The 230686-nt window shown below is 50.6% G+C and carries 221 protein-coding genes and 3 tRNA genes (2 of these 224 only partly in view); 112 read left to right on the forward strand and 112 right to left on the reverse strand.

Annotation, left to right across the window (positions count from 1 at the left end; all coding sequences use genetic code 11):
• From uvrA to DFER_RS19225, 3 genes are all read right to left on the reverse strand, one after another.
• Positions 1-910, reverse strand: partial view of an excinuclease ABC subunit UvrA gene (gene uvrA, locus DFER_RS19215; RefSeq protein ID WP_015813310.1) — the start only. Its footprint begins 1997 nt before the window's first position; the window shows 910 of its 2907 coding nt (coding positions 1-910); it begins with the start codon at positions 908-910; its stop codon lies off the left edge, out of view.
• 75 nt (positions 911-985) lie between these two features.
• A complete protein-coding gene (locus DFER_RS19220) occupies positions 986-1780 on the reverse strand; it encodes a cysteine hydrolase family protein (RefSeq protein WP_015813311.1) in 795 nt (264 codons plus the stop codon).
• A 14-nt stretch (positions 1781-1794) separates the two neighbouring features.
• Positions 1795-2346, reverse strand: coding sequence for a hypothetical protein (locus tag DFER_RS19225; protein ID WP_015813312.1), 552 nt, complete (start codon positions 2344-2346; stop codon positions 1795-1797).
• A gap of 101 nt (positions 2347-2447) precedes the next feature.
• On the opposite strand from DFER_RS19225, the gene DFER_RS19230 reads away from it, so the two are divergent.
• The 4 genes from DFER_RS19230 (at position 2448) to DFER_RS19245 (ending at position 6894) form a co-directional block, all read left to right on the forward strand.
• Complete coding sequence (locus DFER_RS19230) at positions 2448-3749, forward strand: glycosyltransferase family protein (protein WP_015813313.1); 1302 nt, start codon at positions 2448-2450, stop codon at positions 3747-3749.
• A gap of 72 nt (positions 3750-3821) precedes the next feature.
• The gene (locus DFER_RS19235) at positions 3822-4799 is read left to right on the forward strand and encodes a glycosyltransferase family 2 protein (protein ID WP_015813314.1); all 978 of its coding nucleotides are present in this window, start codon (positions 3822-3824) and stop codon (positions 4797-4799) included.
• A gap of 19 nt (positions 4800-4818) precedes the next feature.
• Positions 4819-5571: a DUF5672 family protein gene (locus tag DFER_RS19240; RefSeq protein ID WP_015813315.1), complete on the forward strand. Its 753-nt coding sequence runs from the start codon at positions 4819-4821 to the stop codon at positions 5569-5571.
• Between the two features lie 84 nt (positions 5572-5655).
• On the forward strand, positions 5656-6894 hold the full coding sequence (locus DFER_RS19245) for an OmpA family protein (protein WP_015813316.1): 1239 nt from the start codon (positions 5656-5658) through the stop codon (positions 6892-6894).
• 59 nt (positions 6895-6953) lie between these two features.
• Here DFER_RS19245 and tpiA read toward each other — a convergent pair whose 3' ends face one another.
• A complete protein-coding gene (gene tpiA / locus DFER_RS19250) occupies positions 6954-7715 on the reverse strand; it encodes a triose-phosphate isomerase (protein ID WP_015813317.1) in 762 nt (253 codons plus the stop codon).
• A 303-nt stretch (positions 7716-8018) separates the two neighbouring features.
• On the opposite strand from tpiA, the gene DFER_RS19255 reads away from it, so the two are divergent.
• From DFER_RS19255 to DFER_RS19275, 5 genes are all read left to right on the forward strand, one after another.
• A complete protein-coding gene (locus DFER_RS19255) occupies positions 8019-9287 on the forward strand; it encodes an aspartyl protease family protein (protein ID WP_015813318.1) in 1269 nt (422 codons plus the stop codon).
• Between the two features lie 29 nt (positions 9288-9316).
• Positions 9317-9973, forward strand: a complete 657-nt coding sequence (mnmC2, locus tag DFER_RS19260) for a tRNA (5-methylaminomethyl-2-thiouridine)(34)-methyltransferase MnmC2 (protein WP_041735312.1) — start codon at positions 9317-9319, stop codon at positions 9971-9973.
• A gap of 23 nt (positions 9974-9996) precedes the next feature.
• Positions 9997-10581, forward strand: a complete 585-nt coding sequence (lpcA, locus tag DFER_RS19265) for a D-sedoheptulose 7-phosphate isomerase (RefSeq protein WP_015813320.1) — start codon at positions 9997-9999, stop codon at positions 10579-10581.
• Between the two features lie 59 nt (positions 10582-10640).
• Positions 10641-11084: an NUDIX domain-containing protein gene (locus tag DFER_RS19270; RefSeq protein ID WP_015813321.1), complete on the forward strand. Its 444-nt coding sequence runs from the start codon at positions 10641-10643 to the stop codon at positions 11082-11084.
• A gap of 89 nt (positions 11085-11173) precedes the next feature.
• Complete coding sequence (locus tag DFER_RS19275) at positions 11174-14959, forward strand: DEAD/DEAH box helicase (protein ID WP_015813322.1); 3786 nt, start codon at positions 11174-11176, stop codon at positions 14957-14959.
• Positions 14960-14999: 40 nt separating this feature from the next.
• Here DFER_RS19275 and DFER_RS19280 read toward each other — a convergent pair whose 3' ends face one another.
• The 6 genes from DFER_RS19280 to DFER_RS19305 all read right to left on the reverse strand — a co-directional run bounded on the left by DFER_RS19280 (position 15000) and on the right by DFER_RS19305 (position 22871).
• On the reverse strand, positions 15000-15284 hold the full coding sequence (locus DFER_RS19280; RefSeq protein ID WP_015813323.1) for a hypothetical protein: 285 nt from the start codon (positions 15282-15284) through the stop codon (positions 15000-15002).
• A 152-nt stretch (positions 15285-15436) separates the two neighbouring features.
• Entirely contained in the window at positions 15437-15820 is a 384-nt protein-coding gene (locus DFER_RS19285; protein ID WP_015813324.1) for a RidA family protein, read from the reverse strand.
• Between the two features lie 45 nt (positions 15821-15865).
• A complete protein-coding gene (recQ, locus tag DFER_RS19290) occupies positions 15866-18019 on the reverse strand; it encodes a DNA helicase RecQ (protein WP_015813325.1) in 2154 nt (717 codons plus the stop codon).
• A gap of 59 nt (positions 18020-18078) precedes the next feature.
• Positions 18079-20184: a ComEA family DNA-binding protein gene (locus DFER_RS19295; protein WP_143828768.1), complete on the reverse strand. Its 2106-nt coding sequence runs from the start codon at positions 20182-20184 to the stop codon at positions 18079-18081.
• 36 nt (positions 20185-20220) lie between these two features.
• On the reverse strand, positions 20221-21084 hold the full coding sequence (nadC, locus tag DFER_RS19300) for a carboxylating nicotinate-nucleotide diphosphorylase (protein WP_015813327.1): 864 nt from the start codon (positions 21082-21084) through the stop codon (positions 20221-20223).
• A gap of 17 nt (positions 21085-21101) precedes the next feature.
• Positions 21102-22871, reverse strand: a complete 1770-nt coding sequence (locus DFER_RS19305) for a capsule assembly Wzi family protein (RefSeq protein ID WP_015813328.1) — start codon at positions 22869-22871, stop codon at positions 21102-21104.
• Between the two features lie 126 nt (positions 22872-22997).
• On the opposite strand from DFER_RS19305, the gene upp reads away from it, so the two are divergent.
• On the forward strand, positions 22998-23642 hold the full coding sequence (upp, locus tag DFER_RS19310) for a uracil phosphoribosyltransferase (protein ID WP_015813329.1): 645 nt from the start codon (positions 22998-23000) through the stop codon (positions 23640-23642).
• 11 nt (positions 23643-23653) lie between these two features.
• Here upp and DFER_RS19315 read toward each other — a convergent pair whose 3' ends face one another.
• Positions 23654-26737: a carboxypeptidase-like regulatory domain-containing protein gene (locus tag DFER_RS19315; protein WP_015813330.1), complete on the reverse strand. Its 3084-nt coding sequence runs from the start codon at positions 26735-26737 to the stop codon at positions 23654-23656.
• Between the two features lie 290 nt (positions 26738-27027).
• On the opposite strand from DFER_RS19315, the gene DFER_RS19320 reads away from it, so the two are divergent.
• The 3 genes from DFER_RS19320 (at position 27028) to DFER_RS30935 (ending at position 28715) form a co-directional block, all read left to right on the forward strand.
• Entirely contained in the window at positions 27028-28095 is a 1068-nt protein-coding gene (locus DFER_RS19320; protein ID WP_015813331.1) for a mannose-1-phosphate guanylyltransferase, read from the forward strand.
• 109 nt (positions 28096-28204) lie between these two features.
• On the forward strand, positions 28205-28483 hold the full coding sequence (locus DFER_RS29940; RefSeq protein ID WP_143828769.1) for a hypothetical protein: 279 nt from the start codon (positions 28205-28207) through the stop codon (positions 28481-28483).
• Positions 28422-28715 (forward strand): type II toxin-antitoxin system RelE/ParE family toxin, encoded by a 294-nt coding sequence (locus tag DFER_RS30935; RefSeq protein WP_187293395.1) that lies wholly within the window; start codon positions 28422-28424, stop codon positions 28713-28715. Before DFER_RS29940 ends, DFER_RS30935 begins: the two co-directional genes overlap by 62 nt.
• A 3-nt stretch (positions 28716-28718) precedes the next feature.
• Here DFER_RS30935 and recF read toward each other — a convergent pair whose 3' ends face one another.
• Entirely contained in the window at positions 28719-29816 is a 1098-nt protein-coding gene (recF, locus tag DFER_RS19330) for a DNA replication/repair protein RecF (RefSeq protein ID WP_015813334.1), read from the reverse strand.
• A gap of 124 nt (positions 29817-29940) precedes the next feature.
• Here recF and pdhA point away from each other — a divergent pair, with 124 nt between their 5' ends.
• Complete coding sequence (gene pdhA, locus DFER_RS19335; protein WP_015813335.1) at positions 29941-30972, forward strand: pyruvate dehydrogenase (acetyl-transferring) E1 component subunit alpha; 1032 nt, start codon at positions 29941-29943, stop codon at positions 30970-30972.
• Positions 30973-31110: 138 nt separating this feature from the next.
• Entirely contained in the window at positions 31111-31995 is an 885-nt protein-coding gene (tatC, locus tag DFER_RS19340) for a twin-arginine translocase subunit TatC (RefSeq protein ID WP_015813336.1), read from the forward strand.
• A gap of 13 nt (positions 31996-32008) precedes the next feature.
• Here tatC and DFER_RS19345 read toward each other — a convergent pair whose 3' ends face one another.
• The 5 genes from DFER_RS19345 to DFER_RS19365 all read right to left on the reverse strand — a co-directional run bounded on the left by DFER_RS19345 (position 32009) and on the right by DFER_RS19365 (position 36660).
• Positions 32009-33103 carry an aminotransferase class I/II-fold pyridoxal phosphate-dependent enzyme gene (locus DFER_RS19345; protein WP_015813337.1) on the reverse strand — a complete coding sequence of 365 codons (1095 nt, stop codon included), beginning with the start codon at positions 33101-33103 and terminating at the stop codon, positions 32009-32011.
• A complete protein-coding gene (locus DFER_RS19350; RefSeq protein ID WP_015813338.1) occupies positions 33100-34128 on the reverse strand; it encodes a dipeptide epimerase in 1029 nt (342 codons plus the stop codon). Before DFER_RS19350 ends, DFER_RS19345 begins: the two co-directional genes overlap by 4 nt.
• Before the next feature lie 29 nt (positions 34129-34157).
• Positions 34158-35033, reverse strand: a complete 876-nt coding sequence (locus DFER_RS19355; RefSeq protein ID WP_015813339.1) for an NAD kinase — start codon at positions 35031-35033, stop codon at positions 34158-34160.
• 92 nt (positions 35034-35125) lie between these two features.
• Positions 35126-35797 carry a CBS domain-containing protein gene (locus DFER_RS19360; RefSeq protein WP_015813340.1) on the reverse strand — a complete coding sequence of 224 codons (672 nt, stop codon included), beginning with the start codon at positions 35795-35797 and terminating at the stop codon, positions 35126-35128.
• A gap of 89 nt (positions 35798-35886) precedes the next feature.
• Entirely contained in the window at positions 35887-36660 is a 774-nt protein-coding gene (locus tag DFER_RS19365; protein ID WP_015813341.1) for an alpha/beta fold hydrolase, read from the reverse strand.
• Between the two features lie 407 nt (positions 36661-37067).
• On the opposite strand from DFER_RS19365, the gene DFER_RS19370 reads away from it, so the two are divergent.
• On the forward strand, positions 37068-37973 hold the full coding sequence (locus DFER_RS19370) for an alpha/beta hydrolase (RefSeq protein ID WP_015813342.1): 906 nt from the start codon (positions 37068-37070) through the stop codon (positions 37971-37973).
• On the opposite strand, the gene DFER_RS19375 is transcribed toward DFER_RS19370, so the two are convergent.
• The 6 genes from DFER_RS19375 to DFER_RS19400 all read right to left on the reverse strand — a co-directional run bounded on the left by DFER_RS19375 (position 37974) and on the right by DFER_RS19400 (position 45380).
• On the reverse strand, positions 37974-39119 hold the full coding sequence (locus DFER_RS19375; RefSeq protein ID WP_015813343.1) for a polysaccharide biosynthesis protein: 1146 nt from the start codon (positions 39117-39119) through the stop codon (positions 37974-37976).
• 115 nt (positions 39120-39234) lie between these two features.
• A complete protein-coding gene (locus DFER_RS19380; protein WP_015813344.1) occupies positions 39235-40629 on the reverse strand; it encodes an NADH-quinone oxidoreductase subunit N in 1395 nt (464 codons plus the stop codon).
• A 9-nt stretch (positions 40630-40638) separates the two neighbouring features.
• Complete coding sequence (locus DFER_RS19385; RefSeq protein ID WP_015813345.1) at positions 40639-42087, reverse strand: complex I subunit 4 family protein; 1449 nt, start codon at positions 42085-42087, stop codon at positions 40639-40641.
• 54 nt (positions 42088-42141) lie between these two features.
• Positions 42142-44061 carry an NADH-quinone oxidoreductase subunit L gene (nuoL, locus tag DFER_RS19390; protein ID WP_015813346.1) on the reverse strand — a complete coding sequence of 640 codons (1920 nt, stop codon included), beginning with the start codon at positions 44059-44061 and terminating at the stop codon, positions 42142-42144.
• A gap of 53 nt (positions 44062-44114) precedes the next feature.
• Entirely contained in the window at positions 44115-44468 is a 354-nt protein-coding gene (gene nuoK, locus DFER_RS19395; protein ID WP_015813347.1) for an NADH-quinone oxidoreductase subunit NuoK, read from the reverse strand.
• Between the two features lie 102 nt (positions 44469-44570).
• The gene (locus DFER_RS19400; RefSeq protein WP_015813348.1) at positions 44571-45380 is read right to left on the reverse strand and encodes a 3'-5' exonuclease; all 810 of its coding nucleotides are present in this window, start codon (positions 45378-45380) and stop codon (positions 44571-44573) included.
• A gap of 401 nt (positions 45381-45781) precedes the next feature.
• Here DFER_RS19400 and DFER_RS19405 point away from each other — a divergent pair, with 401 nt between their 5' ends.
• Complete coding sequence (locus tag DFER_RS19405) at positions 45782-46351, forward strand: hypothetical protein (RefSeq protein ID WP_015813349.1); 570 nt, start codon at positions 45782-45784, stop codon at positions 46349-46351.
• A gap of 117 nt (positions 46352-46468) precedes the next feature.
• On the opposite strand, the gene glpK is transcribed toward DFER_RS19405, so the two are convergent.
• Positions 46469-47968 (reverse strand): glycerol kinase GlpK, encoded by a 1500-nt coding sequence (gene glpK, locus DFER_RS19410; protein WP_015813350.1) that lies wholly within the window; start codon positions 47966-47968, stop codon positions 46469-46471.
• A 157-nt stretch (positions 47969-48125) separates the two neighbouring features.
• On the opposite strand from glpK, the gene pbpC reads away from it, so the two are divergent.
• Complete coding sequence (gene pbpC, locus DFER_RS19415) at positions 48126-50426, forward strand: penicillin-binding protein 1C (protein ID WP_015813351.1); 2301 nt, start codon at positions 48126-48128, stop codon at positions 50424-50426.
• Here pbpC and DFER_RS19420 read toward each other — a convergent pair whose 3' ends face one another.
• Genes DFER_RS19420 through DFER_RS19435 form a run of 4 tightly spaced genes read right to left on the reverse strand, consistent with a single transcriptional unit; the run spans position 50427 to position 53865 of the window.
• Positions 50427-51461, reverse strand: coding sequence for a M28 family peptidase (locus DFER_RS19420; RefSeq protein ID WP_015813352.1), 1035 nt, complete (start codon positions 51459-51461; stop codon positions 50427-50429).
• Complete coding sequence (locus tag DFER_RS19425) at positions 51445-51951, reverse strand: DUF192 domain-containing protein (protein ID WP_015813353.1); 507 nt, start codon at positions 51949-51951, stop codon at positions 51445-51447. The genes DFER_RS19420 and DFER_RS19425 overlap by 17 nt, the downstream gene beginning before the upstream one ends.
• Positions 51952-51953: 2 nt before the next feature.
• Positions 51954-53456: a cysteine--tRNA ligase gene (gene cysS / locus DFER_RS19430; protein WP_015813354.1), complete on the reverse strand. Its 1503-nt coding sequence runs from the start codon at positions 53454-53456 to the stop codon at positions 51954-51956.
• A complete protein-coding gene (locus tag DFER_RS19435) occupies positions 53428-53865 on the reverse strand; it encodes a DUF5618 family protein (protein WP_015813355.1) in 438 nt (145 codons plus the stop codon). The genes cysS and DFER_RS19435 overlap by 29 nt, the downstream gene beginning before the upstream one ends.
• 184 nt (positions 53866-54049) lie before the next feature.
• On the opposite strand from DFER_RS19435, the gene DFER_RS19440 reads away from it, so the two are divergent.
• Both DFER_RS19440 and DFER_RS19445 read left to right on the forward strand, forming a co-directional pair.
• On the forward strand, positions 54050-54967 hold the full coding sequence (locus DFER_RS19440) for a PfkB family carbohydrate kinase (protein WP_015813356.1): 918 nt from the start codon (positions 54050-54052) through the stop codon (positions 54965-54967).
• Between the two features lie 129 nt (positions 54968-55096).
• Positions 55097-55909, forward strand: a complete 813-nt coding sequence (locus DFER_RS19445; RefSeq protein WP_015813357.1) for a glycerophosphodiester phosphodiesterase family protein — start codon at positions 55097-55099, stop codon at positions 55907-55909.
• On the opposite strand, the gene DFER_RS19450 is transcribed toward DFER_RS19445, so the two are convergent.
• From DFER_RS19450 to kdsA, 4 genes are read right to left on the reverse strand one after another with little or no spacing between them, the layout of a single operon-like run.
• Entirely contained in the window at positions 55900-56445 is a 546-nt protein-coding gene (locus DFER_RS19450) for a DNA-3-methyladenine glycosylase I (protein ID WP_015813358.1), read from the reverse strand. The two genes, DFER_RS19445 and DFER_RS19450, sit on opposite strands and share 10 nt — an antisense overlap.
• Before the next feature lie 31 nt (positions 56446-56476).
• Positions 56477-56935, reverse strand: a complete 459-nt coding sequence (locus DFER_RS19455) for a GyrI-like domain-containing protein (protein WP_015813359.1) — start codon at positions 56933-56935, stop codon at positions 56477-56479.
• A gap of 60 nt (positions 56936-56995) precedes the next feature.
• A complete protein-coding gene (locus DFER_RS19460; protein WP_229206050.1) occupies positions 56996-57673 on the reverse strand; it encodes a phosphatase PAP2 family protein in 678 nt (225 codons plus the stop codon).
• 11 nt (positions 57674-57684) lie between these two features.
• Positions 57685-58497, reverse strand: a complete 813-nt coding sequence (kdsA, locus tag DFER_RS19465; protein ID WP_015813361.1) for a 3-deoxy-8-phosphooctulonate synthase — start codon at positions 58495-58497, stop codon at positions 57685-57687.
• A gap of 232 nt (positions 58498-58729) precedes the next feature.
• Here kdsA and DFER_RS19470 point away from each other — a divergent pair, with 232 nt between their 5' ends.
• The 5 genes from DFER_RS19470 (at position 58730) to DFER_RS19490 (ending at position 63421) form a co-directional block, all read left to right on the forward strand.
• A complete protein-coding gene (locus DFER_RS19470; RefSeq protein WP_015813362.1) occupies positions 58730-58966 on the forward strand; it encodes an acyl carrier protein in 237 nt (78 codons plus the stop codon).
• A 43-nt stretch (positions 58967-59009) separates the two neighbouring features.
• Positions 59010-60263, forward strand: a complete 1254-nt coding sequence (gene fabF, locus DFER_RS19475; RefSeq protein ID WP_015813363.1) for a beta-ketoacyl-ACP synthase II — start codon at positions 59010-59012, stop codon at positions 60261-60263.
• Between the two features lie 14 nt (positions 60264-60277).
• The gene (rnc, locus tag DFER_RS19480; protein WP_015813364.1) at positions 60278-61024 is read left to right on the forward strand and encodes a ribonuclease III; all 747 of its coding nucleotides are present in this window, start codon (positions 60278-60280) and stop codon (positions 61022-61024) included.
• A 237-nt stretch (positions 61025-61261) separates the two neighbouring features.
• Positions 61262-61690 carry an Hsp20/alpha crystallin family protein gene (locus DFER_RS19485; RefSeq protein WP_015813365.1) on the forward strand — a complete coding sequence of 143 codons (429 nt, stop codon included), beginning with the start codon at positions 61262-61264 and terminating at the stop codon, positions 61688-61690.
• A 204-nt stretch (positions 61691-61894) separates the two neighbouring features.
• Positions 61895-63421 carry a Do family serine endopeptidase gene (locus DFER_RS19490; RefSeq protein WP_015813366.1) on the forward strand — a complete coding sequence of 509 codons (1527 nt, stop codon included), beginning with the start codon at positions 61895-61897 and terminating at the stop codon, positions 63419-63421.
• 75 nt (positions 63422-63496) lie between these two features.
• On the opposite strand, the gene DFER_RS19495 is transcribed toward DFER_RS19490, so the two are convergent.
• On the reverse strand, positions 63497-65164 hold the full coding sequence (locus DFER_RS19495) for a pseudouridine synthase (RefSeq protein WP_015813367.1): 1668 nt from the start codon (positions 65162-65164) through the stop codon (positions 63497-63499).
• 303 nt (positions 65165-65467) lie between these two features.
• On the opposite strand from DFER_RS19495, the gene DFER_RS19500 reads away from it, so the two are divergent.
• From DFER_RS19500 to DFER_RS19515, 4 genes are all read left to right on the forward strand, one after another.
• Positions 65468-67417 (forward strand): acetoacetate--CoA ligase, encoded by a 1950-nt coding sequence (locus DFER_RS19500; RefSeq protein ID WP_015813368.1) that lies wholly within the window; start codon positions 65468-65470, stop codon positions 67415-67417.
• Positions 67418-67542: 125 nt separating this feature from the next.
• The gene (locus DFER_RS19505) at positions 67543-69246 is read left to right on the forward strand and encodes a S41 family peptidase (protein ID WP_015813369.1); all 1704 of its coding nucleotides are present in this window, start codon (positions 67543-67545) and stop codon (positions 69244-69246) included.
• Positions 69247-69268: 22 nt separating this feature from the next.
• Positions 69269-70021 (forward strand): SDR family NAD(P)-dependent oxidoreductase, encoded by a 753-nt coding sequence (locus tag DFER_RS19510; protein WP_015813370.1) that lies wholly within the window; start codon positions 69269-69271, stop codon positions 70019-70021.
• A gap of 108 nt (positions 70022-70129) precedes the next feature.
• Complete coding sequence (locus tag DFER_RS19515; RefSeq protein ID WP_015813371.1) at positions 70130-71386, forward strand: MFS transporter; 1257 nt, start codon at positions 70130-70132, stop codon at positions 71384-71386.
• Here the strand turns inward: DFER_RS19515 and DFER_RS19520 are convergent.
• From DFER_RS19520 to DFER_RS19530, 3 genes are all read right to left on the reverse strand, one after another.
• Positions 71380-72054, reverse strand: coding sequence for a peptidoglycan DD-metalloendopeptidase family protein (locus DFER_RS19520; protein ID WP_015813372.1), 675 nt, complete (start codon positions 72052-72054; stop codon positions 71380-71382). The genes DFER_RS19515 and DFER_RS19520 overlap by 7 nt on opposite strands.
• A gap of 62 nt (positions 72055-72116) precedes the next feature.
• Positions 72117-74687, reverse strand: coding sequence for a zinc-dependent metalloprotease (locus tag DFER_RS19525; protein ID WP_229206051.1), 2571 nt, complete (start codon positions 74685-74687; stop codon positions 72117-72119).
• 63 nt (positions 74688-74750) lie between these two features.
• Positions 74751-75686 carry a Ppx/GppA phosphatase family protein gene (locus tag DFER_RS19530; RefSeq protein WP_015813374.1) on the reverse strand — a complete coding sequence of 312 codons (936 nt, stop codon included), beginning with the start codon at positions 75684-75686 and terminating at the stop codon, positions 74751-74753.
• 157 nt (positions 75687-75843) lie between these two features.
• Here DFER_RS19530 and rpsU point away from each other — a divergent pair, with 157 nt between their 5' ends.
• The 3 genes from rpsU to DFER_RS19545 all read left to right on the forward strand — a co-directional run bounded on the left by rpsU (position 75844) and on the right by DFER_RS19545 (position 79666).
• Positions 75844-76038: a 30S ribosomal protein S21 gene (rpsU, locus tag DFER_RS19535; RefSeq protein ID WP_015813375.1), complete on the forward strand. Its 195-nt coding sequence runs from the start codon at positions 75844-75846 to the stop codon at positions 76036-76038.
• 106 nt (positions 76039-76144) lie between these two features.
• A complete protein-coding gene (locus tag DFER_RS19540; protein ID WP_015813376.1) occupies positions 76145-77017 on the forward strand; it encodes a phage lytic cycle repressor MrpR family protein in 873 nt (290 codons plus the stop codon).
• A 66-nt stretch (positions 77018-77083) separates the two neighbouring features.
• A complete protein-coding gene (locus DFER_RS19545) occupies positions 77084-79666 on the forward strand; it encodes a phosphoenolpyruvate carboxylase (RefSeq protein WP_015813377.1) in 2583 nt (860 codons plus the stop codon).
• A gap of 84 nt (positions 79667-79750) precedes the next feature.
• Here the strand turns inward: DFER_RS19545 and DFER_RS19550 are convergent, their stop codons facing one another.
• The 3 genes from DFER_RS19550 to DFER_RS19560 are packed head-to-tail and all read right to left on the reverse strand — an operon-like array spanning position 79751 to position 82676.
• Positions 79751-81193: a lipopolysaccharide biosynthesis protein gene (locus DFER_RS19550; RefSeq protein WP_015813378.1), complete on the reverse strand. Its 1443-nt coding sequence runs from the start codon at positions 81191-81193 to the stop codon at positions 79751-79753.
• 24 nt (positions 81194-81217) lie between these two features.
• On the reverse strand, positions 81218-81751 hold the full coding sequence (locus tag DFER_RS19555; protein ID WP_015813379.1) for a cupin domain-containing protein: 534 nt from the start codon (positions 81749-81751) through the stop codon (positions 81218-81220).
• A 16-nt stretch (positions 81752-81767) separates the two neighbouring features.
• A complete protein-coding gene (locus DFER_RS19560) occupies positions 81768-82676 on the reverse strand; it encodes a glycosyltransferase family 2 protein (protein WP_015813380.1) in 909 nt (302 codons plus the stop codon).
• Positions 82677-82832: 156 nt separating this feature from the next.
• On the opposite strand from DFER_RS19560, the gene DFER_RS19565 reads away from it, so the two are divergent.
• The 3 genes from DFER_RS19565 (at position 82833) to DFER_RS19575 (ending at position 84719) form a co-directional block, all read left to right on the forward strand.
• Positions 82833-83267, forward strand: coding sequence for a MarR family winged helix-turn-helix transcriptional regulator (locus DFER_RS19565; protein WP_015813381.1), 435 nt, complete (start codon positions 82833-82835; stop codon positions 83265-83267).
• 226 nt (positions 83268-83493) lie between these two features.
• Positions 83494-84225 (forward strand): SIMPL domain-containing protein, encoded by a 732-nt coding sequence (locus DFER_RS19570; RefSeq protein ID WP_015813382.1) that lies wholly within the window; start codon positions 83494-83496, stop codon positions 84223-84225.
• Between the two features lie 161 nt (positions 84226-84386).
• Complete coding sequence (locus tag DFER_RS19575; protein WP_015813383.1) at positions 84387-84719, forward strand: YtxH domain-containing protein; 333 nt, start codon at positions 84387-84389, stop codon at positions 84717-84719.
• Between the two features lie 53 nt (positions 84720-84772).
• Here the strand turns inward: DFER_RS19575 and nudK are convergent, their stop codons facing one another.
• Positions 84773-85360 carry a GDP-mannose pyrophosphatase NudK gene (gene nudK, locus DFER_RS19580; protein ID WP_015813384.1) on the reverse strand — a complete coding sequence of 196 codons (588 nt, stop codon included), beginning with the start codon at positions 85358-85360 and terminating at the stop codon, positions 84773-84775.
• Positions 85361-85494: 134 nt separating this feature from the next.
• On the opposite strand from nudK, the gene DFER_RS19585 reads away from it, so the two are divergent.
• Positions 85495-86001 carry a cupin domain-containing protein gene (locus DFER_RS19585; RefSeq protein ID WP_015813385.1) on the forward strand — a complete coding sequence of 169 codons (507 nt, stop codon included), beginning with the start codon at positions 85495-85497 and terminating at the stop codon, positions 85999-86001.
• 15 nt (positions 86002-86016) lie between these two features.
• On the opposite strand, the gene ggt is transcribed toward DFER_RS19585, so the two are convergent.
• Positions 86017-87783 (reverse strand): gamma-glutamyltransferase, encoded by a 1767-nt coding sequence (gene ggt / locus DFER_RS19590; RefSeq protein WP_015813386.1) that lies wholly within the window; start codon positions 87781-87783, stop codon positions 86017-86019.
• Positions 87784-87906: 123 nt separating this feature from the next.
• Here ggt and DFER_RS19595 point away from each other — a divergent pair, with 123 nt between their 5' ends.
• Both DFER_RS19595 and DFER_RS19600 read left to right on the forward strand, forming a co-directional pair.
• A complete protein-coding gene (locus DFER_RS19595) occupies positions 87907-89151 on the forward strand; it encodes an ABC transporter permease (protein ID WP_015813387.1) in 1245 nt (414 codons plus the stop codon).
• Positions 89152-89214: 63 nt separating this feature from the next.
• Positions 89215-89655 carry a DUF8785 domain-containing protein gene (locus DFER_RS19600; protein WP_015813388.1) on the forward strand — a complete coding sequence of 147 codons (441 nt, stop codon included), beginning with the start codon at positions 89215-89217 and terminating at the stop codon, positions 89653-89655.
• A gap of 13 nt (positions 89656-89668) precedes the next feature.
• Here the strand turns inward: DFER_RS19600 and DFER_RS19605 are convergent, their stop codons facing one another.
• Positions 89669-90001 carry a translation initiation factor gene (locus tag DFER_RS19605; RefSeq protein ID WP_015813389.1) on the reverse strand — a complete coding sequence of 111 codons (333 nt, stop codon included), beginning with the start codon at positions 89999-90001 and terminating at the stop codon, positions 89669-89671.
• A gap of 21 nt (positions 90002-90022) precedes the next feature.
• Positions 90023-90898 carry a diacylglycerol/lipid kinase family protein gene (locus DFER_RS19610; protein ID WP_015813390.1) on the reverse strand — a complete coding sequence of 292 codons (876 nt, stop codon included), beginning with the start codon at positions 90896-90898 and terminating at the stop codon, positions 90023-90025.
• A gap of 225 nt (positions 90899-91123) precedes the next feature.
• On the opposite strand from DFER_RS19610, the gene DFER_RS19615 reads away from it, so the two are divergent.
• Positions 91124-91558 (forward strand): YybH family protein, encoded by a 435-nt coding sequence (locus tag DFER_RS19615; protein WP_015813392.1) that lies wholly within the window; start codon positions 91124-91126, stop codon positions 91556-91558.
• A gap of 54 nt (positions 91559-91612) precedes the next feature.
• Here the strand turns inward: DFER_RS19615 and DFER_RS19620 are convergent, their stop codons facing one another.
• Positions 91613-92089 (reverse strand): lipocalin-like domain-containing protein, encoded by a 477-nt coding sequence (locus DFER_RS19620; RefSeq protein WP_015813393.1) that lies wholly within the window; start codon positions 92087-92089, stop codon positions 91613-91615.
• 100 nt (positions 92090-92189) lie between these two features.
• Positions 92190-93203 carry a methylmalonyl Co-A mutase-associated GTPase MeaB gene (meaB, locus tag DFER_RS19625; RefSeq protein WP_015813394.1) on the reverse strand — a complete coding sequence of 338 codons (1014 nt, stop codon included), beginning with the start codon at positions 93201-93203 and terminating at the stop codon, positions 92190-92192.
• Positions 93204-93335: 132 nt separating this feature from the next.
• Here meaB and DFER_RS19630 point away from each other — a divergent pair, with 132 nt between their 5' ends.
• Complete coding sequence (locus tag DFER_RS19630; RefSeq protein ID WP_015813395.1) at positions 93336-95336, forward strand: M1 family metallopeptidase; 2001 nt, start codon at positions 93336-93338, stop codon at positions 95334-95336.
• Between the two features lie 74 nt (positions 95337-95410).
• On the opposite strand, the gene DFER_RS19635 is transcribed toward DFER_RS19630, so the two are convergent.
• The 5 genes from DFER_RS19635 to yihA all read right to left on the reverse strand — a co-directional run bounded on the left by DFER_RS19635 (position 95411) and on the right by yihA (position 99572).
• Positions 95411-96355, reverse strand: coding sequence for a 3-oxoacyl-ACP synthase III family protein (locus DFER_RS19635; protein ID WP_015813396.1), 945 nt, complete (start codon positions 96353-96355; stop codon positions 95411-95413).
• A gap of 139 nt (positions 96356-96494) precedes the next feature.
• Positions 96495-97598, reverse strand: a complete 1104-nt coding sequence (locus DFER_RS19640) for a glycosyltransferase (protein ID WP_015813397.1) — start codon at positions 97596-97598, stop codon at positions 96495-96497.
• Positions 97595-98254, reverse strand: a complete 660-nt coding sequence (gene deoC / locus DFER_RS19645; protein WP_015813398.1) for a deoxyribose-phosphate aldolase — start codon at positions 98252-98254, stop codon at positions 97595-97597. The genes DFER_RS19640 and deoC overlap by 4 nt, the downstream gene beginning before the upstream one ends.
• Positions 98255-98331: 77 nt before the next feature.
• Positions 98332-98865: a DUF5606 family protein gene (locus DFER_RS19650; protein WP_015813399.1), complete on the reverse strand. Its 534-nt coding sequence runs from the start codon at positions 98863-98865 to the stop codon at positions 98332-98334.
• Positions 98866-98963: 98 nt separating this feature from the next.
• Complete coding sequence (yihA, locus tag DFER_RS19655; RefSeq protein ID WP_015813400.1) at positions 98964-99572, reverse strand: ribosome biogenesis GTP-binding protein YihA/YsxC; 609 nt, start codon at positions 99570-99572, stop codon at positions 98964-98966.
• A gap of 153 nt (positions 99573-99725) precedes the next feature.
• On the opposite strand from yihA, the gene DFER_RS19660 reads away from it, so the two are divergent.
• Positions 99726-100202 (forward strand): thioredoxin family protein, encoded by a 477-nt coding sequence (locus tag DFER_RS19660; RefSeq protein WP_143828770.1) that lies wholly within the window; start codon positions 99726-99728, stop codon positions 100200-100202.
• A 71-nt stretch (positions 100203-100273) separates the two neighbouring features.
• Here the strand turns inward: DFER_RS19660 and gmd are convergent, their stop codons facing one another.
• Complete coding sequence (gmd, locus tag DFER_RS19665; protein WP_015813402.1) at positions 100274-101386, reverse strand: GDP-mannose 4,6-dehydratase; 1113 nt, start codon at positions 101384-101386, stop codon at positions 100274-100276.
• Between the two features lie 75 nt (positions 101387-101461).
• A complete protein-coding gene (locus DFER_RS19670; RefSeq protein ID WP_229206052.1) occupies positions 101462-101950 on the reverse strand; it encodes an SPOR domain-containing protein in 489 nt (162 codons plus the stop codon).
• A 189-nt stretch (positions 101951-102139) separates the two neighbouring features.
• Between DFER_RS19670 and murB the strand changes: the two genes are divergently transcribed.
• From murB to DFER_RS19685, 3 genes are all read left to right on the forward strand, one after another.
• A complete protein-coding gene (gene murB / locus DFER_RS19675; RefSeq protein WP_015813404.1) occupies positions 102140-103156 on the forward strand; it encodes a UDP-N-acetylmuramate dehydrogenase in 1017 nt (338 codons plus the stop codon).
• 7 nt (positions 103157-103163) lie between these two features.
• Positions 103164-104396 carry a hypothetical protein gene (locus DFER_RS19680; protein WP_015813405.1) on the forward strand — a complete coding sequence of 411 codons (1233 nt, stop codon included), beginning with the start codon at positions 103164-103166 and terminating at the stop codon, positions 104394-104396.
• Positions 104397-104478: 82 nt separating this feature from the next.
• A complete protein-coding gene (locus DFER_RS19685; protein ID WP_229206053.1) occupies positions 104479-106476 on the forward strand; it encodes a T9SS type A sorting domain-containing protein in 1998 nt (665 codons plus the stop codon).
• A 45-nt stretch (positions 106477-106521) separates the two neighbouring features.
• Here DFER_RS19685 and DFER_RS19690 read toward each other — a convergent pair whose 3' ends face one another.
• The 3 genes from DFER_RS19690 to DFER_RS19700 form a co-directional block, all read right to left on the reverse strand.
• Complete coding sequence (locus DFER_RS19690; RefSeq protein WP_015813407.1) at positions 106522-107232, reverse strand: glycosyltransferase family 2 protein; 711 nt, start codon at positions 107230-107232, stop codon at positions 106522-106524.
• 60 nt (positions 107233-107292) lie between these two features.
• A complete protein-coding gene (locus tag DFER_RS19695) occupies positions 107293-108201 on the reverse strand; it encodes an ROK family protein (RefSeq protein WP_015813408.1) in 909 nt (302 codons plus the stop codon).
• A gap of 74 nt (positions 108202-108275) precedes the next feature.
• The gene (locus tag DFER_RS19700) at positions 108276-108986 is read right to left on the reverse strand and encodes an SDR family oxidoreductase (RefSeq protein WP_015813409.1); all 711 of its coding nucleotides are present in this window, start codon (positions 108984-108986) and stop codon (positions 108276-108278) included.
• A gap of 62 nt (positions 108987-109048) precedes the next feature.
• Between DFER_RS19700 and DFER_RS19705 the strand changes: the two genes are divergently transcribed.
• Positions 109049-109777 (forward strand): MlaE family ABC transporter permease, encoded by a 729-nt coding sequence (locus tag DFER_RS19705; RefSeq protein ID WP_015813410.1) that lies wholly within the window; start codon positions 109049-109051, stop codon positions 109775-109777.
• Between the two features lie 42 nt (positions 109778-109819).
• Positions 109820-110566 (forward strand): ABC transporter ATP-binding protein, encoded by a 747-nt coding sequence (locus DFER_RS19710; RefSeq protein WP_015813411.1) that lies wholly within the window; start codon positions 109820-109822, stop codon positions 110564-110566.
• Between the two features lie 6 nt (positions 110567-110572).
• On the opposite strand, the gene DFER_RS19715 is transcribed toward DFER_RS19710, so the two are convergent.
• The 6 genes from DFER_RS19715 to DFER_RS19740 form a co-directional block, all read right to left on the reverse strand.
• Positions 110573-112075 (reverse strand): lipopolysaccharide biosynthesis protein, encoded by a 1503-nt coding sequence (locus DFER_RS19715; protein WP_015813412.1) that lies wholly within the window; start codon positions 112073-112075, stop codon positions 110573-110575.
• A gap of 97 nt (positions 112076-112172) precedes the next feature.
• Positions 112173-112778: a TetR/AcrR family transcriptional regulator gene (locus tag DFER_RS19720; protein ID WP_015813413.1), complete on the reverse strand. Its 606-nt coding sequence runs from the start codon at positions 112776-112778 to the stop codon at positions 112173-112175.
• 249 nt (positions 112779-113027) lie between these two features.
• Positions 113028-113098: transfer RNA gene (locus DFER_RS19725), tRNA-Gln, on the reverse strand.
• Between the two features lie 66 nt (positions 113099-113164).
• On the reverse strand, positions 113165-114043 hold the full coding sequence (gene fabD, locus DFER_RS19730; protein ID WP_015813414.1) for an ACP S-malonyltransferase: 879 nt from the start codon (positions 114041-114043) through the stop codon (positions 113165-113167).
• 119 nt (positions 114044-114162) lie between these two features.
• Entirely contained in the window at positions 114163-117015 is a 2853-nt protein-coding gene (locus tag DFER_RS19735) for a T9SS type B sorting domain-containing protein (protein ID WP_015813415.1), read from the reverse strand.
• A 286-nt stretch (positions 117016-117301) separates the two neighbouring features.
• Positions 117302-120208 (reverse strand): T9SS C-terminal target domain-containing protein, encoded by a 2907-nt coding sequence (locus DFER_RS19740; RefSeq protein WP_015813416.1) that lies wholly within the window; start codon positions 120206-120208, stop codon positions 117302-117304.
• 341 nt (positions 120209-120549) lie between these two features.
• Between DFER_RS19740 and DFER_RS19745 the strand changes: the two genes are divergently transcribed.
• From DFER_RS19745 to DFER_RS19760, 4 genes are all read left to right on the forward strand, one after another.
• Positions 120550-121170 (forward strand): succinate dehydrogenase cytochrome b subunit, encoded by a 621-nt coding sequence (locus DFER_RS19745; RefSeq protein WP_229206054.1) that lies wholly within the window; start codon positions 120550-120552, stop codon positions 121168-121170.
• Between the two features lie 46 nt (positions 121171-121216).
• Positions 121217-123205, forward strand: a complete 1989-nt coding sequence (locus DFER_RS19750) for a fumarate reductase/succinate dehydrogenase flavoprotein subunit (protein ID WP_015813418.1) — start codon at positions 121217-121219, stop codon at positions 123203-123205.
• A gap of 75 nt (positions 123206-123280) precedes the next feature.
• Positions 123281-124033, forward strand: a complete 753-nt coding sequence (locus tag DFER_RS19755; protein WP_015813419.1) for a succinate dehydrogenase/fumarate reductase iron-sulfur subunit — start codon at positions 123281-123283, stop codon at positions 124031-124033.
• Between the two features lie 121 nt (positions 124034-124154).
• Positions 124155-124733, forward strand: a complete 579-nt coding sequence (locus tag DFER_RS19760; RefSeq protein ID WP_015813420.1) for a Uma2 family endonuclease — start codon at positions 124155-124157, stop codon at positions 124731-124733.
• Between the two features lie 77 nt (positions 124734-124810).
• On the opposite strand, the gene DFER_RS19765 is transcribed toward DFER_RS19760, so the two are convergent.
• The 4 genes from DFER_RS19765 to DFER_RS19780 form a co-directional block, all read right to left on the reverse strand.
• Positions 124811-125431, reverse strand: a complete 621-nt coding sequence (locus DFER_RS19765) for an OmpH/Skp family outer membrane protein (protein WP_015813421.1) — start codon at positions 125429-125431, stop codon at positions 124811-124813.
• Between the two features lie 146 nt (positions 125432-125577).
• Complete coding sequence (locus tag DFER_RS19770; protein ID WP_015813422.1) at positions 125578-125943, reverse strand: hypothetical protein; 366 nt, start codon at positions 125941-125943, stop codon at positions 125578-125580.
• Between the two features lie 10 nt (positions 125944-125953).
• Positions 125954-128410: a penicillin acylase family protein gene (locus DFER_RS19775; protein ID WP_015813423.1), complete on the reverse strand. Its 2457-nt coding sequence runs from the start codon at positions 128408-128410 to the stop codon at positions 125954-125956.
• A gap of 37 nt (positions 128411-128447) precedes the next feature.
• A complete protein-coding gene (locus DFER_RS19780; protein WP_015813424.1) occupies positions 128448-129179 on the reverse strand; it encodes a copper homeostasis protein CutC in 732 nt (243 codons plus the stop codon).
• A gap of 138 nt (positions 129180-129317) precedes the next feature.
• On the opposite strand from DFER_RS19780, the gene DFER_RS19785 reads away from it, so the two are divergent.
• The 4 genes from DFER_RS19785 (at position 129318) to DFER_RS19800 (ending at position 131218) form a co-directional block, all read left to right on the forward strand.
• Positions 129318-129614 (forward strand): type II toxin-antitoxin system HigB family toxin, encoded by a 297-nt coding sequence (locus DFER_RS19785; protein WP_015813425.1) that lies wholly within the window; start codon positions 129318-129320, stop codon positions 129612-129614.
• Between the two features lie 4 nt (positions 129615-129618).
• Positions 129619-129996 carry a helix-turn-helix domain-containing protein gene (locus tag DFER_RS19790; protein WP_015813426.1) on the forward strand — a complete coding sequence of 126 codons (378 nt, stop codon included), beginning with the start codon at positions 129619-129621 and terminating at the stop codon, positions 129994-129996.
• Between the two features lie 158 nt (positions 129997-130154).
• Positions 130155-130376 carry a DUF2795 domain-containing protein gene (locus tag DFER_RS19795; protein WP_013927448.1) on the forward strand — a complete coding sequence of 74 codons (222 nt, stop codon included), beginning with the start codon at positions 130155-130157 and terminating at the stop codon, positions 130374-130376.
• 188 nt (positions 130377-130564) lie between these two features.
• Positions 130565-131218, forward strand: coding sequence for an AlbA family DNA-binding domain-containing protein (locus DFER_RS19800; protein WP_015813427.1), 654 nt, complete (start codon positions 130565-130567; stop codon positions 131216-131218).
• 6 nt (positions 131219-131224) lie between these two features.
• Here the strand turns inward: DFER_RS19800 and crcB are convergent, their stop codons facing one another.
• The 3 genes from crcB to DFER_RS19815 all read right to left on the reverse strand — a co-directional run bounded on the left by crcB (position 131225) and on the right by DFER_RS19815 (position 133222).
• Positions 131225-131608, reverse strand: coding sequence for a fluoride efflux transporter CrcB (crcB, locus tag DFER_RS19805; RefSeq protein ID WP_015813428.1), 384 nt, complete (start codon positions 131606-131608; stop codon positions 131225-131227).
• A gap of 27 nt (positions 131609-131635) precedes the next feature.
• Positions 131636-131998 (reverse strand): DUF3127 domain-containing protein, encoded by a 363-nt coding sequence (locus DFER_RS19810; protein ID WP_015813429.1) that lies wholly within the window; start codon positions 131996-131998, stop codon positions 131636-131638.
• Positions 131999-132076: 78 nt separating this feature from the next.
• The gene (locus tag DFER_RS19815; RefSeq protein WP_015813430.1) at positions 132077-133222 is read right to left on the reverse strand and encodes a cystathionine gamma-synthase; all 1146 of its coding nucleotides are present in this window, start codon (positions 133220-133222) and stop codon (positions 132077-132079) included.
• Between the two features lie 98 nt (positions 133223-133320).
• On the opposite strand from DFER_RS19815, the gene DFER_RS19820 reads away from it, so the two are divergent.
• From DFER_RS19820 to DFER_RS19840, 5 genes are all read left to right on the forward strand, one after another.
• Positions 133321-134007 (forward strand): VTT domain-containing protein, encoded by a 687-nt coding sequence (locus DFER_RS19820; RefSeq protein WP_229206055.1) that lies wholly within the window; start codon positions 133321-133323, stop codon positions 134005-134007.
• 126 nt (positions 134008-134133) lie between these two features.
• Positions 134134-135717: a sodium:solute symporter family protein gene (locus DFER_RS19825; protein ID WP_015813432.1), complete on the forward strand. Its 1584-nt coding sequence runs from the start codon at positions 134134-134136 to the stop codon at positions 135715-135717.
• Between the two features lie 66 nt (positions 135718-135783).
• A complete protein-coding gene (locus DFER_RS19830; protein ID WP_015813433.1) occupies positions 135784-136764 on the forward strand; it encodes a dihydrodipicolinate synthase family protein in 981 nt (326 codons plus the stop codon).
• Positions 136765-136818: 54 nt separating this feature from the next.
• Positions 136819-137118 carry an RNA polymerase sigma factor gene (locus DFER_RS19835; protein ID WP_229206056.1) on the forward strand — a complete coding sequence of 100 codons (300 nt, stop codon included), beginning with the start codon at positions 136819-136821 and terminating at the stop codon, positions 137116-137118.
• Between the two features lie 150 nt (positions 137119-137268).
• Complete coding sequence (locus tag DFER_RS19840; RefSeq protein ID WP_015813435.1) at positions 137269-138144, forward strand: AraC family transcriptional regulator; 876 nt, start codon at positions 137269-137271, stop codon at positions 138142-138144.
• Here the strand turns inward: DFER_RS19840 and DFER_RS19845 are convergent, their stop codons facing one another.
• The 6 genes from DFER_RS19845 to prfB all read right to left on the reverse strand — a co-directional run bounded on the left by DFER_RS19845 (position 138145) and on the right by prfB (position 142417).
• Positions 138145-138579, reverse strand: a complete 435-nt coding sequence (locus tag DFER_RS19845) for a DoxX family protein (protein ID WP_015813436.1) — start codon at positions 138577-138579, stop codon at positions 138145-138147.
• 93 nt (positions 138580-138672) lie between these two features.
• Positions 138673-139968 (reverse strand): MFS transporter, encoded by a 1296-nt coding sequence (locus DFER_RS19850; RefSeq protein ID WP_015813437.1) that lies wholly within the window; start codon positions 139966-139968, stop codon positions 138673-138675.
• 24 nt (positions 139969-139992) lie between these two features.
• Complete coding sequence (locus DFER_RS19855; RefSeq protein ID WP_015813438.1) at positions 139993-140787, reverse strand: alpha/beta fold hydrolase; 795 nt, start codon at positions 140785-140787, stop codon at positions 139993-139995.
• Complete coding sequence (locus tag DFER_RS30940; RefSeq protein WP_015813439.1) at positions 140780-141043, reverse strand: type II toxin-antitoxin system RelE family toxin; 264 nt, start codon at positions 141041-141043, stop codon at positions 140780-140782. The genes DFER_RS19855 and DFER_RS30940 overlap by 8 nt, the downstream gene beginning before the upstream one ends.
• Positions 141036-141227 (reverse strand): hypothetical protein, encoded by a 192-nt coding sequence (locus DFER_RS19860; RefSeq protein ID WP_015813440.1) that lies wholly within the window; start codon positions 141225-141227, stop codon positions 141036-141038. Before DFER_RS19860 ends, DFER_RS30940 begins: the two co-directional genes overlap by 8 nt.
• Before the next feature lie 115 nt (positions 141228-141342).
• Positions 141343-142417, reverse strand: a protein-coding gene (prfB, locus tag DFER_RS19865; RefSeq protein WP_015813441.1) for a peptide chain release factor 2 whose coding sequence is annotated in 2 segments (ribosomal slippage) — positions 141343-142356 and positions 142358-142417 — 1074 coding nt in all. Because the reading frame shifts where the segments join, the coding sequence is not laid out codon by codon here.
• Positions 142418-142630: 213 nt separating this feature from the next.
• On the opposite strand from prfB, the gene lpdA reads away from it, so the two are divergent.
• Together lpdA and DFER_RS19875 are read left to right on the forward strand one after the other, a co-directional pair.
• Positions 142631-144028, forward strand: a complete 1398-nt coding sequence (lpdA, locus tag DFER_RS19870) for a dihydrolipoyl dehydrogenase (protein WP_015813442.1) — start codon at positions 142631-142633, stop codon at positions 144026-144028.
• Between the two features lie 258 nt (positions 144029-144286).
• The gene (locus DFER_RS19875; protein ID WP_015813443.1) at positions 144287-144769 is read left to right on the forward strand and encodes a nucleotidyltransferase; all 483 of its coding nucleotides are present in this window, start codon (positions 144287-144289) and stop codon (positions 144767-144769) included.
• On the opposite strand, the gene DFER_RS19880 is transcribed toward DFER_RS19875, so the two are convergent.
• Both DFER_RS19880 and DFER_RS19885 read right to left on the reverse strand, forming a co-directional pair.
• Positions 144770-145765, reverse strand: a complete 996-nt coding sequence (locus tag DFER_RS19880; RefSeq protein WP_015813444.1) for a polysaccharide deacetylase family protein — start codon at positions 145763-145765, stop codon at positions 144770-144772.
• Positions 145766-145852: 87 nt separating this feature from the next.
• Positions 145853-147553, reverse strand: a complete 1701-nt coding sequence (locus DFER_RS19885; RefSeq protein WP_187293397.1) for a DUF4153 domain-containing protein — start codon at positions 147551-147553, stop codon at positions 145853-145855.
• Positions 147554-147729: 176 nt separating this feature from the next.
• Here DFER_RS19885 and DFER_RS19890 point away from each other — a divergent pair, with 176 nt between their 5' ends.
• A complete protein-coding gene (locus tag DFER_RS19890; protein WP_015813446.1) occupies positions 147730-148707 on the forward strand; it encodes a DUF6268 family outer membrane beta-barrel protein in 978 nt (325 codons plus the stop codon).
• Between the two features lie 36 nt (positions 148708-148743).
• Here DFER_RS19890 and DFER_RS19895 read toward each other — a convergent pair whose 3' ends face one another.
• From DFER_RS19895 to DFER_RS19905, 3 genes are read right to left on the reverse strand one after another with little or no spacing between them, the layout of a single operon-like run.
• Positions 148744-149721 carry a bifunctional heptose 7-phosphate kinase/heptose 1-phosphate adenyltransferase gene (locus DFER_RS19895; RefSeq protein WP_015813447.1) on the reverse strand — a complete coding sequence of 326 codons (978 nt, stop codon included), beginning with the start codon at positions 149719-149721 and terminating at the stop codon, positions 148744-148746.
• A gap of 41 nt (positions 149722-149762) precedes the next feature.
• The gene (locus DFER_RS19900; RefSeq protein ID WP_015813448.1) at positions 149763-150191 is read right to left on the reverse strand and encodes a GNAT family N-acetyltransferase; all 429 of its coding nucleotides are present in this window, start codon (positions 150189-150191) and stop codon (positions 149763-149765) included.
• Positions 150188-151444, reverse strand: coding sequence for a bifunctional 3,4-dihydroxy-2-butanone-4-phosphate synthase/GTP cyclohydrolase II (locus DFER_RS19905; protein WP_015813449.1), 1257 nt, complete (start codon positions 151442-151444; stop codon positions 150188-150190). The genes DFER_RS19900 and DFER_RS19905 overlap by 4 nt, the downstream gene beginning before the upstream one ends.
• Positions 151445-151624: 180 nt before the next feature.
• On the opposite strand from DFER_RS19905, the gene DFER_RS19910 reads away from it, so the two are divergent.
• The 4 genes from DFER_RS19910 to DFER_RS19925 all read left to right on the forward strand — a co-directional run bounded on the left by DFER_RS19910 (position 151625) and on the right by DFER_RS19925 (position 157161).
• The gene (locus DFER_RS19910) at positions 151625-153601 is read left to right on the forward strand and encodes a T9SS type B sorting domain-containing protein (protein ID WP_015813450.1); all 1977 of its coding nucleotides are present in this window, start codon (positions 151625-151627) and stop codon (positions 153599-153601) included.
• Between the two features lie 452 nt (positions 153602-154053).
• On the forward strand, positions 154054-155718 hold the full coding sequence (locus DFER_RS19915) for a T9SS type B sorting domain-containing protein (RefSeq protein WP_229206057.1): 1665 nt from the start codon (positions 154054-154056) through the stop codon (positions 155716-155718).
• Between the two features lie 55 nt (positions 155719-155773).
• Positions 155774-156121, forward strand: a complete 348-nt coding sequence (locus DFER_RS19920; protein WP_015813452.1) for a YbaB/EbfC family nucleoid-associated protein — start codon at positions 155774-155776, stop codon at positions 156119-156121.
• A gap of 11 nt (positions 156122-156132) precedes the next feature.
• Positions 156133-157161: a glycosyltransferase family 2 protein gene (locus tag DFER_RS19925; RefSeq protein WP_015813453.1), complete on the forward strand. Its 1029-nt coding sequence runs from the start codon at positions 156133-156135 to the stop codon at positions 157159-157161.
• Here DFER_RS19925 and DFER_RS19930 read toward each other — a convergent pair.
• Positions 157142-157363 (reverse strand): PspC domain-containing protein, encoded by a 222-nt coding sequence (locus tag DFER_RS19930; protein ID WP_015813454.1) that lies wholly within the window; start codon positions 157361-157363, stop codon positions 157142-157144. The two genes, DFER_RS19925 and DFER_RS19930, sit on opposite strands and share 20 nt — an antisense overlap.
• A 352-nt stretch (positions 157364-157715) precedes the next feature.
• Between DFER_RS19930 and DFER_RS19935 the strand changes: the two genes are divergently transcribed.
• Positions 157716-157910, forward strand: a complete 195-nt coding sequence (locus DFER_RS19935) for a cold-shock protein (RefSeq protein WP_015813455.1) — start codon at positions 157716-157718, stop codon at positions 157908-157910.
• Between the two features lie 65 nt (positions 157911-157975).
• Here DFER_RS19935 and lysS read toward each other — a convergent pair whose 3' ends face one another.
• Positions 157976-159691 carry a lysine--tRNA ligase gene (gene lysS / locus DFER_RS19940; RefSeq protein ID WP_015813456.1) on the reverse strand — a complete coding sequence of 572 codons (1716 nt, stop codon included), beginning with the start codon at positions 159689-159691 and terminating at the stop codon, positions 157976-157978.
• 211 nt (positions 159692-159902) lie between these two features.
• Between lysS and DFER_RS19945 the strand changes: the two genes are divergently transcribed.
• The gene (locus tag DFER_RS19945) at positions 159903-162401 is read left to right on the forward strand and encodes an AsmA-like C-terminal region-containing protein (protein ID WP_015813457.1); all 2499 of its coding nucleotides are present in this window, start codon (positions 159903-159905) and stop codon (positions 162399-162401) included.
• A 3-nt stretch (positions 162402-162404) separates the two neighbouring features.
• Here DFER_RS19945 and DFER_RS19950 read toward each other — a convergent pair whose 3' ends face one another.
• Together DFER_RS19950 and DFER_RS19955 are read right to left on the reverse strand one after the other, a co-directional pair.
• The gene (locus DFER_RS19950) at positions 162405-163115 is read right to left on the reverse strand and encodes a response regulator transcription factor (RefSeq protein WP_015813458.1); all 711 of its coding nucleotides are present in this window, start codon (positions 163113-163115) and stop codon (positions 162405-162407) included.
• An 87-nt stretch (positions 163116-163202) separates the two neighbouring features.
• On the reverse strand, positions 163203-163859 hold the full coding sequence (locus DFER_RS19955; protein ID WP_229206058.1) for a hypothetical protein: 657 nt from the start codon (positions 163857-163859) through the stop codon (positions 163203-163205).
• A gap of 151 nt (positions 163860-164010) precedes the next feature.
• Here DFER_RS19955 and DFER_RS19960 point away from each other — a divergent pair, with 151 nt between their 5' ends.
• Positions 164011-165228, forward strand: coding sequence for an AI-2E family transporter (locus tag DFER_RS19960; protein ID WP_229206059.1), 1218 nt, complete (start codon positions 164011-164013; stop codon positions 165226-165228).
• A gap of 9 nt (positions 165229-165237) precedes the next feature.
• Here the strand turns inward: DFER_RS19960 and DFER_RS19965 are convergent, their stop codons facing one another.
• The 4 genes from DFER_RS19965 to DFER_RS19980 form a co-directional block, all read right to left on the reverse strand.
• Positions 165238-165720 (reverse strand): gliding motility lipoprotein GldH, encoded by a 483-nt coding sequence (locus DFER_RS19965; protein WP_015813461.1) that lies wholly within the window; start codon positions 165718-165720, stop codon positions 165238-165240.
• A gap of 48 nt (positions 165721-165768) precedes the next feature.
• Positions 165769-166269 carry a hypothetical protein gene (locus DFER_RS19970; protein WP_015813462.1) on the reverse strand — a complete coding sequence of 167 codons (501 nt, stop codon included), beginning with the start codon at positions 166267-166269 and terminating at the stop codon, positions 165769-165771.
• A gap of 92 nt (positions 166270-166361) precedes the next feature.
• A complete protein-coding gene (locus DFER_RS19975; RefSeq protein WP_015813463.1) occupies positions 166362-167159 on the reverse strand; it encodes a (Fe-S)-binding protein in 798 nt (265 codons plus the stop codon).
• 11 nt (positions 167160-167170) lie between these two features.
• Positions 167171-168514, reverse strand: coding sequence for a 4Fe-4S dicluster domain-containing protein (locus DFER_RS19980; RefSeq protein ID WP_015813464.1), 1344 nt, complete (start codon positions 168512-168514; stop codon positions 167171-167173).
• Positions 168515-168739: 225 nt separating this feature from the next.
• On the opposite strand from DFER_RS19980, the gene DFER_RS19985 reads away from it, so the two are divergent.
• Positions 168740-168812: transfer RNA gene (locus DFER_RS19985), tRNA-Phe, on the forward strand.
• A 99-nt stretch (positions 168813-168911) separates the two neighbouring features.
• On the opposite strand, the gene DFER_RS19990 is transcribed toward DFER_RS19985, so the two are convergent.
• The 5 genes from DFER_RS19990 to DFER_RS20010 all read right to left on the reverse strand — a co-directional run bounded on the left by DFER_RS19990 (position 168912) and on the right by DFER_RS20010 (position 174525).
• The gene (locus DFER_RS19990) at positions 168912-170057 is read right to left on the reverse strand and encodes a glycosyltransferase family 4 protein (protein WP_015813465.1); all 1146 of its coding nucleotides are present in this window, start codon (positions 170055-170057) and stop codon (positions 168912-168914) included.
• 14 nt (positions 170058-170071) lie between these two features.
• On the reverse strand, positions 170072-171523 hold the full coding sequence (locus DFER_RS19995) for a lipopolysaccharide biosynthesis protein (RefSeq protein WP_015813466.1): 1452 nt from the start codon (positions 171521-171523) through the stop codon (positions 170072-170074).
• Between the two features lie 3 nt (positions 171524-171526).
• Positions 171527-172633, reverse strand: a complete 1107-nt coding sequence (locus DFER_RS20000) for a glycosyltransferase (protein ID WP_015813467.1) — start codon at positions 172631-172633, stop codon at positions 171527-171529.
• Positions 172634-173135: 502 nt separating this feature from the next.
• Complete coding sequence (locus DFER_RS20005) at positions 173136-173720, reverse strand: hypothetical protein (protein ID WP_015813468.1); 585 nt, start codon at positions 173718-173720, stop codon at positions 173136-173138.
• Between the two features lie 22 nt (positions 173721-173742).
• The gene (locus tag DFER_RS20010; protein WP_015813469.1) at positions 173743-174525 is read right to left on the reverse strand and encodes a hypothetical protein; all 783 of its coding nucleotides are present in this window, start codon (positions 174523-174525) and stop codon (positions 173743-173745) included.
• Between the two features lie 157 nt (positions 174526-174682).
• Between DFER_RS20010 and ubiE the strand changes: the two genes are divergently transcribed.
• From ubiE to DFER_RS29295, 10 genes are all read left to right on the forward strand, one after another.
• Entirely contained in the window at positions 174683-175405 is a 723-nt protein-coding gene (gene ubiE / locus DFER_RS20015) for a bifunctional demethylmenaquinone methyltransferase/2-methoxy-6-polyprenyl-1,4-benzoquinol methylase UbiE (RefSeq protein ID WP_015813470.1), read from the forward strand.
• On the forward strand, positions 175354-176088 hold the full coding sequence (gene porT, locus DFER_RS20020; protein WP_050774709.1) for a type IX secretion/gliding motility protein PorT/SprT: 735 nt from the start codon (positions 175354-175356) through the stop codon (positions 176086-176088). The genes ubiE and porT overlap by 52 nt, the downstream gene beginning before the upstream one ends.
• Positions 176089-176211: 123 nt before the next feature.
• Positions 176212-176286: transfer RNA gene (locus tag DFER_RS20025), tRNA-Val, on the forward strand.
• Between the two features lie 166 nt (positions 176287-176452).
• Entirely contained in the window at positions 176453-176803 is a 351-nt protein-coding gene (locus DFER_RS20030) for an ISAon1 family transposase N-terminal region protein (RefSeq protein ID WP_041735337.1), read from the forward strand.
• The gene (locus DFER_RS20035) at positions 176799-177782 is read left to right on the forward strand and encodes an ISAon1 family transposase (protein WP_041735339.1); all 984 of its coding nucleotides are present in this window, start codon (positions 176799-176801) and stop codon (positions 177780-177782) included. The genes DFER_RS20030 and DFER_RS20035 overlap by 5 nt, the downstream gene beginning before the upstream one ends.
• Before the next feature lie 69 nt (positions 177783-177851).
• Positions 177852-178214: an ISAon1 family transposase N-terminal region protein gene (locus DFER_RS20040; protein WP_015813474.1), complete on the forward strand. Its 363-nt coding sequence runs from the start codon at positions 177852-177854 to the stop codon at positions 178212-178214.
• Between the two features lie 43 nt (positions 178215-178257).
• The gene (locus tag DFER_RS30945; protein ID WP_374754546.1) at positions 178258-178590 is read left to right on the forward strand and encodes a transposase; all 333 of its coding nucleotides are present in this window, start codon (positions 178258-178260) and stop codon (positions 178588-178590) included.
• Positions 178580-179194: an ISAon1 family transposase gene (locus DFER_RS20045; RefSeq protein WP_374754547.1), complete on the forward strand. Its 615-nt coding sequence runs from the start codon at positions 178580-178582 to the stop codon at positions 179192-179194. The genes DFER_RS30945 and DFER_RS20045 overlap by 11 nt, the downstream gene beginning before the upstream one ends.
• Positions 179195-179556: 362 nt before the next feature.
• Positions 179557-180222 (forward strand): ankyrin repeat domain-containing protein, encoded by a 666-nt coding sequence (locus tag DFER_RS20055; RefSeq protein WP_015813476.1) that lies wholly within the window; start codon positions 179557-179559, stop codon positions 180220-180222.
• A gap of 171 nt (positions 180223-180393) precedes the next feature.
• The gene (locus DFER_RS29295; RefSeq protein WP_015813477.1) at positions 180394-181524 is read left to right on the forward strand and encodes a TlpA family protein disulfide reductase; all 1131 of its coding nucleotides are present in this window, start codon (positions 180394-180396) and stop codon (positions 181522-181524) included.
• Positions 181525-181533: 9 nt separating this feature from the next.
• On the opposite strand, the gene DFER_RS20065 is transcribed toward DFER_RS29295, so the two are convergent.
• The gene (locus DFER_RS20065) at positions 181534-182691 is read right to left on the reverse strand and encodes a Gfo/Idh/MocA family protein (RefSeq protein ID WP_015813478.1); all 1158 of its coding nucleotides are present in this window, start codon (positions 182689-182691) and stop codon (positions 181534-181536) included.
• Between the two features lie 123 nt (positions 182692-182814).
• Between DFER_RS20065 and DFER_RS20070 the strand changes: the two genes are divergently transcribed.
• From DFER_RS20070 to DFER_RS20105, 8 genes are all read left to right on the forward strand, one after another.
• A complete protein-coding gene (locus DFER_RS20070; protein ID WP_015813479.1) occupies positions 182815-184914 on the forward strand; it encodes a bi-domain-containing oxidoreductase in 2100 nt (699 codons plus the stop codon).
• Positions 184915-184916: 2 nt separating this feature from the next.
• The gene (locus DFER_RS20075; RefSeq protein ID WP_229206060.1) at positions 184917-186803 is read left to right on the forward strand and encodes an alginate lyase family protein; all 1887 of its coding nucleotides are present in this window, start codon (positions 184917-184919) and stop codon (positions 186801-186803) included.
• Between the two features lie 28 nt (positions 186804-186831).
• On the forward strand, positions 186832-188118 hold the full coding sequence (locus tag DFER_RS20080; RefSeq protein WP_229206061.1) for a glycosyltransferase family 4 protein: 1287 nt from the start codon (positions 186832-186834) through the stop codon (positions 188116-188118).
• A gap of 50 nt (positions 188119-188168) precedes the next feature.
• A complete protein-coding gene (locus DFER_RS20085; protein ID WP_015813482.1) occupies positions 188169-188789 on the forward strand; it encodes a thioredoxin family protein in 621 nt (206 codons plus the stop codon).
• A gap of 62 nt (positions 188790-188851) precedes the next feature.
• Entirely contained in the window at positions 188852-190393 is a 1542-nt protein-coding gene (locus DFER_RS20090; RefSeq protein WP_015813483.1) for a 4Fe-4S binding protein, read from the forward strand.
• Between the two features lie 6 nt (positions 190394-190399).
• Entirely contained in the window at positions 190400-190921 is a 522-nt protein-coding gene (locus DFER_RS20095) for an NADH-quinone oxidoreductase subunit J family protein (protein ID WP_015813484.1), read from the forward strand.
• The gene (nuoK, locus tag DFER_RS20100; RefSeq protein ID WP_015813485.1) at positions 190918-191229 is read left to right on the forward strand and encodes an NADH-quinone oxidoreductase subunit NuoK; all 312 of its coding nucleotides are present in this window, start codon (positions 190918-190920) and stop codon (positions 191227-191229) included. The genes DFER_RS20095 and nuoK (DFER_RS20100) overlap by 4 nt, the downstream gene beginning before the upstream one ends.
• Before the next feature lie 49 nt (positions 191230-191278).
• Positions 191279-191725, forward strand: a complete 447-nt coding sequence (locus tag DFER_RS20105) for a DMT family transporter (RefSeq protein WP_015813486.1) — start codon at positions 191279-191281, stop codon at positions 191723-191725.
• Between the two features lie 54 nt (positions 191726-191779).
• On the opposite strand, the gene DFER_RS20110 is transcribed toward DFER_RS20105, so the two are convergent.
• From DFER_RS20110 to DFER_RS20120, 3 genes are all read right to left on the reverse strand, one after another.
• Positions 191780-192277: a DUF6265 family protein gene (locus DFER_RS20110; RefSeq protein WP_015813487.1), complete on the reverse strand. Its 498-nt coding sequence runs from the start codon at positions 192275-192277 to the stop codon at positions 191780-191782.
• Between the two features lie 43 nt (positions 192278-192320).
• Positions 192321-193451, reverse strand: a complete 1131-nt coding sequence (locus DFER_RS20115; protein WP_015813488.1) for an ATP-binding protein — start codon at positions 193449-193451, stop codon at positions 192321-192323.
• 133 nt (positions 193452-193584) lie between these two features.
• A complete protein-coding gene (locus DFER_RS20120; RefSeq protein ID WP_015813489.1) occupies positions 193585-195477 on the reverse strand; it encodes an amidophosphoribosyltransferase in 1893 nt (630 codons plus the stop codon).
• Positions 195478-195694: 217 nt separating this feature from the next.
• On the opposite strand from DFER_RS20120, the gene recO reads away from it, so the two are divergent.
• Together recO and DFER_RS20130 are read left to right on the forward strand one after the other, a co-directional pair.
• The gene (gene recO, locus DFER_RS20125; protein WP_015813490.1) at positions 195695-196390 is read left to right on the forward strand and encodes a DNA repair protein RecO; all 696 of its coding nucleotides are present in this window, start codon (positions 195695-195697) and stop codon (positions 196388-196390) included.
• Between the two features lie 69 nt (positions 196391-196459).
• Positions 196460-197176 (forward strand): DUF4488 domain-containing protein, encoded by a 717-nt coding sequence (locus DFER_RS20130; protein ID WP_041736546.1) that lies wholly within the window; start codon positions 196460-196462, stop codon positions 197174-197176.
• A 1-nt stretch (position 197177) separates the two neighbouring features.
• Here DFER_RS20130 and DFER_RS20135 read toward each other — a convergent pair whose 3' ends face one another.
• Positions 197178-197585 carry a hypothetical protein gene (locus tag DFER_RS20135; protein ID WP_015813492.1) on the reverse strand — a complete coding sequence of 136 codons (408 nt, stop codon included), beginning with the start codon at positions 197583-197585 and terminating at the stop codon, positions 197178-197180.
• Positions 197586-197896: 311 nt separating this feature from the next.
• Here DFER_RS20135 and DFER_RS30595 point away from each other — a divergent pair, with 311 nt between their 5' ends.
• Together DFER_RS30595 and DFER_RS30190 are read left to right on the forward strand one after the other, a co-directional pair.
• Positions 197897-198217: a heavy-metal-associated domain-containing protein gene (locus tag DFER_RS30595; RefSeq protein WP_229206062.1), complete on the forward strand. Its 321-nt coding sequence runs from the start codon at positions 197897-197899 to the stop codon at positions 198215-198217.
• 107 nt (positions 198218-198324) lie between these two features.
• Complete coding sequence (locus DFER_RS30190) at positions 198325-198480, forward strand: hypothetical protein (protein ID WP_015813494.1); 156 nt, start codon at positions 198325-198327, stop codon at positions 198478-198480.
• A gap of 101 nt (positions 198481-198581) precedes the next feature.
• Here DFER_RS30190 and lptB read toward each other — a convergent pair whose 3' ends face one another.
• Positions 198582-199313, reverse strand: a complete 732-nt coding sequence (gene lptB / locus DFER_RS20145; RefSeq protein WP_015813495.1) for an LPS export ABC transporter ATP-binding protein — start codon at positions 199311-199313, stop codon at positions 198582-198584.
• A gap of 19 nt (positions 199314-199332) precedes the next feature.
• Positions 199333-201045, reverse strand: a complete 1713-nt coding sequence (recJ, locus tag DFER_RS20150; RefSeq protein WP_015813496.1) for a single-stranded-DNA-specific exonuclease RecJ — start codon at positions 201043-201045, stop codon at positions 199333-199335.
• A gap of 118 nt (positions 201046-201163) precedes the next feature.
• Here recJ and ruvX point away from each other — a divergent pair, with 118 nt between their 5' ends.
• Genes ruvX through DFER_RS20165 form a run of 3 tightly spaced genes read left to right on the forward strand, consistent with a single transcriptional unit; the run spans position 201164 to position 203026 of the window.
• Positions 201164-201577, forward strand: coding sequence for a Holliday junction resolvase RuvX (ruvX, locus tag DFER_RS20155; protein WP_015813497.1), 414 nt, complete (start codon positions 201164-201166; stop codon positions 201575-201577).
• A gap of 48 nt (positions 201578-201625) precedes the next feature.
• A complete protein-coding gene (gene def / locus DFER_RS20160; RefSeq protein WP_015813498.1) occupies positions 201626-202210 on the forward strand; it encodes a peptide deformylase in 585 nt (194 codons plus the stop codon).
• A gap of 24 nt (positions 202211-202234) precedes the next feature.
• Complete coding sequence (locus tag DFER_RS20165; RefSeq protein WP_015813499.1) at positions 202235-203026, forward strand: amidohydrolase; 792 nt, start codon at positions 202235-202237, stop codon at positions 203024-203026.
• A 24-nt stretch (positions 203027-203050) separates the two neighbouring features.
• Here the strand turns inward: DFER_RS20165 and gatC are convergent, their stop codons facing one another.
• Entirely contained in the window at positions 203051-203338 is a 288-nt protein-coding gene (gene gatC, locus DFER_RS20170) for an Asp-tRNA(Asn)/Glu-tRNA(Gln) amidotransferase subunit GatC (protein WP_015813500.1), read from the reverse strand.
• A 628-nt stretch (positions 203339-203966) separates the two neighbouring features.
• Here gatC and DFER_RS20175 point away from each other — a divergent pair.
• From DFER_RS20175 to DFER_RS20205, 6 genes are all read left to right on the forward strand, one after another.
• Complete coding sequence (locus DFER_RS20175) at positions 203967-204806, forward strand: MotA/TolQ/ExbB proton channel family protein (RefSeq protein ID WP_015813501.1); 840 nt, start codon at positions 203967-203969, stop codon at positions 204804-204806.
• 61 nt (positions 204807-204867) lie between these two features.
• On the forward strand, positions 204868-205482 hold the full coding sequence (locus tag DFER_RS20180) for an ExbD/TolR family protein (RefSeq protein ID WP_015813502.1): 615 nt from the start codon (positions 204868-204870) through the stop codon (positions 205480-205482).
• Positions 205483-205507: 25 nt separating this feature from the next.
• Complete coding sequence (locus DFER_RS20185) at positions 205508-206089, forward strand: ExbD/TolR family protein (RefSeq protein ID WP_015813503.1); 582 nt, start codon at positions 205508-205510, stop codon at positions 206087-206089.
• A 26-nt stretch (positions 206090-206115) separates the two neighbouring features.
• Complete coding sequence (locus DFER_RS20190; protein WP_015813504.1) at positions 206116-206940, forward strand: energy transducer TonB; 825 nt, start codon at positions 206116-206118, stop codon at positions 206938-206940.
• A 218-nt stretch (positions 206941-207158) separates the two neighbouring features.
• Complete coding sequence (locus DFER_RS20200; protein ID WP_015813506.1) at positions 207159-208106, forward strand: substrate-binding domain-containing protein; 948 nt, start codon at positions 207159-207161, stop codon at positions 208104-208106.
• 210 nt (positions 208107-208316) lie between these two features.
• Positions 208317-209945, forward strand: a complete 1629-nt coding sequence (locus tag DFER_RS20205; protein ID WP_229206063.1) for a tetratricopeptide repeat protein — start codon at positions 208317-208319, stop codon at positions 209943-209945.
• A 92-nt stretch (positions 209946-210037) separates the two neighbouring features.
• Here the strand turns inward: DFER_RS20205 and DFER_RS30950 are convergent, their stop codons facing one another.
• Positions 210038-210244 (reverse strand): hypothetical protein, encoded by a 207-nt coding sequence (locus DFER_RS30950; RefSeq protein WP_015813508.1) that lies wholly within the window; start codon positions 210242-210244, stop codon positions 210038-210040.
• Between the two features lie 133 nt (positions 210245-210377).
• On the opposite strand from DFER_RS30950, the gene DFER_RS20215 reads away from it, so the two are divergent.
• On the forward strand, positions 210378-211745 hold the full coding sequence (locus DFER_RS20215) for a BatD family protein (protein ID WP_229206064.1): 1368 nt from the start codon (positions 210378-210380) through the stop codon (positions 211743-211745).
• Positions 211746-211750: 5 nt separating this feature from the next.
• A complete protein-coding gene (gene aroC / locus DFER_RS20220; protein WP_015813510.1) occupies positions 211751-212830 on the forward strand; it encodes a chorismate synthase in 1080 nt (359 codons plus the stop codon).
• Position 212831: 1 nt separating this feature from the next.
• Here the strand turns inward: aroC and DFER_RS29945 are convergent, their stop codons facing one another.
• The 3 genes from DFER_RS29945 to DFER_RS20230 all read right to left on the reverse strand — a co-directional run bounded on the left by DFER_RS29945 (position 212832) and on the right by DFER_RS20230 (position 215537).
• A complete protein-coding gene (locus tag DFER_RS29945) occupies positions 212832-213026 on the reverse strand; it encodes a hypothetical protein (protein ID WP_143828772.1) in 195 nt (64 codons plus the stop codon).
• Between the two features lie 132 nt (positions 213027-213158).
• Positions 213159-214502 carry a Gfo/Idh/MocA family protein gene (locus DFER_RS20225; protein WP_015813512.1) on the reverse strand — a complete coding sequence of 448 codons (1344 nt, stop codon included), beginning with the start codon at positions 214500-214502 and terminating at the stop codon, positions 213159-213161.
• Between the two features lie 24 nt (positions 214503-214526).
• Positions 214527-215537, reverse strand: coding sequence for a formylglycine-generating enzyme family protein (locus tag DFER_RS20230; protein WP_015813513.1), 1011 nt, complete (start codon positions 215535-215537; stop codon positions 214527-214529).
• A 111-nt stretch (positions 215538-215648) separates the two neighbouring features.
• Here DFER_RS20230 and DFER_RS20235 point away from each other — a divergent pair, with 111 nt between their 5' ends.
• Together DFER_RS20235 and DFER_RS20240 are read left to right on the forward strand one after the other, a co-directional pair.
• Complete coding sequence (locus DFER_RS20235) at positions 215649-217541, forward strand: ABC-F family ATP-binding cassette domain-containing protein (RefSeq protein WP_015813514.1); 1893 nt, start codon at positions 215649-215651, stop codon at positions 217539-217541.
• 64 nt (positions 217542-217605) lie between these two features.
• Complete coding sequence (locus DFER_RS20240) at positions 217606-218238, forward strand: DedA family protein (RefSeq protein ID WP_041736548.1); 633 nt, start codon at positions 217606-217608, stop codon at positions 218236-218238.
• Between the two features lie 3 nt (positions 218239-218241).
• Here the strand turns inward: DFER_RS20240 and DFER_RS20245 are convergent, their stop codons facing one another.
• The gene (locus DFER_RS20245; RefSeq protein WP_015813516.1) at positions 218242-218571 is read right to left on the reverse strand and encodes a helix-turn-helix domain-containing protein; all 330 of its coding nucleotides are present in this window, start codon (positions 218569-218571) and stop codon (positions 218242-218244) included.
• A 206-nt stretch (positions 218572-218777) separates the two neighbouring features.
• On the opposite strand from DFER_RS20245, the gene DFER_RS20255 reads away from it, so the two are divergent.
• The 3 genes from DFER_RS20255 to DFER_RS20265 all read left to right on the forward strand — a co-directional run bounded on the left by DFER_RS20255 (position 218778) and on the right by DFER_RS20265 (position 220282).
• Positions 218778-219188, forward strand: coding sequence for a hypothetical protein (locus DFER_RS20255; protein ID WP_041735346.1), 411 nt, complete (start codon positions 218778-218780; stop codon positions 219186-219188).
• 147 nt (positions 219189-219335) lie between these two features.
• Positions 219336-219695: a hypothetical protein gene (locus tag DFER_RS20260; RefSeq protein WP_041735348.1), complete on the forward strand. Its 360-nt coding sequence runs from the start codon at positions 219336-219338 to the stop codon at positions 219693-219695.
• A 23-nt stretch (positions 219696-219718) separates the two neighbouring features.
• Positions 219719-220282 carry a hypothetical protein gene (locus DFER_RS20265; protein WP_015813518.1) on the forward strand — a complete coding sequence of 188 codons (564 nt, stop codon included), beginning with the start codon at positions 219719-219721 and terminating at the stop codon, positions 220280-220282.
• Here DFER_RS20265 and DFER_RS20270 read toward each other — a convergent pair.
• Positions 220243-220770 carry a gamma carbonic anhydrase family protein gene (locus DFER_RS20270; protein WP_015813519.1) on the reverse strand — a complete coding sequence of 176 codons (528 nt, stop codon included), beginning with the start codon at positions 220768-220770 and terminating at the stop codon, positions 220243-220245. The genes DFER_RS20265 and DFER_RS20270 overlap by 40 nt on opposite strands.
• A 91-nt stretch (positions 220771-220861) precedes the next feature.
• Here DFER_RS20270 and DFER_RS20275 point away from each other — a divergent pair, with 91 nt between their 5' ends.
• A complete protein-coding gene (locus DFER_RS20275) occupies positions 220862-221422 on the forward strand; it encodes a YqgE/AlgH family protein (protein WP_015813520.1) in 561 nt (186 codons plus the stop codon).
• Positions 221423-221425: 3 nt separating this feature from the next.
• On the opposite strand, the gene DFER_RS20280 is transcribed toward DFER_RS20275, so the two are convergent.
• Positions 221426-221647 carry a hypothetical protein gene (locus DFER_RS20280; RefSeq protein WP_229206065.1) on the reverse strand — a complete coding sequence of 74 codons (222 nt, stop codon included), beginning with the start codon at positions 221645-221647 and terminating at the stop codon, positions 221426-221428.
• A gap of 171 nt (positions 221648-221818) precedes the next feature.
• Here DFER_RS20280 and DFER_RS20285 point away from each other — a divergent pair, with 171 nt between their 5' ends.
• From DFER_RS20285 to gcvP, 3 genes are all read left to right on the forward strand, one after another.
• Positions 221819-223075: a metallophosphoesterase gene (locus DFER_RS20285; RefSeq protein WP_015813522.1), complete on the forward strand. Its 1257-nt coding sequence runs from the start codon at positions 221819-221821 to the stop codon at positions 223073-223075.
• Between the two features lie 90 nt (positions 223076-223165).
• A complete protein-coding gene (locus DFER_RS20290; protein WP_015813523.1) occupies positions 223166-223381 on the forward strand; it encodes a hypothetical protein in 216 nt (71 codons plus the stop codon).
• A 131-nt stretch (positions 223382-223512) separates the two neighbouring features.
• Positions 223513-226410 carry an aminomethyl-transferring glycine dehydrogenase gene (gene gcvP / locus DFER_RS20295; RefSeq protein WP_015813524.1) on the forward strand — a complete coding sequence of 966 codons (2898 nt, stop codon included), beginning with the start codon at positions 223513-223515 and terminating at the stop codon, positions 226408-226410.
• A gap of 90 nt (positions 226411-226500) precedes the next feature.
• Here gcvP and DFER_RS20300 read toward each other — a convergent pair whose 3' ends face one another.
• The 5 genes in view from DFER_RS20300 to nuoF are tightly spaced (at most 42 nt apart) and all read right to left on the reverse strand, a layout consistent with a single transcriptional unit that may run on beyond the window.
• Positions 226501-227019 (reverse strand): NADH-quinone oxidoreductase subunit J family protein, encoded by a 519-nt coding sequence (locus DFER_RS20300; RefSeq protein WP_015813525.1) that lies wholly within the window; start codon positions 227017-227019, stop codon positions 226501-226503.
• Positions 227020-227052: 33 nt separating this feature from the next.
• Positions 227053-227646 (reverse strand): NuoI/complex I 23 kDa subunit family protein, encoded by a 594-nt coding sequence (locus tag DFER_RS20305; protein WP_015813526.1) that lies wholly within the window; start codon positions 227644-227646, stop codon positions 227053-227055.
• A gap of 18 nt (positions 227647-227664) precedes the next feature.
• Complete coding sequence (gene nuoH / locus DFER_RS20310) at positions 227665-228744, reverse strand: NADH-quinone oxidoreductase subunit NuoH (RefSeq protein ID WP_015813527.1); 1080 nt, start codon at positions 228742-228744, stop codon at positions 227665-227667.
• 42 nt (positions 228745-228786) lie between these two features.
• Complete coding sequence (locus DFER_RS20315) at positions 228787-229902, reverse strand: NADH-quinone oxidoreductase subunit G (RefSeq protein WP_015813528.1); 1116 nt, start codon at positions 229900-229902, stop codon at positions 228787-228789.
• A 30-nt stretch (positions 229903-229932) separates the two neighbouring features.
• Positions 229933-230686: the 3' portion of an NADH-quinone oxidoreductase subunit NuoF gene (gene nuoF, locus DFER_RS20320; RefSeq protein WP_015813529.1), read on the reverse strand. Its footprint extends 587 nt past the window's final position; only the last 754 of its 1341 coding nucleotides appear in the window; the start codon falls outside the window, past its right edge; the stop codon is at positions 229933-229935.

The following is a 230686-nucleotide window of genomic DNA, read 5'->3' on the forward strand; positions in this document are numbered from 1 at the left end:
CAAATCCTTCGCACCTTTTGCAGGCGCCGAATGGATTGTTAAAGCTGAAAAGGTTCACGGTCGGTTCTTCGAACGTAATGCCGTCGAGCTCGAACTTATCGGAAAAAACCCTTTTTTCACCGCCTACAATATGCACTGTACACGTGCCTTCACCTTCAAAAAACGCGGTTTGCACGGAGTCGGAGAGGCGGTATTGCGTGTCTTCGTCGTCGTGGCGGATCGCGGCGCGATCGATGAGGATAAAAACCCGGTTCCCGGCTTGCGGAAACTGGTCCGGATTTTCGAGAATGTCTTCTATCGACACTACCTCATCGTTGAGCACAATGCGGTTGTAGCCTTTGGATAGCAGAATGGTGAGCTCCTCGATCTGCGAGCGGCCGTCGCGGATGAGCAGCGGCGCGAGAATCATCACACGCGTGCCCTCATCGTGCGCAAGCATGTAATTCACCACGTCGGTCACCGAATCTTTCCGCACGATTTCGCCGGAAACGGGCGAATAGGTATGCCCAATCCGCGCGAAAAGCAGTTTAAGATAATCGTAAATCTCAGTGGATGTGCCCACGGTAGACCTTGGATTACGGGTATTGACCTTCTGCTCAATGGCAATAGCCGGTGAAATGCCCTTGATATACTCCACTTCGGGCTTTTCCATCCGCCCCAGAAATTGCCTGGCGTAGCTGCTGAGGCTTTCCACGTACATGCGCTGGCCCTCCGCGAAAAGCGTGTCGAAAGCCAGTGAGGACTTGCCGGAACCGGAGAGGCCCGTAATGACGACCAGCTTGTTGCGCGGGATCGCCACATCAATGTTTTTCAGATTGTTAACTCGGGCACCTTTGATCAGGATGTATTGTCTCGGATCCAGTTCATCGAACTGATCGGCCTCGATCCGGGGCACAGCTAGTTGCATCATAGCAGGGGTTATCGAATGATATTGATATTAGTTTGAATGATGATGTGATACTGTTATAACCAAAAGCACCGGCGTTTAGTTTTCTTTAAAAACCTGGCCGGATTTCAAAAATTTCATGCCGCTCCGGGCTGCTTCTTCGAAAATGGGATCGGCGTAGTGATCGAAATTCGGAACGTCCGACATGCAGTCCGTCAATGCAACCGCCTTAGCGGCTAATGCCGGGGCATATTTCACGATTTGCCTGATGCTCGTAGCCACACAATGCGAGCGCGCTTCGCCTGCTATGAGCACCTGGTCGAACTGGCTGAGCTCATTCAGAAAGTGCTCGTCGAGCCGGGTTTCAGGCGCATTTTCTACGGGGACCTGCGCTTTGAAGACACCGAAATGCTCCGTCAGCGGGTTAATACCTTTGGCGACAGTCCGGTAATCGCGGCGCGTGCGGTGCGTCCAGGCGAGCACGGCGCGCATAATGGTATCGTCCAGTGCCGCGCCCGGCGAGCCGATCAGGCAATGCTCCGGCCAGATGAAATGCTGGAATTCACCCTCTGCTTCCAGGGTTTGGAGGTATTTCAAAACATATTCGGCATGGTACCGGGGCACCCATTTGCCTGCTTCCACTGATTTTGCAGATATTAATGTGAACGGCGCGACGGTGTTGCCATTCTGATCTTCCCAGAATAGGGGGTGGGCGATGTCGAGGACCTTATGCGTGTCGAGCGTCAGGAAAATCGCGTCGATGCGGTCGCCTTCCAGCGCTATCAGGTTGGCAATGCGCTCCACGTCCTTTTCCGCGCCGGGCACGAACAGGGTGCCATTCGGATTGCAGAAATCGTATTGCGCGTCGATGATCAGCAGGGCGGTCTTTTTCATGGGTGTTGGTGTGATTAGAATTCCAGTTCGTGCGGCAGCTCCATTTGCCTCGCGTACATTTTGGAGCAAAGGCTGAAAACAAGGGCCAGCATCCGGTTCGTGTCCTTGATATAATCTACCCGGTAGTCTTCGTCGAGCTTGCCCAGGCCGTTGAGGATGGTCTGCGCCTTTTTGGCAATGTATAATGCACAGGTATCGGCGCGCGACGAGTAGGTTCGGAGAATGTCGGAGTAGCTTTCCAGAAATGTATTTAACAGGAAGATATTCAGCTCAATACCGCCTGTTTTATCCTTGGTGACTTTTACATGATAGGCAATGTCGGCACTGAGGGAGCGCATGTCCGTCAGCACCCAGCCCGGCGTGTTCTGGTTGTACCGCGATGTCCGCACGATCCGGCCCATCAGTTCCTCGCGCCGCTCCGGAATGGTGGAGCTGTCCTCGATGAGTTCGAAATGGAGGCGGTCGCTGAGGGTTTTATCTTTGGTGATCAGCCGGAGAAGCAATTTGTCTTTTTCTTTGGCAGGCATTTGGATAATCGCCTTTTTGAGCTGTTCTGGTAACGCCATTCGGGTGCTTTTAATAACTTTTAGTTTATTTCCCGGCATTAACCAACTAACTTTATAGCTCAGCAAACGACCGGGAAGCTTTTTCGACAAAAATATCAGATATGCCTAAATATCTCTCAATCAGTTTGAGCGTCGCCATTTTTTTGGCATTTGGGTATGTCCTTTTTCAAAACGCGTTGAATGCTCCTTCGTTCGACGATTACGATACCACCGTCAATTTCATCCGCCGTTTCTTTTTTGAGCATTTTGATTTGCAAACGCGTCTGAAAGTGCTGCTGAGCCGCCAGAACGAGCACCGGATTTTTCTTTCCAAAAGCCTCGCTGCGACATATTACCGCACATTCGGCGAGCTGAATTTCCGAAGCCTGGTGCTGATCCAGAACATTTTTCTTGTTGCTTTTTTCGCATTGCTGTTGGTGGTAATGTATTCGAAAAAGAGGCTGTCGCCCGTGATGGCGCTCTGGGCTGCGGTGTTCATTTTCAGCCTCGCATTCTGGCAGGATACCTTTTATTATTGGGGAGGAATTCAGCATTATACGGTTTTTTTCTTCTCTTTTTCAGCACTTTACCTGCTCGATCGCGCACAACGTATAATGTCTTCGTCATTTTTTCTGGCATTTTTAGCGGGCGGGTTAGCTGTGTTGTCGTTCGGTAACGGGTTTATAGCGCTGCTGCTGGGTTGTTTTATATTATTTGCACAACAAAAAAGGCAAATGCTGGCTGTGTGGGCATTGTGGACGGCTGCATTGGTGGCATTCTCGTTCCTGCCGCGGCCCGATAGTGCGCCTGCACCCGGCGAGCCCTTCCATTTCGACTGGATGCTGCGCTTGTTGCTCACCTTCGCGGGGAGTTTCGTGTATATTAATCCGTCGTCGGGCCAGCATTTGAACATTCTCCTCTGTATGGCGGTTGGTTTTGCGGTGCTGGCATTCTGGGGCTGGCTGCTGCTGAAAGGCTATGCATTGAAGGAGCCGCTGCTTTATGCATTGCTTTCGCTGCCGTTGCTCACTGGCATTATTATCGCTATTTCCAGGTTTGAGTCAAAAGCGGCGGGCGGTATAGCGCCGCGTTACATGTTTTTCACGGGATCCATCCCGGTGATCCTGGTGTTGATATTGCTCGATTTGAAAATCCTCAAAACCGCCCACCTGGGCCGGCTGGCAGCGGCAGGCGTGCTCTTGTGGGGCGCGGTTTTTTATCATAACCTGCGGGATTTGCATCAAATGAATGATGAAATAACAGTTACCTTACGGCAATGGGAAAATGATCGAAATACACCATTGATTTATTATAAGGATTCGCGGGAGTACTCCGAAATACTCGGATGGGCCGTAGCCCGAAAAGTGGTAAGTATTCCTGAAAAGTCACGCAACAACGCAACCGATGAAACCACGCGAAATTGAAAAGCCCGTTTGGGTAACGGGTACATTAAGTGTTACTTTGCGGCATTTTGTAATTAAATACAGATACACATTATGATTTCAGTAGCTATGTGTACTTACAACGGGGCAAAGTACCTGCCCGAACAGTTGAAGAGCATTGCTGATCAGACGGTTTCGGTGGACGAATTGGTGGTTTGCGACGACAGATCCAAGGACAACACGATTGAAATCATAAAATCTTTCGCGGCCACCAGCAAGTTTCCCGTGCGCATTCATGTGAACGAGGAGAACCTGGGCTCGACCAGGAATTTTGAGAAATGCCTTTCGCTTTGCGAGGGCGACATCATTTTCCTGAGCGACCAGGACGATCGCTGGCGCCGGGACAAAGTGCAGAAGCAACTCGCGTTCCTGAATGCCCGCAAGGATGTGGATGCGGTTTTCAGCGACGCAGAGATGATTAACGACGATTCGGAGCCGACCGGGCGGACAATCTGGGAGGAAATCGAGTTCGATCATGTGCGGCAGGGAATATGGAAAAGCGGCCGGCCGCACGAAATCCTTTTCAACGGGTTTGTCGTGACGGGCGCCACGCTGGCCATCCGCAAATCATGCCTGGAACGCCTCATGCCCTTCCCGACGCACGTTCAGGATCTCATCCACGACGCCTGGATAGCCGTGGTGCTGAGCCTTGAAAACAAAATCGAATTCATTCCCGAAACGCTCATTTCCTACCGTATCCATTCCAGCCAGCAAGTTGGTTTCGGCAATAAGGTCGAGAAAGTGCAGCTCGCCGACCGCTTCAAACGCGACCGGAAGTTGAAGCTCATCCCGCTGGAAGAGAAGGCGCGCAAACTGCACGAAATGTACCTGCTTCTGCGCGCGCTTCCGTTCGTGCCGCGCGAAAAGCTCGTAAAGCTGTATTTGTCGCAAAAGCATTTTTACACCCGCGCAGCCCTGCCCGAAAGCCGTTTCAAGCGGCTTACACCGGTGCTTAGCCAGGTGATCCGGGGCTATTACCGGTTCAGCAGCAAGGATTGGTGGTTGCCCGCGGTAGGGGATTTATTGGAATAAAAACTGGATTTTGAATACAATGGCGGACAACAAGTCGCTCGTAGCGGTGGTGATACCCATTTACCAGGCGTCCCTCACGGGCGCCGAGCGGGCGTCGCTGCAACAATGTATGAAAGTACTGGGCCATTACCCGGTGATCATCGCTAAGCCCGAGAGCCTGGATCTTTCCGCATTGCGGCAGGAATATCCGGCACTTACATTTCAATCGTTTGGGAACCAATATTTTACCGGGGTGGATGCCTATAACCGGCTGATGGTTTCCATTGATTTCTACAAAACTTTTACTGCCTACGAATACATCCTCATTTACCAGCTCGACGCATTCGTATTCCGGGACGAGCTCCGGGAATGGTGCGCGAAAGGCTACGACTACATCGGCGCACCATCGCTCCACCAGCCTGAGTATGACATTCTTCGCGCCGAGAAAGCCCTCGATTTCGCCAACGCCCTGTCCACGCAGCGGGTGGTGTTGAACGGTGGCCTCTCTTTGCGCAAAATCCCTTCGTTTTTGCGCTATCTCAGGATTTACAACATGTTTTATCCCGCCTGGGTGGGCAACGAGGATATGCTTTTCTGCCAGGAAGCCACACGGCTGAAACCGATGAAGCTCTTCATGAAACTGCCCGAATGGCCCGAAGCGCTCCGCTTTTCATTTGAAAAAAGTCCGGCAGCGAGCTACGAGCTCACCGACCACCATTTGCCCTTTGCCTGCCATGCCTGGGAGCGCTACGACCCTGCTTTTTGGACGCCCTTTATCGCTGTAAAGCAGTGAGTTTATGGGTTTAACAATTTTTAACAAACTATCATCTGTTTTCAGACGTTCTTGCTGATATTTAGGTCAAACCCCAATATCATCATGAATTTGAAATTGCTTTCGGCCAGTTTTGGAGCCATTTTGCTATCTATCCATACCAGCTTCGGGCAAGTCACTGAAAACCCCAAAGTAGAAGAGTCGTCGGCGCCTTATGTGAAAATCAAGAAGGTGGAGCTGACGGACAACAACACCATTATCCACCTTCAATTTATCGACGAAAAGCCACAGCGGCCGCAATTCCGTTCGCAGCCAAGGCAGTTCCCGATCCCCGATTCCCGCATTCCGCCATTGCAGCAGCAAAGCCAGAGCCAGATCTGGCTCGACCCCGAAACCCGGCTTTACAAACCAGGGGAAATTGATAAAAAATTCAAGTTCATCCGGGCGGAAAATATTACTACGACCACCAGAATGAAGGTTGCAAACGGCGATACGGTCGATTTCGTAGCCTATTTCGAACGACTTACGCCCGGTATTGAAGAGTTCGATTTTTATGAGGGAAGGAGTTCAGGCGGTAATCAATCGTGGAATTTCTATGGAATTCACATCAAAAACCCTTTGAAAAAAGAGCCGGCAAAAGCGGCGAAACCCGCTGCTAAAACCCCGGAACCTGTGAAAAAGCCGGCTGCGAAACCACTGGCAAAAGCGCCAGAAAAGCCGGCAGTGGCTAAAAAGGATGCTGAAATGGCCGTTTTGAAGGGCACGGTTTACAACGCGAAAACGAAAGCGCCGATCGGCGCACAGATTTCCTACACCGAGGGCGGCGACACGTTGCAGATCAGATCGTCGTCCGGGAAGTACAGCGTGGGCGTGGCCGGCAACGAAAAGTACAAATTCCGCGTCCATGCGCGTGGCTTTTACGGAACCTCGTTTAACCTCACGCCGGCCGATTCTACCGACAAATCCTTTGCTCAGGACATCTATTTGACGCCGCTCAGCACGGGCGAAACAATTCTGCTTCCGAATATCTACTTCGAAACATCCAAATACACCCTGCTTCCGGAATCGTATGAAGAACTGAACCGGCTGGTGGACGTGATGAGTGATAGCCCGACCGTGAAAATCCGCGTGGAAGGCCATACCGACAATGTGGGTGATTTCGACAAAAACCTCGAACTCTCACGCCAGCGCGCGGAATCGGTGAAAAACTATCTCGTAGAAAAAGGGATTGAAGGGAGCCGCATTGAAGCGAAAGGCTACGGCGGCACGCGCCCGATCACGAAAGGCAGCGAAGAAGAACGCAAAAAGAACCGCCGGGTGGAGTTTGTGATCACGGACATGTAATGGCGTTAATGTCATCCTTCGACCGCCCGGCGGCCGAAGGATGATTTGCGTGACATTACCTACCGCGCCTTAATAATATTTGTAAACTCCCTCGATTTCAACGAAGCGCCGCCAACCAGGCCGCCGTCGATATCCGGTGCTGCAAACAGCTCGGGTGCACTGGCGGCTGTAACGCTTCCGCCGTAAAGGATCGAAATTTCATCCGCTACTTCCGCACCGTATTTCGAAGCGATGTGCGCGCGCAATGCCGCGTGCATTTCCTGCGCCTGCTCAGCCGACGCCGTAAGTCCCGTACCGATGGCCCAGATCGGCTCGTAAGCGATCACCACCGATTTCAGTTGCTCTTCCGAAAGGTGGAAAAGGCTTTCGGTGATCTGGTTTTTCACAAATCCGATATAATCTTCATTCTGGCGCTGTTCGAGCGACTCACCGCAGCAGAAAATCGGCGAAACGTTGAAAGAAAGCGCCGTATTCACTTTTTCGGCAAGCAATGCATTCGTTTCGTTGAAATACTGGCGGCGCTCGCTGTGGCCGATCAGCACATATTCCACACCGATCGATTGCAGCATCTGAGCAGAAATCTCACCGGTGAATGCACCCGAAACTTTATCCGAGCAATTTTGAGCTGCCACGGCGAAGTTGGGCTCCGTCTCGATATATTTTTTAATGGTAGTAAGGTAAATAGCAGGGGGGCAAAGGATGATTTTTGCATCGTTACGGACCTCATCTTTGGCCATGTTCACGAGTTCGGAAGTGAGCGCAACTGCTTCATCCAGAACCTTATTCATCTTCCAATTGCCGGCAACAATTTTTTTTCGCATGAGAAAATTTTTATTATGGGAAAAAGTCATTTTACGCAACAAAAGTACCATATTTTCCTCATTTACATGATTATATATATGTGATCAAAAAAATGTCGGAAAATTTGCACATACCGGGATTTTTTTGTGTTTTATTAATGTAAAATGATTTAATTTTACTTAAATGGCCAAATGGGCCGGATTCGACAATCAACGTACACCGAGAACTATAAATCAACTGACTAAGTCATTTATAATCAGCGTGTTTTTAGTAATGTTATTACGCGGAACTTGACACATAGCATTTAAAGAAAGGAGGCCACGATGAAAACGTCTAAGTGGTTCATAGCAGCGATCATACTTTTTACCCACACCCTGACATTCGCCTATTCCAGCGACATTCCGCCTGTTTCTGAGGAAAAGTACGGCTACTTTTTAGATAAAAATCACAAAACGGCACGCATCCCGTTCGAGCTGCATTCCAACCTGATATTGATTTACGCCAAGATCAACGACAACGATTCCCTGCGTTTTATCCTCGATACGGGCGTCAGTTCCATTATCATTACCGATCCCCACGCCCTCAAAGCCGACAAGCTGCGTTTAACCCGCAAAGTTAACCTCACCGGCGCAGGCGAAGGCGCATCCATATCCGCACACGTCGCGATCGACAACCGGTTTTCGATGGGCCGCCTCCGGGCCAACCATCAGAACATCGTGATCCTTGAAGACGATTTCCTGCGGCTTTCCGAGTACGTGGGCGTGCCGGTGCACGGCATTTTTGGCTATGAAATCTTTAACAACTTCGTGGTCACCATTGATTTCGCGAAGAAGGAAATACTGCTCATGCGGCCCGACCGGTACCGCTATAAAACCAGCAAAGGCGACAAACATAAAATCGTGATCGAGGATACAAAGCCGTTTACCGATGCCGTAACGCTGTTCGCCGACGGCCGCGAGCATCCGATCCGCGTGCTGATCGACACCGGTGCCGGCCATGCGCTGCTGCTCAATAACTCTCCGAAAGAAACCTTCCGCCTGCCCGAAAAAGTGATCCGGGCGCAATTGGGTCGTGGTTTGAATGGCGTGATCAACGGTAACCTTGGCCGGGTGGACAAAATGCGGCTTGGCAGGTTTGAGCTTAATAACGTGGTAGCATCGTTTCCCGACAGCATCGCATTCGGCTCCAAGCTGCGGGCGGGTGCCGAGCGGCAGGGGAACATCGGTTGCGAATTGCTGCGCCGTTTCAAGGTTACATTCAATTACCAGGAGCGATACATGGTGCTGAAACCGATCAAAAGCCGCCTGCGCGAGAAATTCGAACACGATATGAGCGGAATGGAGATCCGCGCGGAAGGCCAGGATTTGCGGTCCTACATTGTTAACCACATTATTGACGACTCGCCGGCCGCACGTGCCGGCCTGATGGAAGGCGACCAGCTGCTGTTTATCGACGACCACTCCGCCTCCGATCTCAATGTGAGTGAAATATATAAGCTCATGCAGCGCGGCGACGGCAAGAATATCGACCTGCTCGTGAAACGCAAAGGCGATATTTTCTTTACGCAGATCACACTGCGCAGGATGATTTAGTACTTTTGGCCAAACTAATAACCGGCCATTTGGAACGCTTCATCATTACCGAAGACGGCTCGCATTCGTTGTTCAGCGCGCAGTTCAATCAGCAATACCACTCGTTGCAGGGTGCTCTGAATGAATCGGAGCATATTTATATCAATCTTGGTCTGAGGCCGGTCCTGGAAAATGCTTCCGGGCCGGTTTCTGTTTTTGAAATGGGTTTCGGCACGGGTTTGAACGCATTCCTCGCCTGGAAACTGGCCGATCAGCTTCAAAAGCCGGTTTTCTACACTTCCGTGGAAGCATATCCCGTTTCTGCACTGGAAGCATCGCAGCTCAACTATGAGGAAGCGACCGGCGAGAGCGGCTTTATGCAGCTGCACAGCGCGCCGTGGGGTAAGGAGACGGCCATTTCGCCATTTTTTACCCTTCGAAAAGACAACACGACGTTGCAGGATTTTACTGCGGAACGGCTTTTTGACGTCGTCTTCTACGACGCGTTCGACCCGCGGGCCCAGCCCGAGCTCTGGACCGGAGAAATTTTCACGAAAATAGCAGCCCAAACGCGGCACGAAGGCGTATTAGTAACATATTCGTCCAAAGGCATCGTTAAAAGGGCATTGGCCGCCGGCGGTTTCAAAGTCGAGCGGCACAAAGGCCCGGGCCGGAAAACACACGTGCTCAAAGCGATCAAAATCTGACATTCATTCGCATTAACACCAACATGAATTACCAAAGCATTATTAGCCAGGAACTGAAAGAAGCACAAACGGTCCTCGACAACTTCCTGAGCGATCCCGAACAGATCGAAAAGATCGAAAAAGCTGCCGGGCTCATGGCCGACGCCATTATCCATAACGGCAAAATCCTGTCGTGCGGCAACGGCGGCTCGCATTGCGACGCCATGCATTTCGCCGAGGAACTCACCGGCCGCTACCGCGACAACCGCCGCGCATTGCCGGCCATCGCCATTTCCGATGTGAGCCATCTGAGCTGCGTAAGCAACGATTTCGGGTATGAATATGTGTTTTCAAGATATATCGAAGCATTGGGCCAGCCCGGCGACGTGCTGCTCGGACTGAGCACAAGCGGCAATTCGGCCAACATCATCCGCGCCGCGGAAGCCGCGAAAGCCAAAGGCATGAAAATCATCATCCTATCGGGCAAGGACGGCGGCAAGCTGGCAGGTGTGGCCGACGTCGAGATACGGGTCCCGCATTTCGGTTACGCCGACCGCATCCAGGAGATCCACATCAAGGTCATCCATATTTTCATGCTGCTCATCGAAAAAATGGTGCTGCGCGACTAAGAGTTATGGACGGAAGTTTGTTTATTGGGAAATAGTATAACCACTATTTAAGCACACATATGAACGTCCGTCCATCCGCTATCCTTCTCGACAACGACAAAATCCTCACCCTGCGCTACCAGTATGGCGAAAAGGAAGTATTCGCACTTCCCGGCGGAAATCCCGACCCGGGCGAGTCGCTTTCCGATGCATTGGCACGGGAGCTGATGGAAGAACTCGGCGTGGAAGTAGCAGTGGGGAAAATGGTGTCCTGCGGCGAGGTAATCTGGCAGGAATTGCAGAAAGAAACGCTGCACATGATATTTAATGCAAATATCACAAAGGGCATCCCCGCGCTCGACCCGGCGCATACTACCGCGCTGGAAATCGTATGGTTACCCATTTCGGAACTACCGTCCAGGCATTTGTATCCCAATGTCGGCCCGCAGATCGCCGCATTCTGCATGGATTCTCTGCATTCGGGGCACATCGGCGTGATCGACCAGCCTTATCTGCGCTCCTAAATCGCGCGCCGGCGGCCAATACTTCTTTGTTCGTTTCTATAAGACAGAAACATACCGTACTTTTGCGTTTTTAATAGGCAGCAGGGTAAATGGAAAACGAAAAGAAGGAGAAATTATCCAACTTCTTAATAAGACGGGCGGAGCGGGATGTATTGTCAAGAGGGCGTTCCATTTATAGCAGTGGCGGCTTAAAGGTTTCCAAACTCGATTATAATGGCCCCGGTAATGCCGAGTTCAAGGTCAAAAGCGACTACTCGATCCAGTATTACCAGATTTTCATCCGCGATTTTCTCACACCGCAGATCACCACCGAATGTTCTTGTCCGGACAAAGCCGGGCTGTGCAAACACCGCGTGGCCGCCATTTTGTACATTCTCGACAAAATGCCGACCATCAAGCAGGTGGTGCACGAAATGGCCAGCACGACCATCGAATTGCACGAGCTTCGCGAAATGCAGCTCCGCAGCATGGTGCTCGAAGAAACCTGGCAAAACCGCGCCAATGTAGGACCGGTAGAGATCGTATCCGCTCGCGAGGGCGAGGCCGAATGCGAGGTGACCGACAAGGGTCAGACATTTATGACCACCTTCCGGCGCGTGAAAGGAACAAGGCAGATCCAGACCTCCTGTACCTGTAACCAGAAACTCTGGGTGCCGCTTTGCGAACACAAGCTGGCCGCATTGCTGAAACTCCGCGAAGAGCTGGGCGAAAAGGCATTTGAGGTAATGCGCGACCTGACCGTAGAGAAAACCAACCTGCTGGCCGAATACGGCTATTCGCTCGAAGATCCTTATAAAGATAAATTCGAATTCCGGCTCGATGAGGACGGAGGCCTGCACCTGATCAAGCTCGATCCGGCGATTCAGAAAGTGGGCGCTTACCAGGATTGGCAATCGTTGCGTGAGCGCATATTGCCCGTGCAGGAGTCGTCGTTTGCGGTAACGCTGACCGACAACGGCCAGGACGACGAGGACCGCGTTTCCATTTTTGTGTTTTGGCCAAAAGGCAAAAATCATTTGCTGGATATCGGCTTCGGTGTTTTTTCGGTCAAATTCAGTTCTAAATCAGAGAAGGTAACGAACATCCGCAACATTGCGGGCGGTTCGAGCCATTACTATAATGCGGATGAGATTCCCGTGCTGACGGAAGCCGACGCACGCCTGGTGCGCATGGCGAAGCATTGGGAAGAAGGTTTGCAGAAATTCATCCGCAAGCAAGGCTGGGCGTATAATGCATACCTGCATTTCGACGACGTGGAAGCCGAGCAACGCTACGAAGCCCGCAATTACGTAGGCAAGCAGCTAACCCGCGTTTTCAACGATCTCGACGGCGACCGCCTTTTCCTCGCCGACGGCGATTACGTGACCAGCAACCACCAGCTCACACAGCTGGAACTGCACCGCGAGCCGGTGAAGCTGTTTTTTGTGCTCACGGAAGACAAAGAGTTTATCACGCTGAACCCCTATGTGGAGATCAAACCCGGCACACCGCTGGAATTGCAGAAGGTGGTCACGCTTGATAGTTTCTGGCTGGGGCTTTATAACGAGAAGACATTATTCCGCTGGGCGGGTCTCAGCGAGGCCGAAATGGTCGCTTACCTGGGCCAGAACGGATTCAAAATAAGGGTTAAGAAGGACTATGGAGACGATTTTCTCAAAAACTGGATCATCCCGGTTTCCGAAAAATTCGATGTGATATTCCAGACCCGGCACGAGATACAAACTTCACCGCTGGCATTCCAAAAGCCCAAATTTTACCTGAAAGAGGACGAGGCCAACCTGCTCATTGTGCCTTCCTACATTTACCTTGAACAAAACGGTAAAGAGGAGGAACTGGAACTGCTCCACGACCAGCGCCGCACTAAAACCGGCTTCGACAACAACCAGATCACCATGCTGGAACGCGACGTTCAGGCGGAAAATGCGGTTTGGGAATGGACGAAGGCGCTGCATCCGGAATTTGCGCATCAAACCGGCCAGCCGTTTTTCTATGTGCCGTTCGAGCAGGTGATGAAGAATGGATGGTTATTCAATTTCGTGGACGCCGCCAAGAAGAAACACTACGAGATTTTCGGGTTCAAAGACCTGAAAAAGATGAAGTTCAACCCGAACCGCGGACAGGTGAAGGTGCACACCTCGTCGGGGATCGACTGGTTCGATATGAAGATCGAGATCACTTTCGGGGATCAGACGGTATCGCTGGCCGATGCGAAAAAGGCATTACTTAAGAAGCAGAATTACATTCAGTTGCAGGATGGCTCGCTGGGCGTGCTGCCCGACGAGTGGATAGCCAAGCTGGAACCGCTCATGCAGTTTGGCCGCGTGCAGGACGACCAGATACATTTGTCCAAAATCCATTTCTCGCTGATCGACGAGCTGGTTTCAGAGGTGGACAATGAGGAGGTTTTCCGTGAACTTTGGGAGAAAAAGCAGAAGCTGCTCAATTTTAAGCAAATCCCTTCCGTCCCGCTTCCGCAAAACATCGAAGCGACGCTCCGGCAATACCAGGAGGAAGGTTACAAATGGCTGCATTTCCTCGACGAATTCCAATGGGGCGGTTGCCTGGCGGATGATATGGGTTTGGGCAAAACCCTGCAAATGCTCACCTTCCTGCAAAACCAGAAAAACCTGAATGCGGGATATACGAACCTTGTCGTAGTTCCTACCACGCTGATTTTCAACTGGCAGGCAGAGGCGGCCAAATTTACGCCCGATTTGAAGTTATACGTTCACCGTGGGATGGCACGCCGGAAAGACATTGATTTTTTCCGCGAGTACGACATCATTCTTACCACCTACGGCACCATGCGCAGCGATGTGGAGCTGTTGCGCCAGTTTGATTTCAACTATATTATACTCGATGAAGCGCAGGCCATTAAAAACCCCGATTCGCTTACATCGAAAGCCTCGCGCCTCCTCCGCGCGCGCAACCGCCTTACCATGACGGGTACGCCGGTGGAGAACAATACATTTGATCTGTACTCCCAATTCGAGTTCCTGAACCCGGGCATGCTCGGCCACGCCGACTTCTTCCGTACGGAATACGCGACGCCGATCGATAAGTACCAGGACAAGGAAAAGGCGGCCGAACTCCGCAAGCTGGTATATCCATTCATGCTGAAACGCACGAAAGAGGAGGTAGCGACCGACTTGCCGGATAAAACCGAGACCATCCTGTTTTGCGAAATGGGCAATAAGCAACGGAAGGTGTACGACACTTTCCGCGAGCGCTACCGCCAGGAAATCGCCGAGAAACTCGCCACCGAAGGGCTTAACAAGAGCAGTTTCCTCATCCTGGAAGCACTTTTGAAACTCCGCCAGATTTGCGATTCACCGTCGATTTTGTCGGGAGACGAGGACTTTGGCAATGAATCGGCGAAGCTGGAAGAGATCACGCGCGAGATCGAAGAGAATGCATCTAATCATAAAATATTGATATTCAGCCAATTTCTGGGAATGCTCGACCTGATTCGCAAGCATTTGGAAAAAATGAATATCCCTTACGAATACCTGGACGGCCAAACTGTGGACCGCGCCGGCCGTGTGAACCGTTTCCAAAACGACGATACTTGCCGGGTGTTCCTGATGAGCCTCAAAGCGGGCGGAGTAGGGCTTAACCTCACCGAAGCGGACTACGTTTACCTTGTGGACCCGTGGTGGAACCCGGCCGTTGAGCGTCAGGCGATTGACCGCACGCACCGCATCGGACAAACGCGGAAGGTATTTGCCTATAAAATGATTTGCAAGGATACGATTGAAGAGAAAATTCTGCTTTTGCAGCAGCGCAAGCAGGACTTGGCGGAAGATTTGGTAGGCGGCGAATCCGGCTTTATCAAAAAACTCAGCCAGGAAGATATAATGGGACTTTTCAGCTGATGTCCGCTTTGAGCTGAATTACCGGCCTGCGTTGTTCAGGTCAGTAGTTCAGCATTTTGCTGTTGGCCGAAATTTGAAGTAAACGCTGGTTTGCAAGCCGCGAAGATGTGGTGTCGGCCGAAACAAATTCGAATGTTTGGGAATCCGTCAATAGTTCGTCGGAATAGGGTGTTTCGGAAATAGTACCACTTTTTGCGCTCATGGGCGATGAGCTGTACGTTTTTTCCACACTTCCCTGAGTGGCCGTTCCGTATCTGGCTTCTTTTTGTAATATGCACAAGGCCAGTAAAAATGAGGCAATTAGTAGCGTAATTCCATTTTTCATGTCAGGAGATGTCTATTGTTTAGGGTTCCAATTCAGACAACATCTCCACAAAGAGCAAAATCCGCGCCAAAAGGTTGGAAGGAAGGGCAATGTGATGACAAAAAAAGCCTGTTTCCGTCGGGAAGCAGGCTTTTTTCCACTATTTCAATGCGTTACTGAACGATTGCCGTGAACTCGATTTCTACCAGGTAATCGGGCGACACCAGCTTGCTGATCTCGTAAATGCCCGTTGTGGGCTTAATATCGCGGAAATACGCACCATGTGCACGGGCGATGTCGTCGAAACAGTTAATGTCCGTCGTAAAAATCCGGGTACGGACAACATCGGCCAGGCTTGCGCCGGCGTCTTGCAGCACTTTTTCAATGCGCTCGATAATGTTGTTGGTCTGTGCGAAGGCATCATCGGCCTTCACCTTATCGCCATCCACAATAGCAACCGTTCCGGCCACTTCCACGATATTTCCGATCCGCACCGCCCGGCAATAGCACATTTTGTCTTCCCACGGCGACCCTGAGAGTATATTTTGTCTTGACATGTTGTTGGTTAAGTATTTAAAAAGCGTAAATATAATCAGGTGCGGCTAGTTTTGTCGCTCCTCTTCCCAAATCGCCAGCGCCAGCCGGAGTTGGCCGTAATCGTACCGTTCGTTCAGCAGTTCGAACAATGGTTTCAGCGGATCGTTTTTGCCGGCCCGGATTTCCTGCGCGGCGGTAATGATGGCGGTGTAGGCTGCGGGTTCGATGAGCGATTTCAGGTTAATGGCGTGGCCGTCCTCTTTCAGCTTGACCAAATGCGAGATGATCGTGACGGGGTTCAGGTTCCGTTTCTCTGCGATTACTTTTACGGAGTAACCTTCATTATAAAGGTCCAGCGTTTCAACGAAGGTCATTCCCTTCATCACGCGCGTGCCGGGAGCATTGTTCTCTCGCGCGAAATCAAGGATTTCATTGATGAAAGCTTCTCCATACCGCCGAAATTTCTCCGCTCCGACGCCAGAAACTGCCTTCATTTGCGCCTCTGAAACCGGCTTTTTCTGCGCCATTTCCGACAATGAAGCGTCACTGAAGACCACGTAAGGCGGCACGCCGAGAGCATCGGCCAACTTCTTGCGGAGCTGCCGGAGGCGTTCAAAAAGCGCGTCGCGGATGATTTCCTGCTTGGGTTTTTCCTTCGGTACCAGCTCTTCTTCCTTGGCCTTCCGTTCGCTGAGCGGAATGAATTTGACGAGCTCGATCTGCCGCTCGCCTTTCAGAACCTGCCAGCTCACCGGGTTCAGTTTAAATGAATGCGCTTCGTCGTAAGCAATGTCCATCACGCCGGAATTGAGCATTTGGCCCAGGTATTCCGACCATTCATCGGTCCGCAGCTCGTGCCCGACGCCGAAAGTAGGAAGCCTTTCGTAGCCGTGTTGAATAATGTTGCGGTTGCGGCTGCCGCGGAGAATGTCGATGAGCATCCCCATCGCCACCTTCTGTTCGGTGCGGGCGATGCCGGAAAGTGCTTTTTGGGCAATAATGGTTGCGTCGAAGCGCGTACGCGGGTTGCGGCATACGTCGCAGTTGCCGCAGTCGTGGTCGACGGGCTCGTTGAAATAGCTCAAAAGGATGCGACGACGGCAGATATCGGCCTCGGCATATTGTTTCATACGGTTCAGTTTGGCATGAAGCAACTCCTTTTGCTCGGCCGATTGATCCGAATTATTGATCATATCCTGCCGGGTGATTATATCGAGATAGCTGTAAAACAGCACCGTGTCCGCGCTGGCACCGTCGCGTCCCGCCCGACCGATTTCCTGGTAAAAGCTCTCGACATTCGAGGGTAGGTTGTAATGGATCACCCAGCGCACATTGGATTTATCGATCCCCATTCCGAATGCGATCGTGGCGACGATGATCTGGATATCGTCCCTCAAAAAATTCTCCTGCACCTGCGAGCGCTTGTCGCCGGGCATGCCCGCGTGGTAGTACGCAACCCGAAAGCCGGCTTTTTGCAAGCTGGCCGCCACGGTTTCGGTGCCCTTTCGACTGAGGCAATAGATAATGCCCGGCTGGCCTTCGTGTTTGTTCACGAAGCGCTGGATTTGCTCGATACGCTTCCGCCCGGGCAGTACATTCAGGCTCAGGTTCGGCCTGTCGAAGCTGGAAATGAAGGTTTCGGCGTGTTCGATATTGAGCTGTTTGAGGATATCGCGGCGCGTCACGCGGTCGGCGGTGGCGGTGAGCGCCACGATCGGGACGTCGGGGAAGCGCAGTTTCAGCAGGTTCAGCTGACGGTATTCCGGCCGGAAATCGTGACCCCACGAGGAAATACAGTGTGATTCGTCGATCGCGAACAGGGTTACGTTCCATTCGCGGAGGAGGTCGAAGGTATTTCCTGCAAAAAGCCTTTCAGGCGCGATGTATAGCAATTTCAATTCACCCAGCCTGATTTGCCACATGATTTGGTCCTGCTCGGCGCCGGAAATTGTGGAATTCAGGAACGCTGCGTTAATGCCGTTTCCACGCAATGCTTCCACCTGATCTTTCATAAGGGCGATCAGCGGTGATATCACGATGGTGAGACCGTCGCGGAGCACGGCAGGGATCTGAAAACACACGGATTTACCGCCGCCTGTGGGCATCAGCACCATGCAGTCGCGGTTGGCCATGATGGTGTCGATAATTTCGGACTGCTGCGGGCGAAAGGAGTCGTATCCGAAATATTTTTTTAATGCTTCAAGTTTGTTGGTTGACATGCTATACTGATTAATGCTATTACTTCAAAAATTCCCTTTCGCGCTGCAAAAATAGGGGTTCAAAACTGATACATCACCTGCATTTTTGCTTCGCTGCGTTTGTTGCCTTCAATTTCGTTGAGTCCCGAGCTGATCTTCTCAATGTCAGAATACCGCGTTTGCGACCATCGGAGCCATATTTTAAGCTGTTTTGAAACCGTGTACCGCAGCATTACATAATGCCTTGTGCCGGTGTTATAATAGGCCGGAATCGAGAATGCATAGAGCATATCTTTCTCGTACACATATTGCCGGCTGTCGTAATCGTCGGTTTTGAAAAAGGCCACACGTCCGCTGATTTCCACTTTGGACAAATGCCAGGTAACATCCTGCACAACCGTAAATCCATTCGAACCAGCCGTACGCTCATTTTTAAGCCCGCCGTATTGGAGTCTAGTCCGGAATGCGCATTGAAGCGGAACTTCATAATTGATATTAAACATCGCCGTCCGTTTGATAGACCAAACCAGCGTCGGCTCACCGCTCTCTGCCGAAGGATCATTCACCTGCTTATGCTTTTCGTGAAAAAGCACATAGGCATTCAGCCGCCTGGAAGGCTTCCAGAGCCAATGCAGGAAGTAATCATAGCCGACAGACGGTCTATCGACCTGGTATTTCAGCCACGGAAACCGGAAATAATCGAAGTAAGCGCTCCATTGCCATTTCCGCGAAGGGGACCAGCGAATGCCCGCGTAAGCACCGCGTTCATTGATAGGGCGGGTGGCTTCGCTGATGGGGTTGCCGTAAAATGTGTGAAAGTTGCGGGCATAATGCCTGACCATCACCGAAACGTCGAGTTTCCTGCCAATGCTGGCGATAAGACCGCCGATCGCACCGGTGCCGCCGCTTTTGGAAATGGCACTTTCTGCGAAAAAGTGAATGTTCTGCCAGCGGTAGTCGCCGTGGAGGCCTGCTACCAAATTTTGTTTACCCGAAAATTCGTAGCGGTTGTAAGCCAGATCGCGCTTTTGGATAAATGAATTATAGCCGGTACGCAGCATTGTCAGCCCGATCTGCCCTCTGTGCGAAGCGAACCTGTGCATGAAATGCAGGCCCGCATTCTGTTCGCGAAGGGCATTGTGTTTCTCAATTTCCGAAGGCGTGCGGTGGTAGCCCGTAATGGGTAGCGAAGTGGTGACGGTGGAATGATTGCTGTCGGCGTCCTGCGTTGCGTCGCGTTTGGTTTTGGAGATGAAAATGGTGAGATCGGTGCGGGAAGTAATGCTGAATGCAGCTGCCATGCCGCGGAAAAAGTTGGCTTCGGTGGCGGAAGTGTAAGCTTTCAGGCCGGTGGTGCTTCGGTAAACAGTTCGGATCACTTCGGAGCCTTTGCCCAACGAAAACCCTGCGCCGGTGATCATTCCCTGCCCGGCCTGCATTTGGAAATCACCGATGATCAGGTTTTTAAGCCTTCCCCGGTTCATGATCTGGGCGTGAAATGAAGTGTAGTCAATACCGAAAACCTGCCTCTGCGCATTCCAATCCCATACTTCTTCACCGGAATCTTTTTCCAATGTAATGCCAAAACTATACGCACCGCTCCGCGCATTGCGGTAGCGCAGATATCCGTTGAAAGGCGGCCCCTGATAACGCGTCACGGCATTCGAGCTCGAATCCAGCGGTGCAAAACCCTTCTGCCGCTCCATGAGTTTACCCGAACGAAACATCAGGAAATGCTGACCCGGATTTTTAAGCGCATCCTGAATGGAAACCGCTTTGGTACTGACCGTTACAAATGGCAAAAGCCTGCGAATGGTGTAAATGTCGAACCCGGCAATGGCTTGGAGTTCGTAAAGTGAAAGCAATGCACCCGCCTTTTCCCGATAGTCAAAAAATGCCCGGATTTGTTCTTCGCTTAAAATAAAAGTAGTGGCCAAATCGTCCGGCGTGGCTGTATTCAGGTCGAGTGGGCTGGCATATAGCTGCAAAAGTGCTTCGAACAGCTCTTCCGAATCGTCGGGAGGAATGGGGAAGAGCTCGGCAATGAAGGTGTTGATGTCGATTTCGCCGCGCGGCGGATTTTGGCCCAGCGAAACAGCTGGTAGGTAAATGCAGAGCAATGCAGTTGCCCACAGGAAATATCCGAACGGAAACCCTTGAAGATCAAAAGCGTATGTTGTTTTCATCGATCTCAGCATACGCTTTTGATATGAATGAAAAGGTTAGAAGGCTTTCAGACTTAAATCCAGACTTCGCGCCTGATGCGTGAGCGCACCGCTGGAAATTCCATCCACACCGGTTTCGGCCACTGCGCGTAATGTTTTTTCGGTAATGTTGCCCGAAGCCTCCGTCTCGTACCGCCCGCCGATCCGCTTCACCGCTTCGCGCAGGTCGTCGAGATTGAAATTATCGAGCATAATAATGTCAACCTGCCCCACGCGCAGCACCTCGTCCACCTCGGCAAGGTTCCGCGTTTCGACTTCGATTTTGAGCTTCCGGCCGGTTTCTTTCAGGTACTTGTTGGCCCCGGTAATGGCCGCTTCGATGCCGCCGGCGTAATCCACGTGGTTGTCCTTCAACATGATCATGTCGTAGAGGCCCATCCGGTGGTTCACCGCGCCGCCGATTTTCACGGCCAGTTTTTCAAACAGCCTGAAATTCGGGGTCGTTTTGCGTGTATCGAGCAGTTTTACAGGCAAATCCTTGATCAGGTCCGACATTTGCCGTGCATAAGTGGCGATACCGCTCATGCGCTGCATAATGTTCAGCACCAGCCGTTCGGCTTTCAGGATCAGCCGCGCACTTCCTTCTACCGTAAAAACAATGTCTCCTGTTGATACGACGGCGCCGTCAAAAAGTAACACATCAATTTTCGGAAGGGGATGATTATAATATTTTGCGGTCTCATCGAAGATGATCTGCGCCACTTCCACACCCGCGAGCACACCGCCCTGCTTCACCAGGAGCTTGGCGCGCTTGGTAGCGTTTTCGGGCACGCTTGCGAGCGATGAATGGTCTCCGTCACCGATATCTTCCAGCAATGCGAGCCTGAGAAGATTCCGGAGTTCGTGGGGGTCAGTTTCCATTTTAGTAGAAATTAAAATCAGTAGGTTTGCTGCCGGTACGCCATATTGTAGCGGATGGCAATCGAAAAAATGTTGGAGTTGGTGGCCACCTTCGCGTCCTGTGACGTCACTTTCCGAATCAGGTAGCGGCCGTCCAGGAACAAATTGTGGGCCAGTGAATACGACAATCGCAAATCGGTAAACAAGGTCGTCGCTTTAATGCCCTGGCCGATCTTCTGGTTCAGCTCACTTTCTCCTTCACGGTCCACATGCCGGGTTTCGTAGCTCTTCAAAATGTCGCCTCCGTAGTTCATCAAAGGCTTGTCCGACGGATCTTTACCCTGCATGGCCGACATGACGGTGCCGTAAATCGACAGCCTCGGCGTGGCTTTGTAGCGGATAATCCCTAAATATTCCCGGAAGTTGGCCCCGAGCGGATGTGCAAGCGCCTGCCCGTAATGCATGTAATTGCGCCCGCCGTCCTTGTGCGAGTACGTGTAGGGGCGCACGACGTTGTATTCGGCCTGCAAGTCGAGGTTGGGTACGCCAAATGCGTCCACATATTTGGCGCCGAGCTGGAAGCTGTATTTGTTGGTCCAGGAGCCGCTGCCGTTGAAAAGGTATTTGGTCAGAAACTCGTCGAGGACGAATTGGCTGTAAATGGAAGCAGTTTTGCCCACCAGCCAGCGGAAGTCGAAACCAAGCAATGCATTGTCCTGGCTGCCGATGTAGGATTCGACGTAACGGTAGAAGATAATGGGATTGAGGTAGTTGAGGTCGTAGCCGCCGCCTACCGAGTCGCGGTTAAACACTTCCGCTTCGAATACGCCGACATTGATTTTGTCGGTCAGGTTCACGCTCAAATGGTGGATCGCAGCGAATTTCTTTTTCCTCAAAAATTCCGAAAATGCATCCTCGCCGCCATCTATCATGCTGGTCCAGAGGTTGGTATAATGAAACCGGCCCAGCTGTGTATCCACGCGCAGAAACAGGTAAGGACTGCTGTTGTCCGAAAGCACCAGCGAACGGTAACCGCTGCCGAAAGTATTGTAATCGTGCCCGAATTTGACATTAATGGCTTTCAATGGCCGGAAAGTAATGTAGCCGCGGGCCGAAAGGAAGTCGTTGCCGTGGTTGCGTGTCGCTTTGGCCAGCCCTTCGCCGGGGAAGCTGTATTTGGGGGCGAATGCATTGACGTACCTGGGAAAACGTCCCTGGTTGTCCGATACAAAAGTGTAAAAACCCAGCTTTTCGTTGATCATCCCCCGGATCTCCACGCCCCGGCCGGTAAACCACAGCGATTGATGCGACGTGGTGTCGTAGCTGTTGTCTCTTCCGATGAAATTGGTGGTGGTAAAATTGAAATGCAGGTCGAAATCTTTGTTGTGGATGCTGTAAAGGTCGGCCGGGTGGTGGAAAAACTTCCGTTTCTGTCCCGGCGGAGGCGATTTAAACCAGCCGAGTCGGGCAAGCCGGTTGTATTTGGCCGAATCGGTCGAGATCATTCCCTTGGTCCATTCCCAGCTGTCTTCGCGCAGGTAATCGATCGTTTCCCAGTCGCGGTCGGTCAGGTCCGTGGTACCTTCTTTCAAAATGGAATCGGTGAGCGCCACCACGGCTTTGCGTTCGAATGGCTTGGCATTGTAGTGAAAACCTTCGGAAAATTTGCCCCTTTTGATTTCCAGACGATCAATGAGATGATAATAGTCGTCATTGAGCGGAACGAATGAACTTTGCGCGTGTACGTATGCTGAGGATACCAGTGTTAAAAACAGTATTTTAAAATGCCGGATAATTCCCTGATACATAGGCAACAAAAATCTTCTGACACGGCAATATGAGCTCTTGCACGTAATTTTTAGAAATGGTCTTCCAAATTACGTCAATGAATTTGTATTATCTTGCATGGAGTAGTCTAAAAAACTGTCGCTCCCATGTTTTTACTTTCCCAGAAACCTTCCATAGCGGATCATTACCTGGCCGAATTACGTGATGTGAATTGTCAGACAGACCGGATGCGGTTTCGGCGGAATATGGAAAGGGTGGGTGAGCTGCTGGCTTACGAATTGTCCAAAACGCTCACCTTCAAAACGGAGAAAGTAGAAACGCCGCTCGGTACGGCACCGTGCCGCTCGATGCTGCAACCCATTGTGCTCGCTACGATCCTGCGCGCCGGGTTACCATTTCACCAGGGTTTCCTGAACATTTTTGACAAAGCCGATAATGCATTCATCGGTGCCTACCGCGGGCACCACATCAATGCCGAGGAGGAATTTACGGTGGAAATGGACTACATTACCAGCCCCGATCTTACCGGAAAAATCCTGGTCATGATCGACCCGATGCTCGCGACCGGCCGGTCGATGGAAAAGGTTTACCATGCATTGCTGCGCTTCGGCATTCCTTCGCAAACACATATAGCCTCCGTTATCGCCAGTCCGGAGGGCGTGCAATACCTGCAAAGCCGCATTCCGCAATGCCGCCTCTGGCTCGGGGCGGTGGACCAGAAGCTGAACGAACAATACTACATTGTACCAGGCCTTGGCGACGCCGGCGACCTGGCTTTCGGCGAGAAATAGCTTCGCGCTTTTCAGTTCAGCAATTCATCGAACATAATAGACACGTAATAGGTGCTGCCCACATTCGGGCTGGCATACGACTGGAAGTACGATTTCCCGAACAGGTTTGTCCCGCCCAGCTTGACGATTGATTTGATTGCCTGAATTTTCCGGCTCACCTGCGCATCCAGATTACTGATCGCCGGCACCCGCGTGTTCGAAAATATCGGAACATCCGTGGTGGTAGGCACCACAAAGCTCGATTCCCACAAAAAGGCCTGCTGATAGCGATAAACCACGTTGAAGCCCCAGTTATTGGCACTCGTAATGCGCCGGCCGAGGCTTACATTGTACCGGTATTTGGGTGTGTTAAACTGTGAATACTGCACTTCGGGCGACGGCGTGAAGTCTTTCAGCTCATTGTTCGCCACATTGCCGCCGATGTTGAATCCTTTGGGTAATACGTAGTTTAATCCGACAGCGAAACCGCGCGTGGTGATGGTTTCGGTCGTGTTCACCGTCCGCGCAAATCCCTGATAACTACCCACTCCAATACCCGATTCGAGCGGCAAACCCGGTGCTGCCGCAGCGGTAGGGACCACGATCACCGTTCCGCCGATCAGGTTTTTGTATTTACTGATGTAATAGTAGGCGTCGATAAACAGCCCTTTCGCAATAATGCCCTTGTAACCGATCTCGTAGGTGGCTATGCGCTCGGGTTTGAGTTTAACAGGTTGGTATTTAGGCAATTCTCCCAACGCATAGGCTTTGGCCAGGTCCGGCACGAGGGCGGGCACTTCCTTCGCCAGAATGCCGGGGAGCTGCGCAGCCAGCACGCCAGGAAGCGCCTGGTTCACGCCTGCTGCGATGGCGGCTTGTATCGCCGCTGGGTCATTCGGGATGGTGCCTGCGGCTACGCCCTGGGTTACCTGGGCAGTTACCGCGGTGGTCACCTGTTGGGTAATGGCCGTGGTTGCCTGCTGGGTCACCACCACCGTCGCATATTGCTGGGCGCTCTGCACGACCGATGGGTTGCTGTTTACGACGGCCATTACCGCCGCTTCGGAGAGGTTTTGACGGAGGATGCCGCTGGAAAGGTTGTAGCGGGAATCAAACTCGGGCAGGCCGCCAACGAGCGTTCCCGAAGGCGTTCGGAGGTCGATGTACTGGTTCTGCGTGGTTGGGATGCGGAAACCGGTTTGGTAGGAAAGGCGGATATTATGCTCTCCGAATGTGGTAACCGCCGACACCCGGGGCGTAAACTGTCCGTCGAAATTCTCGTTTTTATCGTAGCGGATCGAGCCGGTCAATTTCAAATGATCGGAGAGCAGGTTTTTGCCTGCCTGCACAAATGCGCCCCATTCCTGGATCGGGATGGTCCCATCGCGGCCTTCCTTAGTATCGGCAAACAAAGTGCCGGCAGAGCGGAGCGTGTAAAGACGATAGTTGGCGCCCGCGATCAGTTCTAGGAAGCGGACCTGATTTTTGAAATTATAAAAACCTTCGGCGTGGTACATGTTCGTTTTATCGGCAAAACCGCCTCCGCCATTCACAATCGGCATGTTCCGGTATTTGTCGAGCAGCTGGGTGAATGCTGCGCTGCCCGGTTGAGGCATACCCTGATCGGCAGTTTGCCGGGCGAGCACGTGTGCGTCCGCCTCCGCGGCACCCGCGCCGCGCGCCTGCACGAATGCACCCACATATTGCCCGAACCACGTGTTATTCGGCTTGATCTCACCGAGCATGGACACCGCGGCGAGGCCCGAAAGGTACGATTTCCCCGAGCGCTCCTGGGTCGTGTAGGCCCTCACCGTGAAATTGTCGCCCCGGAGTTCTAGTTTGGCCTGCGTGAGGTTGAAATCGCGCAGGGAATAGCGGCCGGTGCCGGTGTAAACGGTTGTTCCGTAACCATAATTAACCTGCGCGATGGCTTCCACCTTCTCGTTGAAGCGGTAATGCAGGGCTGCATTGGCCTTGAAACTTTTGGTATCGTAGTCCACAAGATCTTTCTCGCGGAAACCCGTCCGGCTCACGAATGTGTTTGGCACCAGATTTACAGCCGCCTGTGGGATCTGGCCTGCCGCTGCGAGTGTTTTGGCTACTGCGTTGATATTCGTCTGGATTTCATCTCCGTAAACGTTCGTTCCGTCATAGTCCAGGTCGGTGCCTTTTCCACGGTCCGGGTCTGCATTGCCGCCTACATTGAGGTTGGCATAATTGGTGGCTTCCCAATCCTTGGCCTGGATGTACGAGAGGTTTACCTTGAATGCGAACTTGTTATTGAATGCCTTCGCATAACGGATTGTTGCCTCGCCAAATGGCGTGGTCGCTTTCGAGCGGTTCTTTTCGTGCATGATCCCGCCTTTCAGGTTGGCGCTCAGTCCCTGGTACAGGAACGGGCTTTTGCTGTTCATCAGCACGAGGCCATTTACCGCATTCGGGCCATATAATGCCGATGCAGCGCCGGGGAGCACTTCCACGCTCTCGACGTCGAGCTCAGAAATGCCTATGATGTTATCGAGCGGGAAATTCAGCCCGGGTGCCTGGTTGTCCATGCCGTCGATCATTTGCACGGTACGCGGGTTACCCGTGGCGCCGAAGCCGCGCGTGTTGATGGATTTGAACAAAACACCCTGCGTCGTCATGTCGATGCCTTTAAGATTAGCCAATGCATCGTAAAAATTAGTGGCAGGGGTGTCGCGGATGCCGCGGATATCGAGCCTTTCGACCGCCACGGGCGATTTCATCACACTTTCCTCCACGCGGGACGCCGAAATCACGATTTCCTTGCCAAGTACCGGCTGCTCTACCATTTTAATTTCGAGGTCGGATATGCTGGCCGTCACCGCAATCTCCTGCGTTTGGAAACCAACTGAACTTACAATAATGGAAAATGGTGGATTTGAAGTGGTGGTCAATGCAAATTCGCCCTTTGTATCGGTGATCGTGCCGGTCACCTTGCCTTGTATACGAATGCTCACGCCCGCGAGCGGCTCCTGCGTGATGGATTCGGTAATCCTGCCTGTTAAACTAATCTGTGCAAAAGAATGTTGGCAAAACAACAATGTCAGGACCAAAAGGAGCGGGGTCCCAGAGGATGCATAAGTCGTTTTCATGGTTCTTAATGGGCTGATGTCTGTAACAAGTTACTAAGAATTTCATCTTGTTGTCATTATGTCCTATTTTTTCTTTGGGTATTTATAAAACTGATTTTCAGGTCCTGTGAGATGTATACAATGGCTGGCATATAAACGAATTTGCTGGCCGCGCGGATGATCGCTCAGAGTGCCACGAACTAATTTTCGGCCACTTTTCGGGGCAGTCTGCTAAGCATACTGACTCTTTATCATTAGTTTTGAGGGATTTTATTTAACGTTATCAAAAAAACTTACCTTACACAACACAGATGCAGGATACTTATGTGATTATCATGGCAGGCGGTGTAGGCACCCGCTTCTGGCCTTTCAGCCGGACGGACTTCCCGAAACAGTTCCATGATGTGCTCGGCACCGGCCGGTCACTTTTGCAGCAGACTGTCGACAGGTTCGAAGGCGTTTGCCCGATTGAAAATATTTATATCGTAACCAGCCAAGAATACAAGGAGCTGATTAAACAGCAGATTCCCGAGCTGACCGACGACCAGATACTCCTCGAACCGCACCGCCGGAACACCGCGCCCTGCATTGCTTATGCATGCTACAAAATCGCCGCGCGTAACCCGAACGCCAACGTGGTGGTGGCCCCCGCGGACCATATTATTTTGAAGGAGGAAGTCTTCCGCGATACCATCAGGGTCGCATTGGGCGCAACCCGCAACGAGGATATCCTCGTGACGCTCGGCATCCAGCCGACCCGTCCCGACACCGGTTACGGCTACATCCAGTACATTCCCGACAAGCTGACGGTCAAAAAGGTGAAGTCATTCACCGAAAAGCCGCACCTCGAACTTGCCTTGCAATTCCTTGACAGCGGTGATTTCGTGTGGAACGCCGGGATTTTCGTGTGGAATATCAATGCATTCAAGAAAGCACTGACGTCCTTCCAGCCCGACATCGCCGAGATTTTCCAGGGCGGAAACGAGCACTATTACCTCGATTCGGAAGATGCATTCGTTCAGCGGGCTTACCAGCATTGCGGCAGCATTTCGATCGACAATGGTATCATGGAAAAGGCTGAAAACGTGCACGTTGTGCTGGCGAGCTTCGGATGGTCGGACCTCGGCACGTGGAAATCCATGTACGAAGTATCGGAAAAAGACGCCAACCTGAATGTAACGGACGGCAACCTGATCCTGCACAACACCACGAACTCGATCATCAAAACGCCCAAAGACAAGCTGGTGGTGGTCAATGGCCTCGACGGTTTCATCGTAGCCGAGTTCGACGGCGTGCTCCTGATCTGCAAAAAAGACGACGAACAAAAAGTGAAGGAGTTCGTGGCGGAAGCCAAGGAACTCGACCCTAAATATGTTTGATACGGTGGATGGTTAATCCCAGCCGTTCGGAAAGCCAGGTCGTTTCGTCCTGGCTTTTGTGTTTTTAATTTGTAAATTCACAGTAAGGTACAGGTCAATCGAACAGCTCATGTCTAGTCGCGAAGAAATAACAGCAGAGTTAATGCAGCTTGTGAACGAGGTCAGTGACGATCGCTTGCATGACCTGCTACTTACCATCCGCGCATTTGCCGAGCAGGAGGCATATGCAGGGGTTGATACGCATTCTCCTGAATTTTTAGAAAAACTCAACGAATCTCTACGCTCTGCCGAAACAGGTCCTCTTTTCTCTAATGAAGAGGTATTTAATGAAATCAGGCGTGGTTTACGAGATAAAATGGAGTCCGCTCGCAAAGAAAGATTACACTGACATAATAAGTTATCTTTATGATGTCGGCGGTGATCGAAGTGCCGAAAAGTTTACGGATAGTCTTCAAGCCAGCTTGGAAAGGTTGGAGCGTTACCCCTACATCGGCACGGCAGACGAAATTATCCCTTCGATGCGGAAACTGCTACTTTACAAGCGGTACCGCTTGGCCTACACGGTGTTTGAAAATACTGTCCTGGTTATGAATATCACGCATTCCTCGCAGCGTCGCTAGCAGCTATCCTTTCAACACCTTCTCAATCTCAAAAAACCTTACATCCGCCTTCACATGCTCCAAAATCCGCTGCGAGCGCTCCGGCCGGGCATCGGTGATGAAAACCTGCGCTAAAAATCCCGTATCAATCAGCTCGATCAGTTTGTGAATGCGCCGGTCGTCAAGCTTGTCGAAGATATCGTCCAGCAGTAGGATGGGCGTTTTGCCTTTTTCTTCTTTTAATAGTTCGAATTGCGCGAGTTTCAGGGCGATCAGAAAGGACTTTTGCTGGCCTTGTGAGCCGAATTTTTTAAGCGTAACCCCGTCTATTTCGAAAACGTACTCATCCTTGTGAATGCCTTTGCCTGTGCGTTGCGCGTGGAGGTCGCGGCTGCGGTTGCGGCGGAATTCGGCGGGGAAGTCCGGGCTGACGACTTCGCTTTCGTAGATCACGTCCACTTTTTCGTGACCGCTGCTGAGGAATTCGTAAAATTTATAGAATAGCGGGACGAATTTTTCCATGAATGCCGCCCGGTGCTGGTGAATGCGCTGCGAAAGGACAATCAGGGGCTCGTTGTACGTTTCGAGCAGGTCTTCGTCGAGGTGATTGCGTTCGGCGAAAAATTTGAGAAGGCCGTTTCGCTGGGTTAATATCTTGTTGTACTGCAAAAAATCGGTCAGGTAACCGGGCACGGCCTGGCCCAGCACGCCGTCGAAAAAGCGGCGGCGTTCTTCGCTGCCCTCGCGGATGAGATCGGTATCGTCCGGGGCAATGAGGACAACAGGAAAAAGGCCGATATGGTCGCTGAGGCGGTCATAATGCTTTTTATCGGCCATAAACACCTTGCGCTGGCCGCGTTGTAGGCTGCATGTGATCTGAATGTGCTTACCGTGTTCGTTGAAAACGCCGTCAAGCAGGAAAAAATCGTTGATATGGCGGATGCCCAGCGCGTCCTGGTTATGGAATGCGCTTTTGGTAAGGGTCAGAAAATAGATCGCGTCGAGCAGGTTGGTCTTGCCGCTGCCGTTCTCGCCCACAATACAGTTCACATGTTCTCCAAAAACAAAGGCCTTCTCCTCATAGCTTTTAAAGTATGTAAGACGGAGCTTTTCTAGCCACATGAACTTCTTTGTTATTTAGTTTATGCTTATTTTCGCACATCATTGCGTGAGTACGGCAAAACAGACTCTGTTCATACCATAACTTTAAGACAAAGTTCTGTCTTTATAAACGAGAACCAAATACATGGCCACCGTTACTGAGAAAAAGAAAGCATCAGCCCCCAAAAAGTTACAGCATCCGAAGGAGCAATACATGTTCTGGTTCGAGAATATGCTTTTACAACGCCGTTTTGAAGAAAAATCGGGCCAGTTGTACGGTCAGCAGAAGATTCGTGGTTTTTGTCACCTCTACATCGGCCAGGAAGCCTGCTCTTCCGGCGCGGTGAGTGCCTTGAAAAAGGGCGACAAGTACATTACCGCTTATCGTGACCACGGTATTCCTCTCGCATTGGGCACCAGCCCGAACGCGATCATGGCTGAGCTTTACGGCAAAAAAACCGGTACTACCAAAGGTAAGGGCGGTTCCATGCACATTTTTGATAAAGAAGTAGGGTTCATCGGAGGCCACGGTATCGTGGGCGGCCAGATTCCCCTTGGCGCTGGTATCGCATTCGCCGAAAAATATAACAAAACCGATAACCTGTGTATCTGCTACTTCGGTGACGGAGCGATCCGCCAAGGTTCATTCCACGAAACGCTGAATATGGCGATGAGCTGGAAACTGCCCGTGATCTTCGTGGTCGAAAACAACGGTTATGCAATGGGTACTTCCGTAGCGCGTACTTCGAACGTGACGGAGCTTTACACATTGGGAGAAGCTTACGACATTCCTTCCGAGCCGGTTGACGGTATGAGCGTGGAGGCAATCCACGAAGCGGTTTCCCGCGCTGCCGAACGTGCACGCAAAGGCGAAGGACCTACTTTCCTCGAATTCCGTACGTATCGTTACCGCGGGCACTCGATGTCCGATCCGCAGAAATACCGTTCGAAAGAGGAGGTTGAAGAATACAAACACCGCGATCCGATCGAGCAGATCCGCGCGGTGATCCTTGAAAACAAGCTGGCTACGGAAGAGGAGCTGGATAACATCGATAAAAAAGTAAAAGAAATCGTTGCGGAATCCGTGCAGTTCGCCGAGGAATCGGAATGGCCGGACCCGAAAGAAGCTTACACGGATGTGTACGTGGAGAACGATTATCCTTTTGTAATGGATTAATTTGATCCAGAACGCATGAATAAAAAACCCGTCGGATCACTTCGACGGGTTTTTTAAGTAATTTCAACTTTTCGTAAACAGGGAATGATCCTGTTTTTCAGTTTCCACGTAGATTGAGTTCTAGTAATAAATTAAAATATGTCCCTGGACCAGGATTTTGAAAGAGAAGACGATGAAGACGGCGATGGCAAGGAAATGTCGTTTATCTCGCATCTCGAGGAATTAAGATGGCATGTGATCCGCGCTGGCGCTTCTATTCTGATATTCGCCATTATTGCGTTCATTTATATTCAGGAAATCTACCATTACGTGATCGTCGCGCCCTCGCGGCCCGATTTCTGGACTTACCGGATGCTTTGCAAGCTGTCGGAGATTACCGGGTATGAGGATTTGTGCGTGAAGGCATTGAATTTCAAAATGCAGTTCATCGGGATGGGGGATGCCTTTACGATGAGTATGACGTCGTCGGTCATCACCGGCTTGCTCTTCGCATTCCCGTATGCATTCTGGGAAATATGGCGTTTTATAGAGCCCGGACTGAAACCTTCCGAAAAAAGATCGGCGCGTGGAGCGGTATTTTATGTAACATCGTTATTCTTCTCGGGCGTACTTTTCGGCTATTATATCGTCTCGCCGCTCGCGATCAACTTTCTTGCCAACTACACTCTGGACCCGTCCATTATCAATGAATTCAGCGTGGCGTCGTACATTTCACTGGTCGCAACCCTGACCCTCGCTTGCGGTGTGGCTTTCCAGTTGCCAATCGTCGTATTTGTTTTGTCTAAAATCGGCATTCTTACGCCAGCTTTTATGCGTGAATACCGCAAGCATTCAATGATCGTTATCCTTATCGTGGCCGCGATCATCACGCCTTCGCCCGACATTTACAGCCAGATTCTCGTCGCAATTCCTTTGTTCCTGCTTTATGAGATCAGCATCATGGTGTCGGCAAAAGTGGAACGTGAAAAGCTGCGTGAAGAAACGCGCCTTGCTAAACTGGGCGGAACGTTAACCGAAGACTGATTCAATTAAAATATCAGGCAAAAAACTGCTTACAGACCTCGGCCAGCCGGTCGAGGTCTTCTTTTTGATGCAGGCTGCTGATCGCAATGCGGGTAACCGGGGTGTCGGTCGGCGAAGGGTAGGAGAAGCAGGAAGCCATAATGCCGTTGTTCAACAGGTGGTCGAACAACGCGGCATTCAACGAGCAGAAAACAGGGTAGTCCGGAACCGTCTGGAACGGTAAAATGCCATTCATTTTCGCATTGAAATAACGAACCTTCTCCATCAGAGTAGCCCGCGCGGCCGCATATTTATTTTGCTCTAAAAGCATTTTCAATGCGTAGGCATAGGCAGGCGCCGGCGGCGACGCGCCCGCGAACCATGGCGATTTCCGCAACGATTCAATCACATTTTCCGAACCCCAAACGGCCCCGGCGGGAATGCCCAGTGCCTTGTTGAGGGAGGACACAAAGATCGTTTGTTGTAAAAGTTGCGGGTTAATGCGTTCTGCCACGCCATTTCCACCAGCACCTACAATGCCTAGTGAGTGCGATTCGTCCACCAGCAACCATACATTGGCTTGTTGGGGAATGGTATTGAAAAGCGAAAAATCAAATGCCTTCACCATCGGAGATCCCACGGCATTCGTGCAGATGATATGTGCCGTATTCGGTTCAGCAGCATTGATCTTGCTGACCGTTTTTGTTGCCCAATCACTCCATTCGCCATTGTTTCGGTCAAATGCATTTCCCCATAATGCAGGATGTACACCCGGTGCGTAGTGGTAAGCAATCTGAGCAGTTTTCCCTGCCTGCTGAACGATGTTTTCAATCTCCTTCATCAGCAACTGTCCTGCCCACATCCCGCACGAAACGATCAATGCCGAATCACTTTGCAGGAAAACAGCCAGTTGCCGTTCCGCATTTTCATAAATATCGAGTCGCAGACTATTATTTCTGGAGCTACCGTAGTGATTTCCGAAGCTTTCCGTAGCCACACTTAAATACCTACGAAGATCTTCGTCGTGGCCCATTCCAAGGTAATCGGTGCCGCTGAACCATAGAAATTGCGCCCCGTCGGTAGTTTCGACGATGCGGCCGGGAAGTTTGCTGGTGTGATAAGTGTTCACCGCGAAACGAATTCGGGTTTCAATGCAGCGCCGGTGCCGTTGCCTGTGGCATAAATTACCTTTCCAAAGTCGAAAGTTACGCCGGTGGCAGGATCGTTGCGGATCAGGAGCGAGCCGTCCATATCCACGTAGTCGAGCAGCGGGAGCAAATGTGCGATGGCTGAGATGCCTACGCTAGTCTCGGTCATGCAGCCTACCATCGTTTTCATGCCCAGCGACCTGGCTTCGGCGATCATCCGCAATGCCGCAGTGGGGCCACCGCATTTGGTGAGTTTGATGTTGATACCGTGAAACAAGCCCTGGCATTTGGCCACGTCCGCTTCGATAATGCAGCTTTCGTCGGCAATGACAGGCAATGCGCTCGCTTCAAACACTTTTTTCATGCCCGCGATGTCGTCGGCAGGCAATGGCTGCTCGATGAACTCGACACCTAATGCAGCCAGTTGGGGCGCAAGTTCGATGGTTTTTTCGGCCGTCCAGCCGCAGTTGGCATCCACGCGAAACAGCGCATCGGTATTTTTTCTTAATTCCGTAACAATGCGCAGGTCTTCGTCGGTTCCGAGTTTGATCTTGTAAATCGGCCAGGGAAGCTCCTGCATTTTGGCCACCATCTTTTCCACCGTGTCGATGCCGATCGTGAAGTTGGTCATCGGAATATGTTCCGGCGAGAGGCCCCATGCTTCGTAGAGTTTCAGGCCCCTTTTTTTGGCAAAATAATCCTGCGCAGCCTCGTCCAGGGCACATTGTGCAAATGGATGATCTTTAAGAAGCGGATGCGCAAGCGCCCAAAGCTCTTCCGCGGAGCCGTAACGGCCCTCTTCCACGATTTGCTTCACCCTGTCCAATGCGGCGATCATATTGTCGATCGTGACCCCATAATAGGGGTTGGAAGTGGCTTCGCCGAATCCTGCAAAGGTGCCGTCGTTCAGCTGTACGATCAGCGTTTGCTGCACGTCGCGCGAGTCGTGCGCGATGGTGAAGGTGTGTTTCAGTTGGAGGTCGAAAGTGTGGAAGGTAAGGCGCATAGGGTGTCGGAAATAGAGATTTCAGGGGCCTAATTTCGCATATCGAGGCCCCAGGATAGCTTGCTTCTCAGGGTATTCAGAAAACTGTCGTCTTTCATCTTGATGAGGCGCGCCCGGAAGCCTGCCTTACGCACCAGCAGCTGCGTGTTTTCATCCACAATGCGCGAACGCGCATCGAGCGACACGAGGAAGTTGCTGCTGCGGCTTTTCACTTCCAGGCGGATCACCGCAGTATCTTCCACCACCAGCGGTCGCACATTGAGGTTATGTGGGCTGATGGGCGTCACGATGAAGTTCTGCGAATGCGGCACAAGTACAGGCCCTCCGCAGCTCAATGAATAGCCCGTGGAGCCCGTGGGTGTGGAAATGATGAGGCCGTCGGCCCAGTAGGAATTCAGAAATTCGTCGTTCAGGTAAGTGTGGACGGTGATCATCGACGAAGTATCGGTTTTGGTGATCGTGAAGTCATTCAAACCGAAGTTCAGTCCGTCGAACAGGTCGATATTCGACTCTACCTCCACCAATGTGCGCTCGTCGATGCGAAACTGGCTGTTTTCGAGCGCGGCGATCATGTCGGTGATGCGTTCCGGCGAAACGGTCGCCAGGAAGCCCAGACGCCCCACATTGATCCCAATGGCCGGAATTTGCCGCTTGCCCACGTGCGAAATGGTTTCCAGCAGCGTGCCGTCGCCACCCATGCTCACGACCAGGCGCGCATCGCAGAGCTCTTCCGGTTTTTCGTAAACCTGTTCCGAATAATGCGAAATCCCGGCCTGATCCAGAAAAGTCCGGAACGACTTCGAAAGCTGAACCTCGACTTTTCGGCGCGACAGTTCATCGAACATGTTTTCAATGAAAGGTCTGGCGGACTCGTTAAAGTTGCGTCCGTGAATGGCGATTTTCATGAAGGAAAAATAAAACTTGTGGTATCATCCGAAAGATACGGGACAAATATGCCGATTCAAAAGCCGCAGGCACATTTGCCGACCGTCGGATGCTAGGTGGCGAGGTAGCGCAAAAGCATATCGAGGCGCTCCTGATCGAGGGTTTCGATGGGGTCGTTGGCATGTGCTTCTTCGACCTCATACCCGAACCGTTCCAATGTGGCGATAATGGGGGTAATGTGGGTCCGGTTGAGCTTCAAAGTCAGCCGGGCTTCGTTGGTAGGGTTGTAAATTTCGCCCGAAGAATAGTAACTGCTGAGTATTTTCACGCCATTCGATTCGATCAGCCGGCTGATTTCAGAGAGCGAATAGTCGCGTTCTTCTATTTTAAGGACAATCACGGCGCCTTTTTCCTGCACGCCCAGCTCGTTCACGAACCGCTCCACGAGGTCGTTCACCAGGATGCTTCCGGCAAATGTGCGGTCCTCATGCAGCACGGGAATGATCATGAGCCCGAACTGGTTTACCAGCCGGAGCAGCTCATAAGGATGCTGGTCTTCGGTGGCAAAAATGTCCTTATGCTGGATGATTACTTTGGAAAGGTGCTCCGAAATATCGGTAATGTCGAAGAGAATATCTTCGGACACAATGCCCTGGTAAACACCGGAGTCGGCGACGATCAGCTGCTTCACGCCAAACTCGTCCATCCAATCCAAAGCCGTACCCACCGAATCGCTCGGTTTCAGTACGGGAATCATTGGATTTATCAGAGTGGCTGCGAGCATGGGTCAGAACGTCATTTTTCGAAGCTATAAAAAAACAATATATAGATCAACTATCGTAACAAAAGAAATTTTCCCGCAATTCCCGGGTTTCAGGCCATGGGCACCGACACGTCTTTTTCGAGGAAGCTTTCCAGGATCACGTTGAACTCGTGCGGATGTTCCATCATCGGTGCATGGCAGCACTTATCGATAAAGTACAATTCAGAGTTGGCTATCAGGCGGTTAAATTCGTATCCGACATGCGGCGGCGTAATGGTGTCGTTCAGGCCCCACACGAGTAGCGTAGGCACGGTGATCTGATGCAGATCTTTGGCCAGATTATGACGCTGAGCCGATTTAGCGATTCCAACGATGCTCATGCATTTCGGAATGCTGGATGTGGTTTCGAACACCTCGTCGATCAGGTCTTTCGTCGCCACCTCCGGATCGTAGAAAGTATATGCTACGCGCTCCTTGATATAATCATAACTTCCGCGTTTCGGGAACGAGCCGCCCATTGAGTTTTCGAACAGGCCCGAGCTGCCCGTCAGGACCAGCCGCTGCACGTTCTCCTGGTTTTTCAGCGTGTATAGCAAGCCTATATGGCCACCCAGCGAGTTGCCGATAGCGGTAACGTTGGTTAGATTTTTAAATGAAACAAAGTCTTCCAGAAAGGCGAGCAGCGCTTCCAGGCCAGCCTCGCGCGGCGGAAGTTCATAAATCGGAAGAAGTGGAATAACGACCCGGTAACGACTTGAAAAATGGTCGATAATGCCATCCCAGTTACTCAATGCACCGAAAAGGCCATGCAAAAGCAGTAACGTCTCGCCCTTTCCCTCGTCGATAAATTTGAACCTGCCTTCTGCACGTACTGTATATTTCATTCTTTTTGTGGATTTAAGACCATTTATAACTTATCAAAGAAACTAGTGCATGATTAGGATACTCTACAAAACTAGTTATTTTTTTGATTGTACAATGGGACAAAGTAACAAACGCGGTCCGAATTTCTTGTAAATATTATATTAATATTATAAGAATTAGACAAATAACATAGAATGGTGCAATTCCGTTCGCTCTCCGCCCGGGTGCCCCGCGTACAGGCGGACAGGTAAATTTTCCGAAGCCGCGCCTTAACCTGATACCGGCCGGTTACACTAACGCCCGCCGCGGCGAATGCTTCTGTATGACCGCCGTCCCGGTATGTGTAACCGAAATTTAGCCAGAAATTAGTTTTAAAAGGTATTAGAAAAAAATTAAAACATACTCGCAATTGTTTGATTCTTCCCCCATGACAAAGCTATTCGTGATGCCGGTTGCGCTCCTGCTGATGCTGGCTGCACCGCTCTGTGCCCAGACGGAAATGCCGCTTTACCCCGGAAATATCCCCAATGCCACAGGTGCCGAGGACCAGGAAGCGAATAAAGACAATGTAGTCCGGAATGTTTCCAAGCCCACTCTTACGGCATTTTTGCCGCCAGCCGGCACTGCGAAAGGCCCCGCGGTGATCGTGTGCCCGGGCGGCGGCTATGGCGTGCTGGTGATCGAGCGCGAGGGATACCGGGTGGCGAAGGAGCTGAACAAGCAGGGCATTGCCGCATTCGTACTCAAATACCGGCTTCCGAGCGACCGTACCATGAAGGACAAGGCGCTGGGACCCTTACAGGACGCGCAGCAGGCCATTAAAACGGTCCGCGAGAAGGCCAGCGAATGGAACATCGATCCTGCCAAAATCGGAATTATGGGTTTCTCGGCCGGTGGCCATCTTGCTTCTACGGCTGGCACGCATTACGACAGCAGCTTCATCGACAATCCTCAAAAGACAAGCCTCCGCCCCGATTTCATGATCCTCGTTTATCCCGTGATCAGTTTTGAGGGCAAAATCGGCCACAAAGGCTCTGCGACTAACCTGCTCGGCGCTTCGGCCTCAGTCGAGCGCGCGCACTATTTTTCCAACGAAAAGCAGGTGACGGCCTCCACGCCGCCCGCTTACTTGACGCACGCCGGCGACGACGCGACGGTGCCGGTATCCAACAGCCTCCGCTTCTACGAGGCTTTGCAGGCGAAAGGCATTGCCGCCGACATGCACATTTACTCCCAGGGCCAGCATGGCTATCCGAAGACGCCATCGTTCGACGAGTGGTTTGGCCGGTGCCTGCATTGGATGCGCACAACGGGCTTTTTGCCGGGCAACTGATCAAACGGCCGGTGCCACGGCCTCGGATGCTTGGCGCAGCACATCAAGCCGTGCAAATGGCGAATTGGCGCTGATGTACTCGGGGATTGCCGATTTGAGAATGCTTACCATTCGTTCGGGCTCGCAGGATGTGAGCGCATTCTGCAATGCGGGCAGCCATTGCTGCATCCACGAGGCGGCGTCGCCGGAGAAGGCGGTGCTTTGGATTTTCCCCCTCGCGCAGGCCGGGCCGGAAGGCGGCTCTTCCGATAACTTTTCACCCGGTCGCAAGCCGGTAAAGCGGATTTGGATATCCGTCCCCGGCCCTAAGCCCGCAAGCTCGATCATCCGTTTGGCCATGTCGGCTACGCGCACAGGCTCACCCATGTCGAAGGAGAGAATTTCGTGGCCGTTACTGATCGCTGCGGCTGCCAGCACGAGCTGGCAGGCTTCGGTGACGGTCATCATGTACCGCTCGGCGTGCGGATGTGTGACGGTGATCGGTCCGCCTTCGCGGATTTGTTGTGCAAAACGGAGCAGAAACGAGCCATTGGAGCCCAGTACATTTCCAAAACGTGTGATGATGAACCGCGTCCGGTCGGGAAATCTGTTAGCCAGGTTTTGAAGGTATATTTCGGCAAAGCGTTTGGTGGCACCCATCACGCTGGCGGGCTTGATGGCTTTGTCGGTTGAAATGTAAACAAACTTGCCCACGCCATGCGATACTGCCAGGTCAGCCAGTATTTTGGTACCGAAAACATTCGTTTTGATCACCTCGTAAGGATGTCGCTCCATCAGTGGGACATGCTTGTAGGCAGCGGCGTGCAGCACGGTGTCGACCTTCGAATGCGCGAAAATGTCAGACATCCGCAGCGCATCGGTAATGCTGCCGATGCAGGTGTTAATGTCGGTTTGAGGATATTGTTCAGTCAGTAAAAGGTCGAGGTCGTGCAATGGGCTTTCTGCCTGATCCACGAGCACCAGCCTTGCGGGCGCACATGCGCAGACCTGCGCGGCAAGTTCGCTGCCGATCGTCCCGGCGGCGCCGGTGATGAGGACGGAGCGGCCTTTGATTTCCCGGATGATATTATCACGGTCGAGTACGATGGGGGAGCGGCCGAGGAGGTCTTCCGGCCTGAATGTGCAGGTGTGCGGTCTGGTTTGCATGGGATATCGTTTTAGAATAACTGATATCGTTGATACGCTCGCCGGATCATTTGGTCACAAAAAAAGAGCCGTAAAATGTACAGCTCTTTTCGTAAACCCATTAAGGAAAATGTATTTAGATAAGCCCCTCAAAAATACCGGGGGCCAGACCGAACAGGATCGTCAGGAATGTAGCGAGCACGAGAATGATCTGATAGAACGGTGCTACGCGGATTTTAACAGTGTCACCTTCCTTGAAATAGGATGAAATTATCACACGGAAATAGTAGTAGATACCCACTGTGGACATCAGCACCGCAAAAACAGCTATCCACATAATGCCACGCTCTGCCGCGCTCGTGAAAATGAAGAATTTACCCCAGAAACCGGCAGTAAGCGGAATCCCGGCCAATGAGAGCATCGAAACCGCCAGTACAAATGCCAGGAGCGGATTTTGCTTGGCAAGGCCATTAAATGCCTCGTAACGTTCATTGGGCTGGCCTTCGATGGTTTTTTCTTTCGAAACAAGCATGAGCACGCCGAATGCCGCGATGGTGGACAGCGAGTAGGCGAGTGAGTAGAAAATAATGGCGTTTTGCGTTGGCTTCGTCAGGGCTGTAAGCGCGATGAGCAGGTAACCGGCGTGTGAAATACCCGAGTAGGCGAGCATTCTTTTGAAACTGCCCTGGCTGGTAGCGCCAATGTTACCGACCAGCATGGTGAGCATCGCAATGACCGCGATGACGATCCACCAGAAGCCGTAAATCGCAAATGTGTGGTTCAGCAAGCGGAACAACGCAGCGAAGCCAGCGGTTTTCACGATCGTCGACATGAAAGTCGTGAAAATGGTAGGCGCGCCTTCATACACATCGGGCGTCCAGAAATGGAACGGCGCGGCCGAGACTTTGAACAGCATACCGATCAGCAGCAGCAGCAAGCCCGCGTAGAAGATGTAGGATTGAGATGCGATTGGCATATTAGATGCAAAGCCTTGTATCGCCATGAGCTTGAACGAGCCGGTAGCGCCGTAAAGCAGCGTTATTCCGAAAAGCATGAAACCGGTCGCGAATGCACCCATGAGCAGGTATTTCAATGCAGCTTCGTTCGAGCGCAGGTTGCGCTTGTTGCTTCCTGTGAGCACGTACATGGCTACTGAGAGTATCTCTACCCCGATGAAAAGCATGATCAGGTGATCGAAGCCGATCATCATAATAGCGCCTACGAGCGAAAAGAGCATCAGCCCGTAATATTCGGCCGGTTCGGCATCGGCATTATCCTGGAAACCACCCGAAATGGCCACGATCATAAATGCGGAAAGCAATACGATCCCGTTGAACGCGAGGGTAAGTTTATCCACCCGCAGCATGTCGTTGAAATAAAGGAGCGGTCCTTGTCCCCACTCAACAAAGTTGCTTACCAGCGCGAGGGCCAGGAAAAGCAGCGTAGATGGCAGGAGGACGTTTTTGGATTTCGAAAAGCCCAGGAAAAGCGTTATAACTCCAAAAACCGACAACAATATAATGGGATACATATTCTTAACTTAGTTATTGACCAGTTGCAACAGTTGGTTTACAGCAGGCTCAGTTATTTTCAGGAATGTGCTTGGGTAAATACCGATCCAGAATACCATCACGATCAGCGGCAGCAATACGGCGCGCTCGCTGGCAGTCAGGTCCTGGAAACCTTCCACCCATTTCGATTTCGGGCCGAACATGGATTTCTGGAACAAACGGAGCATATACACCGAACCCAGAATGATCGTCAGACCGGCCACTGCACCCAGCCAGCCTTTGTATGCGAATACGCTGGAGAGCAACAGGAATTCCCCTACGAAACCGTTGGTAAGAGGCAATGCAACGCTACCGAGCAGCAATATCATGAAGTACACGCTCAAATGCGGCGTGCTCTGGGTAATGCCCCCGAGCTGATCGAGATAGCGGGTTTTGGTTCTGGAATAAATAATGTCGACGATGAAGAACAGGCCGATTACGTTGATACCGTGTGCGAGCATCTGGATCAATGCGCCCTGCAAGCCGTTCAATGAAGACGAGAACACGCCGGCGGCCATCAGTCCCACGTGTGCGAAGGATGAATAGGCGATGAGCGTTTTCATATCGCTCTGCTGGATGGCGATGATGGAACCGTAGATGATACCGATCACCGAAAGGATCATCGCGAGGAAGCCCCATTGCTCCATGCCCAGCGGCACGATCGGCAACAGCAGGCGGATCAGCCCGTAAACCCCCATTTTAAGCATAATGCCCGATAGAAGCATCGTTGCAGGAGTGGGTGATTCGGTGTAAGTATCAGGCTGCCACGTATGGAACGGGAACAGCGGCATTTTAATCGCGAATGCAATAAAGAATGCCCAGAACAGCAGGCCCTGCGCGGCGGGGCTCAGTTGGAGCTGGTAAAATGCAGCAATTTCGGAGGAATGTTCGCCCGGCGTTTGGTAATAGAGGTAAACCAATGCCACGAACATGAACAAGCTTCCGAAAATCGTGTAGATGAAGAATTTGAAAGTGACTTTAATACGATTTTCTCCGCCCCAGATCGCCGACAGGAAGTACACCGGGATCAATGCAGCCTCGAAGAAAAGGTAAAAAAGGAATGCGTCGGTTGCCGTGAAAACGCCGATCAGCGCCGCTTCCATGAAGAGGATCAGCGAGTAGAATGATGCGGGGTTTTTGTAATCGTTCTTGAATGCGGAAAGGATGATCAGCGGCGTGAGGAAGGTCGTCAGGAGCACGAGCAACATGCTGATGCCGTCGATACCCGCTGCGAACGAAATGCCTCCGGAAGCAAGCCAGGCGTATTTGAAGCCAAACTGCGAGCCGGCCGCCGGGTCAAATTGCAGCCAGGTAAATATAGCCACGCCCAAAGAAGCGAGGCCGCCAACCAGCGCAAGCTGCTTCGCCATGCGTTCGCCGGCCAGGAGGGTGATCACGCCTGCCGCTATCGGTAATAGTATTAAAAGAAGAGTAAGCATATTTTCAAGTCGACAGTCCGAAACGAATGTGGAACGGATTTATGGATGATCGGATCAGAGTAACAGCTTCCAGAACAGGATGACCACAATGCCGATCACCATTGCGAACACATATTCGCCGGTGGAGCCGGTTTGGGTTTTCCTCAACAATTTCGCAAACAGGCCCACCAGCTTCACCACCGCATCGATGATAAGGTCGATCGCAAATTCGCCCGCGGCGTACAGGAAGTTGGAAAGCACTTTTACAGGTTTTACAAATACCGAGTCGTACAGCTCATCCACGTAGTATTTGTTGTAAATAACCCGCTGCAAGCCCGATTTTTCCTCCGTATCCGCTGCCGGCACCGCGCCTTTTTGCACATACATCACATAAGCCGCAATGGCCGAGATCAACGCCGCCGCCACCGAAATGGCCATCAGCATATATTCTTCGGAATGCGAAAGCGAAGTATGTGCAAATGCTGCCGGATTGGCGGTTTTGGCCAGGTCGTAAAGCGGCGCCATAAACTGCGCCAGCTGATGCGAACCGTGCAATGCTTCGGGAACGCCGATAAAACCACCTGCGGCCGAAAGAATGGCGAGGATGATCAGCGGAACGGTCATAGAAGCCGGTGATTCATGCAAATGGTGCTCTTGCTCATGCGTGCCGCGGAATGTACCGAAGAAAGTCAGGAACAATAGGCGGAACATGTAGAAGGAAGTCATAACTGAACCCAGCACACCAATTACCCAGAGGATTTTGTTGTGTTCAAAAACATGCGCAAGGATCTCATCTTTCGAGAAGAAACCTGCAAATGGCGGGATACCTGAAATCGCGATGGTGGCGATAAGGAATGTAAGGAATGTAACAGGCAATTTCTTGCGCAATCCACCCATTGAACGGATATCCTGCTCGTCGGACATGGCGTGGATAACGCTACCGGCGCCGAGGAAGAGCAATGCTTTGAAGAATGCGTGGGTGATCACATGGAACATCGACGCCGAGTAGGCCATCGCACCCAGACCCATGAACATATAACCCAGCTGGCTCACCGTAGAGTACGCGAGCACTTTCTTGATATCGTTTTGCAAGAGACCGATCGACGCGGCGAACAATGCGGTGGCGCCACCGATAATGCCTACGATTTCGAGCGTGGAAGGCGCGAGGGAATACAGCACGTTGGAGCGGATCACCATGTAAATACCCGCGGTAACCATCGTAGCGGCGTGGATCAGTGCGGATACAGGCGTAGGGCCGGCCATCGCGTCAGGAAGCCAGGTATACAAGGGAATCTGCGCCGATTTACCCATTGCTCCAACAAACAGGAATAATGTAATGGTGATAATCACCGGGTCACCCACCTGGAAGCCCGCAGCAGCCTTGCTGAAAACCTCCGTATATTCCACCGAACCGAATGTGGCGATGATCGTGAAGATCCCGAGCAGGAACCCAAGGTCACCCACACGGTTCATAATGAATGCCTTGCGGGCTGCATTGTTGTAGTTGGTGTTCTTGTTCCAGAAGCCGATGAGCAGGTAAGAACAAAGTCCCACACCTTCCCAGCCGATGAACATGATCACGTAGTTCGAGCCGAGCACCAGCAGGAGCATGAAAAACAAAAACAGGTTCAGGTAAGCGAAAAACTTGCCGAAACCTGAGTCGTGGTGCATGTAGCCAATCGAATAAATGTGGATCAGCGAGCCTACGCCGGTGATGATCATCAGCATGAGCAATGACAGCTGGTCGATCTGGAATGAGAACGGGATGTGGAGGTCGCCGACGGTGATCCAGTCGAAAAGCGGCAGGACGAACGGCTGGCTGCCGGCTGCAACGAATGCATTGAACGTCATGACGGACAATACGAAGCTGGCAACAACTGCCAACGTTCCGATAATGCCGACTGCGCCTTTGGGAATATTGGGAAATCCGATTCCGTTGATCAGAAAGCCAACGAGCGGCAGCAGCGGAATCAGGATGAGTAATGATGCGGACATGTCTATTTTTTAATCTTTAATCTCTTGATTATGTACCGGTTGCGTGCCGATAATTACCATTTCAGCTTGTTCAGGAACCCAACGTCCGTGTTTCTGGTGTTGCGGTAAATCATTACAATGATCGCAAGTCCCACGGCCACCTCGGCAGCGGCTACGGCCATGATGAAGAATACGAAAACCTGGGCTGACGGGTCGGACCGGTAAGAAGAGAATGCGATCAGCAGCAGGTTTGCGGCATTCAGCATCAATTCAATCGACATAAAAATGATGATCGCGTTCCTGCGGGTGAGCACGCCGATGATGCCGATCACAAAAAGCAGGGTTGCAAGAATTAGGTAACTTTGAAGTGGGATATGTTGAATAACCGCTGGTATGTTAACCTCTGGCATGGTAGGGTTTGGGATCATAGCAGGTTTACCTAATGGGATATCCGGTTAAAATAGTCAAAAATAGATTTCAGGCAAAAATAGACATAATTACTACTTACTCAAACCTGAGCCAAGATTATGTCAACGTTGGGTTAATCCCCTTAATTTAATCTCCGTCAATTTACGTTTGGTGTCGAGCGGGAACTCGCCTTTCATCATCCAGTCGAAGAATGAAGGCTCGTTTTTCAGGATGTCGGTCACGCGCTTTCCATTGTGTTTGCCAAAATTGAACACCTCTTCACCCTTGTCGTTATACACCATCCGGCCTGCGAAATCGACGATTCTGGACGCGGTAAGCTCATGCAGGACAGCAATGTCGTTCTTCACGGGCTCGGTCACCTTGCCATGCGAGTCGGTAATGGTAACGCCCTGATACTTTTCGATCTGGCCTTGCAGCACCTCGAATGTAGCGATCGTATCGGCCTCGGCGCTGTGTGCATTGTTGAGGGTTTTGCCGCAATAGAACTTGTAGGCGGCCGAAAGGTTACGCGGCTCCATCATGTGGTAAATGCGCTGGACGTCCACCATCCGGCGGTTTTTCACGTCAAAATCCACACCTACGCGCAGGAATTCCTCCACGAGCATTGGAATGTCGAAACGGTTGCTGTTGAAACCTGCCAGGTCGCATCCTTCGAGGAACGACGCCAGGTTTTTGGCAACGCTTTTAAAAGTGGGGGCGTCCTTTACATCCTCGTCGTAAATGCCGTGTATCAGGCTGCTTTCCAACGGGATAGGCATTTCGGGATTGATTCTCCGCGTGCGGATCTCGGTTTCGCCATTTACCAATGCCTTTACAACGGAAATCTCTACAATGCGGTCGCGGACGATATTGACTCCTGTTGTCTCAAGATCAAAAAAAGCAATGGGCTTTTTGAGATGGAGGGTATGCATGGGTTACTCTGGTTGATTTGGCACCGCGAAGTTAAGGTGAACGGCGTGATGGCACAAGGAATGGGCTTGTTTATAAAGATTATAAAAAAGAGGCAGGGGTGGTGAGGTGTTGTCGGGGGTAGTCAGGGGTAGTCAAGTGTGGTCAGACCAGGACAGGTATTATCAATGGCCACTGCAAAGCTCAAACTTCGTCCGTTAGTAAATTATGGTTGGTTTGCATGGATAGCAAGACTCTTCTCTTCTCCGAAATCACCGACTGCATTCAAAGAGTGGATGAAGCTAATATGTGTGCAGGGAGCTAGCTAATCCATGAATGCCGCTTGAAAAGTCAGTGCTAAGTCTTCTGAGGACATTAGTTAGGTTGCGAGGCAAACAGAGTTACTAATGTCTTAACAAACACTATGGAAAAGATACCGACGATTTATGAAAGGAATTGGTCCGGTGACAGAAAGGTGATAGATGTTCTTTCAGTCACGGATTTCGATTTTGATAATTCAGACGCGGCAGAAAAGTTAGACGGTACAAACGTTCGAATAACGGTAAGAAACGGTTATTTCGTGAGACTTGAAAAGCGTAGAAATCCTTCAAAGGAAGAAAAGATAAGAGGAATAAGCGAGCCTTGGTACATAGATGCCAACTTAGACGGTCCGGCTGACCAATATTTGTTCGAAGCAGCTAAAAACACGGATTTATCAGAAGTACCTGACGGGGAATGGAGCGCAGAGGCATTAGGGGAGAAAATACAAGGTAACCCCTTGCACCTTGAGGGCCATACATTGTTTATTTTTTCCCTGGAGTCTTGGAGAGAAAAAATACTATTTAAGGACGTGCCAACTAGTTTTTCCGAGCTTCGGACGTGGCTGGATCGTCAAAAGAGCATTGTTGGTAACGATTGCGGAATTGAAGGGATCGTTTGGCATGAAAGGCTAACAGGCCGGATGTGCAAGATAAAGCGAAAAGATTTTGGATGAGTAGAATATTACAATATTTTGGAATGGTACGCGCTGTCATCGCTTTGAGAGGAACATTTACAATATCAATATCTCCTATTACCGATGACAGCACTACACTGTATTTTATCTCAATAATTAGTCAATCCAATCATACGACTTGGTAACAGCCTTCTTCCAGCCTTTGTAGTATGCATTCCGCGTTTCCTCGGCCATATTAGGGTTCCAGGTGTGAGCAACGGCCCAGTTTTTCTTCAAATCATCGGTGCTTTTCCAATAGCCAACGGCCAGGCCCGCAGCGTAGGCGGCGCCGAGCGCGGTGGTTTCGGCTACGGCCGGTGAAACGACCTGGGTATCGAGAATATCCGATTGGAATTGCATTAGGAGCTGGTTATGCACCATACCGCCGTCGACACGTAGGCTGGCCAGTTCGATGCCGGAATCTTGTTCCATTGCTTTCACGACGTCCACCGTTTGGTAAGCCGTGGCTTCCAAAACTGCCCGGGCAATGTGCCCTTTGTTCACGTAGCGCGTAAGGCCTGCGATTACACCGCGGGCGTCGTTGCGCCAGTAGGGCGCGTACAAGCCTGAGAATGCTGGTACGAAATAGGCGCCGCCATTGTCTTCGACGGTTTGGGCGAGGGCTTCAATATCGCTGGCGTTCTGGATCAGGCCGAGGTTATCGCGCAGCCATTGCACCAGCGCGCCGGTGACGGCCACACTTCCTTCCAGCGCATATTGCACCGGCTGGTCGCCGAATTTGTAGGAAATGGTTGTCAGCAGGCCGTTTTCAGAGGTTTTCAGTTCGGTACCGGTGTTCATCACGAGGAAGCAGCCGGTTCCGTAGGTGTTTTTGGCCATGCCCGGTTCGAAGCAGGTTTGGCCTACCAATGCCGCATGCTGGTCGCCCAGGTCGCCGGCGACGGGCACGCCCGGCAGTACCTCGTGATCGGAATAACCATATATTTCGCTGCTGCTTTTGATGGCGGGCAGCATAATTTCGGGGATATTGTAGGCGGCCAGCATGGATTTGTCCCATTGCAATGTCCGCAGGTTCATCAGCTGCGTGCGGCTTGCATTGGTAACATCGGTTACGTGAATGCCGCCGTGCGTGCCGCCGGTAAGGTGCCAGATCAGGAAAGTATCGATGTTTCCGAAAATCGCTTCGCCTTTTTCAGCGTCTTCGCGGATGCCCTCTACGTTGTCCAGCAGCCATTTTAGTTTTAAACCACTAAAGTAAGTTGAAACAGGGAGGCCGGTAATGTCGCGGAATTGGTTGAGGCCGCCTTCCCGCTCGTATTTCGCGACGAGGTCGGTGGTGCGCGTGTCCTGCCACACCAATGCATTGTAGTAAGGCTTGCCGGTGCGCTTGTTCCATACCACCGTCGTTTCGCGCTGGTTGGTAATGCCCACGGCGGCGATGTCCTGCGCGTGCGCCGACACATTAATCCGCGCCAATGCGATCACTTCCAGGGTGTTTTTCCAGATTTCAGTGGGATTGTGCTCTACCCAGCCCGGCTGCGGGTAAATCTGTTCGTGCTCTTTTTGTCCTACCGAAACGATATTTCCCTGCTGGTTGAAAAGTATGCAGCGCGTGCTGGTAGTACCCTGGTCAATGGCGGCAATGTATTTGGACATAATGGTATTATGATTGATTTTATTTGTAGTAAAGCAAGTAAATAGGGAAAATTAACCGAGCAGGACAAACGGCCCGCCAATTTTATTGAACGGAACACATTTAAACCGCTGCCGGGCGTTGCCTATATTTACAAGACCGCTTAACAGACTATCCTCCATGAAGAAAAACCGGGTCAGAAAGGCATTGCTGGCATTAATTTGCCTCATAGCCCTTTTTTTCGCCCTCGACCTGGTATTTCCTTTCAAACCAAACATTCATTACGCCACCCAGATCACCGACCGCGAAGGCCGCGTTATTCATGCATTTCTGAGCAGGGAGGATAAATGGCGGCTCTATTCGAATGTGGATGAGATTACGCCGCTACTCCGCAAGACGCTGATTTATAAGGAAGACCAGTATTTTTACTATCATCCTGGTGTTAATCCGTTTGCCGTGGTGCGTGCGGCTGCAAGAAATGTTTTTTCAGGGAAACGAACGTCAGGGGCGTCCACGATTACCATGCAGGTCGTGCGGCTGATGGACCCGCGTCCGCGGACTTACCTGAACAAGTTCATCGAAATGTGGCACGCTGTTCAGCTGGAAATGCATTATTCCAAAGCGGAGATCCTGCAATTTTATATCAACCTTGTGCCTTATGGAGGTAATATCGAGGGCATCAAAGCGGCCTCGCTGCTCTATTTTGGAAAGGCACCGCAGTTGCTGAGCCTGGCGGAGATTACCGCGCTGACGATCGTGCCCAACCGTCCGTCGGGCCTCCGCCCGGGTACACGCAATGATGCGCTGCGCGAGGCGCGCAACAGCTGGCTGAAACGGTTTCAGGAGGATGGCCTGTTCGACACCCCGGTGATCCGGGATGCATTGGCAGAGCCGCTGAACATCCGCAGGCTGCAAACGCCGCGCCTGGCCCCGCATCTTTCGATCCGCCTCAAACAGCAGTTTCCCGACGAGCCCGTGATCCGCACCCATGTGAACATGCAGGCGCAAAGCCAGATCGAGGAACAGGTCAAAAATTATATCAACCGGCGGCAACTGATGAATATCCACAATGCCGCCGTGCTGGTCGTGAACAACGAAACCATGGAAGTGGAGGCTTACGTGGGCTCGGCCGATTTCAATAATCCGTTCGACGGCGGGCAGGTAGATGGCGTGAGGGCGGTGCGTTCGCCCGGCAGCACGCTGAAACCGCTATTGTACGCTGCCGCATTCGACGCAGGCATGATCACGCCGAAATCAGTTCTGAACGACGTGCCCGGCAATTTCAGCGGCTATGAGCCTGAAAATTTCGACAAGCATTTCAATGGCGCCGTCACGACAGAGTTTGCTTTGGCCAACTCGCTTAACATTCCCGCTGTGAAGGTTTTGAAGGAAATCGGGACACCCGCATTGATCGCCAAACTGCGTAAAGCGCGTTTCAAAACCGTGGATAAGCAAGCCAAAAACCTCGGCCTGTCGATGATTCTGGGAGGCTGCGGGGTTACCCTGGAAGAGCTGACGCGGCTGTTTGCCGCATTTGCCAATGAAGGGAAACTGCGGAACCTGCGCTTATCGGGCGCCGATGTTCAGGATAAAAACGGGACGACTTTTTTATCGGAGGAAGCCACTTTCCTCACCACGGGCATCCTCACGCAGATTACCCGGCCCGACCTGCCCACGAATTTTGATAATACCTATCATTTGCCGCGCATTGCGTGGAAAACCGGAACATCGTACGGTAAACGCGATGCGTGGAGCATCGGCTATAACCGCCGGTACACAGTGGGCGTTTGGGTGGGTAATTTTTCGGGGGAGGGCGTGCCGGAACTGAGCGGGGCCAATACGGCAACGCCACTGCTGTTTTCGATATTCAATGCGCTGGATTACAACTCGCCGAAGGGCTGGTACAAAACTCCGGCTAATATTTCAACCCGCAACGTTTGCCCCGTCAGCGGCGACATTCCGTCCGATTTCTGTGATCACCAGGTGCCCGACCAGTACATCTTGGGGGTGTCTGCCTATCATAAATGCCAGCATATGCGCTGGGTGTTTACGGATGCGAAAGGTAAAATGTCGTACTGCACCTATTGCCTCCCTGAAAGCGGGTTTGAGAAAAAGGCTTATCCCAACCTTGCGCCGGAGTTGATCGCGTTTTATGAAATGCAGAAGTTGCCTTATCCGAAGATTCCACCGCATAACCCGCTGTGTGAAAGGGTTTTTCACGAGGGCGCCCCGCTGATCGTCAGCCCGAACGACGGCAGCGAATACTACATTCGCAAGGATGAGCCGCAGCAGATCCAGCTCGCCTGCCAGGCCGCGAACGACGTCCAGGAGGTTTATTGGTATATCAATGATAAGTTATTCCAAAAGTCATCCCCGCAGGAAAGTATCTTCCTAACCCCGCCGCTGGGGCGTGTAAAGGTTTCGTGCAGCGACGATAAAGGGCGCAATGCGGACGTGTGGATTGTTGTGAAACGGATGTAATTACAACGGCTGGTCCTGCGCTTCCTGGTACAACACCTGAATGAGTGTCTGGCCGACGGCTTTCAGGGTTTTCGGATCAATGTTTTCCATGGTATCGTGTGATGTATGCCATTGATCGAAGAATGTTTTGCTGAGGTTATGCTGATTGGTGTGGATGATGTCGATCATCGGAATGCGTGCTACTTTGTTCACGGGCACGTGGTCGTCCGTGATGGCGCCGCCGGCTTCGTCGATGAAATAATTGCTGTAACCGAGGCGGCTGGCGGTTGTCCACACCTGCCGCACCACGTCACCTGCCATTTGCATGGAATAGCCTTCCTTGAAGAATGTCGCCCCTTTCGCGCCCACCATATCGAGCAGCACACCAAAATAAGCGGTGTAACCCGGGTTATGCTTGTTAGCAGCCCAATGCTTTGAGCCAAGGCAGAAGCCGCTGTATTCGATGCCGTTATCCCCGGAATCCGACGAGCCCCAGTCTTCCGCATCGAAGAAAATAATATCGACGCCGATGTCGGGTTTCTGGGCTTCTTTCGAAAGTACCCGCGCAACTTCCAATAGAACGCCTACGCCGCTCGCACCGTCGTTGGCGGCAAGAACCGGCTTGTTTTTGACCAGCGAATCCTGATCGGAGAACGGGCGCGAATCCCAGTGCGCAGCGAGTAATATGCGCTTGCTTGCTTTTGGGTTGAAGCTGCCGATGATGTTCCGGGCATTCAGTTTGGTACCGTCGTACGTTGTGGCGTTGAATGGTTGCTCGGTAGCTTCCCAGCCGTATTTTTTGAGCGTCGCAACCAGGTAATCGCCACAGGCTTTGTGCGGGGCGCTGTTGGGCACGCGCGCGCCGAAATCCACCTGTTTTTGTACAAATTGAAGGGCACTGTCGGCATTGAAGTCGGCACTTTTAACCAATGCGGCCGGTGCTTGCTCGGCGGTTTGTTCGGAACTGGTGTTGCTATTGCAGCCGTAAGCTCCGGCGATGATCGCAACTAGGATTGGTAATCTTTTGAAAAACAATCTATTAGAAAGAAATGGCATCTCCTGACTGAATATTGTTATTTTTTGTAAAACCAGCATTCACCTCCACCACGTACTGTACGATACCATTTGGCGGGATGCTTGCTTCTGAATAGGGCCGGGTGTTCTCTGCAATGGAAACGATCGTTTTGTCCGGGCCTACATATATAATGTCGAGCGGGATCGACGTGTTTTTCATCCAGAACGAATGCGTATCCGGCTGCTCGAAAATGAAGAGCATACCTACCGAATCGGGCAGGTAGGGCCGGAACATCAGGCCTTTATTTCGCTCCGCCTCGTTTTCCGCTATTTCGACATCGATTTTTTTATAAGTCTCACCCTTTCTGAGAAATGACACTTCGCCTTCCTTCACAAAAACGGGTGCGGGCCCTGCGGCCGGCGTTTCGGCGGTTTTATCTCCGCCGGAAAATGACCCGGCCAGGTAAGCGACGCCACCCAGCACGAATGCCGCCAAAAGTATGAATGCAAAAACCGACTGCCGCTTTTTCATGGTTATTCCTCGTAAGCCCAATCGATCCGGGTCTTGGTGTCACGGATCACCAGGCCCTGGTTTTTGAAATAAGAACGGATTTCGTCCACTTTTTCGTAGTTCTGCGAGAGTTTAAATTCGCGGTACAGTTTCAGCATTCCGTCCAGGATCGCGTGCCCTTCGGCGAGCTCTTCTTTCAAACCGAGCACATCCTCGAAGAAAATCACGAATTTTTCTTTCAGCGAAGTAAATACAGCCTCACCCAAAGCGACGGATTTAAGCTGACCTGTATTGAGCATGTTGATGTATTTCAACATGTTGAACAGGTTCGCGAATGCTACGGCGGTGTTCAGGTCGTCGTTCATGGCGTTGTAAAACCCGTCGATCGACTTTTCAATGTCGGCTTTTTTCGCGTCATCCGCATTTACGCCATCCTCATGCGTGTAGGTGAGCATTTTCGCGAGGCGCAGGCCGTTTGCTAGCTTTTTGTAGCCTTTTTGGGCGGCTTTCAATGCGTCGTTTGAAAAATCGAGTGTGCTGCGGTACTGGCTTTGGAGCATGAAAAAACGCACGGTCATCGGGCTGTACGCCTGTTCGAGCAACTCATGGTTGCCGGAAAACAGTTCGGCCGGAAGGAACGAGTTGCCGAGCGATTTCGACATTTTCTGTCCGTTGACGGTGAGCATGTTGGTATGCATCCAGTAGCGCACCGGTTCTTCGCCGGTGAGCGATTTGCCCTGCGCGATCTCGCATTCGTGGTGAGGGAATTTCAAGTCCATACCACCGCCATGAATGTCGAATTGTTTGCCTAAGTATTTGGCACTCATGCAAGTACATTCCAAATGCCAGCCGGGGAAGCCTTTGCCCCAGGGCGATTCCCATTGCATAATGTGCTCAGGACTGGCTTTTTTCCACAATGCAAAATCGAGCGGGTTGCGCTTTTCGGCCTGACCGTCGAGATCGCGGGTTTCGTTGAGGAGGTCCTCAATAATGCGCCCGGACAGCTTGCCGTATTCATTGCCGCCTGCCTGGTATTTGTTGATATCGAAATACACGGAGCCGTTGGACTCGTAAGCGACGCCTTTCTCGATCAGCGCCTCCACGGCTTCGATCTGTTCGATCAAATGTCCTGTTGCCGTTGGTTCGATGCTGGGGGAAAGGAGGTTGAAAACGGCTGTGACTTCATGAAAATCATTGGTATAGCGTTGCACGATCTCCATCGGTTCCAGCTTCTGGAGCTTGGCCATTTTCCCGATTTTGTCTTCCCCTTCGTCGCCGTCGCCTACCAGGTGGCCCACGTCGGTGATATTGCGGACGTAGCGCACTTTGTAACCGATGTGCGTCAGGTAGCGGAACAGGATATCGAAAGAGAGAAACGTGCGGATGTTGCCTAAATGCACATTGTTATAAACGGTCGGCCCGCACACATACATGCCGACATACGGAGGCGCAATGGGAACGAAAACATCCTTTTTACGGGTAAGCGTATTGAATATTTTAAGTGGCTGGAAAGTTTGTGCGGTCATTTATATGTACTTTCTTGATTACTGGTTTTTCTAATCTACGCTTTTGTATTTTTTCGATCCGGGTAATTAAGTGGTCGGCAGCTTTCAAACCCAGACTTACATATTTGGCACTCTGGCAGCCGTAATATCGCATTGCCGGATCAAGAACATAGTTTGCCAGAACAAATGTCCGAACCATTCGTTTATCGCACTTGTAAAGCGCATTTTGATAGACATCATCCGGCATTTCCGTTTGTCCCTTGACTCCGAGCAAGCCGTTAAGAGCTATTACCATGCCCTTATGCGCCACTCTTCCTGCCATTTTCACATATCTCCGATTATAGAACAGACGGTATTTTTTTAACGCTCTCTCTTCTAGAATCAGTTTCGCCTGATCCATGTGCATTCTTGCACGTTCGGTGGAATTCATAGGTGTATATAGTTGATTCTAATGCGATGTGACAAAAATAGCAAATAACCCAACATTGATTTGTAGGTCTGGGTGAGAATGAGCAGGCGGCGAGAGGCTATTCGGTCGTTTTGTTTATCTTCGCAGCGTTTTTGCGTTTAAAATCCAGTTTGAAACTAACTTAAAATCAATACAGTAATCACTTATGAGTTTACTTACCGTAGGATCTGTTGCATTCGATGCGCTCGAAACCCCGTTTGGAAAAACAGACAAAATTATCGGTGGTGCAGCCACTTACATCACACTAGCTGCTTCCTATTTTACCCAACAAAATAACCTCGTGGCAGTGGTAGGCGGTGATTTTCCGCAGGACATGATCGGTTTGCTCGAAGAACACGGCGTGGATACCAAGGGTTTGGAGATTGTGCAGGATGGCAAGACATTCTTCTGGTCGGGTAAGTACCATGAGGATATGAACACCCGCGACACGCTCATTACAGAGCTCAATGTCATGGAGCATTTCGACCCCATTATCCCCAATTCGTACCAGGGTACCGAGTACCTCATGCTCGGCAACACGGTTCCTGCAACCCAGAAACTGGTGATCGAGCGCCTGGCGAAACGCCCGAAGCTGATCATGCTCGATACCATGAACCTGTGGATGAACATCGCGCTGGACGATCTCAAATCGGTTTTGAAACTGGTGGACCTTCTCACCATCAACGACGAGGAAGCGCGCCTGCTTTCCGGCGAATATTCACTGCGCAAAGCTGCTAAGAAAATCATGGCAATGGGTCCTAAAACGCTCATCATCAAGAAGGGCGAACACGGCGCATTGCTGTTCCAGGACGACCGCATTTTCTTCGCGCCTGCATTGCCTTTGGAAGAAGTTTTCGATCCAACCGGCGCCGGTGATTCGTTTGCGGGCGGTTTTATCGGCTATCTGGCCGCTACCGACGATATTTCTTTCGAAAACATGAAGCGTGCGATTATCTACGGATCGGCCATGGCGTCGTTCTGCGTGGAGAAATTCGGTACCGAGCGCCTCGTGAACCTCTCGAAAGAAGAAATCAATGCCCGCGTACAGGAATTTGTGAAGCTGGCGAGCTTTGAGATACAATAAGTTTTAAAGTTTTGAGTAGATGAGTCTATGAGCTGAAATGCGTTTTTCACTTGTAGACTCTTTTTTTAGCGACATATTAGTCTTATTAAGCCCCAAAACGGTAACCCCACTGATAACCTGAAATTCGTGATGAAACTGTTGAACAAAAATCTCTGGATCGTAGTCTCGTTGACTTTTCCTGCGTTCGCTCAGGCGCAGCTTCATAACCACCCGGATTTACCGAAATCGAAGCACGAAACGGTCGTGATAGCGCATCGCGGCAACCATGTGAATGTGCCGGAAAACACATTGGCATCGACCCGGGAGGCCATCAACTGTGGAGCGGATTATGTGGAAGTGGATTTAAGGACAACCAAAGACGGTCATCTGATCGCCCTTCATGACGCGAAAGTCGATCGGACGACGAATGGTGCAGGTAAAGTTGCCGATATGAGCTGGGCAGAAGTGGCGGAATTGCAGGTTTTTAACCGAAACAAGAGAACCCACCGGATTCCCGAGTTTAAGGAGGTGCTGGCGCTGTGCAAGGGGAAAATTAACATTTACCTCGATTTCAAAGACGCCGATGTGGAAGAGACCTGGAAGCAAATCAAAGCGGCGGGAATGGAGCATCAAATCGTCATTTATATCAATAGCGAGGAGCAATATCATAAATGGAGGGAAGTTGCACCGCGTGTGCCGCTGATGGCAAGCCTGCCCAAGGAGGTTACCAATGAGGAGCAGTTGCGGAGTTTTATCAGCCGGATTTATGTGGATGTGCTGGATAATGTTACGACTCCTGAATTGGTGGAGGCCGCCCGCATCAAAAACGTATTCGTTTGGCTCGATGTACAAAATCCTGCCGAAGGTCCTGCATCATGGAACGAGGCATTGCGCAAAGGCGTGCATGGTCTGCAAACGGATAAGCCGGCTGACTTGGTTGCTTACATGCGTGATCATTTGTGAGCTTGCGTGACATTAGTAAGAGCAAAAACCGGGCAATCCGCATCGTGAGCGCCAGGCAAATAGCCTGTACTCATCAAAAACTCATTCACGATTTCTCCGCCGGTAAACTTAAAGGTCTTCTTAAAAAGCTTGATCCATTGTTCCTTGGTCAAAGGGTGATGCGCGTCGATCCAGCCTTTGAATGAGCCGTATTCCTGTTTCAATTCCAGAATTTTCTGCGCATTCACGATGGCTGCATTCACTTTCAGCCGGTTACGCACAATGCCCGGGTCGGCCAGCAGGCGTTCGCGGTCGGATTCGCCGTATGCGGCTACTTTTTCAATGGAGAAATTGTCGTAGGCCGACCGGAAACTGTACTGCTTCCGGAGCATTAATGTCCAGCTTAGTCCGGCCTGGTTGATTTCCAGCAACAGTCTCCCGAAAAGCTCGTCGTCGTCGTCGATCGGGAAGCCGTATTGGTGGTCGTGGTAATGTTTGTGGAGCAGGTAATCAGCCTGCTCCGACGGGTTGTTGTTGACGTAAGTGCAATATGACATCGCGTGATGAAGAAGTAGTATGTTAGTTTGGCTATTTCACAATACCGATCTGAACCTCGGTAATGTTGCGCTCCGGGTTTTCGAAATCCATATTCAGGTAAATTTCCCGGTTCTGGCCTGATGGCACGAGCTTTCGGGACATGATCTCGCCAAACAGCGAGCCATAAGTATTCGAGAGTCCATCCCAATTTCCATAAAGGTCCTCGCTGACGCATTCGAATGCTTCGAGCTGCTTCAACTGGTAGGGCGAATTGATCGTGTGTGTGGGTGGCGTAACGGGTAATGCAATGGTTAATGTAAAAACCGTATCCGCCTGGCCGTCCGCACCCTGGTAAATCCAATACACCGGGCCCGTGATTTCGAGGTCGTTTCGAACGGCATCCCGATACAATCTGCGGGCTTCTACACGTACATATTGAAGGATTTCCTTTAACGAAGTCCGCGTTTCAAAGCACAAAACGTGGATCGGCTGAATGGTTTTCGTTTGCATGGCTAACAGATGTTTCTACAAAGTTGGAAGCCCCGAATGACAACCCTATGTCAGCAGCATTTAATTTTTTTCGCTGTGTCGCCGTGCTTTTATCCTCCGCACCTGCTTTTGCATCCAGGGGTAGCTGATGTACACGAGCTTTGTGGCGCCTATGCCAATTCCCGCACCCATCAGCACATCCGCGAGCCAGTGGTGATTGCCGAGTACGCGCATGGTTCCTGCGGCCGTGGCCGTCCCGTAGCCGCCTATGCTATATAATATGCTGCGATGCCCGTACTCTTCGTGCAGGATCGTCGCATTGGCGAATGCCGTGGTGCTATGCCCCGATGGGAACGAGTGATTATCCTCGCCGTTCGGGCGCGGGTATTGTGAAATCCTTTTAAACCCCTGCGTTACGCCCTGCGCGATGATGTTGGAGAGCAATGCCAGGATCACCTGGTCGCCGAGCTTGTGGCGGCCCTTTACTCCGGCCGAGGCAAGTCCGAGGCTCACCACACCGGGCGCGTAGACGAGGTAATCGTCCACTTTGGTGCGGTAATCGGGATATCTGGAAGTGACGTGTTCCTGCAATTGCCGGCTGATCTTCCCCTGAACCACAAATGCAGCCAATCCGAGCGTCACCGGCGGTATTATATCTCCCGCTGTAACCTTCCAGAGTTTGACAGAATCTTCCTGCGCGAATGCGGCCTGCGGAAGAATTTGGAGCAAAAGAAAAAGGCATATCAGATATGCCTTCATGGTTTTTGGGATCATAAAATAGCTTCTCTCACACGTACGAGTCTTTCCAGTAGTCCTTCCAGCTGATCGAGCGGCAGCATATTGGCGCCGTCGGACTTGGCTTCGGAGGGATTGAAATGGGTTTCAATAAAAAGACCGTCCGCGCCCACTGCAATGGCGGCTTTGGCAATCGTTTCGATCAGTTTCGGTTTGCCGCCGGTTACGCCGGATGTTTGATTGGGCTGCTGCAATGAATGCGTGCAATCCATTACCACCGGCACGCCGAATGCAGCCATTTCCGGCAGGTTGCGATAATCCACCACCAGGTCGCCGTAGCCGAAGCTGTTACCGCGGTCGGTGAGGATTACCTGTGCGTCCGGATTTACCTCATTGATTTTTTCAGCGGCAAATTTCATTGATGCACCGGAAAGAAATTGCCCCTTTTTTACATTCACCGCCTTGCCCGTGCGTGCGGCGGCGGCCAGTAATTCGGTCTGGCGGCAGAGGAATGCAGGGATTTGGAGCACGTCCACATACTCCGCAGCCAACGCGGCCTCGTGCGATTCGTGGATGTCGGTTACAGTAGGAATGCCGAAAGTCTGACTTACTTCCTGCAAGATTTTCAGTGCTTTTTCATCGCCAATACCCGTAAATGAGTCGATTTTGGTGCGGTTGGCTTTGCGGTAGGAGCCTTTGAATATATAAGGAATGCGCAGGCGGTCGGTAACCGTAACGATATGTTCGGCGATCCGCAGGGCCATGTCCCGTCCTTCGATCGCACAGGGGCCGGCCATCAGGAAAAAGGAGGTCGAATCGGTATTTTTCAGCTTCGGTATCGAGATCATACGGGCGTTGGTATAGATATTGATAAATGTTTTGCGAATGTACGGCTATCTGTAATGTTCTGTTTACACGCCGCATATTTCTTGAAATACAGCCCTTCTAAAAGGCTGATTTCCTGCTTTTTTTTATTTTAAACAGGGATTGTGCAATAAAAAGGCCAGTTTAAAAAATTTTTGAAAAAGTGAACTGAAATATCTTTCTTTGTGGCGATTTTAACCAAAAAGTGATTATAAAATGTCAGCAATTGCAGAAAGAGTTAAGCAAATTATCGTCGAAAAACTCGGCGTTGAAGAGTCGGAGGTTACACCGGAAGCAAACTTCCAGAACGACTTGGGAGCGGACTCTCTAGACACCGTTGAATTGATTATGGAATTCGAAAAAGAATTCAATCTTTCTATCCCTGACGATCAGGCAGAGAACATCGGTACAGTTGGTCAGGCTGTTGCATATCTGGAAGAAAACGTGAAGTAATCTCGGTTTTTACCAGTACAATCTTCTATTCTGTCCCAATTTTATGAGTTTTAAGCGAGTTGTAATTACAGGAATGGGCGCTTTGACGCCCGTTGGCAATGATGTTCCTACCTTTTGGTCAAATCTGGTTGCAGGCGTAAGCGGTGCAGCCCCCATTACGCGGTTCGACGCTGAGAAGTTTCGTACCCGTTTTGCGTGTGAGGTAAAAGGCCTGGACGTTACGAATTACATCCCTCGGCAAGAAGCCCGTAAAATGGACCCCTTTACACAATACGCCGTCATCGCAGCAGATGAAGCGATGAAGGACGCCGGCTTTGACGCAGATACGCTTGATCTCGACAAAGCCGGTGTAATTTGGGGCTCCGGTATCGGTGGCCTCAAAACTTTCGAGGAAGAAGTGATGAACTATTCCGAGAACGGCAGAACTCCCCGCTTCAATCCCTTCTTTATCCCGAAAATGATCGTCGACAGCGCTTCGGGCGTACTGTCGATCCGCTATGGTTTCCGGGGTCCCAATTTTATCACGGTATCGGCCTGCGCTTCGGCGACCAACGCATTGATCGACGCATTCAACTATATCAAACTTGGTTTGATGAATGTGTGTATCTCCGGCGGTTCGGAAGCGGCAGTTACCATTGCCGGTGTGGGCGGTTTCAATGCATTAAAGGCATTGTCCGAAAGAAATGATTCGCCCGAAACCGCTTCAAGGCCTTATGACAAGGATCGCGACGGTTTTGTGCTCGGAGAAGGTGGCGCGGCCATTATTTTGGAAGAACTCGAACATGCGAAAGCACGCGGGGCCAAAATATATGCCGAAATGATCGGTGCCGGTATGTCGTCCGACGCCTATCACATCACGGCTCCGCACCCGGAAGGGCTCGGCGCTTATATTGTAATGAAGAATGCAGTCGAAAACGCAGGTATCAAGCCTGAGGACATCGATTACATCAACACCCACGGTACATCTACCCCGATCGGTGATCCGCAGGAGATCAAAGCCATAGAAAAATTCTTCGGCGAGCATGCATATGATCTGAATATCAGCTCAACGAAATCGATGACAGGGCATTTATTGGGAGGAGCAGGAGCGATTGAAGCTGCCGCCTGTATCATGGCGATCAAAGACCAGGTCGTGCCGCCTACCATTAACCACTTTACCGACGACCCGGAAATCAATCCGCGGTTGAAGCTTACATTCAACAAAGCTGAAAAACGTCGCGTAAATATCGCTTTGAGCAATACTTTCGGTTTCGGAGGTCATAATGCGTCAGTCGTTTTCAAGAAATACGAAGACTGATTAAATCTCTACCATTGGCAAAGCGAATTCTTATACCGATACTTTCCCTGTTCAGAAGTGGAACTGCCGAGGACAAAAAATTTAAGGAGTCGATTGCGCATGTTATAGGCGACAAGCCTTCCAATCTCGGCGTGTATCAGCTGGCTTTCCGGCACACTTCCGCTTCCCGTGAAACCGCTATCAAAGGTTTCAGGGAGTCGAACGAGCGCCTTGAATACCTGGGCGACGCGGTGCTGGGCATGGTGGTAGCAGAATTTCTTTTTACCAAATATCCTTACAAAGACGAGGGCTTCCTCACCGAAATCCGTTCACGGATTGTGAACCGCGAGTCGCTGAACCAGATTTCGCGTAAGCTGGGCCTCGATCGCCTGATCGAATACGACGGTAACCGCCGCGGCATGTCGCCCCGCTCATCCATGTACGGCGACGCGCTCGAAGCATTCGTCGGCGCTATTTACCTCGATAAGGGTTTCCGCTTCACTCGCACCTTCATTATAAGCAAGCTCATCACGCATTACGACCTGGATAGCATTATCCAGAATAATGTGAACTTCAAAAGCCTCATCATCGAATGGGCGCAGCGCGAGGGCAAAGAAATCCGTTTTGAAATCCTCGAAGAACGGGGCACCCGGCACCACCGCGAGTTCATTTCCCAGATCCTCGTGAACGACGAGCCATTCGCCATCGGCAATGGTTTCACGAAAAAGAAAGCCGAGCAATCCGCCTCGGAACAGGCTTGCGCCATTCTTGAATTGAAATAATAAATCTTACTGAGAATGTCCGCTCATTGGTTTCCCAATGGGCTTATGTCATTTTTGATGCGCTGCAAAGACCGAATCGGTCATTTTGTCGCTAACTTTTTTCATGAAACTACCAAATTCGGCCATTTTGTCTGGTAGTTTTTGCTTTTTCCGCCTCGGAACAGAAGTTGTTATATAGAGGACATAACCGCAAGGTTAGCAAAACTGAGAAAACTAAAAACATAAAACCTGATAACAATGAGCACATTAGTCAAACATTTCGCAGGTCCTTCTTATTTGAACGGATTTTTTGGTAAGGATCTTTTTAACGAGTACAACACCCCTGCATTTGCGGGCACCGTACCAGCTGTGAACGTGGTTGAAAACGAAGAAGGTTTCCGCATTGAAGTTGCGGCTCCGGGCCTTCAAAAATCTGATTTCAAGCTGAACCTCGAAAAAAATCAGCTTACCATTTCAGCTGAAAAAGAGCAGAAGGAAGAAAACAAAAACGAGAAGTACACCAGGAAGGAATTCAAATATACTTCCTTCCAAAGAACCTTCACATTACCTAACACAATTGATGGCGACAGGATCGAGGCAAATTATGCCGATGGCATTCTGAGCATCGCGCTTCCGAAACGTGAGGAAGCGAAAGAAAAACCGGCCCGTCTGATCGATATCGCTTAGTCGGAAGGACCTCACTTAATGGGCGTTATTCGTAAGGATAACGCCTTTTTTATGGAGGCCGAAGGATAATCCCCTGGCAGGATATTTTAGTAAATTCCCAAATGGAATATCTTTGTTAAAAGATGTTAAACGGTTCTACAACGGGAATAATTTGTAAGTCGATTTGCGTTATTTGTCTATAAAATATAACCCCAACATATGTCTATGAAAACAAATTGGAAAGGTTTGGTGTTGGTTGGGTTGATTTCAAGCGCGTCAACCATAGCTGGCCTCAAAATTCTGGCTCCCGATAATGATAAGGATGTAATTTTTAAAGAAGCCGGTTCCGAACCCCTTGCCCGTTTTACCTCGGCCGGCGCTCCTGCCGGTGCTCCCGGTGACTTTGTGTATGCAGCCGAAGCGACTACGCCCACGGTGGTTCACATTAAGTCCACAAGCACAAGACAGTCGTCACGCGGCCAGCAGCAGATCCCGGATATTTTCCGCGACTTTTTCGGCGATGACTTCGGCAGCCCGCGCGGCCCGCAGCAGTCGGAAGCAACCGGTTCCGGTGTGATTATTTCTAACGACGGCTACATTGTGACCAACAACCACGTGGTGGAAGGCGCGCAGGAACTGGAAGTGACGCTGCATAACAAAAGCAAATTCAGAGCGAAAATCATTGGCACCGACCCTTCTACCGACATTGCGGTAATCAAAATCGAAAGTAAGGACTTGCCGGCCGTTACGCTGGGTAATTCCGATGCCGTGAAAGTAGGGGAGTGGGTGGTTGCCGTGGGTAACCCTTTCAACCTCGAATCTACCGTTACAGCCGGTATCGTAAGTGCGAAAGGCCGCGGGTTGGGCATTATCGGCCAGTCGCGCCGCAACCAGATGCAGCCAACGTCATCCGCTCCCGGTGATTCTCCGCTGGAATCGTTTATCCAGACCGACGCCGTGGTGAACCCCGGTAATAGTGGTGGTGCATTGGTGAACCTCAAAGGCGAGCTGATCGGTATCAACACTGCTATCGCAAGCCCCACCGGCAGTTTCGCAGGTTACGCATTCGCTGTGCCATCGAGCATTGTGAAGAAAGTATCTAGCGATTTGATCAAATTCGGTAATGTGCAGCGTGGTTACCTGGGTATTTCCCTCGACGATCTCGACAGCCGTAAAGCAGAAGAATACGGTGTGAAAGTGAACGACGGCGTTTACGTTCGTGATTTCACCGAAAATAGCGCCGCAAAAGCAGGTGGAGTAGCCAAAGGCGACGTGATCGTGAAAGTGGACGGTATGAATATCCACTCTATTCCTGAATTGCAGCAATCCATCGGTTTGCACAAACCTGGCGATAAGGTGAATGTGACCGTCAACCGCGATGGCAAGGAAAAAGACCTCAGCATCACATTGCGTAACCGCACAGGTGGTTCTGAAATCATCAAACGCGACGAATCCGCTGCGGTAATGAGCTCGCTGGGCGCGCAATTCGGTAACCTGAGCGACCAGGAAAAGCAACGACTATCGCGCTATAAAATCGACGGTGGTGTGAAAGTACTCTCGATCAACGGTGGCAAGTTTGCCCGCTCGCAGGTGGAAGAAGGTTTCATCATTACCAAAGTGAATGGCAAGGCTGTTAAAACCGTGAAAGAGTTCGAAGCGGCGATTGCCGGCAAAGAAGAGTCGATGGTGCAGTTTGAAGGACTTTATCCTGATGCGCCTTACGATGTGTACTCGTTCGGATTCAGATTGTAATTCATAGTAGAATGCATAAATAAAGGGCTGCGATGATCACCATCGCAGCCCTTCTTGTTTTCAAATGCTTCGTAATTAAAGCAGGAATTTCAGTTTTATCACCTCTTTTTCCGTCAGGAAGCGCCATTTACCACGTGGCAAATCCTTTTTGTTCAAACCTGCGAAAACAGTACGGTCGAGTTTCTGAACTTCGTAGCCCAGGTGTTCGAACATCCGGCGAACGATGCGGTTGCGGCCGCTGTGGATTTCAAGGCCCACCACCTGCGCGTCTGGCGTTACCAAACCTACTTCGTCGGGGCGGATGAAACCGTCTTCCAGTTCCACTCCGGCTTTCAGCTGCTCAAAATCCTCAGTCGTAATCGGCTTGTCGAGTTCGGCCTGGTAGATCTTCTTGATGCCGCTGGAAGGGTGCGTCAGCTTTTCGGCCAGTTCACCATCATTGGTGAGCAACAGCAGCCCGGTGGTATTGCGGTCGAGGCGGCCTACGGGGTACACGCGCTCGGAGCATGCGCCGGCGATAATGTCGAGCACCGTTTTGCGCTCTTCGGGATCGTCGGTGGTGGTGATGTAATCCTTCGGTTTGTTGATGAGAATGTACACCATTTTCTCCGGGTTCAATGCTTTCTTGCCGTATTTCACCACATCGGTCGGGCGCACTTTATAACCCATTTCAGTGACGATCTTGCCATTCACCGAAATCTGGCCGGAAGAAATCAGGTCGTCGGCCTCTCGGCGTGAGCAAATGCCCGCATTAGCAATGTAGCGGTTCAGGCGGATCTCGTCGGTTTCCTCCTTGTCCTTATGTCTTGCCGAAGGCTTCTTTTTTTGCTCGTAATTGTCAAGATTGTAGCGCGGTGCCGTTTCGTACCGTCCTACTCGTCTCTCCAACCCGCTGCGGTCCTGCTCTTCTTCGTCCTGGAAACGGGAGCGGTAAGGCTTTTCGTCCCTATCTTCTTTTTTTTTAAAAGAGCCTTCGCTACGGTCAAATGAGCGCGAAGGCCTGTCCGATCTTGCATCGCGGTCACCTCTTTCGAATCGCGGCTTATCAAAGCCCGGCTTGGACTCGCGGCCGCCGTCTCTTTCAAATCGTGGTTTAAATTCGCGATCGCCGCTTTCTCTATCGAAACGAGGTTTGAACTCACGGTCACCGTTGTCTTTATCTAAACGAGGCTTGAATTCGCGATCGCCATTACCTCTTTCAGGGCGGGATTTGAAATCGCGGGAATCTCTGTCCGGACGTGGTCTGAACTCGCGCTCGTCGTTATCCCGGTCGAAACGCGGTTTGAACTCGCGGTTACGCTCTCCGCCGAAGCCGCCTCTTTCGGGACGGTCGCCGAATGGTTTTCTGTCGCCGAAGCGGTCGCCGGAACGGAAATCTTTTTTACCAAAATCCTTCTTGAAACCACGCTCGGCAGAATCGCCTTCGCGACGGAACGGGCGATCGTTGCCGCCTTTATCCCATTTCTTGAAATCGGGTTTGCCAAAGCCAGGCTTGTCGAAACGCGGCTTATCAAAGGCCCCACGATCTTCCCTTGGCTTCTCATGATCGAAGCTCGGGCGTGCTTTCTGACCTTTGTTATCGGCCGAAGCGGAGAATTTCAGACTGGATTTTTTAATGCTGGGCTTGCTAAACCGACTTTCTACCTCGGGTTTAGCACGTTTGAAGAAGCCGCCTCCGCCTTTGGAGCCACCGGCTGACGGGCGGGAACTGTTTCCGCCTCGGGAGTTATTTCTGTTTCTCATCAGGAATGCAGTATCACTACTGGATTTATTTTCCTCTTACAAATTTACCTTGTAACCGATTAGTGCTTTAATTCGCACAAAATGGTTTGAATCGCCACTAAAACTGGTTAGCCAACGTATCTGATGGTCAGAGTACTAGTGTTATAAAAAATTAGCCTGCAAAGATACGTGAATTTTTCCGGGTAAAAATTTTTGAATGTGTTTATGTCAAAAATGATATGGAAACGTTTATAAGTACTATCGGAGAAATGCCGCCGGAAGTGGCCATTTTTACCTAACTAAACCTTCATTAACAAGTGTATTATGTCAGTTGAGGCGCAGGCGCAACCGTTGTGGAAGCCGGGGAGGGCTCTTTTGGAACAGTCCAATCTGAAAAAGTATATGGATTGGCTGTTTGTCAAAAAAGGCCTTTATTTCCGGTCGTATCATGATTTGTGGGAATGGTCGGTGACCGACCTGGAAGATTTCTGGGAAAGCCTCTGGAATTATTTCAATATCAAATCGCACGACCTCTACCTGGAAGTGCTGCAAAAGCCGCTGAACGGACTGATCGGCACCCGGTGGTTTACCCGGTCGAAACTGAACTACGCCGAACATATTTTCAGGAACAGAACGAAGGACCGTCCGGCGCTCATTTTTCAATCGGAGCGGTCGGAACTTGTGGAGATTTCCTGGGAAACGCTGGAAGCGCAGGTGGCAGCCGTTTCTACCTGGCTGAAACAGCGGGGCGTAAGGCCGGGCGACCGTGTTGCGGCCGTACTTCCGAATATTCCGCAGGCTGTGGTCGCATTCCTGGCGACGAACGCGGTAGGGGCCGTCTGGTCGTCCTGTTCGCCCGATTTCGGCAAACCCGCCATTACCGAACGGTTCGCGCAAATCGAGCCGAAGGTGCTGTTCACCGTGGACGGGTATGTTTATAATGGCAAAACCTACGACATTACCTCGTTCGCCGGAGAGCTTTCCGCCGCGCTGCCCAGCGTTGGCGACACGGTTTTGATCGACAATATTTTTTCAGAAACCCGCCCCGACCGATTTACGGCCTGGGAAGACATTCTGCATTTCGAAAACTTCGGGATCGATTTCGAGCCTGTACCGTTCGATCACCCGATCTGGATACTCTATTCGTCGGGAACCACCGCCAAGCCGAAAGCCATTACCCACAGCGTAGGCGGCTGCCTCATCGAGCATATGAAAGCATTGGTGCTGCACCAGAACGTGAAACCGGGCGACCGGTATTTCTGGTATTCCACCACCGGCTGGATGATGTGGAACTACGCATTGAGCTCGCTGCTTTGCGGTGCCACGCTGGTAATGTACGACGGTGCGCCGGCCTACCCATCGTCACAAATGCTCTGGACTTTGGTTGAAAAGGCCAAAATCACGCATTTTGGCAGCGGGGCGGCATTTTTTATCGCGTCCATGAAAAGCGGCGTAAGCATTACCTCTGAGCGGCTGGGCCATCTGGAAACGATCGGCTCCACCGGGTCGCCGCTCCCGCCGGAGACTTTTGAATGGATTTATAAGCAGGTCAAAAAGGATGTGTGGCTGATTTCGCTCAGCGGGGGTACGGACGTATGCAGCGCATTTGTAGGCGGGTGCCCGCTTCTGCCCGTGTATGCAGGCGAAATCCAATGCCGGATGCTCGGAGCGAAGATCGAGGCCTTCGACGAGCAGGGCCAGCCCGTCTTGAACGAACTGGGCGAAATGGTGATTACGCAGCCCATGCCGTCCATGCCGATTTATTTCTGGAACGACTACCATCACGAAAAATACCTTTCCAGCTATTTCGAAATGTACCCGCACGTGTGGCGCCATGGCGACTGGATTAAAGTTACGGACCGGAAATCGGTGATCATTTACGGCCGGTCCGATGCCACGCTCAACCGCGGCGGGGTCCGCATTGGCACCGCCGAGATTTACCGGGCGGTGGAGAGCATCCCCGATGTAAAAGACAGCCTGGCCGTTTATCTCGAAAAATCGAACGGCGAGGGCACGATATCGCTGTTTGTCGTCCTTGCCAAAGACAAGGAACTGACCGACGAACTCAAAACGCAGATTAAGGATACATTACGCACCCAATACAGCCCGCGCCACGTGCCCGACACCATCGAGCAGGTTGGCGACATTCCTTACACAATCAACGGAAAAAAGATGGAAGCGCCGATGAAGCGGATACTCATGGGGCAAGACCCGGCGAAGTGCATCAACATTGACACGATGCGGAATCCCGAGTCATTAAAAGCATTCATCTAGGAATACGTGCTGTTGGTCTGTTAACGCCCTGCATTCATTTGCATTAGGCAACCAAAATCGTTTAATTCACGTTGGGGAAATATCCTATTCCCCTATGCCGGCCCATACTCCTAATTTTGACAGGTATGAACTCAGAAAGACCTCAGCCCCCGATCCAGAACTCGAAATCCGTAGTTCGCTTGCCTATTATCATCGCGATCACGCTGGCGGCGGGAGTGCTGCTGGGGAGCACGTTTTTCAGCGGAGGTAAAAAACTGTCCGATGTTGCCAAAGGGTACAGCAAATTCAGGGAAGTATTAATGCTCGTCGAAAACAACTATGTCGATTCGGTCAATACCGAGGAACTGGTGGATTTCTCGATCTCCAAAATGCTCGAAAAGCTTGATCCGCATACGGCCTATTTCAATTCCGAGGAAGCTACCGCGGCACGCTCGCAGCTCGAATCGGGATTTGACGGCATCGGGGTCGAATTCAATATTTACAACGACACGGTTTACGTGGTAACGCCATTGAGCGGAGGTCCGTCGGAGGCTGCCGGTATCCAGAGTGGCGATCGCATTATTTCAGTGAATAAAGAAAACCTGTCGGGTCCGGGCGTTAGCAATGCGCAGGTTTACAAGCTCTTGCGTGGCAAACGCGGAACAAAAGTGGACCTGGCCATTGAAAGGGTGGGCCTGAACGACAAAATGAATTTCTCGGTAGTTCGCGACCGTATTCCCACTTATTCGGTGGATGCGGCCTATATGGTGGATCAGGAAATCGGTTATATCAAGGTGAGCCGTTTTTCCGAAACCACTTACGACGAGTTTAAATCGGCATTGAAAACATTGAAAGCGGATGGTTTGAAAAACCTCATTCTCGACCTCCGCGGCAATCCGGGTGGTTATATGGAACGCGCCACAAGCATGGCCGACGAGTTTATTTCCGGCGATAAGCTGCTGGTTTACACTGAAGGAAAAGACAGCCGGTTCGATCGCAAAACGCGTTCGCACGTGGCAGGCATGTTCGAGCAGGGCCCGCTGATCGTGCTCGTGGACGAAGGCAGCGCCTCAGCTTCCGAAATCCTCGCGGGTGCATTGCAGGATCACGACCGCGCGCTGGTGGTGGGAAGAAGGTCTTATGGAAAAGGTTTGGTACAAATGCCGATCAAACTATCGGACGGCTCGGAGCTGCGCCTTACCATCTCGCGCTACTTCACACCGAGCGGCCGCAGCATCCAGAAACCTTACGAGCTCGGCAAGGGCGAAGATTACAGCCAGGACCTCACGCACCGGTACGAAAGCGGAGAGCTGTTTAACGTAGACAGCATTAAATTCGATAAAAGCAAGGTATACAAAACCGATGGCGGCCGTATCGTGTACGGCGGCGGAGGCATTACACCGGATATTTTCGTGCCGAAAGACACATTGCTCAACAGCAAATATCTTTTTGAATTGTATTCCAAAAACATCATCCGCGAATATGCATTGCGGTATGCCAATGAAAACCAGAGAAAACTGGAAAAACTGCCGTTTAAAGAGTTCCTGAAAACGTTCGAAGTGAGCGACGCCATGGTGGTCGAGCTGGTGAAAGACGCGTCCAAAGCGGGAATTAAACCGAACGAGAAGGAACTGAACCTTTCAAGACCGCTCATTACCTCGCAAACGAAGGCGATCATCGGTCGTTACGTGTGGGGCAGAAAGCAGAAAAGCGGGCTGAATAACGAAGTGTTCCAGGTGCTGAACCCGACCGACAATGTGTATCAGCACGCGGTACAGCTTTTCAGCCAGGCGGCGCAGTTGGAAAAAGGCGAATTCAGCAGTCTTAATATTCCCAAAAACAAAAAGTAATTCACTCCACACCATTCACTCAATGTCCCGTATTGCATTTATTACCGGAGCTACATCCGGTATCGGTAAGGCCACGGCGGAAGCGTTCGCCGGTGCCGGAATAGACCTTATTTTGTGCGGCCGCCGCCAGGATCGTCTCGACGAGATTGCAGCTGAACTCGCCCCGAAAGTGAAAGTAACGACGCTCATTTTCGACGTTCGCGACAAAGGCGCCGTGCTCGCGGCGGTGGGTGCGCTGCCCGACGAGTGGAAAAACATCGATATTCTGGTCAACAATGCAGGCAATGCCCACGGCCTGGGAACACTCGACGAAGGCGATACCGACGACTGGGACGCGATGATCGACGGGAATGTGAAGGGCCTACTGTATGTTTCCAAAGCCATCATTCCGCTCCTGCTCGAACGCGGCAAGGGCCATATTGTGAACATCAGCTCCATTGCCGGAAAGCAAACTTATGTGAACGGCGCCGTGTATTGTGCCTCGAAGGCGGCTGTGGAGGTGATCAGCGAAGGAATGCGCCTTGAACTGACGCAACACGGCATTAGAACTACCAATGTGGCGCCCGGCGCGGTGGAAACCGAATTCTCGCTGGTTCGCTTTAAAGGCGATGAGGAACGCGCCGATAAGGTGTACCAGGGCTTCGAACCGTTACAGCCCGGCGACATCGCCGACGCGATCCTTTACGCCGTGAATGCGCCTGACCGTGTTACGATTGCAGATATCACGATCCTCGCCGGAGCGCAGTCCACCGCCACCACCATTCATAGGAAATAGAATTTTATTTGGCCGCCGGCCTTTATTCAGGCGGAAATCAGTACCTTCGTCATTCTTTTTGAGGCCCCGACTTCTATAAACAGGAAGTCGGGGATATTTTGAATGTCTATGAAAAGCTTTGAGCAGAGTTCCCCCGCCGGTTCGCCGGCCGCCGAATCCGTAGCGGCAGTTTCCACTGCGGCAGCCACTACTTCCCAGACCGTTTTTCCGATCCTTCTGGCGCTAAGTTTCTCCCATTTGCTGAACGACACGATGCAATCGCTCATCCCGTCGATTTACCCGATGGTGAAGGACTCGTTCAACCTCAGCTTTACCCAAATCGGCCTCATTACGTTCACATTCCAGGTGAGTGCGTCGGTATTTCAGCCGCTGGTGGGCTCATTCACAGATAAAAGGCCGCAGCCCTATGCATTGGCGGTAGGCATGTGTTTTACATTGCTCGGGCTGATTTCGCTTTCAATGGCTAACAGTTTCCAGATTGTACTGCTTTCGGTAGGGCTTATCGGGATCGGTTCGGCGGTATTTCACCCGGAAGCTTCGCGTGTGGCGCGTATGGCCTCGGGCGGGAAGCACGGGATGGCGCAGTCGCTGTTTCAGGTGGGCGGTAATGCGGGCAGTTCGCTCGGTCCGTTGCTGGCGGCGTTGATTTTGCTGCCTTATGGCCGTTTCCAGGTGATCTGGTTCTCGCTGGTGGCATTGCTGGCGATCATCATCCTGTCGTGGGTAGGCGGCTGGTATAAGCAAAACCTGACGACGGTTGTGAAGAAAGCAGCCACTTCGGTGACGCAGGAAAGCCATCTTCCCAAATCAAAAGTGGTGATTTCGATTACGATCCTCCTTTTGCTGATCTTCTCGAAATACATTTATATGGCCAGCCTTTCGAGCTATTTCACCTTTTATCTGATCGATAAATTCGGCGTTTCCATTCAAAGCTCGCAGATTTACCTGTTTGCATTCCTTTTTGCGGTGGCGGCGGGGACGTTTGTCGGCGGACCGGTGGGTGATAAAATCGGCCGGAAATATGTGATCTGGATCTCAATCCTCGGTGCGGCGCCGTTTGCATTGCTGCTGCCTTATGTCAACTTGTTCTGGACGGGCGTTTTGAGCTGCATCATCGGTCTGATCCTCTCCTCGGCATTCTCGGCGATCCTCGTGTACGCACAGGAACTGATCCCGGGCAAAGTAGGAATGATCGCAGGGCTATTCTTCGGCTTCGCATTCGGCATCGCCGGCATCGGTTCCGCCATTCTGGGCACCCTGGCAGACAAAACCAGCATCGAATATGTATTCTGGATCTGCTCCTTCCTCCCGCTGATCGGGTTGCTGACAGGGTTTTTGCCGAATTTGGAGAAGAAACATCAATAGGCGATCCTCAAAATCAAGCCAGGATCAGGGCATAAGCCTAAATAATAATCCCGATCTTCTGTATGGCAAACGCCGGGGAAATCTCCGTGGTGGTTGCCGATGTCGCTGATCACCTGGAAATGCAGATGCGGGGGCCAATGGCCGTTTTCCGGGTACGGGCCGATTTCGGCGAAGCGTTCGCCGGATTTGATGACTTTGCCCGCTTCCAGGCCTTCCAACGAGCTGAGCGACAAGTGACCGTAGAGTGTGAAAAACCGCGTTCCGGCGAGCTCGTGCGCGAGGATGATCGTCGGGCCGTAGTCTCCGTAATGGTTGTTGAATGCGAAACTGTGCACCGTTCCGTCCAGGGGAGCGTGGAGCGGCGTTCCGGCGTCCGTCCAGATATCAATGCCCAAATGAATACTTCGGGGCTTTTCCGCATCGGCTGTGAAGTGCTTGCGCTGCCGGTAAATCACCCGGTCCTCGCCGTAGCCCCCAACGCCGTTGCAGCTATTTCCTGAAAGCAGCTCGTTAAACACATAATCAGTAAAATCGGAGGTTTCGGATAAATCCCGCGCGAGCAGCTCGCTGTTCCGGGCCGTAAAGTCAAGCCGGCGATACGGTTTGCCGTTTTGCACAACAGGCGCAAAGTAAGGATGTTCGCGAAACAGGCGGGCGAGTTCGGGCATGGTAGGGATTCGTTTTAAAGCAATCAGGCAAGCCGTTGCCGACTTGCCTGACTAGCTGTTCATTATTTCGGATCGAGTGCTTGCTTGATCCGCTGCGACACATCCTGCAAATGATAGCGGGTGTTTTTGTCCGCGCTTTTCGCGATGGCCGCGTTTAAGGTCGTTTTCAGGCTTTCCAGATGGGCCCGGGCTACGGAAGGCAAATCGGTTTTTTCCAGCTCTACGGATCGTGTGGAGAAGCCGTAAGTTACACCCACGGGAATGGCCTGCACATTTGCGCGGCCGGGTTTCAGCAAGCTGATCAGTTTTTCGGCATACACTTTCTGCAAATTCCTGCGGTAGAGGTCTATCGGTTTTCCGGCCTTCGCCTCCGACCAGATTCCCGCTTCAAGGTCGGTAAAGAGGTCGTCGAGCGTGTAGTTTTTGGAAGAAATGCCGGTTTCCATCAACCGCACCGCGCGGTCGCCCTGGAAAAGGGCGGTTAGGGCGTATTCCTGCAATGCTTTCACGGCCTCTACGCCGGTTTCGGGCTTCACCTTGTTAAGGATATTCTGGTCGAGCAGCCAGGTAGGTGTTTTAAAAAGCTGTGCATTCAGGAAGTCGATCGCTTCTTTCTGGGTTGCTTTGGGCACGGTCGTGAAAGTGGGGCCTTCCATGTCGTAGGTCGTCGGCGTGTCGTAAATGCCGCCCACATTCTTGATCACATGGCCCAGGTAGCGGCGGTATTGCGTTACCACATTACCGTAAATCTCATCCAGTTCCTTATAACTTTCCCCATCTTCCTTACTCCATTCGATCAGGTTCGGGACAATGCGTTTCAGGTTTTTAATACCATATTCAGATGCCTTCATCGCATTGTCGCCCAGGTCTTCGGTCTGGTAACGCGGGTCGTACGGGCTGATTTCCGTTCCAAAATGCAGACGGTCGTCTTTGTACGCTTCTTTTGTCATCGTGTTCAGGGCTGCCTTTTCGGCCTGGGCATTGCTGGCGTCGGGGAAATTGCTATAACCCCACTGAATGGCCCATTTATCGTAGTCGCCAATGCGCGGAAATAGGTCGGTAATGCCGTCTTCGGGCTGTGCCACGTAGTTGAAGCGCGCATAGTCCATGATCGACGACGTGTGTCCGTGCTGTTCCACCCAAGCCTTGTCGCGCAGCTTTTCTACCGGCGTGGCCGAGCTCGCGCCCATATTGTGGCGCAGGCCCAATGTATGGCCAATCTCGTGCGACGAAACGAAACGGACAAGCTGGCCCATCAATTCGTCATCAAATTTCTTGGTACGCGCCTTCGGGTCCACAGCGGCGGCCTGGATGATGTACCAGTTGCGCAGCAGGCGCATTACATTATGGTACCAGCCGATGTGGCTTTCGAGGATCTCACCGCTGCGCGGGTCATGCACGTTAGGCCCGTAAGCATTCTGAATGTCGGCTGCGAAATAGCGGATCACCGAGTAACGCGCGTCTTCGAGGCTCATGGTCGTGTCGCCTTCGGGCCAGTATTCGCCGCGGATGGCGTTTTTCCAGCCTGCTTTTTCGAATGCCACCTGCCAGTCGTCCACGCCGGCTTTCAGGTATTTCCGCCATTTTTCAGGCGTAGCGGGGTCGATGTAGTACACAATCGGTTTTTTAGGTTCGATCAGCTCGCCGTTTTGCTGCTTCTTCGCATCCTCTGCATTTTTAGGTTCGAGCCGCCATCTCACGGCGAAAACCTCGGTGTCCGATCGCTGCGATTCCTCTCCGAAAGTAGCGTACTGATTGGCAAAATAGCCTACACGGCTGTCGAAAATGCGCTTTTTCATGGGCGATTTCGGCAGCAGGATCAGCGAGGAGTTCATTTCGAAAGTCACCACGCCCGCGTCGAGGCCGGCGGGAAGATATTGACCGATGGATGGAACCGGCGTAGGCGTGAGCTGCTGAGGCGTTACGTTATAGGTTTTAACCGTCCGGATTTCGGTATTGATCGGGTAGGTGCTGATTTTGGAAATAAATGACGCCTCCTTCTTGAATGTGGCGAGTTTGAGCAGCTGCTTACTCACTGAGCTGAGCGAAAACACCTGATTATCCGAGTTGAAAAATTCGGTAACATCTATCACCGACGTTTTAGCAGGCTCCTTTTTAACCGCCTTAATATCGAATACACCAATAATCGGATCGGAGCTGGAGTTTTTTACGGCCTGGAAAATGGGCTTGGTGCTATCCGGGCTGGTCACCACCATCGTAACCGACCGCAGCAGCAGGTTGTTATCCATTCCTCTTTCCCAGCGGATCATTTGCCGGTTGACCTCTTCGCCGCCGAAAATTCCACCGCCCGCAGCCGTTTTGGAATAGCGGGTAACAGCCATAATGTCGCGGTTCAGGAGGGAATCAGGTATTTCAAAATACCATTTATCATCCACTTTGTGAACGGAGATCATGCCGCTCTGGCTCACTGCATTGGTGCTGTCGATGAGGTCTTTAAATGCTTTGGGACTCTTTTTCTTGTCGTCTTTCAGCTTGTCTTTCACCGCCGATGCCACTGCATCCACGGCCTTTTCGATTTTTACATCTTCCTGTTTTTCTTTCTTTTTCTTCCGCTGTGCCTGCGCGTCGTGCATACACACGGTAGCCAGCGCTGCGAGGAGAAGGTAACGCATTAATCGCATAGAGTTGGTTTGATTTTCAGATAAATATGAGTTTTAAAAAGGGGTTAGAGGCGGCTATTTGGCCATCAGTTCGGCCAGGACGCCTTCTTTGAGGGCATACTTGGATACCTGGATCTGCCGGATACCATGCGTTTTGAGCACGTAGTCTATCAGGCAAACGGCCACGACGATCATGTCCACGCGGAGTTCGATCATGCCGGGAATGGCCATGCGCTCGTCATGGTTGCCCGAGAGGATGAGCGCATACGCACGGTAAAATTCTTCCAGGGGAATGTCGAAATCCGTTTGCTCTGCCGGGGGCCAGGCGCCGGCGTGGTGGTGAAAATGGATGTCCACCAGCGTGTCGAACGTGCCCGAGGAGCCCACGAGCTTTTCGGGCGCATATTGGTGCACCGCATTTGCGAGAGGGATGAGGTTTTCGTCGAAATGATTGTAGAGGCTCCGGCGGTCGGCCTGCGAGAGCGGGTCGTTGCGCATGAATTTCTCCATGAGCCGCTGCCCGCCGATCTCGAAACTCTGCTTCCAGAAAATCTGCGAGCGGTTGCCGATAATGAATTCGACGCTCCCGCCGCCGATGTCCATGATGAGCGAGGGGCCGTCGCCAATGTCGGCGCCGTGTCGGACGCCCTTGTAAATGTATTCGGCCTCGCGGTTGCCGTCGATGACCGTCACTTCGATATTCGTTTTTTCGAGGATTTCGGAGCAGAATGCCTGCCGGTTTTCCGCATTGCGCACCGCGCTGGTGCCGAATGCGAAAGTTTTCTCGGGCATTACTTCAAAGGAGTCGAGCTTTTCGCGGAAATAGGAGAGGACGGCGAGCGCGCGGTCCTGTGCTTCGGGTGTGATAATGCGCTTGTTGATGCCGCCGAGGCCGATGCGCGCCGGCCTGCTTTCGTGGAAAACCGTCTTGAAATGAGCGCCGTTGGGCTCCGCGATCAGGAGGTGAAAAGTGTTGGTGCCTAAATCAATTATTCCCAGTCTCGAACTCATATCGGGCTGTTTAATCTGTTAATGACTTTCGTTTCAGTGTAATGGATACAAAAATAAATGAATTTTAACGACTTGTTTCTTGATTTTCTGTCGGATATAGTTTTTCTTTGCAGTCCGATTTCAGAAACCAATTCAAAGAACAAAAGAAATTATAAGCATGCTTATTATTAACATTAAAGACAACGAATCGATTGATCGCGCTCTTAAGCGTTACAAGAAGAAATTTGAAAGAACTGGTACAATGCGTGAGCTGCGTGCCCGTACAGCTTTCGAAAAACCATCTGTTAAGCGTCGTTTCGAAGTTTTGCGTGCCGTTTACAAAGAGAAAACTTACGGTCATCTAGAAGACTAATCCTTCGAGGAATGGTTCTCTGAAAGACTTCAATAGGATTATTGTATCCATATCATACGAGAGGAGCTGTCTTGAATTAGACGGCTCCTTTTTGTATGTTCGGAACATGATAACGCCGTTTCTGGAATTCCTCCAATTCGAAAAGCGCGCCAGTGCGCACACGATTAAATCGTACCAGACTGATCTCGAACAGTTTCAGAAATACCTCCTTTTTCAATACGAATGCAATGAACCCGAAACGGCTAAGGCGCCCATGCTGCGCTCCTGGGTAGTGAGTATGATGGAGGAAGGGCTTAATCCGTCGTCCATTAACCGCAAAATCGCGGCACTCCGTACGTTTTATGGCTATTTGAGGAAAAAAAAGCACATCGATTCCGATCCGACCAAAATACTTTCTGCATTAAAAACCCGTAAAAAACTGCCTGCATTCGTGGAAGAGAAGTCCATGGAACTGCTGTTTGAAGAAGGCGTATTTTCAGAAGATTTCAGCGGGCTGCGCGACCGGGTGATCATGGAACTGCTCTATGGCAGCGGCATCCGGCTGTCGGAACTGGTGGAGCTGGAATTGAAGGATTTGAATTTGCCGGCGCGGACGATCCGGGTTTTCGGGAAGCGGGCAAAGGAACGGATTGTGCCCGTTTCCACTTCCCTGGCGCAATTGCTTCACAAATATACGGAGCAGCGCGCGCCGGAGGAAGATACCGATGTGCTGCTTTTAACCGACTCAAACAAAGCCATTTACCCGGTTTTTGTGCAGCGGAAAGTAAAGCAATACCTTTCCGCCGTCACCACCCTTTCCCAGAAAAGCCCGCACGTGCTCCGGCACACCTACGCCACGCATTTGCTCAACCGCGGCGCCGATCTGAATGCGATCAAGGAGTTATTGGGCCATGCCAACCTGGCCGCTACGCAAATTTACACCCACAACTCCATCGAAAAGCTTAAAAAAACGCATCAACAAGCGCACCCCAAAGCCTGAAACCCATTTTTTAGGGTTATATTTGCCTTCAGTGCAAATTTCAAAATATAATTTCGTCACTCCATTATGAATAATAGTTTCCAGGACGCAGTTGTAACGAAGTATAATATTTTTAATAGCCTGTTTCTGAGCTTGCCCTACCGAGGTATCTTTCAAACAGGCTCTTTGCTTCCGATACTGACCCAACAAAGCGAGAACGGCTTTCAGGAAGGCAAATCTCCCAAGGAAATCATCGAGCATTTTTTTTCAGAGCTCCTGGAAACGGCTACTCCAAAGGAACGTGCTGATTTACTTTTTGCATTTATCCAATATATCGAACGCCAGGTCGTGCTGTTCGACTCGGTGGAGGATGCAGCGTTCGACGAAACGCATGACCTTACGGGCAAAGGTTCGGTTACCTACCTTACCGAACGGCTCGAAAGCGACGAACTGAAAAAGAAATTGCTCGCCAAGCTGGAAGATTTCAGCGTCCGGATTGTGCTCACGGCCCATCCGACGCAATTTTACTCCGGCAAAGTGCTCGGGATCATCAACGACCTCGAAGACGCGATCAAGGAAAACGACTTCGCGGAAGTGAACCAGTTATTGCTCCAACTTGGAAAAACCGCATTTATCAACCACGAAAAGCCAACGCCGTTCGACGAGGCGGTGAGCCTGTGCTGGTTCCTCGAAAATGTATATTACGACGCCATCCCGTCTATCCTGGAAAAGCTCATTAACGGGCTGGGAATGAGCGTACACGACTGGCCTTACCCGAATGTGTTCCGCCTGGGCTTCTGGCCCGGTGGCGACCGCGACGGTAACCCGTTCGTAAACCCCGATATTACCCTGAAAGTAGCGGCGCGACTGCGTGAAACGCTGCTCCGCGGCTATTACCGCGATCTGCGCCAATTGAAACGCCGCCTTACATTCAAAGGAGTGGACGATGCGATTTCGCTGGCCGAGAAAAAGATGAACAGCACCATTTTCGGGCCGTTCGAGGAAGGTTATAACAATGCGCAGGAGCTGATCGACGAATTTTTGAAAGCCCGCGAAGTGCTTGTGAACAAGCATCAGGGGCTATTCGTGGAGCTGCTCGACAATTTTATATTGAAACTGAACCTGTTCGGATTCTTCTTCGCGAGCCTCGATGTGCGTCAGGACAGCCGCAAGCACGGCAAGGCCTGGGAGGACATTTTGAAAAGACTCGAAAAGAAAATTCCGCTGCTTAAATACAGCGATTACGAAGGCTGGGACGAAGCAAAAAAGATCGACCTGCTGCTTTCGCTCAACATTCCGCTTCGGGATGAAGACTACGAGGACGAACTTACGAAAGACATTCTCGGCTCGATCCGGGCCATTAAAACGATCCAGGAAGCGAACGGCGAAAAAGGCGCTCATCGCTACGTGATCAGCAACAACACTTCGGCATTGAATGTAATGCAGGTGGTGGCGCTGGCCAAAAACCTCATCGCCGACGAAGCCGGCAAGCTGGCGCTCGACGTGGTTCCGCTTTTCGAAACCGTAGATGACCTCGCGAATGCACCGGGCATTATGCGCACGCTCTACGAAAATGACTATTACCGCAACCATTTGAGCAACCGTGAAAACCACCAGACGATCATGGTAGGCTTCTCGGATGGGACCAAAGACGGCGGTTATCTGCGCGCCAACTGGTCGATCTATCGTGCGAAGGAGGAGTTGACCAAAGTTTCGCGTGAATTTGGGATCAAAGTGACGTTCTTCGACGGCCGTGGAGGACCTCCGGCACGCGGCGGCGGCAATAACCATAACTTCTATTCGTCGCTTGGCAAAGATATAGAGGATAAAGAAATCCAGCTAACCGTTCAGGGCCAGACTATTAGCTCGAACTACGGAACGGTTACCACGGCGATGTACAACCTGGAAAGGCTCTTCACCGCCGGCCTTGAAAACCACCTTTTCAAAGGCCACCGCGAGGACGAACTGACAGAAGCCGACAAAGAGCTGATCGAAGAAATGGCTGAAATCGCCTACAATTCTTACCTCGATCTGAAAAATCACCCGATGTTCGTCAAATACCTCGACAAAAAGACGCCACTGCGTTTTTACGGACAGACCAACATCGGAAGCCGTCCTACGAAACGCGGCAATGATGACGAAGGGTTGAAGTTCGAGGACCTGCGCGCGATTCCGTTCGTAGGCTCATGGGCGCAGATGAAGCAGAACGTTCCTGGTTTCTACGGCTTTGGAACGGCCATCCGCGAGTTGGGAAAAACGAACAAGGTCGACGAAATCAAAAAGTTATATCAAAAATCCCTGTTCTTCCGGACGCTCATCGAAAATTCGATGCAGTCGCTCTCGAAGGCATTCTTCCCGGCCACGAAATACCTGCGCGACGAGGAAGAATACCGCGAGTTCTGGGATAAAATGTACGAGGAATTCCTCCTCACACGCGAGCTTCTGCTGGAAGTCTCCGGCCAGAAAGAGCTTTTGGACAGCAACAACGTCACCAAAGTCTCGATCAAAACCCGCGAACGCATCGTACTGCCGCTGATCACCATTCAGCAATATGCATTGCAAATGCTCTCCGGCGATCCGAAAGATTTGCCGGTGGATGTGGAAACCTACAACCAGCTGATCATCCGGGCCATGTTCGGGATCATCAACGCGGCACGGAATTCGGCGTAGGATTTTCCGAAACCCGATATTGTCAGGAGCCGGACGTTAGCCCGGCTTTTGTTGTTTATTGACTGATTTTTTGCTTTTGATTACTTAGAGCCGTTTAAGAGCCAGAACCTCAGGATGGTACTTCCTCATCATCATCCAATAGCACCCCGCCCCAACGACAATTGATAACGCAAGTTCTGCTGCTTTGGGAAGGAAGCCGGCTGAGGCGTACCGGACTGCCCATATCACACCGAGCATCGCGACGCTGTAAATGCCGTTTCGTGTAATGACTTGTGTTAGTGCGAGATGCGTTACCGAGATGATCTTTCTAACAAAATGATTATACACGAAAAAGCCGATCAGGCTTGTGACCACAATGCTTGTCGCTACGCCTTCCAGTCCAAAATCGAGGACGAGGGCGATTACAATCCCAGACGCCGTTACCATCCTGGTAATGAAAATGATCTTCAAATAGGCTTTGGTGTGACCTATCGCCTGATAAATGGCGCCCGGGAATACCGACACCTCAAACAACGAAGCTAATCCGAGGATTCTCAGCACGGGAATCGCGTCGACCCACTTCTCTCCCATGATCACCGGTACAGCCAGGTCGCATACGGCCGAAAAGCCGACGATTACCGGAAAGCCGATCAGCGTCGCCAGTGATGCCGTTTTTAGATAGTAATCCGCCATAGCCGACCGGTCGGTCTGGATTTTCGAGAATGCGGCGAAGATTACCTGTGAAATTCGCCCTTTGATATTTGATACCGGCCAGATGTACAGGTTGTACGCAAGGCTGTATACGCCGAGTACGCCCGTGCCCATCCATTTTCCAATGAGAATGTCATCGATTTTTCGACCGAAAACGAGCAGGAATTGAGACAGCGATTGCGGCAATCCGAAACGTAGCAGTTCCCGGACTTCGGCCAGGGCCGGCTGAAACCTAAACCTTGGCCAGGCGAAAAAGCAGAATGAGGCCGTTCGGACACCCTGCGCTACCAGCAGCTTCACGCCCAGCGCCAGCCATCCGTAACCCGCATACGCGAGCCAAACGGCGGTAATCCCCGCGGCAATCGTGCTGAGCAGCGATGTGAATGCGATTTTGTCGAATGCGAGCTTCCTTTGCAGCCCTGCCAGCGGGAATATTTCGATGGCCTGCAAGGGTATCGACCACATAATGAGCAGGAAAACGTCACGCAGCTGTGGTTTGCCGTAGAATGCCGCAAGCAATGGCGATGCGAAACCAATGGTGAGCATCATTATGCCTGCCACTGTGCAGCTCACGAGCAATGCCGCGGAATAGAAGCGGTCGGTGAGGTGGGCGCGTTGGGTGAGGGCGGAGGTGATACCCAGTGAACCCAGCGTTTCGATCAACCCCGAAAGGGCCATCGCGGCAGCCAGCAGGCCAAAATCGCCCGGCCCCAGCAGGCGGCTGAGCAACAGGGTGAACCCGATGTTGCTCAGCTGTCCTCCAAAAGAAACAATGAGATTCCACCTGATCCCGGAGAAAACGGAACGTTCGAACGTATCGGGAGTGGTGTTTTCCAATTGGAAGCGCTTTTCGGATTTGTATCAGGAAAATTTGTAGGGGATCTCGGGCGAATCCAACGGGATGCGCCAGTGATCGGGATCGTCGTATTGGTAAGCCTTGTCCACGATGTTCAGTAACGCCGCGTGCTCATTCGTGAAGTTCTGAACGCCATGCCATACGCGCGGCGGCACGATGATCAGCAACGGCCTCAATGCACCGCAGCGGAATTCATTGATTTGCCCGTAAGTAGGCGATTCCTCGCGGGCGTCGTACAGCACCACTTTGATCAGCCCCGTGTTTACGAAAATGCGATCGGTGGTGATTTCGTGCGCGTGCCAGGCCGAAATGCCTCCGGGCAACAGCGATACCTGGAAAATCTGGTCCACGGTCAGGTTGTCCAGTTCCCAGTCCTGCCGGTAGATTTCCGTCAGGAAGCCATTATTTTTAACTACATTCTTGACCTCCTTCACCTTCACGCCGTCGATCAGGCTCAGGTTGGAAGGGTTCCATTGCGCAGTAATGCTTTTGGGATCTTTGATTGCACCGCCGATGGCCCATTTCGATTCGTTTGTCATTTATATTCGTGAGAGTTTAAGTGAGTCCTCGTTTTTTGCGGTAACTGGCTATCAATCCGCCTTTTTTGTACGCCCGCCTCATATTGAATTCGATCGTGTTGAAGCCGAGGGCGATGAAAGCAGTTTTGATTTTTTTGGTAAAAAACCGCCAGTAGTAGGTTTTTTCGTCGTAATAATTTTCTTCAAAAGACCTGTATAAATACTTGATGGCCAGCTGTTCCCTGAAATGGGGATTGTCACGCAGCTGCTCAAAACAATGCTGGCTGTCCGAAAACATGCGGTCTTTGTAAGCATTCTTCCGCGAGCTGGACGGCATGGCGATCACGGTGAAATGCCTGGTAGGTTCAATGCGCTTTCCGGCTTCGTATGCGCGTTTCAGCCAGTCGTGTGAAGGCACCACGTAAAGCTCCCGGGCCGGGCGCCACAGGCCTACATCCTTCACCAGCTCGTTTTTGAATAACCAGTTGCTTGCAGGCACAAATATGCGTGAGGGGTGGTAGCCATACTTTTCGGAAGTTACCCCGCTGAGGTAAAACCGGTATTGTTCTTCACCGTGATCAATGAATCCGGCCGCCAGCACCAGGTCGGCGCCGGTAGATTGCAGGCGGCGAAGCGAAAATTCCAGGTGATCGGGAAACCAGAGGTCGTCGTGATTGAGAAAAGCGATGTACTCGCCCCGGGCGCGGCGCAGGCCCTCGTTGTTAGGGCCGGATTGTTCCCCGAAATTTTTTTCCAGGTTGATAAATGTGATCCTCGGATCGCGAAATCCCGCGACCACTTCGGCCGTATCGTCGGTACAGCAATCGCCGATCACAATCAGCTCCCAGTTCCTGAAAGTTTGGTTCAGAACTGAATGAATGCTGTATGCAAGGATATTGCTCCGGTTGTAAGTAGCGGTGATGATTGATATGAGGGGGCCTTCCATGCACCTAGAAAGCATTCAGGTAAAGCAAGTTACTCATGTCGTAAGAAATGAACGGTATCTCGTAAACTTTTCAGGCAATAATTAGTAGACGAATTGTTGCGCGCGCTTATATTTGGTGTTACTCAGTTATAGCGAACCTCTACTCACTTCCACATCATGACACATCAGTCGGATCATCGTGCCTATTTTTTTAAGATAGACACGACTATCAAAAAGATTCGGAATGCCCTCCAAAAACAGCTTACCGAAGCGGGGTTCGACCTCACGGTCGACCAATGGGTATTGATCGATCATATTTTCAGAAAACAGGGCATCAGCCAGAACGAACTGGCGGAAATGACATTCAAAGATCCTCCCACGGTCACAAGAATCATCGATTTGCTCGAAAAGAAGGGATTGGTAGAACGCGGCCCCGCCGCCGGTGACCGCCGGAAGTTCAACCTTTTTCTTACCAAAAACGGCGAGGCCATCTACAACCAGGCATTTCCGATCGTGGCCGACATCCGCCGGAAAGGATGGGGCAGCCTCAGCGACTCCGATTACCAGCATTTCGTGCGGATCATGGATTCTATTTACCAAAATTTTACCTGATTTGACAAAATTTTTACCACGCCATTAAGTGGAAGAATGACAGCTTTTTAGGTCGTTCTTCCACTTTTTATTTACCGGCAAGTATGCTTGCCCGCGGATTTACGAGCGCTTCGCATTAAACCTTTCGGTACCATTTTGTATCTAAACCATAGAATGGTGCCGCAACCAGGCAGGTTGGACAGCCGTTCGGGTTTGTATTACTATCATTTTATCCATTTGTAAAGCCATGAAAAAGTTCTTTTTGCTCGGCGCTCTTCTTACTTCATCACTGATTACCCCCGCGTTTTCACAAGTCAAATCGGAGCTGCAATACCAGGTGCCGAATATAGAAGTGGCAGGTTTCGCTGAAATGGAGGTCGTGCCGGACGAGATTTATTTCAACATTTCGCTGCGCGAGTATTACCAGGACGAGAAAAACCAGAAGGACAAGGTAAACATCACCACGCTGGAAAAGCAGCTGATCAAGGCTGTGGCGGATGCCGGGCTGCCGAAAGAGGCATTGTCGATCAGTGGGGTGGGCGGTTACCAGAATTATGTGGACAAAAAGAAAAAGCCCGCTACGTTCCTGGAAGCCAAGCAATATGAGCTGAAAGTATCGAGCGCGGAAAAGCTGGACGGCATTATGTCGAAGGTGGAAAGCCGCGGCGTGCAATATGCGAATGTCGCCCGGGTGGATCACTCGAAGCGCGAAGAATTTAAAAAGCAGGTGAAAATCGATGCTTTGAAAGCGGCAAAAGTAAAAGCGGAATACTTGCTGGCGGCATTAGACCAAAAGCTGGGTAAAGTGCTCGAAATCAAAGAACTGGATGAAAACCTTTATTTCCCTCAACCAGTGTTTGCCAAAGCCAATGTGCGCGCATTTGCGGCGGAGTCTGCGGATGCCGTTCAGGACAGTGATGTACAGTATCAGAAAATCAAAATCAGTTATCGTATGCAGGCTGCATTTGAAATCAAATAGGCCGTTTCACGCATAAACCTCTCTTTCAGGTGCCCGGCAAGTATTTTGCCGGGCATAATTTTTTCGGTGTGATGCATCCGGATTTGTTGATCCGTTCTTTTGTTGAAAGTATTAGTTTCTTTAAATTGAATAATGAATCTCAAACTAAGTAACTGGAAATCATGAGCATTAACGCAAAACACCTGGCCACATTCATTTTGGGAGCCGCCGCAGGCGTGGCAGCACACAAATACCTTCAGACCGAGGAGGGAGAGAAGCTTCTGGAAGACCTCAAAACAAAGGCGAACAACCTGAAAGCCGAAGCCGAAGGGGCCATCGATAAAGCTCCTGAGTATTTCGAAGAACTTAAAACCAAGGGCGCCGAAACCCTGAAAGGCAATTTCCCCGACGCGGAGGGCTTTTTCAAGGATCTGTTCGAGAAGTTCAAGGGCACCAAAGGCTCCGCATCCAGCGGAACGGATGTGACCACACCCACACCCGACCCGATTTCGTAACAGCGCTATATCATGAATGCCGGAGGACGCCCCAGCGGAGTGCTCCGGCATTTCTATTGCCCTACCAGGCCGTGGATCTGCGCATATTGAATGAGCATGATCGTTTTGGCGTCGTTAATCTCCCCGCTCGCCACCATGTCAATTGCCTCGCGGAACGGAATTTCCATTACTTCGATGTTCTCCTGCTCGGTCGCGCAGCCGCCGCCGTCGCCTACCTTCATGTCGTCGGAATATTCGGCCACGAAAAAGTAGAGGATTTCGGTCACCGAACCGGGCGACATATAGGCTTCGAAAATTTTCTTCACCGCGCTCACTTTGTAGCCTGTTTCTTCCTCCGTTTCGCGCTTGATGCATTCCTCGGGATTGTCCCTGTCAAGCAGCCCCGCGCAGGCTTCGATCATCATGCCGGTTTCGTTGCCATTGGTGTAGGTAGGAAGCCGGAATTGTCTCGTAAGCACAACCGTCTGTTTTTCAGCATTATAGAGCAGTATCACCGCTCCGTTTCCACGGTCGTATGCCTCGCGCGCCTGGCGCTCCCAGGAGCCGTCGGCACGCTGGTAATCGAATGTGTATTTGCGAAGGGTATACCAGTTATTGGAAAGCACTTCTTCGGAAGCAATGTTTACACGCGGATTAGCCATTGATTAAAAATGATTAATTGTGATTAATAATGATCAAAACTAATCAAAACTTTTCTGTTGGCAAAAAACATTGCGCCAATGGTAGATATTTCCATTTACGGATTACTTTGCGGTTGTATCTCAGCCGACGTTCGATGAAACCTGCTTCCTACTGGATTGAAAAATTAAATCTCCTGCCGCACCCTGAAGGCGGCTACTATGCCGAAACCTACTGGGCGCCCGAAACCATACCGCAGCATGCATTGCCCGCGCGTTTCGGCGGCGACAGGGCATTTTCCACCGGCATTTACTTCCTCCTCGAATCGCACAACTTCTCCGCATTTCACCGCATTCAGGCGGACGAAATGTGGCATTTCTATGCCGGGGAAGCATTAGAAGTATTTGTGATAGATGAAAAAACCGGGGAGCTGACCGTCATCCGGCTCGGCAACGATCCTGATAATGGCGAGACGTTCCAGGCCGTGGTGCCGGCAGGTGCGTGGTTCGGTTCACGGCCGGCGGCCGGCAGCTCGTACGCGCTTGTAGGCTGCACCGTAGCGCCCGGCTTCGATTTCGCCGATTTTGAAATGGCGGCATGCGATGCATTAACACAGCAATACCCGCAGCACGCCGCATTGATCGCCGGGCTTACGCATTGCTAACTATCTGTTTTTGAGCTAATAACCAATGCTGGTATCATCTCCGCGAGGATCGGAGCCGCCTTCGAGGGAGCCGTCGGGGAGGACGAGGATGCAGTCCATCCGGCCGATGGAATTACGCTGCTGTTCGAGGATGTAGCCCTTGCCCTGCAATTTCTGAATAGCCTCGGTGGAGAATGCGTTGGCTTCAAACGTGGTTTTATCCGGCAGCCATTGGTGGTGGAATTTCAAAGCGTTCACGGCCTGCTGCATCGTCATGCCATGTTCCAGCACGTTCAGGATGGTCTGGTACACCGAGGTGATGATCGTGGAGCCGCCGGGCGTTCCGACCACCATCAGTAATTTTCCATCCCGCTCGATGATCGTGGGCGTCATCGACGACAGCATCCGCTTGCCGGGCGCGATCGCATTGGCTTTATTGCCGATCAGCCCGTACATATTCGGAGCTCCGGCTTTTATGCTGAAATCGTCCATTTCATTGTTCATGAAAAATCCCCCGCCTTTGACCACCACGCGGCTTCCATAACCGCCGTTCAATGTGGTGGTCACTGATACCGCATTCCCTTCCTTGTCCACGACCGAAAAATGCGTGGTTTCCAGGCTCTCGTAGCCGGGTAGCTCGCCGCCGCGGATGTTTTTGCTGTCGGTGGCCTTGTCCCAGGAGAAATCAGCCCACCGGTTTTTAAGGTACTCGCTGCTGATGAGCTCGTTGATGGGCACTTTTACATAATCGGGGTCGCCGAGGAACTTGGCACGGTCGGCGTACACGCGGCGCTCCGCTTCGATCATCACCTGAATGGTGGAGTCGCTGTGCCAGCCCCATTGCCTCAGCGGGTGCTGCTCGGTGAGGCGCATGAGCTGCAGTAGCGCTACGCCCCCGCTCGACGGCGGCGCCATGGTGATCACCTTGTAGCCCTTGTAACCTTCGGTAATGGTTTCGCGCCATTGCGCGCGGTAGTCGGCAAGGTCCTGCTTGCTGATGATGCCTTCGTTGCTGCGGTTAATGTCTTTGACGAGCTGTTTGGCTACTTTTCCAGCATAGAAACCATCACGGCCTTTCTTTTGAATGCGTTTCAAAACTTTGGACAAGTCCTTCTGAACGAGCAGATCGCCCGCTGTCCAGTCCTTACCGGCCGGGTTGAGGAAGTACGACGAACCCGGATTGATGGCCAGCAGGTCGCTTTTAATCGCATTAAGGCTGCGTGCCTCGCGCTCGGTGAGTACTACCCCATTTGCGGCAATGTCGATGGCTGGCTGCAAAACCTGTTTCCAGCTTAGTTTACCAAATTTTGCATGCGCCTGCACCATTCCGTCCACCGATCCGGGCACGCCCGACGCGAGCCGGCCCAGCGTGCTGGACTCGGGAATGATATTGCCCGCTTTATCGAGATACATATCCGCATGGCTTTTGCCCGGCGCTTTCTCACGGAAATCGATGCTGTAACTTTTGCCGTCCTTGTCCCGCAACACCAAAAAACCGCCTCCGCCGATGTTACCGGCAGAAGGATGCACTACGGCTAATGCAAACTGCACCGCTACCGCCGCGTCCACGGCATTGCCGCCCGCTTTCAAAATATCCACGCCTACTTGAGACGCCACCGGATGTGCAGCCGCGACCATTCCATTGCGCGCGATCACGCCTTTGCGGTCGCTGAAAAACGGTTTCTGATTGGGATCGTCGGAAAGGAACTGGTAGAAGCCGGTGGATTCCCGGACGGGATTTTGGGCGTTGGAAATGCCGGAAAATGAGCCGGCCAGCAGCATTAACGCGTAATGTAATTTCATATAGGAGTGTCAGGTTAATGTTGTAATTTATTAAATCGAACCCTTTTTCTTACCTTTTATACCAATTTATTTCAGCGCATTAAGGCGATGCATTAACTTTTGAATTCAATTGTCCGTAACGTCATGATGAAGTTTTTACGACAGGTCTGGGAGAGTTTCCGCTTCGCCTCGGGAGCACTCAAATCCAATATCACCCGCACCATTCTATCGCTGCTTGGCGTAACGGTAGGGATATTTGCGATCGTGGCGGTTTTCACCATCGTCGACTCGCTCGAACGCAGCATCCGCGACAGCCTGAGCTTTATCGGCGACAAGGTGATTTATGTTCAAAAATGGCCATGGGGCTTCGGCGGTGAATACCAATGGTGGAAATACTTCCAATGGCCCGAGCCAACCTTTGCCGAATACAAATACCTGTACGACAACATGGAGAGTGCCAGCGCGGTGGCCATCATGGATTTCAGGGGCAGTACCACGCTCAAAAACGGCTCCAACAGCATTAATGCGATGATCCAGGGTGTGTCTTTTGAATACAACCTCATTTCCGATATTCCCGTACAGAACGGCCGCTATTTCATTCCGCTCGAAACCAACAATGCGCGGAACGTGGCCGTGGTGGGTGCCGACATTGCCGAATCCCTCTTTCCCGGCCAGGACCCCGTCGGGAAGCCGTTCAAGCTGTCGGGACATAAGTTTACGATCGTTGGCGTGCGGGAGAAAAAGGGTGAAAGCCTGGTTGATTTTGGCGGCAGTCCGGATAAAATCTGCATTATTCCGTTCTCTTCTTTTTCCAAATTGTTCCAATCCGGCCGCCGGAATGCGGACATTGTCGTGAAGGGCTTTCCTACCGACGAGGGGATGAAGGAAGTCGAAGCGGAGATTGTCGGGCTGATGCGCACCAAACGGGGCATAAAACCGCGGGAAGGCAATAATTTCTCGCTGAACCGCCCCGAGGCGGCAGCTCAGGCCATTTCCGGGCTGTTTGCGGTGCTAACCGTGGCCGGCTGGGTGATAGGAAGTTTTTCGATCCTGGTAGGCGGTTTCGGGATTGCGAACATCATGTTTGTATCTGTGAAAGAGCGCACGAACCTGATCGGCATTCAGAAATCGCTCGGTGCCAAAAACTATTCGATCCTCTTCCAGTTTTTGTTTGAAGCTGTGATGCTGAGCCTCGTAGGCGGCTTTGTGGGCATATTCCTGGTGTACTTGCTGACGTTCCTGAAACTCGGCTCGCTCGAAATACTGCTCACGCCGGGCAACATTTTGCTGGGTCTGGGTGTGTCGAGCATCATCGGGGTGCTCTCGGGCATTATTCCGGCGATGCTGGCTGCGCGAATGGACCCGGTGATCGCCATCCGCTCGAAATAATCACTAGGAAAAATCAAACCGTTTTGCGAAGTTCGCTTCTATCACCAACACTGATCGACTGTTATGCGTAAATGGGTCATTTTCGCCGTAGTTCTGGCCATCATATTCGGAGTTCTATACTATATCACTTTTGGATATTACAGTGAAGGAAAGCGCGGAGGATATGTGACCAGGCTCAGCAACCGGGGTTATTTATTCAAAACCTACGAAGGCGAGCTTCGGATGGGAGGGCTTTTCGAAGGCGACGGCACCATGAATTCCTCGCAATGGGTATTCTCGGTAAGCGGCAAGAACAAGGATGCAATCTCCAAGCTGGAAGATGCCATCAAAAACGGCCACCGGGTTTCTTTAACCTATGAAGAAAAATTCTTTAAACTGCCTTGGAACGGCGATACGAAGTTTTTTGTGACGGATGTGGAAGTGCTCGAAACCGGCCGGCCCGCAGGTCCTCCGCCTTCGGCATTGCCCGCCCCGACGGAAATTGATACAACCGAAACCTTATAACCAGAAGCCGGAGCTACCCTCCGGCTTTTTTGGCTTTATAACTCTTACCGGTCAGCCAGGTGATCACTTTGTCGCGATGATCGCCCTGGATCTGGATTTCGCCGTCTTTGACTGTTCCTCCGCTGCCGCAAAGGCCTTTTAACTGCTTGCCGAGCGTTTCGAGGTCGGCATTGTTGCCGATAAATCCCTTTACTACCGTAATCACCTTCCCGCCGCCTTTGCGGTCGAGCCAGATGCGGAGGTCCTGCTGTTGCGGTGCGAGTGTTTCGAGCTCGTCGTCCTGATCGTTGTATTCAAACTCCGGATTGGTGGAATACACAATGCCCGAGCGGTTTTTCTTCGACATAATATCAAATGTTAATGGAAGCTAAATGATCACCTGGATGCTTCCGGGCTTGATGCTGACTTCTATTTTCGTCGTGTCCAGTTGCAGCGGCTCGCCGTCGTAATGGATCATCGGCGGCGTATCGGTTTCCACCACCGCCTGCACGGCGCGCTGGTAGTCGATGTAAGTCGACTGTTTCAACTGCTTCGTAAACAGCCCGTACGCCAGCGCGGTGCCGTACCACTGCGGAAATGGGCTGATAGTGCAAATATCGAGCAGCCCATCCTGCAAGCTGGCCTGCGGCGCTACCCACGCATTATTCCCAAACTGGCCCGCATTGGCAAATGACAGCGAAAACGCCCGCTTCTCCACGCCGTTGAGGCGGAATGCCTGCGGTTTGTACGACCAATACGCTTTGAACGACACATTCACGTAAGTGGCAAGTCCCCGTGCTTTCTGCTGACTGAACAAATGCCCCACGTAAGCGTCAAAACCCATTCCGGCTGTGCAGAAGAAAGGAATGCCGTTGAGTTCGGCGCTGTCGATCGTGGTCGGTTTGCCTTCGAAAAGCCGTTTCAGCGCCGCGTCGAGCAGGAGTGGGAGGCCGAGGTGCCTGGCCAGGCCGTTTCCCGAGCCAAGCGGCAGAATGCCGATCGGAATGCCGCTGCCTACGAGGGGTTTGGCGATCTCATTCACCGTTCCATCGCCTCCAACGGCCACAATCGCCTTCCATTTCTCCGCATGCATGTGCTTGCGTACGAGCTCGGTGGCGTGTGCAGGCTCTTCCGTGAAGAGGATCTCTGCCGACGACCCGTTTTTTCCGGCCACTTCCTCGATCCGCTCACGCACGGTCCCGCTGTTTTTGCCGATCGACGTGCCCGAATTGGGATTTAATATAAAAAGATACGGATGCGTCACTGGTCAGGCAAAAAATAGGAACAGGATGAAGATAAAGACAATGATGAACAGGTAATACAAACCGTCGACGAAAGGATATTTCTGCCGGTCTAGTTTCTTGAAAATACTGTCGAACTTGCTCATACCTGCTGGATCAATGATATTTCGGCAAGGCATTTGGCTGCGGCGCCGATCTTTCAGCTATATTTAGAATCGTCTATTGCATTACAAAAATCCACAAAAAATATGAGAAACTGGCTTTTCACGCTCATTCTGATTGCTGTTGCCGTATCAGCGAAAGCGCAGTCCGCGGGCGACAAGGACCAAATCCTGGCAATTCTGCAGCGCCAGGAGGCCGATTGGAACAAGGGCGACATTAAGTCGTTCATGAACGGCTATTGGGAATCCGATTCGCTGATGTTTGTGGGGAAAGCCGGCATTACGTATGGTTACAAGCCTACTTATGAAGGTTATCTCAAACGCTATCCTGATCGTGCGACGATGGGCAAGCTGAAATTCACCTTCCTCAATTTCTCATTCCCCGGGGCGGGCGTGGCATTCGTGGTAGGGAAGTTTCATTTGACCCGTCCCGAAAAAGGCGATCTGGAAGGGCATTACACGCTTTTGTTCAAAAAGATCAAAGGCAAATGGCTGATCGTGTGCGATCACACGAGCGGATAACAAAACAGCCGGACTGAGAAGCCCGGCTGTTTTGTTTATCATACTTTAAGCATGCTATACTTTTTTGAATTTCAGCACAACGTCGATGGCTGGCGAGCCTGGAAGGACCGCAGCGTCGTCGACCGCTACTTCCAAATCCGAGCCATTCAGCGTGTATTTAAATGATTTGCTGTTGTTCGAACCATCTTTCAGGATCAGATTGCCGTCCTTGGTTTCCCATTTAGCGCCATTGATTGGTATCACGGTATTAATGAGTGTGACAGCAGTGGGGCAATCGGCCGTTGTGATGTTATAGTCGGTCTTGAATGTCAGTTTCAGGCTGTAAATGCATGGGACCAGTGCCGCGGGGTCAACCGGTAATGTAGCTCCGGGAGCTGGTGCAACGGCGGTAAGCTGCCACGTTGCTGCAATCGGATCGGTGCTGGCGGGTGGCGTTGGTTCTTCATCATCATCCTTACAAGCGAAAACAACGGAAAGGATCATCAGCATGGCTAGCAAGGACGACTTGCTGAGGGCGTAGGCTTTGTTCATAATTGTGGAAGTGAAAGAGTTGAGATCAATAGAATTGATTAGCGTTAGCTTCTAACGCTCAAACTTAGTGAAAAATGCTTTTACTGGGAATTTTTATGACTTAGCGGAAAATTTGGCCGTCGCCGCTTCCTGTGCGCAGAAAAAGAGCGATCAAATCCGCTGCGGCTTGTCCAGGCAGTTTTTCCCCGTTTTGCACGGCTTCGTCGGCCGACGGAATGTGTGTTTTAACCAATTCGTTTTCATAAAACAGTTCTTCCAGCGAATAGCGGATCTGTTCGCGCAGCCAGTCCACGCGCTGCGCCCGCCTGTTTGCGAGCAGGTAACCGCTCGCGGAGGTTTGGGCATGGTAACCGGAGATCAGGGTCCAGATCGGTTCCAGGCCCGTCGCTTCCAATGCAGAACACGCTACTACCCGGACGGGTACTTTCGATGGAGTTTCTGGCAAAAGGTGAATTGCTTTCCGGTATTCGGTTACGGCCTGGGCGGCGGCTTGCTCATTTCCATTGTCGGCCTTATTCACGGCCACGGCGTCCACCATTTCCATAATGCCCTTTTTGATGCCCTGTAATTCGTCGCCCGCGCCTGCGAGCATGAGGAGCAGGAAAAAGTCGGTCATGCCTTTCACGAGCGTTTCCGACTGGCCTACACCCACCGTTTCGACCAATATGATGTCGTAACCCGCCGCCTCGCAGAGCAGGATCGCCTCGCGCGTGTGCCGCGCCACGCCTCCGAGCGAGAGGTTGGTCGCCGAAGGCCGGATGTAGGCGTCGGGGTTGCGCGCAAGCCGTTCCATGCGCGTTTTATCCCCCAAAATACTCCCGCCCGATTGCTTGCTGCTGGGGTCCACCGCCAGCACGGCCACACGCTTGCTCAGCGACGTGAGATAGGTGCCGAATGCCTCGATGAATGTGCTTTTTCCCACACCGGGCACGCCGGTCACGCCAATGCGGATGGAGTTGCCGGTGTGTGGCAGGATTTTTTGGAGAACCTGGCCCGCCAATGCACGGTCGGCGGGAAGGCTGCTTTCCATGATGGTGATGGCGCGACTAAGCATGGCCCGGTCTCCTGCGAGCACACCTTTGGTATATGTTTCAACAGAGAGTCGCTGGCGCATGGGAAGGTGATTTTTGCGTTGGCAGACGAACGGCGTCGTCTGTCGCTAAAATGAAAGTTTTTGATTTAAAACAGGTGAAAAGGTGTATATTGCTCGTTTACAACCCAATATTTTCAATTTTTAATCATTATAATGAAAATTTCAGTATTTCGTCTGGGCGTCATTGCAATGAGCTGCCTGGGCTTCTTCAACAACACTATTGCACAGGAGGCGGAGAAGGTGAAATATGATCACCATGTCCTTTTTCATCCCCTGTTTAATTTCCAGCCGGGCAACGAATACCGGACGGGAAGCGGTGCTCCGGGGCCAAAGTACTGGCAAAACCGGGCCGATTACAAGATTAACGTTACGCTCGAAGAGGAAAAAGGCACTGTGAGCGGGGAGGTGGAGCTTACCTATAAAAACAATAGTCCCGAAAACCTGGAATTTATCTGGCTGCAACTCGACCAGAATGCATTCGGAAGCCATTCGAGAGGTGCGCAGACGACGCCGGTAACGGGCGGCCGTTTTGGCAACGCAGGTTTCGATGGAGGCGATTCCATTAAATCGGTAAGCGTGCAGCAAGGCAAAGGCTCGTTCGTGGATGCGGAATACAAAATCACCGACACCCGCATGCAGATCCGCCTCAAAACACCCATGAAAGGTAATGGCGATGTGATCAAAATCAAGCTGGCCTATTCATTCAAAATCCCCGAATACGGCTCCGACCGCATGGGAACGCTCGAAACCAAGAATGGTATCGTGTACGAAATGGCCCAATGGTATCCGCGCGTGGCTGTTTTCGACGACATCGAAGGCTGGAACCTGCTGCCCTACCTCGGCGCCGGCGAGTTTTACCTCGAATATGGCGATTTTGAATACAATGTAACTGTTCCCTGGGACCATATCGTGGTAGGTTCGGGCGAATTGCTCAATCCGAATGAAGTACTCACCGCCGAGCAGCGCAAAAGACTGGCTGACGCCGCAAAAAGCGACCAGACCGTCGTGATACGCAGCGCGGAGGAGGTGACCAACCCCAACACGCGGCCTAAGCAATCGGGCACGCTCACATGGCGCTTCCGCTGCTTGCAGGCGCGCGACATTGCCTGGGCAAGTTCCAAAGCATTTGTATGGGATGCGGCGCGGATGAACCTGCCGAAAGGCAAAACGGCACTGGCGCAGTCGGTGTACCCTGCCGAGGATGGCGGGCTGGAAGGCTGGGGCCGCTCTACGGAATATGTGAAGGGCTGTATCGAGTTTTATTCCAACTACATTCATGAATACACCTACCCCGTGGCGACCAACGTGGCCGGCATCGTGGGTGGTATGGAATACCCGGGCATTGTGTTCTGCAGCAGCAAAAGCCGCAAGGACGATTTGTGGGGCGTAACCGACCACGAGTTTGGTCACAACTGGTTCCCGATGATCGTTGGTAACAACGAGCGCAAATATGGATGGATGGATGAGGGTTTCAACACGTTCATCAACTTCCTTTCGAGCGATAACTTCAATAATGGCGAATACAAAACGACCCAGATGAACGATATGCACCGTCTGGCGCCGATTATCTTCCGCCCGAAAGCCGACCCGATCATGACGATCCCCGACGTGGTGCAGGCCGTAAACCTGGGCTGGGAAGCGTATTACAAGCCTGCTTTGGGCCTGAAAATGCTTCGGGAGCAGGTTTTAGGCAAAGAGCGCTTCGACTATGCGTTCAAAATTTACGTGCAGCGCTGGGCATTCAAGCATCCTACGCCTTACGACTTCTTCCGTACGATGGAGGACGCCGCCGGCGAAGACCTGGGCTGGTTCTGGAAAGGCTGGTTCTTCGAGAACTACAAGCTCGACCAGGCGGTGAAGCAGGTTGCCTACGTGGAGCAAAACCCGCAAAAAGGATCTTACATTACGATCGAGAACCTGGACCAGCTGGCGATGCCTGTGAAAGTGGATATCGAGGAAGTGAGCGGCAAAAAGACGCGCGTAGAACTGCCGGTGGAAGTATGGCAGCGCGGCGGTACGTGGACTTTTAAAGCGGCTACTCAGCAGCCAATCCGCTCGGTAACGATCGACCCGGACCGCAACCTTCCGGACATTAATCCTGAAAACAATGTGTGGAAACCGGCCTCATACAACTCCGAGCCCGATGTGAACTAGGCATTCAGAAATGCACAAAAAAACCTTCCGGCCAGAGCAGCCGGAAGGTTTTTTTTATTTTAATATTTTGAATATCAAATAGTAAGCAGCATTGCGCCGTAAGAATACCCGCCGCCGAACACGGTGATCACGATATTCTCTCCCTTTTTGAATTTATCCTTATTTTCCGAAAGGGCGATAGCGCAGCCTGCGCAGCCGGTATTTCCGAGGTATTGAATGTTCGAAATTAGTTTTTCGGCAGGAATACCCAGGGTGTTGATCACATTCAGGCTGATGCGGTGATTGGCCTGGTGCGGGATCAGATAATCGAGGTCGTTGATCGTCAGACCGCATTCCTGCAACACCTGCTGGCTCACTTTGGGCATGTACACGCATGCATTCTGGAACACATCGCGGCCGAATGGCATCACCACGCCGCGGTCGTTGGGCCTCAGCACCACCGCTTCGATCGCCTTGCCGCTGGTGGCCGCACCGCCGGTAATGAGCTTTTTGATCTGCATATCGCCCTCCGTTTGCCGTTCTTTGGAAATCAGCAGCGCCGAGGCGCCATCCCCCCACAAATGCCCGGAAACGGTATCCATCTCATTGTAATAGGCCGTATTGTGATCCGATACCACCACCAATGCCTTGGACGCCTTACCCATCGCAAAATAACCTTCCACGATCTCGATCGCGTTAAGGAGCGACGAGCAGGCCGAGGAAATGCTGACAACCGGAATGTCGGGGATTTGGAGCTGGTGCTGTACCGCGTGGGCCAGGGTTACGATCGTATCATAGGGCGTGTAAGTAGCGCCAACGATCAGATCTATCTCGTTTTTACTGTATGGAATGGTTTCAAGTAACGATTCGACGGCCCGGATGGCCATGGTCGAGGTATTTTCGTCTGCTGATGCTTTACGTCTTTCTGAGATTCCCGTTCTTTCTACGATCCACTCGTTGGATAGGTTGTTGAGATTTGTAAAATATTCATTACCAATAACTTCGCTTGGCAGATAATGACTAACCGTATTAATATACATGATTGAGAAGTTGACTTCGCAAGCTACAATTCTTTTCGATTCCGAAAGTTAAATATTTCGTAGAAATCGTAGTACTTGATATTTGAACAATTCAATAATAAACTTATAAAATTATACTGTGTGTTTTTGGATGTTTGGGTTAACTGATGAGTATGTTGTTGTAAAATGCCAGCAACAGCTTTTCTTCCGAGGCCCAGTTGTATACCGTTTCCGCTGCCTTCCGCGCATTGCGGCCCATTTCGTGTCGTAAACTTCCATTATTCATGCATTGTTCGAGCGCGTAGCACAGGGCGTCGGCGTCGTAAGGTGAAATGCAGAAACCGCAGGCGGCTTGCCCGACAATTTGCTTGTATAATGGGAAGTCGGAGGTAATCAGCGGCAATTTTAATGCCATATACTCGAACAGCTTCGTCGGAAGCGATTCGGGATAATCCGCAACTGGTTTCAGCAGGGCAATGCCCGCCACCGCCCGCGCGGCCACACGCATGGCAATTTTCTGATCGGTGTAACCGTGGAATGTGATATGGCCGGCAACCTGCTGATAACCCGGAAGGCTCTTCAATGCGGTGCTGCTCACGCGCACCGGGCCGAAAAGATGCAGGTGGAAATCGGCGTAGCCGCTTTTCAGCCTGGCCAGCGCCTCGATCATCGTGTCGAGGCAACGCTCCATCGAAACAACTCCCAAATAGAAAAATTCCGGCCTCTGCACGGGCACGGCCTCGTTTCCGAGCGCATCGATCACCGGCAATGACACATAGTTATGGATTACGACGGAAGATTTAGCCAGGTCCGTATATTCTTCGAGATAGGCATCGTCCGTGAAAATGCAATGGAACTTCCTCCGCGCCAGTTTATCGAAGAATTTGAAAAGTACCCTGAATATCAGACTGTTGTTATAAGTTTTAATGGCAAACTTCTTGAACAGGTTCTCCTGAACTTCATAAATCACCCGCGCACCAATGCATTGAAACAGGAGCGCCAGGGGAATGAGCTCGGGCACGAAAATGTGGACAATGTGCGGCCTCAGCATCAGGCATTTCACCAACGCCACGGGATGTGCAAAAAGTAACCTGGGAAGCAGCCTTTCAAACCGCGGCAGGCTGATCAGCCTTTTTTCGGAGGCATACAGCTGCGGCAATGCACAAAACACCTCGTAGCCGCTACGCAGCGAAGGGACGATTTTGTACATGATGCGCGAGTCCGTCGCCGGATGCACGGTGCTGATCAGCAACACGCGTTTCATGCGCCGGTCACGATCGCAACGCCCGATGATGTACCAATGCGCGCCGCGCCCGCGTCGATCATCGCGATGGCCTGCTCGTACGTTTTAATCCCGCCCGAAGCTTTGATTTTCACTTCCGGAGGAAGAATGCTGCGCATTTTTCGCACGATTTCCACATCGGCGCCGGCAGGGGCAAAGCCCGTGGAGGTTTTGACAAAATCGGCTTTCGCTTCGGCGCAGATTTCGCAGGCGGTGTAAAGGTCGAAAGCATCGAGGTAAGCCGTTTCGATGATCACTTTCAGCAAGGCGTTCCGCTCGTGGGCTATGTCGGCAAGCTGCCGGAGTTCCTCGCGGATGCTCAGATAGGCCATTGATTTGAACTGCGCCAGGTTCATGACCACATCCAGCTCGGTAGCACCATATTGCAGGGCTTCGCGTGCTTCGGCTAACTTTGTGGCCGTCGTGGAATAGCCCATCGGAAAGCCGATCACCGTGGCGACCTCGATCTTAATGGGGCAGAATTCCAGCATTTCCATCACGTAAGGCACGTAAACGGGCGGCACGCACACCGCTTTAAACTGGTGTATCCAAGCTTCCTCGCAGATTTTGCGGATGGCGGTTTCGCTGGCTGTCGGACTGAGCAGCGTGTGGTCGATGTAGGAGGAGAGGTTTTCCATTCAGTGTGTTGACGAATCGGTTTAAAAAGTAAAAACCCCGCCGGCAAAGGCAGGGTTTTATATGTTGACGGGCATTGTTATGCCTTGCTTTTTTCCTTTTTCGCAGCCTTTTTAGCAGGCTCTTCCTTTGCTTCCGCTTCTTCTGCAACCGGCTCCGCTACGGGTTCCGCTTCGCCTTCCGATGCTGCAAATGCCTCAGGAATGTATTTTGAAAGCAGGTTATACCAGGTAATGACCTTCTTGATGTCTGAAACATACACTTTTGAGCGGTCGAACTCAGGAAGTACCTCAGCAAGAAACTCGATCAGCTCTTTGTCCGACGAGGTTTTAACAGCCAGTTTCACTTCTTCGCCGTGCACTTCGCGGATTTTCAGGAACACCTCCGACAGGGCAACGGATTCCTCTGCGCCATCTGTAAAGATTGAAACGTCTTTCAGCACCGATACGCGCGCCGTTGGGCCGATCAGCGTTTTTTCACGTTTCTCATCCAGGCCTTCTACGATTACACCCGCACGGCTGGGTTTCAGAATGCGGAACAACCCTGGTTTTCCAGATACGTTGGCTACTTCTTTCAGCAATTCCATTCCTGTTGACTCTACTTTTTCACTCATCCTTTCTTACTATGGTTATATCTTGATGTTAATGTTGGATGCGGCAATCAATTTTTGCGCAAAATAACGGAAAGATTGCCCGCGAAACAACCGATATCCTATTTTGTCTTCACAAACGACTGATTATAAGTTTCTATTGCCGTCAGAATGGGCTCGCGGCCTTCATTTTTCTCCGCCGACGTTACGTACATTTCGGGCACTTCTTCCCAAAGTTCCGCCATTTTACGCTTGTAAGCCTCCACCTGGCTGGCTACCTGGGCCGGTTTGAGTTTGTCGGCTTTGGTAAAAATAATTTCAAACGGAATGCCCGCTTCGCCAAGAGCGGCCATAAAGTTCAGGTCGACGGCCATGGCGCTGTGGCGGACGTCCACCAGCACGAACGTGCAAATAAGGTTTTCGCGGTAATGCAGGTAATCGTGGATCATTTTTTCCCATTTTTCGCGCTCAACCTTGCTTACTTTGGCATAGCCGTAGCCAGGCAAATCGACGAGGTACCACGCGTCATCGATGATGAAATGGTTGATCATCTGCGTTTTTCCAGGCTGCTGCGACGTTTTTGCCAGGGCTTTTTTGCTAGTCAGCATGTTAATCAGCGACGATTTACCCACATTGGAACGGCCGATGAATGCATATTCGGGAAGGACGGGCTCCGGGCATTTCTGGTAATCGGAGTTACTCATCACGTATCTGGCTTCCTGAACTTTCATGATTATCTGGTGTTAATGAAGTTGCGAAGTTACCCTTTTTGCGCTTCTGATCCGCAAATCGCTGTGGAATAGCCGTGGAGGCCATGATTGTGTAAAATAAAACAAAGGCTTATTTTCGTTAATGCATTATCAAATCATAAAATGTCGTTGAAAATGAAAAGTTTGAAGAATCTCGGATTTGCAATGGCTGCGCTGATGCTCGCCATGTCGGTTGCAACGGCCGGGGAAGGGGATAAAAAAGCCACCGCTGCGTCGACAATCGCAGCCGATAAAGGCATTCAGTTCACGGAAGCCAAGTGGGCGGAAATTTTGAAGCAAGCCAAAAAGGAGAACAAGCTGATCTTCCTCGACGCTTATACTACCTGGTGCGGCCCGTGCAAGCTTTTGCAAAAGAACGTCTTCACACGCGACGACGTCGCCGCGACTTTCAATGGTAATTTCATCAATGTGAAAATAGACATGGAGAGCGGCGAAGGTCCGGCGCTAACCAAAAAATATCCGATAGAAGGTTATCCCACCTTGTTTTTCATTAATTCAAAAGGCAAAGTGGTGAAACAGCTGCTGGGCTACCAGCAGCCTGCCGACCTGATCAAGGCGGCCAAGGCGGTGCAGAAGGGGCCAACTAGCTAATCGGTTTAAGATATAAATGCAAAAACCCCGCGGAACTGCTCCACGGGGTTTTTTATGTGTTTTGCAAAATCTTATTCGTAGTAGTTTGGAACGCGGTGGCCGCTGCTTTCCAGCAAACGGTCCTTGCGGAACAGCTGCACGTCGGCCGCAACCATGTCGTTCACGAGCGCTTTGAGGTCGTATTTCGGTTTCCAGCCCAATTTCTCCATGGATTTCGTTGGATCGCCGATCAGCAATTCCACTTCGGTCGGACGGAAGTAACGTGGGTCAACCGCCACTACTTCTTTGCCGACTTCCACCTGGAACTCGGGATTATTGCATTTTACGACCTTCGCGATTTCGTTCACGCCTTCTCCTGTGAATTCGACTTCAATGCCTACTTCGGCAAATGCCATTCTCACGAACTCGCGGATGCGCGTGGTAACACCCGTCGCAATCACGAAATCCTCCGGTGTTTCCTGTTGCAGAATGAGCCACATGGCTTCCACGAAGTCTTTTGCGTGGCCCCAGTCGCGCTGCGCGTCGAGGTTACCGAGGAACACTTTATCCTGCAAGCCCAATGCGATACGGGCAACGGCGCGGGTGATTTTGCGTGTTACGAAAGTTTCACCACGCAAAGGAGATTCGTGGTTGAACAAAATCCCGTTCACCGCAAACATATTATACGCCTCGCGGTAGTTGACAGTGATCCAGTAACCATAAAGCTTGGCCACTGCATACGGGGAGCGGGGATAAAACGGCGTACGCTCCGATTGCGGCACTTCCTGCACCAATCCGTACAGTTCGGAAGTAGATGCCTGGTATATTTTGGTTTTTTCGGTAAGCCCCAGCAAACGAACGGCTTCGAGGATGCGGAGCGTTCCGATGCCGTCGACGTTGGCAGTGTATTCAGGTTCTTCGAAACTTACCTGCACGTGCGACATGGCGCCGAGGTTATATATCTCGTCGGGCTGCACTTCCTGGATGATCCGGATGATGTTCGTCGAATCGCTCAGGTCGCCGTAATGAAGGTGAAAGCGCACGTTTTTCTCATGCGGGTCTTCGTAAATATGGTCGATCCGCTGGGTGTTGAACAACGAACTGCGGCGTTTGATACCATGTACCTCGTATCCCTTGCTCAAAAGGAGCTCGGCCAAATAGGAGCCATCCTGGCCGGTGATCCCTGTAATTAGCGCTTTCTTCATTCTGTTTTGGTAGTATGTATATGTGGATAATGTTATCCGGTTAAAAAGTAATTACAAATAAAATCGGGCGGCCTGCTAGTTATGGTCCCCGGCGGGGTTTACCAGAAGGCTCCGTTTGATATCCACCCTGTCGGCGAGGATCACCGCGGAGGCATATTGCTCACGGATCAGATCGAGATATTGCTCGGCGTCGCTCCGGTACATGAAATCGCCCACCTTCACGCGGTAGGTCGGCTGGGTGTACGAAACGTAGGGATTGAGATCCGGAAAGGCCTGGTAAATATAGGACTTGGCACCATCCGCTTCCTGCCGCACGTTACCCACATATATCTGGATTCTAAATCCATTGATATAGCGGATCGACTTGTTTTGCTTCGCCAGCGTATCCAGTGCCGATTCGAGCTTCTTATTGACATACAGCGGCTTATCAGCGCTGGGTTTCGGAGTGTTGCCGCTTCCGGCAGGTGCTGCGGGTTCTGCACGGGTTACGACGGCCGGTTCTACATATTCGTAGCGCGGGCGCACGGACGACAGGTCTTCCTTGTATTCGGAACCTGAGCTCACTACCGACTTTTTGCTACAACCCGAAATCAAAATGATACCAAGATGCAGAGCCCATAAAAATTTCTTTTTTAGCGTCATATCCTGAACCATTGTAACTGAGCCCACAAACTTAATCAAAATTGGATGAATCACCATACCAGTTATTTTTGAATGTAATACCTAACTTTACCAGGTTTATTCCCGATTTCAATGCAAGTACAATCCAACGTTTCACTCCGCGATCTCAATACATTCGGGCTTGATGCCGATGCCCGGTTTTTTATCAATGTGCGGTCTGTTGAAGAATTGACAGCCATTTTGCGCGATCCTGAATGGAAGAACTTTCCCAAATTCATCCTTGGCGGCGGCAGCAATATCCTGCTCACAAAGGATATTGATGCGCTGGTGATCCATCCCGATATCAAGGGTATTACTATTGTGGAGGAAACTGAGGAAACGGTTGTACTGGAAGTGGGTGCCGGCGAGGTTTGGCACGATTTCGTCATGCATTGTGTGGACAAAGGCTATGGCGGTGTGGAAAACCTCTCGCTCATTCCCGGAACAGTGGGCGCGGCGCCAATGCAAAACATCGGGGCTTATGGTGTCGAGATCAGGAGCGTGATCGTTTCCGTAGAAGCGGTGGATATCGAAACCGGCGAGATACGTGTTTTCAGCAACGCAGAATGCGAATTCGGCTATCGCGAAAGCGTTTTTAAAAAAGCATTGAAAAACAAATACGTGATTACCGGCGCCACTTTCAGGCTCAGCAAACAGCCCGTGCTGAATGCGGCTTACGGCGACGTGCAGAAGACCTTGCAGGAAATGGGCGCCGATAATCCCACGATCCGCGACATCAGCGCGGCGATCATGCAGATCCGCCGCAGCAAACTGCCCGATCCGGCGGAAATCGGGAACGCAGGTAGTTTTTTCAAGAACCCCGAAATACCGGTTGCGCAGTTTGCATCACTTCATGAAATGCACCCGGAAGTGCCCGGCTATCCCGTGGACGCCGAAACCGTGAAGGTGCCGGCCGGCTGGCTGATCGAACAGGCAGGCTGGAAGGGTTACCGCGAGGGGGCGATCGGCGTGCATGCGCGGCAGGCGCTCGTGCTGGTCAATTATGGCGGCGGTACGGGGGCGGAGATCAAGGCATTATCAGAGAAAATTCAGGCGTCGGTGGCCGAAAAGTTCGGCATCCGGCTCAATGCAGAAGTCAATTTTATTTAGCAGCACTATGCACCGCAAAAAGTTATATACCTCATTAGCCCTTCTTGTAGTATTCATCCTAGTTTTTTTCCTGAAAGAGCGGTTTACCGTCGATCCTTACCAGGATGAGCACCACTATGTGCCTACGGCCGAGCTGTTCAGCACTGAGCCCATTCCCTCGCTGCACCTGCTTCAAACTTACAATGAGCTGAATACGCCTATTCCGTTCATTCTCGGGGGCTGGGTGATCAATGTGTTCGGGAATGACATTCAAAACCTGCGCTTGCTTACGGCATTCACGAGTTTTGCATTGCTGATGCTTTTCGTTTGGTACAGCCCCGGGCGTACGAAGCGTTTCTGGCTCTGTCTGGGCGGTTTGCTGATTTTCCCTAATTATTACCTGGTGAGTGTTTACTACTACACCGATATTTTTGCGATGGTGTTCACGCTCGGCGGTGTGATCGCCTACCTGCGGAAATGGCATTGGGTGGGTTTCCTCTCGCTGGCTGCGGCGGTGTGCTGCCGGCAGTACATGCTGGCTTTTCCCGCCGCGATCCTGGCTTATGAAGTGTTCCGCAATGTAAAATGGAGCGCCAATCCGGTAGCGGTGGTGAAGAGCGTATTTTCGGATACGGCCTGGATATGGTATGCGCTGGCGGTGCTGACGATCGTTCCGTGGGTGCTTATCTGGCAAGGCCCCGCGCCGGCATCGGTAATGGCCGACCAGCATTACGATTCCGACAAGTTGGTGCAGTACAATTTCGGCTACCTGATGTACGCCTCGGCGGTGGTGGCGGTGTACTATATCCTGCCCGAAACGCTCGTGACCCGCCGCTTTTCACATTACCTGACCTACCCGCGCAAGCATCCGGTGATGTTCGCGTCGTTTTTAGCGATCATCGCCGTTATCATCGCGTTTTTTCCTGCCAAACAGGCCTATAACCCATATTTTACATGGCCATATCTAGGTTATGTGGATGAGCTGCTGATGAAGATCGGTATCGCCGGATTGCTGAAACAGATCGTTTTCGGCGCATTGGCGTTGGTGACGCTCGTTCGTTTTATAGCTCCGCGTTTCAACCTGGCGGCGTGGGTTTACCTGCTCAATGTGCTGCTGCTCGGTAAGGCACAATTGTCGTGGGATAAATATTCCCTGCCGATGATCATGGTTTTGTGGTTCCTGGCCATGTACGACGAGCATTGGCTGCCATCGGGGACGCGTACCGAAAACGAACCCGAGGCATTGAATGTGAAATACTAAAGAGTATATTTAGCCATTAGCAAACAGCTTTCTTAATGCAATGAATTTTACACACTTAAGGCCCTTATTTTTCTGCTTTTTCATGAGCTGCATGATCGCCAGCGCACAGGCCCAGCGATTCTATTCCGTGGTTTTCGACAAGTTGCCGAAGGACATGCAGCTTTATGCGCGTGCCGACGATAACCTGGCCGATGTGCCCATTTCCGGCAGGATCGAACTCGAAGGCTGGGACCATATGTCGGTGGTAGTTTTGAGAAACAACGAGCGTGTCGGTTACCAGCGGTCGGCCATCAACTATGGCGGCAAAACGACCGGTTCTTTCAGCCTCACGCCGAAGATCAAGGCGGAAATGGCGGATTACTCGTTCGAAGTGTATGCCTGCCACGAAGCCGATTCGGTACAGATTGTCCGGCGGAATGAAGTGGTAGCGGGCGATTTTTACGTGATCAGCGGGCAGTCCAATGCATCGGCCACGATATTTGGCGCGTGGTCGAGCAAATATGCCCGCACGATCGCGCGGGTACCGGACGCCGAACCTTCCATATTGCCCGGCGATACGCTGTGGACTGCCGCGGCGTGGTCGTGGACATACGTGGGGGCGTGGGGGCTGGAAATGCAGCGCACCATCCTGGAACGCGACAGCATTCCTACCTGTGTGATTAATGGATCGCTTCCCGGTGCGAAACTGAGTGAATTTTTGAAAAGAAACCCGCAGGACTCTTCCAGCTTCTCGCTTTACGGCGGTTTGGTCAAAAGGGTTCGCGTGGCTAATCCGGCCCGCATCCGGGCGTTCATCTGGATGCATGGCGAGCAGGAAGTGTTCGAGAATATCGGCAGCTATGCCGAGCAATACGACGAGCTGTACAAGCATTGGGTCCACGATTATCCGGAAGTAGAGCAGTTTGTGGTCGTTCAGTCGAACCTCATCATCCTGCGCAACGACATTCAAAACCCGGTCGGCGGCTCGGTACGTGATTTTTTACGGAGAACAAGGTATTTATATCCCAAAACAGACCATTTCGCAGCGATCGGCACGCCTGGCTATGACGCCGTGCATTACAGCAGGGCGGGTTTCGAGGAGTTTGGCCGCCGGATGTACCGCTTTTTGGCCCCCACGGTCTACGGCTCGAAAGACACCGATAATGTGAGGTGCCCGGACATTAAAAAGGCGTTTTACACCAATGCGGAGAAAAAGGAGATTACCCTCGTTTTTGAGGAAGGCCAGGACTTGAAGTGGCCCGCCGATTCGACGGTGACAGGCCAGGACGGCAAACCGCTCGTGCTAAGCCTTAAAAACTTCTTTTTCCTCGACGGTGACGAAAAGAAGGCTCCTTTTTCGGCAGGAAAAGCCGAAGGTAACCAGGTAACGTTGACGCTGAAAGAACCGTCCACTGCGACAAAACTAAGCTACCTGCCTTCTTTTTACCCAGAAAACCTTCCGTTGATTGAACCGTTTTCATTCAACATCGCGGTCTTTACCGGTCCTTATTTGCGCAACAAGCGCGGGTTGGGCGCATTCTCCTTCGATAACGTAGGCATCGGCGTGCGACTGGCTAATGTGGAATTATCGACTAACCGGACATTCAACTCCGTGATTGTATCGTGGAAAGCGGTGGAAGGAGCGAAAAGTTACGTGCTCGAAAAGAAAACTGCCGATAATGCGTCTTACGAGCCATTGAAAACCCTCGATGCCAATACATTGCTTTTCGAGGATAAGGATGTGGAAATCAATGCGGCCTACACGTATCGCATTCAGGCCGTGAGCGACGTTTCCGAATCGCCTTATGCGACGGCGCGCGTGGAGCTGACGCCGATTTTGGGCGTAGAGCAAAACGGACAGGAACTGAGCTGGCAGATTTACCCCAACCCGGTTGATGATATACTGAAAGTAGGCTTCAAAAACCCGGAATCCGGCGTGATCCAGGTATTTAATGCCTCCGGTCAATCGAAAGTGCGCTCGGCTTACCGGGCCGCCAAAGACTGGGAAATGAATATCTCCAAATGGCCGGCAGGCACTTATCTCTTGCAGGTGGAGCAAAAGAACGGCTTTAAGGCTACGCAGAAGTTTATTAAGCGATAGTCTTACTGCGAGGATGGAGGAAGGGAGGATGGACGAAGTTCCGTCCTAGCTTCCTAATCCGTAGCGCACAATGCAGTAGAGTGCGCGGAAGCCGTCTTTCCAGTTGATTTTTTTACCCTCCTCATACGTGCGGCCATAGTACGACACGCCCACTTCGTAAATGCGTATTTTCGGGATTTTGGAGATTTTAGCCGTCACTTCCGGCTCGAAACCGAAACGTTTTTCGAGCAGCGTGAGGCTTTTGAGCTGATCGGCGCGGAAGAGCTTGTAGCATGTTTCCATGTCCGTCAGATTGAGGTTGGTGAACATGTTGCTCAGGAACGTCAGGAACTTGTTCCCGATGGTGTGCCAGAAAAAAAGGATGCGGTGCGGTCTTCCGCCCATAAAGCGGGAGCCATACACCACATCCGCATATCCTTCGATAACCGGTTTTAGCAATATATTGAATTCCTGGGGATCATATTCAAGGTCGGCGTCCTGAACGATAATGTAGTCGCCCGTGGCCCTGCGGATGCCTGTGTGCAATGCCGCCCCTTTTCCCTGGTTGTATTCATGCCGGAAGTAAGCCACTTCCAGCTCGGGATTCTCTTCTATAAATCTTTTAGCAACCGCTTCCGTGTTGTCGGCGGAACAGTCGTTCACAATTACGATCTCCTTTTGAAAATTGCCTATCAGGTCAACGGATTTGAGTTTATCCAGCACATTTCGGATTGTCTTTTCTTCATTGTAGGCAGGAACGATAACCGATAATTTCATCAGGGAAGAATAAGAGTGATACTGTTTAAGAGTGAATCTTTATTGTTTCGGGGTTATTCGTTACTCAAAACACAGTGAAGCTGCTCCAAGCAGTCCGGCGTCGTTAGCAAGCGTTGCGCGTTTGATGCTGATAGTTTTAAGGTAATAAGGCGTGAGCCAGTACTTGAAACGATCGTTAATCGCGGGCAAAATAAACTCAAACGAAGCAGAAATACCACCGCCGATCAAAATTGTTGTGATATCGAGGATACGAACCATCGACACGAGGCCTTCGCCGAGCAGGTAACCCATTTCGTGGAAAACGGCTTTTGCGAGTTCGTCGCCTGCCGAAGCTGCGGCTACGAGGCCGGTTGTGGAAATGGTGCCGTCTGCCGGGAGCTGCGTGGTGCCGGTGTAAGCCGCGCGCATGGCATTGGCCATATCGAGCAGTTCTTTCTTACCGATGTTGCGTTCGAGTACTTTTCCGTTTTTGGAAGGCACGTGGCCGGGCTCCATCGCATTGCCGCCGCCGCCTTTGAACACTTTCTTGTCGATAATCGCCGCGCCGCCGATGCCGGTGCCGAGCGTTACGAAGATGTAGTCTTCCGGAAGTTTGTCTTCGCCAAAATAATATTCACCCAAAGCTGCCGCATTCGCGTCGTTTTCGAGGTAAAAATCGTGCTGCGGGAAGCGTGCTTTCAAATCCGGAACAATGGTGATCCCGTCGATTTCGGGGATTGCCGTGATTTCGATCAGCGTGGTTCTGTCGCGGGAAATGAGTCCCGGAACACCGATCCCTACTTTTTTGACTTCGGGATATTCAACCAGCTGGAGCGCTATTGCATCGCCTAATCTGTCTATAAAATGCCCGGAGCTGCGCCAGCTGGCGGTATCGTGACTGTAAAAATTCGAGATTCTTCCATCCGTAGCGTCAACGATCCCCATTTTTACGTTAGTACCGCCCACGTCTATACCGAGGTATTGTTCCATGAAATGAAAATATGGGTTTAATAAATAATTTTAAAAATGCGGCAATTTAGTAAAATTGCGCTATTCTTCACTCATCAATCCAAATCTCCCAACTGCGGACGGATCAAAATTTCCTCCACAACTGCCCTGGGAGACAATGCATAGGCCGCCCAGATCGACTCGGCCACGTCGCCGGAATCCATGAAACGGTCCTCGGGGAGGTCGGTGCCCTTCCAGCTGTCGGTGTAGGTAGCGCCCGGCAGGATGGCCGTCACCCGCACGTCGTAGGGCTTCATTTCCTCGCGGAGCACCTTGGTCATGCCGTACAATGCGAATTTTGAAATGCAGTAGGAGCCGCCGTTGGGGTAGGCGATAATGCTGGCAGTAGAGCAAATGGTGAAAATATGGCCCTTTTTGCGCTCCATCATCCCCGCGAGCAAGCCGCGCGTGAGGTGATAGGCACTATAAAGGTTCGTTTCCATCGTCTTTTCCAGCGTGCCTTCGGTTTCGTTATGGACTTGCCCCGGGATAAATACGCCGGTGTTGTTGATCAATACTTCCGGCCGTTGGTTATGGGTGTGGATAAATGCGATGAACGCGTCCACATCGGCCCGAACCGAGAGGTCGGCCGTTAAATAAGTCAGTTTAGATTGGGGAAAACTTTCGCTGAATGTTTGTTGCAGTGCGAGCAGGTCGCTCTCGTTTCTTGCGCAGGTAATTACATCGAAGCCTTGTGCTAAAAATTTTTCTATCGCTGCCCTTCCGATCCCTTTTGTTCCACCGGTTACAACCGCTAATGGATTCATTTTTCTGATTGCTTCTTTTTTTGCCTAATTTTCCCGAAAATATTGAATACAATTAAGATATCATGTCTGTAATCGGTAAATACTTCATTTTTTTAGGAACGCTGTTCGGGAAGGGCGAGAAATTATCGGTTTACTGGCGGAGGCTGATGGAGGAATGCGTGGGCATCGGCGTGAGTTCGATCTTTATCGTCGCGATCGTTTCCACATTTATCGGCGCAGTTTCGTGTATTCAAACAGCCTACAACCTCGTGAGCCCCATTATCCCCATTTCCACCGTGGCATTGATCGTCCGTGACATGGAAATCCTCGAACTCGCGCCTACCATTACCTGTATCGTTCTCGCCGGGAAGGTGGGTTCCAACATTGCCAGCGAGCTGGGCACGATGCGCATTACCGAGCAAATCGACGCGTTGGAGGTAATGGGGATTAATTCGTCGTCCTACCTCGTGCTTCCGAAAGTCGTCGCGGCGATGCTCACATTCCCGATGCTTGTAATATTTTCCGCATTTCTGGGCATTCTGGGCGGATATTTGGCAGGTACACTAACGGGCGTGATCACCGAACGCGATTATCTCTACGGCATCCGCGACTCGTTTGTGCCTTACAACATCTTTTTTATGTGTGTGAAACCCTTCGTTTTCGGCTTCCTCATCGCCTCCATTTCCTCGTTCAAGGGATTTTTTACGTCGGGTGGTGCGTTGGAAGTGGGTAAAGCCAGCACACAAGCCGTTACCAACAGCTGTATTTCGATTCTGGTGGCCGATTACCTGCTTGCACAGCTGCTTTTGTAATGCACTAAAAACCAACGGGTTTGTTCTCAACTGAGCTACAAAATGATTGAAATCAACAATATCAATAAGGCATTCAACGGTAAGGAAGTTTTGAAAGGCATTTCGGCCCAATTCAAAAAGGGCGAAACTAACCTGATCATCGGCGGGAGCGGCACAGGGAAAAGCGTGTTGCTCAAATGCATGATCGGCCTCGTGAAGCCCGACCAGGGTAATGTGCTTTACAACGGACGCGATTTTTACAATTGCGACAAGGAAACCCAGCAGTCGATCCGCCGCGAAATGGGCGTGCTGTTTCAGGGAGGTGCATTGTTTGATTCCAAAACAGTGGAGGAGAATGTGCGATTTCCGCTGGATATGCTCACTTCCCAATCGGCGGAGGAAAAGCAGGAGCGGGTGGCATTCTGCTTGCAGCGCGTAGGCCTCGAACAGGCCGCCAAACGGATGCCGTCCGAAATCAGCGGAGGAATGAAGAAGCGCGTGGGCATTGCGCGGGCCATTGTGATGAACCCGGCCTACCTCTTTTGCGATGAACCGAACTCCGGCCTGGACCCATTAACCTCGGTAAAAATCGACGAGCTGATCAAGGAAATCACCGACGAATATCAGATCACCACCATCATCATCACCCACGATATGAACTCGGTGATGGAGATTGGCGAAAACATCATGTTCCTTTACCAGGGCAATAAACTTTGGGAAGGCGTGAATACGGATATCACCAAGACGACCGTGCCCGAGTTGAAAGAATTCCTTTTCTCGAACAAATTGCTGCGTGAAATGCAGGAATAGGCTGCATTACCGCCTTTTCAGTGCCGGAATATTTTTTCGTTCTACCAAAAAAACCACGGCCACGCACAAGGCGAACACGCCCATGTGCACCGGTACGGAAACCCAGAGATCGGGTATTTTAATGAGGGAAGAGGCGTAAATCAGCAATGCGCCGCCGCCAATGTAACCGAGTGCCGAAGTGACGTCATAAGGCACCGGGTAATACTTCCGCCCGAAATAATAGCAAAGCGACAGCATCACAAATCCCGACAATGCGAATGCGATGGCGAAACCGTGGTAGCCGATCTGCGGCACGAGCACGAAGCTGGTGGAGATGGTAATTCCCGCGCCGGTGAGTGTGAGCCAGGTGCCGTACTGCGTTTTGTCGGTCAGTTTAAACCACGTAGCTACATTGTAATACACACCCAGGAACAGGTAGCCCGCCAGCAGCCAGGGCACTACGCTCAATCCTTCGTGATAAATCTTCTTCTTTAAGAATAGCTCGGCAAACAGGTCGAGGTTGAGGCAAATGCCCACCCACATGAGCACGCAGATGATGATAAAATACTTGGTAACCTTGGCAAAAACCGGTGGTGCGTTCTTGTCCTCACCCTTCGAAAAGAAAAATGGTTCGGCAGCATATTTAAATGCCTGGATGGCCAGGTTCATGAAAATGGACAGCTTATAGCATTGCACATAAATCCCGATGGCGGTCTCGTTGCTGCGGCCGGGATAAAAGCCCTCCGGAAGCAGAAATTGGATGAATGCGCGGTCGAAAAGCATGTTGAGCACGCCGCCCACATTCATGATCATGACCGGGAATGCGTACACCCACACCGGCTTGAAAAGGTCGCCGTTGAATATAAACCGGAAGTCGGCAAACTCTTTGCGAAGCATCCAGAAGAACGCGAGATTGGCGATAAGGTTAGCCAAAACAATGTAATCCGGCGCGTGCAGCGGGTTATAGAACAGATCAACAGCCGGTTGCAGGAATGAAAGGTATTTTCCAGCATGAATATCCCGGCAGACAAGCAGGAAGAAAAGATTGAGGAAAATGTTGATAAGAATGTTGGTCACCCGGATGACCACGAACTTTTTCCCTTTCCCTTCCAGCCGTAGCCGCGCAAACGGGATCGACACGATGCCGTCCGTAGCCATGATGATCGCGAACATCTTCACGATGGATGTCGCTTCAGGGTATTTGATGAGCTCGGCGAGTGGCTGCGCAAATACGAACATGAAAGTGGAGCAAACCATGCTCACCACGATCACAGCGCTTAATATGACATTGTAATATTCTTTCCGGTCCTTTTCCTCGCGTGCAAACCGGAAGAAGGCGGTCTCCATCCCGAAAGTGTAGAGCACTAGCGCAAGCCCGGCATAGGCAAAAAGCTGGCCTTGTGCGGCGATTTGCTGAGGTTCAAAAAGCTTGGTATGCAGCGCCACCAGCAGGTAATTCAAAAAGCGGCCCAGCATGGTGCTGATGCCGTAGGTGGCGGTTTCACTGGCCAGTTTTTTCAGTACACTCATTCAATGCGGGATTTTCCGACGCAAATATAGGTGAGTAACCGCCAATAAAAGGAAAGGCCCTTCCCGTTTCGTGGGAAGGGCCTCTGGTTTTTTATCGTCAACCCCGGACGTCCGAGATAATACTGTCGATCACACGCTCGATGCGTTTCCAGCCTTCATCGGTTTGAAGGTCCACGTCGAGCATTTTTTCACGGTAATCGGAGGAGATGGTCAGGAAATAAATGCCTGCTGAAATGAATGCGATCAGTGCGCTGGTGTCATTGTAATAGGGCAGGTCGCCTATTTTGTTCAGGATCCGGGTCGCAATCTGGTTGCGGGCGTCGGATAGCATCGACTTTCCGGTGCCGATCTCCCAGCGCAGCAGGTCACGGGTGGCCTTGCGTTGGCGCAGATCGTTGGTGAAAGTGTGCATGAGGGACGTGAGAGCCTTGTTCCGTTCGTCGGGCGTGAGCTCGGGAATGTTGTCGATGTAATCGGTACTGAGGGTTGACGTGTACTCTCCCGACCTGACATACTGTTCCATCAGGCCGTCTACGCTTTCAAAGTATCTGTAAATCAATACTTTGTTTACTCCGGCGGTACGGGCGATCAAATTTACGCCCACCTTTTCGGTGCCATGCTGTTCGATTACTTCACCGACCGCCTTGAGTATTTTACTCTTTGTGCGCTCGCGATCGCGCTTTTTAACTTTGTCTACTTTCATATGGGTGCTGTTTAGGTTAAAACATAGTAAATGTAACATTTCATATCCAAATTTTATAGCAGAAAAGTTACATTAAGTAACCAATTTTATTAAAATGGTTTCCTTAATGTCACCTGCAAGTCGCAAATGGATATTCTTGTTCTTAAATGACTATGTCACCTGAGAAATTTGGAAAGATTATAAAGATACGGGGCGGGAATAGGATAAAAACAAAAAGAGCTCATCGTGAAATGAGCTCTTTGATTACTGTTGGCCGACAAGGACTCGAACCCTGAATAAGACAACCAAAATGTCCTGTGTTACCATTACACCATCGGCCAAAACCGTAAACAGTGGTGCAAAAGTAATGGTAGCAGGGTATCGTGTCAAGTGTTTTGAGAAAAAAATTAAATACTTTTTACGTCCACCGTGCTAGCGATCTTTTTTACAAGGCCTTGCAAAACTTTGCCCGGTCCCGATTCGATGAAGATTTCCGCGCCGTCGGCTACCATTTGCTCCACGGACTGCGTCCACCTTACCGGAGCGGTGAGCTGCGAGATCAGGTTTTCCCGGATCACGGCTACTTCGGTGGCCGGCTTTGCATTCACATTCTGATAAACGGGGCAGATCGGCGGCTCGAACTGCGCCGCATGGATGGCCGCTGCCAGCTCTTCGCGTGCCGGCTCCATCAATGGCGAGTGGAATGCACCGCCCACCGGCAACACCAGCGCACGTTTAGCCCCGGCGGCTTTCAGCAGTTCGTTGGCGCGTTCCACACCTTCGATCGTGCCGGAAATCACCACCTGGCCCGGACAGTTGTAGTTTGCCGGCACTACGATCTCGTCGGTAATACCCGCGCAAACTTCTTCGATCACCGCATCGGGCAGGCCGAGGATGGCAGCCATGGTCGACGGGCGGATTTCGCAGGCTTTTTGCATAGCGGCAGCACGCTTCGCCACCAGCGAAAGGCCGTCTTCGAATGAAAGCGAACCTGCGGCTACCAGCGCCGAAAATTCACCGAGCGAATGGCCTGCCACCATGTTCGGAGCGAAATCGGGATTGATTTTCGCGAGGATCACGGAATGAATGAAAATTGCGGGCTGCGTCACATTGGTTTGTTTCAGCTCCTCATCGGTGCCTTCGAACATGATTTTGGTGATGTTGAAGCCGAGGATTTCGTTGGCTTTTTCAAACAATGCCTTGGCGGAATCGGAGCTCTGGTAGAGGTCCAGACCCATTCCTTTGAACTGCGAGCCCTGACCAGGGAAAACATATGCCGTTTTCATATAAATGTGTTATGGTTATTCATGATGAAACAAAAAAGCCCGGTGCAAAAAAACCGGGCTACAAAGGAAATACTTGAATGTGAAAGAAAAAAGGGCAAATTGTTGCCCTTTCTCGCATGCTATCTCAGCAGCTGCACCCACCCTTTCATGGTAACAGGCGTGCTTTGCTTTTTGGAAGATTCGAAATAAATGACCAGTTCGTAGTAGTACTGGCCCGCTGCCAGCTCTTTTCCGCCATTGGTTTTACCGTCCCAGTTGATGTTCACGTCTTTGGTAGAAAACACCTGCGCGCCCCAGCGGTTGAACGCTTTGAATTCGAGCGACTGAACAAATGCAGGGCATTCGTAAGGCTGGAATACATCGTTTTTGGAGTCGCCGTTTGGCGTGAAAACATTCGGCAGCACATACATCGGGCAGTTGTCGCGGCATACGACATTGCTCGGTGCGCTTTCGCTTCCGAAGCGGTTCACGGCGGTCACATAATAGCAGCCCGCAAAGGACGTCAGCCCGACGTGGTCGAACGAAGTCTGCAAGGGCGACGGCGGCGTGGTGATTGTCGCAACCAACGTGGGGGCATCGCCTTCATATCTTGCATAATACACACGGTAGGCGGTCACGAGCGGGTCGCATTCACGGCCATCCACCTCGGTAGGATATTCCCATGAAAGGTGGTTTGTGAAGCCTGATGTCGTACAGAAAGCCTCGGGATGTGCTCGCAGCGAATCGCAATTGAGCGGATCGAGGGACAACACCGGCGGGCAGGGCTTGGTCGTATCCGACGACGAAATGCAAAGGATCTGCGAGAAGTTGTACAACACCGAAGGTTTGATCTGGCTGTTGTTGTAAGAACCCACCGTTTCTACCTTATAACAATAAGTCGAATCCCTGACAATCGTGACATTGACCGTTCCATCAGCTGCATATTTATCCGTACCATCATCGATGAAAGTGAACGTTTGCGGCCCTTGCACGGATACTTCGGCAATGCGGTTGAAAGTCCCCGGCCTGGCTTTATCCTCGCGGTACACCCGGTGAACACGGTTGCTGTTATCCCAAGGAACGAGCGCCGTCCATTTCAGGCCGATCTGGTTGGGCTGGGCGGCATCCTGTTCGAGCCGCACCGAGCTTGCCGTTTCGGTTTCGTCGAATTTGGTGAGTTGTCCGTTTACAGTGGTGTAATATTCAAGCTTGTAGTTGTAAGCGTTGGCTTCGGTGTTCAGGCCCCTGTCTACGAAAATCGTATCACGTGCGCCTGCTGCGAGGTTGGTATTGATGGCGGCGATTTGTGTAAATGCGGTGCCATTCTGACCTGTGGCTCTGAAAAGGCGGTATTGCGCAGGCAATCCGGCAGAAGCGGCAGGTCTGGTCCATTTGATGGTGATCACACCGCTGGTAGTGCTGGTGGTATCGACGGTCACATTCGTAATCACCGGCATCACCATCGGCAGGTTAAGGCAGAACTCCGCCGAAGCAAGGCTCTCGCCGCCGCCGATCAGGTAACCTGGGTCGCTTGGGCTTGCACCCGGACGCGGGAACATGGCCACGAGGCGATAGGAATAGGAAACACCCGGGCGAAGGCCTTCACCCGCATTGTTGTCGAGGAATGTGGTTTGGCTGGCATCCACTCTTCCGATTTCTTCATAACCGGAGCCCGCCGGAATACCGGGGCTACACACGTCTTCGCGCAGTTCGGTACATTTCTCTGCGCGGTAAATGGCTATTTTAGCCCCGGGGATCTGGCATTTGTAGGCATCCCAGTTGAGGCGGTAGGCTGTGCCGGTAGGGTCCGTCACGGCCACTCCCCTGAGGCCGGTCGGTTTCGGTCCGTAAACTTTAATGTTCACGGTTGTCATATCCACCAGTTTCCTGAACAGCGACGGGTTGGGGACTCCCGGCCCGGCGGCGTCTTCCACTTTGAAAAGGACGTCGTATGGTTCCAGGCGCACATGGGCGCAGGACGTTTGCCAGGTGAACATGCCCGTCACAGTGCCCTGTGAGCCCTGCTGGGCAACGGTAAATTTCGCTACGGGAGGCGGCACCAGCGAGGCTTCGTACACCCCGCCCGTCGAGGTGAGCGTCAGTCTGTCGCCATTCTTATCGGTGGCTGTAATGGGCTGGTTTATGAGTGTCCCGGCCTCCACGCATATGTCGGGAATCGGCTGGATTACGGGCCTGTCGTTTCGGGCATCTTCGACGATGATCTGCATATCCCGGACGATCTGGCCGATCAGCGCGCCGTCGCGCCACTCCTCGACGACGAAGGCCACATTATAATAGCCCTTGGTAACCGGTGCGTCCCAGACAAGGTCGCCCGTGACGCGGTCCATACTGAAAGTCGCCGGGGAACCGCCTGCTTCCGTCTGGCCGGGAGGCGTTACCATGTTCGGGTCTTTGTATTGCAGGTTAATTCCGGAGCCGTTCACACCACTTCTTTGGGGGATAAACAGGCGGTAGGCAAGGCTGTCGCCATCAGCATCGAATGCACCGGGGTTATGAATGTAGCGCTGGCCCACTGCGGCAACGTCAATCGGCGCATTCAGCAGCACGGGGGTCTGGTTTTGTCCGTAGCTAGAATTGATTTCCAGGATCGTGCTGACGTAGAAGTTCAAGTTTTGGGTAGGAGGCGGGCCGATATTCAATACGTTATTATTCCGGTTGTCCTCCTCGAAAGATATGCGGTACAAACCCGTGGTCGGGAATGTATAGTTGATGATGTAAATGTTCTGGGTAGTGTTGTTACCGATGTTCGGAATAGGCGGGATACGCGGCGCTTCCAGTACGGCAGGGCGCGAATCCGGCCCGCCGAATGCGGAGCCGATTGTAAAAAACACGCTATTCTGGGCATTTGCGGCACCTTCGCCGTTCTGCATATCGAAATAGGCAGTCAGTTTGATCTCGTAAGTATGACGATCGGAACCTGCCGGGCTGATCCGTCGGGCAGTGATTTCCCCGGCGCGTATGTGTGTGGCCATGGCCGAATAGCCATTGCATAGCAGAGCGAGGAAAAGAAAGTATAAAGTAATTCGTAAAACAGAGCGCATAGATCCGTGTCGTGCTAATAATGATAGGGAAGTAATGGCAGGCGCCACATCTCCTGTCAGATACCTTAAATCAACGAAAATTCAGCTAAAAATGTGTGCTTCGGGAATGAATATAATATGCTGTTTCGTAAACTTACAAAACAACTTTATAAATCATAGATGAATTGTAACAAACTCCCGAAGCGCTCCAATTAGCGCTCTGATGTGATTTGCGTTGCTACCTCAGCAACTGTACCCAGCCTTTCATGCTCGTCTCGGTGCCCTGTTTTTTGGATGATTCAAAATAGATCGTCAGCTCGTAGTAGTATTGGCCGGCCGCAAGCTCTTTCCCCCCGTTCGTTTTACCGTCCCAATTGATATTCACGTCCCTGGTCGAAAACACCTCCGCACCCCAGCGGTTGAATGCCTTGAATTCCAGGGATTGTACAAATGCCGGGCATTCATAAGGTTGGAAAATGTCGTTTTTGGCATCGCCGTTCGGTGTGAATACATTGGGCAAAACATACATCGGGCAATTGTCCCTGCAAACGGTGTTGCTCGGCGCACTCTCGGTCCCGAATTTGTTGACGGCCGTCACATAATAACACCCGGCAAAAGACGTCAGTCCCTCGTGGTCATAAGCCGTTTGCAGCGGCGACGGCGGGGTAGTGATGGTCGTGATGAGCGTTGGCGTGTCGCCCTCATATCTTGCATAGTACACGCGGTAGGCGGTCACGAGCGGGTCGCAGTCACGGCCGCCGGCTTGCTGGGGATATTGCCACGTGAGGTGGTTGGTGAATCCGATGGTGTTGCAGAACGCCTGCGGAATGTTTTGAAGCGAGTCGCAATTGAGCGGATCGAGGCTCAGCACCGGCGGACAGGGCTTAATCGTATCCGATGGTGAAATGCAAAGGATTTGAGAAAAATTATACAATACGGCCGGTTTGATCTGACTGTTATTGTAAGAGCCCACCGTCTCCACTTTGTAGCAATAGGTAGAGTCTTTGGCAATACTCACATTCACGACGCCATCGGCAGCATACTGGTCGGTGCCGTCATCCACGAAACTGAACGTTTGCGGTCCCTGCACTGATACTTCCGCAATGCGGTTGAACGTGCCGGGCCGGGCTTTGTCCTCGCGGTAAATCCGATGAACGCGGTTATTGTTGCTCCACGGCACCAACGCGCTCCATTTCAGCCCGATCTGATTGGGCTGCGCCGCATCTTGTTCGAGCCTTACAGAGCTGGCCGTTTTCGTTTCGTCAAACTTCGTTAGCTGCCCGTTTACGGTGGTGTAATATTCGAGTTTGTAATTGTAGGCGTTGGCTTCGGTGTCGAGGTTTCGGTCCACGAACAGTGTGTCGCGCGCGCCTGCCGCGAGGTTTGTATTAATGGTTGCAATTTGTGTAAACGCCGTGCCATTCTGTCCCGTAGCCCTGAAAAGCCGGTATTGCGCCGGAAGTCCCGCGGCAGCGGCCGGCCTCATCCATTTAACCGTGATCACACCTTTGGTAGTGCTGGTGGAATCGACCGTCACATTGGTAATGACGGGCATCACAACGGGTAAATTGAGGCAAAACTCCGGTGAGGCGATGCTTTCGCCGCCGCCAATCAGATACCCCGGTTCGCCGGGAGAGGCGCCGGGTCTCGGAAACAGCACCACAATGCGGTAAGAATAGGAAACGCCCGGGCGCAGGCCGTCGCCATTGTTATTGTCGAGGAATGTAGTCTCATCCACGTCCACCCTGCCAATTTCCTGGTAGCCGGAGCCCGCCGGAATGCCAGGGCTGCACACATCGTCCGGAATATCGGTGCATTGCTCGGCACGATAAATGGCGATTTTCGCGCCGGCAATCTGGCATTTGTAGGCATCCCATGTGAGCCGGTAAGCGGTGCCGGCCGGGTCGGTGGCGGCAACGCCTTTCAGGCCGGTAGGTTTGGGACCGTACACACGGATATTCCAGGTCGTCATGTCGGCCAGTTTCCTGAACAGCGAAGGGTTCGGATAGCCCGGAGGCGCCGCGTCCTCGACTTTGAAGAGCACATTGTATGGTTCCAGTCTGATATGCTCGCAGGAAGTTTGCCAAACGAACGTGCCGGTAACCGAGCTCTGCGAACCCTGCCCGGATACGGTGAAACTGGCCACGGCCGGTTTGATCAGTGTCGGATCATAAACACCGCTCGCCGAAGTCAGGTTGAGCCTGTCGCCGTTTCTGTCGGTGGCGGTCACTCTTTGGTTGATAAGCGTGCCGGCTTCCACGCAAATGTCCGGTAAGGGCGGAACCGCGGGCCGGTCGTTTCGCACATCGTCGACGATGATCTGCATATCTCGGACGATCTGCCCGATCAGTGCCCCGTCGCGCCATTCTTCCACGACAAACGCGACGTTATAATATCCTTTTGTTACCGGTGCATTCCAGATGATGTCGCCCGTAACCCGGTTAATGGCAAAAGTGGCCGGCGAGCCGCCCGTTTCGGTTTGGCCGGGAGGTGTCACGGTGTTGGGGTCCTGGTATTCCAGGTTCACGCCTACTCCGTTGGCGCCGGCTTGCTGGGGAGTGAACATGCGGTAAGCAATGCTGTCGCCATCGGCGTCGAATGCGCCAGGGTTATGAATATAGCGCTGGCCCACCGCGGCGAGGTCGATCGGAGCGTTTCGGAGAACGGGAGTGCGGTTCAAACCAAATGTGGCATTGATCTCGAGCACCGTGCTGACATAGAAGTTAAGCCGGTTGGTAGGCTCTGGGCCAATATTCAGTACGCCATCGTTTCTTGCATCCACTTCCATGGAAATACGGTAGGCGCCGGTGGTCGGGAAGGTGTAGGTGGCGATGTAGGTATTCATGGTGGTGTTATTCCCGATGTCCACAATCGGCATTATTCTCGGCGCCTCGATGGTTACCGGCGTGCCCGTAGACTGCACATTCCCTATTTTGAAGAAGACCGATGTCTGCCGGTCCGCAGCGTCTTTTCCACTGACCATGTCAAAATAGCCGGTGACTTTGATCTCGTAGATGTGCGATGTGAGCGACATCCTGCGCGCAGTGATTTCGCCGGCCCGGAAGTGGGTCGCAAATGCCTGGCTGAACGCAAGCGTCAGCATGAGAATTACAAGCAGGATGCGGGCAGATAGAGGTCTGATCATGGGTAGGTTCGTTGGTCATCCGGTTATGTAATACCTCAACGAAATGCCTGTTTAAAAATGTGTGCTATTCGGTTACAAAATAGTTTGAAAGAATCGGCTGAGGCCTTCGGTCTGAGCGCCTTGGATTTACAAGAACTATTCAGTCTAAATAATTCTTAATAATGATTATAAATAAACAAAGCGGTTTGCAAAAATGAAACGGATTCTTTGCCTTGCTAACGTTTGTGATATACCTTTGAAAGGTTCTAAATATACCTCAATTTTTTGCACTAAAACCATTCGTTTTTGTTATGTCGTGGTTTTCACAAACGTTAACGAGCTCTATCGGGAAAAAACTTTTGATGGCTCTTACCGGACTTTTTCTGATTAGCTTTCTGGTGATTCATGCCACCATCAATGCCATGATTTTTTACAATGATGGCGGGGAGACTTTTTCGCATTGGGGGCACTTCATGGGTACCAACCCGATTATACGTACGCTTGAAATCGGCCTCGTTGCGGGCTTCATCATCCATATCGCCGACGGTCTGATCCTCTGGAAAAACAACCGTGAGGCACGTCCGGTAGGTTACGCGGTCAGCAATGCATCGGCCAACAGCACCTGGTACTCGCGCAGCATGGGCTTGCTCGGAACTTTGCTTTTGATCTTCCTGGTGATCCACACTTCGCACTTCTGGATTCCTAACCGGTCCAACCAGTTTGCCACAGGCGAGGAGCTGGACTTGTACCAGATGATGCTCGATATCTTCCAGAACCCGATCGTGGTGTTGATTTATGTGTTGGGCTGCGTGTCGCTTTTCTGGCATTTGCTGCACGGTTTCAAAAGCGCATTCCAGTCGCTGGGCCTCAACCACGTGAAGTACAATGGCATCATCTCGTGGATTGGAACTGCATTCTCGATTGTCATTCCGATCCTCTTCGCGCTGATGCCGATCTCGATTTATCTGGGCTGGGTGAAGTAATCCCGGCAAGTTTCATTTTCAAATTTCTGATTAAATAATATTTGATATGGCAACGTCATCTCGTCTGGATGCCAAAATACCGCAAGGAACGCTTGAAAGTAAATGGAGCAAATACCGCTCGTCAGTACCTCTTGTAAACCCTGCCAACAAACGTAACCTGGAAATCATCGTGGTTGGAACAGGCCTCGCAGGTGCTTCGGCGGCTGCTACCCTGGCTGAGCTCGGTTACAAAGTAAAAGCGTTCTGTTTTCAGGATTCGCCACGTCGTGCGCACTCGATCGCAGCGCAAGGCGGGATCAATGCAGCAAAAAACTACCAGAATGACGGTGACTCGGTTTACCGTCTTTTTTATGATACCATTAAAGGCGGTGACTACCGGGCGCGTGAAGCGAACGTGCACCGCCTGGCCGAAGTTTCGGGTAACATTATCGACCAATGCGTAGCGGCGGGTGTGCCTTTCGCCCGTGAGTACGGCGGCTTGCTGTCCAACCGCTCTTTCGGTGGAACGCAGGTACAGCGTACCTTCTACGCAGCGGGCCAGACGGGCCAGCAACTTTTGCTGGGAGCCTATTCCGGCTTGCAGCGCCAGGTGGGTATGGGTACCGTAAAAATGTACAACCGCCACGAAATGCTCGACGTCGTGAATATCGATGGCAAATGCCGCGGTATCATCGCACGTAACCTCATTACAGGCGAGATCGAAAGACATGCAGGCCACGCCGTATTGCTTTGTACAGGTGGTTACGGAAACGTGTTCTACCTTTCCACGAATGCAATGGGCAGCAATGTGACCGCGGCATGGAAAGCCCACAAACGCGGTGCATTCTTCGGTAACCCTTGTTTTACCCAAATCCACCCGACTTGTATCCCCGTTTCCGGCGAACATCAGTCGAAACTGACCCTGATGTCGGAATCGTTGCGTAACGACGGCCGTATCTGGGTTCCCAAAAAGCAGAATGATACCCGCCCGGGCAACGAAATTCCTGAAAACGAGCGCGATTACTACCTTGAACGCCGTTACCCTGCATTCGGTAACCTCGTACCGCGCGATATCGCGTCGCGGGCGGCGAAAGAACGTTGCGATGCCGGTTACGGTGTAGGAACTTCCAAGCTGGCCGTTTACCTCGATTTCGCTGCGGCGGTAGAGCGTTACGGACGTGCCGAGGCGAATAAGAACAATATTCACAATGCGTCCGAAGCCGACATTATCACGTGGGGTAAGGCCGTTGTGAAAGAAAAATATGGTAACCTCTTCGATATGTATAAGCAAATCACGGGTGAAGATCCGTATGAAGTGCCTATGCGTATCTATCCTGCGGTGCACTACACCATGGGCGGCCTTTGGGTGGATTACAACCTGATGACCACCGTGCCCGGCTTGTACTCGCTTGGTGAGGCCAACTTCTCCGACCACGGCGCCAACCGCCTCGGTGCTTCGGCATTGATGCAGGGCCTTGCCGACGGTTATTTCGTGATTCCGTACACCATCGGTGCTTACCTGGCGAGCGAAATCCGTACCGGAAAGATCTCTACCGACCACGAAGCATTCGTGAAAGCGGAAGCCGAAGTGAAAGAGCGTATCGACACATTGCTGCGCATTCAGGGTAAAACATCTCCTGAGCTTTTCCACCGCCGTTTGGGCAAGATTATGTGGGAAAAATGCGGAATGGCGCGTAATGCGGAAGGTTTGAAAGAAGCGATCCAGGAAATCCGTCAGCTGAGAAGAGACTTCTGGTCGGACGTGAAAGTAATGGGAACCGCCAACTACTTCAACCCCGAACTCGACAAGGCAAACCGCGTTGCAGACTTCATCGAACTTGGCGAGCTGATGTGTATCGACGCGCTGGACCGTAACGAATCCTGCGGTGGCCACTTTCGCGAGGAGTACCAGACCGAAGAAGGCGAAGCATTGCGCGACGACGAGAACTATATGTATGTATCGGCCTGGGAGCACAAAGGTCCTGAGAACTGGGAGCTTCACAAGGAAGAGCTGGTGTACGAAAACATCAAAATCGCTCAGCGCAGCTATAAATAAGACCTCCTGTGGCATGGATTTATGTCACGCATAAAAGAAGAATCAGATATAAAGAATATAGGTATGGAAGGAAATATGAGGTTGTCTCTCAAAGTTTGGAGACAAAGCAATAAAGACGCAGCGGGAGGTTTCGAGGAATACAAACTGGACCATGTTTCTCCCGATATGTCATTTCTTGAAATGTTCGATGTATTGAACGAGCAACTCATCGAGGAAGGAAAAGAACCTGTATCATTCGACCACGACTGCCGCGAGGGTATTTGCGGGGCTTGTTCGATGTATATAAATGGCCGTCCGCATGGACCGTTGCGCGGGGTAACCACCTGCCAACTGCACATGCGTTCGTTCAACGACGGGGATACTATCGTGGTAGAGCCATGGAGAGCGCAGGCTTTCCCGGTGATCAAAGACCTCGTGGTAGACCGTGACGCATTCGACCGCGTGATTTCTGCGGGCGGTTTCGTATCGGTGAACACCGGTAATGCACAGGATGCAAACGCATTGCCGATCGCGAAAGAAGCTGCTGACGACGCATTTGCAGCAGCAGCATGTATCGGTTGCGGCGCTTGCGTAGCGGCTTGTAAAAATGCTTCCGCAATGCTTTTCGTATCTGCCAAAATCTCCCAGCTGGCATTGTTGCCGCAAGGACAGGCAGAACGCAGCATCCGCGCCGAGAAAATGGTCGCTCAAATGGACGCAGAAGGCTTCGGAGCCTGCACCAACACCGGTGCCTGCTCAGCAGAATGCCCTAAGGAAATTAGCCTCGAAAACATCGCCCGCATGAACCGCGAGTACATCGGCGCGAAATTCTCGTCTTCGGCGGTTTAAAATATATAATGCACTGCGCAGGGCAGTCGGGCAACCGGCTGCCCTGTTTTTGTTAGGGAAAGGGCTGGAATCTGTTAATGTTTCAAAATGTTTATATTGCATTAGGAAAGTAAACAACGACATGGATACGGTAGAATTGAGATACAAGCCTCTGCGTCTTGATGATGAATTCTACGAGTTTTGCCGGGAGAATGATCAACTCAAAATAGAGAGGGATAGCGAAGGAACGCTCTATATTATTTCAAATAGTGGCGGAACTACGGGAATCTTGAATTCGATCATCAACTACTGGCTGATGCATTGGCACCTTGCGAGGAATTTGGGCCATGTTTTTGATTCATCGACAGCTTTTCGTCTTCCTAACACCTCGGTAAGATCTCCTGACGCCTCGTGGGTCTCCAATGAAAAATGGGAATACCTGACGGACGCCGAACAAACAAAGTTTCCACCTGTTTGTCCTGACTTTGTGATTGAGTTGCTATCAGCAAATGATGATTTACACACCATTCAGAAAAAGATTCAAAGCGAATGGATTGAAAACGGATGCAGCCTGGCTTGGCTTATCGATCCATTTACAGAGACAGCTTATGTGTATCGACCGAATGCGGATGTCGAGGCTGTCAGCGGATTCAGCCAGCTATTATCGGGGGGAAACGTGCTTGAAGGCTTTGAATTCGATTTAAGCAAACTCAAAATATAAATCCATTTACACCAAAAATCAGCGAAGCAGACGATCTCCCGACCGTCTGCTTCGCTGATTTATTCGATTCAGAAATACTACTTCTTCTTGGTAGTATCAGCTGCGGCAGGTTTGCCGGCGTTTTTGTATTCTTTATTCAAACCTTCTACGATCTTCTGCGTTACATCCAGAGACGGGTTTGCGAAGAGGATGCCGCCGCCCAGTGAGTAGCCAAGCACGTATTCGTAGCCGTTTTCTTTGTTGTATTTGTCGATGTAAGAACGGATGTTTTTGTAGAGTTCTTCATTCTTTTTAGCTTCCTCCTGGCCCAATGCCTGTGCCGATTGATCGCGGTAGGCCATCAGGTCCTGCTGCTTTTTCATGAGCTGTGCTTCTGTGGAGCGCGCTTGCTCGGGGGTCATGGTCGCGGCGCGTTGCTGGAAGAAAGCTACTTCATTTTGCAAAGAGCGTCCTTTGGTAGTCAGCTCGTTTTCAAGCTGGAAATTCTTGTTTTCAAGCTCTTTTCTGGTATCCTTGAAGAAATCGTAGTTTTTCAGAAGTGAATCCACCTGAACGTAAACAGTGCGGCGGCCTTCCACTACTGCACCATCTGCGGCTGCGCCCGAATCTGACGATTTGCTTGAAAAATGTAGGAAGAATAACACCGCCACAGCAAGCGAAAGGACGACGTTCCAGATCAATGAAGTATTGTTGTTCACGTTTTTAAGGTTTATTGTTTTTGAACGAGCCGCAAAGATAATGATTTGTGTTTAAGTACAATGAATATGTATCCTCCCGAAAGCCGCTCCGGAGGCCCGCTTCAAAGCCCGCTACACCGCTGCCAGCCGGTAGCAGAAGCGCCAACTCAGGGAGCCGTCCCGGCAGCTGGGACGGAACTCCGGCGGAAGATTTGCCGCACCCAATATCCCGCCAGGCCCGAAAAGCCGCCTACCAGCCCGCCCACGATCGCCGTGACCAGCAGAAGCACTATCCCGTTCGGCAACATGAATATCTTCGCGACACGGTCGGACAGGGCACCGTCGGAAATGAAATGCTGATAATAGCCGTAAAGCAGCCATGGCACGGCAATACCGCCAAAACCCGCCCAGAATGCCCCTCGGAACGTTACCGGGCGCCAGGCGAGCACCACGAACGGAACAATGGCAATGACCCACCAGGGGGTGAATATTTGCAACACGGCCGACAGAATGGCTATGATCAGAAAATTCATAAGTTCCGGATTAACGTTTTTGCAATACAAGACTCGACGCGAGACGCGGCACTTTCTGGTCGGGCGATGTGAGGTAGATTAACTCATTCAGCTCGCCTTTCTCCCACTTTTCCAGCAAATTGAGGTAATAAGGGCTACCCGGATTTCCTGACTGACCGCCCGGGAAGATGCCATACGCCCGGGGCGTCGGCCCCAGTTCCACCACCATCCGCCAGGATGGCCCCTTTCGCTTCGTCATGGCATTCACAATGCTGCTGCCGCCGCCGGTTAACAGCGGTGGCGCGTTGAAGGGTTTAATGCTGCGGCTCAAATGCCTTATTTCGGCATCTTTCACCTTCGACCATTGCCACTCAGGGCTCATAGCGCCCTTGCGGGCAGTGAGCGTATCAAGCGAGGCATTGAAGCTCTGGTACACCAGGTCGGGTAATGTCTCTTTCTCGGGCGTGTTCACGTTATCGAACCACTTTTCGTTCGGCTGTTTTAAGATCAGGTAAAGCGTCCGGTCGCGCGAGGGATATTCCATCGGGCTTTCGGCAGAGGAAAAATCGTCGCTCCAGATGGCCTGGCCTAGCAGTGGAAACCAGGTTTCGAAGATAGACGCGGCGATGGATTCCGGGGAGTTCTGATAATTCCAGTTTGAAAGCAGGATACGGGCGGCCTTCTGCTTCGGGCTCAGCGGGCGCGTTTCGAGAATGCCGAGCAATTTGGGAAGTAATGTGCGCGCCAACACGCTGAAATTGTCGTTTTGGAGCATTCTGAGGCTATCGGCATTGGCGCTGTTCATCGCTTGGAGGCGCTCATTGATGCGGATGGCGCGCTCGGGCGGCGCGAAGCTCCAATTGATATAATAAGGATAAGTGGTGTCGGCCGATGATTGGTTGGCGCTGCTTACAAAACCGCGCGGTGGGTTTTTTACGAACGGATTCTGCTCCGCGGGAATCCAGCCCTGCCAGTCGTTGGCCGGCAACGAGCCATCGAGCACAAATTTGCCCTGTTCCTTATATTTCAAAGGGATTTTTCCATTTACGGTAATGGCAATGTTCTTCTCATTATCCGCAAACACGAAATTCTGCGCAGGTCCTACATAATGCGTGAGGGCCTTGCGGTAGTCGTCGGAGGTTTTGGCCTTGTTTAACTCATAAAAGGTAATGAAACTGTTGCCCGGCTCATGGCCGATCCATTTAATAGCCAGGTTGGGCAAATCCCCAAATGTGCCGTCCGAATCGGTGACTGGCCCGTGGTGGGTGTAAATGATTTGCTCGCGATAGGGCCTCAGCTGACCTTTCACATGGATAATTTCTTCACGCTTGTGGGTTGGTTTCCATTGATTATCATGCCAATAGAAGTTCCGGTATTCATTTTTGAACTTGATTTTATATAAATCAAAAACATCGGCATCTACATTGGTAACGCCCCACGCCACATGCTGGTTGAAGCCGATGATCACACTCGGAATGCCCGGCAGCGACACGCCGTACACATTCACATCCGGCGAATGCAGCTGCACCTGGTACCAGATCGACGGGAGCGATAGTTCGAGGTGCGGGTCGTTGGCCAGAATAGGGTAGCCCGTAATGGACTTTTCGGCACTCACGGCCCAGTTGTTGCTGCCAATGCCTTCCTCTTTGGGCGCACGGGGCGGCAATGCGGTCAAAGGTTTTGCGGATAATGCGACGCTATCGCCCGGTATCATCGGCGGCACGGACTTGGGAACGGGAAGTTTGGGGAAGTTCCAGGCGGTGCCGGACGGAATAATCGGGCTTTCCTGCAACAACGGGTAGTCGGGGAAGAGCTGGGCGATGGTTTCCTGCCCGTACTTTTTCAATGCATTGGTCATGGCCTGCTCGTTGGAACGCCCGGCTAGTGTGAGCGTCATTTGTTCGAGCATGTACATGGTGTTAATCGGCTTCCAGGCCTCGGGTTTGTATCCCAAAAGTTTGAATTCAATGGGGTAATCTTTCGGGTCGAGCTGCCGGATGAATGCATTCACGCCGGCGGTGTAGCCGAGTAACGCCTCTCGCGAACGCGGGTCGGTCATCGCCACTTTCAGGTTTGCCTCGGCGCCGTAGCCCATTCCGAGCCTGCGGCTTTGCTGGTCCATCGGCAGGGTGGCCGGACCGAGGATTTCAGAAAGTCGGCCGGCCGCAGCGCGTGTCTGGAGGTCCATTTGCCAAAGCCGGTCCTTGGCGGTGATGTAACCTTGCGCGTAGAAAAGATCGAAGTCGTTTTTGGCAAAAATATGCGGTACGCCGTATTCGTCGAAACGGATGGTCACCTCGTCGTGCAGGCTGTCGAGTTGCAGCACCACTTTGGTTTTAGGGTCCTTGACTTTCTCGCTGTTCTGCCAAAGTCCGCAAAACGGGCTGAGAAACGGCCCCATCGCGGGAGCGGGGTCCCAGCGTCTGTCGAGCACATAAACGAGCCCTGCGGTGATCGCGATGAATAAAATTGCCTTTACAAACTTCATAGAGAGGATGTTGACGTGTGCATTATAAATCGGCGCATTACTCGGCGACTGCCTGCACCATCGCCTCGATCAGTCCGAGATCGGAATACATCACCGACTTCTCGTCCGGGATTTCGCCTGCCATGGAAATACCTTCCGGGAAAAACTTCTGCCGCGCCGGCCGGAACTTCTTGGCCGTCATATGCAGCGAATGCACGCCAGCTGTTTTCAGTTCGGCCGCATTGTTATGGTTTACGCCGCCTCCGGCCATGATCTCGATTTTTCCATCTGCTTCTTTGGCCAGTTTACCGAGCAATTCCGTCGCCTGAATGGCCGACGGTTTCTGGCCGGAGGTGAGGATACGCTCGGCGCCGGTGGCGATCACATCCTTCAATGCTTTCATCGGATCGGGCGTAAGGTCGAACGCCCGGTGGAAAGTCACTTTCAATGGCGCCGCATAGTCGACGAGCGCCTTTGTGCGCGCCACGTCCACATTACCGTCGGGCGTGAGAATGCCCAGCACGACGCCGTTTGCGCCCAGTTTTTTGGCCAGATCAATGTCTTTCCGCATGATCTCCTCCTCGAAAAAATCATACACAAAATCACCGCCGCGCGGCCTGATCATCACATATATAGGAATGTCGACGTGTTTTCTTACGATTTCAATGAGACCGGCACTGGGCGTGGTCCCACCTTCACCGAGCCCGCCGCATAATTCAATCCTGCCCGCCCCGCCGGCCTGCGCATTGATACAGGATTCCAGCGAATAAGCGCAAATTTCAATAGTCATAATATGGTATTTGTAATGGTGAGGGAAATTAAGGGTTTTTCGGGGAGAGGGGAAATGTGGGGGTTACAAACTTTGGAATTCATGAGAAAATTACCATTCTTGTACAGAATTTACCAAATTGGGAATTATTTTTAGCTTATGAGGATTATTACCCGTGGTAGCCTGCGCGATTTTTGGGAAAAGCATCCCGATGCAGAACAGGAACTGAAATATTGGTATGAAAAGATGAAGCGATCCGAGTACCAGACTGCAAATGAGGTGGTTGTCGATAATCCCAGGACTGATACGGTGGGGAATAATCGGATCGTCTTCAATATTTGCAGGAACCGCTATCGCCTGATAGCATTGTTCAGATCCCGATTGCAGCGCGTATACATTCGTTTTATTGGCACACACAAAGAATATGACCGGATCACTGATATCAGGAATATATAATGTTATGAAACCGATAGAACAAATCAGGAGTGAGTTGCGGCCGATTAGGTCGGAGGCGACTTACCGGGAATACCTGGGAATAATTGATGAGCTGGTAGATTGCGCGGAAAACAGCCCTGAGGAGGACGTGCTCGAACTGGTGTCGATTTTGGTTGAAAACTACGAAGCGAAGCACTATCCGATAGAGGCACCCGATCCGCTGGAAGCGATTAAGATCAGAATGGAGGAGCAGGGTTTGAGGCGAAAGGACATGATCGACTACTTTGGCAGCGCCAGCAGGGTGTCGGAAGTACTGAACAGAAAGCGCCCGCTAACCCTCGAAATGATCCGGAAAATTCATAAAGGGTTAGGGATTTCTGCCGAGACATTAATAGCTGTGTAACTTTTAAATTATTGATATTCAGTGCATTGGATGTGTCAAGAAAATATATTTTGTAACCCGACAATTATTTTTCTTTTTTTTCGCTTTAAGCTTTTAAAAGATACCAAATTTTTTACTTTTGCAGAAAAGTAAAGTAACCATTAATAGGCGAAAATATTATGTACTGGACTCTCGAACTCGCATCGTACCTTGAAGATGCTCCCTGGCCAGCTACCAAAGACGAGCTAATTGACTTTGCAATCAGAACAGGCGCTCCGTTAGAAGTAGTTGAAAACCTTCAGGAGCTTGAAGATGATGGGCAGCCTTATGAAAGCATTGAAGAGATTTGGCCCGACTATCCCACCAAAGACGATTTCTTTTTCAACGAAGACGAATACTAATCCAAAACGGCACTCTATCGGTGCCGTTTTTTTATGATATATGGTCTGCTTTTTTTACGTAACTCGGTCTTCATATTTTTTAAATCTGACAAAAGGAATGTAAATTGTTAGCGTTAACTAATGAGGAGGACGAGGTAAGTTACCGAAAGTGATTTAGTCATAACTCATAATTTATCCATTCCAACCCGATGGAGCTTCGATTGTTGAAAGAGCTGGTTAAGAAAGGTGAGGGGGAACATCTGGAATTCAAACTGAAATCCAATCATCCCGAGAAGATCGTCCGCGAAGTGGTTGCTTTCGCAAATTCAGGTGGCGGTAAGCTGCTGGTCGGAGTGGGTGACGACAAGACCATCAAAGGTCTGAAAGATGCCGATGAGGATGAATACACCCTCACCCGTGCCATCGACAAGTTTATTTTCCCCAAAATCAGTTTTAAAAAGGAACGCGTGGCCATTACGCCCGACCGTGATGTGCTCGTGCTTACGATCCCGCGGAGCGTCGACAAACCGCATTATGTGGTGGACGACACCGGCGCGCGCCAGGCGTACATACGCGTGGACGACAAGTCCATCCAGGCCAGCCGCGAAATGAAGGAAATTATGCGCCGCGGCCGGGGCGAGCGCGACGTCAGTTTTCAGTACGGTGAAAAGGAAGAAAAGCTCATGAAGCTGCTCGATGAAAAGGAGTCGGTGACGGTGGATTTGTTCGCAGCATTCGCCGGCATTCCCCGTAAAATTGCTTCTAATACGCTGGTAGTGATGGTTTTGGCAAGAATCCTGGAAGTGCATCCGCACGAAATGATCGACAAGTTCACGATGTCGATGGCTTACCAGTCGAACTGACCGCTGTTATATTGCCAGAAACGTTTTTCCCAACCACATGCCCAGCAATGTGGCTGCGAAGCATGCGATGATGCTGATCAGGATGTTGAGGGAAGCTTCTACCCAGCGATCGTTGAGGAAAAGCTGGATCGTTTCATTGCTGAAACTTGAAAATGTGCTGAACCCGCCGCAGAATCCGACGACGACAAAAAGCCTTGACGTGGCAACTAAATCAGCCGATTTGAATGTGGCCCAGCCGCCGAATGTGCCGAGGATCAGGCACGCTAAAATATTGGCCGTCAGCGTTCCGAATGGGAACACCGACGGCCATTGAGAAAATGCTCTTCCGATTCCGTAGCGCGCCAGGCTGCCTAATCCACCTCCTACAAAAACGATGATCAGGTTGTTCATTGCGGCTGGCCGTCGGATGGATGTTGATTAGAACGGCAGGTCGTCCGATTCGTCTTCGGTGAAAGTGGTTACCGGGGGCAGGGGTGCACCTCCTGCGTTGTAACCTGCATTGCCGCCTCCGCTTGCGCCTGCTTTTTCTACTTTCCATGCGCGCACTTCGGTATACCAGCGTGAATTGTACTCGCGGCTTTCGATATCGATGGAAGCCGTCACCGAGTCATTTATTTGCAGGTTAGCCTGGTCAATCTTGTCGCCCCAAAGCGAAATACATACTTTTTTAGGGTATTGAGAGGGTATTTCAAGAATAAACTCCTGTTTGCGCCACATTCCGTTTTTTCCCTGGCCGGTAACTTCGGGCAGCAAAGAAATGACTGTTCCTGATACTTCCATTGATAATATGTTTTTTAGTGTCCTGTCAAAAATGGTTCCAAAAGTAAGGCTTTTGGACTTTGATTGCAACGCTCGTTGCTAATCGGTGCCGATCGCCTGATCAAGGTCGGCGATGAGATCTTCTACATCCTCAATTCCCACGCTAAGCCGGATCAATGTGTCTTTCAAGCCTATTTTCAGCCGCTCTTCCCGCGGCATTCCGCCGTGCGACATGCTTGCAGGATGCGTGCACAGCGATTCGACACCGCCCAGCGACTCGCCCAATGCGAATATTTGCAGGTTTTCCATCGTCCGCACGGCCGTTTGATAACTGTCATCTTTCAATTCAAATGATACGACGCCGCCAAACCCGCGCATTTGCCGTGCCGCCAGCTCGTGGCCGGGATGAGCGGGCAAGCCGGGGTAATACACTTTGCCGACTTTGGGATGTGCTGAAAGCCACACCGCCACCTGCGCGGCATTTTCGCAATGGCGCTGCATTCTGATGTGCAGCGTTTTTAATCCCCTCAATACCAGAAAGCAGTCCTGCGGCCCCGGTACCGCGCCGCTGGCGTTCTGAATGAACTTCAATTGCGCCGCCAGCTCGTCGTTGCTGGTGACCAGCGCGCCCATTACCGTGTCGGAATGGCCGCCAAGGTATTTGGTAACCGAATGCATCACCATATCGGCGCCGAGGTCGAGCGGGTTTTGCAGATAGGGCGATGCAAAAGTATTGTCCACGCAGGTAAGCACGTTCCGTTCCTTGCAAATGCGGGTTACCTGCTCGATATCAATGATTTTCAGCAGTGGATTGGTAGGCGTTTCGAGCCACACCATTCGCGTTTTTGCTGAAATCAGCTGAGCGATAGCGGGCACTTCTTCCAGGTCAATAAATCGAAAAACCAATCCCAGCGGCTCGAAAATGCGTTTCATAAGGCGGTAGGTGCCACCGTAAATGTCGCTAGGGGCGATGATTTCGTCGCCGGGCCGGAAAAGTTTCAGCACAGCGTCGGTGGCCGCCAGGCCGGAAGCGTAGCAAAGGCCGTGTTTGCCGTTTTCCAACGCCGCCAAAGCGGTTTGCAATGCGGTGCGCGTCGGGTTGCTGCTGCGGCCGTACTCATAGCCTTTGTGCTTGCCGGGGCTTTCCTGCACGTAGGTGGAGGTTTGGTAAATGGGCGTCATAATGGCGCCGGTAGCAGGGTCCGGCTCGACGCCCGCGTGGATGGCTTTGGTTGCGAAATTCATTTCTAGGGGCCTCAAAATATAATTGCAGAAAAGCAAGTTCACAAAAACCTTTTGTCAAAACAACTGGTTATCCATTTAGGAAAAAAGTCAAATTAGCCTTGGAAACGTCTACACCAAAAAGATTCTCTCTTCCGGTCGTCGTAAGCATACTGATGACGATCGTGCCGTTGGTGACGACCTCCGTTCTGACGGCCTGGGCGATCAATCATGAAAAGCTACTGCGTGATTTGCCTATCGAATGGTGGGTAGGGGTGACGTTTATTCTTACGCTGGCGTCGGCCTCGGCGCTTACGCCTCCTACATTCCTGGCATTAGTTTACGGCTATTTTCTGGGCTGGACTTCCTTGCCGATGCTTTTCGGGCTGAATGTGGGCGCGATCGCGATCATTTATATATCGGCCAACTTCCTGCATGCGGCGTCGGTGCGGGGCTATCTCATTCAGATTTACCCGCAGGTAGGGAGCTTGCTGCGGCGGTTTTACAAAAATGAGCTGCGGTTGATCTTTTTCGCCAAATTATCGCCTGTGCTGCCGTTTGCGATCACTAACCTCTTTTTTGCGATGGCCGGGGCGCGGTTCAAGCAGGTGCTTACGGGTGGAACATTAGGGATGATCCCGCGTACGATGCTGGCCGTGTGGGCGGGGAAAGAGGCGCAGGATATCCGCTACTTGCTCGAACATCCCAATGAAGGTCTGGCGACAAAAATCGTGCTGATCGTGCTGATCATTATTTCAACCGTAGGCATCGGATATTTCTTCAAAGACAAGAGCATGGTAGAATCATAGGCGTGTTGTTCATAAATTAATAACGTGCTTTGATAATATCGTACAATAAAAGGCTACGAAACGCTACAAAACCATCAACTTCATCCTGTTTCTTTGTGGTAAAGTTATAAATACCCGAAAAGTAGAATGAAATCCTTACCTTTCATTGACCTCCTCATTGTAATTGCCTACCTCGCAGGGATGGTGGCTGTCGGGATTTATTTTTCGCGAAAAAATACCGATGCCGACCAATTTACCAAAGCCTCGGGCCGCATTCCCGGCTGGGCGATCGGTATTTCGATATATGCTACTTTTTTGAGCAGTAATACCTTTCTGGGTGTGCCGGGCAAGGCGTTCGGCAGCAACTGGAGTTCTTTCGTGTTCAGCTTATCGATGCCGTTTGCAGCCTGGGTGGCTACCCGGTTTTTCATACCATTCTACCGCAGTACCGGCGAAGTTTCGGCTTACACCCATCTTGAACACCGTTTTGGGCCGTGGGCGCGCACTTACGCGGTGGTTTGCTTCCTGCTCACCCAGCTCGCACGCATGGGTTCGATCTTTTTCGGCATCGCATTGAGCTTGCAGGCGCTTACAGGTTACCCCATGTCGACGATCATGGTCGTGGTGGGCATTTGCATTGTGCTGTACACCGTAATGGGCGGTATGGAAGCGGTGATATGGACGGAGGTGGTACAGGGCGTGATCAAGACCGTGGGCGCATTAGTGATTCTTTATCTGGTAGTTACGGGCGTTTCAGGCGGGATGCCGAGCATTGTCGAGATCGGTAAGGCCAATGACAAATTCAGCCTGGGTACGCTGGCGCCGGATTTTACGACGGCATCCTTCTGGGTGATTTTGCTTTACGGGTTTTTCATGAACCTGAATAACTTTGGAATGGACCAAAACTACGTACAGCGCTACCACACCACGGCTTCGGCGAAGGAGGCGGCGAGTTCGGTCTGGCTTTGTGTGTATTTGTATGTGCCTGTTTCGCTGATATTCTTTTTACTCGGAACCTGCCTTTTTGCTTATTACCAGGGCAATCCCGAGTTGCTCCAAACCATTAAAATGCAGGTAGCGGCTGAAAAACTGCCCGGCGGAACGTCGGATGCGATCACCAGCCTGGCTGCCACGCTCACGCCTGCCGACTATGGCGATAAGGTAATGCCGCATTTCATGGTGACGAAAGTGCCCGTGGGGCTTCTGGGCCTGATTATCGCCGCGATCATGTCGGCTGCCATGAGCACGATCAGCTCGGGAATGAATGCCTCTGCAACGGTTTTTTCAGTGGATATTTATCAAAAATATATCAATCCGGACCTTACACCGAAGCAATCGCTTCGCCTGCTCTATGTTGCTACCACCGTATTCGGCTTGCTGGGAATGGTGACGGGCATTGCGATGATCGGCGTCAAAAGCGTGCTGGATGTGTGGTGGATGCTTTCAGGGATTTTCGCGGGCGGGATGCTTGGATTGTTCCTGCTGGGCATGATTTCCAAAAGTACAAAGAATACCGAGGCGCTCACCGCCACAATTATCGGGATTATCGTGATCGTGTGGATGACATTTTCGACGCAACTGCCTGACAGTTATTCGGTTTTGCGCAACCCGCTCCATCAGAACATGATCATGGTGGTAGGAACCCTGACAATCTTTTTGGCCGGCGTGCTGCTCACCAGGCTGAGACGCAAGCAGCCCTCAGAAAAAGAAGTGCTTTTACCAAGCAAATAAGTACGTACCGGCCAATGCGCCGGCTGGATGGACTTTTTTCACATAAGTTATATAACACCAAATACGATGTCATCTGTAACGTCTTCCTCCGTGTCGTTGCCGCAAGGCTTCATTCCCGTCATGCTTACCCCTTTCCTGGATTCGGGGGAGGTGGATTACGAAGGCCTGAAAGCATTGACGGACCTGTACCTCGACGCGGGCGCGGCGGGGTTGTTTGCCAACTGCCTTTCCAGCGAAATGTATGAATTAACGGTGGAAGAGCGGCTGGCCGTTACACGGACAGTGGTGGAACACACGGCCGGACGGGTGCCCGTGGTAGCCACCGGCACGTTTGGGGGACCGATCGCGGATCAGGCGGACTTCGTTAAACGTATATATGATACCGGTGTGCAGGCGGTGATTGTAATTACCGGACTGCTGGCCGACGAGGATGAAACTGACGAAGTATTTATCCAACGGGCGAAGGAGCTGATCAGTCTGACGGACGATATCCCGCTTGGTTTCTACGAATGCCCCGTTCCTTACAAAAGACTGATCAATAGCGATGTGCTGGCGGAATTACTGCCTTCTAACCGCATTATTTACCACAAAGACACTTGCCTGGACCTCGACGAGGTGGTGCGCAGGATTGCTGTGGCGGATGGTTACCGTTTCGGGCTGTATGATGCCTACATGGTGAACGCCGTGGCGTCGCTCAATGCCGGGGCTGCGGGGCTTTCCTGCATTCAGGGTAACATTTATCCGGAACTGATTGTCTGGATTTGCGAAAATTACAACAACGAGGACAAGCAGGAGGAGGTGAAAGTCCTGCAACAGTTTTTCATCGACTCGATGGACATCGTGCATTCGGCATACCCGACGATCGCTAAATATTGCCTGCAAAAAAGAGGATTCCCCATCTCAACCTACACGCGGCGCGACGTGGGTGAGCTGACGGTCGATTTGCAGGAGCGCGCCGATCAGCTGCTCGATGATGTGGACAGGATTCAGGCGGAGCTGGGTATTGCGAGCGTATTCAAAAAGACGCTTGAAATACCATTGAAATAACCCATCGGACCAAACCCTATTTTTAGAGCTATGACTTTCCCTAATCAACAAATTTTGGATCGGGTAACCCAGGGTGACGAGGCGGCATTTACGCAACTACGTTCGTATTTCCACGTCCCGGCATTCAAATTTTGCTCCGTTCTGTTGAAGGACGAGACGGAGGCGGAGCATGTCATCGATTCCGTTTTTAACAAGATCTGGAATGACCGTCTTGACCTGCGGGCGGAGGGAAACTTTCAATCGTACCTGTTCAGCAGCCTCAAAGACCAGATTTTCGGCGAAATGAAAAGGTATGCCGACCCCGTGGCCCGAAAGCAGTATTTCGATCGGATCCAGTCGCTTGGCGTCAGTTAAGTATTGTGCTTGCGTGCCGGTAATATTAGTATTACTTTATTTAATAGTATTTTTTTGCACTTACATGGAGTGTGCAGGATGGATAATTAAAAAAAATTCTTTTAAATTGAGCATTGGCAGTTGATCTAAACCCTGCCGCTTTGATTTAAAATGAAACCGCATTTTCATAAGGTCCCGATTCCCTCAAGGACGTCGTTCAGCATACGCCATGACAAAGACTCCGGCTTTGGCACGGTTTGGCATTACCATCCCGAGCTGGAACTGCATTATCTGGTCAAAGGCAAGGGGGTGCGGTTTGTCGGGGACAATATCAGTAACTTTTCGGACGGCGAGCTGATACTGCTCGGCGAGAACTTGCCACACACCTGGCTTGTGGAAGAAGGCGCCAGCAATACCGCGGTGGAGGCGATCATCATTCACTTCCTGCCCAACTGCCTGGGGAGCGAGCTGCTGCTGCTGCCGGAGGCGTATCAGATCCCGAAATTGTACGAGAGGGCCAAAAGAGGCCTGTTGATCACCGGCGAAGCGAAGGAAAAGGTGATCCGCCTGATGCATTCGGCGGTAAATGCCGAAAATCTTGACCGGCTCATCGCCTTGCTATCCATCCTGAAAATTCTTGCGGAAGCAAGTGAATACGAAACGATCGCTTCGGCGCACGCATTCTACAAATCCAACGACGCCGAAACACTTCGGTTAAATAAAATTTACGCTTACACGCTTTCCAACTACCGCAACGACATTTCATTGCAGGATGTAGCGTCGATCGCCAACCTGGGCATTACTTCTTTTTGCAGGTATTTTAAGTTGATGACCAAGAAAACATATAATGATTTCCTTGTCGAGATTCGGATCAGCCAGGCGTGCCGGTTTCTGATCGAGGACAAAATGGCGACTGAAGTGATTTGTTTCGAGTGCGGCTTCAACAATGTTTCCAACTTTTACCGGCATTTCAAGAAGGTTACCGACATGACGCCATTGGAATACAAGCGGAAATACCTTTACAAAGCCGCACCCGAAATGGTTTGATTACTTGTCGTGGTTCTTCATCCATTCATCCATCGAAAAATGCCCGGAGCCGATAATGGCGAACGTTACCACCAGCATTAGTGTGACCATCGAAAGCCATAGCTCGGAATTGAGATAAGAAAAACCCATCCGGATATTGACGAAAAACACGGCTGTAAGCAGGATCGGGATCTGAATGATGGATGCGATTCTGGTCAGGCATCCCATTGCGATGAGAAATCCGCCAAAAATGTGCGCGAAAGCTACGTAATGAACGGCTGTGACGGTGTACAAATGAAAGTCGAGGCCGGTAACCAGATGAGACAACTTGGTGGTATCGCTAATGAAGCTGATACCCTTAGCAAACAAAAATACTCCCAAAGCGATACGAACTATGTCCATCCATGCCGGATGATGCGTATCGCCCCAATGCTCGATTCGATCCATCATGTTCATAACTTCTCAAAGTTTGGTTTCAAGAAAGTTAATGTTTTGAATGGATTATGTCAAGAGAAAATGGCCTTTTTTCAAGCCATATCGAAGTGACAATCAATGCTTTTCGATGAGCGAAGTGTGCTTGGTGTCCTTCATGCGGATGTAAACAATGAGCGAAGCGAAAATGCAGGCCGTCACATACCAGTAGTACCAGGTTTCGTGCCCTATATTCTTGGCCCATAATGCAAAGTATTCCGCCGTGCCGCCAAACACGGCCACCGCAATGGAGTAGGGCAGCCCTACACCCAGCGCACGCACTTCCACTGGAAAAAGTTCGGCTTTCACCACGGCATTAATGGAGGTATAACCGCTCACGATGATCAACGCGGCCATGAGCAGCCCGAATGCGGGCCACATGCCTGTAGTGTGGCTGAGCGTAGCTAGCAGCGGATAGGTAAAAATCGTTCCCAGCACGCCGAATGCTATCAGCAGCGGGCGGCGGCCAATGCGGTCGCTGAGCGCCCCGAAAACGGGTTGCAATGCCGCGAAGATGAACAAAGAGCAAAAAGTAAGCAGAGTCGACTGGTACTTTGTGAGCCCCACCGTGTTCACAAGGAACTTCTGCATGTATGTGGTGTAGGTGTAAAATGCGAGTGTCCCGCCCGCGGTAAGCCCCACGACCACCAACACGGCCTTCGGATGCTTCATAAGCTCTCTCAGCGAGCCTTCCTTTTTTGTTTTGGGATCTTTGGATTGAAATGCTTCGGTTTCGTTCAGATGCGCGCGGAGGTACAATGCTACGAGCGAAAGCAATGCTCCGATAACGAACGGAATGCGCCAGCCCCAGTCGTGCATTTGCTGGTCGGTGAGGAAAATGTTTTGTAAAATGAGTTGCAAACCCAATGCAATAAGCTGTCCGCCAATGAGCGTCACATATTGAAAACTGGAAAAGAAACCACGTTTCGCCTCCGTAGCCACCTCGCTGAGGTAGGTGGCCGAAGTACCATATTCCCCGCCCACACTAAGGCCTTGCAGCAAGCGGGCGAGCAGCAGCAGAAGCGGAGCCGCCACGCCGATGCTGTTATAGCCGGGCAGGAATGCAATCAGCAGCGAGCCAAGCGACATCAGCAGCACCGACACGGTCATGGCCACCTTTCGCCCGCGGTTATCGGCCAGTTTGCCAAAAACATAGCCGCCGATCGGCCGCATCAGGAAACCCACTGCGAAAATGCCGGCGGTATTGATCAGCTGGACCGTGGGATTGGAATCTGGGAAGAAAGTATTGGCGAAATAGAGAGAGAAGGCGGAATAGGCGTACCAGTCGTACCATTCGACGAGATTGCCGGCCGATCCGCCGATAATGGCTCTGAGGCGCCAGCCGGTGTCGTCTTTGTGTAAAGTTTGCTCCATAAATCGGGATTAGGTCTTCCCAATTTACTTAAATAAAGTGCAAATCCACGCAGCCGCATGTTCCACCAGGCGGGTATGGCCGCTTTTAAGTTCTATATATTGATTCTCGGGAAGCAGATCGGCCAACTTTTTGACTGCCTTCGGTTTCAGCAGACTATCGTATTCGCCCGCAAAAAGGTAAATCGTCACCTGATGAGCGTTAGCCACCTTCACCAATGCCGGAATATCAAACCGCAAATCCCGGAATGCAACCCATGAACGGTAAATGGTCTGCCGTTTTTCAGGGGTATTCAAAACCTGCTGCGTGAACCGTACGAGACTTTTACTCGCCAGTTTCAACGTCCGCGCCGCCTGTACACCGGGAAAAAACACATTGGGATGCCGCATTAGCCAGCCATAAATCCATCGCGCAGGCGGAATGCGCGTCGCCAGCGCGAACATCGGGTGCTCCGTTACGCCGTCGGGCGCAATGAGGAATGCATTGTCGATTTGTTCAGGAAATGCTTCCAGCGTGGCCAATGCAAACCGCCCGCCGATGCTGAAACCGGCGATATCGAAGCGGGAAATGTTGTTTTGACTCAGATAAGATTGAATACTGACCTTCCAGGCTGTTTTTGAAATGACTTCAAACGGAGCGTCACTGTTTTGGCCGTGAAATGGCAGATCGAATGCGTAGATGGTGTAGTGCTGACCGAGCGATTTGAGCATTGGCGCGAAGCATGAGGAGCCATCTTGCCCAATTCCGTGGAAAGCGAGGAGAATATGAGGGCCGGAGCCTAGTTGGGTGTACGGTAAGTTTTTGGAAAAATGGTCACTCATAGGCGTCGCGGCGGTGCTTTACCGCAGATACTTCGACAATTCTGATTCGATCTTCGATGCAGTACAATATCCTGTAATTTCCCATGCGGACACGATAAGAATTGAGTGTGTTGACCAATTTTTTACAACCCGATGGTCTTGGATTATTAGCTAGTGAGCGAATGGAGGGGACTATTTTCTTGACTTCCAGCGGTGAAAGTTTTCTAATATCTTTTCTTGCCGAGTTAGTAATGATGACTTCGTAAGTTTCATTCATCAAATTTACCCTCGGCTTTCAATTGTTCCACAAACTCTTCAAAGGGAATTGATTCTTCATTTCTCCTCTCTTCGATCAAAAGGGCATCCAGAATATCTTCCACTATCTCACCATGTTTTTTCAGGTCGATAATCACTTCGGTCTTGTGCCCCTGTGCATCTGTATTGTACCTAATCCCAGTCATATCACATTGAAGTTCACATTGAAGTTTAATTGCTTGACTAAATTTAAGCCAAAACAAGAAGACCTCCAAACGCCCTGCTCATTGAAACAGGCCGCTTGAGAGGTCTTCTTTTATTTTACGCTTCCATCAAATACGCTTTGATAAACGCATTGATATCACCATTCAGTACGGCTTCGGTATTCGAAGTCTGGTAATCGGTGCGGTGGTCTTTTACGCGGCGGTCGTCGAGGACGTAGCTGCGGATTTGCGAGCCCCATTCGATTTTGCGTTTCGAAGCTTCCACTTCGGCGCGGGCCGAATTGCGCTTTTCGAGCTCGATTTGGTAAAGCCGCGATTTCAGCAAGCGGATCGCGACTTCTTTGTTCATGAGCTGCGAACGCTCCTGCTGACAGGCGATAATAATGCCCGATGGCTTGTGGTGGAGACGTACTGCGGTTTCCACCTTGTTTACGTTCTGGCCACCGGCGCCGCCCGAGCGGTAGGTATCCCAGGTAATGTCGGCCATATTCACCTCGATCTCGATGTTGTCGTCCGCGAGCGGGTACACATACACCGACGTGAATGAGGTGTGCCGGCGTGCATTCGAGTCGAATGGTGAAATGCGGACGAGGCGGTGCACGCCGTTCTCCGATTTCAGGTTACCATAAGCATACTCGCCGTCGATTTCGAGGGTTACGGATTTTACTCCGGCCACATCGCCATCCTGCAAATCCACCTGGCGGACCTTGTAGCCATTCTTTTCCGCCCACATGATGTACATCCGCATGAGCATCGAAGCCCAGTCCTGCGATTCCGTACCACCCGCTCCCGCATTGATCTCGATCACGGCCGGCAGTTCGTCGCCTTCTTCGCCCATCATTTTCCTGAACTCGATTTCGTCCAGTTTGTCGGCGAGTTTTTTGCCTTCTTCGTCCACCTCTTCTTCGGTGGCTTCGTCGGCTTCATAAAATTCCCAGATCGTGTCCAGATCGTCGCGCAGGCGCGCCAGTTCCTCGTATCCATTGGTCCAGAATTTCAGTCCACGGATTTCCTTCATGACCTTTTCCGCACGGGCGGAGTCGGTCCAGAATTCGGGCTGAACGGTCTGTTGTTCAAGTTGTCCTAGCTGTTGTTTCCGGTTAGCGTAGTCAAAGATACCTCCCCAAAGCCTCTACACGGGCTTTCAAGTCTTTCAATTGCTCTGCAGTCATTGAATTTTTTGAATTTAAGTTGAAAAATAGGCTACGCTTCTCATCAAATATTAACATCTGTCGGAAGCGCTTACTCACAAAGGTAGAACAATTCACATTAACCGTCTGTTTCACATCAATAGGCGGGATTTAAGATGTAGGCATTCTGGCAAATCGTCTTAACTTTGCGTCAAAATTTTGTCAACCCATTTCGTACAATAAAAATACCGGAAAATGGCTCAAACATATGATGTGATTGTAATTGGTAGCGGCCCCGGGGGTTATCCCGCAGCCATTCGTGCTTCCCAATTAGGACTTAAAGTTGCGATTGTTGAAAAAGAAAGTTTAGGAGGAATTTGCCTTAACTGGGGCTGTATCCCAACCAAAGCGCTATTGAAAAGTGCTCAGGTATTTGAGTATATCAAGCATGCGAAAGATTACGGTATCAATGCAGCCGAATACTCAGCTGATTTCGGTGCGGTGATCAAACGCAGCCGCGGCGTGGCCGATACCATGAGCAAAGGCGTGTCGTTCCTGATGAAAAAGAACAAGATCGACGTCATCATGGGTGCCGGTAAAGTGAAAGGCCAGAAAACGGTTGAAGTAACTGACAAGGATGGCAAAAAAACAGACTATACCGCTTCAAAAGGGGTGATCATTGCAACGGGTGCACGCGCACGCGAGTTGCCGAACATCAAACTGGATGGCGACAAGATCATCGAATACCGCAAAGCGATGAGCCTCGAAAAACAGCCGGCTTCCCTGCTGGTAATCGGCTCCGGCGCGATCGGAATGGAGTTTGCTTACGTCTATAACTCAATGGGAACCAAGGTTACCGTCGTTGAATTCCTCCCTAATCTGGTTCCGGTTGAAGACGAAGAAATTTCAAAAGAGATCGCGAAGCAGTACAAAAAGATCGGCATCGAAACTTTGGTCAACTCTTCCGTTGAGAAAGTGGATACGAGCGGCAAAGGCTGCAAAGTGACCGTTAAAACGCCGGAAGGCGAGAAAACTTTCGAGGTTGATGTAGTGCTTTCAGCAGCAGGTATCGTTGCCAATATCGAAAACATCGGTCTGGAAGAAACCGGCATTAAAACCGACAAAGGCAAGATCGTCGTAAACGAATGGTACGAAACCAGCGTTCCGGGTTTCTACGCCATCGGTGACTGTACACCTGGCCAGGCATTGGCGCACGTGGCAACAGCCGAAGGTATCATCTGCGCTGAGAAAATTGCAGGCCACAAAACCGAAGCACTCGACTACGGCAACATCCCGGGCTGTACTTACTGCCAACCTGAGATCGCATCGGTTGGTTTGACCGAGAAAAAAGCGAAAGAAGCCGGTTACGATATCAAAGTTGGCAAATTCCCATTCAAAGCTTCCGGTAAGGCGGTAGGAGCGGGTGTTACCGACGGTTTCGTAAAAGTAATCTTCGACGCGAAATACGGCGAATTCCTCGGTGCCCACATGATCGGTGCCAACGTAACAGAAATGATCGCGGAGGTAGTAGTAGCCCGCAAGCTGGAAACTACTTCCCACGAAATCATGCGTTCAGTACACCCGCACCCAACCATGTCGGAAGCCCTCAAAGGCGCTACCGAGGCGGCATACGGTGAGGCGATCGATTTGTAAGAATGTAAGACTTCGGCTGTCGGCTTTCGGCTGTCGGAATGTTGATAATGGCAATGCCCGGGAATTATTCCGGGCATTGTTTGTTTTTGGGGTTTAATAAAATTGGGGTTAAATTTAATTCATAACAGTTCTCAACTTCCTATGTCTGCAAACGCATTAACCAGGTCATATTCCGAAAATCTGGAAGCGCTGATTCACTTGAACGGCGTTGCAGGCAAGCTATATCGTTCGAATCCAAGAAATAAAAATCAGCATTCGATGGACATTAGCAGCGAAGACGTTTTACAGCTTTTAAGAAGCTTAAACGAGCACCAGGTAAAATATTTGCTGGTCGGAGGAATGGCGGGCGTGGTACACGGCCATATCCGTACAACATTAGATATGGACCTGTGGATCGGGAACACGCACGAAAACACTGAGGCATTTGTAGGAGCACTACTGGATAATGAAGTAATAGGCGCTGAGCTTTTAAGAACGATGCCGCTCATTTTCGACTGGACATCTGTAAGGTTTGGGAAATCGGGTTTTGAATTCGATTTGGGGCATTCGCTTAAAGCATTTGCAGCAACTGATTTCGAACAATGCCACAACCGCGCACTCATCGCAGACTACGATGGTGTGCCTTTCAGAATCATTCAACTGCACGACCTTATCATCGAGAAGAAGGCAACGGCAAGGAAAAAGGACCTTGCCGATTTGGAGGAATTACAGCGGATTTGGGAGGAACAAGAACGAAGCTGATTACTTCACCTTCTGTCGGCGCTGCATCGCCTCCCGCCAGGTCGTCAGCACAATGCCTTCTTTCTCAATATACTTCCGCAATTGCGGATCGATCATGGCCAGGAAATCGCCTTCGCGGGTGGGCCAGGAGTCGGAGATGTGGGGGAAAACTTCGGTGTGGATCGTGCAATGCATGATCACCATCGTGAGGCCGGGTTTCAGCTTGCCGATCGCTTCGATGTATTTGGCGGTTTTGTATTGCTGTAATGCTTTTTCGGATTTGTCGCCGTTTGCAGGGCCTTTCCAGCCGTAGCTGCTGTTTTCGAGGTCGTCGAGGACGGGCAGGCCGGCTTCCCAGAGTTGTTTTCCTACTTTCTGGGTCATTTCGAATTGCTTGTCGATCATTTTTTCTTCGCCGCGAATGGCCGTATTGTGCCCGCCGGGGAACATGACGGGGATTTTTTCCTGCATTCCGACTTTCAAATACCTTTCCAAAAACTCCGGCGTCGCGAAGAGCGTGCCCATATGCGAATCGAGGTGCGTGGGCTCGAAGCCCATTGTGCGGGCGCGTTCCAGTTGTGCGCGGATTTCAGTTTCTACTTCGTCCGGCGAAGCGTTTTTCACCACATCCGCCACGCTTCGCCACAATGCGCCCTCAGAGTCGGTGAGGCCTTTTACATTCGTTTTGCCGGCCAGCGGGCCCCAGCGGTAATCTTTCCATTCGGAAGTCATGGTTAAATGCAACCCGGCGTCGATATCCTTATTCTCTTTCCAATAATGCACAAAACCGGGCACCCAGCCGCAAGGCATCATCACGCTCAACGAATTAGCAACACCCTCGCGAATAGCCCGGATAGCGCCCTGATTGGATTCGTACGACATGCCCACATCGTCGACGTGGATAATGAGGACTTTTTTGCCTTTCGGATACCCAAGCTTTTCGGCGTAAGTAGGTTCGGTTTGTGCAAATGCAGACATGGAAGGAAGAATGGCTAGCAGGAATAGCAGTTTTTTCATAACCAAAATTTTGCTTGGATGAAGCTGGAAGTCTGGGTTTATACAGCGAAAGTGTGGTTTCGGGCTATTTGAACAAAATCGAAAATGCTACCTATAAAACAAAACGCCGTTGCCATAAAAGTAACTGTTGTTGCTGGACGAAATGGACCGGAATACCAGCTTATAGCTTCCGTGGAAAAGTACAAGCGAATCTTGCGGCACATCCATGGCATGCGTTCCATACGCTGCGTGCAACGCATTCACCCGGTCCGATACATTCCAAACGGTAACTTTCTTTTTATCCCGTGTCAGCGCCCACATCTTGCCATCCTGCTCGATTTTGAGCTCAACATGCCCGTCGCTGATGACCTTGTCCTCGCTGGCATCAATGAATAGCGCATGGTCGAAGCCAGCTAAGGATATTCCGGCTGCATTTTTAGCAAATTGGGAAGAGTGGTTTGTGAACAGTCCGGAGTTTTCTTTTTTATCTGATATGACAAACTTATCCAGGGAAGATTCCATTGATGCGTAGTACTGGTAATCGCTTCTGTCCTTTTGCTTAAATCCGGCGAAGTAGGGTTCCAGGCCACGCAACTCGCGATTTCTGAAAAATCCGATGATGGAAACAAGTTGATCTTTGTCTTGCTTGGGCACTGTTTTTTGACGAGCAATTTGATGCCTTGAATCAAGAATCTGGTTTCGTACCAAAATCGCTTCAAAGCGTTTTAACTGACTATTTTTTGCCACCACAAAAATATTCCACGGGCCAATCGGCAGTAAAAAACACAAGATAGACAGCGTGACAGGGATCCACCGGATGTCGTCGCGCTTGCCGGAGAGGAAGTAAAGGGTAATTCCCGCCAGCCAGAATGCCAGCACGGCAACAATATACCGGTTCTCAGTAATGCCATAATCAATGATTCGCCGGAATATGCCAATGAAAAGCAGCACGATCAGCGGCACCAATGCGACGTAATAGCGCCGGCTGAAAATGCTTACCCACCGCTCGGTCATACTTTGGCGTAGAGGATAAAGCAAGAGCAAAGCAAAAATCCCAGCGACGGAAAATGCGAGTACCAGGTATGCCACTCCTCCCTCGGGAAGCTTCCATTGAAACATAATCTTCCCTAAATAAGTGTAGATGATGGCCAGGTACACTACTTCCAATGGTAGAAGCACATACTGGGTAAAAACCTTCAATCCAACTGGATAGTCGTTTTTAAAGTCGGCAGGTGCTGGAATTTTACTCAAAAAGAAGACGGTGTGGAAGAAGCTGGAAACGACGATGAGCAGGTCTAGCTCGATGTTAAACTTGTAATTGATATTGAAGAGATACTTAACCGTCTGGACCGCGATGAGCAGGCCAATGTAGAGCGTGCCCGCATACAGCGACGCGTTCAAAAATTGCAGGAAAAGCGTTTTGTTGAATTGCCAGAAATTCTCCTTGTCGCTCGTACCGATAAACGGGGCATACGAAACCACCAAATGTGCTCCTGCGAGCAGCATTAAAAACCGGTATGTGTCGGTTTGATTCGGTTCGGTATCGAGCGTGAAGTAGTAAGCGGTAAGCAGAATGGCTGCAAGGCTAATGAGCGTGGGGCGGAGATAACTTTTCCACTGCTGCCTTTCCTCTGATAACCGAATCGCCAGCGCTAACGGCAATGCCAGCGTTGCAATGAAGGATAATCGTGTCAGTTGGCTTCGGGCTGCTCCATCCGTGTAAGGAATTTCGGTGAGCCAGATGAGAAGAATTGACTTAACCAGCGCAATGAACGTGGCCCATTTATAACGCAAAATTGTCTCGACCAAACTATCGCTCAATGTTTTTAGCGAAGGGAATTTGAACATAGCATGTTATATTTTTCTCAATACAATCTGTAAATCAACAAACTTTTTATCACACTTCTGATCTAACCGATTACACAATAGCCCCAGACTTTCCGCGTTATTTGCCAACATTTTAACGCATCCCCCTGACTTCCTGCATGGCTAACTCGCGCAACCTGTTAACCTGTCTGCTACTCGGCCTGACCGTTTCGGCAAAAGCCCAGCATTTTTCACTAAGCCGCCTTTTTTATCCCAATCTGACGCTCAAAGCGGATTATAATGTGCCTTCGAGCCTGGATGGAACGCGGGATTATGGTGTTTCCCGGACGGGTTTTTTTGGAATTATCCCGCTTCAAAGCGAGGTGCAGCTCGGTTACAGTTTGAGAAAGAAGTTTGATTTACGGGCGGTGCATACCGTGGCGCTGGCGCAGTACACACAGATCCAGCCGACTTTTGATGGCAAGAATGATCCAGCAAACGGCTATAAAACGTTATCTCTCGGCGTGATCCGTTTGCAGGCCAGTATCAAGGACCGGCTTTGGGTGTATGGCGGCGGATTGGGGATGACGGAGAGCAACGAAACGTTTTTCAGCCCGCAGCCATTCTTTTGGGGAGGCGCTGCGCGAATGCACGTGCTCGGGCTTCGCACGCAGTTTATGTATGGCTCTGTGCTGGCTTATAACCAGAAGCTGCGGTTCATTCCGGTGTTTGGGGTGAATAAGGGGTTAGGCAAGCGCTGGCGCGTGTCGGCATTGCTGCCTTTTATGGTGAATGCGAATTACAAGGCTACGAAATGGTTTAACGTGGATTTTCTGGCCGGATTGAACGGTTATAGCGGCGGTTTCCAGGTGCAGACGCCGGAAGAGAAGGCGTTACGGCGCGAAAATTACCGGCAGATTAAAACCGGCGTGGCCGCTAATGCGCATTTGTTTTCAGTGCTGAATGTGTCGGTGGAGGCGGGTGTGACCACATTTCGCCAGTTGCGCACCTTCAACAGCGCGCGGGAAAACCTCACTTCGTACACCCCCGCGACCACGCCTTACATAGGCGCGAGCGTGCGCTACATTACGAGCAGATCGAAGTTTTCTTCCAAATTCATGCGCAGGATGAGCCTGGGCGAAGGGGGAATCTGGTAACGGAAAATGGGAGTTCTGTAAGCGCCTGGCCAGCCATCAAACCAGCTTTTTGGCTTCCGATTTCAACAAGGCCTTATCAATCGGTACTACACCCACCATTTCACATACAAGCCCGCCGCCGAGGTTCGAAATGGCCGCCACGCTTTTGGCAGGCAATTTCAATGCGACACAGCAGGCCGCAATGCTGATCACGGTGTCGCCCGCGCCGGAAACGTCGGCGATTTGGCGGATGTGCGCCGGCAGTTTGTGGGTTTCTTCATTAAAATCAATGAAAACGCCTCTTTCCGAAAGCGTGATCAATGCGCCTTTGGCTTGCAGCGAATCTTTCAAGTGCTGCACGGTCGCTTTCAGCTCGTCAAGGTTATCCACATTGAAATCCACTTTTAAACCTTCACGAAGCTCTTTCAGGTTTGGTTTGAACAGTGTGACGTGGTTATAGGCAAGGAAATTGCGCTTTTTGGGGTCTACAACGGTCGGAACGTTGTGCTCGTTGGCAAATGCCGTGACTTCGGCGATGGATTCGGGCGTAAGTACGCCTTTGTCGTAATCTTCAAAAATGATCACCTGGCAGGAAGGAATCAGCTCCTTGGCTTTCGCGACCAGTTTTTCGGTTTCTGATTTTGAAACAGGCTTATCTGTTTCCGTATCAATGCGCACAACCTGCTGGGAACCAGCGATAATTCGTTCTTTGATCGTGGTAATGCGGTCGTCGCTGCGGATCAGGCCTTCACAGTTCAGTCCTTTTTCTTTCAGGCTGTTTTCGAGCAGGTCGCCGGGGCCGTCGGTGCCGATTACCGAGCAAATAATGGCCTCTGCTCCAAGCGATTGTACGTTAAGCAGTACATTGCCGGCGCCGCCCAGCCGGTATTCTCTTTTTTGAACATTCACCACCGGTACAGGAGCCTCCGGCGATATTCTTTCAACTTTTCCCCAAACATAGGAATCGAGCATCACATCGCCGATTACCAGTACACGAAGGGTATCAAATGCTTCAAAAACCTGATCGATTGTCATGTAGTTATGTGCTAAAATTGCCGGCAATCTGGTGTAAAAAATCAGACCTTAGCAACGAAATGCAGGCTGGCAACCTGAAATCTTTTATTGAGATAAAGCCGGTGCGCGTCCGTCCGGGCTGCATTTACGCCGGAATCGAGGTGGATTTCGTCGAATCCCTCTGTTCGGGCGTAGTCGGCGATCCAGTCGAGCAGCTGGCCTGCGTAACCTTTCCCACGCTGCGTCGGCAAAGTCGAAAGATCGTCGATGTAGATGTATTTTCCACGAAAAAGATTGTAACCGGTTTCAAAAACGGCTACTGCGGCGGCGTCTGGGCTGCCGTCTTCGATGAATATGATTTGCCGGTTGTCGGCGAGGGTTTGCTTCACGGCGTCGGTGTAAACGTCATCGGTCAGCAATGGCCGCAGCGCCTGAATGGCGCCGCGACATTTGAGAATATCGTCGTCGGAAGTGACGCGTTGGATCGTCATAGTCCTTTGCTGTGGCCCACTATGGTTGACAGATTGCTCAGATTGTGACCCATTTTGTCACGTTTCGTGAGCAGGTATTTTTCATTATACGGGTTCGCAGGAATCTCGATCCCCACCGAGTCCACGATTTCGAGGCCGTAACCGATCAGTCCGGCACGTTTTTTCGGGTTGTTGGAAATGAGTTTGATCTTGGTCAGTTCCAGGTCGCGGAGGATCTGTGCACCCACACCATAGTCGCGGTCGTCCATCGGGAAGCCCAGTTCGAGGTTGGCCTCCACGGTGTCGCGGCCCATTTCCTGCAATTTATAAGCCCTGAGTTTGTTCAAAAGGCCAATTCCACGACCTTCCTGGTTCATGTAAACGATCACGCCTTTGCCGGCTTTGTCCACCATCTCCATGGCAGCGTGCAGTTGCGGACCGCAATCGCAGCGGCAGGAGCCGAAAATATCGCCGGTTACGCATGAAGAATGTACGCGTACGAGCACAGGCTCATCCTTCTCCCACGTGCCTTTCACCAATGCCAGGTGCAGGTCGCCGGTGTTGATCTGACGGTAAGCGATCAGGTCGAAATGGCCCCATTTGGTGGGCATATCGACGCCGATCTCACGTTTGATCAGCGATTCTTCGCGCAGGCGGTATTCGATCAGGTCTTTGATGCTGACCAGTTTCAGATTAAACCGGTTGGCGATCTCGCGCAGCTGAGGCAGGCGCGCCATGGAACCATCTTCATTTAAAATTTCGACCAAAACCCCCGCCGGAGACAATCCCGCGAGACGCGGAAAGTCGATCGCCGCTTCGGTGTGCCCCGTGCGGCGGAGCACTCCGCCTCTTTTCGCTTTCAATGGGAAGATATGTCCCGGCCGGCCGAGGTCGGTCGGCTTCGTTTCCTTGCTTACAAGCGCCTGAATGGTTTTCGAACGGTCGCTGGCGGAAATGCCGGTGGTGCAGCCATGCCCGAGCAAGTCAACCGAAACGGTGAACGCGGTTTCGTGCAGGGCGGTGTTGTTACCCACCATCATTTCGAGTTCCAGTTCGGCGCAGCGCTCTTCGGTAATGGGCACGCAGATAAGCCCGCGGCCTTCCCTGGCCATAAAATTGACTATTTCCGGCGTTACCAGTTCGGCAGCGCAGATAAAATCACCTTCGTTTTCACGGTCCTCATCATCTACAACGATGATAAGTTCACCTTTTTTGATTGCTTCAATGGCGTCTTCGATAGAGTCCAGCGCAATCGGGTTGATATGGTTACTCATTAATCGGGTTAATGAAAAAATAGTTTTAAACTAAAACTCGTTTTTACTTCGTAAAGGTACGTTGATAATGTCGAAAGTTCTATTTTTGAACGTCCGTTACAAATTGAACAATGGATTTGCATGATCCGTTTCACCAGTCCGGACCTGCATTAGCGTACCTCGCGACCTACTTTACTCACTATGAAACATAAGCTACTGATCCTATTTTTGTTGGGCATTTTTTCGCTTTTTAAGCAAGAAGTTTCAGGTCAGGGCAGCAGCGCGAGGACGGGAGCTACACAGAGTTTTTGCGGCACAACGGGCGCTTTCACGGTAACGCCCGAGGTAGGCTGCGCACCGATGAAGGTCGATATTGAGAGCCAGATGACCAATGGAGTGAATGTTACGTATTCCTATGATTTCGATCGAAACAGTAACAATCCACCCGCCCCGGCGGACCGTTCCTATGCATTAACACATACCTACAATACCCCCGGCACATACACCATCCTTCAATACGGCAGCGCCGGCGGCACGGGTTTCAGTGAATGTAAGGAAGTGACTGTGAAAGAAACCCGCGGTCCCAAAGCCGAACTCATCGCTTGTTCCAGCGGAAAAGTGCGGGTTACGCTCGGAGACGATGCCATTACGAAAGCCTATGACGCCGTAACGATCAACTGGGGCGACGGGAAAAGCGAGAATGTGAACCTGAAAACAAGCACGGCTGCGTTTTTCGAACATACTTACGCCGCTGCGGGCAATATTCCTGCCATTACATTAAAAGGTTCTTACGCCAATAGCACTTGTGCGGCGGAAGTAAACGCGACTACACTTACGGCCGGCGCGCCGCAGTCATTGGCCGCTATCCGCATACGAAGCGTAGAAATGCCCGCCAACGGCGACGCGAAGGTGATTTACGACGGGATGGAAGGAATCGAGACCAAGGTTTACATCGCGTTGGGTAACGGCGATTTTATTTTTACCAATAAAACCGGCCAAACCGGCGGCGCGCAATCGGTAACAGTGCCGCTACTGGACCCGAAACTCGTGTACCGCTTCCAGCTCTGGTCGACGGACATTTGCGGAAATGTGGTTAAAAGCCCGATTGTGAGCAGCATAGCGATCAAGCAGGGCGGTTTGTCGCTGGATGAGATCATTTCCATGGAATGGGAAAACGAAACGAATACCGATGGTTTGGTAGAATATCAGCTCAAAAGGGACGGTGCGGTGATTTTCACGACGCCCGACAAACGCTCGTATGAAGATACCGGCGTCAAATGCGGCAACACCTACCAGTACGAAATTGTGGCGATCATTGAAAACGATGTACGTTCCTATTCCGCCCCCATTAGTCTGGAACCCAAGACTTCCGCCCCCGGAGATATTACCAATGCAGTGGTGACGGTGAAAGACAATAACACCATCGGAACCAAGGTGGAGCTCTCGGGCGAAGGGCTTACGAGCGCCTATAATCTGATCGTGGAACGCGCATTGCTGGGATCGGGGAGCTTTGAAGTGGTGTCGCCGGCTAACAACCAGAGCCTGCAATGGGACGATGCGAATGTGAGTACTTCTCAAAATTCATATTGCTACCGGTTCCAATATGAGAATGCCTGCAAGATGAAATCGCCGTCGTTCAGCGCGCCGGTTTGCTCCATTTTGCTCACCACCCGCACTCCCGACATTGTCTGGAATGGCGAAGCGCCTTTCCTCAGTGCTGTCGGGACCTATGATTTGCAGCAGGTTGACGAAGGCGGCAGCCTGATCAACGTCATTTCAAAAGGAACGTCCACTAATCATACGCTCGATCTGGCATCGCAATCGGATTTCGGCTACCGTGTTGAAGCGAAATCTGCGGATGGCAATTTTACAAGTTTGTCCAATTTGCTCAATTTCAGGAGCGAAGCGATTATCCTCGTACCCGACGCATTCACGCCGAACGGGGATGCTTATAACGAGCGGTTCGAGGTGAAGGCTTATTTTGTCAAAGAATTCAGCATGTCGATTTTCAGTCGCTGGGGCGAAGTGATTTACCATACGAAAGATATCACCGAAGGCTGGGACGGCAATTTCAAAACGGGCGAAGCGCCGGGCGGTTATTACCTCTACAAGATTGAAGCGACAAATGCTACCGGCCAGACGGTCGTCAAAAATGGTAGCTTTATGCTAATAAGATAGGATTTTTCCAATACGACAATCAATGGGATAATACTTTTTTAATAATCCCGTTTAATAGGTACGCATTATAGCCACCCCTAAATAGCTTATTTTTGCTATCGCATTTTTAAATTCGTTACGATTTCCCAAAAACTTATCGTTTATCTATCGTCTTTGAAAAAAGCTCAGGGTTAAATATTGCCACACTTATGAGAATAACACTACCTCTTCTTTGTCTTGGACTACTCTTTTCGTCTTTTCCAGCATCTGTATTTGCACAAGGCCTTTGTGATAATGGAGGCGGGGCGTTTTCAATTGCTCCTTCCGAAGGCTGTGCTCCTTTGAATGTGAAAATTACCAATCAGACGAATAACACAATTGATTTACAGTATAATCTTGATTACAGAGGTCAGGCTAATCCCGGATATTCTGGAAATCTCGCATCCTATCAATATAGTGTTCCCGGATCCTTTTTGATTCTTCAGAAAGCATTCCTCTCAAACGGGACGATTGCATATAAATGTAATCGCGCAACCGTTTACGACACCAGGGGAGTAACGGCTCAATACTCGTCCTGCGGAGGTGGGAAAGTTGTATTGACATTGGTGGATAACGTGGTTCTGAAAGCGTACGACCAGGTCGAAATCAAATGGGGGGATGGCGAGACTTCGATATGGAATAAAGGCGGGGCATTGATTTTTGAGCATAACTATGCAAACGTGTCAAATGCTCCAACGGTATCGATAACAGGTTTATATGCGGCAGGAAAGCCATGTGCCAAGGGAATTACCGCCAACCTGCCAATAAGTTTTGAAAGACCTCAACTAAATGCAATCCAAATGTCGAGCGTGGAGATGAGGGGAGATGGAACGATTCGTTTGATTTACCTCGGAGTGGCGGGTATTCCAACGCAGATTCAATTCAGTTCTGATGGAACCAATTTTGCTGCGCATGGCACGAGGTCGTCCGGCGGTACGCAGCCTTACGATATCAAAGGCCAGAACACCGCACAAGTTTACAAAGTGAGGCTATCCTCAGAAGATCTTTGTGCAGGAAGCACGCTCACACAGCCACTGAGCACCATGACTCTCTCGGGAACTTCCACTGACGGTGCAAATAATCTGAAATGGAATCAATATCCCGATGCAGCGCAGTTTGAGGGCTACGATTTGCTACGCGATGGCAATGTTATCAAAAGCTTCACTTCACTCGGAGAAACATCTTACACCGATTCGGATGTGGAATGCGGAACGTTTACTGAATATCAAATAGTAGCGAAATTAAAGAACGCCACTTCCACCTCTGCTCCCGTAGGTCTAAGAGTGGAAACAGGCAGTGCAAAGCCACTTGCGGGGGGCTCTGTGTCGGTTCTTGATGCGAGCAGCATTGCTATTAAGGCGGATGTTCCCGGAGCCGGGCCCAACACGACGTTTCAATTATCGATCGAACGCGCCGAGGCTGGCAGCACATTGTTTAAGAAGATCATCACGCTTTACAATCAGAGCGAGTACATCGACGATGCTGCTAAAACCAGCGAACTTTCCTACTGCTACCGCATGAGCTACGAAAACTCCTGCGGCCAGAAAGTGCCGGCCTCCGAACCGATCTGCACTATTCTGCTCAGTAAAAATCTGACAACCCTTAACTGGACGGGGGAAAACCCGATCCTCGGCGGCACGGAAGGTTACACGGTCGTCCAGACCGGGTCGAGTGGTAATTCGGAGGACATTCCGGTGCAAAAGAGCACGAGCTACACCGTGAAGCTCAATAACCAAAGCGACCTGGAATATAATTTTCTGATTAAGGCAACGTCGCAGGATGGCGATTTTGAAAGTTTGTCCAATATTGTCAACTACCGGCGCAATGCAGGCGTGTTTGTCCCCGATGCTTTTACGCCCAATGGAGACGGTTTTAACGATATTCTCGAAGCCAAATCGGAGCAATTGCAGTCTTTCAAATTTTCGGTCATGAACCGTTGGGGCGTGGTCGTTTTCCATTCCGATGACATTGCGAAAGGCTGGGACGGAACCGTTGATGGGACCAATGCGCCGGTGGGTTATTACTTCTACAAGATGACTTTCGTCGACGACATCAATCAAACTGTTGAAAAAAGCGGTACTTTTATGCTTTTACGGTGAGGAACTATTTCCGTAAAATAAGTTTTTTCAAGGTTTAAACTTAATTAGTACAGCTATGTTTGGAAATATGGCGGACATGATGGGCCTCATGGGCAAAATGAAGGACATCCAGTCGCGTATGAAAGAAGCACAGGAACAGCTTGTTCACATTACCGAAACCGCCGAATCAGGTGGGGGAATGGTGAAAGCTACGGTTGATGGAAAGAGAAAGCTGCTTACCCTGGACATTGATAAGGACCTCATTAATTCCGACGATAAGGAAATGCTGCAAGATCTCATTGTTGCGGCCGTGAACAAAGCCAATGAGAATATCGAATCCAAAATTCAACAACATCTGCAAAAGGCAACGGATGGAGTGCTTCCTAACATTCCAGGGCTGGATTTGGGCGGCTTTATGAAATAACCGAATACCCAATGGCTCCCTCTGTTGCGATTGTAATCCTGAATTATAACGGTCAGCATTATCTCGAAAAATTCCTTCCCAAAGTCATCGAACACTCCGGAGATCATGCGATCTGGATTGCCGATAACGCCTCCACAGACCAGTCGCTCGATTGGCTGAAAACCCATTATCCTGAGCTTAAAACGCTCATTATCAATGAAAACAAAGGCTATGCGGGAGGTTATAATGACGCGCTGCGCCGTATCCAGGCCGACTATTACATTCTGCTGAATTCAGACATTGAAGTGACCGGGAACTGGATCGCCCCGGTGATCGCATTCATGGAGTCGGATCCGCTGATTGCGGCTTGCCAACCGAAAATACGCGCTTACGATCTGCCTACGCACTTCGAATATGCGGGAGCCGCGGGCGGTTACATGGATTACCTGGGCTACCCATTCTGCCGCGGCCGAATTTTCGACACCAGGGAGGAAGACCTGGGACAGTACGACGATGAAAAGGACGTTTTTTGGGCCACAGGAGCCTGCTTGTTCGTGCGGTCATCGGCATTCCACGCCGCCGCAGGCTTCGACGAATCGTTTTTCGCACATATGGAGGAGATCGACCTCTGCTGGCGGTTACTTAATATGCGTTACCGCATTACCTATTGCGGGAAATCGACGGTTTACCATGTCGGCGGAGGCACGCTGCACAAATCTAACCCGCGGAAAACTTTCCTGAACTACCGCAACAACCTGATCATGCTTTACAAAAACCTGCCGAAAGGCCGGAGGTGGAAAACGATATTGATCAGGCTGATCCTCGACGGCCTTTCGAGCGTTCGGTTTATGGCTACCGGTGCATGGCCCGACGTTTTGGCCATCGTGCGCGCGCATTTCGCCTTTTACGCGATGATCCCCGAGCTCACGCGCAAAACGCAACGAACCCGTTACCGCGCGCCGCTATATTACAGAAGTGTTGTTTGGGAATATTTCGTGCTTGGAAAGCACAAGTTTGGCAAGCTTACCGGCATTGAGCCCATCAAAGCTCCCAGATTGTAGGACTGTTATGCCTGCGCCAATGCTGGTGCAGCTCCATCCAGAAAGCCAATACCAGATAGAGAATGATCGGTGAGCCGAAGGTCATGAATGTGGCGTAAATGAAGTATTTCCGGATGCTGCTGGCCGGGAAGTTGAGCTTTTCTCCCAGTTCTGCACAAACGCCAAATATTTGGTTCTCAACGAAATACCTAAACTTGTTCATACCTGTATCTAGATAATTGCCTCATAATTAGCGATTTTCGCCGTGATATGCAATTAAGCGGTGTGATTTTTGCTTTAAATAAGCCAAAAAGGCAAAATACCGCTTGCTCGTTAAATTTTCAAATTCTTTAATCAAATAAATTGTTTTACAAACAATTTTTGTTTCTTTGTGATTGAAGATTTTGTAAGTTGTTCATTATAATCAAGATGTCTTCGGGAAAATTTCCAAAATTTCTTTTGCTAATGCGTTGAGCCTCCCTCAATTATTTGGTAGAGCCATTTCGACTTTTAACTGAAACGCCTACATATCTTCTGTATTTTCACCTTATTTCAATTTTTTTATTTCAACTATTATGCCAACAGGTACTGTAAAATTTTTCAATGAAGCTAAGGGATACGGCTTCATCGTGGAAGACGACACAAAAAAGGACATTTTTGTGCATGTGACAGGATTGGGAGGACTTACTATCCGTGAAAACGACCAAGTAGAATACGAAGTCGTTGAAGGAAAAAAAGGGCTCAACGCTGTGCAGGTGAAAAAGATATAGTTGTATTTTTTTTGCAAGAGAAATTAAAAATGCCGCTGGTCTAGCGGCATTTTTAATTTATAACCTTATTCCACCCAGGACTTTATATCGTCCAGCTGCGGCATTTTCTCTTCTATTTTGAGCTTCTTGCGCATCCCGCCCAGGTCATTAAAGATCTTGTTTGCATTGGCGCCTTTCAGTTGCTCGATCGTCAGTATATTCATTTTCTGCAATGCGGGCACCCATACCGCCGGCACGCCGGCTTCTACGTAGTCCGATTCTTTCGCGATTTCCGCTTTCTTCTCCGGACGCATTTGCGGGAAGAAGATCACTTCCTGAATGCTCACATTGTCCGTCAGCAACATCGTGAGGCGGTCAATGCCGATCCCGATTCCGGCAGTCGGAGGCATGCCGTATTCCAGTGAGCGGATGAAGTCGTCGTCCATTTCCATGGCCTCGTCGTCGCCCTTCTCTTTCAGTCGGAGCTGGTCTTCGAAACGCTCTTTCTGCTCGATAGGGTCATTGAGCTCAGAATAGGCATTGGCGATCTCGCGGCCATTCACAAACAGCTCGAAACGCTCTACCATGCCTTTTTTGGTGCGGTGTTTCTTCGTCAGCGGCGACATTTCAACCGGGTGGTCGATGATGAACGTAGGCTGGATAATGTTCGATTCCACTTTCTCACCGAAAATTTCGTCGATCAGCTTGCCTTTGCCCATGCTTTCGTTCACCTCCATGCCCCATGCACGGCATTGTTCGCGGATCGCCACTTCGTCGAGCGCCTCCACATCCAGGCCAGTAAATTGCTTGATCGCATCTGTAATGCTGAGCCTTGGGTAAGGGCCTGCAAAATCGAGCTCCACGCCATTGAAAGTGGCTTTGGTGGTGCCATTCACGGCCAGGGCCACCTTTTCGAGCACCTCCTCGGTCATTTTCATCATCCAGAGGTAATCCTTGTAAGCCACATAGAGCTCCACGGTCGTAAACTCGGGGTTGTGCGTGCGGTCCATTCCTTCATTACGGAACAGTTTGCCAAACTCATACACGCCTTCAAAACCGCCTACAATGAGCCGTTTCAAATGCAGCTCCGTCGCGATACGCAGGTACAAGCCCAGGTCGAGCGCATTGTGGTGCGTGGTGAAAGGCCTTGCAGCCGCACCGCCGTGGATCGATTGCAGCACCGGCGTTTCCACTTCCAGCCAGCCGTTCGAATCAAAATGCGAACGCATGGTGGTGATGATCCGGGCCCGTTTGATAAATATCTCGCGCACCTCGGGGTTAACGATTAGGTCCACGTAACGTTGGCGGTAACGCAGTTCGGGGTCGGTGAATCCGTCGTGTACATTGCCGTCCTCGTCACGCTTCACCACCGGCAGCGGGCGGAGCGATTTGTTCAGGATCTTGAATTCCTGCACGTGAACCGAGATTTCGCCGGTTTGGGTAGTAAATACAAAGCCCGTAACGGCGATCATGTCACCGATATCGAGCAGCTTTTTGAAAACAGTATTATATAATGTCTTGTCTTCGCCGGGGCAGAGGTCGTCGCGGCGGAAGTAAAGTTGAACGCGTCCCGTGCTGTCCTGGAACTCGGCGAAAGCGGCGCTTCCCATAATGCGGAAGCCCATCAGCCGGCCGGCCATGGTCACGTGTTTATAGTCGATCTTGTTGTTTTCGTAGTTTTTAAGGATGTCGGCCGCGTAGGCGTTCACGATAAATTCCTCGGCAGGGTAAGGCTCAATGCCCATCCGCATGAGTTCTTCGCGCTTTTGACGGCGCAGTATTTCCTGTTCGCTCAGTAGCATCTTACAGCAATGGATTGGTAAATGGAACTGGTATATTCCAAAAGGGTGCGCAAAACTACTACTTTTTGCGCTGAATAGCGAACAAGCGGCCGTTAAGATACTGTAACCGCCCCTGGAACATTATTTCTGGCACGCTATTGATGTCTTGCTTATATTGTAAATCGGAGCGACCTGTTCCCTCAGCATCAACAGCGCTAAACCTCTTCGTTTCATGTTTCAGAAAGTTCTCAAAGTCATTGGTATTGTTGCCCTGGTTTGCTTTTTCCTTTTTGGGGCTGTGGAGCTCTGGATTTATAAAAACCGGGAAAAGCTGTTCCGGAATGCGCAGGAGCTGATCAATGAGAATCTCAATGGCAATCTCGAAATCGGGGACTTCAAATTCAGGCCTTTTTACGGCGCGCTCGGTCTCAACTTCACGCTGTACGACGTTAAATTGACTGACACGCTCTACAACGTTCATCACCATCCGTTTCTTAAAGCCGAGAAAATTCACGTCGCCCTCGACCTGAAACATGTTTTTACAGGTGATATACGCATTAAAAACCTGGTACTCGAAGACGGCGGCCTGCGGTTGTTCACGCAGAAGGACGGCTATTCGAACCTGTCTATTTTCAAATCGGGCAAGGAAAAGAAGGACAGTAAAAAGGGAGATAATGACGGAATGGTCAAAAAGCTGGGCAATGTCCGGTTTGCGAACTTCGCCGTCGCCTATTCCGACTCCGTGAAACGGAAATACTTCGGCGCCATTTTCCGCGATGCCACCAACATTATCGAACGGACCGATTCGAGCACGAATGCGACCTTGACCGGGTCGGTGTACTTTGATGGATTGACTTTCAATGCCGACAAAGGCGGTTTTCTCATGAAGCAGGAGACAACACTCGCCCTGGTGCTCGGCTACGACGAGGATGAAAAGCAATTGAAAATATACCCGTCCATTCTCGAAAGCGCTACGCATGACAAGATCGGGATTAACGGCGTGTTCGATTTCTCGGATACCATCAAAGTCTTTCATCTCAATTTCGAGGCCAAAGGCATTGCCGTAAAAGACGCATTGCCGCTGCTGAATAAGCGGTTAAAAACACAAATCGATTCCATTGGCGTGCAGGCCAATGTGGATACGCAGGTAAAAGTGGCAGGAATACTCGGCCGGCCGGGGCTTAAACCGCAGGTTGACGTGCATTTTGAAACGGATACTTTCAGATATAACCTTCCGGTTGGAGTTTTGAGAAACATGAAAGCCTCGGGCACCTTCACCAACCGCGCCGACACGACCAAGCTGGCCGACGTTTTCAACTCCCGCCTCATTGCACCCAAGATTACCGGCTTTTTTGAAACCATTCCATTTGCATTTAAGCTGGTGGTAAACAACTTCCGCAACCCGCGTGCAGATATCGACGGTCGCATTGAAGCCGACTCTACCAACATGGGCGCGTTGCTCGATCCCGCACGTTACCGTTTCAAACACGGGTCGGCGCGCATCGACTTCCATTTCAGCGGCAACCTGAAACGCTTCTACAACGCGGAAAAGGATAATTTCGATGGAAAAGTGTCTGGGAAGGTGATGCTTAAAAATATTGCCATGGATTACCTGCCGCAGAAAGTGCGGATCAGCAAAATCAATGGGGACCTTACATTTAACGAAAAAGTGATGGTGCTGCCCAACCTGCGTTTTTACGACGGGCAAAACACGCTTTTCGTGAGGGGAACGCTGCTCGACCTGATTCCTTATCTTTTCGGCTCGCCCAAGCCGCTGCGCGCCAATGTGGATATCAACATTCCCGATTGGCAGCTCAACTGGCTCGAAACCCTGCTCGCCGCCCGCGGTACCAGCAAGCCGAAATCGCAAAATTCACTCAAACTGTCGAACCTGCTGGACAATGCGATCGACCAGATGGAGATTACCGCGAAGCTGGACGCGAAGAAGTTGAAATACCGGCATTTCACCGGTCGCGACGTGAAGGGAGAGTTCACGATCAGCAACAATGCCGTGAGCATCGAATATTTTCAGCTCAAAGCATTCGGGGGCGGGCGCGTGAGGCTTTCGGGTGAAATGGATAATGACGGCGCGGGGAAATTACCGCATATGTCGGTGCGGGCCAAAATAGAGAATGCCGACGTGCATTCGGTGTTTTACTCTTTCGACAATTTTGGACAAAAAGCCCTCACGCACGAAAACCTGAAAGGCATCCTGAATACGGAATTCAATTTCGAATCGGCGCTGAACAACAATGTACGGCTCGTGCCGTCGAGCATGAAAGGATTGTTGCGGATCGATCTGACGAACGCCTACATTATCAACTTCGAGCCGTTCATGAAAATGAAAAAGCTAATTTTCAAACGGCGCAACTTCGAGCGCGTCAGATTCGCGCCGATCCGGAACGATTTCAGGCTTAACGGCCAGGAGATCGCCATCGCGCCCATGGAAATAGAGTCCAATGTGCTCACGCTCTACATCGACGGCATTTACAGTTTCGGGAACAAAACCGATATTAACATTCAAATTCCGCTCAGTAACCTCAAAAAACGCGATTCAACTTACGTCCTCGATCCAAACAACCCGGAAAAACGGCAGGGCTCCAAGATTTTCCTCCGGGCTGTCGATGAAAATGGCGAGGTGAATATCAAACTGGCCTTCCGACGCAAGAAGAAGGACAAATCGGACGATGACGATTCCGAAGTCAAAAAGTTGGAAGACGTGGAGCGGTGAGGGTTATTCGCGCTCGTTGCTGAACATATAGCCTACGCCCTTCAAAGTTTTGATATAAGTATCGCCCAGCTTTTCGCGCAGTTTGCGAATATGGACATCCACGGTCCTTTCGAGCACATAAATATCTGCCCCCCAGATCTTTTGCAGCAATTCGTCGCGGCTGAAAACCTTGTTCGGCGTTTGTGCCAGGAAAAACAGCAGTTCGAATTCTTTTTTAGGCAAAACAGTCGACTTCTCGCCGCCCTGGGTTACCGTATAGTTCTTGCGGTTAATGGACAAATCGAGGATCTCGATCGTATCGCCCGACTCCGCTTTCTGGGCTTCGCGACGGAACAATGCATTGATCCGGCTCATGAGCGCACGCGGCTTGATCGGCTTGGTGATGTAATCGTCGGCACCTACTTCAAACGCAGCTACTTCCGAATATTCCTCGGAGCGCGCGGTCAGAAACAGGATATAGGTGTTCTTGATGTCGGGATTCTGGCGCAATATCCTGCCGGTTTCGATGCCGTCGAGTTGGGGCATCATGATGTCGAGGAGGATGAGATCGGGTACGAATGCCTTGGCGATGTCGATAGCCTTCTTTCCGTTGGAGGCGGTCAGTACCGAATAGCCTTCCTTGGTTAAGTTATATTCGAGAAGTTCAACAATGTCGGAATCGTCGTCAACTACCAGTACTTTCGGAGCCGAGTTTGCAGATTTAGCAGTGCTCATTGTTTTGATGATTAAAACACGATTCGAAGTTAGCAGATGTGATGTTCAGATTACATCAGGAAATCTATTGTTAACATAAACATAACATCAGCGAAATGTAGTCCGATAGACGTCGCCCTGCTCATTGGTCATCACCATATCGGTATTGTTCAAAAATTCGATGGCCTCAGTTTGCTTCCTCGAAAAGCGGAAACAGCCCATTGGCTTGCTGAAATCGACATTGCCGCCGGCAGTTTCGAAGAGCAGCACTTTCCCATAAGTCAGCAATGCGAAGGTTTTACCGTCGGGACTAATGGCAGCGGAAGTTACCGGACTGTTAATGCGGATACTGTCGGACGGTACCAGGGAGTGTTCGCCTTTTTGGACGGGGAGGCGGTACATTTTCACCCAATTGTCCTTGCCCTGGTTTTTAGAAAAAAGGAAAAGACTGTCGCGGTGGTGAAAAAAAGCCTCGCAATCCACCGGCTGGCCTGCATAGCGAAAGGTAATCCGCTCCGTACGGGCTTGTTGTGGATTATACTTATATATATCGAGCGTTTTCCGGTTCAGGTTATTATTGCCGAAATCACCGATGTAGAAATTTCCGGCCGTATCTTGCGTGAGGTCCTCCCAATCGACATTCCGGGCGTCGGGAACGGCTTTTGTATCGAGTAATTTGCCGTCGGGTGCGAAGAGGTACAATTCCGGTCTGCCTCCGCTGTCGTTGTGGGTCCAGAAAGTGCCGTGTTGCGCTCCTTTCGCCAATCCTGAACTTTCCGAAGCAACCGCGGGAAGCTTTCCTATTTTGCTAATTTTGTAATGCGATTTAACTTTCTTAAAATCATTGGTTCTGTGATCGGGCTGACAGGTACAGAACACCGTTTTGACCGCTAACCACAGATATATCAACTTATTCATGAATTCAACTTTGCGTCCTCTTCCAAACAAAGATAGAGAAACCCCCGTGTACCTGAAACTCGCCAGCACGCTGGTGGCGCTCATTGCGACGGTGTACATTCTTTATATCCTCCGGGAAACGCTTATTCCGCTCGCATTCTCGATTTTACTCGCTATCCTGCTCCATCCCGTGTGCGCGTGGCTCGAACTGCGCAGAGTGCCGCGCATAGGCGCCATTTTGCTGAGCATTCTGGCATTGTTCACGGCGATCGTCATTCTCGTTTACCTCGTGTCAATGCAGGTAGGCAGTTTTGCGGAAGAGCTTCCGCGGATTACCGAAAAAGCGGAGGCGATCCTGGACCAGACGCTCACACTCGGAGAGCGCTATCTCAATATCAGCCGTACGCAACAGGTGAGCGAGGCGCAAAAATACCTGATCAATGCATTAAGCGAAGGCCGCGCATTTTTGCTCAATACGCTTGTCACCACCACCGGCGCGATTTCTACGTTTGTCCTGATACCGCTTTACATATTCTTTTTCCTGCTCTACCGCGATTTTTTCAGAATGTTTGTCCACAAAGCGATCCGCCGCGTGCCGAATGAAGAGTTGAATGTGCTGTTGAAAAAAATCTACGAAGTAATTCAAAGCTACCTGTCAGGCCTGTTCCTCGTCATACTGATCGTAGGCGTGCTGAACAGCATCGGATTGCTGATATTGGGCATCCCGCATGCGATATTTTTCGGTTTCCTGGCCGGTTTCCTGATCCTGATCCCCTACATCGGCATCCTGATTGGTTCGGTGCTGCCCGCATTGTTAAGCATTGTTACCATGGATTCGCCGTGGTATGCCGTGGGGGTGATCGGTGTGATGAGCTTCGTGCAGTTTCTGGAAGGTAATTTTATTACGCCAAACATCGTGGGTTCCAAGGTGAGCGTCAACCCGCTGGCTGCTATCGTCGCATTGTTTCTCGGCGGGCAGCTTTGGGGCCTTTCGGGTCTGATCCTCGCATTGCCCGTAACCGCCATTCTGAAAGTGATTTTGGATACTGTTCCCAGCCTCGAACCGTATGGTTTCCTGCTCGGAGAGCCCGTTCACGAGGTAGCGGAGGAAAAAGCCGACATAGCCCGGGGCCAGGTTGCTGAGAAGGAATTCAGGAAGAAACCCTATCGCCGGCACCGCAATAAGCCCAAAAAGCGGCCCGAAGGTGATGCACCGCCGGCTCCGCCTGCCATTTAGAAGATCAGCTTACTGTTTTACCGGCACCTTTTCCACGCTAAGCCCGACGCTGAGTACAAACGGCAGCGGGTTTTGGCGCATGGATTGTGCAATCGTGAAGGTGTAGGTACCTGTGCGCGGGAAGCGGTAGTTTTTCAGAAAGGGAATTTTATGGTCGAACAAATCGCCCAGCCCGTGGCCATACGGCTTGCCGGTTATTTCATTGGAAATAAAAACCTCTTCCAAAGTGTTGGAAATAACCTTTCCATCGGGTCCGACGAAATTCCGCGTAATGTAGAGATTGTAGTATGGGTATTGCAATGCGTTCCTGAGCAGATAGTACAGGTTGTAGGTCTCCGTGGTATCGGTAATCTCTACTTTGAACGAAGGCTTGTTTTTGATATACCAGAGCCCGTCATCAATGTCCTCGTGGGCTTTATAGACGACATTTTCATCACAACCTGATAAAAGGGACATTAAAAAAACGACGACAGCCAGCCGGATGAACTTCATGAAGGACTCTGATATGTTGGATTTGCAAAACTAGCCTTTTGTGGGCTTTTATATACTCGTTTGCTCCGTAAAATAACGGTTCAGCCATGAATTGGACGCCGCCACTTTCCAGCGGCTCATCCACTGCGCTTTCGTGGTGACCTGGTTATCGAAGATGGTAGTCGTAGGCAGAATCGCCTCAGTCATAATCGCCTGCTTGATCTTCGGCACCGGGATCGTCCGGATCGCATCGTGCTCATCGATGTAGGCCAATGAGCGGTCGAAGAAGTCGATATTCATCCGTTGCCCGATTTCCTGCAACCAATGCACCGATTTGTCGATTGAACAGCCGCTCGGCAGCTCATCGCGCTCGTCCACGGCAACTACGACAAAGCGGTGTTCAAATACTTTTCCGGAAGCCGTAAGTGGTTTTCCGTGCGCTTCCCAGTTGTCCAATGAAGCTTTCAGGGTTTCGGTGATAATGCCCGTTTCTTCGGGTGTCAGCTCCCTGTCGGCCTGATAGACCCATACCCGGGATTGAAAATCGATATCACTAAAAGGGATGTACATGATTAAAAGGGGTTTTAATGGCCGGTTAAACGGTTAGCTATATTGGTATTCTAAAACAACCATGCTAGCGGCATAGTTCTCGTAACACCTGGTTACAAACCTTTGGCCTGCGCGATGAGCTCGGCCAGATCGTACACTTTTACGGACTGCTCTTTTTCCTTGTTTTTAACCCCGTCGGTCATCATTACCATACAAAACGGACAAGCGACGGCGATCGTATCGGCGCCGGTCTGCAATGCTTCCTCGATCCGCTCGATATTCACGTCCTTTTTCCCTGGTTCGGGTTCTTTGAACATCTGTCCGCCTCCTGCGCCGCAGCACAGGCCCTTCGTCCGGCAGCGCTTCATCTCGACCAGATCGGCATCGAGCGCTTCCAAAACCTGCCGCGGGGCTTCATACACATTGTTGGCGCGGCCGAGGTAACACGAATCGTGGAACGTGATTTTTTTCCCTTTGAACGCCTCACCGCCTTCCAGGCGCACGCGGCCCGCGTCTATCAGCTGTTGCAGGTATTCCGAATGGTGCAAAACCTCGTAATTGCCGCCCAATGCAGGATACTCGTTTTTAAGCGTGTTAAAACAATGCGGGCATGCGGTAACTATTTTCTTGACATTGTACATATCCAGCACCTGAATATTGGACATAGCCAGCATCTGGAACGTGAACTCATTTCCTGCCCTTCGTGCCGGGTCGCCCGTGCAGCTTTCTTCCGTCCCGAGCACGGCGAACTTCACGCCTGCGCTGTTCAAAATCTTCACGAATGCTACGGTAACCTTCTTATAGCGGTCGTCGAATGCCCCGGCGCAACCCACCCAGAACAACACTTCCGGCGTTTCGTTATTCGCCGTCATCTCGGCCATTGTGGGCACGCGGTATGCGGTATCGCTCATATTTTCAATGCTTATGAATCTATTGATTTACTTTCCAATCCCGCGGCCCAGTTGAAACGGTCGCTGGGCGAGAACTTCCAGGGTGCCTGATTGGTATCGAGGTTCTGAAACATCATGTTCCACGAGCCGGGCGCCTGCGCCTCGTCCATGACCTTGTGCCTGCGCAATTGGAGGATAATGTCGAGCGGATTGATGAGCACGGGGCATTCCTGCACGCAGGCATTGCACGTGGTGCAGGCGAGGATTTCTTCTTCGAGGATATAATCGCCCAGCAGACTTTTGTTATCGGGCACAAACTCGCCCTTGTTGGCCAGCATATTGCGACCGATGTCTTCGAGGCGATCGCGCGTATCCATCATAATCTTGCGGGGCGAGAGCTTTTTGCCGGTCATGTTGGCCGGGCAGGCTGCCGTGCAGCGCCCGCATTCGGTGCAGGAATAGGCGTCCATGAGGTTTTTCCAGCTCAAATCGGGCACATCTTTGGCCCCGAAGCGCTCGGGAACCACGGCATCGCCAGCCTGGGTTTCAAGTCCGAGCATCATTTTTACCTCAGAGGTAATCTCGGGCATATTCTTCATCTCACCTTTGGGCTCCAACCGCGAGAAATACGTGTTTGGAAACGCTAGGACAATGTGCAAATGCTTCGAGTAGGTGAGATAGACGGCGAATGCGAAAATGCCGAGAATGTGGATCCACCAAGCCGTTCGCTCATAGGCAATGAGCGCTGGCTCGCTCCAACCTGTAAAAAGCGGCTTGATAAATTGGCTGATCAGAAAATCGCCGGTTTGCGGATAATGGGCACTGCCGAGGTCCTGCAATGCGCTGTCGGCAGCATTCATCGTCAGAATGGCGATCATCAGCACAATTTCAAAAACCAGGATCAGCTTGCCATCGAGCTGCGGCCAGCCATTCATTTCACGATGCCTCGCCGGCTGAAAACGCTCCACTTTCAGGACACTGCGACGGACAAGGAATAAGGCGCAGGCAATAAGGACACTCAACGCGAGAAACTCGAAGAAACCAATGAGCACGCCATAAAAGCCACCCAACGCGCCCGCAAAAAGCCGGTGTGTGCCAAAGATTCCGTCCAGAACAATTTCCAGGATTTCGACATTAATGAGGATAAATCCGGCATAAACGGCAAAATGCAGCACACCAATAAGCGGCCTGTCGAACATCTTCTTCTGCCCGAACGCGACGCGCATCATGATCGAAAGCCGCTTGGAAGGCTGATCAGTGCGGTCTTCGTCCTTCCCAAGCCGGATGGTCTTGCCGATAATGCCAACCCGCTGGTAAATCAGCCAGGCCACCGCTCCGAGGGCGGCTATAAAGATGACTTGCTGTAAGATCGCCATAGCAGGTAGGGACTGGTTTGGTATGCTTGCATACTAACAAGGTATGATAAAAATGTATTCCGGCGCAAATGGATGGGGGATAAAATAATACCTTGAAAAGCTAATGCCCGGATTATCAATGCACTGAGCCTTTATATAAAACTATTTTCGAAAAATTCCCTAAAAAAATTTGTAAACACAAAACAGACATCTATTTTTGCAGTCCCAAAAGGTACCAACTGAAACGGTGATGTAGCTCAGTCGGTAGAGCAATAGACTGAAAATCTATGTGTCGGCGGTTCGATTCCGTCCATCACCACACCAAATCGCATTGCGCCTTGATAGTCAATCTGTCAAGGCGTTTTTGTTTTATCACGGTTTTTGAATGGGAAAACAATGAGGGGTGTCGCGGCTCCCGTTACGTTAGGCTGTATACCAGCTGGGTGAATTGGTCGGCGTAGCTTTTGACGGTGAATTTTTCGCGGGCGGCTGTCGAGGCTTTTGAGGAAATTGTTTTGTAGAGGTCGTCGTCGGTCATCAGCCTCGTAAGCTGTGCGGTGAGGCCGTTTTGCTCGTCATGATAAAGCAGGCCCGTGTTTCCGTGCTCGATTATCTCGGCGGTGCCGGCTGATTTGTAAGCCACCACAGGTACGCCATGCATCATACTTTCCACTGTCACCCGTCCGAAAGCCTCGTGCGGCGAGCACATCAGCGTAATGTCGATTGATTTGAAAATTGCGCCGACATCTTTGCGAAACCCCGTAAAATTGACGTACTCATTCAAGCCATTTTCCGCAACATAGGTCTTTAGGGTTTCGAAGTATGCCGGTGAGCTGATGCTGCCTACCACATTCAACACGACAGACTTGCCACGTTTCACAAGTTCATGGATCGCCTTGATCGCCGCCAGTTGATTTTTGGCGGGATCAATTATGCCTACAATACCCAAAACGGTTGGTTTCGAGGAGTTAGTCCTTAGAACGGCTGGGGTCTGATCCTCCACCAGGCCGTTGTAAATAATGACGGACCTGCTGGTAATATCCTTCGAAAGCACCCTGCGCTTCTGAATGCTTTTGGAAATACAGATGATTGTGCTCGCTTTGTTGGCCCAGAACCGGAATGCCTTTTCTCCGAGGAGGTATTTGAGCTTATAGTCGTCGTAAACAAATTCACGGATGTGCCAGATATGTTTTCTGCCCGAGAAGAAGGATGTCATCGCACCAATGAAAATGACGGACGAATTCGTGTAAATCAGATCGACATTGTGCTTCCTCGCGATCATGGCGGTGTAAAAGCCGAGTGCGAGGTTGTAGGCAGTCCGTTTAATGCTGTTAAGCCATTGAAACCGCTTTTCTTGCATATAAACGTCGTTGGTGAACGGTACAATGCTGTAACGGATGTTTTGTCGCTGCAACTCCCGGGAAAATTCGCTTTCCTCTTTACAAATGACCCACCAGTCGATCTTGTCGCGCAGGGCAATCAGGAGAGTCAGCAGAGATCGGTTTGCACCATACAGTTCACCATAATGCGTAAAGGTTAGAATTCTTGGTTTTTTTGTAATCATAATCAAGGGGAACGTTAAGTGGCCCTCTGCGGCACAAACTTTTTCACGAGTGTTGAGACAAGGGCATGTTGAAACAGGATGAAAAACACAAGGCAGATCACGATGTTGATGAGGATTGATGGAATGAGAGGAAGGTCAATATGCATCATTTCGACGCACCGGTTTTTTGCGAGTAGCGTAACCACCATCGCCAGCGCCATGGGCGCTTTGGAGAGAATTGCTTTGATAAAAATGCGAGGAGATTCTTTCAGTGCGTGAACAATGAGGGTGTAAAAACCCTGGAAGAAATTAAATGCAAATGCGCTCACCAGCAGCCAGGCGGTTGCCTGCATGGATTGGTAGTAAAAAATCCCTGCCAGAATCGCTCCGATGGTGAACACTGCTGATAATGCGCCCGATAAAAACAGCAGATCGGTCCTTCCAGACGCCTGGAATATGGAGCCGCTGCTGGAAAGGATCATTTGAATCCAGACGGATAGACTCAATACTTTCAGTACAGGTACAACCGCCGACCATTTGCTTCCCAGCATGACCTGGACAATTTCTTCGGAAGAAAAAAATACGAACACGGATATCGGTATGCCCAGGACGGCGAGGATATTGACCACATTGACATATTCCTTGTAGATAAAGGCCTTGTCGTGCTGATATTTCGCAAGGATAGGATGCAGCACCGGAGTGATCACGAAGGTCAGATTGGCGATCGGGTACATCATCAACTGGTACGCCTGGTTATACACGCCCAGCTGGACGTTACCCATGAATTTGCCGATGAGGATGTTGTCAAGGTTCCTTGAGAAGTAATTGATAAAATTGAATCCAAATTGGAACGAAGAATATTTCGCAACCCGGCGCGCGGGAGCGAGCGATAGCCCCTTCTGGAATTTTACGCCGGACATCAGGAAGTAAAGGACAAACGTGACCGAGCTCATAAATATTGATCTCCACACAATGGCGAAATAGCTGTAATGCTGCGAAGCCAGCAGCACAGCAATAAGCCCGGCGGTGAGAGCAGTGCAAACTTCGATAATGGCTATCTTTTTGAACAGCTGTGACTTGATGAGTAAATTTTTAGGAACTACGCTGAGCGAACTGAAAAAGACATGAATGGCCAGCAGCTGTCCGATCGGGATGTAGACGTCATTTTTGTAAAAAAACGCGACAGCATAAGAGAACAGCGCGAATGCAATCGCAAGGACGCTGCTCATGATCGCGCTTAGTTTGAAAAGATCAGAGTGATCTTTTTGAGAGAGGTTTTGGTTCTGCACGATCGCCGAGCCTAGACCAATGTCGCTGAGAATGTTAAAAAACGTAATAAAAACGATCACCACACCCACTATCCCGTATTCTTTCGGGCTGAGAAGGCGCGCGAGCATGGCATTGATAACCAATCCGATGAGAATCCCGGAATACTTGGCGATGGCGGTTACCGCCACCCCCGAAAAAAGATCCTTTTTTAAGCCCATTTGCTAGTTACCGTTGAGTTGAGGTTGGATTACCCCTTTAACCCGCGATTTAAAGGCCTCGTAGGAGAATGTATCGAGATATCGATTGTATCCGTTTTCTCCTATCTTCTTTAATCTTTCCCTGTCCATTTTTAGTGCTGTAACTGCGTCGACAATGGCTTGCGGTTGATTATCGCAGATCACGATGTCGTCCCCCGAAAGCAGCGTATCCATAGCTTTGGTTTTCATACTCAAAACGGGGATTCCGAACGCGAACGCGTCGGCAACCTTATTCAGAAATACGTTTTTTGCTTTTTCACTATCGCCGAAACCGCCCAGGGCAATGTCGCAGCGCGACACAAGGAAAGGTTCCAGCTGTCCGTTGTGGAAGGATTTCGAATTATCGATTTTCACAAAATTCTCTATCCCTAATTCCCTGATCTTATTTCGAAAAGGCATCGCTTTCTCATCATCGTTCCCAAATAGCACAAACTCGAAGTCCGACATGATTTTGGAAAGCAAATGCGCGGCTTCAATGATTTTATCCAGCCCGTGCAGCGGAATATAGGAGCCCCACCAGCAGATGGTCAGCTTATCCGTAGTGCCGTTCGCGAATGGGTTTGCGGCCTTTTGGCGGGCATCCACGCAAAGCGGAACGATGCTGTATCGGATATCCGATAGTTTTATGTCGAGCAGCCTTGTGTAATATTCTGCTTCGGACCCATTGAGAAAAATGGTGCGGTCGGATGAGAGAATAGCATTCCGATCCAGCTTGAAATGCTTGGCGGCTTCGGGGCTTTCTTTGGCTATCGTCTTGCGATCGGTGACAAAGGTATCGTAGTAGGAAATGTAGAAATCAGTAATTATCTGTTTTTTGAAGAACTTCGCCAGCTTGTATTTGTAGGGGTTTTGATGCCTCGTCGCCGGAATAATAATGATGTCCGATCGCCACACGACGGTCAGTTCTACGATCATCCGCTGGATTTTGTTCCAGAGGGAGGGCCGTTCCCATAGAAGTCCGGGATTGAGATAAAACAGATTTATCTCGGAAATGTCAAAAAGGGATCTGATCAGGTTTTGTGTTCTGTAACTTCCAGCCACAACTCCGTAGACCACTACGTTAAGCTTCATATTTTCGGGGTTAGCCACCTGCCGCTGCCTTGGGCAGTCGACCGTGCATAATTAAACTCGCTTAGCCTGCTGCATTTCCTTCAGGAATGCCTGGGAAAGCAGCGCGAACCGAGTGCCAAACTTTTTTCAATGCTAATAGTTGGCCTTGTATTGATTAAAACTTAACAATATTTGACTTAAGTTTAAATGCTTCATAATTGGCCAGTTACAGTTCTACGGACTGCCGAGGGAGCGCCCAACAACGCTATGTCGATTTTGTTAGGCTTAGGTGGTACTGATAGATTGTTCAAAAATAGCGCACGGAAGTTAATATACAAGTCAATAATTTATTAATTACAACTACATCGACATCAATTGATTTAGTTTAAGGGGAGCTGAATTACCTCGAAATAATTTGCGTTCTGCATTTTTTCGGACCGCTGTAAGATCAGGGACCAATGCATTATTCCGAAGACAAACTCATCGTGCTTTTCAAATGTCTGCGATCATGAAGAGTGTTGGATCAGATACGCGCGAATACGCGCAGATCCGTTACACGTTCGCGTTGCGCTTCCAGAAATTCACAAAACCGCAAAACCTGCCCCTCCTGATAATTCAAATCTACCATTTGATCATATTCTTCAAGATAAACGTCCTTGAAATCCGTGATCACATAGCGTAGACTTCTGATCCCTTTCGCCCGGAGTGCGGGCAGGTAAAAGTTTTGATGGCTTTGGGCAAAACAGCCCGTGCGGTAGTTTCCGGTCGTTTTAATGTCGACTGCCAGCATTTTCCCGATTACATCCACATAACCGTAAATAAGGCTGTCATTCAGTTGATATTCACAGTAAACCTGCGTTTTCAGCATGGGGCGCGGGAGGAATGACCGCACTTTGGATAGTATTTCCGGGTCGAATGATTCTTCACCGATGCCTTTGATCACCGCATCTTCGAACGACGCTCCTCGGAACTGGGCTTCGGTTTGCGGCACCGGAACGCGGTTGATGCGGTCGAGCAGCCCCTGTTCGTCCAGGTAGCCGCGCTCGAAACGGTCGAAGCAGCTTAGTAACGATGGATATAGTTTGTACTTTACGGTGGTAGAAATCATGTTTAACGATGTTAGGCTGTACTCACTTCCGATGTTGCCCAAACCGGAAATCGAGCGACACGGAAATAAAACTGAACATGTCGTTCGGGGTATTGCTGTACGATTCGCTTTCCTCCGGATTAATCAGCCGCTGGCCCGAAGTGGCATCGAGTTTGTCTGTCCGGACGAAATAGAGGCGATAATCGAGCGCTATTTTCAAGTTTTTTAACAACGCGTAATCCACAGAAGTGCCCAGCGGCAGTATTCCTTCTCGCGTTTTTTTGATGCCGCGCGGTCCTTTCGGAGGTCCCCAGCGGAGGAAAAGCGGGTTTCTGGCACTTTCGGAGCTATTTGTGAAACGGAGCAAGCGCCCGTCGTCGAGGTCGAATGCCTGGGCGCTGAACCAGATTTGGCCCAGTCCGCCGTAAACGATAATGTGCGCGGGCCCTGGTTCGAGACTGCTGAACTGCTCCGAGAGGTCCCATTTTACAATGCATTCGACGGAATTGTATTCATTGATGAAATAGGAGTTGAAGAATGCACGCTTCTCGCCGCCCAGTGTACCCGCATGGTAATCGAGCTGCAAAGCGACTTGCTTGTTGACCCACTTCCCGAAACTCATTCCGCCGATGCCGTGCATTGCCTGGCCGTTCAGTTCTCCGTAAAACTGGCTGAGACCGCAGCGTGCGGTTAGAAAATAGGCCCTGGGGCCGCTTCTGTCATAACTTTTCTTTTGGCTGATACCATTGGACGAACGGTAACGGGGCGTCTGCGCGGACAGTAAACTGGTGACGACGCAGCTGAGAATAAGTAAAATGTAACGCATGGCGGGTAATGATCGGGACGAAATGTTTGTTCAGCCATTGTTACGAACACTTTCTGATTCGGTCACTTTTTGTAGAATCCAATTAGATGGCCGCCCGCCGTGTGATAACCGTAAATATCTGTTAGTTTTGCTTGTAGTTGAAAAATACAATTAGAAGATGAGTGTAGTACCCTATAAAGACAAGGAAGGGACCAAGCGGGAGCAGGTTGCCGAGATGTTCGACAACATTTCGCCAAAATACGATCTGCTGAACCACATCCTGAGTGGAGGTGTGGATATTTACTGGCGCAAAAGGGCCATTAAATTGCTCAAAAAGCAGCAACCCAAAGTGATCCTTGACATTGCGACCGGCACGGGCGACTTTGCGATCGAGGCGCTTGCGTTGAAACCCGAAAAGATCATCGGCGTCGATATTTCCGAGGGAATGCTGGCGGTTGGCCGCGAAAAAATCGCTAAACTGGGCAAGCAGGATGTGATTACGCTGCAAAGCGGCGACTCCGAAAGTTTGGCTTTCACAGACAATTATTTTGACGCGATTATCGTTTCGTTTGGAGTACGCAATTTTCAGAATTTGCTGGCCGGACTGACAGAGATGAACCGCGTGATGAAGCCAGGCGGAACTTGTGTGGTGGTCGAATTTTCGAAGCCCAAAAGCTTTCCATTCAAGCAGATTTATAATTTTTATTTCAAATACATATTGCCGATAATAGGAAAAACGGTCTCCAAAGACAGCGCGGCGTATACATATTTGCCCGAATCTGTGCAGGCCTTTCCGGACGGGGAAGCTTTTCTGGATATTTATAAAAAAGCCGGTTTCATTAATACCAAATGCATATCACTTACCTTCGGGATCTGTTCAATTTACGTCGGACACAAGTAATTATAGGCATTCTGGCGCTGCTGTTGGCGGCTCAGGAGGCGCATTCTCAGGGCATCGGATACCGTCGCAAGCACCTCGAATACTACGACGATAAGCCGATCCATTACGGTATTCTTTTCGCGGTGCCGTTCACCCGCTTCAACATCAAGCACAGCAACGATTTTGTGACGAAGGACACGGCATTCGTGATCGAATCGCCCAGAAACGCGGCATTCCGCATGGGTTTTACGATCAATGCATATTTAAACGAGCATTTTGACCTGCGCACGACGCCGTCCGTTTCACTTTACGAGCGGCATGTGAAGTTCAGATATCCCAACGGCACCGATCGCACCGAAAAGCGGGAGTCGACGTGGATCGAAATCCCGCTCTTGCTAAAATACAAATCCGTCCGAAGGGTCAACTCGCGCATGTACATGGTCGCAGGGGTAACGTTGGGTTTGGAAACGAACGTGAAACGCAACCGTGGAGGGGGTGTGGGCGCACTGGATACTAAGTCAAGCGACTTTTCGATCGACTACGGCATCGGCTACGAGCAATTTTTCGAGTTCTTCAAATTCGCGCCGGAGCTGCGTTTTTCGCACGGATTGACAAACATGCTGGTGCCTGGAAAAAATTCTGTCGGAAATGGCATCAGCCGTATGCGGACGCACACGGTAACGCTGTATTTAAATTTCGAATAGCGTATCCTGGTTATCAGCACGTTAAAAAATATTTGAAATTTTTTTTCAAGAATATTTGCAGAGTTCAATTTAGTCGCACATATTTGCACTCCCAAACGACGAGAAAACAAAAGAAAAAAGAAAGGGAGTTTAGCTCAGTTGGTTCAGAGCATCTGCCTTACAAGCAGAGGGTCGGGGGTTCGAATCCCTCAACTCCCACGAAAGCACCGAGAAATCGGTGCTTTTTTAGTTTCTAGCTCAGTTGGTTCAGAGGATCTGGGATCAAACCCAAAACTTGTGGAGCATATATGATTTTGGATCAGTCCGAAAACTTGGGGGGCGGTGAAAAAAGTAGTTGTTTTGCAGTGAATCAATATTGAATGCATTGCAAGAGTCTTATTTAGCCCTAGTCCGCTTCCTGTTACCTGAGGGTATCCTCGATTATTTCGAACTTTCCAAAATCGTTGAAGGCCTCACTGGTCTGCATATCTACCTGGAAGAAAAGAATCTTCCTCCTTCCGAGTACAAAGATCAAAAATTAGAGTCGAAGGGCTTCCTGCCCGAGATTTACATCCAAGATTTTCCCATTCGCAATCAGAAGGTTACACTTTGCATTAAGCGTCGGCGCTGGGAAGTCAAGGATACGGGTGAGATTATCAGCAGAGATTGGAATGTTGTGCAACAGGGGACTCGGATGACCAAAGAGTTCGCTGACTTTTTAAAAACAATGTATTGATAATAATCCTGTTAGTTGTTCTCAGTTAGGCAAATACTTTCATCTTGACGGCAAGCAGCTTCAACAGCAGTATAAAGACCATATAAGCGACTACAAAGACTGGGATCAACGCGAGCATGCTGCTGACTGGCTGTTGTACCCTGAGAACACCGGTCCGTATTTAAGCATTGACGAGACCTCTCTTTCCAACGGAGAGCTTTACACTATTGTGACCAATAAAGCAACCAAGGGGCGAAAAGGCTCATTGGTGGCTATGGTCAAAGGCACGCAAGCCAGCTCTGTCATCGAGGTTTTGAGAAAGATTCCCAAGCGCATCCGCGGCAAAGTACGGGAAGTGACGCTGGACATGGCCGCCAACATGGGGTTGATAGTCAGTCGATGCTTTCCGAAGGCGTCAAAGGTTATTGATCGTTTCCATGTCCAGAAACTAGCCTTTGATGCAGTACAAGAAATTAGGATACAACATCGGTGGCGGGCTTTGGATCAAGAAAATCAAGCTATTGAAGAGGCCAGACAATCCGGTTTGGCATATCAGCCCGAGATTCTTTCTAATGGCGATACTCTTAAACAGCTGCTAGTCAGGAGCAGGTACTTGCTTTTCAAGCATCATGAAAAATGGACCTTCTCACAGGTCCAGCGTTCCCGGCTACTTTTTGAACGTTACCCACTTATCGAGCAGGCTTACAAGCTCGCAACAGGCTTAGGAACCGTTTTTCGGGTTTGCAAGTCCAAAGAGCAGGCATTTAAAAAGCTGGCGCTCTGGTACAATCAGGTAGAAGATTGCGGCCTGGATTCTTTCAAAACTGTGGCCAGGTCCATTCAAACGCATTATCTGGACATCCTAAACTGCTTCAATAACAGGAGCACCAACGCTTCAGCTGAATCATTCAATGCGAAGATCAAGGCTTTTAGGTCATCTTCCAGAGGCGTGAGGGATATTCAATTCTTCCTATTCAGGCTTACCAAACTCTATGCTTAACTTCCCCCCAAGAATTCTGCTTGATCCATGATTTTTCTAGGTTTGTATATTTAATAAACCTAGTCTGTTTTGGAGAGTTTCCTGCCTATTATTCCGTTTCTACTACCAGAGTTCATCCTCGAAAATTTTGAATTAACCTCCATCGACCGGCAGGACGGTGTATTTCATGTGCATATCGACGAGAAGAATGCAGATGAGAATGACCCGGAAAGGAAGAACCTGCTCTCCAAGGGCTTTTTTCCGACAATTACTGTTCAGGATTTCCCAATTCGGGGCCATAAGGTCTTTCTTCACATCAAGCGTCGCAGGTGGCTCAATACCAAAACAGGAAAAGTAGTTTACAGAGACTGGACTGAGGTAGGTAATGGAACGCGAATGACGAGTGAATTCGCGAATTTTTTAAAAGATATCAGTCGATACCAGCCCGAATAGCGCCTGGTCGGTCGGACGGTTCTACGGTATTAACGGCAGAGCTTTGCTACGCCATTACCGTGATTTTCAGAGTGGATTTAAAGATTGGAACCAACGGAAGCATGCCAAGAAGTGGCTGCTATTTCCTCAAAATCTGGGATCTCGCCTATCAATCGACCAGACTAGTCTTTCGCATGGTGAATTGTACACAATCCTTACCAATAAAGCTGCAAAAGGCGGGAAAGGAAGTATAGTTGCCATTGTTGCTGGTACAAAGGCTGAAACGGTTATTGAGATTATCCGTAAAATCCCGGAATCTCTGCGGAAGAAAGTGTCTGAAATTACGCTTGACATGGCTGGCAGCATGACGGTCCGCCGCCGCGGCAATGATCGCTAAGCGATGTTTTCCGCGCGCATTACGGGTCACCGACCGTTTTCACGTGCAAAGGTTAGCTATTGAAGCCTTGCAAGAAATCCGCATCAAACATCGCTGGGAAGCATTAGATCTGGAAAACGATGCCATTGAGCGGGCAAAGGCTAATCAGGTCGAATATCAGCCAGAAGTGTTACCTAATGGTGATACCTTGAAGCAATTATTGGCGCGTGGCAGATATGCGTTGTATAAAAAGCCTAATACGTGGACTGACAATCAAAAAGAGAGGGCTCAACTGCTTTTTGAACTCTTTCCAGACCTTAAAAAAGCATATGATCTGGCTCAGGAGCTAAGCAACATTTTCACCAACACAACCGAAAAGATTTACGGATTAACCAGACTAGCGAAGTGGCATGAAAAAGTCAGGCAGTCAGGCTTCAAATCCTTCAACACCGTCGCCAGATCTATAGAGAATCACTACAAGACCATTGTCAATTATTTTGATAACCGGAGCACCAACGCATCTGCTGAGTCTTTTAATGCTAAGATCAAAGCGTTCAGGGCTCAGTTCCGAGGTGTCAGAAATATCGAATTCTTCTTATATCGCCTCACTCAGCTATATGCTTAATCCAAGTTACTCCACAAGTTTTGGTCTTGATCCAGCATCTGCCCGCGCGGCGTCCGCTTACAAGCAGGGGGTCGGGGACGGTCCGCCGCTGCGGTTCGAATCCCTCAACTCCCACGAAAGCACCGAGAAATCGGTGCTTTTTTTGTTTTTAATCCTTCCCAAGTTCAGCCGCTGCGACGGTTCGCCGCTGCCGATCGAATCCTCAGTTTCCGGATCAGCCCGAAAAGTTGGCGAGCTTCAAATGAAGTTGTTGTTTCTTTCGAAGTAATGAATCATCCAAACATCAGCATGAATTCCGCAAACGGGTAGCGACAAGCTTCGCGTACCTTGTTGCTGGTATTTCCAATGAATCAATTGAAGCTATGAAAACGATATTGCTGCTTCTGCTGGCGGGTATGTTTGCATCTTGTAATGCGAATGATCAGCCGGTCACAAACGAGATGAATATGCGACAGGACAACTTAATCGAGCTGGTAACAAAAAACGACCTCGAAGGCATGAAGAAGGCGCTCGCTGCCGGAGCTAATGTAAATACAAGGGACAATCGTGGACGTACGCTCCTGTTGTTGGCGACTATCGACAAACAAACGGCGATGGCCACGCTGCTCGCCGAGAATGGCGCTGATGCCAATTTGCAGGATGATATTCACGACAGCCCGTTCCTTTACGCAGGGGCTACCGGGCAAACGGAGCTGGTGAAAATTTTCCTGGCTCGTGGCGCGCGGTTTGACATTTTCAACCGGTACAATGGAACCGCATTGATCCCCGCATGCGAACGCGGACACGTGGAAACCGTGAAAGTGCTGGTCGGCACGAAAGGCTTCCCGGTTAATCATGTGAATCGGCTCGGCTGGACCGCATTAATGGAAGCGATAGTGTTGGGAAACGGAAGTAAAAAGTATCAGGAAATCGTGCAGATCCTCAAAGATGGGGGTGCCGATGTTGGAATTCCCGACCACGACGGTGTCACACCGTTGCAGCACGCCAGAAATCGCGGTTTTGCTGAGATTGTGAAGATTTTGGAATGAAAAAACGGAGGACCGGAGAAACGAAGGAAAGGACGGTAGAAGATAATGTGTAGAAAGTGCGAATGGCGGCCGACCGGTCGCCATTTCTTTTAGGATGATTTTTATAATATATAATTTTATTTTATATATAAAATTGGTTACAATTGCGTATCAAATAAAAGCTGATAGGCAATGGAAAACAAACGGTTTGATCCCGACTTTTTTAGGATTATCGAGTTGCTTTTGATGATTGGTCTATTGTCCGCGTGCGGAGAGACGAGTGAAATAGTCGTTCGTGGCGATCTGCGGGGGGCCGATACGTTTCTGGAAGGGAAGCGGATCTTCCTGGAAAATGCAGAAACGCGCTACTTTGTAGATACAACCGTAGTGCGCGATGGACAATTCGAATTCCAAATCGACACGCAAAAGGACTTTATCCCCTTCCGTGCGGCCATCTATTTTGAAACCGGGAATCCCGAATGGCCGCGTCAGTTGATTGGTTATCGAAACCCCTATTTTATGAAGACCGGCGAGGTGAATTTTTATGCGGAAAGAGGTCTGATGGAGCTTCAATTGGATACAATCCGCGTATTTACACCAAAAAATACGGAGGTAATGTTCAACATAAAGGACGTTAATCGGCAAACCAGTACGCTCTTTCACCATTTTAGTTTAAAAACCGGCGCCCAAAATGTTGCCGCTAACCGAGCCTACAATCGGTCGTTGGTCGAGAGGCATCCTTATTCGTTGGATCTGCTGCGCAATTTGAATTTCAGGAAGGCGGCGCTCCAACCCGATGAAGCCAAAGAATTGCTCGCACTTTTCGATCCACAGCTGCATACGAACCCAGTTTATATTACCCTGCAAAACTATGCGATGCTCGAAAACAAAACCGGCAAGGATTTTCCCGCGACAGTCGCGTTGAAAACGGCAGACGACCGGCTTTACGACGAAGCGCTGCTAGATCCAACCAAACATAATCTCATTGTTTTCTGGGCAAGCTGGTGCGGGCCTTGCAGGATGGAAATTCCGCAAATCAAAAAGCTTTACGAGCGCAGTAATGCAAAGCTGAATATCGTAAGCATATCTGTCGATAAGGATCAGGGTGCCTGGAAGGGTGCGATGCAGAAGGAGCAAATGCCCTGGAAGCAATTTCTGTTGCCCGCAGGCGAAACTTACGCGATGCTGGACAAAAAGTACAATCTGGAAACCATTCCCGTTTGGATGCTGCTCGATCACAAGGGCAAAATGATCGAGCAGCATGTGGGTTACGACACCGGCGAAAATGCGATGGATTTAAAAGTGGCCAAGCTTTTGAAATGAATGCAAACTCTACAACCGCACCTCGCCACCAAGCTCCGCCGAGCGCAGCCCCGCTTCCAGCACCTGAATAATCTTTAATCCATCCGCAAAGTCCGGTTTGATGTCCGTATCGTTTTCAATGGCATTCAGAAAGTCAACCACTGCGTGTACGAACGCGTGTTCGTAGCCGATTATGTGCCCGGCGGGCCACCAGTTGCCGGCGTACGGGTGAATGGATTCCGTCGCGAGGATCGTCCGGAAGCCGTGTTCGCCTTTGGTGTCTTCGTTGGAATAGTATTGCAGCTCGTTCATTCGTTCGAGGTCGAAAACGAGACTACCCTTGCTGCCGTAGATTTCGAATGTGAGGCGATTTTTGCGGCCTGTCGCAAAGCGCGTCGCTTCGAACGAGCCGATAGCGCCGTTTTCGAACCTTACCATCATTAATGCCGCGTCTTCGACGGTTACTTCACCCATTTCGTCGCCCTTGGATGCGCCGGAGAGGCTGCCGGTGGCGGTTTCATCGGCGATGGGGCGCTCTTTGATGAAATTCGTGGTGAGTGCGGACACGGACGTAACGTCGCCGATAAGAAAATGGGCCAGGTCGACCGCGTGCGAGTTGAGGTCCCATTGCGGCCCGGCCTGCGCAGTTTCCTTTTTCAATTGCCAGGTGAGCGGAAATGACGGGTCAACGATCCAATCCTGCTGATAGGCACAGCGCCAGTGGAAAATCCGGCCGATTTTGCCCTCTTCGATCATCTTTTTGGCAAGCGCGACAGCCGGGACGCGGCGGTAGTTATGGTTGAGATAGTGCTTCACGCCCGTTTCCTGGCACACTTTCAGCATTTCGGCGGCCTGCTCGCTGGTCATGGAAAGTGGTTTTTCGCAGAAAATATGCTTGCCTGCTTTCGCCGCGGCCAGGGCAACTTCGTAATGAAGGTTCTGAGGCAATGCGATGTCGATGATATCGATGTCGGGCCGGGTCACGAGTTTTTGCCAATCAGGTTCGGTTTCTTCCCAGCCCCAGTTTTGGGCAAACTCCGAGAGGGATTCCTGATGGCGGCCGCAGGCTGCTTTGAGGACCGGCGTTGAAGGCGTATCGAAAAACAACGGCGCCTTGATCCACGCATTACTGTGCGCGCGACCCATGAATTTGTAACCGACTATGCCAACATTGATCTGTTTTTTCATGAAAAATTTGTGTGGTTAAGATGATGTGCTGAACTGATTTTGCCAAAAGTATTAAATCTGGATGATTGGATTTAATTCGTAAATTCCTATACCCGACATTTACTCAAACTGCACACTATATCTATGAAACAACTTGTCCAGAATCTCCGGACGGGAGAGACATTCGTATTGAAAGTGCCCGTACCGCTCGCCAGAAAGGGCTATGTGCTCATCCGAAGCCGGAAAAGCCTCATTTCTGCCGGCACGGAACGAATGCTGGTCCGGTTTGCCAAAGCCGGTTTTTTAGCCAAAGCCCGCCAGCAGCCCGATAAGCTGCGCCTCGTTCTCGACAAAATCAGGACCGATGGCTTTTTGAAAACGACACGCTCAGTGCTCCGCAGGCTGGATCAGCTCCTGCCGTTAGGTTATTGTAATGTGGGCGAAATAGTGGCGATAGGCGACGGCGTGGAGGGCTTTACCATTGGTGACCGGGTGGTGAGCAATGGTCCGCACGCGGAAATGGTGTGTGTGCCGGTAAACCTGGTTGCAAAAGTACCAGCCAATGTGCCCGACGACGAGGCCGCATTCGCGGTGCTGGGTGCTGTGGGGCTGCATGCCGTACGTTTGCTCGCGCCGGCGCTGGGCGAGCGCGTGGCGGTAATCGGACTGGGGCTGGTCGGTTTGATGGTGGTGGACCTGCTGCTCGCGCAGGGATGCCAGCCCATTGGCCTGGAACCGGATGAGGCACGGATGCGAATCGCGGACAAGAAAGGAATCCCGGTGCTCAATCCGCTCAAAACGGCCCCGGCAGCCATTCTGGAACGATATGGCGAAATGGACGCGGTGATCATCACAGCCTCGGGGAAGTCGCCGGGAATTATTTCAATGGCCTCTGCGATCTGTCGGAAAAGAGGCAAAATCGTGCTTACAGGCGATGTCCCGCTGCATCTGAACCGCTCCGATTTTTATCAAAAAGAACTTACATTCCAGGTTTCCTGCGCCTACGGGCCCGGGCGCTACGACCACGCGTACGAGGAATTGGGGCTTGACTATCCCTTACCGTACGTCCGCTGGACAGAAAATCGCAATTTCCAGGAAGTGCTGCGACTGCTCGCGAGTGGAGCCCTTCGCGTAATACCGCTGATTTCGGGTCACATTACATTGGAGGACTATTCTAAAATTCACACGAATAAGGCAAAACCGCTGGGAATAGTGATTGACTACGACGGTAAATGCAAGTCCGATGAACCTTTGATCGTTGAGCGGGTAAAGACATTCGGTAGGGCAAAAGTGGTGGCTGCGGTCATCGGGGCGGGAAATTTTGCCGGTATGACGCTGTTACCCTCTCTTCGTGGAAAGCCGGTTAAATACATCGCGAGTTCAGGCGGGTTAAGGGCCGCTGAACTAGCCCAAAAGCACGGCATTCCGCTAGTACTTTCAGATTACCGGCAGATTTTGGAGGACAACGAGGTCAATCTGGTGATCATCGCGACGCGCCACGACCAGCACGTGCCCATTGTGATTGATGCATTGCAGGCCGGGAAGCATGTTTTTGTTGAAAAGCCGCTGGCGATCGATGCGCAGGGTATTGATGCCGTGCAATCAGCCTTCAAGCAAGCGCCCGCACCCGTTTCACTCACCGTTGGCTTCAACAGAAGATACGCGCCGCAGATTTTGAAAATGTGCGAATTGCTGGATGGCGCACCGATGAACATCACAATCACCGTGAATGCGGGTAACATCTCGGAAAATGCGTGGGTGCACGACGGCACGCGGGGCGGCGGTCGGTTGGTTGGCGAAGCATGTCATTTTATTGATTTGGTGACATGGCTGGCGCAGAGCCCCGTAAAGGAAGTTTGTGCCAATGCCCTCACTGTTCGCGGTTGTATGAGTGCTGAAAATGTAAGTGTGCTGATGCGTCTCGAAAATGGCTCTGCCGGAGTCGTTAACTATTTTTCAAACGGTCATGGTGGTTATCCAAAGGAGCGCGTGGAGGTACATTCGCTCGGGCGAACATTGGTTCTGGACAATTTCAGAAAGCTTACCGGCTATGGTTTTCGGGATTTCAACGAGGAAAAGCTGCAACCGAATAAAGGACATCAAGAGCAATTCGATAGGTTGTTTGAACACATTTCCACCGGAAAAGGACCGCTTATGCGGGCAGAAGAGATCTGGAATTCGAGCCGGGCCGCATTGGCGGCGCGGGATAGCCTGTGGATGGGCGGTTGGGTGAAAGTAGTATGAAAATGCTCCGGGACTTGTCGCTGCTTTGGCATATTGTTCGCCAAATGGGCTGGGGATATGTACTTTTTCGCGCTGGTTATTGGCTAGAAGGCAAAACCGGCTTGCTCCGACTTCGTTTTCCCAAACGATCAACCAGGCGATCGTTCATTAGCCTCCGGGAATGGCGAGATCGCAACCCTGCATTTCTCTTCGATCCTCATGAGGTGAATGTGAGCAGGAATGCGGGGCTTCACGAGTTGAAGTGGCGGGTTAGCCAAATCAGGCGCCGGAGGTTTCAGTATTTCAGCAGTCAATGGTTTGATGTTCACGATTGGCATACTAATCCGCTGACAGGCTATCGGTACAATGTGAATGAGCATTGGTCGCTAGTGGATGACTTTTCGGTAACGGCGGGAGATATCAAATATGTCTGGGAAAAATCGAGGTTTACATTTCTGTATGACCTCATTCGATATGACTATCATTTCAATGAGGATCAATCTGCGGAGGCTTTCACACTGATTTCCGATTGGATCGCTCAAAATCCCGTCAATCGCGGCCCGAACTGGAAATGCAGCCAGGAAATCGCCCTGCGTGTGTTAAACTGGACTTTTGCATTGCATTACTTTCGAGGCTCGCACGCATTGAACCAAAGTCTACTCGATCAAATACTGTGCAGCATTTACGACCAAATCCGGCATGTTGCCCAAAACATCCGTTTTTCCAGGACTGCCGTCCGCAACAACCATATCCTTACCGAAGCAATGGGCCTTTTTACAACCGGGTTAACATTCCCGTTTTTCCCCGAAAGTCCGGAATGGGAAAAGGCAGGCAAGGAGTTATTTGAAAGAGAAATCATCACGCAAATCGCGCCGGATGGAACGTATCTGCAATTTTCCATGAACTATCACCGGGTGGTAGTGCAACTGCTCACCTGGGGAATCCGGCTGGGCGAGGTGCATGGCGATTGTCTCTGCGAAACCGTTTATGCACAGGCGAAGGCTTCGCTGGTGTTTCTGAGAACCTGCCAGGATGATAGCAATGGTCAACTTCCTCACTACGGGCATTGCGACGGCGCCCTGTTTTTTCCGCTATCGGAGTGTGAGTTCAGGGATTTTCGCCCTCAAATGGCTGCTTTGGCAAATGTGCAGGGTGTTGATTTGGGTTATCAGACGGGAAAATGGTTGGAGGAAAGCCATTGGTTGTGTGGACATCGCCGACCGATAGCGGCACAAATCAATCCCCGCTGCTTGTCAACTTTCCGGGATGGGGGCTACCATGTTATCCGAAATGCCGGCACAATTACATTCCTGCGCTGCGGAAGTTACAAGAGCCGGCCATTTCAGGCAGATAACAATCATCTCGATATCTGGATAAATGGTCGAAATATCCTGCGCGACGCCGGAACGTGGCTTTACAATGCCGATGAGGAATCGACGCGGTATTTTTCCGGCACCCGCTCGCATAACACGGTTACGATCGGTGATTTCGACCAAATGCAGAAAGACCGGCGTTTCATTTGGACGCACTGGATCACCAGCGCCAATGGCCAATGCGGCCGCGGCAACGATGAATGCTGGATTGAAGCCGAGTTCGAGGGGTTTCGCCATGTAGGCAAGGATATCGTCCACAAGCGGCGTGTCATAAAGCAGGTTGGCCGGCTCCACTGGGTAATCGAGGACTGGGTAGCGAACGTGCCGACCGGCTTGCAAGTCCGGCAGCGATGGCATCCCGATGAACATTTCAGCCGCGATTTCTGCATCCGGACGTTCGACGAGCACGGACATGAAATTCTTCCTGTCGTCGACTCGGGCTGGTATTCAGCTTTTTATGGTCATAAAATCCAAAGTAATATGCTGGTTTTCGAAACTTCCGGGAATTATTTCAAAACCATCATCGAAAAAATATAAGTGACCAATGCACCAGGTTGTCGTATCAATGGAAAACGACAACTTGAACATGCATATCCTGCTCATTCACCAATATTTTCTGGAAGACAATGCCGGCGGCGGCTCGCGGTGGAACGAGATGGCGCGGATCTGGGCCGAGGAGGGGCATGCCGTGACGGTGATCGCCGGGGATATCCATTATATGCACGAAACCGGGGCGGGAGTGAGGCGTGAGCGTTTCGCAGTCGGTGTGAATGGGGACGGCGTCACGGTCATTCGCTGCAAGTTGCCGCGAAATTATCATATCGGCTTGCGGGGACGGTATTGGGGCTATGTGTTTTTCGCGATGGCCGCCGTGTATGCCGGTCTGCGCAGGGCGGTTTCGGTATATGACTGCATTATAGCCACGTCGCCACCACTATTTGCAGGCATTCCGGGGCTGATTCTTTCTAAATGGAAGCGCATTCCGTTCGTTTTCGAGATCCGCGATTTATGGCCGGAGTCAGCCGTTGAAATGGGTATAGTCAAAAACCGGATGCTCATTCGGCTGGCAGTTTTATTTGAAAAATACCTCTACCGAACAGCCGCGCGGATCATCGTGCTGACGCCCGCCTTTCGCGAAAAGCTGATCCTGACGAAAGGGGTTGAGCGTGAAAAAATAGTGTTAATCCCTAACGCGGCAGACTTTCGATGGAGTGAACAGGCGCTGGCAAGCTCGGCCCCGGTCGCATTACGCGCAAAGCTTGGCCTCGAAAAGAAATTTGTGATTATTTACGTAGGCGCACATGGATTGGCGAACGATCTCATTCAACTCTTGCACGCCGCTGCATTGCTCCGCGATACGGATGCGCACTTTCTGATGGTGGGCGATGGCATGCAGAAGCAAATGCTGATGGACAAAGTGGCGGCATTGGGCCTGCATAATGTCTCATTTCTGGACCCGGTGCCTAAGGAGGAAATTTTCCATTACATTATCATGGCTGACGCCGGAGTAGCTGTTTTGAAGAAAGCAGAGGTTTTTAAAACCATTTACAGTAACAAAACATTTGACTACCTCTCCTGCAAAAAACCGGTGCTGATGGCGATCGACGGCATTTCGCGCATATTGATAGAACAAGCAGCGGCAGGGCTGTTCGCCGAGCCGGGCAATGCGGCAAACTTTGCGGATAAAGTGCGGGTTTATATGAACGACCGGGCGCTTTTGCGCAAACATGGTGAAAATGGCTATGACTTTGTCCGGCGGAATTTTGATCGCGGCGTGCTGGCGAAAGATTTGTTGAAAGGACTTCAAAAGATGCGCGTGAGCAATTGTAAAACAGACCGTTTCGTAAGCTGAAAAGTGAACCGAATGTGTCTACGAGGGGTTTCTTAATAAATGAAACTCGAATGAAAAACATCGCACATTTGCTCCCCGAATCGGTTAGAAACGGGGCATATACATATTCCGGTTACATGCAGTTGATGGAACAGGTCGTTCTCGAAAACCGGACCACCGGACCCAAGCAGTCCGAAGAGCTCAGCCATTATACAAAGCTCAATCTGGCCAGAATGCAGCGGCTCAACAAAAAGGTTACTGTTAGCGATTCGTTGAAGGAAGTTATCGAACAGATAGACATCCCGCAAACCTGGTATATCCTTACCGAAGCCTGGTGTGGCGATGCGGCCCAGAATATCCCGCCGATAGTGGCGGCCTCGCTGGCCAACCCATTGATCACCGTTAAATTGCTGCTTCGCGACGAAAATCTGGACCTGATGGGCGCATATCTGACAAACGGAGGCAAATCTATCCCCAAGCTCATCGCGGTGGACGAGGATTTTAACGAGCTCTTCACCTGGGGGCCGCGCCCGGCGGGGGCTCAGATGCTCTTGCGGGAGTACAAAGCGAATCCGGTGAAGCCTTACAGTGAGTTTGCGGAGGATATCCAGCGCTGGTACATTGCGGATAAAAACGAGTCGCTGCACCGCGAATTGCAGGAGCTTTTGGAAGCAGTGGCCGTGGATAAGTAAGTTTTTAAACCGTTTACTCTATATTTGTCGTAGGGTAAATGCAATACCAACGAACAGGGATTTTGTCAGAATACTTTAAAAATATATCCGACGGCATCAGTACGACCCTCACGGGCATGCGGCTGACGTTACGGCACCTCTGGAATGCGCGCAAAAGCCGTAAGCCTGCGGATATCCGTTCATCCAGCTTTTACGACCAGCAGGATGGGATCGTCACCATCCAATACCCCCAGGAAACCATTCCCATTCCAGACAATGGCAGGTACCGTTTGCACAATGAAATGGACGACTGCATTGTTTGCGACAAATGTGCGAAGGTTTGTCCCGTGGATTGTATTGACATTGAGCCTATTAAAGCCGTAGAGGACGTTGGTCGCGCCTCCGACGGTTCGCCGATCCGTTTGTATGCGGCGAAGTTCGATATCGACATGGCCAAATGCTGTTATTGCGGTCTTTGCACCACGGTTTGTCCGACGGAATGCCTTACGATGACGAAAACTTTCGATTACAGCGAGCTGGATGTGCGGGATATGGTTTACAATTATTCCAACCTTACAACCGAGCAAGCTGACGAAAAGCGCATGCTGCTGGAACAATTCCAGAAGGAAAAAGAGGCGTTGAAGGCCGCCAAAGCCGCCACGCCAGCCGCAGCTGCATCAGCTGGGGCCGCACCGGCTACGACTGCACCGGCGCGACCGGTTTTCAAACCAACCGCGAAGCCCAAGCCGGCAGAAGAGCCTGCATCTGAAACTGCCAGCCAGGAGCCAGCCGCGCCGACTCCAAAACCGGCATTCAAACCGGTCATGAAGCCAAAAAAGGCGGAAGAAAACACACCAGCTGTCGATCCCGCTCCTACGGAAAAGCCTACCGCCGGCAAACCGGTATTCCGCCCTACATTGAAACCGAAAGTGGTATCGGAGGAAAATGCAGAGAAACCGGTTGCCGAAACGCCAGCTGAACCGGCAGAAAAACCGGTTGCGGCAAAACCTCCGTTCCGCCCGACCATGAAGCCGAAGGCTGCTTCGGAGGAAAATGCAGAGAAACCGGTTGCGGAAACGCCTGCTGAACCAGCAGAAAAACCGGTTGCAGCGAAACCTCCATTCCGCCCGACGATGAAGCCGAAAGCTGTTTCGGAGGAAAATGCTGAGAAAACTGTTTCGGAAACGCCTGCTGAACCAGCAGAGAAACCGGTTGCAGCGAAACCTCCATTCCGCCCGACGATGAAGCCGAAAGTGGTTGCCGATGATAATGCGGAGAAACCAGTTGCCGAGGCTCCTGCTAAACCGGCAGAGAAGCCGGTTGCTGCGAAAACTCCATTCCGCCTGACGATGAAGCCGAAAGCTGTTTTGGAGGAAAATGCAGAGAAACCGGTTGAAGAAGCGCCTGCTGAACCAATAGAGAGACCGGTTGCTGCCAAACCTGCGTTTCGCCCAACTATGAAGCCGAAAGTGGTTGCAGAAAATAATGCGGAAAAGCCCGTTGCCGAAGTGCCTGCCGAGCCAGCTGAAAAACCAGTTGCAGAAGCCCCGGCAGAACCAGCAGAGAAACCAGCTGCGGCAAAACCGGCATTTCGCCCCACAATGAAACCCAAACCCAAGGAATAGGCCAACATGGAAGCGATTATTTTTTACATCTTCTCTGCGCTGACCCTCCTGGCCGGGCTTTTTATCCTTGTGTCGAGAAACCTGATCTACGGCGCATTCGCATTGTTCCTGGCATTTCTGGGCGTAGCCGCGTTGTATGTGCTCGCAGGAGCGGATTTCCTCGCCGTTTCGCAGATCATGATCTACGTCGGCGGCATTCTGGTGCTTCTCATATTTGGGATCATGCTTACCCAAAAACGGGAGAAAAGTGATGATTCCACCCGGCACAACCGCGTTGATGTGCCGATTACCCGGAGAATCTGGGGTGTCCTGGCCGGTGTCGGTTTCTTCGGGCTGCTCGTAAAAGTGATCCTATCCTCGGATTTTGCCATGGCCGGGGCAGAAATGAGCACCAAATCGACGATCAGGACGATCGGTGTGGAGTTGATGACCAGCCATTTGCTGCCGTTCGAAGTGGCGGCAATATTGCTTCTCGTTGCGCTGATCGGCGCCGCTTATCTTGCATTAAACCGAAATCCAGCGCCATGACGACTGTACCTGTTCAATATTATCTGATTGTCGCGGCAGCTTTGTTCAGCATTGGTTTGGCCATTGCCATTACCAAACGGCATTACATTGGTATGTTATTGGGGATAGAGTTGATGCTTAATGCCGTCAATATCAATCTGGTAGCATTTGGAAGACATGATCCTGAGCAATTGAGCGGCCAGCTGTTTGCATTGTTCGTGATTGTCGTTGCGGCGGCGGAGGTGACTGTGGCCCTGGCGATTATTCTGCGGGTGTACGGCCATTTCAAAACCGTCGATCCCGATAAGGTGAATGAATTGAAGCAATAATCTGATCCGAAACTAAGCCAAATTTGCGTAAAATTTACCATTCAGCTGCATGAACTGGATTTTCCTGATCTTAGCTTTTCTTATTGGTATCAGCAATGCCGTTCAGTCGGGAGTGAACACACAGCTCCGCGAATCCATCAATAACCCGATTTTGGCGGCCATGACGTCCTTTTTCGTTGGGCTGCTCGTTTTGAGCATTGCATTTGCCTGCTTCAATCAAAACCCTGTGCCGTCGCTGGCCGACCTGAAACAAGTTTCCTGGACGCGCTTCATGGGTGGCGTGCTGGGTGCGTTTTACGTGATCACTGTTATTTTTATCGTCCGCAATATCGGTCCGGCCAACATGATGTGCCTGATCATCGCCGGGCAAATGGTGACCGTAATGACGATCGATCATCTTGGTTTACAGGGATTTGCGGTACACCAGATGAACCTGCCACGCATTCTCGGGACGATCCTGCTCGTCGCCGGTGTTTACCTGATCCTCAAAAATTAGGACAAAAAAATAGCAGCCCGAGGCGAGCTGCTATCCGAAAGTTTTGATGAAGAATCAGGGAATCTTGTTGAAAATAAACAAGTCTACAAAGCTCCATTTATCGTTTTCCTTCTTGCCGCGCTGAATCACGAGCTGGGTAGGAGAGCGTCTCTCATATATGATCCGCACCGAAGCATCGTCTTTTTCAAACAACGCCTCGTTCTTTTTGGCTTCAATGAATTTGTAACGGTCGGCTACTTCTTTTTCTTCGAGAGAAATCATGCCGGGTTTGAAGTGCTTCACCATCGCAACCGGTCCTTTGTCAGTCTGCTCGAATGCAAATATCTCATAAAGAGCGGGCTTGTCATCCTTGATCATGCGGATAAAGCCGACGATGTTGTTGCCTTTAGGCGCAGTCCAGGAAGCTTCGATCGGGCCGCCGTTGTAGGTTCCCAGCCAGCGACCGTCGAGGAATGCGATGTCGTTCAGCGTGCCTTGCGCCTGCGCGAATGTGGCCGTGAGGAAAAGTACAAATGCCAGGCAAGCCTTTCTGATTGTGTTGAATTGGGTCATTGAGATTTAGGTTGTGAATTGAGTTGGCAAATTAATAGAAATGTTAGGAAATAAAATCCAAATAATTGTCACGGTTGATCAATTCAAAGCTCGCGTCGGGGTAGGCATTGGCAAATGCGGCCGGGATTTTGGCGCGTTCATCCTTCCATTTGAACTCAAATGCCGACAAGCGTCCATTGTCCCATTCCAGCCAGTCAATTTCCTGCTGGTCGTAGGTTCTCCAAAAATAGAAGTCTGCGTGGCGTTTGGCGTAAGCCAGCTTTTTAATCCTTTCGCTAATCAGATAATTCTCCCAAAGCTCACCGATATCTGTCCGTAATGCAAGGGGCCGCAGGTCGTTGATGATCGCATTCCGTACGCCGTTATCGTGAAAGTGCCAGCGGCTGCTTTTTGTAATCTCCTTTCGAAGATTTTTGCTATAACCTCCTATACGTCTTAAAATGAACACTTTGGAAAGAAGATCCAGGTATTTCTCGACTGTGTTTTTACTGATATTCAGTGAGACGCCCAGTTGCTGGAACGATACCTCCTTACCTACCTGGTAAGCGACCAATCGCAGGAGGTCTTTCACCTTTTCCGCATTTCGAACGCCCTCGAATGAGAGAATATCCTTCAAGAGATATGCATTCACGAGATCTTTGAGATACGCTTCTTTTTCCTTCAAAGAGGTAAGTTGAAGCAGTTCGGGGTAACTGCCGTAAATCACGCGCTCTTCCAATCGCTGGCGCGTTTCCAGCAAATTCTCGGTAGAAGACAACTCCTGCTGTGCAATGGGATAAAGGTCATGAAAATAGGCTCTGCCCGTAAGCGGCTCGCCTGCCTGCTGTGCCAAATCAAATGCGGAGGAGCCTGTCGCGATGATCCTGAGGCCCTTCACGTGATCGACGATGAGTTTCAGCTTTTTCCCAATGTCCGGAATCGCTTGTGCTTCATCAATCACCAACAGTTCATAGTCGGCGAAAAGGCGTTGATAATTGGCGATGCTATTTTGAGCTAACAGATTTTGCGCGTCAATGTCCTCTCCTTCCAGCGTAAGGACTTTGAAAGAAGTATCTGCCATGATTTTCTGCACAAGAAAAGTTTTCCCTACCCGCCTGGTGCCGGTGATGATATTGACCTTATTAGGTACTAAATGGTCAATGATCCGTTTATACAATGAGCGATTGATCTCCATAAATGAAAATTCAGTCAACGTATTGACGCAATTTAGCTAAATTTAGTCAACGTAATGACGGAATTTAGCTAAAAGCTTGAAAAGAAAGCCGGCCTGTTTCCAAGCCGGCTTTCTTCAAACTGAATTTCCACTATTAATAAGCTCTTTCCAATTTCCCTTCAAAAGAATTCGTAAAAGCTTTGTTGACCACTTTATTTCCGCCTTGCGTAGGGTAGTTTCCGGTGAAATACCAGTCGCCGAGGTGTCCCGGGCAGGCTTTGTGAAGGTTTTCAACTGTTTGGAATACCACTGAGAGTTCGGCGTTCAGGCCTTTCGGACGGATGATCTCGGCGATTTTCTGTGAAATCTCTTCGTCGGTGAAAGGATCGTACAGCGATTTTACGAAGTTGGTATTGTATGGATTTTTAGTAGCGAGAGCCGTAACGCTTTGTGTATAAACATCTTCGAGCATGTATTCCATATCGCGCTCTTCGAGAAGCTTCAATACCGCACGGTAAGCGACAAAGTCTTTCATTCGCGACATATCGATACCGTAGCAATCCGGGAAGCGGATTTGCGGTGCGGATGACGCTACCACAATCTTCTTCGGTTTGAGACGGTCGAGCATGGTCAAAATGCTCTTTTCCAAAGTAGTACCTCGTACGATAGAGTCGTCGATGATTACGACGGTATCCACATTTTTACGCACCACCTCGAAAGTCGTGTCGTACACGCTCGAAACCATATCGTCGCGCAGTGCGTCGGCGGTGATGAATGTACGGGATTTGACGTCTTTTGTTACCAGTTTCTCGATCCGTGGGCGGAAAGAAAGCACTTTTTCAAGGTCGGCTTCGAAAAGAATGCCTTCCATGATGGCCTGCTTGCGTTTTTTGGCCAGGTATTCTTCCAAACCTTCGATCATCCCCAGGAACGCCGTTTCAGCGGTATTCGGAATGTAGGAGAAAATCGTGTTGTCGAGGTCGTAATTAACTTCTTTGAGAATTTGCGGGATCAGCAATTTACCCAATTGCTTGCGCTCGTTGTAGATATCCGGGTCGGTACCGCGGGAGAAGTAAATGCGCTCGAAGCTGCACGACCGTTTTTCGAGACGTGGCAGGATCGGGAACTCATTGTACTCCCCATTTTTATCAACAATCAGTGCGGAACCCGGCGTGATTTCGGTGATTTGATTGTAATCCACATTGAATGCAGCCTTAATCGCCTGTTTTTCAGATGCAACTACGACTACCTCATCATCAGCATAATAGAATGCGGGCCTGATGCCAGCAGGGTCGCGGATGACGAACGACGCGCCATAACCCGTGAGTCCGCACATCGCATAGCCGCCGTCGAAATCGCGGCAGGAGCGGTAGAGCAGGCGCGGCAGGTCGATATTATCTTCGATCACGTCCGATAATGTCGGGTTTTCGTAAATCCCCTTGAAGCGCTCGAACACCCGCTGGTTTTCTTCATCCAGGAAATGTCCAATTTTTTCCATTACCGTTACGGTGTCCACTTTCTCTTTCGGGTGCTGGCCCAACGAGACCAGTTTGCCGAAAAGCTCATCCACGTTGGTCATGTTGAAGTTGCCCGCCATCACCAGGTTGCGGCTCCGCCAGTTACTTTGGCGCAGCATCGGGTGACAGTTTTCGACTTCGTTAGACCCGTGCGTGCCGTAGCGGAGATGTCCCAGCCATACTTCTCCCGTGAATGCCAGGTTTTCCTGCAACCATTGCGCATCGTTGGCGTGGTCTCTGTTGTTTTTAAGACCCTTGCGGAATTTTTTGTGGATTTTGGAGAAGATATCCGTAAGTGGCTGAGGTTCTACGGATCTGTATCGGCTGATGTATCGTTTCCCGGGCGGGACGTCGATTTTGATGTTGGCTACCCCGGCTCCATCCTGGCCCCGGTTGACCTGTTTTTCCATCATCACCGAAAGCTTATGAACTGCGTACAGCGGCGTTTCGTACTTGTCGATGTAGTATTGATAAGGCTTTCTAAGACGGATAAGTGCTATGCCGCACTCATGCTTAATGGCGTCGCTCATAAGAAGAGTAATGCTTTTAGAGATATTGGTGTTTGCTGGTATGCAAAGCGTATTCCCTGAATATTAGCCTAACGAATTTCGATTCCCGTTTAGTTCGTTATTTCGTACAAAGGTACAAATCCTTTGGCTTAAAAAACTCCAAAATCGCTCAATAAATTAGAGCTTATCAATTATAAGAAAGATAACTATTTTTGATCAAATAGATATTAAAATTTCCATGCTTCATACAACCCGCGGCATCGCACTGAGCTACATCCGCTACAAAGAGTCGTCCATCATTGCCAGGATTTACACGGAAACCTTTGGTATACAGACTTATATCGTAAACGGGGTGCGGAGCAGCAAGTCCAAATCCAACAGGATCGCGTTCTTTCAGCCACTCACATTGCTCGATCTCGTGGTTTATCACAAGAACAAGGAGGATTCCATCCACCGCATCTCGGAACTCAAATGTTACGCACCTTTCGCGTCGATTCCCTACGACGTAATAAAATCAGGCCTGGGACTCTTTGTGACCGAGATGCTCGGCAAAACTTTGCGCGAGGAGGAAAATAACGAGCCATTGTTCCATTTTATTGAGCAATCGGTGCTATATCTGGATGGCGCAGAGGGTGGTTACGAAAATTTCCACATCCAGTTTCTGATGCAACTGGCACATTATCTGGGCTTTGGCGTGGAAACCGTGGACGACTTGGAAAGTGAGCTGAAAGACAATCATTTTCCGCACCGTCCCGACGCCCAGGAGCACGCGGCCACCTTGCAAATGCTGGAAAACGGCTACGGATTGTCCATTCCGCTCGACAGGGCGAGGCGGATAAATATCCTCGAAAAGCTGATTTTCTTTTACAAAATACACATGGAGGGGTTGGGGGAGATCAAATCGCTGGACGTTTTGCGTGAAGTTTTGCGCTGAAAGTTGCTTTGCGTCGAAATTGGCATAATTTTGATAACGTATATGGTAATCCCATTTAAACCGAATGCAATGAAACATATACTGACAACCGCCTTTTTACTGATTTCTTTCATCGCGATCGCGCAGGAGCGCTCTTCACAAGTGCCCAAAGGTGCGTGGAAGTCGCAGGAGCCCACGGGAAGTGCCTCTACGCTCATTGTGGCGGATAATTATCTCGTGATCGCTTCTTACAGCATTGGTAACAAGTATTTTGAAAGGACCGAAGGCGGCCCGTTTACGATGACTGGTGATAAAATGACTTATACGCCAGAATTCAATTCGGCGGATACGGCTAAAATCGGGGTTCCGATCGAATTTACGGTGACGGTGAAAGACGAAATTCTTACGCTTCGATACGAAGAAGCGATGGTGTGGATGCGCGTGGACGATGCTACCAATGTGCCGATGGCCGGCGCCTGGCACATTACCGAACGTGATAACGGGCAAGGCGAATTGGTTAAAATACACCAGACGGGCACTCGCAAAACATTGAAATTGCTTTCTAAAACCCGTTTTCAATGGTTTGCGATCGATCCGGGCGTAAAAGGATTTTATGCAACCGGCGGAGGAACCTACACAGCCAAAGATGGGAAGTACACAGAGAACATTCAGTTCTTTTCAAAAAATAATAACCGCGTAGGCACTTCGCTTTCCTTCAATTTCAAACTCGACAATGGCCGCTGGGACCATAGCGGCAAGAGCAGCGACGGCAAGCCGGTACACGAGATCTGGGAGAAAATTCCCTGATTCATTTAGGCAAGCTTTCTAATTTCTCAATAGCTTCTTGTAGCTCAGCAATGGCCTGGCGCGATTGCCGTTGGTATTCCAGCATCGACTCGTCGGTCATTGGTGGTGCTGTTTTGTGCTCGTGTGCGCCGTGCTCATGCGCGTGCTCGTGTGCGAAGCCCGGCACTTCAATTACGTGTTTCTCCCAAACTTCGATCAGGTTTTTAAGGCTATCGATTTGCGATTTTTCCGAACTTCCGTCTTTTGCGAGCGGCGACAGGCTGTCGAGTTTTTGTTCGAGTTGCTGCGATATTTTCATGGCTTCAAGATGCAAACGGTTGGCTTCGACGAGCTGCGGGCTCTTTTCGCTTTTTGGCGAGCAGGCGAATGCCGCAAGGGTAAGGACAATCAGTAAAAGGAATGGATTCATTTGAAATGGAACTTCATTAAATGCAACAATGTTGCAAAAATGAAACAAATACTTTTACCGCGCAATAGTTGCGCCGATTTTCTTCCGCTATGCGAAGCTTTTATTCTCTGTCTTTCAGCCTGATAATTACATCTTTACATATTGCGTGCTGCATTCTTCCTTTGCTATCGCTCGCGTCCCTGCCGCTTTTCGATCAGGGCTTCTTCGCCAGAAACCAGGGTTTGCTTTCGGTCTTGCAATGGGTCCTATTTGTCTGGCTGAGCGGGCGGTTGTTTGTTTTTTATTTCTGGAACAAAACCTTTCACAGCCGAATGGAGACATTTTCCTACGTGTTGGGATGGTTTATCGCATTGTCGGGACTGATTATCAACCGGTGGGAGCCGTTCAAAAGTGAGCGGCAAATGCTCGCAGAGCAACAGTTCGAACGATTCAGATCGCATCGGCAGCTTCGTGTCGAGCTGGGAGGAAGCTGCGACGGACAAAAACTGATAGCCGATCTGCGTGAGATCAATGGTGTCCGTGACGAAAGTATTGATCTAGATGCAAGTGTTGTGTCGCTGTCGTATCACAAGGAAAAAGTGTCCGAGGATGAAATTCTAGACGTGTTGCGAAAAAAAGGCTATATCAAGTGACCAACTGCCGGCATGAAGTTATTTAGATTTATTCAAAATAATTTCTCTAAACATTTGAATGATTCTAAATAGGTAATATATTTGCCTCAGTTTTAACGGCAATGTGAATGAGCGCTTTTACAATTAGTGATTACAATGCGGGTGTGGAGCAAGGGAATTTCTGGATGAAAACCTTCGAAGAAAGCACCGAATGCGTGTTTAAGAAGTGTTGCGAGAAATACAAGAAGAAGGGCAAGCATTGTAAAAAGTGCCCTAAAAAGTAACATCGCAGTTACTTAGCAGAAACTAGTAATACAGTTCATGGTGAATAATTGTAAGAGAGGGAGTGCCGCCTGAGCGTTCCCTTTTCTATGCTGCAGGCTTTTCAGATCTTCCGCTTCAACTCGAAATTCTGTCCCAGGTACACGCGCCTCACCACTTCGTCCTCCGCCAATTCTTCGGCAGTGCCTTGTTTCAAAATTTTTCCTTCAAACAGCAGATATGCACGGTCGGTGATCGATAGCGTCTCGTTTACATTGTGGTCCGTGATGAGGATGCCGATGTTTTTGTGTTTCAGCTTGGCTACAATACTTTGAATATCTTCCACGGCAATGGGGTCCACACCCGCGAAAGGCTCATCGAGTAGAATGAACTTCGGGTCTACGGCCAGTGACCTTGCAATTTCCGTACGGCGGCGCTCACCTCCCGAAAGGACCATACCCTTGCTTTTTCGAACGTGCCCGAGGTGAAATTCCTCGATCAGCTCCTCTACCTTCTGTTTTTGATCGGCTTTCGAAAGATTGGTCATTTCGAGAACGGCTTTGATGTTCTCTTCGACCGTCAATGTCCTGAAAACCGACGCTTCCTGCGCGAGGTAGCCCAGGCCCAGGCGCGCGCGCTTGTACATCGGCAGGTTGGTAATGTCCTTATCGTCGAGGTACACATTTCCGCTGTTCGGTTTCACCAATCCAACGGCCATATAAAAGGAAGTCGTTTTGCCCGCGCCATTCGGCCCCAGCAGCCCCACGATCTCGCCCTGCTCGACCTGGTAGCTTACATTATTATTAACAAGTCGAACCCCGTATTTCTTCACGAGGTTTACGGTTCTTAGTATCATTGTTCGTTTAAGTTCTTCCTTAATGCAGCTTAATGTCTTTCAACGACAGCTGCAAGGTTTTCTTGTCACGGAAATGGTTCTCTTCGAGGCAATAGCAGATCGAGAACGGCCTTCCATTGACGATATCAGGATAAAAATGCCCCATTCCGAAGCCCACGGCCGTAAATACCGCCGAGTTGTTTTGCTTCACGTCAAATTTGATATGCTTTTCCTTCATCAACATCGGCCGACCGACGAGCGTCATATTGCGTGACTCGAAAACCGGCGTCATGTTCCCCGGCCCGAACGGCCCCATCTGGCGAAGGATATTATAAAACTTAGGCGTAATCGCTTCCAGTTCCAGCAGCATATCCACATTGATCATCGGCACGAGCTGGTCGGGCTGAATGCGGCTACTCACGATTTCATTAAATCGCATTTTAAATGCTTCCACATTATCGAGCGGCAATGTGAGCCCCGCAGCAAAAGTGTGCCCGCCATATTGTTCCAAAAGATCCGCGCATTCCTCGATCGCCTCGTACACATCGAAACCCGGCACCGAGCGTGCAGAACCGGCGGCTTTTCCGTGCGAATGCGTGAGGATAATAGTCGGGCGGTGGTATTTTTCAATGCAGCGGCTGGCCACAATGCCGATCACGCCTTTGTGCCAGTCTTCCTTATATAATACGGTACTTTTTGCATTCGAAAACCATTCGTCGTTTTCGATCATAAAAAGCGCCTGCTCGGTAATGCTCGAATCGAAGTTGCGGCGCTCGCTGTTATGCTTGTTGATTTCTTCGGCGAATGAAATGGCTTCTTCCTCGATTTCGGAAAGCAGCAATCTTACAGCTTCCTTGGCGTGCTTGATACGCCCGGCGGCATTAATGCGCGGCCCGAGACCGAAAACGACATTCGTAATGTCGAGCGCGCCAGTCATCCCGGAAATCTGGATCAATGCTTTAATGCCCGTCCGCGGTTGTGCATTCAGTCTTTGCAAGCCGTAGAATGCCAGCACGCGGTTTTCGCCGGTAATAGGCACAATGTCGGATGCGATGCTGACCACCAGCAAGTCCAGGTAATCGTACAACGTCTCGGGATCGAGGACCTGCTTGACACAAAATGCCTGCAATAATTTGAATCCGACGCCGCAGCCGGTGAGCTCTTTATAAGGATACAAACAATCCTCGCGCTTCGGATCGAGCACCGCGGCGGCAGGCGGAAGCTCATCGCCGGGGCGGTGGTGGTCGCATATAATGAAGTCGATGCCTTTCTCGAGGGCGGCGGTAACCTTGTCCACAGATTTGACGCCGCAGTCGAGGGTTACTATTAATGTATAGCCATTGGCATGCGCCCATTCCACGCCTTGCCACGAAACGCCGTAGCCTTCCTCGTAGCGGTCGGGAATGTAGTAGTCGAGATTGGGATAAATTCTTTTGAGAAAACCATAGAAGAGTGCGACGGACGTGGTGCCATCCACATCGTAATCTCCGTAAACCAGTATTTTCTCATTTGAATCAATGGCTTTGATCAAACGCTCGACGGCTTTCTCCATGTCGGCCATCAGGAAAGGATCGTGCAAATGCCGGATGTCGGGGCGGAAAAAATCGCGGGATTGATCGAAATCGAGAATGCCGCGCTGAACCAAAAGCGTTGCCAGCGAGGGACTTACTTTCAAAGATTCGGCAAGGCTCTGCGCAACCTGTTCTTGTTCAGAGGTAAAGGGAGGGTGGTGTATCCAGCGCTTTTCAATCATATAGCAAAGATAATCGGATTCCGGAATGCTTGCAGCCAAAATGTGCAATCGGGTGATCGATCGGGAAAAGCTAGCCGAAAGCTCTTATCTTTGCAAACTATTAACATATTTTAAGCCCATGCCACGTCTCCTGGCGATAGATTACGGTGCCAAACGCAGCGGCATTGCCGTTACCGATCCGTTGAAAATCATCGCAACCGCGCTCGATACGGTCCCTACGCATCAGCTCACCGATTTTCTCAAAAAATACACATTGAGCGAGCAGGTGGAGGCATTCGTGGTAGGCATGCCCAAAAAGCTGGATAATACCGACAGCGAAAATGCGGCCCGGGTTACCGCTTTTGTCAAATCATTACAAAAAGCATTTCCCGAAATCTCCGTGCATTTGCACGACGAGCGGTTTACATCGTCCATGGCGCTGCAATCCATGATCGCCTCGGGTTCGAAGAAGAGTGACCGCCGCGACAAGGGCAATATCGACAAGGTGAGTGCGACGATCATCCTCCAATCTTTCATGGAGAGCCGAAGGTAGAATTTGCAAGTAGTACATATTATATAGGAAGCAAAAGTTTTAATAGACATGATTTATCCAATAGTTGCATACGGTGACCCCATCCTGAGAAAGCCGACCCGTTTTATCGAGAAAGATGAAGTGGATTTGAAGAAACTTTCAGAGGATATGTTCGAAACTATGCACGGAGCGAACGGCGTTGGGCTTGCGGCCCCGCAGATCGGTCTGAATATCCGCATTTTCGTAGTGGACGGCACGCCGTTCGCCGAAAGAGATGAGGACGATGACGACGAGCCGGATCTGTCATTGGTCGATTTCAAAAAGACATTCATTAATCCCGAGATATTGGAGGAAACCGGCGAGGAATGGGGATTCGAAGAAGGCTGCCTGAGCATTCCCGGCATCCGCGGAGATGTGTACCGCCCCGAAACGCTCCGCATCCGCTACCGCGACCTCGACTGGAACGAGCATGAAGAAACCTATTCCGGCATGGCGGCCCGCATTATCCAGCACGAATACGACCATTTGCTGGGCAAACTGTTTGTAGATTACCTGCCGACGCTCAAAAAGCAGTTTATCAAAAAGAAACTGACCGATATTTCCAAAGGAAACGTAGATGCCGACTACCGCATGCGTTTTCCGGGCCGGAGATAAGTTTTAACCCAATATTTTTCGGTGATGCAGGAGCATAAGGAAATTCTTTCCATCGCATTGGTGCAGGCCGATCTGCATTGGGAAGATGTGACGGCCAACCTTGCTTCTTTTGAAGAAAAGCTGGCTGCGTTGCCGGAGGCGGTCGATGTGATCGTGCTGCCGGAAATGTTCAATACCGGTTTTACGATGAACACCGCGCTCGCCGAGCCGATGAACCTCACCACCACGCGCTGGATGAAGCAAATTGCGAAACAGCAGAATGCATTGGTGGTAGGAAGTTTCGCGGTGAATGACGGCGGCCGCTTTTTTAACCGCCTTCTTTGTGTACGCCCGGACGGGACCTATTCGCAAAGCGACAAGCGGCATTTGTTCAGAATGGGGGAGGAGCACAGTCATTACACCGCGGGCAATGCACGGCTGACGATTGAATGGAGGGGCTGGAAGTTCTGCCCGCTCGTTTGCTATGACCTGCGCTTCCCGGTATGGAGCCGTAATCTGCAAAGTGACCCGTACGACATCTTATTTTTTGTAGCAAACTGGCCCGCACGCCGCGCGCATGCGTGGAGCACGCTGTTGCAGGCGAGGGCGATCGAAAATCAGTGTTATGTGATGGGCGTAAACCGCGTCGGGACCGACGGGAACGGGCTGGAATATCGCGGAGACTCCGTGGCGCTCGATTACCTGGGTGAACCCATTGCCATGCTCACAAACCAGGAAACCGAAAAGATCGTGCACATTTCGAAGGCGGAGCTTGCGACATACCGGGAGAAGTTTCCGGCATTGTCGGATGCCGACGATTTTGAGATCCGCTGTTGAGGTATAGGACATTGTGTCCTATACTTACTCAATCACTTTGGGTACCATTATATATGTACTGTTTTTCGAAGGCGCATTGAACAGCGCTTCCTCGCGGGTGAGGGTGTTAGCGCCTTTATCTTCCCGCCAGTTATTTTCTTCGTCGAGTACGTGCGTCAAAGGCTCCACTCCCTGCGTATTGATTTCATTGAGCTGGTCCATCCAGGTGAGAACAGAATCCATGCTGCTCAAAAGTGCGGCTTCTTCTCCCGGCCTGATCTCCAACCGCGCAAGGTGTGCGATCTTGTTGAGCGATTCCTGATCGATCTTCATGTGTATTTTAAGAATTTGTTAAGTTAGCAGACATGCTATCTGCCGAAAACCAAAATTACCTGATTTTTGTGATTCCGCTAGTGGTACGCTCCGGGAAATTGACGCAGGGAGCCGGTGACGGGCGAAAAATTCGGATGTGGCGGCGGATTGATTTAGTCAAATTTCGGGTACCGGCGAAAAATCCCGGACTCTGAAATTTAAAATTGTTGTCAAGACACATAGTAGGAGAAAAATAATATTTGCTTTTCTAAGGTAATCTTGAAATATTTTGAAACGCAAATCTCCTCACTAAAAAACATGTTGCTACATATGAACGCAAAGAGTGCAATTTTATAGAGGTTCCCGGGAGTGGGATATATCCTTATATATCAGTACAAAAACCAGAATTATTACTAAAAATAGAAGGGAGGGCATTCTTTAAAATATGCAATTCGGAGCCGTTTTGGCGAAAAAACTGAGAAAAAATCTGCCGAAACGCTTGCTTTTTTTTAAAAGGAAAACTCATACTTTTGTAGATGTCGTTTATCCGAAAAGCATTCAAAATTTTATTTTACGAAAACCAGTTTAAACCAAAAGTTTTATTTAATTCACAACCAAAATCTCAATTTAACCTTTAAAAGTAAGTCTGATGGAAAAGAAAGCTACAAGTCCGGCACCAGCTCCAAAGCCTGCTGCGGCAGCAACTAAAGGCAAAGGCGGTTTGAACCCGGCATTGGTAATCCCTCTACTTTTTGCGATTGCACTTTGTGTTTACATTTTCGTGTTGGGAGCTCCCGAACACTTCAAAGATGGCGATCACGAAAAAGGACCTATCGATGGTGATTACTACGGAATCGTTTACAAGGGTGGTCCTATCGTACCGATCTTGATGACGTGTTTCCTTATTGTATTGACCTTTACAATCGAGCGTCTGATCACTTTGAACAAAGCTAGCGGCTCAGGCAGCATCGATGCATTCGTTCGTAAAGTGAGAAGCCTGCTTGACAAAAACCAAATCGAAGAGGCTATCAAAGAGTGCGATAAGCAAAAAGGATCTGTTGGTAACGTAATCAAAGCGGGTCTTTTGAAATATAAGCAATTGACTACTGAAACTGCGCTTGACAAAGAGCAGAAACTGGCGGCTCTTCAGAAAGAGATCGAAGAAGCTACTACACTTGAACTTCCAATGCTTCAGAAAAACCTGACCATCATCGCTACATTGGCGGGTGCATCTACCCTCTTGGCGCTTTTGGGAACGGTAATCGGTATGATCAAGGCGTTCGCGGCTTTGGGTACATCAGGTTCACCTGACTCTGCTGCTCTTGCAACTGGTATCTCTGAGGCCCTTATCAATACCGCATTGGGTATCGGTACTTCGGCTATCGCGACAATCTCTTACGCTTACCTGAACAGCCGTGTTGACGATCTTACTTACAGCATCGACGAAATTGGCATGAGCCTTCAGTCGAACTTTGCTGCACATTATTAATAGTTCGCTGAACTATTTTATAGTGAAGTTTCGTTAATATAAAAAAAACTTATATATTTGTATGGCAAAGGTAAGGCCTAAGAAACATGCGCCGCATACTGATATGACGGCGATGACGGATGTGGCGTTCTTGCTCTTGACGTTCTTCATTATGACGGCGACTTTTAAGTCGAACGATGCAGAGATTACAACACCTACATCGATTTCGCAGATCAAAGTGCCAGATGATAAGATTATGGTCATCAGCATTGACAAAGCAGGGAAAGTGTTCTTTGGTGTGGATGCCCAGCCCACTCGCGCTGCGATGCTGGACAACATTGGCCAGGCCAAGGGCATTACATTCACTGATGCTGAGAAGGCGAAGTTTGCACTGCAGTCAAGCTTTGGTTTACCTCTCAATCAGCTGAAACCCTGGTTGAACATGCCGAAAGAGCAAATGAGCCAGGTGAAGCAACCAGGTATCCCGGTTGACTCCACAGGCGCCAGCGAATTGGCAGACTGGGTTTATGCTGCGCGGAAAGCAGACAGCCAACTACGTATTGCATTGAAAGGCGACAACCTGTCGAAGTTCCCTGCATTCAAAGACGTACTGGCAAACCTGCAATCGCAGAATATCAACAAGTTCAACCTGATTACAGGTAGCGAGCAAGCACCAGCCGGTTACACAAACGATTAATGTTATCATTTAATAATTAGAAGAAATGGCAGCAATAGAAGAATCCGGTGGTGGTGGGCACGGTAAAGGTGATGGTAAGGTCCGGGGTAAGAAAATGTCCACCCGTGTGGACATGACTCCGATGGTGGACCTGGGATTTTTGCTTATTACTTTTTTCATGCTTGCGACAACAATGTCTAAACCGACATCCATGTCGCTCGCGGTGCCTGACAAAACCGAAGATCAGGAAAAACCGACCGAACCTTTGAAAGCATCGAAAGTATTGACCCTGTTTATGGGCGATAACGACGATGTGTATTATCTGGACGGTATCGCTGCTGATGATGATAAAGCGAAAACTGAACTGAAAACGACCCGCTACGGGCACGATCTCAGAACCGTGATCTTCGCGTCTCAAAAGCGTATCAATGCAGCTAATCCAAAGGACAAAGACGGTAATGAAGCGTTTGTGGTGGTAATTAAGCCTACGGAAGTATCTACCTATAAAAACATGGTAGACGTGCTGGATGAAATGGCGATCACCAAGACCAAACGTTATGCACTCGTGGACAACCTGACCGACTCGGAGAAGGAAGTTCTCGGTGACAAAATCAAACCTAAAAATTAGTTTTAAACAAAATTAATCACAGCGCCATGGCAGAAATAAGCCCGAATGCGACACTGGATGATATAGTGTTCGCGGATCGTAATAAGGCGTACGGAGCTTTTGAACTTCGTCAGGGTTATCGCAGAGATGTGACGAAGGCCACTATAATCGGAGCTGCGCTTTTTGTTCTTGCCATGTTTACACCGTCGATCATTAACAGCTTGACGGCCGGTAAGGAAGAAGAGGCGCCGATGGTTGAGGTGGACTTAATGAAGATCCCGCCGCCACCAATTGACCCGGCAGAACCACCACCGCCGCCACCACCACCAGTGGAAGCGCCGAAGGTGAACACAGTTAAGTTCTTGCCACCAGAGGTTAAAAAGGATGAAGAGGTTCCGGAAGAGGTACCACCACCAACAGTAGAAGAAATCAAAGAAGCTGTTGTTGCTGACAAAACCATCGAAGGTGACCCCAACGCGAATGAAATTATTGTTGCACCCGAAGCTGTTGCAGCACCTAGCAAAGGAACAGTAGTAGAGGCAGCCCCTGAGCCTGAAAAGGTATTTACAGTGGTTGAGCAGCAGCCTGAGTTCCCGGGAGGTACCACAGAAATGTACAAGTATCTTTCTAAGAACATCAAATACCCAAGTGCAGCATCACGTGCTAACGTTTCAGGAAGGGTGTTCTTGTCCTTTGTTGTTAACACCGATGGAAGTATCCAGGATGTATCCGTACTGAAAGGCTTGGGTTTTGGTTGCGATGAAGAGGCGATCCGCGTAGTGAAAGCTATGCCGAAATGGAAGCCAGGAAAGCAATCAGGACGTGCAGTTCGTGTGAAATACAACCTGCCAATCAACTTCCAATTGGAGTAAGGCATGAGGGAGAAACCATTGCATGAAAAGCTCGGTGATCTGACCTCTTCGGTAATGGCTCTGGCATACGTAGGAGGAGGGGTCTTTTTGATCCTCTCCTCCTTCTCATTTAGATTGTTGCCGATCGGCAGCGTCTGGCGGTATGCTTTTGCTGGCACGCTTATTTTATATGGCCTGTACCGCGGGTACAGGGTGTTGAGGAGAAACCAGGACGAGTCATGAGAAAGAGATGGACAGCGCTGCTGTTGTTGCTACCCCTCGGTGTAGCTGGATTATTGAGATGTACTTCGTCCAACGGCGACCTGGACAACCCGCGGCAAGGTACAATCACCATTGCCGCAGATGAGTCGTTCAAGCCGCTGGTTAATTCGTTGACAAGTGCGTATGAGGGAATTTACCCCAATGCGCACTTCAAAGTGGATTACAAGCCAGAACAGGAAGCGATCCGACAACTTCTGAACGATAGTGCCCGGGTCATTTTCGCGACGCGACAGCTGAACGAAAAGGAGCTGGAAATGATCAAAAAGCAGAAGGGCAGCCAGAAATTCCAGCACATTGCAACCGACGGACTGGCGCTCGTGATCGGAAAAGCGAACCCGGATAGTCTTATCACGATTCCGGAATTGAAAGCGATCATGGAAGGTAAAATCACCGACTGGTCGCAGATCAAGGGAGCACAGCAGGGCCTGATCACATTGGTTTTCGATAATGCGAATGCCAGTAATCTGAACTTCGTGCTCAACAAGTTTGGCGTTAAGGACATTCAGAAGCTGAGGATTATCTCAGCGGGATCTAACGAAAATGTCATCAAGGATGTCCGGGAAAACCCGACGCACCTGGGTTTCATCGGGGTGAACTGGATCAGCGATGGAAATTCGCTCGCATCGGAAGAGCTATCGGAAGGCATTCGGGTGATGGGAGTTGCCAAAGACGCCCAGCCTGACTCACTTTCGGACTACATTCAGCCGTTTCAGGCGGGATTGGAGTTCAAGCGTTATCCGCTGCACAGGGACCTTTACATTATCAGCCGGGAAGGCTACTCGGGGCTCGGCGGTGGGTTGATGACCTACATCGCCCGGGACGTCGGAGGGCTGATTATTCAGAAAATGGGTTTGCTGCCGACGGTAGTTTATCCGAGAGAGCTGGAAATCAAGAAAGAGTTATAGTAAAATAAACAATTAGTAGATTTGGGGCTTGTTATTGAAAAACCAAGTTTTTTATCATTATTTTAACCCGGGTAAAAAATGAACAGAAACATGAGAATGAAATTAGTAGCATTGGTAATTGGTTTATTAGCGTTTGTTAACTTACACGCACAGACGGTACAGGATGGCTTGGCTTTAATTCGTGGCGAACGTTACACTGAGGCAGGAGATTTGTTCAAGAAACTTGCCGAAGGAAGCCCTTCTGCTGATAACCAATATTACCTTGGTTATTACTATATCAAAACCGACCAATTGGATGAGGCGCAGAAAGCATTCGACAAAGGTCTGTCGCTGGACGACAAGTCATATCTGAACAAGGTAGGTCTTGGAACAATCGCCCTGGCGAAAGGTGACCGTGCAAAGGCGAAAGAGCTTTTCGATGAAGCTGAAAAGAAGAAAAAGAAAGATGCCGAAGTTCTTTTCAGAATAGGCGAGGCTTACACGCTGTTTGAGAAAAACAATGATCCTGCCGAAGCGATCCGTTTGCTTGACCTGGCAATTGCCCGTGATAAAAACCTGGCTGACGCTTACCTTGCAAAGGGCGACGCGCTGATGCTGCGTAACGAAGGTGGTAACGCGGTTACAGCTTACGAATACGCTTTGACAACGAAACCAAACTACGCAGCTGCTCACAATGCAATCGGTTCTATTTACCTCCGTGGTAAAAACTACAACCTTGCATTGGAGAACTATAAGAAAGCGATCGAGGCTGATGCGAACTTCGCACCTGCTTACAAAGACCTGGCTGAACTTTACTTCTGGGCTCAGAAATACAAGCAGGCTGCTGAAAACTTCGATCTTTACCTGCAAAAAAGCGGTAGCACCGATCCTAAAATGAAGCTCCGTGGTGCACAGTTTGCATTTACTGCTGACGACTACGCGAAATCGCTCCAATTCCTGGAAGAAGCAAAAGGCAAAATCAACGACCCTATCACCAAGCGTATGTATGGTTGGGCGTATTTCAAAACCAACAAGCCTGACGAAGCGATCCAGAACCTGGAAGAATTCATCAAAGTTGCTCCTGAGAAAGTAATCGGCGACGACTACAAATACCTCGGCCGTGCCCTGAACGCTAAGTCAACCGACGGCAAAGGCTACGATTCGTTGGGTATGGAGTATATCAAAAAAGGTGCTGAAATGGATACCAGCAAAGCGGAAGCTGCTGCTGCTTACAAAGAAGTTGCCGGCTTGTACTACGCTGCCAAAGATTTCCCTAAGGCTGCTGCTGCTTACGAAAAAGGTAACGATCTGGATACAGCAAAAGCAAGCGCTAACGATTACTACTACGAAGGTCTTGCTAACTTTCAGAGCGCACAAGCTATGGTCGTTCCAACGTCGGCAGATTCTAACTTTGCTGACAGCTCGAAAATTGCAATCGACAAGCGCAACCTGTACCTGAAGGCGGATTCAATCTTCGCTACCGTAACGCAGAAACTGCCTGAATGGCCTTACGGTTACTACTGGCGTGCAAGTACGCTTTACAATGCGTACGACAGACAAGAGAATGTTGATAAGGGTATTTCGCAACCATACTACCTGAAATTGACGGAACTTGCTGAAAAAGACCCAGATCCTAGCAAATACAAGTCGTATCTCCGATTGGCTTACGGTTACCTGGCATTCCACGCACAGTCGACGTTGAAAGACGAAGCGAAAGCGAAGGAGTATTGGGAGAAACTACTGAAAGTAGATCCGGACAATGCGGCTGCAAAAGAAGCATTGGGACTCGCAGTTGCCCAGCCGGCAGCGCAACCAGCAGCAGCTGGTACTGCGGCTAAGCCTGCTCCAAAGAAGAAGTAATTTCCAGAATAGCTATAAGTAAGAAAGCCGCCCGAATCCGGGCGGCTTTCTATTTTTATAAGCTCTCGATTATCAATCAAATGGTATTGTCGCTATTTCAACGAAGAAATTCTCTCAAAACAAGTATTTAACACTGGTAAGTGAACGGTCGCATAATGGTCATAACACCACTGCCTAAGCCTTTTGATCTCAGCCGGCATTAACATGCGGATGGCTTTCCTGAGTTCCTTTTCAAATAATTTGCGGTCGAAGCTGACTTTCTGGAGAATAATTTTAATGTATTCAAGCATCGAGGCCATAGTATTATGTAGTTTTGTGGTTTAGGGACAACGATAAAACAAAAGAAACCCTTAAAAACGCTTCGTTTTCAGCAATTCCTAATAAAGATAACGAAAAACTGAAATGAAATTATATGCGTTATTAAATATTTTTTTGTGTTTTTCTGGTATCGCACTGGCGCAGTCTCCCGAAAACCCGGCCACCATCGAATATGGCTCTAAAAACCTGACGTTGGATCAGCCGTTCCTCATATCGGTTGTGCTGCGGGATGTAGAGACCCGCCCGTCGGTGATCTTCCCCGAAATCAAGGACTTGGAGAAAAGAAGCAAGTCGGCCACGAGTTCGGTAAGTACGGTTGATGGCAGGAAGGTGGTGATCCAAACCATTACCCAGGAGTATTACGCCAGGAAAGCGGGAAATTATCTGATACCTGAATTTACATTGACCGTCAATAACCAAAGACTGCGGTCGGAGGAAACGATGGTTGTGTTCGCAAAGACAGGCGAGGCGGATGAAAGTGCATTGGCGGATGACGTAGCCGTGACCGAGGTGGATGATAACAGTCAATCGGTGTTTTTGTCGGTACAGACGGATAAAAAGCAGGTTTACATACGTCAGGGCTTCGCGGTGCGGATATCGCTTTATATCGCAGAAAATGCGCCGGTTCAAATGGAATTCTACCGGTTTAATGAGCAGTTGCAGGCCATATTGAAGGCCGTGAGGCCGGTGAACTGCTGGGAGGAGAACATCGGGGTAGAAGAGCTGATCCGACGAAAGGTCACGATCCGCGGCAGAAAATATGCCGAATACAATATGTACCAGGCACGGCTCTTTCCGATCACGACGGAGGACATTGTGCTTCCGTCCGTGAAGCTGGACATGCTGGTGACCGAAAGCGGCGGGGCGGTGAATGTGGAGAAAAAGCTTGTAAAGGGATTCTACTCGCGGCCGGTTACGGTTGTGGTAAGGCAGTTGCCGGACCATCCCCTGCGTGACCAGGTCGCCGTAGGACAGTATAGCTTAAAAGAGCGGCTCTCGAGCGATCTTGTGTATCCGGGCGAAAGCGTGAGATATATGTTTAAGGTAGAAGGGGTAGGGAACATTGCGGCCATTCCGGCGCCGGTGATTCAGGCAAGTTCCTCGTTCGATATTTACCCTCCCGAGCGGAGCCAGGTGATCAGGCGGAGCTATCAGAATGTAGTAGGTGAAATGACGTTCGATTATTTCGTCGTGCCCCGAAAAGATGGTGAATTCCCGCTTAGCCGCTATTTTCACTGGATTTATTTCGATGTGGAAAAGCAGAAATATGACACGCTCACGTCCGCGGCCTCGCTGGAAGTGAGGGGAGACGATTATAAACTCGCCAACTTGTCGCTCTCGGGCTCTTCGGGATTGTATGATAACCTCGAAAACCTCGACAGCAGCCGCATGGCGATCGACTATAAAGAGATTCTGAAAGATTTAACCAACATCCTCATCGTGTTGTTGCTGATAACAATGGTGTGGGTATTTAGAAAGTAAATTTAATGGGCAGTACATACGGAAAGATATTCAAAATAGCCACTTTCGGCGAATCGCACGGGGTAGGAATAGGCGTGGTGATCGAGGGCTGCCCGGCGGGTGTGACTTTCGATTCAGATTTTATTCAAAGCGAACTCACGCGCAGGAAGCCCGGACAGTCCCGGATCACGACCCAACGCAAGGAGGCCGACGAATTTGAAGTATTATCGGGGGTTTTCGAAGGAAAAACGACCGGCACGCCCATTGCGATGGTGATCCGGAACGAAGACCAGCGGAGCAAGGATTACTCGCACATAGCGGCGCAATTCAGGCCTTCTCATGCCGATTATACCTATCAGGTCAAATACGGCGTGCGCGACTATCGTGGCGGAGGGCGCAGTTCTGCACGCGAAACGGCAGCACGCGTAGCCGCGGGAGCGCTCGCGAAGCTGATGCTGGCCGAATTGGGGATCAGCATCCAGGCTTACGTATCACAGGTGGGCACTATGAAGCTGGAAAAAAGCTACCAGGAACTGGACCTTTCCGAAACGGAAAACAATGCAGTGCGCTGCCCGGACCCTGAAATGGCCCAGCAAATGTTCGATTACATCGACGGCATCCGCAAGCAAGGCGATTCGATCGGTGGTGTGGTGAATTGTGTGGTAAAAGGAACGCCGGCCGGCTGGGGTGAACCCGTGTTCGACAAACTCCATGCGGAGCTCGGGAAAGCTATGCTAAGCATTAATGCCGTAAAGGGCTTTGAATACGGCAGCGGTTTCGACGGCGTGCTGCTACCCGGCTCACAGCACAATGACGCTTTCTATACCGATGAAAACGGCAATGTCCACACGCGTACCAACCATTCAGGAGGCATTCAAGGGGGTATTTCAAATGGAGAGGATATCTATTTCCGCACTGCTTTCAAACCGGTAGCAACTATTATGCAAGACCAGGAGAGCGTCGATCAGTTCGGTAACGTGGCCGTTGTGCAAGGGAAAGGACGCCATGATCCGTGCGTAGTGCCGCGCGCAGTGCCCATCGTAGAGGCGATGACGGCATTGGTTCTGGCGGACTTTTATCTTAGAAACAGATCCAGCAAGCTGTAATTTAGACCTTGTGACGTCTTCTGCGGAGATTAAGGCTCAGCACCAGCCAGATCGTCCCGACGAACTCAATTGCAAGGCCGCTCAGAATGACCGGATCGCTGAATTGCGTTTGGGATGAATTTAAAAACGAACCGGTTGCCAGCACGATCATACCGGCAAGGAGAATAAGTACAGCGTTTCTCAGGCTAAGTTTCACTGACTACATATTTCGTTCCACAATAAGTTTGTCAAGAATTCTCTTTACCGAATATAGCGATTCGTTCGGAGAAATGCTATTAAAATGCAAAATGGCCCGTTGAGGGCCATTTTGCATTAGTAGTCAAAAGGATCAGATTACCTGGGTTTTGCCCGGGATTGCAACCGGATAAAGACCGTCGGGACCCGGCAGGATTTTCGGAGATGCATCCCATGCCAGTTTATCCGGGAACAGGTTAATATCCGAGTTCAATGCCTCGTCCCATTTGATTTGCTTGCCCGAGTAGGTTGCCATACGGCCCATAATGGCCGTCATAGTGCTTTTTGCGCCATTTTCAGCGTCGGCAAATTTGTATTGGCCTTTCGCGATGGCAGCAAACAGCTCGTCGTGCTCTACCTGATATGGGTTTTTGTCGCCCTTATTATCGTGTTGATAAATCAGGCCTCCTTTGTAGTCTTTAAGAATCGTTCTTTTGTCGTCAAAGCTGTCGATGCGGCCTTTGGTACCCACGAATGCTTCGTCAACACGGTTCCAGGTTCCTTCGAACTGGCGGCATTGGCTGGAAATCACCGTTCCGTCCGCGTAAACGAGGTCGAGCGTGTGGTGATCGTAAATTTCACCGTATGCTTTGCCGGTCCGTACCTGGCGGCCGCCTGAGCCTTGGATCGATACAGGGTAACCGTTTTTCACCCAGTTGGCTACGTCGATATTGTGAACGTGCTGCTCTGAAATGTGATCGCCGCAAAGCCAGTTGAAATAATACCAGTTTCTCATTTGGTATTCCATTTCGGTCTGGTTAGCCTGGCGTTCTTTCATCCAAGGGCTGCTGCCGACCCAATACACCTGGCCGCCTACGATATCGCCCAGTGCGCCGTCGTGAATGCGTTTGATCGCCTCGCGGTAGTTGGCCTGGTAGTGGCGTTGCAGACCCACAACCACGTTCAATTTTTTCTTTTTCGCTTCTTCGGCTACTTCAAGCACTTTGCGGATACCTGGTGCATCGGTTGCAACCGGTTTTTCCATAAAAATATGCTTGTTGTTTTTCACAGCCTCTTCGAAATGCGATGGACGGAAGCCCGGAGGCGTTGCCAGGATCACCACATCCACGTCCTTCAATGCAATGGCTTTTTTGAATGCGTCGAATCCTACAAACTTCCGGTCTTCGGGTACATCCACTTTCGTTTTGATGTCAACCGGCTGTCCAGCAGCATTTTTATATTTTTTAGCTGTCAGGTTTTTGTAAGAATCATCGAGACGGTCCTTGAAAGCGTCGGCCATGGCCACGATCTGCACATTTTGCGAAGTGCTCAGCGCTTGCGCGGCTGCACCCGTTCCGCGACCGCCGCAGCCGATGAGGGCCACCTTGATCGTCTCGCCCACGGCGCTGTTATAGCCGTAGCCCGTAAACGGATTCAATATAGCACCGCCGGCGATGAGGCCCGATGCTTTCAAAAAATTACGTCTGTTTTGTTCCATTTCGAATTAAGAGTTTAAATATGATCAGTAGTCTTCAATCAATTTAGGGCTGTAATACGCATTGATCTCTTCCTGAGAAGGCGTTTTGAGCGGTCTTACAACGCGGAAACCTACAAACGACGCGCTCGTCATCCACCATTCCGATTTCGGCAATTGCGGATCGAGGATTTTCCATTCGGGCTTGGAAGCTACGCGGGCAGCGCTGCGGAGGTCTGCCGCTTCGTCGTCCCATGAACCTCCGCGCACGGAAGTAGGATAAAGCTCGGTCACCGGTGCGAATGCTTCGCCTTTCGGTTGCTTCGCGTAATAATCAGGAATGTACTGGTCGAGCGTCCATTCCATTACATTACCATGCATATCGTGCAAGCCCCACGCATTCGGCTTTTTAGTGCCTACTTTTTTATATGCAGCATCACTGTTTTTGCGGTACCATGCATATTCATCGATTTTGGATTCATCACCGAACGAATAAGGTGTTTTAGAGCCCGCGCGGCAAGCATATTCCCATTCGGCTTCGGTAGGCAGGCGGTAGAAAATGCCTGTTTTTTCATACAACCATTTGCAGAAGAAGATCGCCGCATATTGCGTCATATTGATCGCCGGATAACCAGAGCGGCCCATTCCGAAAGACATATCTACATAGGGAGGGGAGGGGCGGGTACTTGCGTCGGTTTTCTGAACGCTCTTGTCAGGGTCAGGGTGGCGTGCGCCCATTTCCTTTTCCATATTCTTGAAAGCGTACAAATCGTAAATATCCCAGGTCATTTCAGTTTTGCCCATCCAGAAAGGTTCGATTTTCACCTTGTGCTGGGGGCCTTCGTCGGCTCTGCGTCCTTTTTCACTCGCGGGGCTTCCCATCGTGTATTCGCCGCCCGGTATCGCCACCATGTCGTACACCTGAGGGCTGCCTCCGATCTTTTGGGTATAGCTTTTAAAATTACTGTCCTGCGCTACTGCTTTAAAACAAAGAAAAACGGTTAAGATTAGGTAAAGGGATTGTTTGGACATGATAATGAATGTGTTCAATGGAACCATCTAACTGAATATAAGTGGCAATATTAGCCTATTTACCCTATGAAAGCGAATTTTTTCTTCGTTGTTTAATATCTGTCCTAACTTTGCATATACAGAATTTTAGATTTAATCATGAATTATCTTTCGGCGGAAAATATTGCCAAGTCGTTCGGCGACCGGTGGCTTTTCAGGAATATCAGTTTCGGCATCAGTAAAGGGGACAAAGTGGCGTTGATCGGGACGAACGGAACCGGAAAAACCACATTCCTGAACATTCTCACCGGCAAGATTCCTGCCGACGAAGGTGAAGTGAGCATCCGCAAGGACATTCGCGTGGGTTACCTTGACCAAAGTCCTGCATTCGACGAATCGCTGCCGGTGCTTGAAGTGATATTTTCTTCCAACAATCCCGTGGCCCAGGTGGTGAAGCGCTATGAGCATGCCATCGAAACGGACAACCACGACGAACTCGCGCAGGTGATGGAGGATATGGATAAGTACAATGCGTGGGATTTTGAATACAGGACAAAGGAAATTCTCGGTCGCCTTGGCATTCATCATACCGACAATGCCTATGGAACGCTTTCCGGCGGACAGCGCAAGCGTGTGGCATTGGCGAAAGTCCTTCTCGAAGATCCCGACCTGCTCATTCTCGATGAACCTACCAACCACCTCGACCTCGATACCGTCGAATGGCTGGAAGAATACCTGAATACTTCCAACACAACATTATTGGTAGTAACCCACGACCGTTACTTCCTCGACACCGTCTGCAACCAGATGCTCGAACTCGACCATGGTTCGGCATACAGCTATAAAGGCAACTATTCCTATTTCCTCGAAAAGAAGGCCGAGCGCGAAGAACTCGAAGCCGCAACGATCGACAAGGCGCGCAACCTCATGCGCAAGGAACTGGACTGGATCAGAAGGCAGCCGAAAGCGCGTGGTACCAAAGCCAAATACCGCATCGACGCATTCGAGGACTTGAAGGAAAAGGCCAGCCAGAAGAAATTCGATGTGCAAATGGAGCTCAACGTACGCACTTCGCGCCTCGGGAGCAAGATTATTGAGCTGGAAAACATCAGCAAAGGTTTTGGCGAGCGCGAGTTGATCAAAAACTTCGAATACACATTCCGACGCGGCGATCGCATCGGTATTGTCGGTAAGAACGGAATGGGAAAATCGACGCTGCTGAACATGATCACCGGCGAATTGCAGCCTGATAAGGGCAAAATATCGACCGGCGAGACGGTGCAGTTTGGCTATTACAAACAGTCGGACCTGGTATTTAACGAAACCCAGCGTGTGATCGACATCGTGAAAGATGTGGCGGAAGTAGTGCAGCTCGGCACGGGCGAAACCGTTACCGTAGGCCATTTGTTGCAAGCATTCCTGTTCTCGCCATCGAAGCAATATGATTTTATTTCCAAACTCAGCGGAGGAGAAAGGCGCCGGTTGCAGCTTCTGTTAATTCTGATCAAGCAGCCGAATTTCCTGATCCTCGATGAGCCTACGAACGATCTGGACATCGACAGTTTGAATGTGCTGGAAGAGTTTTTGTTAAACTTCCCGGGCTGTCTGATGATCGTTTCCCACGACCGCTATTTCCTCGATCGCCTTGTCGAGCATATTTTTGTGTTTGAAGGCGAAGGTAAGATCAGCGATTTCCCGGGTAACTATACCGAGCTGCGTGACTATCAGGATGAGCAGGAGGCAGAAAAGAAACTGGCTGCGGCCAATGCTGCTGCGAAACCGGCGGCCAAAGAATTGGCACAGCCGAAAGAACCGGTTGCGGTGCCTGCCGCTGCGGCCAAAAGAAAGCTGAGCTATAAAGAGCAGAAAGAAATGGAGCAGCTGGAATCCGACATCGCGAAAATGGAGGAAACCAAAGCAAAACTTGTCGAAAACCTGAATAATGGAGGCTCGCACGAGGAATTGGCCAAATGGTCGAAGCAGATTGAAGAAATCAATGAAAGCCAGGCCGACAAGGAGCTGCGCTGGCTGGAACTGTCGGAAAATGCTTAAATTTAAAAGGTCAACAAACGGGTAACGAGACGCCGAAATGCGTGCCGGCCTAAGATTACAGATTATGGATTCAATTGTCGAGTTTTTCCAGTATATACTTAATTCAGAGGAGATCATCCGCACTGGCGGGCTTCTGGTGATCACATTTATTGTATTTGCTGAAAACGGGTTGTTTTTCGCATTCTTCCTGCCGGGCGACTACCTCGTGTTCCTCGCCGGCGTGTTCTGCGGCACCGGCATTCTCGACGTACCCATTCTGATCTTGCTCACAAGCATGCTAACCGCCGCGATACTGGGTTCGCTGGTAGGGTATATTTTCGGAAAGTACTTCGGCGATATGTTCGAAAACCGGCCTGATTCCTTCTTTTTTAAGAAAAAACACATTGAAACCACCCGAAATTATTTTGAAAAATACGGGAGTAGGACATTGATTATCAGTCGTTTCCTGCCGATCGTCCGCACATTTGCGCCTATTCTTGCTGGGCTTGTCAAAATGCCGTTTACTTCGTTCCTTGTCAACAATGTGGTGGGCGGGATGATCTGGATCTTCACTTTAACGGGCGGAGGTTACCTGTTCGGGGAGAAATTCCCGTGGATCGTCGACTACGTGCAGTACATTATATTATTCTTCCTCGCAATCACCACTTTCACGGTTATCAAGGGTTATCTGAACGCCCGCAAGGAAATGGCCGAATAGGCATCAGGCGGGGACCGGCAACGCTTTCTCCGCCCGCTGCTTGGGCAATGCCGACTTCCCTTTAAACATTACCGCCACTACCAGCGCCACATCGAGCTGCAAAGCGTTCGCAAGGTTTTGCAGTATCTGAATGTCCAGTCTCCTTTTGTTATTCTCAATTCTGTTGATCACGGAAGCCGACACATTCAAACTAGCTCCCAATGCCTCCTGGGATAGTCCTGCCCATTCCCTCAGCTTCCTGAAATTACTCCCGAAATCCGTCATAGTGTGCTTGTTTTTGAGTGACTTGACAAATTTAGCGGCTTTTTGAAATCCCCAAATAGCTAAGCCCATTCCTCCCGAATTATGTGCGGAAACCGCAAGTTGTCCTGCACTTTCCGCAACAGCATCAGGTAAGTATTTCGCTTGTTTTGTGAGGTAATTTCACATAGCGTAACAGTGAGATGGGTATTCATCAACAAACTTGACCAAAATGCTTTAAAAGGGGGCTTTTTCTCCCGATGCGCGATCATCTTCTCACACTTTAACCATTTAATGCCATGAAAAAGACAAGTATCAACCCCTTCCGTTTCTTATTCGTTGTATTCCTGTTCGCTGCAACATCTATTGTTCTTTCGGCTTGTAGTAAGTACCATGATGAAGTCAGCCCAACATCCACAGCGAAGACGACGGCAATGAAGAATGACGCATATGCAAAATTGGCACAAGCTAATTTCGGATCGTTGGACTGTTCAACCTTGAATGAGAATGCCCTGAATACTAAATACAGGAATAAGGCAATAGCCAAATACGGGGCGGCTACGGGGCCTTGGTTTGACGGCCTAGTCGCTGCGTACAAGATTAATCCTAATGCATATGCGTTAAATCCTGCATACTCAAAAATTTACAACTACAAGTCCCAGATTACCACGGCAATTCAAAAAGGAGCAAAGGACCTTGCGCTAAGTTAGTGCACCGATAATAGCCCGGGATGTAATGCGCAAATCTTCTGGAGTTCGTATCTAAAAGATGCGATCGATGTCTACCTCAACCCAATCAAAACTGCCATCACGAATGATGGGACGCTCACCCCTCTTGAAAAAGGCATATTAAATGCGGTGATACAGGCCTATTACGACAGTTTTGACGAGACGACAAATTACTATGCAACGGACGGAAAATTCTGCTTTCCAGATCCGTCATGGCATGGTTACGACAGCTATCAGGCGGATTTTTGGGGTGGTCTAGGAAAGGTAATCCGCAAGATTATCAACATTGCCGCTACAATGCTGACCGAAATCGTGGAGAATTCCGTCTACGGTGCACTGTTAGGCTTGATCGGAGGTGTGCCATTTGCTGGGGTAGGAACACTACTTGCTGCTGCTGGTGGAGCTGCCATCGGAAGTTTTGCTGGTACTATCGCTGGCATTAACAGATGCATGAATGGAGGGTATGTTTGTCTGGTTTCCTGTATCTGAGGCCTCAATTGGTAATGCCAGCCATGTTGATACGTCTTACACTACTTTGGGTAAGTGTAGTTTTGTGGTTGATTGTGCCTGCTACTTTTGCACAAAAGCCCTACTTCCTCATCCAATCCGTCAAAACAAAGGAAACGATCAAGGTTAAAAAAGGTCAGTATTTGCAATGCATTCAAAAGAATAAATTCGGGCAGGAGGAGTTTGTTTTTGGAGAGGTTACTGTCATAAGACATGACGGGATAAAGCTTCAGGATAACCCTTACATTCCCGGGAGCGGCGGTTTCGTTTTTTATGAGGACATTGTTAATATCGACAAAATCAAACTCTTGAAGCGAAGTATGCTGCCCGCATGTGTCGCGGGTATCGTAATTGGAGGACTTACGGTCGCTTTTCAGCTTTCAAAGTTTGTTTACCGACCATTGGAAGCTGTTGCCACGTATTACGTGATGTATCGTGCTGTAAAACGGAAAAGGAGATCGCTGTTCGAAAACCGTGTGCCGGAGGCAGTAATCTTGATCCCGCCGAGCGTGAGCATTGGGAATGACCGCTATTTTGATCCTTCTTCCTCCTTAAACCACCCCGAATAAATCAGATAGTTATTCGCCGTCCGGTCGATGGCCGCATTCAATTCCGGTGAGACGTCTTTCAGGTATTTGGCAGGGTTACCGGCGTAAATGGTGCCGGGAGGGACTTTGGTGCCTTGGGTGACGATCGCCCCGGCGGCGATGATTGCGCCTTCACCCACGACCGCGCCGTCCATGACGATCGCGCCCATGCCGATGAGCACGTGGTCTTCGATCGTGCAGCCATGTACGATGGCGTTGTGCGCGATGGAGACGTAGTTGCCGATCGTCGTCGCGAAGCGCTGGTACGTGCAGTGGATCACGGCGCCATCCTGAACATTGGAATGATGCCCGATGCGGATACTGTTCACGTCGCCGCGGATCACCGCGTTGAACCACACAGTACAATTTTCACCCATTACCACGTCGCCCACAATGGTGGCGTTTTCTGCAAACCAGCAACTCTCGTGGAACGTCGGGTGGTGTCCGCGGACAGATTTTACCAATGCCATGATCTTATTTTTATTACATTTTTGGGCAATATCAGTTTTTCAGTGCGAAAAATAAATATATTTCGTTGTTGAATTAACAATTTGCCAGGGTATGCCGTCAGCCGCAAAAGTTTCAAAAGGAAGCTTGCTTATCGCCAAGCCTTTTCTGGGCGATCCCAATTTTGAGAGGGGAGTGATTCTCATGTGTGAGCATAATGAAGAAGGAAGCTTTGGTTTTGTGCTGAACCAAACGACGGACCTTTTCCTGGGCGATGTGCTTGAAGAAACTATCTACCAGGATATTACATTGCATTTGGGTGGCCCTGTCGAGAAGAATACGCTGCATTTCATCCACCGCCGCCCCGACCTCGTCACGGGCGGTACAGAGATTATGAAGGATGTTTACTGGGGAGGCGATTTCAACAATGTGAAAACACTGCTCAACCTGAACACGCTGAAACAGGAAGACGTTATGTTTTTCATTGGCTACTCTGGATGGAGCGGCGGCCAGCTCGATGATGAGATCAAACAGGATTCCTGGATTATCTCATCCACCAGCTCCGATTTCCTTTTTTCAACACCGCCCGGCAACTTCTGGCGCGAAGTTCTCCGCAGTATGGGCGGCGAATACCGCTCCATTGCCCATTATCCCATCGATCCCCGGCTCAACTGAGGTTCAATTCGGTTGGTTGAGGCCTCTCACTGATTCGTAGTCGGATTTGATGCGGGCTACCTCGTGGGTAAGGAAATGCTGCAACTCCTCGTTGAATATCTTTTTCTCGTCTTCTGGCAGGGAGGCGTAAAGCTCCTTCAACTCCTTGTTGATCTCCGCTCTCTCCTGGTCGGACCCCGCATTCATCGAACGAATATGGAATCGTTTGAAATCATATTTTGGCATAACTCATATTGAATAGGGTACAAAAGTATCGAAAACCGCTAACCTGCTGAAATAAACCTTCGGCCCGTGCATTTTTCCTTTGCTGTACATTCGCTGTGAAATCCGGGTGGTGAGCTGAACGTGAAAGGTTTTAGATATGTTTGTCGTTGATATGACAACTATCATTTTAAAATGAATCGAACCTTCTTTTTTATCATACTTGCATTCATCCTGTTTGCCATCGACTGGTACGTCTGGCAGGGCTTGAAACTGGCCATTCGCGGCCTCGCTCCTTTGACACAACGCTGGATCGGCGGCGCATATTGGGCGCTGACCGTGCTCACTTTGGGCGCTTACATCGGCATGCAATTGCTCCCGCCGGATTATTTCAAAAGCACTACCCGCACATTTGTAGTCGCATTCATCGCCATTCCCTATCTCTCGAAACTGCTGGCGGTAGTGATCCTGCTGATCGACGACATCCGCCGCTTTTTTCAATGGATCGTCAGCTTTTTCGCTCCTTCCGTTGCAACGCCTTCGCCTGAAACCGGCGAGCCGACGATTCCGCGTTCACAGTTCCTGGCGACCACGGCTGTGGTTGCAGGGGCCGGTTTAATGGGCACGTTTGCATATGGAATCCTTTCGGGAGCGCACGATTACCGCATTCGCCGTGTGAAGGTGCCTTTGAAAAACCTTCCGCGACAGTTTCACGGCATGAAGATCGCCCAACTTTCCGACATCCACTCGGGTAGTTTTTTCAATAAAACAGCGGTGAAGGGCGGTGTGGAAATGTTGATGAAGGAAAAGCCGGATATCGCATTCTTCACCGGCGACCTGGTGAACGACCGGGCGATGGAGGTGAAGGATTATATCCATATTTTCGACAAAGTAAAAGCGCCGCTGGGTGTGCATTCGGTACTCGGCAACCACGATTATGGCGACTACTTCCACTGGGCGGACGTGCAGTCGAAAACCAATAATCTCTCAGATCTGAAAAAAGCGCATGAATTGCTGGGCTGGAAGCTGATGCTGGACGAAAACCGGCCCATTACCGTCGATGGCGAATCAATCGGGCTGATTGGCATTCAGAACTGGGGCGCGGGTAATTTTGCCAAATATGGAAACCTCGAAAAGGCTTATGCGCATACCGATGAATACCCGGTTAAAATATTGCTCTCGCACGATCCCAGCCATTGGGAAGCACAGGTTTTGCCGAAATATAAAGACATAGACCTTGCGCTTGCCGGTCACACACACGGGATGCAATTCGGTGTGGAAATCGGTAAAGTGAAGTGGAGCCCGGTGCAGTACCGCTACAAGCGATGGGCGGGACTTTACCAGGAGGAAGATCAGTACTTGTACGTCAACCGCGGATTTGGATATTTAGGGTATCCGGGCCGCGTGGGTATCCTCCCCGAAATCACAATCCTGGAATTGGTTAAAGCATAAAAATTTCGCAAAATTGCGAAAGGGTTGGCGCCAAACATACCGAAACCCGGAAGCAGGGCGTTGCATTAGTAACCTTTGAAGATCCATTTTATGAAAATCACGAAGAAAATTACTCCCTGGCTGCTCGTTCTGGCGCTGATTTGCGGCATTTCAGGCGTGGAAACGGCTTCCGCCGCAGCACCTGAGACAACGAAAGTGGGATTGTTCGGAAAGAAGAAAAAATACAAAGGCTACAAGAAACCGAAGTCCAAGAAATTCCTTGGGATATTCAAACGAAAAACCGATTGCGGCTGCCCTAATCACTAGGAACTTCCCGCCGTTACATTTTGTACATATTCAAGAGTAAGCATAGCCATCAATCTCTGAAAGATTTGATTGGATTTGCTTACTTTTGTATTTTAAAATCACCTAATAGCGGCATTCTCAGCCTAAGTTGAATGAAAGTTAATCTTCGAAACCAGGACAAGTTTGAAAACCGTCACCACGGTAAAGATGAACAGGAATTGCAGGAAATGTTGAAGACCATCGGGGCCGGGTCAGTGGATGAACTGATTGACCAGACTCTGCCTTCTGCGATTCGTCTACCAAAACCGTTGAATTTGCCGAGGCCCAAATCGGAGCAGGAATTTTTACAATACATTAAAAGAGTTGCTTCCAAAAACGCAGTGCTGAAATCCTATATCGGCACGGGCTACTACGATACCATCACACCGAACGTCATTCTGAGGAATATCCTCGAAAACCCGGCCTGGTATACAGCATATACACCTTACCAGGCTGAAATCGCACAGGGCCGCCTTGAAATGCTCCTGAACTTCCAAACGGTGGTAACCGACCTCACTGGAATGGAGATCGCGAATGCATCGTTGCTCGACGAAGCGACTGCCGCGGCTGAGGCAATGACCATGCTTTATGCATTGAAAGGTGCTTCTAGAAAGAAAGCGAACACCTTTTTCGTGTCGGAACTTTGCCACCCGCAAACGATCGACCTGATCTACACCCGCGCGAAGCCGATCGGCATCGATGTGGTGGTGGGTAACCACGCGACGGTGGATCTGACCGACGAAACCATTTACGCCGCGCTTGTTCAGTACCCTGCTACCAATGGTGAGGTGATCGATTATACCGATTTTATCGCGTCTGCGCACGAGCTGGGTGTTACAGTGGCCGTCGCGGCAGATCTGCTTGCATTAACGCTCCTGAAATCGCCGGGCGAAATGGGCGCCGATGTGGTGATCGGTTCTTCGCAACGCTTTGGCGTGCCGATGGGCTATGGCGGTCCGCATGCTGCTTACTTCGCGACGAAAGATGCTTACAAGCGCCAGATCCCGGGCCGCATTATCGGGGTTTCGGTGGATGGCGAGGGCAACCGGGCATTGCGCATGGCATTGCAGACGCGGGAGCAGCACATCCGCCGCGAAAAAGCTACTTCCAACATTTGTACTGCACAAGTATTGCTGGCAGTTATCGCCGGTGCCTATTCAGTATACCACGGTCCTGAGGGCATTAAGGGCATCGCGGCACGCGTGCATGGCCTTACCCGCCTGTTTGTGGATACGGTGAAGAAATTCAATTATGAGGTTACTACCGAAAATTATTTCGATACGGTAACGGTCAAGACGCCACTGACGCGCAAACTGCGTGAGCAGGCCTTGAAATACGGCATTAACCTTTGCTACCACGGCGACGAAAGCCTTTCGGTTTCTTTTGATGAGGCTAAGACTTTCGACGATGTGATCGCATTGCTGAATGTATTTGCGGAAGTTTCAGGCTTCCAGGGCGAGATGGTGATCGAGGAAGAGCTGGATTTCTCGCTGCCTGAAAATCTGGTGAGAACGTCGGAATACCTGACACACCCCGTTTTCAACACGCATCACACCGAGCACGAAATGCTCCGCTATCTGAAATCATTGGAAAACAAAGACCTTTCTTTGGTACATTCCATGATCTCGCTGGGTAGCTGCACTATGAAGCTGAATGCCACTGCCGAAATGATCCCGCTTACATGGCCGGAATTTGGCGCGATCCACCCGTTTGCGCCTACGAACCAGGTGGGCGGCTATGCGCAGCTGGTGAGTGAATTGAATACCTGGCTTTGTGAAATCACTGGTTTTGCAGCGATGTCCTTCCAGCCAAACTCGGGTGCGCAAGGCGAATATGCAGGCTTGATGGCTATTCGCGCTTACCACGAGAGCCGCGGCGATGCACACCGTAACGTGGCTTTGATCCCGTCGTCGGCACACGGAACCAACCCTGCATCCGCTGTAATGGCCGGTATGAAAGTGGTGGTAACGAAATGCGACGAGCGCGGTAATATCGACGTGGAAGACCTGCGTGCGAAAGCGGAGCAACATGCCAATGACCTGTCGTGTTTGATGGTAACTTACCCTTCCACGCACGGCGTTTACGAAGAAAGCATTATCGAGATCTGCGAAATGATCCATTCATTTGGCGGACAAGTTTATATGGATGGCGCGAACATGAATGCGCAGGTAGGCCTTACGAGCCCCGCCAGCATTGGTGCCGACGTTTGCCACCTCAATTTGCACAAAACATTCTGTATCCCTCACGGCGGCGGCGGCCCGGGCGTAGGTCCGATCGGCGTGGCCGAGCATCTGATGCCGTTCCTGCCAGGACACGTCAATTTCAGCACACAGCCGGAATATTTGCCAAACGGACAAGCCGGAGCGGTTTCCGCGGCACCTTACGGCAGCGCGAGCATTCTCACGATTTCTTACGCGTACATCGCGATGATGGGCGGCGAAGGATTGACCAATGCAACGAAATACGCGATCCTGAATGCGAACTACATCAAAGAACGCCTGAACGGCCACTACGAAGTGCTTTATACCGGCGCAAATGGCCGCTGTGCGCATGAAATGATCGTTGACTGCCGTGGCTTCAAAGCCGCCGGCGTAGAAGCGGAGGATTTGGCAAAACGCCTTATGGACTATGGCTTCCACGCACCAACGCTCTCATTCCCGGTGGCAGGCACATTGATGATTGAACCGACCGAATCCGAATCGAAAGCGGAACTGGATCGTTTCTGCGACGCAATGATCGCCATCCGCAACGAAATCCGCGAAGTGGAAGAGGGCATTGCCGACCGTAATGATAACGTTTTGAAGAATGCGCCGCATACTTCCCGCGTGTTGCTCAGCGAAAACTGGACGCGCTCTTACAGCCGGGAAAAAGCCGCATTCCCGCTGCCATACCTGCGATTCAACAAGTTCTGGCCAAGCGTAAGCCGCGTAGACAGCGCTTACGGGGACCGCAACCTGATCTGTTCTTGCATCCCGGTGGAAGCTTACGCGGAAGCAGAAGAAGCGAACTAAGGCGCAATTTTAAGCGTAAAAAATAGGGCGGCTCTCACAGTGAGGGCCGCCCTTATACTTTGGCTCAATATTATTTGAAATGAATGCGCATTAAAAATGCCGCTCGCCGATCTCTCTTTTACCTAATAATACTGCCCCCACCATCGCCACAAGCAACAGGATAGATGCCAATTCAAATGGCAACAGATAATCCCGGAAAAGCATATGGCCCAGGCTCTCGATCATACCGATCTGTGAATCGTAAGTCTGCGGATTGAATGGCTCGATAGCCGTTTTGCGGTAAGCGCCGAAAAGGATCACGAACACCGTCCCGCCGACGATTGTGGCGGCTATTTTGGTGAGATTCGTTTTAGACTCCTCCTGGTCCTGCTTCATATTCAAAAACATGATCACGAAGAGGAAAAGTACCATAATCGCTCCTGCGTACACGATGATATTTACCGCCGCCAGAAACTGCGCATTCAGCAGGATGTAGTGCCCTGAGAGCGTAAAGAACGTCAGGATCAGGTACAGCACGCTGTGAATGGGGTTACGCGATACCACCACCATCACTGCGCTGAGGATGGTGAGGAAGGATAGAAAGTAAAAAAATGAAACTGCTGAATTCATAATGTTAGTAACTGCTGACAGTCTTGGTTTACCTCAGGGAATAGCTCGTGGAACAACGTTGGTAACTTCGCCGCTCGCTCTTTTGGCATCCAGCGCGCGCGCTTCTTCCTTCGTCCAGGCTTCGCGGGTGTAGCGGTTATTCATATCTTCCACGAGGAGGTCTTTGCCCCAGATTACCTGGTCGCGTTCGGTGAATACCGGTACAAACTCGTCGTGGCGCAGGTAAACGGCCTGTTTCGGGCAGGCTTCCTCGCAAAGGCCGCAGAAAATGCAGCGCAGCATGTTCACTTCGTATACCGCCGCATATTTTTCTTCGCGATACAGGTTCTCTTCCCCTTTCACGCGCTCGGCTGCCACCATTGAAATCGCTTCGGCTGGGCATGCTACCGCGCACAGACCGCAGGCTGTACAACGTTCACGGCCTTCTGCGTCTCTTTTCAAAATATGTCTTCCACGGAAAACCGGACCGAGGTACCGTTTTACTTCCGGGTATTGGATCGTTACTTTCTTCGAAAAAAAGTGCTTGATGGTAATCGCCAGACCTGTTGCAATAGCAGGCAGGTAGGCGCGCTCCGCCAGCGTCATTTCTTTATTGCTTACTTGCTTTGAGCGATTTGTCAATTGCATGGCAATGCGATTTTAATATTAATTCAACCACGCGGTGATTACGGGCTTCAAAAAAAGCACGGCTGCACCGGTGATAATGATGTTAAAAATAGCAAGAGGGATCAGCTTTTTCCAGCCCAGGTTCATCAACTGGTCGTAGCGGAAACGCGGGATCGTCCAGCGCACCCACATGTAGAAGAACACGAAGAACAATGCTTTTCCAAAGAAAACAGCTGTACCGATCAAGGTGGCGATGTTATGGCCCACCTCCGTACCGAACGATTTCACCAACTGGTCATACACGAAGTCCATTCCCGGATAGTTGTAACCACCGAAATAGAGCACGGAAATGATCGCCGAGGAAATGAACATGTTGATATATTCGGCAAACAGGTAGAAACCGAGCTTCATACTGCCGTATTCCGTGTGGTAACCCCCTACGAGCTCCGTTTCACATTCGGGCAGGTCGAAAGGCACGCGGTTACATTCCGCAAATGAGCAGGTGATGAAAATGATGAAACCCAGCGGCTGGTAGAAGATATTCCAGTTCATACCGTGCTGCTGCGCTACGATTTCGCCCAGTGAAAGCGAGCTGCTCATCATCAAAATCGCGATGAGCGAAAGGCCCATGGCTACCTCGTAGCTGATGTTCTGAGAAGCCGCGCGGATCGCTCCGAGCAGCGAAAATTTGTTGTTAGAAGCCCAGCCACCGACCATAATACCGTACACACCCAGCGCCACAACGCCGAAAACGTACAAAATACCAATGTTCGATTCCACGCCCTGCAATGCCACTTCATGGCCGTTAATGCGGAATGTGCTGCCGAATGGGATTACCGCACTTGCCAGCAACGCCGTAAGCATTGCCAAGCTGGGACCGGCGATAAAGAGCCATTTGTTGGCTAATGCGGGAATAAAGTCCTCTTTAAAGAACATTTTACCGGCATCGGCAAGCGGCTGCAACAATCCGCCCCAACCGGCACGGTTAGGGCCGCTGCGGTCCTGAATGAAACCTGCCACTTTACGTTCGGCCCATGTGGAGTACATCGCGATCACCAGCGTGAGCCCGAAGACAGCGACGATGGTTGCGGTTTTAACCAAAAATTCTACTAATGTCATTGGAAAGCAATTTTATCCGGCTGCTTTGACTACTGATTTCTCTTAATTGTTGTTGGCCGCCAGCGAACGGTGGTTGGCCTTATCGTTATTCTCGATGCTTTGGTGACGGATCGTTTCCTCGTCGGTCACATACGGGCGCGAGTCGTCGATCTGTTTGAACTGCGTTGCTGCCAGTTTCAATGCGAAATCGGGTTTGGCTACCAGGTCTTTGCGGTATTTGTTGGCGGAAATCACCGAGCTGCGTTTCACTTTGGTAGGACCTTCCAAAACCCAGTCGCTGGTGTTTTTCTTCTCAAAACGGCAGGTATTGCAAATGAAGTCGGTCACCTCACCCCAGGTATTCTTGCGGGCAGTCACGCGGATTACTTCATCACCACGGTACCACAAAGTCGTTTTACCGCAGCATTTGTCGCAATCGCGGTGTGCGTCTTCGGGCTTGGTGAACCATACGCGGTTTTTGAAGCGGAATGTCTTGTCGGTCAATGCACCTACCGGGCACACGTCGATCACGTTTCCGGAGAAGTCGTTATCGATCGCTTTTTCGATGTAAGTGCTGATTTCCGAAGCATCCCCGCGGTTCATTACGCCGTGAACACGCTTGTTGGTGATCTGGTCGGCAGTGTACACGCAGCGGTAGCAGAGAATGCAGCGCGTCATGTGCAGCTGCACGTACGGGCCGATATCGATTTTATCAAAAGTCCTTCTTTCTTCCTCGTAGCGCGTTTTCACCGAACCGTGCTCAAATGCAAAATCCTGCAAATGGCATTCACCGGCCTGGTCGCAGATAGGGCAGTCGAGCGGGTGATTGATCAGCAGGAATTCTACAATGCTCTTGCGGGTATCGAGTACCGCTTCGTTGGTGGTGTTTTCAACCACCATTCCATCCTGAACCTGTGTAATGCAGGAAGGAACGAGTTTCGGCATCGGGCGGGGGTCTTTGGCTGAGCCTGCGGTAACTTTCACCAAACAAGCGCGGCATTTACCTCCGGAAGCGGTAAGCGGTTTATAGTAGCACATCGCCGGCGGAACGAGGTGTCCCTGGCTGTCATCTGCCTCGGCGATTTTGCGCGCCGCCTGCATGATGGTTGTGCCCGGTTCTACTTCGACCTCGATGCCATCGAATGTAATTTTCAATAATTGGGGTTTAACTTCTTCCATGTCCAGTCAAGTACAATGTTCTGAGATCTATTACACCAGGGCCATTTCACCCATGTAAACCGCGCCCGGAGCCGTAGCTTCCTGCGGGTTGGTGATATGCCACACAAATTCGTCGCGGAAATGGCGGATCGCGCTGGCTACGGGCCAGGCTGCGGCGTCGCCGAGCGGACAAATGGTGTTACCTTCTATTTTCTTTGAAATATCTACGAGCAAATCGATGTCGTGCATGCTGCCGTGACCGTGCTCGATGCGGTGAAGCACTTTCTCCATCCAGCCGGTCCCTTCGCGGCACGGGCTGCATTGTCCGCAGGATTCGTGGTGGTAAAAACGCGAGAAATTCCAGGTATTTCGAACGATACAGGCCGTTTCGTCAAAAACGATAAAACCGCCTGAACCGAGCATGGTACCTGTCGCAAAACCACCGTCCGAAAGCGATTCGTACGTCATCAGACGATCTTCGCCGGCAGCCGTTTTCATAATGAGGTTTGCAGGAAGAATGGGTACGGATGATCCACCTGCTACCAATGCTTTCAAATGGTGCCCTTTACGGATACCACCGCAATATTCATCCGAATTCAAAAACTCTTCTACACTTACACCCAGCTCGATTTCGTAAACACCCGGCTTCTGAATGTGGCCTGACGCCGAAATCAATTTCGTACCGGTACTTCTACCGATGCCGATTTGTGCATAAGCATCGCCGCCATTGTTGATAATCCACGGCATATTGGAGATCGACTCCACGTTGTTCACCACGGTAGGGCTTTGGTAAAGTCCTTTCACC

This window comes from Dyadobacter fermentans DSM 18053 (assembly GCF_000023125.1).
Classification (GTDB): Bacteria; Bacteroidota; Bacteroidia; order Cytophagales; family Spirosomataceae; genus Dyadobacter; species Dyadobacter fermentans.

Coding starts and splice junctions, on each gene's coding strand:
- DFER_RS19405 (WP_015813349.1), top strand. CDS start 45,782: ATGGAAAAGATACCGACGATTTATGAAAGGAATTGGTCCGGTGACAGA.
- DFER_RS20065 (WP_015813478.1), bottom strand. CDS start 182,691: ATGAAAAAACAGATCAATGTTGGCATAGTCGGTTACAAATTCATGGGT.
- DFER_RS19555 (WP_015813379.1), bottom strand. CDS start 81,751: ATGACAAACGAATCGAAATGGGCCATCGGCGGTGCAATCAAAGATCCC.
- DFER_RS19565 (WP_015813381.1), top strand. CDS start 82,833: ATGACACATCAGTCGGATCATCGTGCCTATTTTTTTAAGATAGACACG.
- DFER_RS20265 (WP_015813518.1), top strand. CDS start 219,719: ATGTTGATACGTCTTACACTACTTTGGGTAAGTGTAGTTTTGTGGTTG.
- DFER_RS19455 (WP_015813359.1), bottom strand. CDS start 56,935: ATGCAAACGAAAACCATTCAGCCGATCCACGTTTTGTGCTTTGAAACG.
- DFER_RS20070 (WP_015813479.1), top strand. CDS start 182,815: ATGAAACAACTTGTCCAGAATCTCCGGACGGGAGAGACATTCGTATTG.
- DFER_RS19700 (WP_015813409.1), bottom strand. CDS start 108,986: ATGAATCCATTAGCGGTTGTAACCGGTGGAACAAAAGGGATCGGAAGG.
- rpsU (WP_015813375.1), top strand. CDS start 75,844: ATGCTTATTATTAACATTAAAGACAACGAATCGATTGATCGCGCTCTT.
- DFER_RS30935 (WP_187293395.1), top strand. CDS start 28,422: ATGAAATCAGGCGTGGTTTACGAGATAAAATGGAGTCCGCTCGCAAAG.
- DFER_RS19935 (WP_015813455.1), top strand. CDS start 157,716: ATGCCAACAGGTACTGTAAAATTTTTCAATGAAGCTAAGGGATACGGC.
- DFER_RS19710 (WP_015813411.1), top strand. CDS start 109,820: ATGATTGAAATCAACAATATCAATAAGGCATTCAACGGTAAGGAAGTT.
- DFER_RS19525 (WP_229206051.1), bottom strand. CDS start 74,687: ATGCGTTACCTTCTCCTCGCAGCGCTGGCTACCGTGTGTATGCACGAC.
- DFER_RS19680 (WP_015813405.1), top strand. CDS start 103,164: ATGCACCGCAAAAAGTTATATACCTCATTAGCCCTTCTTGTAGTATTC.
- DFER_RS19500 (WP_015813368.1), top strand. CDS start 65,468: ATGTCAGTTGAGGCGCAGGCGCAACCGTTGTGGAAGCCGGGGAGGGCT.
- nuoH (WP_015813527.1), bottom strand. CDS start 228,744: ATGACATTAGTAGAATTTTTGGTTAAAACCGCAACCATCGTCGCTGTC.
- DFER_RS19900 (WP_015813448.1), bottom strand. CDS start 150,191: ATGACGATCCAACGCGTCACTTCCGACGACGATATTCTCAAATGTCGC.
- DFER_RS19815 (WP_015813430.1), bottom strand. CDS start 133,222: ATGAATTTCGCAACCAAAGCCATCCACGCGGGCGTCGAGCCGGACCCT.
- nuoK (WP_015813347.1), bottom strand. CDS start 44,468: ATGATCCCAAACCCTACCATGCCAGAGGTTAACATACCAGCGGTTATT.
- DFER_RS19600 (WP_015813388.1), top strand. CDS start 89,215: ATGCGTAAATGGGTCATTTTCGCCGTAGTTCTGGCCATCATATTCGGA.
- DFER_RS20315 (WP_015813528.1), bottom strand. CDS start 229,902: ATGGAAGAAGTTAAACCCCAATTATTGAAAATTACATTCGATGGCATC.
- DFER_RS20080 (WP_229206061.1), top strand. CDS start 186,832: ATGGAAAACGACAACTTGAACATGCATATCCTGCTCATTCACCAATAT.
- DFER_RS29295 (WP_015813477.1), top strand. CDS start 180,394: ATGGAAAACAAACGGTTTGATCCCGACTTTTTTAGGATTATCGAGTTG.
- DFER_RS19630 (WP_015813395.1), top strand. CDS start 93,336: ATGAAAATTTCAGTATTTCGTCTGGGCGTCATTGCAATGAGCTGCCTG.
- DFER_RS19965 (WP_015813461.1), bottom strand. CDS start 165,720: ATGAAGTTCATCCGGCTGGCTGTCGTCGTTTTTTTAATGTCCCTTTTA.
- meaB (WP_015813394.1), bottom strand. CDS start 93,203: ATGCGCCAGCGACTCTCTGTTGAAACATATACCAAAGGTGTGCTCGCA.
- DFER_RS19855 (WP_015813438.1), bottom strand. CDS start 140,787: ATGAGTGACCATTTTTCCAAAAACTTACCGTACACCCAACTAGGCTCC.
- recF (WP_015813334.1), bottom strand. CDS start 29,816: ATGTGGCTAGAAAAGCTCCGTCTTACATACTTTAAAAGCTATGAGGAG.
- recO (WP_015813490.1), top strand. CDS start 195,695: ATGCTTCATACAACCCGCGGCATCGCACTGAGCTACATCCGCTACAAA.
- DFER_RS20230 (WP_015813513.1), bottom strand. CDS start 215,537: ATGGTTCCATTGAACACATTCATTATCATGTCCAAACAATCCCTTTAC.
- DFER_RS20115 (WP_015813488.1), bottom strand. CDS start 193,451: ATGGAGATCAATCGCTCATTGTATAAACGGATCATTGACCATTTAGTA.
- DFER_RS20120 (WP_015813489.1), bottom strand. CDS start 195,477: ATGAGCGACGCCATTAAGCATGAGTGCGGCATAGCACTTATCCGTCTT.
- DFER_RS19720 (WP_015813413.1), bottom strand. CDS start 112,778: ATGAAAGTAGACAAAGTTAAAAAGCGCGATCGCGAGCGCACAAAGAGT.
- DFER_RS19570 (WP_015813382.1), top strand. CDS start 83,494: ATGAAAAAGTTCTTTTTGCTCGGCGCTCTTCTTACTTCATCACTGATT.
- DFER_RS19875 (WP_015813443.1), top strand. CDS start 144,287: ATGGACATTAGCAGCGAAGACGTTTTACAGCTTTTAAGAAGCTTAAAC.
- DFER_RS20280 (WP_229206065.1), bottom strand. CDS start 221,647: ATGCCAAAATATGATTTCAAACGATTCCATATTCGTTCGATGAATGCG.
- DFER_RS19285 (WP_015813324.1), bottom strand. CDS start 15,820: ATGTCAAGACAAAATATACTCTCAGGGTCGCCGTGGGAAGACAAAATG.
- DFER_RS20010 (WP_015813469.1), bottom strand. CDS start 174,525: ATGCGTTACATTTTACTTATTCTCAGCTGCGTCGTCACCAGTTTACTG.
- DFER_RS19400 (WP_015813348.1), bottom strand. CDS start 45,380: ATGCATACCCTCCATCTCAAAAAGCCCATTGCTTTTTTTGATCTTGAG.
- DFER_RS19540 (WP_015813376.1), top strand. CDS start 76,145: ATGATAACGCCGTTTCTGGAATTCCTCCAATTCGAAAAGCGCGCCAGT.
- DFER_RS19695 (WP_015813408.1), bottom strand. CDS start 108,201: ATGGAACAATACCTCGGTATAGACGTGGGCGGTACTAACGTAAAAATG.
- DFER_RS19595 (WP_015813387.1), top strand. CDS start 87,907: ATGATGAAGTTTTTACGACAGGTCTGGGAGAGTTTCCGCTTCGCCTCG.
- tatC (WP_015813336.1), top strand. CDS start 31,111: ATGTCCCTGGACCAGGATTTTGAAAGAGAAGACGATGAAGACGGCGAT.
- DFER_RS19350 (WP_015813338.1), bottom strand. CDS start 34,128: ATGCGCCTTACCTTCCACACTTTCGACCTCCAACTGAAACACACCTTC.
- DFER_RS19240 (WP_015813315.1), top strand. CDS start 4,819: ATGGCGGACAACAAGTCGCTCGTAGCGGTGGTGATACCCATTTACCAG.
- DFER_RS20285 (WP_015813522.1), top strand. CDS start 221,819: ATGAATCGAACCTTCTTTTTTATCATACTTGCATTCATCCTGTTTGCC.
- DFER_RS19860 (WP_015813440.1), bottom strand. CDS start 141,227: ATGACTGGGATTAGGTACAATACAGATGCACAGGGGCACAAGACCGAA.
- DFER_RS20095 (WP_015813484.1), top strand. CDS start 190,400: ATGGAAGCGATTATTTTTTACATCTTCTCTGCGCTGACCCTCCTGGCC.
- DFER_RS19280 (WP_015813323.1), bottom strand. CDS start 15,284: ATGAAAAATGGAATTACGCTACTAATTGCCTCATTTTTACTGGCCTTG.
- DFER_RS19975 (WP_015813463.1), bottom strand. CDS start 167,159: ATGAGCGATACCGCATACCGCGTGCCCACAATGGCCGAGATGACGGCG.
- DFER_RS19295 (WP_143828768.1), bottom strand. CDS start 20,184: ATGAAAACAACATACGCTTTTGATCTTCAAGGGTTTCCGTTCGGATAT.
- lysS (WP_015813456.1), bottom strand. CDS start 159,691: ATGCTACTGAGCGAACAGGAAATACTGCGCCGTCAAAAGCGCGAAGAA.
- DFER_RS19560 (WP_015813380.1), bottom strand. CDS start 82,676: ATGGAAGGCCCCCTCATATCAATCATCACCGCTACTTACAACCGGAGC.
- DFER_RS20175 (WP_015813501.1), top strand. CDS start 203,967: ATGGAAAAGAAAGCTACAAGTCCGGCACCAGCTCCAAAGCCTGCTGCG.
- lpcA (WP_015813320.1), top strand. CDS start 9,997: ATGAATTACCAAAGCATTATTAGCCAGGAACTGAAAGAAGCACAAACG.
- DFER_RS20240 (WP_041736548.1), top strand. CDS start 217,606: ATGGATTCAATTGTCGAGTTTTTCCAGTATATACTTAATTCAGAGGAG.
- def (WP_015813498.1), top strand. CDS start 201,626: ATGATTTATCCAATAGTTGCATACGGTGACCCCATCCTGAGAAAGCCG.
- DFER_RS19760 (WP_015813420.1), top strand. CDS start 124,155: ATGGATACGGTAGAATTGAGATACAAGCCTCTGCGTCTTGATGATGAA.
- DFER_RS20200 (WP_015813506.1), top strand. CDS start 207,159: ATGAGAAAGAGATGGACAGCGCTGCTGTTGTTGCTACCCCTCGGTGTA.
- ruvX (WP_015813497.1), top strand. CDS start 201,164: ATGCCACGTCTCCTGGCGATAGATTACGGTGCCAAACGCAGCGGCATT.
- DFER_RS20270 (WP_015813519.1), bottom strand. CDS start 220,770: ATGGCATTGGTAAAATCTGTCCGCGGACACCACCCGACGTTCCACGAG.
- DFER_RS20005 (WP_015813468.1), bottom strand. CDS start 173,720: ATGATTTCTACCACCGTAAAGTACAAACTATATCCATCGTTACTAAGC.
- DFER_RS20290 (WP_015813523.1), top strand. CDS start 223,166: ATGAAAATCACGAAGAAAATTACTCCCTGGCTGCTCGTTCTGGCGCTG.
- fabF (WP_015813363.1), top strand. CDS start 59,010: ATGAGTTTTAAGCGAGTTGTAATTACAGGAATGGGCGCTTTGACGCCC.
- DFER_RS19520 (WP_015813372.1), bottom strand. CDS start 72,054: ATGCCCGAACTCGCCCGCCTGTTTCGCGAACATCCTTACTTTGCGCCT.
- gatC (WP_015813500.1), bottom strand. CDS start 203,338: ATGAAGATCGATCAGGAATCGCTCAACAAGATCGCACACCTTGCGCGG.
- DFER_RS19685 (WP_229206053.1), top strand. CDS start 104,479: ATGAGCTGCATGATCGCCAGCGCACAGGCCCAGCGATTCTATTCCGTG.
- DFER_RS19770 (WP_015813422.1), bottom strand. CDS start 125,943: ATGAATTTTCTGATCATAGCCATTCTGTCGGCCGTGTTGCAAATATTC.
- DFER_RS19850 (WP_015813437.1), bottom strand. CDS start 139,968: ATGGAGCAAACTTTACACAAAGACGACACCGGCTGGCGCCTCAGAGCC.
- DFER_RS19510 (WP_015813370.1), top strand. CDS start 69,269: ATGTCCCGTATTGCATTTATTACCGGAGCTACATCCGGTATCGGTAAG.
- lptB (WP_015813495.1), bottom strand. CDS start 199,313: ATGATACTAAGAACCGTAAACCTCGTGAAGAAATACGGGGTTCGACTT.
- DFER_RS20185 (WP_015813503.1), top strand. CDS start 205,508: ATGGCAGCAATAGAAGAATCCGGTGGTGGTGGGCACGGTAAAGGTGAT.
- DFER_RS19905 (WP_015813449.1), bottom strand. CDS start 151,444: ATGAGTAACCATATCAACCCGATTGCGCTGGACTCTATCGAAGACGCC.
- DFER_RS19530 (WP_015813374.1), bottom strand. CDS start 75,686: ATGAGTTCGAGACTGGGAATAATTGATTTAGGCACCAACACTTTTCAC.
- DFER_RS20300 (WP_015813525.1), bottom strand. CDS start 227,019: ATGAATTCAGCAGTTTCATTTTTTTACTTTCTATCCTTCCTCACCATC.
- DFER_RS19545 (WP_015813377.1), top strand. CDS start 77,084: ATGAATAATAGTTTCCAGGACGCAGTTGTAACGAAGTATAATATTTTT.
- DFER_RS19220 (WP_015813311.1), bottom strand. CDS start 1,780: ATGAAAAAGACCGCCCTGCTGATCATCGACGCGCAATACGATTTCTGC.
- cysS (WP_015813354.1), bottom strand. CDS start 53,456: ATGACCGCACAAACTTTCCAGCCACTTAAAATATTCAATACGCTTACC.
- DFER_RS19745 (WP_229206054.1), top strand. CDS start 120,550: ATGGCTCTTACCGGACTTTTTCTGATTAGCTTTCTGGTGATTCATGCC.
- DFER_RS29940 (WP_143828769.1), top strand. CDS start 28,205: ATGTCTAGTCGCGAAGAAATAACAGCAGAGTTAATGCAGCTTGTGAAC.
- lpdA (WP_015813442.1), top strand. CDS start 142,631: ATGGCTCAAACATATGATGTGATTGTAATTGGTAGCGGCCCCGGGGGT.
- DFER_RS19960 (WP_229206059.1), top strand. CDS start 164,011: ATGAATTCAACTTTGCGTCCTCTTCCAAACAAAGATAGAGAAACCCCC.
- DFER_RS19255 (WP_015813318.1), top strand. CDS start 8,019: ATGAAAACGTCTAAGTGGTTCATAGCAGCGATCATACTTTTTACCCAC.
- DFER_RS20190 (WP_015813504.1), top strand. CDS start 206,116: ATGGCAGAAATAAGCCCGAATGCGACACTGGATGATATAGTGTTCGCG.
- DFER_RS20110 (WP_015813487.1), bottom strand. CDS start 192,277: ATGACCCAATTCAACACAATCAGAAAGGCTTGCCTGGCATTTGTACTT.
- DFER_RS19440 (WP_015813356.1), top strand. CDS start 54,050: ATGAGTTTACTTACCGTAGGATCTGTTGCATTCGATGCGCTCGAAACC.
- DFER_RS19470 (WP_015813362.1), top strand. CDS start 58,730: ATGTCAGCAATTGCAGAAAGAGTTAAGCAAATTATCGTCGAAAAACTC.
- DFER_RS19840 (WP_015813435.1), top strand. CDS start 137,269: ATGAAACCGCATTTTCATAAGGTCCCGATTCCCTCAAGGACGTCGTTC.
- DFER_RS19380 (WP_015813344.1), bottom strand. CDS start 40,629: ATGTATCCCATTATATTGTTGTCGGTTTTTGGAGTTATAACGCTTTTC.
- porT (WP_050774709.1), top strand. CDS start 175,354: ATGCATATCACTTACCTTCGGGATCTGTTCAATTTACGTCGGACACAA.
- nuoK (WP_015813485.1), top strand. CDS start 190,918: ATGACGACTGTACCTGTTCAATATTATCTGATTGTCGCGGCAGCTTTG.
- pbpC (WP_015813351.1), top strand. CDS start 48,126: ATGAAGAAAAACCGGGTCAGAAAGGCATTGCTGGCATTAATTTGCCTC.
- DFER_RS19980 (WP_015813464.1), bottom strand. CDS start 168,514: ATGGCGATCTTACAGCAAGTCATCTTTATAGCCGCCCTCGGAGCGGTG.
- DFER_RS20305 (WP_015813526.1), bottom strand. CDS start 227,646: ATGCAATTGACAAATCGCTCAAAGCAAGTAAGCAATAAAGAAATGACG.
- DFER_RS19945 (WP_015813457.1), top strand. CDS start 159,903: ATGTTTCAGAAAGTTCTCAAAGTCATTGGTATTGTTGCCCTGGTTTGC.
- DFER_RS19810 (WP_015813429.1), bottom strand. CDS start 131,998: ATGGAAGTATCAGGAACAGTCATTTCTTTGCTGCCCGAAGTTACCGGC.
- fabD (WP_015813414.1), bottom strand. CDS start 114,043: ATGAAAACGGCATATGTTTTCCCTGGTCAGGGCTCGCAGTTCAAAGGA.
- tpiA (WP_015813317.1), bottom strand. CDS start 7,715: ATGCGAAAAAAAATTGTTGCCGGCAATTGGAAGATGAATAAGGTTCTG.
- DFER_RS19245 (WP_015813316.1), top strand. CDS start 5,656: ATGAATTTGAAATTGCTTTCGGCCAGTTTTGGAGCCATTTTGCTATCT.
- DFER_RS20135 (WP_015813492.1), bottom strand. CDS start 197,585: ATGAATCCATTCCTTTTACTGATTGTCCTTACCCTTGCGGCATTCGCC.
- nadC (WP_015813327.1), bottom strand. CDS start 21,084: ATGGAAACTGACCCCCACGAACTCCGGAATCTTCTCAGGCTCGCATTG.
- crcB (WP_015813428.1), bottom strand. CDS start 131,608: ATGAACAACCTGATCATCGTTTTTGTAGGAGGTGGATTAGGCAGCCTG.
- DFER_RS19235 (WP_015813314.1), top strand. CDS start 3,822: ATGATTTCAGTAGCTATGTGTACTTACAACGGGGCAAAGTACCTGCCC.
- nudK (WP_015813384.1), bottom strand. CDS start 85,360: ATGGCTAATCCGCGTGTAAACATTGCTTCCGAAGAAGTGCTTTCCAAT.
- DFER_RS20180 (WP_015813502.1), top strand. CDS start 204,868: ATGGCAAAGGTAAGGCCTAAGAAACATGCGCCGCATACTGATATGACG.
- DFER_RS19910 (WP_015813450.1), top strand. CDS start 151,625: ATGAAACATAAGCTACTGATCCTATTTTTGTTGGGCATTTTTTCGCTT.
- recJ (WP_015813496.1), bottom strand. CDS start 201,045: ATGATTGAAAAGCGCTGGATACACCACCCTCCCTTTACCTCTGAACAA.
- DFER_RS19880 (WP_015813444.1), bottom strand. CDS start 145,765: ATGAAAAAACTGCTATTCCTGCTAGCCATTCTTCCTTCCATGTCTGCA.
- DFER_RS19795 (WP_013927448.1), top strand. CDS start 130,155: ATGTACTGGACTCTCGAACTCGCATCGTACCTTGAAGATGCTCCCTGG.
- DFER_RS19635 (WP_015813396.1), bottom strand. CDS start 96,355: ATGTATATTAATACGGTTAGTCATTATCTGCCAAGCGAAGTTATTGGT.
- DFER_RS19750 (WP_015813418.1), top strand. CDS start 121,217: ATGGCAACGTCATCTCGTCTGGATGCCAAAATACCGCAAGGAACGCTT.
- upp (WP_015813329.1), top strand. CDS start 22,998: ATGTTTTTACTTTCCCAGAAACCTTCCATAGCGGATCATTACCTGGCC.
- DFER_RS19505 (WP_015813369.1), top strand. CDS start 67,543: ATGAACTCAGAAAGACCTCAGCCCCCGATCCAGAACTCGAAATCCGTA.
- DFER_RS19755 (WP_015813419.1), top strand. CDS start 123,281: ATGAGGTTGTCTCTCAAAGTTTGGAGACAAAGCAATAAAGACGCAGCG.
- DFER_RS19615 (WP_015813392.1), top strand. CDS start 91,124: ATGAGAAACTGGCTTTTCACGCTCATTCTGATTGCTGTTGCCGTATCA.
- DFER_RS19230 (WP_015813313.1), top strand. CDS start 2,448: ATGCCTAAATATCTCTCAATCAGTTTGAGCGTCGCCATTTTTTTGGCA.
- DFER_RS30940 (WP_015813439.1), bottom strand. CDS start 141,043: ATGAATGAAACTTACGAAGTCATCATTACTAACTCGGCAAGAAAAGAT.
- DFER_RS19620 (WP_015813393.1), bottom strand. CDS start 92,089: ATGAACAAAGCCTACGCCCTCAGCAAGTCGTCCTTGCTAGCCATGCTG.
- DFER_RS19575 (WP_015813383.1), top strand. CDS start 84,387: ATGAGCATTAACGCAAAACACCTGGCCACATTCATTTTGGGAGCCGCC.
- DFER_RS20255 (WP_041735346.1), top strand. CDS start 218,778: ATGAAAAAGACAAGTATCAACCCCTTCCGTTTCTTATTCGTTGTATTC.
- DFER_RS19830 (WP_015813433.1), top strand. CDS start 135,784: ATGTCATCTGTAACGTCTTCCTCCGTGTCGTTGCCGCAAGGCTTCATT.
- DFER_RS19425 (WP_015813353.1), bottom strand. CDS start 51,951: ATGAAAAAGCGGCAGTCGGTTTTTGCATTCATACTTTTGGCGGCATTC.
- deoC (WP_015813398.1), bottom strand. CDS start 98,254: ATGGAAAACCTCTCCTCCTACATCGACCACACGCTGCTCAGTCCGACA.
- DFER_RS19315 (WP_015813330.1), bottom strand. CDS start 26,737: ATGAAAACGACTTATGCATCCTCTGGGACCCCGCTCCTTTTGGTCCTG.
- aroC (WP_015813510.1), top strand. CDS start 211,751: ATGGGCAGTACATACGGAAAGATATTCAAAATAGCCACTTTCGGCGAA.
- DFER_RS19515 (WP_015813371.1), top strand. CDS start 70,130: ATGAAAAGCTTTGAGCAGAGTTCCCCCGCCGGTTCGCCGGCCGCCGAA.
- murB (WP_015813404.1), top strand. CDS start 102,140: ATGCAAGTACAATCCAACGTTTCACTCCGCGATCTCAATACATTCGGG.
- DFER_RS19460 (WP_229206050.1), bottom strand. CDS start 57,673: ATGAAGGCATATCTGATATGCCTTTTTCTTTTGCTCCAAATTCTTCCG.
- recQ (WP_015813325.1), bottom strand. CDS start 18,019: ATGTCAACCAACAAACTTGAAGCATTAAAAAAATATTTCGGATACGAC.
- DFER_RS19775 (WP_015813423.1), bottom strand. CDS start 128,410: ATGAAGTTTGTAAAGGCAATTTTATTCATCGCGATCACCGCAGGGCTC.
- DFER_RS19990 (WP_015813465.1), bottom strand. CDS start 170,057: ATGATTACAAAAAAACCAAGAATTCTAACCTTTACGCATTATGGTGAA.
- DFER_RS20000 (WP_015813467.1), bottom strand. CDS start 172,633: ATGAAGCTTAACGTAGTGGTCTACGGAGTTGTGGCTGGAAGTTACAGA.
- DFER_RS19995 (WP_015813466.1), bottom strand. CDS start 171,523: ATGGGCTTAAAAAAGGATCTTTTTTCGGGGGTGGCGGTAACCGCCATC.
- DFER_RS19275 (WP_015813322.1), top strand. CDS start 11,174: ATGGAAAACGAAAAGAAGGAGAAATTATCCAACTTCTTAATAAGACGG.
- DFER_RS19495 (WP_015813367.1), bottom strand. CDS start 65,164: ATGAGAAACAGAAATAACTCCCGAGGCGGAAACAGTTCCCGCCCGTCA.
- DFER_RS20045 (WP_374754547.1), top strand. CDS start 178,580: ATGATCGCTAAGCGATGTTTTCCGCGCGCATTACGGGTCACCGACCGT.
- DFER_RS19305 (WP_015813328.1), bottom strand. CDS start 22,871: ATGTATCAGGGAATTATCCGGCATTTTAAAATACTGTTTTTAACACTG.
- DFER_RS19270 (WP_015813321.1), top strand. CDS start 10,641: ATGAACGTCCGTCCATCCGCTATCCTTCTCGACAACGACAAAATCCTC.
- DFER_RS20225 (WP_015813512.1), bottom strand. CDS start 214,502: ATGGAACAAAACAGACGTAATTTTTTGAAAGCATCGGGCCTCATCGCC.
- DFER_RS19740 (WP_015813416.1), bottom strand. CDS start 120,208: ATGATCAGACCTCTATCTGCCCGCATCCTGCTTGTAATTCTCATGCTG.
- glpK (WP_015813350.1), bottom strand. CDS start 47,968: ATGTCCAAATACATTGCCGCCATTGACCAGGGTACTACCAGCACGCGC.
- DFER_RS20075 (WP_229206060.1), top strand. CDS start 184,917: ATGCTCCGGGACTTGTCGCTGCTTTGGCATATTGTTCGCCAAATGGGC.
- DFER_RS19785 (WP_015813425.1), top strand. CDS start 129,318: ATGAGGATTATTACCCGTGGTAGCCTGCGCGATTTTTGGGAAAAGCAT.
- DFER_RS19420 (WP_015813352.1), bottom strand. CDS start 51,461: ATGCCATTTCTTTCTAATAGATTGTTTTTCAAAAGATTACCAATCCTA.
- DFER_RS19780 (WP_015813424.1), bottom strand. CDS start 129,179: ATGACTATTGAAATTTGCGCTTATTCGCTGGAATCCTGTATCAATGCG.
- gmd (WP_015813402.1), bottom strand. CDS start 101,386: ATGAAGAAAGCGCTAATTACAGGGATCACCGGCCAGGATGGCTCCTAT.
- kdsA (WP_015813361.1), bottom strand. CDS start 58,497: ATGATCTCGATACCGAAGCTGAAAAATACCGATTCGACCTCCTTTTTC.
- DFER_RS19360 (WP_015813340.1), bottom strand. CDS start 35,797: ATGCTCGCAGCCACTCTGATAAATCCAATGATTCCCGTACTGAAACCG.
- DFER_RS19650 (WP_015813399.1), bottom strand. CDS start 98,865: ATGAGTGAAAAAGTAGAGTCAACAGGAATGGAATTGCTGAAAGAAGTA.
- DFER_RS19890 (WP_015813446.1), top strand. CDS start 147,730: ATGGCTAACTCGCGCAACCTGTTAACCTGTCTGCTACTCGGCCTGACC.
- DFER_RS30950 (WP_015813508.1), bottom strand. CDS start 210,244: ATGGCCTCGATGCTTGAATACATTAAAATTATTCTCCAGAAAGTCAGC.
- DFER_RS19490 (WP_015813366.1), top strand. CDS start 61,895: ATGAAAACAAATTGGAAAGGTTTGGTGTTGGTTGGGTTGATTTCAAGC.
- pdhA (WP_015813335.1), top strand. CDS start 29,941: ATGGCCACCGTTACTGAGAAAAAGAAAGCATCAGCCCCCAAAAAGTTA.
- yihA (WP_015813400.1), bottom strand. CDS start 99,572: ATGAAAGTTCAGGAAGCCAGATACGTGATGAGTAACTCCGATTACCAG.
- DFER_RS19370 (WP_015813342.1), top strand. CDS start 37,068: ATGACAAAGCTATTCGTGATGCCGGTTGCGCTCCTGCTGATGCTGGCT.
- DFER_RS20055 (WP_015813476.1), top strand. CDS start 179,557: ATGAAAACGATATTGCTGCTTCTGCTGGCGGGTATGTTTGCATCTTGT.
- DFER_RS20130 (WP_041736546.1), top strand. CDS start 196,460: ATGAAACATATACTGACAACCGCCTTTTTACTGATTTCTTTCATCGCG.
- DFER_RS19690 (WP_015813407.1), bottom strand. CDS start 107,232: ATGAAATTATCGGTTATCGTTCCTGCCTACAATGAAGAAAAGACAATC.
- DFER_RS19715 (WP_015813412.1), bottom strand. CDS start 112,075: ATGAGTGTACTGAAAAAACTGGCCAGTGAAACCGCCACCTACGGCATC.
- DFER_RS20275 (WP_015813520.1), top strand. CDS start 220,862: ATGCCGTCAGCCGCAAAAGTTTCAAAAGGAAGCTTGCTTATCGCCAAG.
- ggt (WP_015813386.1), bottom strand. CDS start 87,783: ATGAAATTACATTACGCGTTAATGCTGCTGGCCGGCTCATTTTCCGGC.
- DFER_RS19790 (WP_015813426.1), top strand. CDS start 129,619: ATGAAACCGATAGAACAAATCAGGAGTGAGTTGCGGCCGATTAGGTCG.
- DFER_RS19800 (WP_015813427.1), top strand. CDS start 130,565: ATGGAGCTTCGATTGTTGAAAGAGCTGGTTAAGAAAGGTGAGGGGGAA.
- nuoL (WP_015813346.1), bottom strand. CDS start 44,061: ATGTCCGCATCATTACTCATCCTGATTCCGCTGCTGCCGCTCGTTGGC.
- DFER_RS20235 (WP_015813514.1), top strand. CDS start 215,649: ATGAATTATCTTTCGGCGGAAAATATTGCCAAGTCGTTCGGCGACCGG.
- DFER_RS19485 (WP_015813365.1), top strand. CDS start 61,262: ATGAGCACATTAGTCAAACATTTCGCAGGTCCTTCTTATTTGAACGGA.
- DFER_RS19320 (WP_015813331.1), top strand. CDS start 27,028: ATGCAGGATACTTATGTGATTATCATGGCAGGCGGTGTAGGCACCCGC.
- DFER_RS19845 (WP_015813436.1), bottom strand. CDS start 138,579: ATGAACATGATGGATCGAATCGAGCATTGGGGCGATACGCATCATCCG.
- DFER_RS30190 (WP_015813494.1), top strand. CDS start 198,325: ATGAGCGCTTTTACAATTAGTGATTACAATGCGGGTGTGGAGCAAGGG.
- DFER_RS19365 (WP_015813341.1), bottom strand. CDS start 36,660: ATGAAATATACAGTACGTGCAGAAGGCAGGTTCAAATTTATCGACGAG.
- DFER_RS19735 (WP_015813415.1), bottom strand. CDS start 117,015: ATGGCCACACACATACGCGCCGGGGAAATCACTGCCCGACGGATCAGC.
- DFER_RS19895 (WP_015813447.1), bottom strand. CDS start 149,721: ATGACAATCGATCAGGTTTTTGAAGCATTTGATACCCTTCGTGTACTG.
- gcvP (WP_015813524.1), top strand. CDS start 223,513: ATGAAAGTTAATCTTCGAAACCAGGACAAGTTTGAAAACCGTCACCAC.
- DFER_RS19445 (WP_015813357.1), top strand. CDS start 55,097: ATGAAACTGTTGAACAAAAATCTCTGGATCGTAGTCTCGTTGACTTTT.
- ubiE (WP_015813470.1), top strand. CDS start 174,683: ATGAGTGTAGTACCCTATAAAGACAAGGAAGGGACCAAGCGGGAGCAG.
- DFER_RS19225 (WP_015813312.1), bottom strand. CDS start 2,346: ATGGCGTTACCAGAACAGCTCAAAAAGGCGATTATCCAAATGCCTGCC.
- DFER_RS20105 (WP_015813486.1), top strand. CDS start 191,279: ATGAACTGGATTTTCCTGATCTTAGCTTTTCTTATTGGTATCAGCAAT.
- DFER_RS19385 (WP_015813345.1), bottom strand. CDS start 42,087: ATGCTTACTCTTCTTTTAATACTATTACCGATAGCGGCAGGCGTGATC.
- DFER_RS19640 (WP_015813397.1), bottom strand. CDS start 97,598: ATGAAACGCGTGTTGCTGATCAGCACCGTGCATCCGGCGACGGACTCG.
- DFER_RS30595 (WP_229206062.1), top strand. CDS start 197,897: ATGGAGACATTTTCCTACGTGTTGGGATGGTTTATCGCATTGTCGGGA.
- DFER_RS19930 (WP_015813454.1), bottom strand. CDS start 157,363: ATGAACAAGTTTAGGTATTTCGTTGAGAACCAAATATTTGGCGTTTGT.
- DFER_RS19705 (WP_015813410.1), top strand. CDS start 109,049: ATGTCTGTAATCGGTAAATACTTCATTTTTTTAGGAACGCTGTTCGGG.
- DFER_RS20245 (WP_015813516.1), bottom strand. CDS start 218,571: ATGGGCTTAGCTATTTGGGGATTTCAAAAAGCCGCTAAATTTGTCAAG.
- DFER_RS19660 (WP_143828770.1), top strand. CDS start 99,726: ATGAAAAGTTTGAAGAATCTCGGATTTGCAATGGCTGCGCTGATGCTC.
- DFER_RS19450 (WP_015813358.1), bottom strand. CDS start 56,445: ATGTCATATTGCACTTACGTCAACAACAACCCGTCGGAGCAGGCTGAT.
- DFER_RS19920 (WP_015813452.1), top strand. CDS start 155,774: ATGTTTGGAAATATGGCGGACATGATGGGCCTCATGGGCAAAATGAAG.
- DFER_RS20085 (WP_015813482.1), top strand. CDS start 188,169: ATGAAAAACATCGCACATTTGCTCCCCGAATCGGTTAGAAACGGGGCA.
- DFER_RS20165 (WP_015813499.1), top strand. CDS start 202,235: ATGCAGGAGCATAAGGAAATTCTTTCCATCGCATTGGTGCAGGCCGAT.
- DFER_RS19375 (WP_015813343.1), bottom strand. CDS start 39,119: ATGCAAACCAGACCGCACACCTGCACATTCAGGCCGGAAGACCTCCTC.
- DFER_RS19585 (WP_015813385.1), top strand. CDS start 85,495: ATGAAACCTGCTTCCTACTGGATTGAAAAATTAAATCTCCTGCCGCAC.
- DFER_RS19925 (WP_015813453.1), top strand. CDS start 156,133: ATGGCTCCCTCTGTTGCGATTGTAATCCTGAATTATAACGGTCAGCAT.
- DFER_RS19825 (WP_015813432.1), top strand. CDS start 134,134: ATGAAATCCTTACCTTTCATTGACCTCCTCATTGTAATTGCCTACCTC.
- DFER_RS19355 (WP_015813339.1), bottom strand. CDS start 35,033: ATGAAAATCGCCATTCACGGACGCAACTTTAACGAGTCCGCCAGACCT.
- DFER_RS19605 (WP_015813389.1), bottom strand. CDS start 90,001: ATGTCGAAGAAAAACCGCTCGGGCATTGTGTATTCCACCAATCCGGAG.
- DFER_RS19970 (WP_015813462.1), bottom strand. CDS start 166,269: ATGTACATCCCTTTTAGTGATATCGATTTTCAATCCCGGGTATGGGTC.
- DFER_RS19950 (WP_015813458.1), bottom strand. CDS start 163,115: ATGAGCACTGCTAAATCTGCAAACTCGGCTCCGAAAGTACTGGTAGTT.
- DFER_RS19435 (WP_015813355.1), bottom strand. CDS start 53,865: ATGAATTCCACCGAACGTGCAAGAATGCACATGGATCAGGCGAAACTG.